The following is a 228,214-nucleotide window of genomic DNA, read 5'->3' on the forward strand; positions in this document are numbered from 1 at the left end:
TGGTCGACGAACTGGACGTACTCACCGCGGGCTTCCCGGACACCGACGTTGCGGGGCTTGCCGGGCCAGCCGGAGTTCTCCTGATGAATCACGCGCACATGCGGGTGCTGCGCCGCCAGTTGATCGAGACGTTGCGCGGAGTCGTCGGTCGAACCGTCGTCGACGTAGATGACCTCGTACGCATCCTCCCCCAGAGTCTGCTGTAAAAGTGACGGCGCACACAAGTCGATATAGCGACCGGCGTTGTAGACCGGCACCACGATGCTTACCTTGAGCATGAACGCTCCCCCCAAACAGAGACGACGTGTCTCCTGTTGTTCTTTGGACGTTCAGGCTCTGGCAAAGGTTGTCTCATTCGAAGCAATCAAACGACCGTCTCCGGCAATCGCTTTCCCTTGCGTTGTGCTGCCAGTCTGTGGCTGAGCAGTCCCACCGCCCAGGACACCGACTCGGTGCACCCACGCGGTCACAACGAGCCCGGGACCAGGACCCTGGTGGCGAAGTTCGCCAACTGTGCCCGCATCCTTTCCCGCGGCACGCGCTCCGCTCCCGCCAGATGCTCGACGAGGTCCGCTCGCGTGGCGGCGAGCAGGGCGTGGGCCACGAAGCCGCTGTCGGTCAGGCCGGGGATCTGCTCCAGTACGGCTTGGAGCATGCCGTGCCACCGCTCGTAATGCTCCGGCTGGTAGGGGCTGTTGCTCACTCCTCCCCCTTCCAGAGCCAGCGCGAGTCGGCGGTTGTCGAGCTTGAAACACAGCAGGGCGTCGAGCAGCGCGAGCACGCGTTCCTGTGGAGGAGTCGCCGGCCCCAGCGGCGGTGGACCGGTCTCCACGGTCTCGCGGACCGGTTCGAGCCGTGCCTCGTACAGCGCGCGGAGCAGTCCGGCGCGGTCGCCGAAGGCGCGGAAGAGCGTCCCCTTGCCGACGCCGGCCGCCGCTGCGACGTCGGCCATGGTGACGTCCTCGGGACTTTCACGGCAGGCGAAGAGGGCGTCGGCGGCTTTGAGCACGGCTTCCCGGTTACGGACGGCGTCCTTGCGGGACTTGCGCTCGGGCATGGTGCTCCCTCGTTTGCAAAGCGGACCCACAGTCCGTATCGTCAAAGCGGACCCGAGGTCCGGATTATCTGAACTGGAGGATACCCATGTCCGATCCGACTTCGCCGGTGGATCTGTACCGCCACAGCCTGCGACTGCTGCTCGACAAGGACATTCGCGCATGGGTCGACCTGTGGGCCGAGGACGGCCTCATGGAGTTTCCCTTCGCTCCCCCGGGCTGGCCCCAGCGCCTGGAGGGCAAGGAGGCCCTCGCCGATTACATGCGGCACTATCCCGACCACATCGATCTGCACGACTTCCCCGACCTGCGGATCCACCGGACGACCGATCCGCAGACCATCGTGGTGGAGATGCGCGGCGTCGGCCGGCTGGTGGAGACCGACACTCCCTTCGACATGACTTACATCGCTGTCGTGACCGTTCGAGACGGGCGCATCACCTCGTACCGTGACTACTGGAATCCCCTCGCCGTCCAGGCACCCGGCACCGACTTCGCAGGGAGCAGCCGATGACGAGCGCAGGGACCACTTTGGTCATCGGGGCCACCGGAACCACCGGCGGCCGCACCGCCGCACAACTGACGGCCGCCGGCCACCGCGTCAAAGCCGCCAGCCGTCCGGGCACTCCGGTGGCCGGCGCCGAGCCGGTTTCCTTCGACTGGCACGACCCCGCCACCCACGCTGCCGCGCTCGCCGGTGCCGACCGCGTCTACCTCATACCGCCCGTGGGCGACTCCGATCCCGCGGCGGTCATGCTGCCGTTCCTCCAGCGGGCCCGCTCCGCCGGCGTGCGCCGTGCGGTGCTGTTGAGCTCCTCGGCCATTCCCGAAGGCGGCCCGGCGGTGGGGAGGGTGCACCAGGCCCTGCCCGGTCTGTTCCAGGAGTGGGCCGTACTGCGGCCCTCGTGGTTCATGCAGAACTTCACCGGCACGCACGCACACGGCCGCAGCATCCGTGACGCCGGCAGCATCTGGACCGCCACCGAAAGCGGCCGGGTCGCCTTTGTCGACGCCGAGGACATCGCGGCCGTCGCCGTCCGTGCTCTGACCGCCGAGCAGGCCCCCAATACCGATCTCGTCCTCACCGGACCCGAGGCCCTCAGCCACGACGACATCGCGACGATCATCACCGAGGTCACCGGTCGGCCCGTGACCCACCGGCGCCTGTCCTACGAGCAGATGTGCGATCACCTCACGGCGGAGGTCCCGGTGGAATTCGCCGCCCTGCTGGCCGGCCTGGACCGTGCCATCGCCGCGGGAGCGGAGGACCGCGTCACCGACACGGTCCAGCGCCTCACCGGCCGGGCTCCGCGCAGCTTCCGTGCAGTGGTCGAGGCGGAGATGCGAGGCGGCAGCTGATGTCCCAGGACGATCGGCGGTTCTGACGCGAATCCCTGTGCCGCCGGGCTTGGGTCAAGGAGTGCTGGGTTCACCAGGCCGTGGGTCACGACGTGGCCCGAGAGGTGCGGAATGCGTGGTGTCGGGCCCCGGCGACGACGAGCAGACTGACTGCCCCGAGGGAGGCGGCCGACACGGCGACCACGGTGGCGCCCGAGCGTTGCAGCAGCACACCACCGATGATGCCGCCAAGGGCCATCGCGGCGTTCCACAGCGTGACGAGGACAGCTTGCGCGGTGTCGGCGGCAGCGCTGCTTCGCCGCAATCCGGCTTGTCCGGCCGCGGTTTGCAGCAAGGTCGGGGCACCGCCCCACCCCAGGCCCCACAGAACAGCGGCGCCCCAGACGATCGCGTGTGTCATGGTGACGGCGAGAGCCGCGGTGGCGAGAGTGAACAGCACCGCGCCGGCGACCAGCAGGGCCCGTAGCCGGTGGTCGACATGGCGTCCGACGTACCAAATGCTCGCCAGGCACGCGGCACCGAAGACAAGGAGAACCGCGTCGGTCGCCGACCCGAGCCCGGCGTGCTGCAGATAGGGAGCGATGTAGGCGTAGATGATCGTGTGCCCGAGGACGAACGTGGTGACCGTGACCATGATGGCCGCGACACCGGGCACCTGCAGGGTCTGCCACAGAGGCGACTTCGTCGGCTGTGGCGCGGAGTTCGGACGGTTACTGTCGGCCTGTTCAACGGCGGGTCGCCCCACACCGGGGACAGACACGCCGATCCAGCCGATGACGGCAAGAGTGACTAGGGAGACAGCGCCGAACGCCGCCCGCCAGCCGACCTGTTCACCGATCAGCGTGCCGGCCGGAACCCCCAAGGACAGCGCCACGGGGATCCCGGTCATCGCCGCGGCGATGGCGCGGCCCTCCAGGCCGGCAGGTGCGATACGACGGGCGTAGCCGGCGAGAATCGCCCACGCCAGGCCCGCGGCCACACCGGCGAGGAGCCGGCCCGCGAGCAGGACGATGTATCCCGGTGCGGCCGCGGTCAGCGTGTTGGCCACCAGGAAGACGGCCATGGCGCCGAGCAGCAGTGGTTTCCGCGGAACCGATGCCGTCGCCGTGGCGAGCGGGATCGCGGTCAACGCCGTACCGGCCGCATAGACGGTGACGGCCTGGCCGGTGGCACCCGAACTGGTGCCCAGCGAGGCCGACATGTCGGGCAGCACACCGGCGGGCAGAGTTTCGGTCAAGCTCGTGATGAAGACGGCGGTCCCCAGCGCCAACAGCGCCGACCATGGCAGGCCGGCCTGTCGCGTCCGGGACCGTGCGTCGGAAGACGTGGCGGTCATGGACCGCATCCTGAAACCCTCACATCGATGTGATGGTCAAGTCCGCCTGTGCCGAGTAGCTTCGGCGGTGTGAGGATCGGTGAACTGTCACGACGGACGGGTGCGTCCCGCCGGCTGCTTCGCTACTACGAGGAGCAGGGACTGATCGTCCCGGACCGGTGCGCGAACGGGTACCGGGAGTACGACGACCGCTATGTGGACCGGGTCAACCAGATCCGCGGTCTGCTGGACGCGGGGCTCCCCACGCGCATCATCAAGCAGATCCTTCCGTGCCTGGACAAACCTCGGTCCATCCACTTCCCCGACGCGACACCGGAGATGCTGGCCATGCTGGCCGCCGAGCGGGACCGGCTCACCGAGCGGATCGACGTACTCACCCGCAATCGTGACGCGATGAGCGAGTACCTGACCGAAGTCGGAAAATGCCGAGCTCCGGAGCCCGGCAGCCCTCATGGAACACCGAACTCCCAGTCGGCGGTGTCGGCAACGTCATGACCCCCCACACCTCGTCCGCGGAACGTTCCTTCACGCTTCGGGTACGTCAGTGGCAGTTTCCGGTCAAGGCCTGCCCAAACTCCCGGATGGTTCCCCTCTCTCGTGGTCGGGTCTCCAGCGACGGCTGTATCACCGCCCGCTTGGGAGGACCTGGTGTCAGCACCAACTCGTAGAAGACGATGGCTCACGACCTGCGCCATCACCGCAACCGCCGGACTCGTCGCGATACCCGCGAGCGCCGCGCCCGGCACACATGGCAGCAGCCCCTTCGGAGCCCGGACACTCGCCCAACTCGCCGCCCAGCGCGCGCAGTCGGTGGGCGCCATGAGCCCCAAGGTCAAGGAGGACGACGGCGACGACGGCAACGAGGCCGACGAGATAGCCGAGGGCGCGGACCAGTACGCCGAGGCCCGCACCTCGCCGGGCATCGTCGCCCCGGGAGCGTACGGGGCCGCATGGAGCAGCCTCACCAAATTGCCCAACACCGGAGGCAGTTGGCGCAATGTCACCGATCTGCCGTACAACTCCGACGACGCGCGCTACCGCGACATCGACTCCAACTCCAGCGGCGGCTCGGGCAATGTCACCGGCCGGATGGCCGCGATGGCCGCCGACAACGACGGGTACGTGTACGCGGGCAGCGCGGGCGGTGGCGTGTGGCGCTCCCGTGGCGGCGGCGGGCACTGGAAGCCGATCAGCGACCGGCTTCCCGCACAGTCCACGGGCGCGCTCGCGCTCGACGGCGGCGGACGGCTGTGGCTGGGCACCGGCGAGGCGACCACCAACGCGGACGCCTACCTCGGCAGTGGCGTCTACGTCCTGTCCGACCCGCACCACGGCACGTTCTCCACGCGCAGCCGGGTCGGCGGCAAGGAACTTGAGTCCACCACCGTCCACCAGCTGCGTTTCGGCGGGGGAAAGGTGTGGGCGGCGACCAACGAGGGCGTGTGGAGCCACTCCACGAAGAAGCTCGGTGGTGCCTGGAAACTGGAGTACGCGCCCAACCCCGACTACCTGCCCGGCGGTTCGAAGGCCGACGATCCCAGCGCCCCGTACAAGAACATCACCAACGACATCGCGATCGACCCGAAGCACCCCTCCAAGGTGGTGCTCGCGGTCGGCTGGCGCAGCGGTGACGACTACAACGGCTTCTACACCAGGGCGAACGGTGCCTGGACCAGGATCAGCAGCGGCTTCGGCGACCTGCCGACCGACGCGGACGACGTCGGCAGCGTCACCTTCGCCCACTCCGCCGACGGCTCCCGGTACTACGCCATCGACCAGTCGCCGGAGCAGCTGAACACCAATCCGGACAGCGGTCTCGAGGGCATCTATGTCTCCAAGTCGGGCTCTCCGAGCGGCCCTTGGACGAAGATCGCCGACTACCAGGGTCTGGCCGCCGCAGGCTCGGCACTGACCTCCCCGGGCTACATGCCGGGCGTGCAGGCCTGGTACAACCAGTTCCTGACCGTCGACCCGGCCGACCCCGAGCACGTGTACGCGGGCCTGGAGGAGGTCTACGAGACCAAGGACGGCGGCAGCAGCTGGTCGACCGTCGGGCCGTACTGGAACTTCGGTTTCCCCTGCTGGAGCATCGACCCGGCCAAGCAGACCGGTGACTGCAACCCGACCACCCACTCCGACCAGCACGGTGTCGCGATCGGCCGCTACCACGGCAAGAGCTTCGTGTACGTCGGCAACGACGGCGGCGTCTACAAGCGCCCCGTCAACGGCTCCCAGGACTCCTCGGGGCACGCCACCGACTGGACCTCGCTCAACGACGGCACCATCGACACCCTCCAGTACTACTCGGTCGGTGTCGGCAAGGACCTGGACCACGGCGGCGTCTCCGTCACCGGCGGTCTGCAGGACAACGGCCAGTCCGTCCTGCGCAGCAACGACAGGGTGATGGGCTCCAACTTCGGCGGCGACGGCGGCGACACGCTCACCGACCCCGCCAACGGCTGCAACATCGCCGAGGAGTACGTCTACCTCGCCGTTCAGGTGACCCAGAACTGCGCCGTGAACGACGGCAGTTGGATCACCGACCCGAGCAAGGCCACGTCGTACGGCGTCGCTCCGGCCGACAACGCCACCGGCGAGGCACGCTTCATCGCCCCGCTCGCGGCCGACGCGAAGAACAGCTCGACGTGGATCGCCGGCGGCCGCCATGTCTGGGTGCAGACCCACGGCTACGCCATCCGCAGCGGCGACGAGTGGAAGAGCGTCTACGACCTCGGCGAAGGCCACACGGCGACGGCCGTCGCCGCCTCGGGCGGCAAGGTGTACGCGGCCTGGTGCGGCCCTTGCAACAACCAGGGCTTCGCCCGCGGCATCGCCGTCGGGAACGCCGACGGCACCGGCTGGCACGACATCGCCCTGCCGGCCACCGGGGCGGACGGCACCGTACCCAACCGCTACCTCAGCGGCTTCGCCGTCGACCCGAAGAACGCCGACCACGTCTACCTCACGGTCAACGGGTTCTCCCGGCAGTGGACCGAGGGGCCGGGGGCCGGCGTCGGCCACGTCTTCGAGTCCAAGGACGGCGGCACCACCTGGAAGGACATCTCGAAGAACCTCCCCGACGTGCCGGCCGACTCCGCGGTCGTCACCCCGAACGGCGGCCTCGCCGTCGGCACCGACCTCGGCGTCGTCTATCGCGCGCCCGGCCGCTCGAGCTGGCAGCGCGTCGGCTCGCTGCCGGCCGTCGCCGTGCTCCAGGTGAAGCTGAGCCCCGACGGGCGCACGCTGTACGCGGCCACGCACGGCCGCGGCATCTACACGATCAAGGTGCGGGACTGCGACTGAGGCCCGGATGGGCGTCTCGGTGAAGGGGTGATCCCGGTTTCCGGGGTCACCCCGCCGTCGTGTGCGGCACCACGTTCACCTGCAGCGTGAAGGCCACACCGCCCGTGCCGGCCAGATCCGGTTCCTTCGCCAGGGCGGTGATGTCGGCGGCGCCACCCCGGGTGCCCGCGCACCGCAGGGAGGCCCTCGCGGTGCCGTCCGCGTCCAGCTGCCAGCCGGACGGCAGGACGAAGACCCGCGCGGAGCTGCGTACGGCGGTCCACCGCTTGCCGTCCGTGCGCGGCCGCAGGACGAGCGACATGGTGGTCCCGGGCCGTACACACACCTGCTGCCGGGGCGGATCGTCAGGGGACACGGTGACGTCCACGTGCTCGGTGGCACAGGTCTTCGGCGAGGAGGGTGCGGAGGCCGACGCGGACGGGCTCCGTCGAGTCGGGCTCGCGGTCGGTGACACAGAGGGGCTCGCGGCGGGGCTCGTGCGCGGCGCCCCGGACTCGGACGTCGGCGCCCCCGTCGACGGCGTCGCGGAGCCGCTCCGGGACGGCCCACCGGACGAGCCGCCGCACGCCATCAGGACGACCATCCCCGCGATCACCCACCCCACGGCCCATCCTCGTCGCATCTGCGCACCTCCCGGCCCGGGTCCACCGGGTTCCAGCATGCCTCACCGCGGTGGGTTCACCACTGCTCCTCAGCTCTGCTGCCCGGCCGCCTCCAGTACGGCCTTCAGCTGCCGCAGTGGATCCGGGCCGGTGATCCGCAGTACGACCGTGTCGGCGCCGGCCGTCGCCAGCTCGCGGATGCGCTCGGCGGCCTGCGGGGCGGCACCCGAGACGGTGAACACCTCGTGCGGCGGGCGGCCGAGCCAGGCGCCGTGGCCCTCGGTGTGCGGGTGCAGGGTCCGGGCCACCTCGTCGGGGTCGTCACCGACGCAGGCGAAGGCGAAGACCGTCAGGGTGTGGTCGGACGCGGCACCGCCCTTGGCGGTCGACGCGCGGGCGTTCTCCAGGTCGTGCGGGCCGTGCCCCTCCGCGATGACGGTGCCGTCCGCGACCCGTCCCGACAGCTCCAGGGAACGGGAGCGGACCACACCCGCGACCACGGGCGGGACCTCGGCCGGCGGATGCGTCAACTGGACGCCGTCCAGGTGGACTTCACGGCCTGCCAGCTCCACCCGCTCGCCGCGCAGCAGCGCGCGTACCGAGGTGATCGTCTCCTCCAGCAGGGCCAGCGGCGAGCGTGCCGCGGCGCCCACCTGGGCCATCCACTCCTGCACCCCGTGCCCGATCCCGGCCACCAGCCGTCCTGGGAACACCCTTGCCAGCGTGGCCAGTTCCATCGCCAGGAGCGCCGGGCTGCGCAACGGGGCCGGGGCGATGCCGATGCCGACCCTGATGCGTTCCGTGGCTCCCAGGGCCACGGCCGCCGCCGACAACCCGCCGTTCCACCCGAGGTCCTCGACCACCCACACGTCGTCCACGCCAAGAGCCTCGGCCTGCCGAGCGAATTCGGGCAGCCCCTCGGGGGCCCAGTCGCGGTCGTACATCACACCGATCCGTACGTTCGTCATACGCCGGAACCTATGTGGCGCTGACACATCGATCAACGGTGTATCGGGCCGGGGCCTTCGAACACGCTCCGGGCACCTCAGCCGACGGCAGGGCGTGAGGTGCCCGGAAGCGGTCGCAGAAACATCGAGCGCCCCGCCCGGATTCCGGTACCGCTCCGGCTCAGCCGCCGCTCTTGCGCCGGAACGACCGCTGGCTCGACGCCGGGCCGTGTGCCCCGCGGATCTTCGACGCGTTGGGGTTGGTGGCAGCGTCGGCGGCCTCCGCCTGCGCACCGCGCTTGCGCGCCAACGCCTCGCGGAACTTCCGCTTGAGGTCGTAGTTGCCGTCGCTGTCGGGCGCGAGCGCTGACGTCTCGGGCTCAGCCGGCTCCGAACCTTCTGGTGATGCAGCTTCTTCGGTCATCGTGACCTCCTGGGTTCGGGCAGTGGGAAGCACAGCTTGTCATGCCGGGCGCACTACGTGGCGCCGGTGTCCGTCCACCCGGCCGCCGGGAGCCTCCTCGTCAGGAGTTCTCTGGGACCGTAAGCACGATCTTGCCCTGGATGTGTCCCCGGGCGGCGCGTTCGTGCGCCGCCCGGGCGTCCGCGAGCGCGAACGTACTGTCGATCGCGACGCGGACCGTGCCCGCGTCGACCAGGCGCCCCAGTTCGGCGAGCTGCGGCCCGTTCGAGCGGACCTGGGTGGCCGTGACGGTGACGCCCAGCTTCTTGTTCTCGTCTTCGTCGAACTCTCCGAAGTACACCGGGTAGAGGGCCCCGCCGCGCCTGAGGGTGTGCAGGAAGCGCCTGCTGCCGGGGCCCCCGACGGCGTCCAGGACGAGATCGACGCCACGGACGACTTCTTCCGGCCGGTCCCTGGTGTAGTCGATGAACTCGCCGGCGCCGAGTTCGCGCAGGAACGTCTCGTGGGCGCCGGACGCCACGGCGATGACGCGGGCTCCCTTCCACTTGGCCAGCTGGAGAGCGAGGTGCCCCACGCCACCGGCGGCGCCGTTGACGAGCACCGTGGTCTCGTTGTCGAGCCGCATCGGGCGGTGCCGGGCCGCCTGGAACGGCGAGGGGTGGCCGTGCCCGAGCTCGATCAGGAACTGCCACGCCGTCAGCCCCGACATGGGCAGCCCGGCGGCGTGGACGTGGTCGACGGAAGCCGGCTTGCGCGCGAGGTCGGACGCCGGGGCGGTGACGTACTCGGCGTAGGCGCCGCCCTGGAGTGCGGCGGGGAAGCGCAGAAGACCGATCACCTCTTCCCCTGCCACGAAGCCGTTCACGTCGGGGGCGACGGCTTCCACGACGCCCGAGACGTCGGTCCCCGGAATCAGGGGGAGATCGAACGGGGGCTTGAGCTCGGGAGGTACGTCGGGCATACCTCCGCGCGCGTACCAGTCAGGAGGGTTGACGCCTATCGCGTGGACGCGCACCAGCACCTCGCCGGGGCCCGGTTCGGGGACCGGCACCTCCTCGTGGCGCAGCACCTCGGGACCGCCGAACTCGTGCAGACGGATCGCCCTCATCGTGGGGGTCGGCATCATTTCCTCCTCTGTCCGTACGGCGGGATACGCTTGTCCGGATCAGCGATCCGCTTATCCGGATCGCTGATCCGAATATATGGATCACTGATCCGGATAGTCAAGAGGGACAGATGAGAGCCGACGCCAGGAAAAATCACGATCACCTGCTCGCCGTTGCGGGCGCCGTCATCACCGAGCAGGGCGTCGACGCGTCGCTGCGGGACATCGCCCGCAGGGCGGGCGTGGGACTCGCCACGCTGATCCGTCACTTCCCCACCCGTGAGGCCCTGCTCGAAGCACTGCTGCGCACGAACTTCGACGAACTGGCGGTGAAGGCGGGCGTTCTCGAGACGTCGAAGGAGCCCGACGACGCGCTGATGTCGTGGCTGCGGGACTTCGTCGCGTGCGCGCACAACTACCGGGGCGTCGTGGAGCTGATGGTGACGGCCATCGAGGACCCGGAGTCCGCGCTGCACGCCTCGTGCGTCGCGATGCGCGCCGCCGGCACGCACCTCCTCACCCGCGCCCAGGCGCAGGGTCTGGCACGAGGCGACATCGACGGCACCGACCTGTTCGCGCTGGCCGGGTCACTGGCCTGGCTCAGCGATCAGCCCTCGCTCGCCGCCCGCGCAGATCACCTCTTCGAGGTGGTCACGAGCGCCATCCTGACGAACCCGGTGAGCAACGCACGATACGTTGCCCACCATGACTGAACTCGCCCCTGTTTCCTGGCCAGTTGCCCCGATCAGAACGGAGCGGCTCGTGCTGCGCGCGTCCGAGGCCAGGGACCGTCCGGCGTTCATCGAACTGCTCTCCTCAGCGGAGGCGCACACCTGTCTCGGCGGCCCTCAACCGCGCGACGTGATTGAGTTCGACGGAGCGGTGATCGCAACCGTCGAGGTCAGTCGGCCGACGCCGAGCCTCGGGCCAGGTCCGTCCGGATGACGGGGAGGCCGAGATCGGCTATCTGTTCCTTTCGCGGGCCTGGGGGCGCGGCTACGCAGCACTCGACTGGTCGCGGACACGCTTTCCGGAGTACCGGTCGCGCTCTACACCCAGACCGCCAACGCCCGCTCCATGCAGGCCGCATAGCTGGCGTTCGTTGAGGTGCGACGGTTCGTGAAGGGCTCCGGCCGCCGGCGTAGGGAGTGCCACTCCTTCCCCGCCGTAGCAGCACCGGTCAGCGCTCCCGGCTCACCGCGGCGTCGAGGAGGGGGCCGAGTTCGCGGGCCACGGTCGTCAGTGGACGTGTGTCCCGCTCCGCCCGGGCCATGAGAATCGCTCCTTCCAGCGCGCTGACCATGAGGGTGGCCAGCGCTCCCGTGCGTTCCTCCGGTACGCCCATGTCGGCCAGCGCCCGGGCCACCGGACCGGTCCAGGTCGCGAACGCCTCCGCCACCGCCGCCCGCGTGGACGCGGTGGACTCCGCCCAGTCCACCGTGGCGGCGGCGACCGGGCAGCCGCCCGCGAACCCGGCGCTCTCGTACTCGTCGGTCCACTGGCGCACCATCGCGGCGAACAGCCCGCTCGGTGTCGGCTCGGGCAGAGCGGCGAGGAAACGGGCGACCCGGTTGCCCGCGTATCGGCCGGCCCACTCCACCGCCTCGTTGACCAGTTGCTCCTTGCCGCCGGGGAAGTAGTGCTGGAGCGAACCGCGCGGCGCACCGGCGTGAGCGGCGACCTCGCGCATGCCGGTGGCGGCGACCCCGTCGCGCCGGATGAGCTGGGCCGCGCTGAAGACCATCCGCTCCCGGGCTCCTCGCTCGGACACCGCCATCGCCGACCTCCACGTCCGGGTTCTGTTCGGGGTTCACTCTATGACCGCCGTCATAGCTCTGCTTACTATGACCACTGTCATAGCGTGCGGCAACGGCTCGGCTTCGGCGTGGGCCGGAAAAGGCGGTGCCTCGTGTACGTGGGATTCATCGGCCTCGGAACCATGGGGCAGCCCATGGCCCTCAACCTCGCGCGGGCCGGGACGCCTCTCGTGGTGTGGAACCGCACCCCCGGCCGGAGCGAGGCCCTGCGCTCCGCCGGAGCGGAGGTCGCCGGGAGCCCGGCCGAGGTCTTCGCCCGGGCCGGGACCGTGATCCTGATGCTGGCCGACGAGGCCGCCGTGGACGCCGTACTGGGGCGCGGTACCCCGCCCTTCGCCCCTCGCGTGGCCGGACGGACCGTCGTCCACATGGGCACGACCTCGGCCGAGTACTCGGCCGGTCTGCAGGATGCCGTCCGGGCGGCGGGCGGAAGGTATGTGGAGGCTCCGGTCTCCGGCTCCCGCATCCCCGCCGAGCAGGGTGAGCTGGTGGGGATGACGGCGGGGGACGAGGACGCCGTCGCCGCCGTACGCCCGCTGTTGGCCGCCATGTGCCGGGAGACGTTCGACTGCGGTGCGGTCCCTGGCGCGCTGCTGACGAAGTTCTCGGTGAACCTGTTCCTGATCACTCTCGTCACCGGGCTGGCGGAGGCGTTCCACTTCGCCGACCGGCACGGGCTCAACCAGCACCTGCTCCGGGACGTCCTGGACGCGGGACCGATGGCCAGTGCCGTCTCACGCGTGAAGGGGACGAAGTTGCTGACCCGCGACTTCACCGTGCAGGCCGCCGCCACCAACGTCCTGGAGAACAACCGGCTGATCGCCGAGGCCGCCCGCAAGGCCGGTCTGGCCTCCCCGCTCCTCGACGCCTGCCACGCCCTGTACGGCGAGGCCGTCGCACAGGGCCACGGCGACGAGGACATGGTGGCCGTCCTGCACGCCCTGGAGACCCGCACCGACGGCACACCCGCACCCGTGCAAGGGCTGGAGGACCCCGCGGGGCGGCCATGACCCGCCGAGCAGGTCCTCCCCGAAGCCGAGACCGACCATGCCTTCGGGGCCAAGCGGAACGCCGCCCCCTGCGCGCCGGGATGAACGGTCGCTTGGAGCATCGGCACCCGGGGGGCCCAGCGCGCAGCCCCTTGATGACATCGACGCCGTCCATATCGGACATCCCGAGGCCGAGCAGTGCCACCTCGGGCAGCCGGACTGAGAGCGGTGCCCCCGCCAGGGGCCGCATCGACTCTGTGCCGGCGCGCCTGGAGACTGATGAGGAGGGCCCGTACAAGCTGCGGGTCGTCCTCCACCACCAGCACCCGCGTCAGGTCTTCCCCACCAGTTCCCTGAGGGCGATGTTGAGTTCGAGGACGTTGACCCGTGGCTCACCGATGAAGCCGAGCGTGCGGCCGTCGGTGTGGTCATCGACCAGCTTCTCGACCTGTGCGACGGACAGACCGTTGCGCTCGGCGACCCGGTGGACCTGGAGCTGCGCGTAGGCCGGGGAGATGTCCGGGTCGAGGCCGGAGCCGGAGGAGGTGACCGCGTCGGCAGGCACCTGGGACGGCTTGACCTTGTAGTCGGCGGTGGAGTTGTCCTTGACGACTCCGGCCTTGGCCTCCTTCACCCTCGTGACGAGTTCGGAGTTGTCGGCGGAGCGGTTGGTGGCGCCGGAAAGGATCAACGCGTACTGCGTGTTGACCGAGTTCTTTCCCAGTCCGTTGGCCGGCCGGGGCTGGAAGTAGTCCAGGCTGTAGCCCTGTTGACCGATGAGGGAGGAGCCGACGACCTTGCCGTCCACCCTCGTCTCCGAGCCGTTGGCCGTCGTGGGGAAGAACGCCTGGGCCACACCTGTGACGGCCAGCGGATAGAGGATACCTGTGAGCACGGTCAACACCAGCAGTGCCCGCAGGCCCGCGCCGAGCAGACGGGCGGTGTTCACAAAGGAGTTGTTCATGTCCTTCACGCGATCCCGGGGATGAGCGAGACGAGCAGGTCGATGATCTTGATGCCGACGAAGGGCGCGACCAATCCGCCGAGGCCGTAGATCCCGAGGTTGCGCCGCAGCAGCCTGTCCGCGCTCACCGGCCGGTACTGCACGCCCTTCAGGGAGAGCGGCACCAGCGCGACGATGATCAGCGCGTTGAAGACGACGGCGGACAGGATCGCGGAGTCCGGCGAGGACAGGCCCATGATGTTGAGCCTGTCCAGGCCGGGGTAGACCGCCGCGAACAGCGCCGGGATGATCGCGAAGTACTTCGCCACGTCGTTGGCGATGGAGAACGTGGTCAACGCGCCCCGCGTGATGAGGAGTTGCTTGCCGATCTCGACGATCTCGATCAGCTTGGTCGGGTCGGAGTCGAGGTCGACCATGTTGCCGGCCTCCTTGGCGGCCGACGTACCGGTGTTCATCGCGACGCCGACGTCCGCCTGGGCCAGGGCCGGGGCGTCGTTGGTGCCGTCACCGGTCATCGCGACGAGCTTGCCGCCCGCCTGTTCCCGCTTGATGAGGGCCATCTTGTCCTCGGGAGTGGCCTCCGCGAGGAAGTCGTCGACGCCCGCCTCCTCGGCGATCGCCTTGGCCGTCAGCGGATTGTCACCGGTGATCATGACGGTCCTGATGCCCATGCGGCGCAGTTCCTCGAACCGCTCCCGCATGCCCTCCTTGACCACGTCCTTGAGGTGGACCACCCCGAGGACGCGGGCTCCCCGATCGTCCTCGACGGCCACCAGGAGCGGAGTGCCGCCGGCCTCGGAGATCCGGTCGGAGAGGGTCCCGGAGTCCTCGGCGACCGTGCCGCCCAGCTCCTCGACCCAGGCGATGACCGAACCGGCCGCACCCTTGCGCACCCTCCTGCCGTCGATGTCTACGCCGGACATGCGGGTCTGCGCGGTGAAGGCGATCCACTCGGCCCCGGCGAGTTCGCCCCGGTGGCGCTCAAGCCGCCCGTACCTCTCTTTCGCCAGTACGACGACTGAGCGGCCCTCAGGCGTCTCGTCGGCCAGCGACGACAGTTGGGCCGCGTCGGCGAGCTGGGCCTCGGTCACGCCCCGCACCGGCAGGAACTGTGCCGCTTGCCGGTTGCCGAGGGTGATGGTGCCGGTCTTGTCGAGCAGCAGTGTGGAGACGTCACCGGCGGCCTCGACCGCCCGGCCGGACATCGCCAGGACGTTGCGCTGGACGAGCCGGTCCATGCCCGCGATGCCGATCGCGGAGAGCAGCGCGCCGATCGTCGTGGGAATGAGGCAGACGAGCAGGGCGACCAGCACGACCATCGTGAGGTGGGTGCCCGCGTAGTCGGCGAGCGGCGGCAGCGTGGCCACGGCCAGCAGGAAGACGATCGTCAGCGAGGCCAGCAGGATGTTCAGGGCGATCTCGTTGGGCGTCTTCTGCCGGGCCGCGCCCTCGACCAGGTTGATCATCCGGTCGATGAAGGTCTCGCCCGGCTTCGTCGTGATCCTGATGACGATCCGGTCGGAGAGGACCTTGGTGCCGCCGGTGACCGCCGAGCGGTCGCCGCCCGACTCCCGGATGACGGGTGCCGACTCTCCGGTGATCGCCGACTCGTCGACCGACGCGACTCCCTCGACGACGTCACCGTCGCCGGGAATGATGTCGCCGGCCTCGCAGACGACCAGGTCCCCGATCCTCAGACCGGTGCCGGGGACGTGCTCCTCACGGTCACCCGTCAGACGTCTGGCGACGGTGTCGGTCTTGGCCTTGCGCAGGGTGTCGGCCTGCGCCTTGCCCCGGCCCTCGGCGACCGCCTCCGCCAGGTTGGCGAACAGGACCGTCAGCCACAGCCAGGCGCTGATGGTCCAGCCGAACCAGTCGCCGGGGTCCTCGAAGGAGAAGACGGTCGTCAGGGCGGAGCCGATCCACACCACGAACATCACGGGCGACTTGACCATCACCCGCGGGTCGAGCTTGCGGAAGGCGTCCGGCAGCGACGTCAGCAGCTGCCCGGGGTCGAAGAGGCCCGCGCCGACACGGCCCTCGGGAGAACGGCGCCCGGTGGGTACGTCGCTGTGCGGCGCCCGGGTGGGAGTGGCTGTGGACATCTCTTCGCTTTCGTTGCGAGCGGTCCCCGTATGCGTGGTCCCCGCAGGAGTGCTCATGACGCCAGCCCCTCCGCCAGCGGGCCGAGCGCGAGCGCCGGGAAGTACGTCAGGCCGGTGATGATGAGGATCGCGCCCACCAACAACCCGGTGAACAGCGGCTTTTCGGTGCGCAGGGTGCCCGCCGTCGCCGGCACCGGCTGCTGCTCCGCGAGCGAGCCGGCCAGCGCCAGCACGAACACCATGGGCAGGAAGCGGCCGAGGACCATGGCCAGACCCAGGGTGGTGTTGAACCACTGGGTGTCCGCGTTCAGTCCGGCGAAGGCCGAGCCGTTGTTGTTGGCGGCGGACGTGTAGGCGTAGAGGATCTCGGAGAAGCCGTGCGCCCCGGTGTTGGCCATCGAGTTGCCCGGCGTGGGCAGTGCCATCGCGGCGGCGGTGAAGACGAGCACCAGCGCCGGGGTGACGAGGATGTAGCAGGCGGCCTGCTTGATCTCGCGGGTGCCGATCTTCTTGCCCAGGTACTCGGGCGTACGGCCGACCATCAGGCCGGCGATGAAGACCGCGATGACGGCCATGACCAGCATGCCGTAGAGCCCGGAGCCGGTGCCGCCGGGCGCGATCTCGCCCAGCATCATGCCCAGCATGGTGATGCCGCCGCCGAGCCCCGTGAAGGAGGAGTGGAACGAGTCCACGGCACCTGTCGACGTCAGGGTCGTGGACACCGCGAAGATCGAGGAGGAACCGACGCCGAACCTGACCTCCTTGCCCTCCATCGCCCCACCCGCGATCTGCAACGCCGGTCCGTGGTGGGCGAATTCGGTCCACATCATCAGGGCGACGAAGCCGGTCCAGATGACGGCCATGGTCGCGAGGATCGCGTAGCCCTGCTTGACCGAGCCGACCATCAGCCCGAAGGTGCGGGTCAGGGAGAACGGAATCACCAGCAGCAGGAAGATCTCGAAGAGGTTGGTGAAGGGCGTCGGATTCTCGAACGGGTGCGCCGAGTTGGCGTTGAAGTAGCCGCCACCGTTGGTACCGAGTTCCTTGATGGCCTCCTGCGAGGCGACGGCGCCGCCGTTCCACTGCTGCGAGCCGCCCATGAACTGGCCCACCTCGTGGATCCCGGCGAAGTTCTGGATCACGCCGCAGGCGACCAGCACGATCGCCGCGAGGAACGCGCCCGGCAGCAGGACGCGGGTGACACCGCGCACCATGTCCGACCAGAAGTTGCCCAGCTCACCGGTGTGGACGGCGGTCCCCCCGCTCGGGCGAAGCCGGGAGCGGGAGGACGCGAACCCGCGCACCAGCGCCACGGCGACGGCCATGCCGACGGCCGCCGAGACGAAGTTCTGCACGGCCAGACCGGCGGTCTGCACGACATGGCCCATGGCCTGTTCGCCGTAGTACGACTGCCAGTTGGTGTTGGTCACGAAGGAGACCGCGGTGTTGAACGCCTGGTCCGGTTCGATGGCCTTGAAGCCGAGCGACAGCGGCAGCACGCCCTGGAGCCGTTGGAGGAGATAGAGGAAGAGGACCGACACGGCCGAGAAGGCGAGGACACCGCGCAGGTAGGCGGGCCAGCGCATCTGCGTGTCGGGGTCGGCGCCGATGGACTTGTAGATCCACTTCTCGACGCGCCAGTGCCGGTCGGCGGAGTAGACCCGGGCCATGTAGGTGCCGAGGGGGATGTGGGCGAGCGCCAGCGCCCCTATGAGGGCCAGCAGCTGGAGGACGCCGGCGAGTACGGGACCCATGTGCTGGTTCAGAACCTCTCGGGGAAGATCAGGGCGAGGACGAGATAGCCCAGCAGGGCGACGGCCACCACCAGGCCGGCGATGTTCTCGGCGGTCACAGCCTCGTCACCCCCTTGGCGACGAGGGCCACCAGCGCGAAGACCGCGACCGTGGTGACGACGAAGGCCAGATCGGCCATCACGAACTCCTGGAAGAGGTTCGGAAGAAAAACGGACAGGGAGAGCAAACCCCGCACGTCACCGGATGCGGTCGCCCGTTGACGGCTCCCTTACGGCCGCCACTGCCGCCTTGACGGGACTCTTACGCCGAGGACGGCCGGAACCAGCCCCGGGAGCCCCGCTACAGCGGGAAGCCCGCGCTTTGGAGCGACTCGAAAACCGCGATGTGGGAACCGGTAGAGAAGCCCTGACACACGAAGGGGGCCGGGTGTGCGACGCCCCGGCTCGCTCATCGGAGGAGAGGCCACGATGGCGCGTGAACACGACTCCCAGCAGGCCGTCCCGAACACGCCGGGGATGCGCACCGACGCCGACGGCGTCACGCGTCGGCGGCCGCTGCGGAGGCGGCACGTCGAGGAGACCGTCGAGGTCGCGGTGCCGGTGCGGACGGCGTACAACCAGTGGACCCAGTTCAAGACGTTCCCCCGGTTCTCGAGCGTGGTGCACGGTGTGGAACAGGCCAGGCCCACCGTGACCACCTGGACCATCGGCTACGGGCCGCTGCGCCGTCGCTTCGCGGTGGAGATCGTGGAGCAGGACCCCGACGCCTACCTGGCCTGGCGCGGACTGGAGCAGCGCCCCTCCCATCAGGGCGAGGTCGAGTTCCGGCCGACCGAGTCGGGCGGCACGGCCATCACCGTCCGGATGCTGCTGGAGCCACGCGGCACCGCGAAACGGCTCACCGGCTCTTCCAGGGTCACCCAGGTGATCACCCGGCTGGTGCGCCGCGAGCTCCAGAACTTCAAGCTGTTCATGGAGGGGCTGGGGCAGGAGGGCGGGGCCTGGCGCGGCACCATCCGCAACGGCCGAGTACAGCACGACCACCCGGAACCGCCGAGGAGCCGCGTGGCCCAGTGGCCCGTCGGCTGACCCTCGTACCGGACGCGGCAGGACACAGCGGCGAGCGAGTCGCGGCAAGAGAAAGGCGATGCGATGCAGAACCCGCCCGGTGACGAGCCGGAGACCACCCTCTCCGTGACACCGCCGAAGAAGTGGGCGGCCGGGGTCCCCGCGGTCGTGCACGCGCTGGAGTACTCCCTGGAGCAGACGTCCCCGCGCAAGACCGGGGTGGACCTGCTGACCATGAACCAGGTGGGCGGGATCGACTGTCCCGGCTGCGCCTGGGCGGATCCGGCCCCGGGACAGCGCCATCGCAACGAGTACTGCGAGAACGGCGCCAAGCACATCAACGACGAGGCCACCGCACGCCGGATCACCGCCGACTTCTTCCGTGAGCACAGCGTCTCCGACCTCGCCGGACGCTCCGACATGTGGCTCAACCAGCAGGGCCGGCTCACCGAGCCGATGATCAAGCGGCCGGGCTCCGACCACTACGAGCCCATCAGCTGGAACGACGCCCTGGGCGTGCTCGCGGAGGAACTCAACACGCTCTCCTCCCCCGACCAGGCCGTCTTCTACACCTCGGGCCGGGCCGGCAACGAGGCCGCCTTCGTCCTCCAGCTCTTCGCCCGCGCCTTCGGCACCAACAACCTGCCCGACTGCAGCAACATGTGCCACGAGTCCAGCGGCTTCGCCCTGAGCGAGACGCTGGGCACCGGCAAGGGCACCGTCAGTCTCGACGACCTCCACCACGCCGACCTGATCTTCCTGGTCGGGCAGAACCCCGGCACCAACCATCCGCGCCAGCTGTCCGCCCTGGAGGAGGCCAAGCGCAACGGCGCCCGCATCGTGGCGGTCAACCCGCTGCCCGAAGCCGGGCTACGGCGCTTCAAGAACCCGCAGAAGCCACGCGGGGTCATCGGACGCGGCACCCAGATCGCCGACCGCTTCCTGCACATCAAGCCCGGCGGTGACCTCGCCCTCTTCCAGGCCCTGAACCGCCTGCTGCTGGAAGCCGAGGACGCCCGGCCCGGCACCGTCCTGGACCACGACTTCATCGACGCGCACACCTCCGGCTTCGAGGAGTTCGCCCAGCACGCGCGTGCCGTCGACTGGGACGACGTGCGCGCGGCGACCGGTCTGACCCGCACGGAGATCGAGAAGGTCCGCGACGAGGTCCTGCGCAGCGAACGCGTCATCGTGTGCTGGGCGATGGGCATCACTCAGCACAAGCACGGGGTGCCCACCATCCGGGAGATCGTCAACTTCATGCTGCTCCGCGGCAACCTGGGGCGGGCCGGCACCGGTGTCTGCCCGGTGCGCGGGCACAGCAACGTCCAGGGCGACCGCACCATGGGCATCTGGGAACAGATGCCGGACTCGTTCCTCGACGCCCTCCAGAAGGAGTTCGGCTTCGACCCGCCGCGCCCGCACGGGCTCGACTCGGTCAACTCGATCAAGGCGATGCGTGAGGGCCGCGTCAAGGTCTTCCTCGCCCTGGCCGGCAACTTCGTGCGTGCCGCTCCCGACAGCGAGGTCACCGAGGACGCGATGCGTTCGTGCCGGCTGACCGCCCACATCTCCACCAAGCTGAACCGGTCGCACACCGTCTGCGGTGACACGGCGCTGATCCTGCCGACGCTCGGCCGCACCGAACGTGACGTCCAGGCCGACGGCGAGCAGTTCGTCACGGTGGAGAACTCCATGAGCGAGGTGCACACCTCCCAGGGGCGTCTCGAGCCCGCCTCTCCCCTGCTGCTCAGCGAGGTCGCGATCCTGTGCCGGCTCGCCCGCCGCACCCTCGGCGGCAAGCCGGACATCCCCTGGGACCGGTTCGAAGGGGACTACGGCACGATCCGTGACCGCATCTCCCGCATCGTGCCGGGCTTCCACGACTTCAACGCGCGCGTGACGCGGCCCGGTGGCTTCCAGCTGCCCAACCCCGTCAACGAGGGCGTGTTCAACACCGCGGTCGGCAAGGCGCTGTTCACGCGCAACGAGCGGGTGGTCCCCAAGGCGCCCGAGGGTCACCTGCTGTTGCAGACCCTGCGCTCGCACGACCAGTGGAACACCGTCCCCTACACGCTCAACGACCGCTACCGCGGCATCCACGGCAGCCGCCACGTCGTACTCGTCAACCCGGCCGACCTCTCCGGACTCGGCCTGGCCCAGGGTGACCACGTCGACCTGGTGAGCGTCTGGGCGGACGGCACCGAGCGCCGCGCCCGGGACTTCGAGGTCGTCCCCTACCCCACCGCACCGGGTTCCGCCGCCGCCTACTACCCCGAGACCAACGTCCTGGTGCCGCTGGACAGCGTCGCCGACATCAGCAACCAGCCCACGTCGAAGGGACTCGTCGTCCGCCTGGAACCCACGTCCGACCGGGCGACTTCGGCTTCCGCCTGAGGAGCAGAACGAGGCGTACCAGTGCTCCCGTCCGTGTGCACTGTCTCGTGCCCCGGCCCGACCTCACCACCCTCCTGCCCGGCGGATGCACCGTGCTCCCACGGCCCACGATCGGCCGAATGCCGACTGTCCACGGGGCGTGACGGCCAATAGCCTGTGCGGCCTGCGCGTTCTGGGAGGTCTCGTGAACGGTCTCCGTGCGGTCGTCGTCTGCCTGGTGATCGCGTGTGCCGCGATGGTGTCGCCGGCCGCGGCCGTGACGCCTGTCAAGGGCGTGACGCCGAGCTGGTCGGCGCTGCCGGTGCCGGCGGCGGCCCCGCCCGTGTCGGTGACCGACCTCGCCGCCCGCGGGCCGCGCGAGGCGTGGGCGACCGGGTACGAGCAGGCCGCCGACGGCCTGCGGCCGATGCTGTACCGCTGGGACGGCACGGCGTGGAGCCGGGACACCTCCTTCCCCGGTGCCGGTGAGCCGGGCTGGCTCGGCAAGGTGCAGTTCGTCGGCACGGACGTGTGGATCTTCCACAACCGCGCGGGCGAGGGCGAGATCCTGCGCCGGTCGGCGGGAGGGTGGAGTACCGTCCCGCTGCCGCAGACGCTGTGGACCTACCAGGACTTCACCGCCGTACCGGGGGCCGCCTGGGTGGTCGGTGAGGACGACACCGGGCTGAAGGTGCTGCACCACGACGGTTCCGGCTGGACCACGCAGGCAACCCCCGAGGGCGTGCTGTACCTGATGGGGATCACCGCACGGACCGCGACGGACGCCTGGGCCTGGGCGGACACCAGCACCGGGACGACCGTACTGCGCTGGGACGGCACGGCGTGGCGGGACGCGAACGTGCCACTGCCGCCGAACAGCAACGTGCACACCCTCCTGCTCGAACCGTCCGGCCGGATCACGATCGGCGGCAGCCAATACACCGACGGCGTGGGCCGCACCTACCTGATGACCTTCGACGGGCACGCCTGGCGCACCACGTATCCGCCGCTGGGCGACACCCCCACCGAGGCCATGGTGCGCGGCCCGGACGGCGCGCTGTGGCTGCCGGTGCGCAGCGACCGCGCGTTCCAGTCGAAGTACGCGCGCGTCGACGGCCCCCGCACCACCTTCTCCTACGGCCCGGAGCGCACGAACGCGATCGACGTCAAACCACGTGCGCTGGCCAGGGCCGGGGCGGCTCTGCTGTCCTTCGGCACCGTCGAGATCTACGGCTCGAAACCGAATCTGATGAGTGAGCGGCTGGGAGGCTGACCATGGCACGCAGACTTCTCGTCGCGGCCCTCACCGTCGCCATGACCCTCATCGCGGTGATGAGCTCAGCCGCGGCGGAACCCCTGTCCTGGCAGCACGTTCCGGTCCCGGCTCAGGTCCGTCCCCAGGCCGCGCTCAACGAGGCCGTGGCGCTCGGTCCGGACCTGGCCTGGGCGGTGGGCGCCGACGCCGTGGGTCGCGAGGCGCCGGGCTTCCCGCTGGTGCTGCGCTGGGACGGAACCGAATGGCACCGCCAGAGCCTGCCCGGGGTCGCCTGGCAGGGCGAGCTGCTGTCCGTCGCCGCGACCTCCCCGACCGCGGTCTGGGCGGTGGGCCGGGACGCGGCGGGCGGCGCCCGTCTGCTCAACTTCGACGGCACCGCCTGGTCCGAGAGCCGGCCCCCGCCCGGTGTCGTGCCGACCCAGGTCGTCGCCGGCGGCGGGGAGACCTGGCTGATCGGTTCGCGCGGCGGCGCCCAGGCACTGCTGCGCCGGGACGAGGACGGCTGGCGGGACATGCCCGTACCGCCGGGAGCGGTCTACGGCCTGCACATCAAGGCCGCCGACGACGTCTGGGCCGCGGGCGCCACCGACTCGGGTGCGGCCGTGTCCCACTGGGACGGGCAGGCGTGGCAGCAGACGATCGTGGACGCGTCCCCGCGGTCGGCCGTGGGCAGTGTGCTGGCGGTCTCCCCGACCGAGGTGTGGGCGGGCGGCACGGCCGGGTTCATCGGCGGTCCGCCGGGGCGGCCGATTCCGCCCCTGCTGCTTCGCTTCGACGGACAGACGTGGAGCCGGGTGAGCGTGCCCACCGATTTCGGCTCGGTCGGTTCGCTGGCGGCCTCCACGTCGGGCGAGCTGGCCTGGGTCGCGGTGGCCCGCTCGCAGAAGTGGGGCCCGCCGGGCTCCCCGCCGCTGGTCTCGGGGCCGGACTTCCTCGCCTGGAACGGTGGGTCCTTCACCGAGTACGACGAACCGGCGGTGGCCGGCGAGGGAGACTCCCGGACACTGCGGCTGGCGCCGGTGCCGGGCACCGACACGGTGTGGTCGGTCGGCCGCGCCGACGGTCCCGAGGGCACCTTCGCCCCGCGGGCGCTGCGGTTCGGCTGAGCAGAAGCTCCTTCCCCGCAGGGCTCCGGGCATGCCCGGCTTCCCTCGTTCGAGAGACATACCGCACACGCGCCGAAGAACTCGCCGCGACGGGGTATCCGAGTGCTCGTGAGGAAGTCACGCGCTCACTGTTGCCGTTTGACAACAAAAGCCGGGACGCAACACAGTAGCCGTGTCGGACGTACGGGGAAGGACCTGGAATGCTCCGGTGGGCGGAGACCACTCCGTGTGCTGGTCACCCATGTCGAGAGGTGACAAAGGTGCCGTCGGCGCGCTCTTCGGTTCAGGCGGTCCGGTTGCCCGACTCCGCCGGGTCGTCGTGTATCTGCGTCGCCGCGGCGGCACAGAACGCCTCCAGCCCTTCCAGCAGCGCGACCCGCTTGGCGGCGGGCATGTCCGCCAGCACGGTCTGCAACTCCCTCTCCCTGCGGGCACGCAGGTCGACGAGGAAGGCGCGGCCCCGGCCACTGAGATGCAGCCGCACCTCACGCCTGTTCTCCTCGCTCATGACCCGGTCGACGAACCCGGCCGCCACCAGCCGGTCGCAGAGCCGACTGGTGGACGGCGGGGTCGAGGCGAGGCACTCGGCGAGGGTGCGCAGGTTGATGCCGTCGTGGTGCTCGAGGATGTGCAGCACCCGCAGCTGCGACGCGGAGGTGGGCGACGTCGAGGCCCGGCCCCACACGACCTCCAGCAGCTCGACGGCCGTGGTGGTCACGCGTGCGACCTCATCAGGCTCTGAGCGGCGACGGAAGGCAGTCACGATCACACTCTCGCAGGCACCGGGGTGCCTGTCAGCGTACTAGGCGCGTGCGCTGACCACACAGGACCGGGACGGTCGAAGCGAGCCGGCCTCGTGAGTGAGACCCGTACGTCGTCCGGCGAAGGACAGGTGTTTTGTCATCATGAAGAGATTTCTGGCCGTTGAACGCGCTCTGCGCACAGCGGCCCCCCACGAGTTGCTCGACGCCATCCGTGCCGTACTGATCGAGCAGTACGGCGCGGAGGACGTCGAGCTGTTCATGGCCGACTACAGCCTCACCGTGCTCCAGCCGGTGTCGGTCCTGCCGCACACGCTGGAACCGGTGTCGGTGCACAACAGTCCGGCCGGCCGGGCCTTCGGTTCGCAGAAGCCGTACCGGGAGGAAGGGCCGAGCGGGCGAACCCGTCTGCATCTGCCGGTCAGTGTGCGCGGCGACCGGCTCGGCGTGCTGTCTGTCACGCTGTCCGACAGCGACGCGACGCAGCGGTGGGAGTCCGAGCTGGCCGACATCGCCGACGTCCTGGGGCACGAGGTGGTCGTGGCGGAGCGCGACACCGACGTGTACCTCCAGGCGCGACGCAAGGACCGGCTGACGCTGGCCGCCGAGATGCAGTGGCAGCTGCTGCCCGGCCGCGCCTGCTCCCGCCCCGAGTACGAGCTGGGTGCCCAGCTGGAGCCGGCCTACGCCATCTTCGGCGACAACTTCGACTGGTCAGGTACCGCCGACCGGCTGACGCTGTACGTCACCAACGGCATGGGCGAGGGCATAGAGGCGTCCCTGCTGACGAACCTGGCCATCAACGCGCTGCGCAACGCCCGGCGCGCCGGGCTGTCCATCGCCGACCAGGCGGCCCTGGCCGACCAGGCCGTCTACGCCCACTACCGGGGGCGCTGCTATCTGTCGGTCCTGATGTTCGACTTCGACCTGGCCACCGGCCGGGCGAGCGTCGTGGACGCCGGCTCCCCCCAGCTGCTGCGGCTGCGCGGCGGCACCGTGGAACGGGTCGCCTTCGACGCCCAGCTCCCGCTGGGCATGTTCGAGGAGACCGACTACATCGCGCAGGACTTCCACGCGGAGCCCGGCGACCGGCTCGTGTTCGTCAGCGACGGTGTCCACGCGGTGGCCTCCCCGAGGGGCGAGGCGTACGGAGAAGGGGCTCTCGCCCGGGCCATCCACTCCACGCGCCTGCTGCCCGCGGCCGAGGTGCCGCGCGCCATCCTGCGGGAGCTGACCGGCCACCGCGGTGAAGCCATACCGGACGACGACGCGCTGATCGTGTGTCTGGACTGGCACGGCAGGCCACAACAGTCCGGCTGACCGGAGAGTCCGTGCGCTGCGGCGGGAGCATGTTGTTCGCCGCACACGCTCGCGTTAACGTTTGCCATGCGGCAATAATTGCCACGTGGCCTGACCGCTCGGCGGGCCGAATGGGCTCGCAGGCAGGGAGACGATGCAGGTGGCGGAGCACGACACAGCCCTCGAGACCGCGAAGGAGCTGGGCGCCTTCCTGGAGCGGCGTCGTGAGCAGATCGCCCAGCGCTGGGCGGATGCCGCCCTGTTCCGTACGGTCTTCACCGTGTCCCGGGACGAGGCGGTCGAGGCGTGCAAAGCCGTGGTGGACTCCCTGGCCGACGTGGCCCGCTCCGGGCGTCTCGAGGATGTCGACGCTCCGGGCTTCGGCACCGTGCGGGACCAGCTCGGCCGGATGGCCGCGGCCCGGGCCCGGGCCGGGTTCACGCCGGTACAGATCGCCGGAGAGGTCGCGGAGCTGCGCGAGCCGGTGACCGCACTGCTGCGCTCCGAGTTCGAGGACGCCGCCGACGGCATGCGAGGGGACGCGTGTGTCCAGGCGCTGGCGGTCCTGACGGCCACACTCCGCCTGGTGATCATGGAGACGACGGTGAGCGCGGGCGAGGAGCTCATCGCCCGGCAGCGCCAGCAGCTGCTGGAGGTGGCCACACCCGTCATAAAGCTGTGGGAGGGCGTGGTCGCGGTACCGCTGATCGGAACCCTGGACAGCGCCCGCAGCCAGGTCGTGATGGAGAGCCTGCTGGAAGCCATCGTGGACCAGCGGGCCGCGTACGCCATCCTCGACATCACCGGCGTCCCGACCGTGGACTCGCTCGTGGCGCAGCACTTGATGAAGACGGTCGCCGCCGCCCGGCTGATGGGCGCGGAGTGCATCGTCTCCGGGATCCGTCCCGCCATCGCGCAGACCATCGTCCATCTCGGCATCGACCTGGGCTCGATCATCACGCGGGCCGGTCTCGCCGACGCGCTGGCCTACGCGCTCACCCAGCAGGGCATCGTCGTCTCCGCACGCCCGGTGACGGGAGCGAGTCCGCGGTGACCGGCTTCCTCGCCACGCATTCCGGCCCGGGCCCGGTGCCGGTACTCGCGCTGGGAGACGTCCTGCTGGTCACCCTGCAGGGCGAGCTGCGCGACGGGGTGGCCGAACAGCTCCAGCACGACATCTCCGAGCGGATCGCGTCCAGTGCGACGCCGGTGAACGGTGTCGTGATCGACATCTCCGGGGTGGAGATCGTCGATTCCTTCCTCGGCCGCGTCCTGGCCGAGATCGCCGCGAGCTCACGCCTGCTGGCCGCCCGGACCGTACTCGCCGGCATGCGTCCTGTCGTGGCCATCACCCTGGTCGAGATGGGTCTCACCCTGCCCGGCCTGGGGACGGCCCTCAACGTCGAGAAAGCCTTGTCCCTGCTGGGCCGCGCACCCTCGGCAGCTCCGACCGCACACCCGGAAGAGGGTGCATGATGCATGCCCCCATCGCCTCGACCATGCGCCTGCCCATCGCCTCGGACGCGGACCTGGCGTGGGTCCGCCAACAGGTGCGCCAGAGCGCTGCCGACCTCGGCTTCAACCTGGTCCAGCAGACCAAGCTGGTGACCGCGGCCAGCGAGCTGGCCCGCAACACCCTCGTCCACGGTGGCGGCGGGCACATGGAAATGACCGTGCTGGCGGAAGGCACCCGCCGCGGGCTGCGGCTGTCCTTCGTCGACGCTGGCCCCGGCATCCGGGACGTCGAGCTCGCCATGACCGACGGCTACACCACCGGAAACGGTCTGGGCCTGGGACTGAGCGGGGCCAAGCGGCTGGTCAAGGAGTTCGCTCTCGACACCCGCCCCGGCCAGGGCACCACCGTCACCATCACCGACTGGGTCTCCGGACTGCCCGCGCCCCGCACAGGTGCGTCGTGAGCAGGGTCTGGGACATCCCGGTCCAGGACAGCACCCGCGTCCGGGACGTACGGGTCGCCGCCGAAGCCGCCTGCGCCGCGGCGGGCCTGGACACGCACGCCACGGCGGTCGCGGCGCTGGTCGCCACCGAACTGGGCACCAACCTCGTCAAGCACGCCGGGGGCGGCCGCATCTTCATCAATCTGGCCGCCCCCGCCGACACGCTCGCCGAGGACGTGCCCTGCGTGCAGATCGCCTCGCTCGACCACGGACCCGGCATCGACAACGTCCCGGCGGCGATGCGGGACGGTCACACCACCGCCTCGTCGTCCCTCGGTGCGGGCCTGGGCACCTGTCGGCGCGTCGCCGGCGAGTTCGACCTGCACAGCAGACCGGGGCGGGGCACCGTCGCGGTGGCCCGCATCACCCCGGTGCGGGGCCCCGGCCGCCCGCTCCCCCGGCAGGCCGGGTCGGGTCCGGGCACCCGGGCCGGTGGAATCACCACCTCCCTCGCCCATGCCGAGCACTCCGGAGACGCCTTCAGTCGGGTGCGCTCCGGCCCACGCGTCACGCTGATGCTCGTGGACGGGCTCGGCCACGGGGACAAGGCAGCCGACGCGTCCACGGCCGCCGTCGAGGAACTCCGCCGGTGCGCCGACCTGCCGCCGGCCGAGATCCTGAGGCGGCTGCACACCGCACTGCGGGCCACGCGAGGCGCGGCCGTCGGCGTCGCACAGCTCGACGAGGACAGCGGCCGGCTCTCCTTCGCCGGGGTCGGCAACATCGGCGCCAGGCTGCGCACCGACGGCGCATGGCAGCCCCTGATCTCCCACCCCGGCATCGTCGGCGCCCACTTCCCCGCCACCGTGCCCCTGCGCGAGAGCGCCTGGACGCCGGACAGTCTGCTCGTCCTGCACAGCGACGGGCTCCCCAGCCGCTGGGAGCCCCCCGGCGACCCCCGGCTCGACGCCCACGATCCTGCCGTGGTGGCCGCGGTCGTCCTGCGGGACGCCGGCAGTGCCGCCCGCCCCCTGCGCGACGACGCCAGTGTGGCCGTACTGGCCCCTGACCCCCGGACGGACCCGTATGACCGCACCTCCTGACGTCTGGAAGATCGCGTCGGTGGCCGACGCCGCCCGGGCCCGCGCCGCCGTCGACCGCATCGCCACGGACGGCGGGGCGCCGGCGCTGGAGCGGGCCCGCTTCCTGACGGCGCTCACGGCACGCCTGCGCCACTGCCTCGGCCAGGGCGGTGAGTGGCAACTCCGCCTCCACGTCCGGCCGTCCGGTCCGCTCGAGGTGTCCTTGAGCCCGGCCGGCGAGCGCGAGCCGGATCCGCAGGACGAGACGCCCTTACTGACCTGCCCGCTGCCGAACCGGCCCGTCCGCAAGGGGCGCCGCGGCGCCCCCTCGCTGCCGCAGGCCCTGCTGAGCGCCGACGAGAACACCGCGGCCGTGCTGAGCCTCCTCGACGAGCAGGAGAACCTGGTCCGGCTGCACCGGGAGGAACTGCACCAGACCAACCAGGGCGTCCTGGCGCTGCACGCCGACCTGGAGGCCGCGGCACGCGCTCAGCAAGAGCTCCTCGAAGCCGAGCGGACCGCACGCACCGCGGCCGAAAAGGCCCGCCGCCTGCTGACCTTCCTGGGTGACGCCAGCGCCGCCATCACGTCGTCCCTCAGCCGCACGGCCATCCTGCGCCGCCTCTTCGACGTGCTGGTGCCGGAGTACGCGGAACGCCTCGACGTCTGGCTCTTCGACGAGGAGGAGTCCGAGGGCCACGAAGACGAGCGCGCGCACCGCGTCCGGGAGCACTCGGCGGCCGCCGTGGCCGCCGCCCGCACGGGCCGCCCCCAGCACGCCGCCGCCCACCCGGGCAGCCTTCCCGGCGTCGACGATCTCCCGCCCTCCGCCCTGTCCCCCGAGCGGCCGCTGCTGGCCATCCCCCTCGTCGCACAGCGCCTGCTGGGCGTCCTCACCCTCACCGCCCCCGGTCCCCGCTTCGACGAGGACACCTCCCTGATGCTGGTCGAGCTGGCCCGCCGCGTCGGTGTCGCCCTGGACCACGCCCACCGCTACCAGCGGTCCCGCAACACCGCCGAAGCCCTGCAGCGCGCCCAGCTCACGGACCTGCCCACGCCGCCGGGGCTGCTGCTCGCCGCGCGCTACCTTCCCGCCACCTGGGGCATGAACATCGGCGGTGACTGGTACGACGCCTTCCTCCAGCCCGACGGCAGCCTGCTGGCCGTCATAGGGGATGTCACCGGCCACGGGCTGCACGCCGCCGTGGTCATGGGCCAGTTGCGCACGGCCCTGCGCGCCTACGCCGTCGAGAACGCCACCCCCGGCGAGATCCTCACGCGCCTGCACCACATGCTGGGCCACCTGCAGCCGGACCTGTACGCCACCGCGCTGATCGCCCGTTTCCGGCCGGGCGAACCGGAAGTGGTCTGGGCCTCGGCGGGCCACCCGCCCGCCGTCGTGCGCGCCGCCGACGGCACCGTACGGGTCCTGGACGCCAAACCCGGCGTGATGCTGGGCATCCCGCTCCCCTACGTGTACACGGACCACCGGACCGACCTGCCCCCCGGTTCGTCCCTCGTGCTGTACACCGACGGCCTGGTGGAACGCCGGGGGCAGGGCATCGACCCCGGTATCGGGCGGCTGTGCCGCGCCCTGGAGGCGTTGAACACACCGGAGCTGGAACAGGACCTGGACGCCGCCGCCGACGCCCTGCTCAAGCCCCTCCTGTACGACTCCGAACGGGACGACGACGTCTGCCTGCTGCTGTGCCACACCGTGACCGCCGCGGCGCGGGAGCGGCCCCGCACATCCGACCGCTCGCCTTCCGAAAGCGAACCGCCTGCCGGCCCGCCCGCTCGCGGTAGCGTGAAGGACACAAGGCGAGAGGGTGGATTTAGTGAAAGTCTCTGAACCGCAGCCGTCCGCGGAAGCACAACTGCGCGCGGCCCCGCCGCACGCACTGGTGGCCACCGCCCGCCGTCTGCTCGCCGAACGGGTAGGCGCTCAGGACGTGAGCGTGCTCCTCGCCGACTACGGCCTGGCCGTCCTGCAGCCGGTCACACACCTGCCGCGGACCGGCCCCCCGGTCTCCGCCCACGAGGGGCCCGCGGGCAGTGCCTTCCTCACCCAGAAACCGGTGCTCGAAGTCCTTCGCGACCCGGCCGGCCAGCTGGCGCATCTGCCCATCACCGTGCGCGGCGACCGTCTCGGCGTCCTGTCCGTGCATCTGCCCGCAGGCGCCGTCGACCCGCGCACCGTGCTCCAGCTCGGCGACTTCGCCACGGCGCTCGGACACGAGATCGCCACCGCCGGCCGCGACACCGACCTCTACCTCCAGGCCCGCCGCACCCGTCGGCTGACCCTCGCCGCCGAGATGCAGTGGCAACTTCTGCCCGGCCGGGGCTGCGCCCGCGAGGAGTTCGTCATCGGCGCCCACCTCGAACCCGCCTACGCCATCGGCGGCGACACTTTCGACTGGTCCACCGGCGCCGACCACCTCGTCCTCACCATCACCGACGGGATGGGCCAGGGCATAGACGCCTCCCTGCTCGCCGGTCTCACGACCGGTGCCCTGCGCAACGCCCGCCGCGCCGGCATAGGCCTCGCCGACCAGGCGTGTCTCGCCGACCAGGCCGTCTACGCCCAGTACGGCGGCAAGGCGTACGCCTCCACCCTGCTGATGAGTTTCGAGCTGGCCACGGGCCTCGTGCACGCCGTCGACGCGGGCTCCCCGCAACTGTTCCGGCAGCGCGGCGGCCACACCGAGGGGGTCGAGCTGGAGGCGCAGATGCCGCTCGGCATGTTCGAGGAGACCCTCTACACCGAGCAGACGTTCCAGGTGGAGCCGGGCGACCGTCTCATCGCGGTCAGCAGCGGCGTCCACGGCACCCGCTCCGCGACGGGCGACCTGTTCGGCGAGCGGGTCCTGCGCCAGGTCCTCGGCGCCACCCGTGCCACGCCGCCGCACGAGACGGCACGCGCGGTCGTCGGCGGGCTCATCGAGCACTACGGCAGCAAGGAACTGCTGTCCGACGCCGCCGTGGTGTGCCTCGACTGGACCGGCCGCCAGGGCTGACCCCGCGGTCAGCGTCCGGGGTCGTCGTTCTCCTTGTCGGTGTCGCCCTGAGCGCTCAGGAAGGCCCGCAGCCCCCCGCTCAGCGCCGCCCGCTCGCCGGGTCCCATGGCCGCGAGGACCGCGGCGAGCGCCTGTGATCTGCGCGCGGCCACCTCGTCGAGCACATGCCGGCCGCGCACCGTGAGAACGAGCTGCACCTCACGCCGCCGGTGCGGGTGCAGCAGACGCTCCAGCAGGCCGGCGGCCTCCAGCCGGTCACACAGCCGGCTGGCGGTCGGCGGGCCTATCTCCATGCTCTCCGCCAGGGTGGTGAGGTTGAGCCCCGGTTCCGACTCCAGGATCCGCAAAGCTCTCAGCTGGTGCGGTGACAGCCTCAGGCTCGCTCCCTGGGCGGCCACCGACCACAGGTTCGCGAGACCGTCCACGGCATCGGCGACCTCCAGCGCGACGGAGAGTGGGTTGTCACCCGGTCCGCTCGACTGGTCGTCCCCCGAGCCACTGAGACGAGTCACACACCCATCGCTTTCAGTAATCGCTTGGCCATGCAGATACCACCCTCATTCAAACGCGGTACCCGATGCGCCGTCGAGCAAGCACGTGGGTCCGCTCCGGAGGACGGCAAAAAGAAAGGGCAAGGAGAGAACTCTCCTTGCCGTAACCCAAGTTATAGCGCGAAGGGGGGCTTGCGGCAAGCCCCCGGTCACCGCGCACAATCGTCGGCCGAGGCCACAACCTGCGGATATGGGGGAACTACGTGTCGTCAGACCTGACCGAGCAGTACGTTTTGGATCTTCAGGAGGTCGACGGGAGTCACGTCGCCGTCGCCGGCGGCAAGGGGGCAAACCTGGGCAGCCTGTCACGGATGGAGGGCATCCGCGTGCCGGCGGGCTTCTGCGTGACGACGGGCGCCTACCGGCGGGTCGTGGAGTCGATGCCGTCGCTCGACGCACAGCTGGATCAGCTCTCGCAGGTGGACCCGGACGACCAGGAGGCGATCCGCACGCTCAGCGCGCAGATCCGCCGGACCATCGAGGGGATCGCCGTCCCGGACGAGCTGGCGGAGGCGATCACCGGTGCGCTCGCCCGGTCCGGCGAGCAGGCCGCCTACGCCGTCCGGTCCAGCGCGACCGCCGAGGACCTGCCCACGGCCTCCTTCGCGGGCCAGCAGGACACCTACCTGAACATCGTGGGTCCTGCGGCGATCCTCCGGCACGTCAGCCGGTGCTGGGCGTCTCTGTTCACCGAACGGGCCGTGACCTACCGCCGGCGCAACGGCATCGACCACCGTACGGTCCGTATGGCCGTCGTCGTGCAGCAGATGGTCCTCCCGCAGGCGTCCGGCATCCTGTTCACGGCCGACCCCGTCACGGGCAACCGGACGGTCGCCACCGTGGACGCGGGATTCGGCCTCGGCGAGGCCCTTGTCTCCGGTCTGGTGAACCCGGACGTCTTCACGGTGCGGCACGGCGAGGTCGTTGCCAGGACGATCTCCGCCAAGCAGCGTGCCGTACACGCCCTGCCCGCCGGGGGCACGCGGGAAGTGGCGATCGACGCGCAGCGGCAGGAGCAGCCGGCGCTGACGGATGCGCAGGCGGTCCGGCTGGTGGAGCTCGGGCGTCGGATCGAAGCGCACTTCGGCCGCCCGCAGGACATCGAATGGTGCCTGGTCGGCGACGACTTCCACATCGTGCAGAGCCGGCCGATCACGACGCTGTTCCCCGTCCCGGAGAGCGGTGACCAGGAGAATCACGTCTACGTCTCCGTCGGCCACCAGCAGATGATGACCGACCCCATGAAGCCCCTGGGCCTGTCCATGTGGCAGTTGACGGCCATGGTGCAGATGCACGAGGCCGGCGGGAGGCTGTTCGTCGACGTCACCCGGCGCCTGGCCTCGCCCGCGAGCCGGTCCGCCCTGCTGGACCTCATGGGGAGGGGCGATCCGCTGGTCAGGGACGCGCTGGAGACCGTCCTGGAGCGCGAGGACTTTGTCCCGTCGCTCCCGGACGCGCCTGCCGGCGGGCCGCGGGTCGGTGGCGCGTCCGACCCGGTCGAGACCGATCCGGCCGTCGTCACCGGGCTGATCGAGCGCAGCCAGGCGTCCCTCGGCGCCCTGAGGCGCGAGGCCCGAACGAAGAGCGGACCGGAGCTGTTCGAGTTCCTGCTGGAGGCGTTCGAGGAACAGAAACGACTCCTCACCGATCCCCTGAACTTCAAGGCGATCATGGCGGGGATGGAAGCCACCTGGTGGCTCAACGACAAGCTGGAGGAATGGCTCGGCGAGAAGAACGCGGCCGACACGCTGACCCTGTCCGCCCCCGGCAACGTCACCTCCGAAATGGGACTGGCGCTGCTCGACGTCGCGGACGTGATCCGCCCGCATCGGGAGGTGGTCGCGTTCCTGGAGGGCGGCGTCGGGGACGACGGCTTCCTCGACGAAATGGCGAAGCTCCCCGGCGGGACCGAGGCACGCGACGCCATCGAGGCCTACCTCGACCGGTACGGCATGCGCTGCGTCGGCGAGATCGACATCACGAGGCCGCGGTGGCGCGAGCGCCCCGGCACGCTCGTGCCCGTGATCCTCGACCACGTCAGGAACTTCGAACCGGGCGCGGCCCGGCGGCGTTTCGAGCAAGGGCGCCAACAGGCGCAGAAGAAGGAACAGGACGTGCTGTCACGCCTGCGGGCCCTGCCGGACGGGGAGCGGAAGGCCGACGAGACCAAGGGCATGATCGACCGGGTCCGCACCTTCATCGGCTACCGGGAGTACCCGAAGTACGCCATCATCAGCCGCTACTTCGTCTACAAGCAGGCCCTGTTCGCGGAGGCCGAGCGGCTGGTGGAGGCGGGCGTGCTCGCCGAGAAGGAGGACGTCTCCTACCTCACCTTCGAGGAGTTCCGCGACGCCGTGCGCTCGAAGCAGGTCGACGACGGGCTCGTCCAGCAGCGCAAGGACGCGTTCCGCTCGTACCAGGCGCTCACACCGCCCCGGGTCCTCACCTCGGACGGCGAGGCTCTCAGCGGGGCGTACCGGCGCGACGACGTGCCGGCCGGCGCCCTGGTCGGCCTGCCGGTCTCCACCGGGACCGTCGAGGGAAGGGCCCGCGTCATCCTCGACATGGCGGACGCCGATCTCGAAGCGGGCGACATCCTGGTGACCACCTTCACGGACCCCAGCTGGTCACCGCTGTTCGTCGGCATCGCGGGCCTGGTGACGGAGGTGGGCGGCCTGATGACCCATGGCGCGGTGATCGCCCGGGAGTACGGCCTGCCGGCCGTCGTGGGCGTCGAGCAGGCCACCCGGCGGATCCGGGACGGGCAGCGGATCCGCGTGCACGGCACCGACGGGTACATCGAGATCCTGGACTGACCGTGCCGGCCGACCGGCTCAGGTTCGAGCGCCGCTCGCGTCGTCGGGGTGGATGGTGAAGATCTGATCGAGACCTACGATGCGCAGCACGCGCAGGGTGTTCGGCGGTACGGCCGCCAGGGCGACGTCCGCCTGGACGGCCTGTGCGTTGCTGCGCGCGGCGATCAGAGCCGTGATGCCGCTGGAGTCGCAGAACTCCAGTCCGCTCATGTCCAGGACCAGGCACTGCCCCGGCCGGAGGGAGAGGCCGTCGAGCACTGCGCGCAGCTCGCCGACGTTGGCGTAGTCGAGTTCACCGAAAAGCTTCAGAACGGGGCCGGTCGCGGCGTCTCGGGTGGTGATTTTCAGCGGGCTCATGGTTCGTTTCTCGTCTGTGGGTCGGAGGCGGGGACACCTATGGCGAGCAGGGCGGTGTCGTCGTCGAGGCCGTCACCGAAGCTGTCCAGAAGTCCGGTCAGGGCCTGGACGAGGGCCTGTGGTGGCTTGCCCGCGTGCGCGGTGACGAAGGCGAGCAACGCCTCGTCACCGTAGAGACCGGTGCGGTCCTGGCCGGTGCGGGCTTCGGTGAGGCCGTCCGTGTAGAGCAGAAGCGTGTCGCCGGGGCCGAGAACGGTCCGGGCGTCGGTGAAGCGCGCGGAGGGCAGGATGCCGACGAGAAGGCCGCCGGGGGTGGGCAGGAAGTCGGCTGTGCCGTCCGCGCGGGCGACGACGACCGGTGGGTGACCGCCCGCGGCGAGGTGAACGGCCAGCTGCCCGGTCTCCGGATCGGGTTCGAGGGTGCCGAAGACGGCGGTGCAGTAGCGGGGGTCGCCGCTGCCGGCGTACCGCTCGTGGAGCGCCGTGTTGAGGATGGTCAGGGCGGAGACGGGGTCGGGGTCGTGCAGTGCGGCGGCGCGCAGGGTGTAGCGGGTCAGCGAGGTGAGTGCGGCGGCCTGGGGTCCCTTGCCGCACACATCGCCGAGGAAGAACCCGAAGCGTTTGCCGTCGAGGGGGAAGACGTCGTAGAAGTCGCCGCCCAGCCGGTCGGGTGAGGCGGTGTGGTAGTGGGCGGCCGTCTGCACGCCGGGTACCGGCGGCAGGGTGTCCGGGAGCAGCGACTGCTGGAGTACGGCGAGCGCCTCCTGCAGTCGGGTGCGGTCGGCCTCCGCCTGCCGGCGTGCTTCCTCGGCCGCTTCTCGGCGGCGCAGGAGTTCGGCTTCGTAGGCGCGGCGGTCCCGGGCGTCGAAGACGGTGGTGCGGATCAGCAGGGGCTGACCGGTGGTGCCGTTCTTGACGACGGAGGACGCCAGCACGGGTATCCGGCCGCCGCCGGTCTGTTTCATCTCCAGGGCTATGCCGCTGATCTCGCCCTGCATCCGCAGCAGCGGCGCGAAGTGCGTCTCGTGGTACAGCTTGCCGCCGACGGTCAGCAGGTCGGTGAACCGCATCCGGCCCACCACGGCCTCCCGCTCCAGACCGAGCCAGTCCAGCAGGGTGCCGTTGATCTTGGCGACGGTGCCGTCCATCAGCGTGGAGAGGTATCCGCAGGGGGCGTTCTCGTAGAGGTCCTCGGCGCTGTCCTCCAGCAGTGCGGCGAACACCGCGTCCGCGGCGTTGTCGCGGTCGGCGTCCCGTGGGTCTGGTTGGCCGGCGCGGCACATCATCACAGGCTCGCCAGGAAGTCGACGATCGCCCGGTTGGTGGCCTCGGGCGCGGACAGGTGCGGGCAGTGCCCGGTGGCGTCGAGCGTGACCAGGGTCGAGTCGGGGATCGTCTCGTGGACGAAGGCTCCGACCTCACGGGGGGCGATCACGTCCTGGGTGCATTCCAGCACCAGTGTCGGCACGCTCACGTTCTTCAGGTCGTCCCTGGAGTCCGACAGGAACGTGGTCCGGGCGAAGACGCGTGCCATGTCCGGGTCGGTGGCGCAGAAGCTGTTCTTGAGCTCGTCGCCCAGTTCGGGCCGGTCGGCGTTACCCATGATCAACGGGGCCATGGCGGCCGACCAGCCGAGGTAGTTCGCTTCCAGGGACGCCAGCAGTTCGTCGATGTCCTCGGCGCTGAACCCGCCCCGGTAGCCCTCGTCGTCGATGTAGCGCGGAGACGGCGCGACCATCACCAGCGCGCCGATCCGCTCCGGCGCCGAGCCGGCCGCCAGTACGCCGATCATCGCGCTGACCGAGTGGCCCACGAACACCGCGTCGCGCAGGTCGAGGGCTTCGCAGACCTCGACCACGTCCCGGGCGTACCCGTCCAGGGAGGCATACCGGTCCGCCGAGAACGCGGACGCGTCCGAGCGGCCCGCACCGACGTAGTCGAACAGCACCACGCGGTAGTCGTCGACCAGAGCGGGCACGGTCAGCCGCCACATGTTCTGGTCACAGCCGAAGCCGTGAGCCAGCACGACCGTGGGTCCCTGCGCGTTGCCGGTGACGGTCACATGGTTTCTGCTCACGATGTCCATACCCGGCAGTCTCTCAAGCCGCGTGCGCACCTCGTGCCACCCCCTGTCATGCACGGGCGCCCGCCAGGGCCCGGAGCAGGCGGTTGCGGCCGCCGTTGGGCACCGTCCACAAGGGGTGGCCCCGTACCGCCCACGACTGCAGGATGGCGTTGGCGGCGAGGAAGCCGCTGGTGGCGGCCCGTTCCATCAGGGCGACGGGGAGGTCCGTGCGCACCAGGTCGCCCGCGAGCATCAGGCCGCGCTGCGGGGTGCGTACGCCGGGGCGGTCGGTGTATCCGCCGACGGGGAACAGGGGGCAGTCCTGGCGCCATTCGTGCCGTGCGTCGAGGACGCGCGCGTCGCGGGTCTCGGGGTAGACGTTGCCCAGCTGTGCGATCAGGTGCCGGGCCTGCGCGTCGGGGTCGGCGTTCTCGGACAGCGCGTAGCCGTGGAGTTCGACCACGGAACCGCCGGTGCGGGCGGACCAGCGTGCGGCCTCCTGCTCCCAGCGCTCCAGGACGCTGACGTTGTCCAGCGAGCCGTATCCGGCCGTGCCGAGGAATCCGGGCCGGCCGGCGTCGACGGGGCGGTCGAGCCAGAGCCGGGAGACGAGGAAAGGCGGGGCGGTGCGGAGCCGCCCGACGCGTTCACGCCAGGCCGCGTCGGCGAGCCGGGGCGAGCGGCCGACCAGGGAGCGCAGGCCCGCGGTGTCGAGGGCCAGCATGACGGTGTCGTACCGCCTCTCCTCGCGGTCCGTGGCGACGGTGAAGGCGCCTTCCGCGGTGGGCGAGACGTTCTCGACCGGGGTGGACAGGCGCAGGTCGACGCCGTGGTGGCCGAGGTGCTTGGCGAGGGGGTCCCACAGGGCGGTCGGGAAGGGGTCGTCGGGCACGTCGAAGAGAAGTCCCTCGGAGCTGCCGAGGAAGTAGATGTGGAACATCAGGACCATCTCGGCGGCCGAGAGGTCTCGGGGGTCGGCGAAGAAGCTGCGGGAGAAGACCTCGAAGGCCAGGTGGCGTGCGGCCGCCGGGAAGCGCAGGGACGCGAGGAAGTCGTGGGCGCTGACGGCGTCCAGTTCGGTGTAGACGTCGGGGACGCGGACGTCCAGCAGGGGCAGGGCCCGCGCGGGGCTCATGCGCGCCATGTCCCGCCAGCGGAAGGAGGGGCTCAGTGCCACGAAGCCCAGTGCGCTCAGTGGCGGGGTGCGCGGCACTCTGCGGAAGCTGTCCCGCAGTCCGTCGCGGTGCCGCAGCGGGTAGTCGGGGAGGCCGGTGAGGCGGCCCGGACGGGAACCGGTACGGCTCAGCAGGCTGCGCAGGTTGTAGTACTGCCGGAAGAAGGCGTGGAAGCCCCGGCTCATGGTGGCGGTGGTGCCGTCGTACAGGTGGGTGCTCCAGCCGCCGACGCGGCCGCCGAGATATGCCTCGCGTTCGTAGAGGGTGACGTCGACGCCGCGTTCGGCGAGCGCCGTGGCGGCGGCGAGGCCGGCGATGCCGCCGCCGACGACGGCGGTGCTGCGCGGCCCGCCGACCCGGGTCGCTCCGGGCGGCGGGGGCAGGAGGACGGCGTGCCGGTCCCGTCCGGGGCGGGGACCCGCCGTGGCGGCGGTCACTGTCCGCTCCGGGCGGGCGGGGCGGCGCGGCGGGCGACGACGGTGTGGGTGATGCCGGTCTGCCAGCCGGGCAGGGGCAGGGCCCGTACGCGGTCGAACCCCCGGGCTCGGACGCGGTCCGTGAACCGGTCGACGGTGTCGAAGTCGACGACGCTGCGCCACAGGTGGCGGTAGAGGTCGCCGTCGCCGAGGGCGGTGGCGACGGGCAGCACCAGGCCGCGGCACACGGCCGTCCAGACGGCCCGGTCGAGCGGGCGGCCGCTGAGGGTGTACTCGTGCACGGCGAGCCGGCCGTGCGGGGCCAGCAGGTCGTGGACGGTGTCCAGCACGGCGTCCGGGTCCGCGACGTTGCGGAAGAGGTAGGCGGCGAACACCGCGTCGAAGGGCCCGGCCACGCCCGCCTCGGCGAGCGCCTCCGCCGGCGCGCACACGAACCTGGCCCTGCCGTGCCACGGCTTGGCCATGGCACGGTCCAGCATCCCGGCGGAGGCGTCCACGCCCGTGATCTCGGCGTCGGGCAGCACGCGGGCGAGCGCGGCGGTGGAGGCGCCGGTGCCGCAGCCGAGGTCCAGCACGCGCAGCCCGGTGCCCCGGTGGGGCAGGCCCAGCCGCCGGGCCGAGCGGCGCAGCTGGGCGTGATAGCCGGGGTTGGCGGCCACGAGGGTGTCGTACCGGTGCGCCGCATGGTCGAATGCGGCGGCCAGGTCCGCGTCACGCAGCACGGTCACGCTGCCTCCTGGTGCGGGTCGTCGGGGAGTCGGGGGATCGGGCCGCACCGCGGGTCAGGGTCCGGGGAAGGGGCGTCGGGGAAGCCGGGGCACTTGGACGGCGGCTCGCAGCATGGGCAGGACGGGTGTGCGCAGTCCGATGGCGAGTTCTTCGTGCGGTCGTGTGCCGCCGTCGAGGAAGCGCAGGAGCCGGGTCATGGGGATCTTTGTGAACAGTCGTGCGAAGAAGTCCGCGCCGTCGACGAGGCCGCTGTCGAGGGCGTGCAGCAGGACCGCGTCCATGGCGCGGGAGCGGGGCGAGTGCGGCAGCGGGGGCAGGGGCCGCCGGCCTCGGCTCAGGGCTGCCGCGACGGCCGCGGCCTGGCGCTGCACGCCGGCGAAGGTGTAGCCGGTCGAGGGCCGGGTGGCTCCGCCGGCCGCTCCGATACGGAAGACCGACGCGCCCGTCTGCCGTGCGAACCTGGCGTCGGTCATGGGGATGACGCCGGTCTCGGTGCCGGTCACCTCGAAGTCCCGCAGCCCGAGCACGGTGCCGGTGTAGTGGTCCAGGGCCTTGTCGTACGCGTCCGCGGACAGGACGGCCGGCGAGAACTCCGTGTACTCCACCAGGGCCTGGTCCGGGCGGGTGGGCAGCACGTAGCCGAAGGAGAGGCCTTTCGCGGGCTGGGACGTGCGCAGGTCCATGAACTCCACGCGGGCCGGGTCGAAGACCGGACGGCCGGTGCGGACGAACCAGCCGTGGAAGTGCTGGAGCAGCGTCGTACGGGCGGCGGGGAGGCTGTCCAGCGGCCGGGAGTCGAACACCCAGCGGGCCTGCACGGATGCGGGGCGCCCGGCCGCGGTGCGGGCGTCGATGCGCGCACCCTGCGGGAGTCCTTCGACGCTCTCGACCGTGGCCTCGAGGCGCCGGAGCTGGCCGCTGCGGGCCAGTTCCTGCTCGATCAGGGACTCGAAGTCGTCCGAGTGGATCATCTTGTAGCGCAGGGGGGAGATGTCGTGCTCGATCGGTTCCCCCGTGGGCGGGTGCACGCGCAGGCGCTGCCATGACCTGGTGACCGCGGCGTCGTAGGGTCCGCGGCCGGTCTCCCAGAAGCACCAGGTGCGCCGGGGCGGGCGCAGCGGGCCGGGCGGGGCGTTTACGAGGACGACGGACAGGCGCCGCGCGCCGGGAGCGGGGCGCGAGAGGCGGTGGGCCAGGGACAGGCCCGCGGCTCCCGCTCCGATGATGGCGACGTCCACCTCGTCCATGCCCGCTCACTCCCTCCGCGCCCTCGCCGTGCCGTGTCGTCGGTGTTCCGGTCGCAGTACCCGTCCGGATGCGAATGCCACCCGTGAAGACGTGGATCGATTCCGCGTCCTCGTCACGCGGCGCACTCGACGAGATCGTCCGTGCGGAGCCGGCCGGCGAGGCGGCGCAGGCCGCGTCGGGCGTGGCTCTTGACCGTGCCCAGCGGCCAGCCGGTGAGTTCCGCGATCTGGGTCTGGGTGAGGTCGTCGTAGAAGGCGAGGTTGAGCACCCGGCGCTGGGGTGCCGGAAGCTGTGACATCTCGTCGGCGAGCAGGACACGGTCGAGGGCGGTCTCCGGCAGCACCGCCTCGTCGTGGGCCCGCAGCAGCAACTGGGCGCCCACAGCGGCGACGAGTTCGGTGCGCCGGGTGCGGGCGGCGAGCGCGTCGGCGATCTTCCGGCGGGCGATGCCCGTGAGCCAGCCGGGCAGGGTGCCGCGGTCCGGGGCGAATCCTGCGCGGCCCCGCCACGCGGCGAGGAACACCAGCTGGGTGACGTCCTCCGCCTCCCTCGCATCGCCCAGGGAGCGCCTGGCGAGGGCGTGGACGAGCGGACCCCACCGGTGGTGCACGACCGCGAGGCATGCCTCGTCCCCGTTGCGGAATCCCTCCACGAGCTCGCGCTCGTCGATGTCCCCGCCGGTTCGCTGTGCGGTCCTCATCGTCACTCCTCCGCTGGGCCTGGTGGTCGCCTGGAGCGACCGCGGCCCTTCCACCGTGCGGATTCCACACGGATGGGGCAACTTGCATCGACTTCGCATCGAATCGAGCAGGCGTCGGGGAAACGCACCCCAGTGGGGCCCGGTCGCTTCCATCCCTTCCCGTTCCGCCCCGCATCCGTCTCCGCCATCCGAGGCGAACCGGTCATGACGACGCCAGCTCTGAGCACGAGCATTCGACGAGGGGAAGCGGCATGAGCTCCACCGTGGCAAAGGACCACCGCGCGGACCGGAGTCCGTGCGCGCCCCCGACCGCCGATCAGGTGTCCCCCGCTCCGGCCCGCCGGACGGCCGCAGAGACGGGCCACGGCCGAGGTGATCACCAGCGCGCCTCCCCGCCCGGGACACCCCCGGCGTACGACGACCCGCGCGCCGTGGACGCGGACGTGCCGCATGCCGTGCGCGCGGTCCTGGGTGACCTGCTCGACCATCACATGGCCGCGGCCGAGGCCGTCGATCCGCTCTTCGGCGCGGACCTGGCCGCGCGGGTCGCCCGTTTCACGCGGAGCGGCGGCAAACTGGGCCGCGCCCAGTTCGTGTGGTGGGCTCTGCGGGCCTGCGGCGGCGGCGAGCCCTGGCAGGCGCACGCCGCGCTGCGGATCGGAGCCGCCCTGGAACTCATCCAGACCTGTGCCCTGGTCCATGACGACGCGATGGACGGCGCGCGGCTGCGCCGCGGACAGCCCGCCCTGCACGTCGACGTCGCCACCCAGTACGCCGGAGCGTGTGCCCCGCGGCGCGGCGCGCGCCTCGGGGAGGCCGCGGCGATCCTCGCCGGTGACCTGGCCCTGGCCTGGGCGGACGACGTGCTGGCGGACACCGAGATGCCCCGCCCCACCGCGCGGCGGGTCCGGGAGCTGTGGAGCGCCCTGCGCACGGAGATGGTGGCCGGGCAGTACCTGGACGTGCAGGGTGAGGCCACCTCGGCGCGTTCCGAGGCCCGGGCGATTCACGCCGCCTGCCTCAAGAGCGCCCGGTACTCCGTGGAGCGCCCCCTCGCGCTCGGGGCGGCCCTGGCCGACGCCGACCCCGCCGCCACCCGGGCCCTGTGTTCGGCGGGCCGCCGCGTCGGGCTGGCCTTCCAGCTGCGTGACGACCTCCTCGACGCCTTCGCGGATCCGCACGACACCGGCAAGCCCGGGGGCGGCGACATCCGCAGCGGCAAACCCACCTACCTCGCCGCCGTCGCGCAGGCACGGGCGCAGGCCTCGGGTGACCGGCGTGCCCAGGACCTGTTGCGTGACACGCTCGGCCGTACGGACGCCTCCGACGCCCAACTCGCCGCGGTACGCCAGGTGTTCGTGTCCACGGGCGCGCGCGACACCGTCGAGGAGAAGATCCGCGGGCTGGTTGCCCAGGGCCTGCGCCACCTGGACACCGCCGTGCTCGAACCCGGACCCGCGAGCCGGTTGCAGGGGCTCCTGCGCTCCGCGGGCGGCGTGCCGGGCACCACGGCCTCCGGCCTGGTCGCCCTCCCTCTGGTCCCGGCGACCGGCGAGGGGGCCGGCCGATGACCCGGACCATGCCCGGGCGCACCGACCATGTGGTGGTCGTCGGCGCCGGCCTGTCCGGTCTTGCGGCCGCTCTGCATCTGCTCGGCGCCGGACGCCGGGTGACCGTGGTGGAACGCGACGCGTCACCCGGTGGGCGTGCCGGGCGGATCGTCCGCGGCGGCTACCACTTCGACACCGGACCCACGGTGCTGACGATGCCTCACCTGGCGGACGAGGCGTTCGCCGCCGTCGGCGACAGCCTGCGTGCCCGGGTCGATCTGGTGCCGCTGCACCCGGCCTACCGGGCCCGGTTCGCCGACGGCAGCACCCTGGACGTGCACACCGGCGCGGAGGCGATGGAGGCGGAGATCGAGCGCTTCGCCGGGGCCGCCGAGGCCGCCGGATACCGGCGGTTGCGTGCCTGGCTGGAGCGGCTGTACCGGGTGCAGATGCGGCGTTTCATCGACGCCGACTTCGACTCGCCCCTGAGCCTGGTCCACCCCGACCTCGCTCGCCTGGCCGCGCTCGGCGGGTTCGGGCGTCTGGACGCGCGCATCGGACGCTTCCTGCACGACGAGCGGCTGCGGCGCGTCTTCTCCTTCCAGTCCCTGTACGCGGGGGTGGCCCCGGAACGCGCCCTGGCCGCGTACGCCGTCATCGCCTACATGGACACGGTGGCGGGCGTGTGGTTCCCGCGCGGCGGTATGCACGCCCTGCCCCGGGCGATGGCGGACGCCGCCGCGGACGCGGGCGCCGACCTGCGCTTCGGGGAGGCGGTGACCCGTCTGGAACGCTCCGGGGAACGGATCACCGCCGTGGTCACCGACTCCGGCCGTATCGCCTGCGACGCCGTCGTGCTCACCCCCGACCTTCCCGTCGCCTACCGGCTGCTGGGCCGTGCCCCGAGACGGCCGGTCGGTCTGCGGTTCTCGCCCTCCGCCGTGATCCTGCACGCCGGTACGGACCGCACCTGGCCCTGGCTGGCCCACCACACCCTCTCCTTCGGGGCGGCATGGCGGCGGACGTTCTCCGAACTCACCGAGACCGGCCGCCTGATGAGCGATCCCTCCCTGCTCATCACGCGTCCGACCGCCACCGATCCGGGCCTGGCCCCACCCGGACGCCATCTGCACTACATCCTGGCGCCCTGCCCGAACACCGCGCTCGGCCCCGGCCCGGCCGCCTGGGGCGAACTCGGGCCGCGCTACCGCGACAGCCTGCTCGCCGAACTGGAACGGCGCGGCCTGGACGGTCTCGCCGCCGCCATCGACGAGGAGTGCCTGGTCACTCCGGCCGACTGGCAGGCCCAGGGCCATGCGGCCGGCTCGCCCTTCTCCGCCGCCCACACCTTCGCGCAGACCGGGCCGTTCCGGCCGCGCAACCTGGTGCGCGGCACGGTCAACGCGGTTCTCGCCGGCTGCGGCACCACCCCCGGCGTCGGGGTGCCGACCGTCCTGCTGTCGGGCAAGCTCGCCGCCGCACGCATCACCGGCGGTACCCGCCCCGGGCGGCCGCGCCCCGCAGTACGTGAATCCCGCGAACGGAGACCCGTATGACCGTCCGTGAACTCGACGCGGCAGGCGTCACCGATCCGGCACTGCGGCAGGCGTACACCCGCTGCAGGCGGCTCAACGCCCGGCTCGGCAAGACGTACTTCCTCGCCACCCGGCTGCTGCCGCCGGCACGCCGGCCGGCCGTGCACGCGCTGTACGGGTTCGCCCGCTGGGCCGACGACATCGTCGACACGCTCGACGGCACGACCACCCCCGCCGAGCGCGCGGAGCGGCTGGCCCGTCTTCAGCACCAGCTGGAGAGGGGGCTGAGCAGGGGCGACAGCGCCGAACCGGTCGTCCGGGCCCTGGCCGACACCGCGTTGCGCTACGACATCGACCATCGCCACTTCACCGACTTCATGACGGCGATGCGCGCCGACCTCGACACCACGGCCTATGCCACCTACGCCGATCTGCGCACCTACACCTACGGTTCGGCGGAGGTGATCGGCCTGCAGATGCTGCCGGTGCTCGGCACGGTCGTCCCGCGCGAGGAGGCGGCACCGCACGCGGCGGCCCTGGGCGTGGCGTTCCAGCTGACCAACTTCCTGCGGGACGTGGGCGAGGACCTCGACCGCGGCCGCGTCTACCTGCCCGCCGACCTGCTGGCCGCCCACGGCGTCGACCGGCACCTGCTGCGCTGGAGCCGGGACACCGGACGGCCCGACCGCCGGATCACCGCCGCCCTGCGGGAGTTCGAGCGCCTGACCCGCGAGCTCTACCGCGCGGCCGCTCCGGGGCTGGCCATGCTCGACCCGGTCTCCCGCCCGTGCATCCGCACCGCGTTCGTGCTGTACGGCGGCATCCTGGACGCGGTCGCCGCGGACGGGTACCGCTCGGTGCGGCGCCGTGCCGTGGTCCCGGGACGCCGCCGCGCCGTCGTGGCCCTCGACGGCCTGGTCCGGGTGGGCACGGCACGGCTGCGCCACCGGGCGGCCGGCGGCCGGGCGGCACCCGTGCCGGACACGGCGGCCGGCACTCCCTCACCCTTGCGAAGGATCGCATGACACCGCGGCGACCTGCGGGCCGTGCCCGCTTCCCGCTCGCCCTGCGGCGCCGCCCGGTGCGCTGGGAGAAGCAGCAGCCGACGTGGCGGCAGGCCCGGCCCGGCCTGATCGCCGAGGCACTGAAGCGGGCCCAGGCCCGCCCGTCCGGCAACTGGTACGTCGTCGGTGCCGCCCGGGACGTACGCGAAGACCGGCCGCTGTCCGCGACGGTGGCCGGTCAGGAAGTGGTGGTGTGGCGCACCGCCGACGGGCGGCTCGCGGCGGGTCCCGGTGTCTGCCCGCACCTGGGGGCACCGCTCGCCGACAGCCCGGTGCGCTGCGGGACCCTCGTCTGCCACTGGCACGGACTCGCCCTGGACGGCGGGGCGTTCGCCGGCTGGGAGCCACTGCCCGTGCACGACGACGGAGTGCTGGTCTGGGTGCGCCTGGACCAGGCCGGCGGTGAACCGCCGACACCGGCACCGGTCGTTCCGCTGCGGCCGAAGTTGTCGCGCTCCGTCGCCGCCGTCTACACCGGGGTGGGGATCTGCGAGCCGGAGGATGTCCTGGCCAATCGGCTGGACCCCTGGCACGGGGCCTGGTTCCACCCGTACTCCTTCGTCGATCTGACCGTGGTCGGCACGCCCGGCGCCGAGGGGGCGGGTGAGGACGGGTTCACCGTGGACGTGTCCTTCAAGGTCGCCGGTCGGTTCGTCGTGCCGGTGCGGGCGGTGTTCACCACGCCCGAACCGCGGACGGTCCTCATGCGCATCACCGAGGGCGAGGGCCTGGGTTCCGTGGTCGAGACGCACGTGACCCCGCTCGGCCCGGACGAGCTGGGCCGGCCGCGTACCGGCGTTGTCGAGGCGGTCGTGGCCTCCTCCGCGCGTCCCGGCTTCGCCGTGGCCCGCACCGCGGCCCCTGTCCTGCGCCGCTTGATGACGGCTGGTGCCGGGCGGCTGTGGCGTGACGACCTGGCCTACGCCGAACGCCGCTGGCTGCTGCGCTCCACCGGAGGTTTCCCCGGCTGACCGAACCGTCTTCCGTAGTTCAGTCCGGCGGGGCGGTGACCGCGTCGGGGTGATCGGCGAGGTAGTCCCGGAGCACCGAGAGGAAGCTCGGGTCGGGGCCGAGTCCCAGTGCGGCGGCGCGCCGGTGGTCGAAGACGGCCGGCCACGAGCCGACGATGGCCTCGACCGCCGGGTCCGGGGCGAGGGTGACCCGGTCGGCGACCGTGTCACCGGCCACCTGTCGCAGAGTGGCGAGGATGTCGGCGACCGAGACGGTCAGGGCGGGCAGATTCACCGGCAGCGGGCCCCCCAAGTACCCCGGCCCGGTGCCGCGTTCGGCCTCGGCGACACGGAGGATGCCCTCGATGGTGCGCCGGGGTGAGGAGAGTGCCACTTCGAGAGCGGGATCGACCGGGCAGACGGCGGGCAGCCCCGCGAGCGGCTCGCGGACGATGCCGGACAGGAATCCGGAGGCGGCCGCGTTGGGCCTGCCCGGACGTACCGCCACCGTCATCAGCCGCACGACACGGCCGTCGACGAAGCCGCGTCGGGTGCAGTCCGCGATCAGCTGTTCGCACATCAGCTTCTGGGTGCCGTAACTGGACCGCGGTACCGGCACCGTCGTCTCGCTGACCGCCGGCGGCAGAGGCAGGGCCGGGTGGGAGCCGTAGACGGCGACACTGCTGGCGAACAGCATCCGCGTCACCGGGCCGCCCGAGCCGGACTGCGCCCGGGCCGCCTCCAGCAGTGCTCGGGTGACGTCCACGTTGGCGCGCATCCCGAGGTCGAAGTCGGCCTCGCACTCCGCCGACACCGCGGCGGCGAGGTGGAACAGCACGTCCACCGGCTCGGCGAACACCGCGTCCAGGTGCTCGGGCAGTTCCCCGTGCACCACCTGGACGGGCACCTCGTCACCTTGTGCCGTGCCGGGGCCGCCCACGCGGTCGACCAGCACCAGACGGCCGATCGGCTCACCGCTGAAGGTCCCCGCCCGCGCCAACGCGCCGACCAGCAGTCGTCCGAGGAAACCGGACGCACCTGTCACGACGATTCTCACCGGTTCATCTCCTCCGAAGGCCGACTGGTCCCCCCGATGCCTACCCCGGCCGCCCCCGGCGATCCGGGACCTCGGGACACCTCAGGGTAATTGACAGGGTACGAAAGTACTGCCTAACGTACCCACATCCTGAACCACGCCGTCGGCTCGACGAGGAGTACCGATGCAGCACCTGTACGAGACAGACGTCCGGGTCCCGATGCGTGACGGCGTCGCACTCGCCGCCAACGTGTGGCATCCGGCGCAGGGAGAGGCGCCGACGCTGCTCGTTCGCCTGCCGTACGGCAAGGACGTGATGGGCTTCGGCCAGTCAGCCATCCCCGATCTCCTGACTCTGGTGGCGGCCGGCTACGCGGTGGTGGTGCAGGACTGCCGGGGCACCCACCGCTCGGAGGGTGAGTTCGTGCCCCATATGGCCGACCGGGCCGACGGTGAGGACACCGTCGCCTGGATCGCCGACCAACCGTGGTCTGACGGCACGGTGGGCATGTTCGGGCCGTCCTACCTGGGGATGGTCCAGTGGGAAACCGCGGTGACCGGTGCTCCCGCCCTCAAGGCCATCGCGCCCGCCCTCACCTCGATCGACAACTACGAGTCGCCCTGGTACGGCCCGGGCGGTGCCCTCTCACTGAGCCTGGTCACGATGTGGAACGCCATGATGTACATGGCTGACGCGCAGCGGTCCCTGGCGGCCGGCGAGGGCTCCGTGGCTCAGCTGCAGCAGCTCGGTCAGGCGCTCCTGTCTCCGGACGCGCTCAACGACGTGCTGCCGACGGCCGAGGTTCCGGTCCTCGCGGCGTACGGCAAGTGGTGGGACGACTGGATGGCGCACCCCTCCCACGACGAGTACTGGGACGCCATGGAGCTCACGCCCGAGCTCAAGAACGTCACCGCTCCGGCGCTCAACATCGGCGGCTGGTACGACCTCTACATCGGGCAGACCGTGCGTACCTACACCACCGCCCGCCAGAAGGCAGGCAGTGAGCAGGCACGTGAGGGGCAGCGGCTGATCATCGGTCCGTGGGACCACATGTCCACGACCGGCGTCTACCCCGACCGCTCCTTCGGTCCGTTGGCCAGTGCGCAGATGCTTGGCCTGACCGGTCTGCATGTGAAGTTCTTCGACCGCTGGCTCCGCGGCGACACCACCGCGCTGGACGACGTGGCGCCCGTGAAGATCTTCGTCATGGGCATCGACCAGTGGCGCGACGAGCAGGAGTGGCCGCTGCCCGACACGCGCTGGACCGACTTCCACCTCACCAGCGCCGGCCACGCCAACACGGCGGACGGCGACGGCACGTTGACGACCGAGCCGCCGGCTCACGCGGAGCGCGACACCTACCTCTACGACCCGCGCCGCCCGGTTCCCTCGGTCGGCGGGGCGTCCATGCCGACGACACAGGGGTTCTGCGGCCCCGTCGACCAGCGGACGGTCGCCGCCCGCGAGGACGTGCTGTGCTTCGCAGGCCCCGTGCTGGACGAGCCCGTGGAGGTCACCGGTCCGGTCAGCCTGACCCTGTTCGTCTCCTCGTCGGCGGTGGACACCGACTTCACCGCCAAGCTCGTCGACGTCTTCCCCGACGGCAAGGCGATCAACCTGTGCGACGGGATACTGCGCACCCGCTACCGGGACGGCCTCGCCACCGAAGAACTCATGGAGCCCGGCACGGTCTACGAGATCACCGTCGACATGACCGCCACCTCGAACGTGTTCCTTCCCGGTCACCGCATCCGCGTGGACGTCTCCAGCAGCAACTTCCCGCGCTACGACCGCAACACCAACACCGGCGGCGTCATCGCCCGCGAGAGCGAGGAGCACATGATCCCGGCGGTCAACCACATCCATCACGGTCCGAACCACCCCAGCCGCCTGGTCCTGCCCGTCATCGACCGCACGGACCAGCGATGAGCGCCGCCGATCGGGTCGCCGAACTGACCTCGGCCTTCACGGCTCCCTCCCTGAACGTGGCCTGGCTGCTGTGCGACCGGCACGCCCCCGAGAACGTCGCGTTCACCGTGGTCGACGGCGACGGCAAGGCCGCGACGCTGACCTACGGTGCTCTGGCCGCGGACTCGCACCGCTGTGCGCGGGCGCTGCAGGGGCTCGGCGTCGGTCCGGGCGACCGGGTGGCGACTCTGATGGGCAAGAGCACTGACCTCGTCACCGTCATCCTGGCGATCTGGCGGCTGGGCGCGGTCCATGTGCCGCTGTTCACCGCGTTCGCGCCCCAGGCCATCGCCCTGCGTCTGGAGGGTGCGGGGGCGCACGTCGTGGTCGTCGACCCGGACCAGCGCCACAAGCTCGACCCGGGCCCCGACATGCCGGACGACCCTCAACGCCGTGTCATCGTCACCGGAACCACGGCCCGCCACGGTGACGCCTCGCTCGCCGCCCTCATCGCGGCCGCCTCACCCGAGCCGGTGCCCGCCGTCACCACCAGCGGGGACGGACCCCTGGTGCACATGTTCACCTCCGGCACCACCGGCAAGCCCAAAGGGGTCGTCCACCCCGTCTCCTACATCGCCGGATGGCAGGTCTACCTGGAGTACGGCCTGGGTGTCACCCGGGACAGCAGGTACTGGTGCGCCGCCGACCCCGGCTGGGCCTACGGGCTGTACGCGGCCGTCGTCGCTCCCCTGGCCGCCGGCATTCCCAGCCTGTTGCTGTCCGGCGGGTTCTCCCCGGAGACGACCTGGCGCACCCTCGTCGACCACCGGGTCACCGACTTCAGTGCCGCCCCCACCGTGTACCGCGGACTGCGCTCCTCGTCGGTGCCGGTGCCGCAGAACCTGCGGCTGGAGCGGCTGTCCAGCGCGGGCGAGCCCCTGACTCCCGAGGTCAACGAGTGGGCGGGCGCCACGCTCGGCCTGGCCGTGCACGATCACTTCGGCCAGACCGAGGTCGGCATGCCCCTGGCCAACCACCACCATCCCGAACTCGCCCGTCCCCTCAAGGCGGGATCGATGGGCCGGCCGGGCCCCGGCTGGAGCCTCACCGTCCTGGCCGACGAGAAGGACGAGCCCGTCGCACCGGGCGTGCTCGGCCGGGTCGCGATCGACGTCGCCGCCAGCCCGCTGATGACCTTCCGCGACTACCAGATCCCCGGGCACGCCGACGCCAAGTTCACCGCGGACGGCCGCTGGTACCTCACGGGCGACGCCGGGCGCGTCGACGCGGACGGCGACTTCTTCTTCTCCTCCCGCGACGACGACGTCATCATCATGGCCGGTTACCGGATCGGGCCGTTCGAGATCGAGAGCGTCCTCGCCCAGCATCCCGCCGTCGCCGAGTGCAGTGTCATCGGCGCACCCGACGAGGTCCGCGGCCAGGTCATCGAGGCGTACGTCGTCCTGCGCGACGGCATCGATGCCTCGCCTGAACTGGCCACCGAGCTCCAGCTGCTGGTCAAGACCCGCTACGCCGCCCACGCCTACCCGCGCCGGATCCACTTCATCGACGCCCTGCCCAAGACACCGAGCGGCAAGACCCAGCGTTACCTGCTGCGCAGGCGCCGGCAAACCGAACTCGCCACCCCGGAGACACGTTGACCGACACCGAACCTCTGCTCGTCGAGCAACGCGGCCCCGTCCGATGGCTGCTGCTCAACCGCCCCGAGCGGCGCAACGCCCTGGACGTCACCCTCATCGAGGCCCTGGACAAGCAGATCACCAGTGCCGAGGCCGATCCCGGCACAGCGGTGATCGCGGTGGCAGGCAGGGGACGGAGCTTCTGTGCGGGCGGGGACTTCCACCAGTTCCTTCGGATGCACGACCGCGGCGACAACCCGGTGGACTTCCTGACCGACGTGTCGGCCTGCTTCAGCCGTATCGCGGCCAGCCCCAAGCCATGGGTGGCCGTGCTGCACGGTCACGCCGTCGCCGGGGGTCTCGAACTCGCGCTGGCCTGCGATGTGGTCGTCGCCGCCGACACCACGCTCATCGGGGACGGTCACCTGGTCCGGCGCCTGGTACCGGCAGGCGGGTCGAGCGTCCGGCTGCCCGGCGCGGTCGGACGGGGCCTGTCGCGCTGGCTCCTGCTCACCGGCGAACTGCTGCCCGCGACCGCCTTCGCGCACACCGGCTGGATCCACGCGATCGTGCCCGAGGCCGAGCTCGACGCCACCACCACCCGCCTCTGCCATCAGTTGGCCGACCGTCACAGCCCGGCTCAGCAACGGCTCAAGACGCTGCTGCACCGGATCGACGGCATGCCCCCCGAGCAGGCCCTGCGCGAGGAGCTGGCCACCTTCGCCGACAACTGGCAGGCGAGCTCGGTGGCCGACGCCCTGCGCGTCTTCCTCACCTCCCCCACCACGAAAGCGGACAACAAGTGAATCGCTACCAGGGACGGGTCGTCGCCATCACCGGCGCCGCACAAGGCCTCGGCCTCGCCATGGCGACCCGCTTCGCCGCCGAGGGCGCCACCGTCGCACTGGCCGACGTCAACGAGCAGGCCCTCACCGACGCCGCCAGAACCATCAGCGACGCGGAACTCCGCACCGACGTGGTGGACGTGACGAGATCGGCCCAGGTCAACGCCTGGATCGACGGCGTCACCGCCGAGCTCGGCCGCCTCGACGTGCTGGTCAACAACGCCGGCATCATTCGCGACAACCGCGTCGAGGACATCAGCGACGAGGACTGGCACGCCGTCGTCGACGTCAGCCTCACCGGCGGCTTCCACTGCGCCCGCGCCGCGTTCGCCCCCATGAAACGCCAGGGCTACGGACGCATCGTCAGCTTCTCGTCCATGTCCTGGCGCGGGAACTTCGGCCAGACCAACTACGTGGCCGCCAAGGCCGGCATCGTCGGTATGACCCGCACCCTCGCGCTGGAGGGCGCCCGGCACGGCATCACCGCCAACGCCATCGCCCCCGGCCTCATCGAGACCCCCATGCTCGCCTCCATGAACGGCCCCGCCCGCGACAAGCTCACCACCAAGATCCCCATGCGTCACACCGGCCGCCCCGAGGACATCGCCGAGGCCGCCGCCTTCCTGGCCAGCGAGGCCGCGGGCTACATCACCGGCGTCGTCCTGGACGTGGACGGCGGCATATCCATCGGCTCCTCGATCAGGTGACGCCGTTTCCCCGCTCGCGCGACGGCGGTGGGATCACCCGCCGCTTACGGCCGGGGCGCGCGTGGGAGAATGCTGCGGTGACGGCCCAAACTGACTCGCGCGACCGACGCCCACGCCGGACGGCACGCAAGCGGGTCGTCGACACCCGCCGACGCGACGAACTGCTGCGCCAGGCCGAGGCGATCATCCTGGCCGAGGGCTTCACCGCGGTGACCATGGATGAGCTCGCCCAGCGGCTCGGGTGCTCCAAGGCGACGCTCTACAGCCTCGCCTCCACGAAGGAACAGCTGGTCCTGGCGGTCACCCGCGCCTTCTTCCGGGAGGCGACGGTCGAGATCGAACAGGCCGTCCAGGCCGAACCCGACCCCAGGCAGCGCATCCGGGTCTACCTCGCCGGCGTCGGCACGGCCATGCGCCGGCATTCCCACGCCTTCTACGACGACATGGTCGGGTACGAGCCGACCGCACAGATCTACCGCAAGAACTCCGCGGCCGCGGCGCACCGGGTCCACCAGCTGATCGAAGAGGGCGTTGAGACCGGTGTCTTCCGCGCGCTCAACGGGCATTTCGCAGCCCAGGTCGTGGCGGTGACCATCGACGCGGTCCAGTCGGGAGTCCTTCTGGAGAGCACCGGCCTGACCGCCGGTGACGCCTTCTCCGAGCTCGGCGACCTCCTGCTGGACGGGCTCAGTTCGGGGCAGGGCCCGTCCAGTCCTGCACCGGCGACGGACTGACCGAGCCGGCCGCGAGACCTGCGAATACCGGGGCAGAACTCCCAAGCCAGGACGCCTTCGCGTGCTGAACTCGTGAAAGATTGACGGGAGTTGTGAAGACCGACAAGAATGCGGCTCGCTCGCTGTGACTGAAGCGAGCGAAGTGACGCGCGTGGCTCGCCACGGCTTGCCTTCGCCTTCTCCGCCCACCGCGGCCGCTCGCGTCCTGCCACCTCCCACACTCACAAAACCGCTAGGGCATATCTTGACGCGCCTTTCACGCTCCAGAACGTCGGCCGCCGTCGCCGCGACCGCCTTCCTCGCCACCGCCACTCCCCTGTTCGGGGCCACCGCCGCCAGTGCCACACCCGCGGGCGGCTGCCAGTCCGCCACGGTGCAGTACCGCATCGTCGACGCCACCGGAAAGCCGGACGCCGACTGGACCTCACAGGGCGGCTTCCACCAGTTGTCCGCCGCCCCCGGCACCGTCGAGGTGCGGCTGGCTCCGGGTCAGACGGTCGGTGACGGCTGCACGTACCCGGTCTCACTGGCCGAATACACCACCGAGGGCCCCACCTGGCCCACCTCCGGTCTCCAGACCCTCGTCGACCACGCCACCGTCTATCTCGGCGCCGCGGACCTGCCCGGCGCCGACGACGCCAAGCGGTCCTGGCAGAAGCTCACGGTGAAGACGCCGGACTGCTACGGGCAGATCGACCTGTACGGCGACGACGTCATCTACGACGGCGGCTCCGGAAAGGGGCACGGGCCCGCGCCCTACCAGCCCGACAACGTCGTCACGCCGAACCACCTGATCGCAGCGTGGAACGGCGGCGACAAGTCGTGCGCCCCCGAGCAGCCGAACTCCCCCACGCCCCCGGCCTCCCCGTCCACGCCGGACAGCCCGAGCAGCCCGCCGGCCAGCCAACCGCCTGCCGACGAGACGACTCCGCCGGCAACGTCCACCACCCCGCCGCCCTCCTCCAGCACTCCGCCCACCACCCCGGACGTCCCTCCGCTGGAGTCGACGCCCCCCACCGCTCCGGCGCCCTCGCCCAGCGACAGCACCCCGCCGCTTGCCGAGACCGGTTCCAGCGCGCCGGTGGGCCTGATAGCGGGCGGTGCGGCCGCGGTGATCGCCCTCGGCGCCGCCGCCCTCTACGGCACCCGCCGCGCACGGCGCTCCTGACCGGCACCGCCACGCGGTGAGGCATCCGGCAGTTTCACCCCAGGCATCGGACACACCCGCTCGGGCGGGACCAGGAGCCTGCGGTGAAACTGCCGTCGCGGCGAACGGCCGGCCAGGTCAGTTCTCGTGACGCGCCGCGCGGTCGGCGAGGCCACCGGCGCCCAGCGGCCCGGTGTACTCGACCGGCGCTTCGGCCTCCAGGCGCGGCAGCGCACGGCGCGACACGCGCAGTACGACGGGAGGCAGGGCCGTGCGCACCGGCTGGACCAGGCGCAGCCAGGCCGGTGCGTACACCGCTGTACGGCGCCGCTCCAGGCCCGTGACCAGGCGGGCGGCCACCGTGTCGACGGGGTGGATCCGGTGGGCGGGCCCCGGCATGTGCACGCGCAGTTCCCGCAGGACGGCGTGCCGGTCGGCGTCGCGGATCATGTCGGTGTCCGTCCAGTTGAGGTAGGCGATGCCCACCCCGACGCCCCGGTGTGCCACCTCGGCCCGCAGAGCGTGTGCGAAGGCCTCGGCCCCCGCTTTGGAGGCGCAGTAGGCGCTCATCATCGGGGCCGCGCCGATCGACGCGAGCGAGGCGATCTGGAGGAAGTAGCCCGCCGTGTCGAGGAGGTCCGGAAGGAACGCCCGGGCCGTGTGGGCGCTGCCGGTGAGATTGACGTCGACGACGCGGCTCCAGGCGGCCGGCGGTGAGGCCTGGAACGGGCCGCCTTCGGCTATGCCCGCGTTGGCCACCACGGCCGAGACAGCTCCGAGGTCAGCCCGCACGGCGCGGGCCGCGTCGGCCAGCGCGTCCGGGTCGGTCACGTCCACCTCGACGGCCAGAGCCGGCCCCGGCAGGGCGGCGGCCACTGCGTCCAGAAGGCTTTTCTCGTGGCCCAGCAGCGCCACCCGGCCCCCGCGCCGGGAGATTTCCCGGGCCAGAGCCGCGCCCAGGCCGCGGGCTGCTCCGGTGACGGCCACCGTCCGGCCGATGAGCGGACTGCTGCGCACGGATGGACCTCCTTGCGTCGAACGGACACCCCGGCTCAGGTCTCTGAGGCCGGCGGGCGCGGGGTGTGGTCGGGATGACCGGGCGTGCGGCGCTCCTCCTTCATCTCCGCCTCGAACAAGTGGTCACGGCCCTGCGCGAGTTCCTGCACCGCGCTCAACTCCAGCTGCTGGAAGGGCCGGTAGTAGGTGGCGTTGTAGGCCTCGACGATCTGGAACGTCCAGTGTCCGGGGATGACATTGCGCCCGAGGACCTCCGCGCGGACCTTCTCGGCCCATTCGGGGTGACCTGCCTCCTCCAACAGCCGGACGGCATCGTCCAGTTGCAGATCGGCGGTCCCGGTCAGCTGATGGAAGTCGTACAGCCGGCCCCTGGCCCGCTCGGTCGTCTCCAGTGCCTTGGACAGCGCCCCGAGGGCCTTGACGGTCGTGTCGTCGACACCGGCGGGGCGCCGGTGGTCACGGTCGGGGTCGCCGAGGGCCTGCTCGTGTTCGTTCACTGTTCCTCCTCGACAGGTACGGCATCCCGAAGCGGGCGGCGCCGTGGCTCAGCGTCTGCTTCCGGTGCGGTCGCGGCGGGTCAGGAGTCGGTGGGCGCGGTTGAGACCTGGGGGCCGGTGGCGGTGCAGGGCGGCCCGTGCCGCGTTGGCGCCCGGCGCTCCGTGCACGCCGCCGCCCGGGTGGGCGCCGGAGGAGGCCAGGTAGAGGCCGGGGACCGGGGTTTCCGGGCGTCCGGTGCCCGGCACGGGCCGGAAGACGAGCTGTTGGTGGAGTGCGGTCGTGCCGCCGTTGATGGCGCCGCCGCTCAGGTTGGCGTCCAGCGCCTGGAGGGTCGGGGGCGCCAGGACGCGGCGGGCGCGGATCAGGGCACGGAATCCGGGCGCGAACCGTTCCACCTGGCGTTCGACCCGATCGGCCATGAGTTCCTGGTCCTTGGCGTCCCACTGGCCGGTGATGCCCTCGTCGGCGGCGTCGGCACCGATCTCGTGGGGGACGTGGGTGTAGGCCCAGGCCGATTCCGTGCCCTGCGGGGAGCGGGTCGCGTCGGCGGTGGTCATCTGCCCGAACAGCAGGAAGGGGCGGTCCGGGACCTGCCGCATGGCGAGCTGCGCGGCGAACCGCGTGAGTTCGTCGACGCTGTCGGCGAGGTGCACGGTGCCGGCCCGGGACGCCTGCTCGGCCCGCCAGGGCACCGGGCCGTCGAGTGCCCAGTCGACCTTGAACGTGGCGAAGTCCCACTGGAACCGGCGCAGATCGTCCAGGAGCTGCGCGGGCAGGTGCTCGGGGTCGAGCATGCTCCCGTACAGGGCGGGTACCGACACGTCCGCCAGCACCGCCCGGCGGGCCGGCACCGCGTCGCCGGCCGCCGTCCGTACGCCGACGGCCCGGCCGCCGCGGACGACGACCTCCTCGACGCGCTGCCCGCAGCGGATCCGCCCGCCTTTGGCCCGCAGACGGCCGGCCAGGGCCTGGGTCAGGGCGCCGGAGCCGCCGACGGGGACGGGAAAGCCGTATGTCTGGCCCAGCATGGCCATCAGCCAGCCGAAGCCGCCGCTGCCCGCCGATTCCGGGGCGAGGTCGGCGTGCAGGGCGTTGCCCGCCAGCAGCAGCCGGCCGCCCTGGCCGCGGAACTCCTCCTCCCCCATCCGCCGTACCGGAAGGACCAGGGTCCGGGCCATCCGCAGACCGCCCGCGGCCCGCAGCCGCCATGCCAGGCGGGCCGCCGCGCGGACCGGGGGGAAGGGCGTGAACAGCGCGTCCAGGAGGTCGGGGCGCAGGTTCAGCCACACATCGTGCAGCCGCCGCCACGCGTCCCCGTCGCCCGGCGCGAAGGCGTCGAGGGACCCGGCGGTGGTGTCGAGATCGCGGTCCAGGAGGGCGCAGCTGCCGTCGGTGAGGGGGTGGGCGAGCACGCTCGGCGCGTTGCTCCAGCGCAGCCCGTAATCCTCCAGGCGCAGTGCGGCCAGGACCGGGGAGGCGGCGGCGAGCGGGTAGAAGGAGCTGAAGAGGTCGTTGACGAAGGCGGGATCGACCCCGTGGTCGTGGCGCACCGCACCGCCCGGCTCCGGCTGTTCCTCCAGCACCTCGACGCTCCAGCCGGCGTCCGCCAGTACGTTGGCGGCGACCAGGCCGTTGGGGCCCGCGCCGATCACCACGGCGTCAGGCATGACCGGCGCCCTCTGCGCCCGGTGCCACCGACCTGATCGGCACCGGACGCAGGGCGTCGCGGTCCCGGTTCTCGCACAGCCTGGCCAGTCGGGCGAGCATGGTGCGGTGGCGCAGCTGGATCACCGCGTCGAAGCCGACGTTGTGCAGCCGGCCGCCCGCTCCCTGCAGTGGGTGCTCGTCCACGATGACCAGGCAGTGCTCGCCCCACTGCCGCAGCTCGATCGCGATGCGGGCGGTGCCCAGCACTCCGGCGTGGGCCTCCAGCTCCAGCCGGGCGCCTTCCTCGCAGTGGCGTACGACCGTCTCGTTCTCCAGTCGGACCGGGCCGAGCCGGATCTGGAAACGGATCGCCGCGTCCTGGTACGGCCACTTTCCTCGGACCGGCTCGGATTGGCTGGTTCCCACGACCCACTCCGCGTAGCGGTGACCGTCGGCGAGGATGTCCCACACGGCGCTCGGACTGACTCGGATCAGACGATGGCGACGAGCCACGGATGCCTCCCAGACTGTGTGTGCAGAGAACTTCCCTCGTGATCCCTCGGCCGGATGCACCGTCCTCCAGGAAGGTCGGCGAGCGCCCGTCGCGGCTCGACCGATGAGGAGTGCACATGCCCAAGAACAGCGTGACGGTGCGCGAGGATGGCCACAACCTGGACGCGGGCAGGCCGCTGGTCGGCCTGGCGCCGACGCCGCGCACCCTCGTGCCCGCGGTGACGGCTCACCGCCGGCCAGACTCAGCACCTGCGAGATGGTGACCAGCCGGAACGGCGCGTCCCCGGGCTGCGGCCCGGGCCGGTTCATCTCCGCCACCCGGCCGCCGCGGCGTTGGCGAAGGAGAGCCGCCCGTGCAGATCGAGCGAGCACAGTCCGTACGGCAGCCTCGCCACGCCCCCCGTCCGACCGCTACATCGGGTCGTCTACATCGGATCGTCGAACAACGTGAGGCGGGCCGTGACGCACTTGCCGACCGGCTCTCGGCGCACCTCGATCCCCTGGACGACCGCCATCACGATCTCCAGACCGTGCTGGCCCACCCGCCCCGCGTCGGCGGCGCGGGCCAGCGGAAGTGTCGGATCGGTGTCCCACACCTCGATCTCCAGCATGCCGTCGGTGATGCGCAGATGCAGCAGCACCGGACCGGGCGCGTATTTCAGCGCGTTGGTGACCAGCTCGCTGACCACCAGCTGCCCCAGATCCACGGTGCGGGCCGACACCGGCAGCCCGTACTCCCCCTGCACCCGCGTCAGGAATTTCGACGTCTGGGCCCGGGCGTCGGCGATACAGCCGTCCGCTCCGTCCAGGGCCACGGTCACCTCGGCAGGTGCGGCTTCCGGCATCCGCGAACACTCCTCAGGCAGGACCCGCACCCTGCCGACCATCTCCAGTACCCCGTTCATGAGCGCGCGCCTACCCCGTGTTTCCTGCCTTACGCCTGTGCACCGCTGTTCCTGTGCTGCGGACGAACTCAAGTGCTGTCTCGTGCATCGCGCCAGGGCTTTTGGGGCAACGGTGGCACCAAGGACGTGGCAGGTTTCATCGAGTGCGCAGAGGACGCAAGTGGCAGAGAAGCGGGAAGCAGCGGGTCACGGCAGCTTGTCCGTGGTCCGGACCGACGCCGGCGGCATCACCGTCCTCGGTCTCGACGGCGAGATCGACCACCAGAGCGTGGGCGGCCTGACGCGGGCCCTGGCTCCCGTGGACGCCTCCGTGGACCGGCGGGTCGTCATCGATCTGAGCCGGGTCACGTTCATGGACTCCAGCGGTGTCAACGCCCTGATCGCCGCCTTCCAGGCCGCCCGGGCCGCAGGAGGATGGCTGCGGCTCGTGGTGGTGCGGGGTGCCGTGCTGCGCACCTTGCAGCTCGTGGGCCTCGACACCGTCATCCCCTTCCACCCGACTCTGGAGGACGCCCTCGCGCCGGCACACCCCGGCCAGTGAAAAACCGTACCGAGTACCCGAGGTCGCCTCCCTCATGCCACCCTCACGAACCCTTTTTTCGCCATGTCACCATGGTTCGGTCAACCTTTTGTCGCTGCTCGGCACCTGGGTTAATCTTCATCGGATTTCTCATCGCGCAGCTCCGTGGGGTGCGGGATTGTTGCTGGTGAGCGGGCCCTTCACGAGCCCGGCACGGTTCCGAGTCCTCGGCGCGAGGGCTCGTGGGGAGCGGAACGAGGGTGCGCATGACCAGCACGTCGACGGAGGCCCGGGAACAGGCCCCGGGCGAACAGGAACTACTGCAGTTGCTGGCCGGGCTGACCGCCGTGCGCGACGGCGACTTCGGCACCCGGCTGCCGTCCGACGGCGAGGGTCTGCTGGGCGACATCGCCACGGTCTTCAACGGCATGGTCGATCAACTGTCCGTGTTCACGTCGGAAGTCACCCGGGTGGCCCGCGAGGTGGGCACCGAGGGCACGCTGGGCGGACAGGCGGAGGTCCCGGGCGTCTCGGGCACCTGGGCGGACCTGACCGACTCGGTCAACGCGATGGCGGGCAATCTGACCACCCAGGTCCGTGACATCGCCCAGGTGGCGACCGCGGTGGCCAAGGGCGACCTGTCCCAGAAGATCGACGTGCCCGCGCGCGGGGAGATCCTTCAGCTGAAGGAGACCGTCAACACGATGGTCGACCAGCTCTCCGCCTTCGCCGACGAAGTCACCCGGGTGGCCCGCGAGGTGGGCAGCGAAGGGCGCCTCGGCGGTCAGGCGCAGGTGCCGGGGGTGGGTGGCGTCTGGCGCGACCTCACCGATTCGGTCAACTTCATGGCGGGAAACCTCACCTCCCAGGTCCGCAACGTCGCCCAGGTGACGACGGCGGTGGCGCAGGGCGACCTCTCCCAAAAGATCACCGTCGACGCCCGCGGCGAGATCCTCGAACTCAAGAACACCATCAACACGATGGTCGACCAGCTCTCCGCCTTCGCCGACGAAGTCACCCGCGTCGCCCGAGAAGTCGGCACCGAAGGCCGGCTCGGCGGACAGGCCGACGTCAAGGGCGTCAAGGGCACCTGGCGGGACCTCACCGACTCCGTGAACTTCATGGGCGGCAACCTCACCGCTCAGGTCCGCAACGTCGCCCAGGTGGCCACGGCGGTGGCGCAGGGCGACCTCTCCCAGAAGATCACCGTCGACGCCCGCGGCGAGATCCTCGAACTCAAGAACACCATCAACACGATGGTCGACCAGCTCTCCGCCTTCGCCGACGAAGTCACCCGCGTCGCCCGAGAAGTCGGCACCGAGGGCAACCTCGGCGGTCAGGCGATCGTGCGGGGCGTGTCGGGGACCTGGAAGGACCTGACGGACAACGTCAACGTGATGGCCTCGAACCTGACCGGGCAGGTCCGTTCGATCGCCCAGGTAGCCACCGCCGTCGCGCGCGGCGACCTCTCCCAGAAGATCACGGTGGAGGCCAAGGGCGAGGTCGCCGCCCTGGCGGACGTCATCAACACCATGGTCGACACGCTCTCCGCGTTCGCCGACGAGGTCACCCGCGTGGCCCGCGAGGTCGGCACCGAGGGCCGGCTGGGCGGCCAGGCGCATGTGCCGAACGTGGCCGGCACCTGGAAGGACCTCACGGACAACGTCAACTCGATGGCCAACAACCTCACCGGGCAGGTGCGCAACATCGCCCTGGTGACGACCGCGGTGGCCAACGGTGACCTGTCGAAGAAGATCGACGTCGACGCCCGGGGCGAGATCCTGGAGCTGAAGACGACCATCAACACGATGGTCGACCAGCTGTCGTCGTTCGCCGCCGAGGTCACCCGCGTCGCCCGCGAGGTCGGCAGCGAGGGACGGCTCGGCGGACAGGCCGAGGTGGAGGGCGTCGAGGGCACCTGGAAGCGGCTCACGGAGAACGTCAACGAACTGGCCGGGAACCTCACCCGGCAGGTCCGCGCGATCGCCGAGGTCGCCAGCGCCGTCGCCGAGGGCGACCTGACCCGGTCGATCAACGTGGAGGCCTCCGGCGAGGTCGCCGAGCTCAAGGACAACATCAACTCCATGGTGGAGTCCCTGCGCGAGACCACCCGGGCCAACCAGGAGCAGGACTGGCTCAAGACCAACCTGGCCCGGATCTCCAGCCTGATGCAGGGCCACCGCGACCTGCCCGTGGTAGCCGAGCTCATCATGGACGAGCTCACGCCGCTGGTCTCCGCCCAGTACGGCGCCTTCTACCTGGCCGAGGACACCCAGCGCGGGCACGAACTGCGGCTGGTGGGCTCGTACGGCTATCCCGACGACGAAGAGCGGCCCACCCGCATCCCGGTCGGACGCTCGCTGGTCGGGCAGGCCGCACGCAACCGCCGCAGTGTCACCGTGGAAGAGCTGCCCGAGGGATACGTCACCATCTCCTCGGGTCTCGGGCACGCCGCGCCCACCGCGCTGGTGGTGCTGCCGATCGTGGTCGAGGAGCAGGTTCTCGGAGTGATCGAACTGGCCTCCGTCAGCCGCTTCAGGCAGATCCACCAGGACTTCCTGACGCAGCTGATGCCGACCATCGGCGTCAACCTCAACACCATCGTCGCCAACGTCCGCACCGACGAGCTGCTCGACGAGTCCCAGCGGCTGACCGCCGAACTCCAGGCCCGCTCCGAGGAGTTGCAGGTCCAACAGGACGAACTGCAGCGCTCCAACGCCGAGCTGGAGGAGAAGGCCTCCCTGCTGGTTTCCCAGAACCGCGACATCGAGGCCAAGAACCTGCAGATCGAGCAGGCCCGGCAGGAACTGGAGACCCGCGCGCAGCAGTTGTCGCTGGCCTCCAAGTACAAGTCGGAGTTCCTGGCCAACATGAGCCACGAGCTGCGCACCCCGCTCAACAGCCTGCTGATCCTGGCCCAGTTGCTGGCGCAGAACCCCTCGCGCAACCTCACGCCGAAGCAGGTCGAGTACGCGGGCATCATCCACTCGGCGGGCTCGGACCTGCTCCAGCTGATCAACGACATCCTCGACCTGTCCAAGGTCGAGGCGGGCAAGATGGACGTCGCGCCCGAGCGGGTCCCGCTGCGCCAGCTCCTGGAGTACGTCGAGGCGACGTTCAGGCCGATGACGTCGCAGAAGAGCCTGGAGTTCACGGTGGCCACCGCCCCCGGCACCCCGGCCGATCTGCTCACCGACGACTCCCGGCTGCGTCAGATCCTGCGCAACCTCCTGTCGAACGCGGTGAAGTTCACCGAGCAGGGCGGTGTGGAGCTGCGGATCGAGCCCGCCGCGGACCGGGAGGTACCGCCCGGCGTGCACCGCGGCGGCCCGGTCGTGGCGTTCCGGGTCAAGGACACCGGTATCGGCATCCCGCAGCAGCAACTGGAGACGATCTTCGGGGCGTTCCAGCAGGCCGACGGGACGACCAGTCGCAAGTACGGCGGCACCGGGCTCGGTCTGTCCATCACCCGGGAGATCGCCCATCTCCTGGGCGGCGCGGTCACCGTGGACAGCACTCCCGGCCAGGGCAGCACCTTCACGCTGTTCCTGCCCGTCGCACGCGCCGACTTCGAGGAACTGATGGAGCACGGCGGGCGTCCCGCGGAACACCCGCAGCACATCTTGGCCGCAGGGGAGTCGGCCGAGCCCCGGCAGCTCGCCGCTCCCGCACCCTCCCCCGAGCACCGCAGGCGCCGTCTGCTGGTCATCGAGGAGCGCCCGCGGGGTCTGCTCACGCTGGTCGCCGAGCGGGCCGTCGCCGACCTCGCGTACGACTCCGACGATCCGCACGGAGGGATCGACATCATCACGGCGGTGGGGGCGCAGGAGGCGGCGAGCACGCTGGCGGCCGACCCCTGCCACTGTGTCGTCCTGGAACTCGGCATGCGGCACGACGAGGGCGCCGACTTCCTGGAGGCCATGCGCGGCGACTCGGCGCTGGCGAGCGTGCCGGTCCTCATCCACACCGGGCACCGCGTGAACCTCGGCCAGGAGCAGGGTCTGCGGGCCCTGGCGGGCGACCGGCCGCTGGACTTCCTGTCCAGCCTGGACGACCTGCGCGAGCGCATCACCCTGCACCTGTCCGCCGAGCAGCCGGGCGACGTGCTGTCGCTGGTGCGTTCCGAGGACCCGCAGCGGCCTGTGGCGCAGGTGGTGGACGACTCCTTCGTCGGCCGGACGGTCCTGGTGGTCGACGACGACGCGCGCAACCTCTTCGCGCTCAGCGGGGTGCTGGAACTGCACGGCTTCCACGTCCTGCACGCGGACAACGGACGCAAGGGCATCGAGATGCTGCTCGCCCACCCGGACATCTCGCTGGTCCTGATGGACGTGATGATGCCGGAGATGGACGGCTACGCCGCCACCGCGGAGATCCGTTCGATGCCGCAGTACGCGGAGCTGCCCATCATCGCGGTCACCGCGAAGGCCATGCCGGGTGACCAGGAGAAGAGTCTCGCGTCGGGCGCCAACGACTACGTCACCAAGCCCGTCGACACCGGCGACCTGATCGCCCGCGTCCGACGGTGGCTGCCGGGGTGAGCGCGGGCAGCGCCCACCAGCCGACCGCGTGACGTCCCAGCCGAGGAACAGGTCCACCTTGAGTGATCTCCGTCAGCCCTCCGAGCCCCAGAACGCCCCCGTACAGGACCAGCCCCCCGTCGACGGCAACGACAGCGACGGGGAGCCCTCCCCTGTCGGCAGGCTGGCGGCGACCGTGGAGCGGCTGCGCCGGGAGGTGCGGGAGGCGCAGGCCGAGGCGGACGGGCGGGCCCTGATCGAACTGGCCAAGGGCATCCTGGTCGAACGGCTGGGCTGCGGTCCGGCGCAGGCCTCGAAGCAGCTCGCCGAGCTCACGGCGCAGGCGGGGGTGACGCCGCTGGAGTTCGCCGTCGAGGTGATCAACCAGACCTCGCGCGACCGGATGTCGGAGGTGACCAGCGCCTTCCTCGCGGCGACCGCCTCCGCCGATCCGCCCGAGGCGCAGTCCTCCGCGGTACGGCTGCGTACCGCGGAGAGCCGCGTGCTGGCCGCCGACGACACCCAGGCCGTCGCCGACTCGCTGCTGGAACACGCGCTCACCCCGCTGGGCGCGGAGGCGGTGGCCATCTGGGCCCTGGGGGCCGACGGGTCCCTCGCGCTGGCGGGCAGCGCCGGGTTCTCCACGGCCGAGGCCGGGCGCTGGCGCCATGTGCCGCCGGGCGTGACGACTGTGGCACGGCGCGGGCTCTCGGAGCGCACGGGGGAGTGGATCCGCAGTCTGTCCCAGACCGGCCTGCCGTCCATCGGCCAGCACCACCTCCCCGACGGCGGCCGGGTCGCTCTGCCGGCCGGGACCGGTGGGCGCATCCACGGCGTACTGGAGATCGCCTGGTCCACACCGCTGGAGCCCCCTCCCCCGGCGATCGTCCGCCAGATCGAGGCCCTGGCCGAGCTGTGCGGGCACACCCTGGAGACATACGCGCTCGAGCACCCCGACGGTGCCCCCGACCCGCGCCTCCCACCGGACGTCTCCGAGCTGATGGACCTGGCCGACGGGCTCCACGATCCCGCCCTGGTACTGGTGCCGCACCTGGACTCCGACGGGCAGCTCGTCGACTTCCGCATCCAGCACGTCAACAGCCGCTTCCTCGACCCGGCCGGCCGGCCGCGGGGCGCCGTGAACGGCGCACTGCTGCTGGAGGCGTACCCGATGGCCGCGGGCCACAGCGAGCTGTTCGAACGGATCGAGCGCGTCTACGCCACCGGCGAGCCCTTCCGCGCCCACCGCATGCGGCTCACCGCCCTGGTGGACGATGTCGCGCTCGCGGCGGTCGCCGACATCAACGTCAGCCGGCACGGCGGCAGCGTCCTGCTGATCTGGCGCATCGAGGACGAGACGGCCCGCCTGGCGAGCCTGCTCCAGCACGCCCAGCGACTGGGCCGCATCGGCGGTTTCGAGGAGAACCTGCTGACGGGTGAGATCACCTGGAACGGCCAGCTCTACCACCTCTACGGCAGGCCCGCCTCCGACGCCCCGGTGCCGCTGGAGGATCTGAGCGCCCACGCCCACCCCGATGACGCCGTCGCCATCGGCCGGTTCCTGCGCACCCTGCTCCACCAGCGCCGTCCCGCGTCCACCGCTTTCCGGCTGCAACGCCCCGACGGGGTCACCCGCCACATCCGGGTCGTGGCGGAGCCGGTCCTGGACTCCGCCGGGCAGCCGTATGTCCTGCGCGGGGCCTACCAGGACATCTCCTCCCACCACTGGACCGAGGTCGCCCTCGCCGCCACCCGGGACCAGCTCGCCCACACCGAGCAGCAGGCCAGCGAACGCGACCGGCTGACGCTCCAGTTGCAGCACGCCATCATGCCGCCGACGCAGGCGCCGCTGGCGGTTCCGGGACTGGACGTGGCGGTGCGCTACCGGCCTGCGGAGACCCAGCATCTCGTCGGCGGTGACTGGTACGACGCGGTCGTGCTGCCGTCCCGACTGGTGCTGCTGTGCGTCGGCGACGTCGCGGGACACGGCATAGAGGCGGCCACCAGCATGGTCGTCCTGCGCAACGCGCTGCGCGGGCTCGCCGTGACCGGCGCCGGACCCGGCCAGCTGCTGTCCTGGCTCAACATGGTGGCCCACCATCTGACCGGCGCCGTCACCGCCACGGCCGTCTGCGGCCTGTACGACCCCGAGACCAACACCCTGCGCTGGGCGCGGGCCGGGCATCTGCCGCCGGTCCTGGTGCGCGGCTCCGAGGCGGCACCGCTGCCGCTGGTGACGGGGCTGCTGCTGGGCGCCGTACCGGAGGCGACGTACGAGGAGCACGAGGTCCAGCTGGCCGTCGACGACACGCTGCTGATGTACACGGACGGTCTGATCGAACGCCGGGACCGGTCCGTGGAGGAGTCCCTGACGCAGTTCCTGACGGTCGCTCGGGCCGTCCCGCCCACGCTGGACCAGCAGTTGGACCGTCTGCTCACGCACAGCAAGTCGGACACGGACGACGACACCTGCATCGTGGGGATCCGGGTCGCCTGAGGCAGGAGCCGGGCTTGTGTCCCGGCAGACGGGGAACGCGGTGCCCCAGACGATCGGGGAGCCGCCATGCCACGTGTCAAGCAGTACGCCGTCGCCGCGTCCGGTCAGTGGACGGACGCGGAGGAGGGCCGCCGACGACTGCCGTCCGGAGAAGTCCACGCCTGGGAGCCCGGCATGAACCAGACAGTCTGCGGGCTCTCCCTCAGCCGCTCACAGCTGATCCGGTTCCCGCACGTCACCTGGTCCGACACCTTCCCGGAGTCCGGGGGCGCGGCCGACCGGGTGCGGCGCCTGTGTCCGCGCTGTGCCTCCGTGGCGGGACGTCGCGGCAGCGACGCACGGCCGCAGTGGCACCGCACCGACCCCAGGCCGTGAAGGGAGCCGGCATGTCCGCCACGAGGAGTCCCGGCGTCCCGGAGCGGTTGGCGCGGGCCGCCGACGAGGTGTTCGGCTGGAGCGAGCTGCGGCCGGGGCAGCTGACCGCGATGGAAGCGGTCTTGCGGGGCCGGGACACCCTGGCCGTGATGCCCACCGGCGCCGGGAAGTCGGCGGTGTACCAGGTGCCCGGGCTGCTGCTTCCCGGGCCCACGGTGGTGGTTTCTCCGCTGATCGCCCTCCAGCGGGACCAGATCGCCGGTCTGCTCAGCCACGCCGACGCCCCGGAGGCCGTCGCGGTCAACTCCGCGCAGGCGGCCGGCGAGGCGGAGGCCGCCTGGGACGCGGTGCGGCACGGCGACGCCGAGTTCCTGTTCCTCTCGCCCGAGCAGCTCGCCAAGGACGAGGTGCTCGAGCGCCTGGCCGAGGCCGCGCCCTCGCTGTTCGTCGTCGACGAGGCCCAGTGTGTCGCCGCCTGGGGCCACGACTTCCGTCCCGACTACCTCCGCCTGGCCCAGGCGGCCCAGCGGATGGGCAGGCCCCCGGTCCTGGCCCTGACCGCCACGGCCGCGCCGCCGGTGCGCGAGGAGATCGTGGAGCGGCTCGGCATGGAAGATCCGGAACTGGTCGTCGCCGGTTTCGACCGGCCGAACATCGCGTTGGAGGTGCGCCGCTTCCTGGACGACACGGACAAGCGCCGGGTGGTCGTGGAGCGTGCCGCGGCGGAGCCCAAGCCGGGCCTCGTCTACACCGCCACCCGCCGGGACGCCGAGGCCTACGCCGCCGACCTCGCCGAGCTGGGTCTGTCGGCCGACGCCTACCACGCCGGGCTGACAGCCGGTGAGCGCTCCCGGGTCCACGATGCCTTCCTGGCCGGCGAGACCGACGTCGTGGTGGCCACCTCCGCCTTCGGCATGGGCATCGACAAGGAGGACGTACGGTTCGTGCTGCACGCCTCCGTACCCGGCTCCCTGGACGCCTACTACCAGGAGATCGGCCGTGCGGGCCGCGACGGCGGACCCGCGCTCGCCGTACTGCACTACCGGCCGCAGGACAGCGGCCTGCAGCGCCTCTTCGCCACCCGCACACCGGACGAGGACACGCTCGGCGCGGTCGCGGAGTACGTCCACGAGCGCGACGCTCCCGCCGAGCCGGACGGCATCGGGAAGGAGACGGGGCTTTCGCGCAGACGGGTGACGGCGGCCGTCAATCTGCTGGAACAGGCGGGGGCCGTGCACACCGAGGACGACGGGCGAGTGCGCGCCGTCGCCGGGACGACGGCCGAAGAGGCGGCCGCGCGGGCGGCGGAGGAGGCCCAATCACGCAGGAGGCTGGAGGAGTCGAGGCTGGCCATGATGCTGGGGTACGCCGAGACGACCGGCTGCCGGCGCCGCTTCCTGCTCGGTTACTTCGGGGAGGCCTACGAGGCCCCGTGCGGGGCGTGCGACATGTGTGCGCCCGTCGCGCCCGCCCCGTCCGGGGACAGCGTCGTCGACGGGGTGGGCGACACGAGCGACGACTCCGACTCGCAGGCGCCGGCCGTCTCCTATCCGGCGGGCACCCGGGTGCGGCACACGGAGTGGGGAGAGGGAACGGTGATGAGCGAGGAGGGCGACCGGATCACCGTGCTGTTCGAGTCCATGGGCTACCGCACGCTGTCCCTGGCGGCGATCGCCGGCAAGGGCCTCCTCACAGCGGCCCCGCTCAGTGCCGTGCCACCACCCGCAGCGTCTTGACCGAGGGGTCGGCGGCGTCCGGGATCAGGACGCCGTGCTCGACGCCGCTGCGCAGGTAGTCGAGGACCTCGTCGGTGATGACCTCACCGGGAGCGATCGTCGGCACGCCCGGCGGGTACGGGCTGATCATCTCCGCGGAGATTCGTCCGGCGGCACGCTCGACGGGGACGTGGTCGATTTCGGCGAAGAAGGCATCGCGCGGCAGCATGGCCTGCTCCAGCTCCAGGGCCGAGGGCTCGGGCAGGTGTACCGGCGGCCTGCGTTCGATGGACTCGGCGCCGTCGGTGAGGGCGCGCAGGGCGTCCAGCAGCACCTTCTCCGTCTCGTCGTCGTCGGCGTGCGTGATCGACGCGCTGAGCCGGCAGGTGTCGGAGCCGCCTACATCCACGTGCCGCTCGGCTCGCAGCCATTCGGCGGCCTGCATGCCGCTGATCCCGAGCTCGCGTACGTCGATCACGATCTTCAGGGGGTCGAATTCCGCGGCGAGCCCTTCCTCCACGATCTCCTGCCCCATGGGCCGCAGTCCCGGCAGGTCCCCGGCCGCCAGCCGGATCCGTTCCGCGCGGTGCAGCGCGGCGTCCAGGAGGTCGTGGCCCTGCTCGACCATCTGGCGGCGCCAGCCGTCGAGGGTCAGGTACACCAGGGACGAGGCGCTGGTGGTGCCGAGCAGGTCCTCCCGCTGCTTGAGTGCTTCCGGCGCGACCCGGTCGTACTGGAGGTGGAAGACGGAGCTCTGCTCGATCGCCCCGCCCATCTTGTGGACGCTGGTGACCACCAGGTCCGCCTCGGCGTCCATGCCCCAGGCCGGCAGGTCGGGGTGGAAGGGCAGGTGGGCACCCCAGGCCTCGTCGACGATGAGGGGTACGTCGAACTCGTGGCACACCCGCGCCACACCCCGGATGTCGGCGCAGGTCCCCCAGTCGGTGGGGGTGATCAGCAGCATGCCCTTGGCGTCCGGGTGCTCCTCAAGGCGGCGGCGTACGTCGTCGGGCTCCGGCGGATGGGCGAGGTGCCGCTCGCGGTCGAACTTGGGGTGGACCCAGATCGGTTCGACGCCGTTGACGACGACGGCCGAGATCACGGACTTGTGCGCGTTGCGCGAGATCAGCAGCTTCTCCCCGGGGCCCGCCACGGCCAGCATCGCCGTCTTGACGGACAGGGAGCTGCCGCACGTGGAGAAGAACGCCTGCTCGGCACCGACCGCGTCCGCCATCAGTTCCTGCGCCTGGCTGAGCACGCCCTGGGACTGGCGGCGGTCGTCCAGGCCGTTGAGGGACAGGACGTCCGAGCGGAACACGTCGAGCCCGACGATCTCGGCAACTCGCGGGTCCACACCGCGGCCCTGCCTGTGGCCGGGCGGGCCGAAGACCGTGTCTCCGCGGCGCCGGAACTCCTCCAGCGCCTCCAGTACCGGCACCCGCGAGTGATCCATCGTTCCTCCCAAGTCCGTCCCGCCCCGTCCAGTGTCGAAGTCGTAGGACCTGTCGAAGTCGTAGGGCCTACCGGTCTGAACACCGTGTTGACCGCTGACGCCGTCCGAAACGCCCCGAACTGGCGTCCGAGGCTCAGAAGGGGTGCAGGTGTCGTTCCATCCAGTCCGCGGCGGCCCGGCGGAACAGGCGCCGGTTGTCCGCGCGCAGGAAGTCGTGCCCCTCGTCCCGCAGGACGAGGAGTTCGGCGGGCACACCGCGTTCCCGCGCGGCCCGCACGAACTGTTCCGACTCCCCCGGCGGCACGTTGGTGTCGTGCTCGCCGTGGACGGCGAGCAGGGGGGCCCGCAGTGCGTCGATACGGCTCATCGGGGACAGGGCCTGCAGCAGTTCGCGGTCGTGTTCGGGGTGGCCGTACTTGTGGGCCGCCGATTCCGCGATCCAGGGCTCGGTGCCGGCGAAGAAGGTCAGGAGGTCGGACATGCCGCAGACGGCGACGCCGGTGCGGAACAGGTCCGGGTGCCACACCAGGGAGGCGAAGGTCAGGTAGCCGCCGTACGAGCGGCCCATCACCGCCAGCCGGGTGGGGTCCGCGGGGCCCGCCGTGACCGCGTGGGCCGCGCAGTCCGCGACGTCGTCGAGTGCGGCGAAGCGGCCGGTGCCCAGGTCGGCGTCGACGAAGGACCTGCCGTGTCCGCCGGAGCCGCGGACGTCGGGGGCGAAGACGTCCAGTCCGCGCCCGAGCAGTTCGTGGTAGAGCGGGTCGAACACCGGGCGTTCCTGGTCCTCGGGGCCGCCGTGCAGGTGGATCACGCAGGGCGCGGGCTCGTTGGGGGCGCGTCCGGGAGCGCGGTAGTACCAGCCGCTGAGGGGCAGGCCGTCCCGGGCGGTGAGGCGGGTGAGGACGGGGCGTACGGGCGGGCGGCCGGGCGGGACGGCGTCCTCGTCCCGGGAGGACCACGGGGTGCGCAGCAGGGACACGCCTTCGTGGGCCCACCACACGCCGGGGCGGCGTTGTGAACCGGACAGCGCCAGCAGCAGGCGCCCGGCACCGGCCGGCGCGATCCGCGTGACGACCTCGTGGGGCAGCGGCACCGGCCGCGCCGGTCCGGCGGTGTCCGCGGCCCCGTACCCGGGGGTGGTCTCGACGACATCGAGTTCACAGGCGCCCCGCACGTTCCACGCCAGTACGGCCGTCCTGCCGTCGTGCGCCATCGCCAGCAGCTCGAGGTCACAGTCCTCGCGCTCGGCGACGACGGTTCTGCCGAGCGGTGTGCCGTCGGCGTCGAGAGCGACGGCGAACAGGGCCGCGTACTCCCGGTCGGCGTCGCTGCGCAGCCACAGCGTGCGCCCGTCGGGCGAGAACCGGCCGATCCACTGGTCACCGTCGGCGACCGGCAGGGTGAAGATGGTCGCCCCGTCGTAGAGGCGCCGGACGAACGCCTCGCGCCGCCCGCGCGGCCCCCGGCGCAGCAGCGCCAGCCTGCCGTCGTGGCTGAGGTCGCACACCCGGAGGGTGGGGGCGTCCGGTTCCGTGGCGAGCAGCACGGGAGAGGCCAGAGCGTCCGGGTCGATGAGGTAGGCGGACAGGCCCGCGCCCGGCCGGGTCGCAGGTGTGCCGCCCGGCCCCACGGCGTACGCGGTGGTGCCCAGGAGGGTCGCCCGGCCGTCCCGCGCCGTCCAGTGGGCCGGCGCGGCGTCCGCCCGGGCGCGGGTGGCGGCCGGTGCGGCGAGGGTGACGGCGACAGCCGAGCCGTCGTGGGCCCAGCAGCCGAGGTAGGCGGAGCTGTCCGGGTCGGCACCGGCCAGCAGGCGACGACCGGTGCCGTCGGGGCGCATGCACAGCACGCGTGAGTGCTCTCCGCCGCCCGGTGCGGTGGTGTACGCGATCCAGCGGCCGTCGGGTGACCAGGACACCTCCTTCACGGGGTCCGGGGAGGAGTCGAGCAGCCGGACGCCCTCCCCGTCCACGGGACCGGCCCACAGCTGGGGGACACCGCCCCGGTCGCAGATGAAGGCCGCCTGGGTGCCGTCGGGATCTGCGGAGGGGTACCAGCAGCCGTGCGCGTGCAGCCGGGTCACGGCGTCCCGGGGCCCTTCCGCCTCGGGCAACGGCATCGGAGCGGGGGCCGCCGCGCGGGCGGGCTCCTGCGCCGGTGGGGGCGCGGCGACGCGGGCGGGCCCGTGCAGCGGTGCGGGGCCTGCGGTGCGGGCGGGTCCCTGTGCCGGTGCGGGGTCCGCGGGGCGGGCGGACCCCGGCGCCGGGGCGGGCATCGCGGTACCGGCAGGCTCCTGCGGTGATGCAGGTTCCCGGGCCGACGCGGGCGCCGCGGCACCAGCAGGCCCCTCCACCCATCCGGGCGCCGCACCATGGGCAGACCCCGGCGTCGATCCCGGCGTCGCACCGCGAGGGCCCTGGGCCGGGGCGGGCGGCGCCGTGTGGGGAGGCCGGGCGGTGTGCTCGCCGGTCACGAGATGTCGTGTGTCTGCAGCCATATCTCCAGCAGCGCCACCTGCCACAGGGCGTTGGCGCCCCGTTTGGTCCGGTGCTCGTCGGGCGCCGCCAGGAGTTCGGCGACGTACGACTCCTGGAAGATCCCCCGCTTCTTCGCCTCGGGTGCCGCGAGCGCCTCGCGGACCCGGTCCAGGACGGGACCCGCCATGTGCCGGATGGCCGGGACCGGGAAGTACCCCTTGGGCCGGTCGACGATCTCCCGCGGCAGGAGCTTGCGGCCGGCTTCCTTCAGTACGCCCTTGCCGTCGTCGGCGAGTTTGAGCTCCGGCGGACAGGCCGCGGCCAGCTCCACCAGCTCGTGGTCGAGGAAGGGCACGCGGGCTTCCAGTCCCCAGGCCATGGTCATGTTGTCGACCCGCTTGACCGGGTCGTCGACCAGCATGACGTGCGTGTCCAGTCGCAGCGCCGCGTCCAGGGCGGTCTGCGCGCCGGGACGGGCCATGTGGTCCCTGACGAAGCGGCCCGACACGTCGTCCTCGGGCAGCATGTGCGGCTGGAGGATCCCCGCGAGGTCGGCGTGCGGGCGGTCGAAGTACGTCTCGGCATACCTCTGCGGCTCCTCCTCGCGGGCGACCGCGGCCAGCTCCGGGTACCAGTGGTACCCGGCGAACACCTCGTCGGCGCCCTGCCCGCTCTGCACGACCTTCACCTCCTTGGAGACCTGCTCGGACAGCAGGTGGAAGGCGACCACGTCGTGGCTGATCATCGGCTCGCTCATCGCTGCGACGGCGTCGTCCAGGGCGGTCGAGACGCGGCCCGAGGGCACCATCATCCGGCGGTGGTCCGTGCCGAACTCGCGGGCGACCAGGTCCGAGTAGCGGAACTCGTCGCCCTCCTCCCCGCCCTCCGCCTCGAAGCCCACACTGAACGTCTTCAGGTCGCGCTGCCCCTCGTCGGCGAGCAGCGCGACGATCAGGCTGGAGTCCAGGCCGCCGGAGAGCAGCACGCCCACCGGCACGTCGGAGACCATCCTGCGGCGTACGGCCGTACGCAGCGCGTCCAGCACCGCGTCGCGCCACTCGTCGGGCGCCATGCCCGCGTACTCGTCCCGCCGTGTGTAGGACGGCTGCCAGTAGCGGTGGTCGCGGTGGCTGCCGTCCGGCTCGACGACCCTGACGGTGGCCGGCGGCAGTTTGCGCACGCCGTTGAGGACGGTGCGCGGCGGGGCGACCGTGGCGTGCCAGCTCAGGTACTGGTGGACGGCCACCGGATCGATGGTGGTGTCCACGTCTCCGGCGGCCAGGAGGGCGGGCAGGGACGAGGCGAACCGCAGCCGGTCCGGCGTCGGCGCCAGGTACAGCGGCTTGATGCCCAGCCGGTCGCGGCCCAGCACGACACGGCCGGTGCGGTGCTCGACGAGAGCGAAGGCGAACATGCCGTGGAAGTGCTCCACACAGGCGGTTCCCCACTCCCGGTAGGCGTGCAGCACGACCTCCGTGTCGGAGGTGGACTTGAAGCGGTGCCCGAGGCGTCCGAGCTCTTCGCGCAGCTCCTGGTAGTTGTAGACGCAGCCGTTGAAGACGCCGGTGATCTCACCGTCGGCGTCGGTCATCGGCTGGGCGCCGGCGTCGGACAGGTCGATGATCTTCAGTCGTCGGTGCCCCAGCGCCACCGCGCCCCGTGTCCAGATGCCCTGGCCGTCCGGTCCGCGGGCGGCGAGCCGGTCGGTCATACGCTCGACGGCCGCGAGGTCGGGTCGCCTGCCGTCGAAGCGGATCTCGCCGTTCAGACCGCACATGACGCGCCGCCCCCTTCCCAGGAACCGTCGGCCACGAGCCGGGAGGGGAACCCCGGGTCGCGCCTACAGGTCGCGACCCGGGCGGAATTGCTGGACATGACGAAATCTCTCCTCGGGGTTGTCGGATGTGGGACGGGCCGACGGGGCAGCCGGGCGCGAGCCGCGCGGGGCCGGATCAGCTGCCCAGGACCTCCGGTGCACCGGAGCCCGCCGCGCCCGCGACGGAACCTGCGACGCTCCTGCGGCTGACGTGGGCCGGCCTGCGGTGTCGCCGCTCGCCGCGGGTCTCCGCGATCAGCAGGTCGGTGCAGGACAGCAGATCCTCCTCGCGCGCCGTGCGGCGCATGCGCTCGGCGGCACTGCCGTCGACCAGGGCCGCCTCGGCCAGATCCCTGACGGTCTGCCAGTCGCCGTGGGCCTCCAGCGCGGGACGCAAGCGGGCCAGCAGTGCGCGTACGACTTCGGCGGCGGGCGCCTCCCGGTGGGTCCTCGGATCCACCAGGACACCCTCCAGGCCGGAGCGGGCGGCCCGCCAGGACGCGCCGCGCAGCCATTCGTGCCGGCCGTCGCACTGCGCCGCACCGGCCGCGCGCAGCTCGACGGCCTCGGTCACCAGGGCCCGGAACAGGCCGGCGACGAGCACGACGGTCTCCACTCGCGGGCAGGCGTCGCAGATACGGAGTTCCAGCGTCCGCAGATGTGCGGAGGGGCGAACGTCGTAGTAGATCATCCCCGGGTCGCTGATGACCCCGGCCCGGACGAGGTCGCCCACCGCGGCGTCGTAGTCGGCCGCGCTGCGGAAGCAGCCGACCGGGCCCGCGGTCGGCCAGCGCTGCCACAGCAGCGTGCGCCAGCTGGCGTAGCCGGTGTCGGCTCCCTGCCAGAACGGTGAGCTGGCGGAGAGCGCCAGCAGCACGGGCAGCCAGGGAGAGACCGCGCACATCACCCCTACGCCTGTGTCGCGGTCGGGTATGTCCACATGGACCTGGGCGCCGCAGATGAGCTGCTCGTCGGCGACCTGCCGGTACTCCTCGACCATGTGGCGATAGCGGGCGCCGGCCGTGGGATGCCCGGAGGCGGCGGGCGCGAGGGGTGCCGTGCCCGCGGCCACGACCGCCAGCCCCAGCGAGGAGGCGGCCGCGTCGAGCCGCCGTCTGGTTCTGGCGAGGTCGGTGTACAGGTCGGTCAGCGAGGCGTGCACCCCGCTGTTCGACTCCACGGTGGACTGGTGCAGCTCCGTGGTGAAGGTGTCCCGGGAAAGCCGGCGCAGGACCGCGTCGGCACGCGGCACGAGCAGTCCGCTCTCCACTGCCAGGATGTGGAACTCCTCCTCTACTCCGATGCGCATGGCCACAGTCGCTCCTCGAGGTGGTGCCGATGGTCCCGCCTGTCGCAGGGTGACCCCCAAGTGCCCAGAAGATCGACGGATAAGCACGGTTATGCGCGTTTGAAGAAGGTGGCCCACAGATGAGCGGGTTTCCCGGTCAGCCGTCGGTGGTTTTGCCGACCAGTGCGCCGTATGCCAGCTGCAGGGCGTCCGCCCCGGCCAGCGCGGTCAGGGCGCCCATCGCGGTACGCGTCGCCCGGGGCCACAGGAGCTGTCCGGCGGTCAGGGTCGACGCCACCCAGACGCTCATGCAGAAGGGGCAGGTCAGCAGTTCGCCCACGGTGTCCTTGCCGGTCTCGGGCTGCGCCTCCTCCTGCAGTTCGGCGGGGCCCTGCGGACCGACGTACGTCGTGAACGGTGCGCGCAGTGGGCTGGTCACCGACGCCTTGCTGATCAGCCGGCTGAGCCGGAACGTGGCCACCGAGGTCAGCAGCACGTCCCAGGGTTCCGGCCGGTCGGGCAGGGGGCGCCCGCGAAGCCGTACCGCCGTGGCCCAGCCGGCCGTGTACGTGCCGAACGCCGCCATGGCGGCGAGATAGCCGCGCAATGGCCGGTCGCTCGTGCCTGCGTAGTCGCGGCCGGTGCGCCGCAGGAACGCCTGTGCCCGTCGTCCGATGCGGCTGTCAGTAGATGTGCTCATGGCTTGCCTCGCTCAGGTGACGGTCCGGTTCCCCACCGTCCGCGTCTTTCTCTTCGTGCTCTTCGTTTTTCTCTTCGTGGTGGCGCAGTCGCACCTCGACCTGTCCGTCGCTGACCCGTGTGTCGAAGGCCGGCTGAGGGGCGATGGCCGGGCCCTGGACGTTCAGGCCGTCCGAGAGCCGGAAGACGCTGCCGTGCCAGGGGCACCGCACGCATCCGTCGGTCACCGTCCCTTCGGACAGCGGTCCCGCCAAATGGCTGCACCGGTCGGCCAGCGCGTGAATCGCACCGCCGGTCTCACGCACCACCACGACCGGCACGTCGTCCACGCTGCGTCGCACGGGCCGGCCGGGCGGGAAGTCGTCCACCGCGCCGATCCGGTGCCAGCGGTCGCGCACGACGTGGGGCACGGCCTCGGCGTGGTTGGCGCCGGCGGCCTGCCGGTAGGCCAGATGGCCGCCCAGCATGCCGCCGGTTCCCACTGCCGCGAGTCCCAGGAAGCCGAGGGTCCGGCCCGCGCGCCCACGGCCGGTGAGGCGGCAGGCGAGGGAGGCCGTGTACAGGCCGACGGCCGCCGTGTTGGACACGGCGTGCACCAGCCCGACACGCATCTGCGGGCGGCGCAGTTCCGCCCAGTCCACGGCCCCCGTCAGTGCGGCGGGGACGGCCGCGGCCAGGCCGACGCCCACCAGCAGGCCCGCACGGGGGCGGCCCTTGCGCAGGTCCAGGATCGCGGCGGAGAGCCAGCTGCCGATCGGCACCTGCACCAGCAGCGGATGGACGGGATGCCCCAGCCACCTGCCGTGCAGCACGTCCCGGCCACGCCCCAGCGGCAGGGACCGTATCCCCGCCCCGAGTGCGTGGATCAGCGGGTCCTGCCGCGGTTCCCGCTCCAGACGGTCGAGCAGCCGCAGGACCCGGTTCTGACGTGTACGTGGATGATGTCGTCGCACGCTCATGGGCAGCCGGGTCTCCCCGTGCACGTGCGGCAAACGACCCCAGAGATGTGGCGCCGGCCGTGCTGCTGGGCGCCGCGTACGGTGAGCCCCCTTGTTGAGGAGACTTCCAGGGAATCAGGGCTTGGACACCGCGTGGCGCCCGGTCCTCCCGGAAAACACGGCGTGGTGGGAAGGCCGGGCGGAGCCGGTGGGCCGCAGGTGCCCCAGCCACCGGGAGGCCATGGCCAGCAGGCCGGTGAAAACGGCCAGGAGCAGCAGGGAGGTCCACATGGGCCGGCTGCCGGGAGAATCCCACATCGTCCAGGCCGACGACGCCGTCCACAGGACGACGCCGGCCGCGTAGAAGGCCTGTATGCGGCGCAGTTGCCGTGCGGCCCTGGCCGCCGTCGGGTCGTCAGTTGGTGTCATGCCGACCCGTGTACCCCGATGGACGTCCACCAGACCGCGTTGCGGGTGCGGCGCAAGTACAGAACAGGACAGGTGTGTCCTGCGTAGTATCACTACGACATAGGAAGAGGTGCCAGCCCATGTCCGAATCCGCTCCCGCCACCACCGAGTTGACCTCGCAGTACAGCACCCAGGTGGCCGACGACCTCGAACGCAACCTCAAGGAACAAGAGCGCCTCAGCGGAGAAATCGCGGCGCTCCAGGGCCAGTTGGCCGCCCTGCAGCACGACCACACCGTCCTGCTGAACATCCAGCAGGTCCTGGGCACTCCGCCAACGGCCGCCACGCCCGCCGCTCCGGCACGCGGTGCGGTGCCCGCTCCGCGCAAGAAGGCCTCGGCCGCACCGGCCGGGAAGCAGAGCGCGAAGAAGGCGGCCACCAAGGCTTCGACCACCCGGTCGGGGCCGACACTCGTCGACCTCGTCCGAGAGCATCTGGCCGAGCAGAAGGAGCCCCGCTCGGCGGCCGAGATCTCGACCGCGCTCGGCAGGCAGCACCCCGATCGCACGATCAAGGCCACCGTCGTGCGCACCACACTCGAAGGGCTCGTGGCAAGGAACCAGGCCCAGCGCACCAAGCAGGGGACCTCGGTCTTCTACACCTCACCCGACGCGAGCGACCCCGCCGCGCAGCCCGAGGGCGGCTCCGGGGCGTCGGACTGACGAACGTCCCTGCGAGGGTCGTTCAGCCGGTCCGGCGGGCGGGACGGAGACCGCCGCCGCGCCATCCGGCGGCCGCGAGAACCGTGGCCGCCGCCCCGGTGCCCAGCACGGCACCGGCGACGACGTCGCCCGGGTAATGCACGCCGGTGTGGATCCGTGAGTAGCCCACCGCGCAGGCCAGCAGGCCCAGCGGCACCGTGGCGACGGGGAGCGCGGGTCCGACCGCCGCCGCGAACGCGACCGCGGACGCCGTGTGCCCGGAGGGGAAGGACGCGGACTCGGGCATCGGCACATGCCGCCCCGGAAACGGCGAGTTCTCCGCCCGGTGCGGACGGGGCCGGCGCACGAGGCGCTTGCCGAGCATGTTCGCGCTCGCCGAGGCGACACCGATGGCCGCGACTCCGAGGGCGGCGGCGCGCCGCGGCCGGCCGGGGCACAGGGCGAGCAGTCCGGCGATCGTGAAGGAGATCTTGGAGTGGTCCGCCGCGGCCGTCAGTCGCCGTAGGGCGTGGTCCAGAGCGGGAGTCCGGGTGACCGTGACGGCCTCGTACAGCGCCTGGTCGAGGGCGGCGAGATCCCGCAACAGCTCTCGGGCGGTGTGCTGTTCGCGCTGCGGTCGGTCAAGCATCGCTCTGCTCCTGGTTCTTGACGGCCGGGAAGGGAGTCCGGTCGAAGGCGAGGCGCACGACCCGGCGCCAGTCGACCGACGGGGCAGTGTACGGCGCGCCGGGACGGTCTCTCGGCACCCGCACCCGCAGGGCCTTGGGTCGTACGGCGCACACGACCGGCGGGGGCAGCAGCAGCGCTTCGCCGTCCACGGCCACCGGGATGGTCTCCGCGTCGGCCTCGACGACCACCCGGCGCGAGGTCGAGGAGGTGATCCCGCTGGCGCGTTCGCCCCGCAGCGCCAGTTCGGCGGCCTGTGCCGCGCCCTCGATCCGCAGACTGATCACACCGAGCCGGCCACCGTCCAGGTGGGACCTCCGTCCGACGCCCATCGGGCCGGCCTGCGCGTAGGGGTTGTTGCTCACCAGCAGCGCGTGCGGGGCCTCGAGCCGCCGGCCGTCCGCCGTGGCGGTCAGCTGGGCGCCGGCCTCACCCACCAGCAGGTCCGGCAGCAGGTCGAGCGTGGTGGACGCCTTGGCGTCGCGGTATTCGGGGCTCTGCACGATCTCCGCGTACGTCCCGAACGAGACCGTGTTCACGAAGGGCCGGCCGGCCACGTCGCCCAGGTCGACCCGGATCTCCACACCGTGCGAGAGGGCTTGGAGACCGCTCGCCGGGTCATCGCGGTCCAGGCCCAGATCCATCGCGAAGTGATTGCGGGTCCCGGCGGCGAGGACCATGAACGGCACGTCGTGTTCCGCGGCCACCCCCGCCACCAGGGCCTGTGTCCCGTCCCCGCCCGCCACGCCGAGCAGGTCGGCGCCCTCGGCGAGGGCCTGGCGGGCCAGTGCCGCCGGATCGGGGCTGTCATGCACGTCGAGCAGGATCACCCGGGCGCCCAGGGCTTCGGCGCGCTCCACCAGTGCGTGCTCGCCGACCTTGCCGCCGCCCGACAGCGGGTTCATGATCAGGACCGGCCTGCGAGGCGGCCGCACCGGACGCGAGTGCGTGGAACGGGGTGCGCGCAGTCGGCGCAGCGCGCTTCTGGCGCAGGCCAGTGCCGCCACCCACAAGCCCAGCGCCGAGGCCGCGAACGGCCACAGGCCGGACACCGCGTACAGGACCAGGACGGCGACGGGGGCGGCCACTGCCAGCAGAGCGCCGCACATACGCGCCAGGCCCCGGTGGGCCAGTGCCCACCAGATACCGGCGGCGGCCAGGCACAGGCCCGCGAAGCCCAGCAGCAGGAGCAGCCACTGGCCCGCGGCCACCACCGCCGCGACCACGCCCGCCAGGCACAGCAGAGCCAGCCGGGCCAGCGTCCGCGCCGCGATGCCGGAGCCCTCCGGCTCCACCTCGTTCATCGTTCGGGCCGCCTCTCAGGGATCGGTGGCCCAACGATCTCATGTGCCCTCGCCGCCGGTGCCGCCCTGGTCCAGGGTGGTTCAGCGGGTCACCACGTGCCGCTCGTCGGGCACGCAGTGGGTCATGGTCAGGCCCTCGACGTCCCGCGGCGGGTTCTTGCCAAGGTTCGACAGCCGTTTGCGGTCCTCGTCCGTCAGGTCCTGGCTGGCCAGCGGCTCGAGACCGGCCACGTCCTCGGGGCTGATGCCGAGGCCGTCACCGACCCTCAGACCGAGGTCGTTCTCGACCAGCAGGAAGTGCCACACCATGCGTTCCTGCACGGGCCGGTCGCACTGGGCGAGCAGGTCGGTGAAGTTCTTCACCAGGTCGTCGCGTTCCCACTCCTCCAGGAGGAGGTACCGCTGGCCCGCCTGAAGGTAGTCGTTGGTGCGGGGGATGCGCTTGCGCGTGAGCCGGCCGTGGATCTCCGGGCCCTGTTCGTCGTGCGTCGGGTACTGCGCCTCGCGCAGGCCACCGGTGATGGACGGCTCGTAGTTGACAATCGGGTTCTCGCCCCCGCCGTCCACGTGGTACGTCATCTGACCGTCGCGCTGGTTGGTGCGCACCTCGGCGTTCTTGGCCTGGTTGACGGGGAGCTGGAGGTAGTTCGGGCCCACCCGGTAGCGCTGGGTGTCGCTGTAGGAGAAGGTCCGGCCCACCAGCATCTTGTCGTCGGAGAAGTCCAGTCCGTCGACGAGGACGCCGGTACCGAAGGAGATCTGCTCGTTCTCGGCGAAGAAGTTCTCCGGCATCCGGTCCAGCACCATCCGGCCCACCGGCTGCGGCGGGAACTCCTGCTCGGGCCAGGTCTTGGTGTCGTCCAGCGGGTCGAAGTCCAGCTCGGGGTGGTCGTGGTCGTCCATCATCTGGACCAGGAGCTCCCACTCGGGGTACTCCCCGCGGGCGACCGCCTCGTACAGGTCCTTGGTGGCGTGGCCGAGCGAGTCGGCCTGCACGTTGGCGGCGTCCTCCTCGGTCATCGAGCGGACGCCCTGCTTGGGCATCCAGTGGTACTTGACCAGCTTGGTCTCGCCCTCGGCGTTGACCCACTTGTAGGTGTTGACTCCGAAGCCCTGCATGTGGCGGTAGTCCGCCGGGATACCGCGCGGGCTGAACAGGTTGACCAGCATGTGCATCGACTCCGGTGTCTGGGACATGAAGTCGAAGATGCGACGCGGCTGCTGCTCGAAGGTGACCGGATCGGGTTTGAGGGCGTGGATGACGTCCGGGAACTTGATCGCGTCCCGGATGAAGAAGACGCCCAGGTTGTTGCCCACCAGGTCCCAGTTGCCGTCCTCGGTGTAGAACTTCACCGCGAAGCCGCGGGGATCACGGGCTGCCTCGGAGGAGTCGCGGCCGCCGATGACGGTGGAGAAGCGGACCGCCAGGTCGGTGCGCTTGCCGCGCTCCTGGAACAGTTTGGCCCGGGTGTACCGGCTGATCGGCTCGTCGCCCCAGGCACCGTAGGACTCGAAGTAGCCGTAGGCGGTGACGCCGCGGGCGTGTACGACGCGCTCGGGGATGCGTTCCCGGTCGAAGTGGCTGATCTTCTCCAGGAACTGGTAGTTCTCCAGCGTGGCGGGCCCGCGGGCGCCGATGGTGCGCTGGTTCTGGTTGTCGTGGACCGGGTGGCCCTGGCGGTTGGTGAGCTCCTTGCGGTCGTCCGCGGGAGCGGGACCGGTACCGGACACGTCCGTCATGATCGGGGGCTCCTCAGGTTCTCGGGTTCTCGGCAGGTGGCGGCCCCTGGCGCAGCAGGCGGCCTCCGGCCGGTGTTCGGCGGATCACCCGAGTACCCGGTCGGCTCGTGTCACTCACGTCAGGCGCCCGCCACCAGCGAGTCGTCCTTGGGGCGGATCCCGGACAGCTGGCGGCGGGCCGCTGCCAGGGCGGATTCGATGTCGCGGGTGCCCGTGGCGATGCACAAGGTGTAGGACACGTCCTCGAGCCGCTGACGCGCTCCGGCGCTGCCTTCCTCGGCGTGCAGGACATGCAGCGCCTCGTAGCGCTCGAGCAGGTCGGTGAGAAGGGCGGGGTGGGCCATGAGCATGATTCGCTCCTCCGTCTGCGCAGTGGGAGTGAGGGCGGTCGCGTCCGCCGCGTCACTCGGACTGTCGCGGGAGAGGCCTCGGCGGCACGCACCAAGGAGAGCCGCATTCGGCCGCTTCCGCGGTGGGCCTGTGATCCCAAGCACCTGAACCCGCGTCTGCCCGGGCGAATGAAGCTCAAACCACCGATGACATCCTCAGCGTTCCAGTCGCTGTGGGGCCGGGCAGCGGTCAGTCCCGGCGGGCGTCGACGTCGCCGTTGACCGAGGTCAGCGTCATGGTGTGGTCCCGGTCGGCCTCGCGTACCGGGACGGCCACGGTGGCGCGGCCGTTGTCGGTGGACGCGGTGACCCGGTAGGGCGGGCTGTCGTGGGGCACGGTGACGTCGACCGAGCCGTTGACGGTCGCGGCGCCGACACCGGAGGGGACGGCCGTACATCCGAGGACGACGTCGCCGTTCGTGGTCGCCGCGTGCACCCGGCGCGCCGCCACGCTCGTCGCGCGCACGGAGCCGTTGCGGGTGGACAGCCGTACGTCGGCGCCGTCGCGTCCGGAACGGGTCACCGTCACATCGCCGTTGACGGTCGTGATGTCCAGGGCGGCGGCGACGCCCGCCACGTCGACGCCGGCGTTGCGGGCGGTGGCCGTGACACTGATGCCGTCGGGGATCTCGACGTACGGCATCCGGGGACAGTCCCCGTCGCCCGTGCTTCGGTCGGCACACGACAGGTCGAGCGTCCACACCTTCCCGTGGTGCGACCAGTGCTCGTCGACGCGGTCGTCGACGGTGACGTCGCGGCCGTCGGCCGGGCGCAACCGCAGGCCGTTGTCGGTGGCGATGACCACCTGTTCGCCGGAGTTCGCGACGCGGAGCGTCCCCGCCGCCGGCGGGCCACCGGACGCCCGGTCGTGATCGTCGCTGCACGCCCCGGCCAGGGGCAGCAGGGCCAGTACCACCATCAGGCGCGTCAGGCGCCGTGTCGGCATCGCCTTCATACCCCGACGGATGCCCCGGTTCGCTGTGGCCATGGCAGAGGCGGACGGCGGGGACGGACGGTTAGGGCCTTACGGCACCGGGACCGAGTCCGTGTCCGTCGCGCCCTCCTTCGCCGCGAGCGCCTTGTTGCGGCGTACGGAGGACCAGAAGGACCAGCCGATGAGGACGACCCCGACGAGGCCCGTGATGATCTCGTTGATCTGGTACTGGATGGTGACCATGAGGATCACGGCGAGGGCGCCGATCGCGTAGTGCGCGCCGTGCTCCAGGTAGACGTAGTCGTCGAGGGTGCCCTGGCGGACCAGGTACACGGTCAGGGAACGCACGTACATCGCGCCGATGCCCAGGCCCAGCGCCATCAGGACGATGTCGTTGGTGATGGCGAACGCGCCGATCACACCGTCGAAGGAGAAGGACGCGTCCAGGACCTCCAGGTACAGGAACATGAAGAACGCGGCCCGGCCTGCCAGCGTGACCGCCGAAGAGGGCCCGATGGAGCGTTCGGCCTCCTTCTCGCGTTCCTCCTCGTCCTCGAGTTTGTCCTCGAAGTACCCGGAGAGGCCGCCGACGACCATGTAGGTGATCAGGCCCGCGATACCGGAGATCAGGACGGTCTGCGCCTTGTCGGTGTGCGCGCCGCCGTGCTGGTGGGCGTGGGCGGCGAAGGTGAAGGCGGTGATCAGCAGGACGACCAGGGCGATGCAGACCGACAGCATGTCGACCTTGCCGAGCTTGGCCAGCGGCCGCTCCAGCCAGGCCAGCCACTTGATGTCCCGGTCCTCGAAGATGAAGTCGAGGAAGATCATCAGCAGGAACATCCCGCCGAACGCGGCGATCGCCGGGTGCGCGTCGGTGACGAGCTGCTGGTAACGGTCCTTGTCGGTCAGGGCCAGCTGGACCGCGTCGTACGGATTGAGCTTCGCGGTGACCGCGACGATCACGACCGGGAAGACCAGCCGCATGCCGAACACGGCGATCAGGACACCGACCGTGAGGAAGATCTTCTGCCAGAAGGCGTTCATCTTCTTCAGGATTCCGGCGTTGACCACCGCGTTGTCGAACGACAGGGAGATCTCCAGCACGGCCAGGATCGCCACGATGCCGAAGGCGGTCCAGCCGTCGTAGAGCACTCCTGCGGCCAGGCCGAGCGCGGTGACCGCGAACGCCCAGCGAAAGGTCTTCAGAATCACTTGTATCAAGTCCTGTTGTCGGGAGGTCGCCGGGTCGGCGGGCGCGGACGGCCCGTGGGTTCAGGGGCGTTGTCTATCACGGTCAGGGGTCATGACGTTCTGGTGGGTGCTCGTACGGCGAGCAGGGCGACGTCGTCGTCGTTGCGGACGTGCCGTACCCGGCGCAGCACCTGGTCGGTGAAGGAGGCCAGCGGGCGGTGGGCGAGGGCGGCGGCGTGCCGGCTCAGATGCTGCAGGCCCTCGTCTATGGACCGGCCGGGTGCCTCGATCAGGCCGTCGGTGTAGAGCAGCAGGGTGGAGCCGGGCGGCAGCAGGGCGCTCGCGTCGGTGCGGGGGGCGTTGCCTCCGGTGCCCAGGAGGATGCCGTGGCCGTCGGTGAGGTAGCGGGCCAGGCCGTCGTGGCTGATCAGGAGGGGCGGCGGATGGCCGGCGTTGGTCCAGGTCAGTTCCCAGTGACCGTCGTCCCTCTCCTCGATGCGGGCGAAGATCATGGTGGCCATGGTGACGTCGGTGATGTGCATGACCGCCGCGTCGAGCCGGGCGACGATCCGGCTCGGCGCCTCCTGGTGGGCCCAGGCGTAGGCGCGGAGCATGTTGCGCAGTTGTGCCATGCCGGCCGCGGCCTCCAGGTCGTGGCCGACGACGTCTCCGACCGCCAGCGCGGTGGCGCCGTCGGAAAGGGTGAAGGCGTCGTACCAGTCGCCGCCGACCTGTGAGGCGTCGGGAGCGGGCAGGTAGCGGGCCGTCATCTGCAGTCCGGGTACCCGAGGCATCTGGGGCAGCAGGTGGTTCTGCATGGTCTCGGCGACCTTGCGCTGCCGCTGGTAGAGGCGCGCGTTGTCCAGGGCCAGGCCGGCACGGCGGGCGATGTCCTCGATCAGCGGGAGATCGGCGGTGGTGAAGTCCACCGGATCCTTGGCCCGGCCCAGGGTCAGGGCGCCCAGGACGGCGCGGGTGCTGCGGATGGGGGCGATGGCGGCGGAGCGGATTCCGGTGGCCTCGAACAGGCGGCGCTGTTCCACCGCTATCCCGGAGTCCGGCTCCCGCCGGTAGGTCTGCGGCCCTGCCAGGGTGGAGGCGACCCCGCGCAGGGCCCGGGACAGGGGCATCGGCGATTCCTCCGGGACCGGTGGCATCGGTCCCTGGAGGTCCTCGTGGCGTACCAGGGTGTCGTCCTCCGCGTGGACGACCGCGATACGCCACACTTCGTCGCGCTCGGTGATCAGGTCGACGACGGCCCAGTCCGCCAGCCGGGGCACCACCAGGGCCACCAGCCGCCGCAGGGTCTCCTCGACGTCGAGTGTGGACGTCAGGCGGGTGGTGGTCTCGGCCAGCAGGGCGAGCCGCTCCAGTTCGGGCATCGCCTGGGCCGCCGTCTCCGGTCGGCTGGCGGTCTCCGGCGGGTGCTGGGCGTGGACGAGTACGAGCGTGCCGACGTCCTCGCCGTCCAGGTCGTACGGCGTGATCAGCCACGACACGGGCAGCAGGGTGCCGTCGCCGCACTCGAAGTAGTCCCCCTCGGCCTGAGCGGTGCGCCCGGCGTGGAACGCCTGCCGCATGTCGCACCGGCTGCGTGGCAAGGGGTGGCCGTGGGCGTCCCGGTGCAGCAGGTCGTGCGCGTCGCGGCCGAGGAACTCCGCGGCGGGGCGGACCAGCAGCTGTTCGGCATGGGTGTTCACGGCGATGAAGTGGCCCTCTTCGTCCACGACGTACGCAGCGGTCCCGATGGCTTCCAGCGCCTCGGTGGGCCCCGCAGCGGGTCGTCTCCCGTCGGTCCCCGTGTCCTCCGCCCCTGCCATGTCTTCCTCTCCTCGCCGGTCGGCCGCTGCTGCATGCCGGTCTGTGCCCTGTTCACTGGGCCGTCCTGTCCTTCCCGTGTGCCCCGGCGCCCATGTATCCAGCCTCGCCTGTGAGCGAGCACTCGCAACCGGGTGGCAGGGACGGCGGTGCGAAGCCGCCACGGACAGGGCGCCGAACCGGGTGCCATGACGGCCTCCCACGCGCCCCTCTGAGCTTCCGTGCGCGGGGTTTATGTGGCCGAATTCGCCCTGCTTCCACGGCACTTGGCCGCCCGCTGGGTATCCGTGAGATTGACGGTAGCGGACCGGCGGCACGGGGAGGGCTGGGGCTGTGGCACGCCTGTCGTGGACGTCCGGCCTCGTGCCGTCACGTCTGTCGCGGAAACGGCATGTCGTGCGCGCGCTGCGGGCCGAGGGGCGCTACGGGCCCGGGCTCCGTGATGTGCTGCCCGCCTTCGCCGGTGTCGTGGCGGGCGTGTGCGCGGTGGCAGCCGCGCTCGCCGCGGGGTACCGCGCCGCCGGGATCGCCGTCCCCGTGGCCGGGGTCGCCCTGCTGGCCCTGGTCGTCACGGCCGCGATACGGCACGGGCGCCCTGACGCCCGCCGTCGTCTGGGTTACTACACCGCGGACGAACTGCTCGAACTCGACACCCAGCAACTGGCGTTGGCGGTGGCCCGGATGCTGCGCCGGGACGGGTGGCGGGTGCGGCTGGTGCCCGCGCCGGACCGGCCGCGCCTGTGCGCGCGGGACGCGGCCGGCCGTCGTATCGACGTGGCCTTCCGGCCGGTGGCGGAGCCCCTCCCCGACGAGGACGCGCCGCATCCTCACCCGCACCGCGGGAGCCAGGGGTCGCCGCTGCGTCTGGTCGTGCATCGGGGCGTCTTCACCGACCGCGACCTCCGATGGGCCCGCAGGGAGCGGACGATCCGTCTGCTCGACGGCAGCGCTCTGCGGCGGTGGGCGGCGGGCGCCCGCCTCACCGACCTGTTACGTCAAGAACGGTGAGGAATGCCTCGGGGCCCGCCCCTCCCCCGTCAGATCCGCCCGCCGGTCAGACGGGTGATCGGACCGTGCGTGTGACGTCCGGAGCGCCGGCCGACCGCGTACGACGTGGCGGTCAGCGCGGTCAGCCCCGCACCGACGCCCGCGGCGATGAGCTTCCGCTGGGCGACGACCGTCCAGGCCGTCTTGGCGACGGCCGCGGCCTGTCCCGAGGCGGCGATGACGGTCTGGCGGCCGGCCTCGACGCTCTTGGCCGCGGTCTGGGCGGCCCCGCTCACCGTCTTGGCCGTCCGTTCGGTCGCCTCCTGGCCCGCTGACGCGGCGTCATCGGCCTTCTCGGCGGCCTTGTTCGCCGCCTTGGTCGCCGGGGCGGTGGCCTTGGCCGTGCTGCGCCGGGCCTTCGCCGCGGTCTGGGTGGTCGCGGAATCTTGGTTCGTCTGCTCGTTCGATTCACTCATGGACATCGCGTTACCGCTCGCTTCGACGGCAAACACGCTGCGCCGAGAGGGTTTCCACCGCGTGGCGCTGTCGGCGCGCCCATGCGGAGCGGTGACGACCCCGGTGCCGTGGCGCACCGGGGCCGTCACCGACGGCTGTCAGCTGATGTGGTAGCTGTCCCCGTAGACCTTCCAGTCCAGGGGCGGGTTCAGGTCGAGGTTGCCCTGGCGCAGGAAGACGCGTTGGGCGGTGTCGACCCGGCTGGTGTCGCTGTGCGCCTCCTCCTGTTTCATCGCCCACACACGCGCGTCGAGGAAGGCGTCCAGGTACGTCGTCTCGCTGCCGCCCTGCGCCGGGGGCTTGGCCTGGCGCAGGGCCCGGCGGCGGATGCTGCTGAAGCTGGTCGCGTCGCCGCCGTCGCCGTGCATGACGATGGCGTCGTAGTAGGCGAACTGGCCGAGCGCGCGCAGCCCGTCCGCCTTGCCCTGCCGGACGGCGGGGTTGAAGTAGACGCGGTCGCGTTCGTCGTTCTGCGCCTGCTGGAACGCCGTGTCGCGGGCGGCCTTGCGCCAGTCGTCGGGGAAGTTCGGGTCCAGGCCGTCGTGGGAGTCGGTGCCGTCGACGCGGCGCAGGGCCGGCAGGTACTTGGCGAGGACGTTGCCGGGCTTGCGGTCGGCGTAGAGCTCGACGAGGTCGAGCATGTCTCCGGTCCCGGAGCAGAAGCCGATGAGGCCGGCGGTGTAGCCGCGGCCGTCACCTATGTCCTCGATGTACTTGTACTGCGCCTTCCAGTCGAGCGAGGAGTTCTCCGCGCTCGACACCAGCTTCATGGCGATCTCCTTCTTCGCGGGGTCGTCGAGGCCCGGTGCGGCCGCCGAGGCCGCGGCGGCGCGCGGGGGGCTCAACAGGGCCGCGCAGGTAGCCGCTCCCATCAGAGCGAGGACGGTACGGCGGGACGTGTGGGCGGCCGGGGGCACTGTGTCAGGTTCCACGGGGGCTCCAAGTGGAGGTGGGGGGTGGAGAGTTGATTGGTGCAGACCTGATTGTTAGGAACGTTTCCTACCAGTGCGCGGCGCCATCAGTAACCCACTACGGAAGAAGTTCGTAGGTTCGAACAAACGATGGCTAGCCAGACGTCAGTTCGACAGTCTGGGAGTCCGGTCGCCGACCGGGCGGGGCAGGGACCATTCCCTGTCGGCCCGCCGGTCGGGCAGCGACGTCAGAAAGCGGCGTCAGAAGTGACGCGGCAGACGGACGACCTGGACGAAGAAGTCGTCGATCTGACGGACCGCGGCGATGAACTGGTCCAGATCGACCGGCTTGGTGACATAGGCGTTGGCGTGGAGCTTGTAGCTGCGCAGGATGTCCTCCTCGGCCGCGGAGGTGGTGAGGACGACGACGGGGATGTGGGACAGCTCCGGGTCGGACTTGATCTTCTCCAGGACCTGACGACCGTCGTACTTGGGGAGGTTGAGGTCGAGCAGGATGAGGTCGGGCTGCGGTGCGTCCGTGTGGTCGCCGCGCCGGTAGAGGAAGTCGAGCGCCTCCTCGCCGTCCCGGACCACATGGAGCGTGTTGCCGATCTTGTTGTCCTCGAACGCCTCACGGGTCATCAGCTCGTCGCCGGGGTCGTCCTCGACGAGGAGGACGTCTATGGGGCTGGCGGCTGGGGTGGTCATGTAAGAACCTTCTCCTCGGTGCCGATACCGGACGCCTCCGGGCTCTCGGCGATGGACGGAAGGGTGAAGCAGAAGCGCGTGCCGTCCGTGTGAGCGGTGTCTATCCAGATCTTGCCACCATGTTGTTCCACGATCTTCTTGCACAGGGCCAGACCGATGCCGGTGCCCCCGTAGGCGTCCCTGCCGTGCAGTCGCTGGAAGATGATGAACACCTTCTCCTTGAACTGCTCGGGAATGCCGATGCCGTTGTCCGTGACCGACATCAGCAGACTGTCGGGATCGTCCGGATCCGTCCCACAGGTGATGGACACGTGTGGAGCGAGGTCGGGGTGGCGGAACTTGAGGGCGTTGCCGATCAGGTTCTGCCAGAGCATGGTCAGCAGGGTGGGGTCCCCCACGACCTCGGGCAGGTGTTCCGGACGGTCGACGCGGGCGTCGGACTCCTCGACGGCTGCCCCGAGGTTGGCCAGTGCCTTGTCCAGCGCCAGGTCGAGGCCGACGGGCACCCGGGCGTCGTTGACCCGCCCGACCCGGGAGAAGGTCAGCAGGTCGTTGATGAGGACCTGCATGCGCCGGGCGCCGTCGACGGCGAAGTCGACGTATTGCCGGCCCCGGTCGTCGAGGGTGTCGCCGTAGCGCTTCTCCAGCAACTGGCAGAAAGAGGCGACCTTGCGCAGCGGCTCCTGCAGATCGTGGGAGGCGACGTAGGCGAACTGCTCCAGTTCCGCGTTGGAGCGGCGCAGTTCCTCGGCCTGGGCGTCCAGGTCGGCGGCCTGCTGGGTCAGCTCCTGCTGTTGGGCACGGGAGGCCTCGAGTTCGGCCACGACATGCCAGCGCATGCCCTCGACGGCGTTGGCCACCGCGGTCAGATCGGCCGGGCCGGCGCTCGTGATGACGTGCGAGAAGTCGCCGCCCGCCACCCGCCGGGATGCCGTGCCCAGCGCCTCCAGCGGGCGGGTGACCAGGACCCGGACCAGGACGGCGGAGGCGAGGCCGGCCAGCAGGAAGACGGCGACCATGCCCGCGAGGACCCAGTCGCGCACCTTGCGTACATGGGCGAGGTGGGAACGACCCTTGTCCACCGCTTTCACCAGGTCGATGTTCTGCCTGTCCCACAGGGTGCGCAGCCGGTCGAACTCCTTCTTGCCCCGGTCGGCCTTCTGCTGGTCCAGCGGCTCGGGACGGCCGGGCGTGACCGCGGCCGCGAGGGGTTCGGCGTAGGTGCGGCGCCAGTCGGCCGCCTGGGTTTCGATCGCCTCCAGGTCCGCCAGCAGTTCGGGCCGGTCGCCGATGAACCCGCGCAGCCGGGCGACCGAGCTCGCCTCGTCCCGTTTGCCCTGGGTGTACGGGACCAGGAACTGCCGGTCGGCGGCGATCGCGTAACCGCCGATGCCCGCCTCCTGGCCGGCCAACGCCGCCTGCAGCCGGTACGCCTCGGTCTGGGCGGGCTGGAGGCGGCGCGAAAGCCGGTCGCTCACCTCCGCCGTGCGGCCGAGCAGCACGGCGCCGATCACGCTGCCGACCACCACCAGCAGTGTCATGACGGCCAGCAGCAGGTAGAACCATCCCTGCACCGTCAGCCGGCCGTCCCTGCGCACCGCGCCCATCCCTCGCCTCACCATGTGGTCCCGCACCGCACTCCCGCTCACTCAGTTCCAGTTCAGATGGACGACGGCCACGTCGTCGGCCAGGCCGCCCCGCGACTCGGCGAGGCTCTCGGCCTTCTCGATCAGCCGGTCCACGAAGGCCTCCGGCTCCAGGCCGGCCGCCTCCCGGGCGAGGGCCAGGAGTCCTTCCTCGCCGAGGCGTTCCGTGCCACGGTTCACGTGCCCCTCGAAGAGGCCGTCGGTGAAGAGCACCACCGACGTTCCCGCCGGTACCGGCAGTTCCGCGATCGGCCACCTGGCGCCGCCGGGGACCATGCCCAGGGCCGGTCCACCGGGCACCTCGACCCACTGCACGTCCGTCCCGGTGCGCTGGAGCAGGCCGTGATGCCCGGCTCGTACGACGTGGGCGTGTTGCTCTCCGGGGACCGCGGCCAGGCTCACCAGGGTCGCGAAGACCTCGTCGCGGGCCCGTTCGGCCATCAGCAGTTCCTCGAGCCGGGCCATCTGCTGGGCGCCGGTTATGCCGCTGAGGACGAGGGTGCGCCAGGCGATCCGCAGGGCGACTCCGAGGGCCGCTTCGTCCGGGCCGTGCCCGGAGACGTCCCCGATGAGGGCGTGCAGAGTGCCGTCGGCGCTCTGGACGATGTCGTAGAAGTCACCGCCCAGCAGTGTCTGCGCGCGGCCGGGCCGGTAGCGGGCGACGACCTGGACGCCCTCGGCGCGCAGCAGGGGGCGGGGCAGGAGTCCGCGCTCCAGACGGGCGTTCTCCTGTGCCTGGAGCGCGCCGGCCTGCAGGGCGACCGCTGCCTGCTCGGTCTGCTTGCGCTGGATCGCGTAGCGCACCGCCCGCCCGAACAGCTCCGGCTCCACCCGGCCCTTGACCAGGTAGTCCTGGGCGCCGGCCGCGACCGCGGCGAGGGCGGTCTGCTCCTCGGCGAGCCCGGTGAGGACCACGATGGCGACCTGCTCGGCCAGGCCCTGGACGAGGGAGACCGCCTCGAGGCCGTGGGCGTCCGGCAGGTGCAGGTCGAGCAGGACGCAGTCGGGTGTCTCGGTCGCCAGCACCTCGGTGGCCTCGGTCATCGACCGCACCCAGCGCAGCCGCATCTTCACGGCGCCGTCGGCGACCAGTTCCTCCACGAGCAGCGCGTCGCCGGGATCGTCCTCCACGAGGAGAACCGACGGCTCCCAGTGCTCCCACGCCGTCTCGGCGCCGGCTTCCGTCACCGACACCAACTCGGCAGCCTCAGTCCCCGAGATCACTCTCGTCCCGGCCTCCCCACTCCATCCATGTCGCCTGCCGCCGGCCGTTGCCCAGGACAACGACGGGAACGCGGTCAGAGCGACGATCCGATCTTCACTCGTCGCCCATGGCCGTGGACGGCATGTCCACCCCTGGGTCGATCCTCGGGCGGGCCGTGCGGCCGGCCTCGGCAGTCCTGATCCTCGTGGCCGATCTTCACTCCCTGGTCAGTTCCCCGCGAGGTCCAGAGGGACGAGCGGGCGGCCTTCGGCGTCCCGGAGAGCGCGGCTGCGCTCCCTGTCGCCCCGTGCGGGGTCCGCCACCTCCGGCACTGCCGTACCTGTGCCGGCCGTCACTGACGTCGTCATCGTCCGTCCATCCCGAGATTCCGGTGTTCTGGCCGCGTTTACCCGCGATCGGCGTGACCATGCGGGGACGGTTGCAGAAAACCCTCCTGGGCGGCACGCCGCCTGCACATCCGGAGTCCTCCGTACGCCTTCGGTTCCGATCGGGCTCACGGGGAACCGGGTAGGACGTCAGAAAGGAGTCCCCGTGACCACCTATGTCATCACCGTCCCCGGCACGTTCCTGCGGGGAGTGCCCGACAGCGTCCGCTCGGACATCGGACGGAGGCTTCGGCCTCAGGACCCCAGGAACACGGACCTCGGCGAGAGCGAGGAGCTCAGCGTGCTGACCACGGAGGAGGACGGCATGTTCGCCGCACGGGTCGAGGTCGACGCACCCGACCGGTTGCAGGCCGAGGCCGAAGCGGTACGGCTGGTGTCCCGCGCCCTGCGTGACAGTGGCCTGGCGGAGGAGGACGCCCCGTTGGGCCCCGCGGTCGTGACCGGCATCGACAGCGAGTTCTGAGGCGGCGGCGGAGCGGGCCTTCCGGTTCGCGGCCCGTCCGGGGGATGGCGCCGTGCGGTGCGGAGGGCGAGGATGTCCTTTCGCGAAGTGCGGTCCGCTCCGCCGCGGTTCATGGCCTTTCCGGTGCCCCGCGCGGCACGGGCGGACGGCGTCGGCCGCCTGAAGGAGCCTCGGGATGGGTTCACACGCAGCGCCGCACCACCGCAAGCGGATCCTGGTGACCGCCGCGAGCCTCCTGCTCGTGGGCGGTGGTCTCCTCGGTCTCCCCCGGGCCGACGGTGCGCCCGCTCCCGCCGACGCCTGCCGCACCACCGCCACGCGTCTGCCCCGTGGTGACTGCGGGCCCTTCTGGCAGGTCCTCGCCGAGGACTTCAACGGTGACCGGGTGCCGCTGGGTTCGTTCAGCGACTGCGCGCACGATGTCGACACCTCCGCGGCCCACTGCGGGGGCCTGAAGGGGAAGTACCGCGACAACTGGTGGGCGTATCCGACGGGTTGGCCGGACACGGCCGTCAGCCGGGGCCGGGACGTGGTGGGTGTCTACCATCCGGAGGACACCGTGAGCGTCGGTCCCGCGGCGAACGGCGACGGACGGATGTCCATCCGGATGTGGCGGCCCGCGGACGGCGGCCCCGTGCATGCCGCGGCGCTGGTGCCGCGTGCGGTGATGCAGATGACGTACGGCAAGTACAGCGCGCGCATCAAGGTCACCGAACTGGCGCCCGGCTACAAGTCCGCGTGGCTGCACTACGGCGGGGGCTGCGAGATGGACCACCCCGAGGGTGAGTGGACCGGCTCCCTCAGCTCCTTCCACCACCCCTGCGGTGGCGGTGAGCAGGGCTACTTCCCGGGAAGCGACGACTGGACGCGGTGGCACACGGTGTCCACCGAGTGGACCCCGGGCCATGTCCGGTTCTTCGTCGACGGCCGGCAGACGGGCCATGACACCCGTGACGTGCCGGACCGTCCCCTGTCCTGGGTGCTCCAGAACGAGAGCGCTCTGGAGGGTCCTGGTGCGGCGCCGGGAAGCAGCGCGCAGCTCGACGTCACCTGGGTGGCGGCGTACGCGTACGGCTGGAAGTGAACCCTCACGCCGTGGGGGTGACGAGTTCGTCGGCGACCCATCGGGCGACGTGGGCGGGGTAGGGCGACGGCAGTCCGAGGACGATGTGGGTGAAGCCGGCGGCGGTCGCTTCGGCGATCGCGTCGCGGGTGGCGCCCGGACGGTCGTAGGAGACCGGCAGGTGGATCGAGCGGGTGATCTCGGCGGGGTCGCGGCCGATCTCCTCGCAGTACCGGTCCAGCAGGGCGCTGCGGCGGGTGACGTCGTCGATGTCGCCGCCGGGGATGTTCCACAGGTCGGCGTGGCGGGCGGCGATGCGCAGGGTCGCGGAGGAGCGGCCGCCGATGAGGACCGGGGGGTGGGGGCGCTGGACCGGTTTGGGGTTGCCGAAGGCGCCGGTGAGGTGGTGGTGGGTGCCGTGGTGGTCGAAGGGCTTCTCCTCGGTCCACAGGCGCTTGATCAGCGTGCAGGCCTCGTCGAGGCTGCCCACGGCGTGCGCGGAGTCGTGGAAGGGCAGGCCGTGGGCTTCGTACTCACGTCGGGCCAGCGGGTGGTCGGGGCGCGAGCCGACACCGATGCCGAAGTCGAGCCTGCCGCCGGAGACGATGTCGACGGTCGTGGCGATCTTGGCCAGCATCGCGGGTGGCCGGAAGCGGTTGCTGCTCACCATGACGCCGAGCCGTAGGCGCCTGGTCTGGGCGGCCAGGGCCGAGAGGAGGGTCCAGCCTTCGTGGGCCGGTCCGTCGGGGTCGCCGCCGATCGGCATGAGGTGGTCGAAGAGCCAGGCGTGCTCGATGGCGTCGATGGTGTCCGCCTCCTGCCAGACGCGCAGGATGTCGTGGTAGTCGACCTGCATGGGGGCGGTCATGATCCCGAAGCTGGGCGGGGGGTGGTGCGGCATGGACGGTGGGCCTTTCGTGTGGGGGTCTCCCCCAGCGGTCAGCGGCGGCGCAGTGACGGGTCGAGGAGCGCGGGCGGAGTGTCGTGCTTCTCGTCCGGGGCCAGGTCGGTGCCGGGGGCGACGATCTCGTCGATCGCGTCGAGGACATCGGCGCTCAGCACGGTGTCCGCGGCGGCGAGTTGGGCGTGCAGGTGGTCGACCGTGCGGGGGCCGATCAGGGCACTGGTCACGCCGGGGTGCGCGGTCACGAAACCGAGTGCGAGCTGGATGAGGGTGAGGCCCGCCTCGTCGGCGACCCCGGCCAGTAGCTCGACGGCGGCGAGCCTGGCCCGGTTGGCGGGGGCGGTCGTGTCGAATCGCTGGGGCAGGATCGCCGAGCGGTGGGTGGTGATGTCCCGGCCCGCACGGATCGCGCCCGACAGCCAGCCCGAGCCCAGTGGGCTCCACACCAGTACGCCGAGGCCGTACTCCTGGGTGACGGGCAGGACGTGTGCCTCGATGCCGCGCTGGAGGATGGAGTAGCTCGGCTGTTCGGTGACGTAACGGCTCAGGCGGTGTTCGCGGGCGGCCCACTGGGCCTGCACGATGCGGTGGGCGGGGAAGGTGGAGGAGCCGAAGTAGCGGATCTTTCCGGCGCGTTGCAGGTCGGTGAGGGCCGACAGCGTCTCCTCGTCGCCGGTGTTCGGGTCCCAGCGGTGGATCTGGTACAGGTCGACGTGGTCGACGCCGAGGCGGCGCAGACTGGCCTCCAGCTCGGTGACCAGCCAACGGCGTGAGCTGCCCCGGTGGTTGCGTTCGTCGCCCATGGGCATGCCGGCCTTGGTGGCCAGCACGATGTCGTCGCGGCGGCCGGCGATGGCCTTGCCGACCATCTCCTCCGACTCGCCGTCGCCGTACATGTCGGCGGTGTCGATGACGTTGACGCCGGCCTCGAGGGCCGCGTCGACGATCGCGGTCGCCTCGTCCTGGGTGGTGCGGCCGATCCTCCCGAAGTTCATGGCGCCGAGCGCGAGAGAACTGACCTGCACTCCGGTGCGGCCCAAGGTGCGGTACTGCATGTGTTCCTCCGGGGGATGAAGCCGTGCGGCACGGCATGGCAGGGCTGCCGGGATCCGTTCCGTCGTCACGAAGAAACGGAACCTCGTTCCGCATACGATACGGAACATCGTTCCGGTTTTGCAAGGCATTGAGGGCATGGTGGATGGCGGCGAGACGCACGCTTCCCTGCGGGGCTGCTCGGAGACAGGTGTCCCGGACGCGCCACGGCCGGGTGTTGCGGGCGCCTGGACCTCGGCACTGGTCGTCCCGCCCCGCGGCCGACGGTCCTGGCCCCCCGACCTCGCGGCCCGCGCCGCGGTGGGACGAGCCGGCCTGGTGCCGCACGCGACAGGGAGGCGGGCCCTCGGCTGCATCGAAGGCCGGGCTGCCGGGCAAGACAGCAACTCCAGGGCGAAGGCCGAGACGAAGGCAATGCGGAGCGTCCGCAGGATCGCCTGCCCGTACTCGCAGGTCGGCCTGTGCCTTGGCGCGGGACGCTCTCGGTGGCACTGGTCGCCGTGCCGATCGGGATGCGCCTCGTCCCGGCCAGATGCACCTGTACGACGCTCAGCCGCAGCGGACGCCGTACAGCGGGTGGCGTCTCAGATCCCTGGTGCAGGCTCCCTGGTTCAGACTCCCGGTTCAGACTCCGGCAAGGCGGCCCTGCCCGCCGCCCGGTGTTCGGCCGCCGTCGCCGGGTCCGTGGCGTCGAGGACCGCCGCAATGCCCTCGTGGGCCAGGGCCTCCGCGTGGCGGTTGCCGAGCTTCGGAGCCAGCTCCAGGGCCTGGCGGTGGAGGCGCAGGGCCTGGTCGGGCAGGCCTGCCAGGCGGCAGGTCTCGCCGTAGGCACTGAGGAAGTGGATCTTCCAGTGGTCCTCGAACAGCGCGTCCAGCAGCGCGAACGCCTGCTCGTGGCTCGCCAGGGCCTCCTCGATGCGGCCCATCTGGCGCAGGGCGACGCCGAGGCAGTTCAGACACCATGCCTCGTTGTGCTGGTGGCCGTCCTCGCGGGCCAGCGCGAGCGCCCGGTGGAGGTGGCCGACGGCCTCGTCGGGAGCCTCGTGAGCGATGGCCACGCCCAGCGTGATCAGGGCCGTCAGGGTGGGCGGCCACGCCCCGTCGGCGTGCGGGATCTCCAGCGCCGTACGGGCCAACTGCGCCGCCTCCTCGCGGTGCCCCAGCTGCAGCAGCGCCCACGCCTCGTACGCGGTCGCGTGGGCCGTACCCATGGGGCAGCCGGCGTCCGCATACAGCTTGCCCGCCAGCCGGAACAGGCCGAGCGGCTCCTCGACGTAGCCCTCGTCCCATCTCAAGTAGCCGCGGCGCATGGTCAGTTCGGCCTCCGCGCGGATGTCTCCGGTCCGGAGCACCAGCGCTGTCGCCGCCTCGTACGCGGCACTCGCCTCCGCCATGCGGCCCGCGTTGTACCGGGCGAACCCCAAGTCGCTGTGCGCCTCGGCGAGTTGCAGAGGATCGTCGAGGCGTCGCGCGGCGGCCAGGGACCGTTCGAAGAGGCCGTTGAGCATCGTGGTGCCGCAGCGCCGGGCGAAGTAGGCCCGCATGAAGCGAGGCAGCTCGCACAGGTGCCGGTCGGCCCCGGCCTCCTCCGCCGCCTCGAAGACGGCCAGCAGGTTGAGGTACTCGGTGCCGAACCAGATGAGGGCCGCGATCTTGTCGTGGAACTGGGGCAGTTCGGCCGACGGGCGGTCCACGGAGGCCTCGCGGCTCAGCGACAGGAACGGCATCGCGGCGTCGGCGGCGGCCGCCGCGTGCACGTAGTAGTCGAGCACCCGGGTCAGGGCCCGGTCCCGTTCCGCCTCGGAGTCCTGTTCCGTGGTGGCGCGGCGGGCGTGCTGGTGGACCAGGTCGTGGAGGCGGTAGCGGCCTGCCGCCGGCTGCTGGACCAGGTGCGCGTCCAGCAGGTCCTCCAGCATCGCGCGGGCGCTGCGCAATGGCACGTCCGCCAGCGCCGCCGCCACGTGCTCGTCGAACGACGACCCCGGCAGCAGACCCAGCAGACGGAACAGCCGGGCCTTGGCGCGGTCCAACTGCCGTACGGACATGGCGAAGGCGGTGTCGAACTCGCTCGCCCCCTCCGCCATCCGCTCGACGAGGATGCCCACCGTCCAGCCCGGCCGGTGTCGCAGCCGGGCCGCGGCCAGCCTGAGGGCCAGTGGCAGTCGGCCGCACAGACGCAGCACCTCGGCCGTGGAGGAGGGGTCACGGGCCAGGCGCCCCTCGGGGCCGTCGGCCTCGCCGCTGGCGCGGGCCAGCAGCTCGGCGCTCTCCTGCTCGGTGAGCACGTCGAGCGACACGGGCGGGACCTCGTCCAGGCCGAGCAGCCGGTTGCGGCTGGTGACGAGGGCGACGGAGGGGCCAGCACCGGGCAGCAGGGGGCGGACCTGGTCGGCGTCGGCGGCGTTGTCGAGGACCACGACGGCCCGCCGGTGGGCCAGTTCGGACCGCCAGCAGGCGGCCAGTTCCTCGACACCGCCGTCCTGGGGCACCTTCTCGGAGGGTACGTCGAGGGCGGCGAGCAGGGTGCGCAGGGCGCGGTCGGGGTCGAGCGGTCTGCGGCCCTCGGTGAAGCCGTGCAGGTCCAGGTAGAGCTGGGCGTCCGGGTAGTCGGCGGCGAGCCGGTGCGCGGCGTGCACGGCCAGGCAGGTCTTGCCGACGCCCGCCATGCCGTCGAGGGCGATCACCCGGCTGCCGGCCACCCCGTCGAGCACGGCAGCGAGCTCGGCCTCGCGGCCGGTGAAGTCGGGAACGTCGCGCGGGAGGTCGTTGCGGGGCGGGCGCGGGGCACCGGCGGGCGGTGCGGGCGGGGGGACCTGACGGCTGGTCTTCGGTGGTGCCGGCAGGGGGTTGAAGGCGCGCTCCCACAGGGGGCGCAGCGGGCGGGGGTCGCGCTGGACGAGTCGGCACAGGGCGATCACCGCGGGCCACGGCGGAACCGTCTGGCCGCCGAGGTAGCGGGACAGGGACGACGAGCTGAGGCCGGCGTCCCGGGCGAGGGCCCGTACACCGCGCTTCGACAGCTCCTGGAGCAGCCGCAGCCGGGCGGCCAGTTCCTCCCGTGGATCTCCGGCCCCTGCCCTGTCGTGCTCGACCACTGTTCCCCACCCCCCTGTCCCGCCCCGGCAGAACCTGTCCGGGCCGGATCGTGCCTGTTCAAGGCCGTTTCGGCTGTCCCACGGTGTCCCAGGGCCGTCGTCCTGACAAGCCCTCTCGGCTGAGATGGAATCACGCCCCGAGGGACGGGGCACAGCCCGACAGAGGAGAGATTCCTGATGCAGTCCCGTATGCAGAACCCCGCCGCCGTCCTGTCCGACGCGATGCAGCCCATCCAGCAGCTCTTCAAGGCCGTGCACTCCGGTGGGGTGGACGGGCAGACGCTGGAGCTGGTGCATCTGCGGGTCAGTCAGATCAACGGATGCAGCGCGTGTGTCGACGGCGGCGCCAAGACGGCCCGTAAGGCAGGAGTGAGCGACGAGCGGCTGGCCACGGTCGCCGCGTGGCGGGAGGCCCCCTACTTCACCGACGAGGAGCGGGCGGCGCTCGCGCTGGCCGAGGCGGCGACGCGCCTCGCCGACCGTCCCGACGCGGTGAGCGACGAGGTCTGGGACACGGCCGCCACCTACTTCGACGAGAAGCAGCTCGCCGCGATCGTCCTGATGATCGGCCTGACGAACCTGTTCAACCGGCTCAACGCCACGACCCGGCAGATCGCCGGCGCGTGGGGGTGAACGCCACGGCGGTTCTCGCGTGAAGATATGCCCGACCATCCGTAGACCTGGAGGAACCGTTATGGCCAGCACGCGCAGGACGACCGGCAGGACCGAGACGTTCACCGCCGAGGAGCGCGCCGCGATGAAGGAGCGCGCCCAGGAGGTCAAGGCGTCGGCGCGCCGCAGCTCGCGTGCCGACAAGGCGGCGGAGGACGAGGCCGCCGTGGTCGCGAAGATCGCCGAGATGCAGGACGCGGACCGTGTCATGGCCGAACGGATCCACGCCGTGGTCAAGGAGAACGCGCCCGGTCTGGCGCCGAAGCTCTGGTACGGCATGCCCGCCTACGCCAAGGACGGCAAGGTGGTCTGTTTCTTCCAGAGCGCGGAGAAATTCAACGCGCGGTACGCGACCTTCGACTTCAACGACAAGGCCAACCTCGACGAGGGCACGATGTGGCCGACCGCCTTCGCGCTCACGAAGCTGACCGCTGCGGACGAGGAGCGCATCGGTGAGCTGGTGAAGCGGGCGGCAGGCTGAGGACCGCGAGCGGGAAGGGGTGCCGCACGATGCACAGGCCGACGAACAGCCGACGCCCCGAGGGGCTGTTCGTCGGCCTGTGCACGGTGGACGTCGTTCAGCTGGTGGACCATGTGCCCGGCCCGGACGAGAAACTGACGAGCCATCAGCAGGTCGTGGCCGCGGGCGGCCCGGCGGCGAACGCGGCCGTGACCTTCAGCCACCTGGGCGGCGCGGCCGGGCTGCTGACCGGCATCGGCTCGCATCCGCTGGGAGTCGCGGTCGCGACGGAGCTGCGGAACCTGGGCGTGCGCGTCCGGGACCTCGCGGCCGATTCGGCCGAGCCGCCCGCCGTGTCGTCCATCCTGGTCACCGAGTCGACCGGGGACCGTGCCGTCGCCTCGACCAACGCGACGGGGTTCCGGCTCACGCCGCCCGACGACCTGGAGGCGCTGGTGGCCGCCTGCGACATCGTCGAGTTCGACGGCCACCACATGGAGTTGGCGACGGCGACCGCCCGCGCCGCGCGGGCCGCCGGCCGGCGAACCGTTCTGGACGGGGGCAGTTGGAAGCCCGGTACGGAGGAGCTGCTGCCGTCGATCGACGTGGCCGTCTGCTCGGCCGACTTCCGGCCGCCCGGCGCGAACACCCCGGCGGACGTCCTGCGATTCCTCACCGAACACGGGGTGCAGTGGTCGGCGGTGAGCCGCGGAGGGCGGCCCATCGAGTGGGCGGGGCCGGAAGGCACCGGCACCGTGGACGTGCCCGCCGTCCGGGTCGCGGACACACTGGGCGCGGGTGACGTCCTCCACGGAGCACTCACCCATCACCTCGCCGACCAGAGGAAGTTGACCCCGTACGCCTTCGTCGAGGCCCTGCGCGCCGCGGCGGGGGTGGCCTCAAGGGCGTGTGCCTCGTTCGGCACCCGGGCCTGGTTGCAGGAATCGTGACGGGCCCGCTCGAGAGGTGACCGTCCCACCTGACCGTGGCCCCCCACGCAAGAACGGGGCAGCCCCCCGCTGGAGGCTGCCCCGTCCGTTACGGGACTCAGGACCTGCGGCCCCGTGCGCCCCACCCGCTGCCGATGCCCGCCAGGTGAAGCGCGAGCACCATGAGGCCGAGCAGCATGATGTTCGTCGAACTGAAGGTGTCGTTCGTCGATATGTCCGCGGCGTTGATGAGAAAGGAGATGAAGAACAGGACCGCGGAGATGATGGCGAGCATGGCGCCCGTCCCTTCGATTGTCTGAGGTAGTCACGCTGGGTACAACCCGCTTGCCCCCAACTCCCCCATACATGTGGGGAGAACGTGTCGTTCGACCAGTCGGACATCGTTCGAAACCTCTTGACGTTGTCATGGGACTCGATTGACACTCTCGCAACACGACGTCACACAGCCGAAACGGCAGGGTGCCCACCGCCGAGGCCCCGCCATGCCACCCCACGCCTCAGCAGGGAAAAACACCACATGACGTATCTCGCACGTCCGCGCACCCGCGCGAGACGCCGGGCGGGGCGCCTCGCCGCTCTGACCGCCGCGTCACTGCTCCTGGGTCTCGCCGCGCCCGCGGTCTCCGCCCAGGCGGCGGACACCGCGGATGTCACCGAGGGACTGGCCCTCTGGTACAAGCTGGACGGCGCCTCGGGCAGCACCGTCACCGACGCCTCCGGCAACGGCCGCAACGGCACGGTGAACGGCGCCGCCGACTGGTCGGACCCCGCGCGGGGACTCGCCTTCAACGGCTCCGACACCTACATCAAGGTGCCGAACGACGTCATGAAGGGCATGGGCTCCATCACCGTCTCCACGGACGTGCTGATCGACTCCGCCCAGAGCACGCCGTACTTCCTCTACGGCTTCGGCAACTCCAGCGGCGGCAACGGCAACGGGTACCTGTTCGCCACCGGCAACTCCCTGCGCACCTCGATCGCGAGCGGCAACTGGTCGACCGAGCAGACCACGAAGCCCGCCGACTCGCACAACCTCACCCGCGCGGTGTGGAAGCAGCTGACCTACACCCAGACCGGCACCACCGGCGTCCTGTACGAGGACGGCGTCGAGGTCGGCCGCAACACGGCGGTCACCATCACGCCCGGTGCCATCGGCTCCGGAACCACCACCGCCAACTACATCGGCAAGTCGGTGTACTCCGGCGACAAGCTGTTCAAGGGCCGGATCCGCGACTTCCGCGTCTACGACCGGGCCCTCGCGTCCTCCGAGGTCGAGCAGCTCTCCCTGCCCGTCGCCACCGAGGGCGTCGCTGCCGACAAGGCCGCACTGGGCCTCGGCGACACCAGCGCTGTCACGGCCGACCTCGACCTGCCGACGACCGGCACGGCCGGCGGGTCCACCCTCACCTGGGCCAGCGACAACCCGGACGTGGTGAGCGGCTCCGGCAGGGTGACCCGCCCCGCCGCCGGTGCACCGGACGGCCACGCCACGCTCACGGCGACCCTGAAGAAGGGCACCGTGACCGACACCAAGAGCTTCGGTGTCACGGTCCTGCCCGACTTCGACGACGCCACGGCCACCGAGCGAGCCGCACAGTCGCTCGCCGTCCACAACATCGACGACGTACGCGGCAACCTCACCCTCCCGGCGGCGGGCGACTACGGCACCACCGTCTCCTGGTCCTCCGCCGACGAGGACGTCATCGCGGACGACGGTGTGGTCCACCGCCCCGCACACGGCGACGGCGACGCCACCGTGAAGCTGACCGCCACCGTCACCAGGGGCGACGCGAAGGCCACCCGCGCCTTCACCGCCAAGATCCCCGAACTCCCCGCGAAACAGGCCCTCAAGGGCTACATGTTCAGCTACTTCACCGGTGAGGGCACCTCGGACGGCGAGCAGCTCTACGCCGCGCTCAGCAAGGGCAACGACCCCATGAAGTGGCGGGAGTTGAACGACGGCAAGCCCGTCCTGACCTCCACGCTCGGCGAGAAGGGCCTGCGCGACCCGTTCATCATCCGCTCTCCCGAGGGCGACAAGTTCTACCAGATCGCCACCGACCTGAGGATCTACGGCAACGGCGACTGGGACGCCTCGCAGCGCACCGGCAGCAAGTCCGTCATGGTCTGGGAGTCCACCGACCTCGTCCACTGGACGAACCAGCGGCTGGTCAAGGTCTCGCCCGACAGCGCGGGCAACACCTGGGCGCCGGAGGCGTACTACGACAGCAAGCTCGGCGAGTACGTCGTCTTCTGGGCGTCGAAGCTGTACGACAACGCGGCGCACTCCGGCGACACGTACAACCGCATGATGTACGCGACCACCCGCGACTTCTACACGTTCAGCGAGCCCAAGGTCTGGATCGACCGCGGCTACTCGGTCATCGACTCCACGATGATCCAGAACAACGGCACCTACTACCGTCTGTCGAAGGACGAGCGCAACAACACCTCCTCGACGCCCAACAGCAAGTTCATCTTCGAGGAGAAGAGCGACTCGATCCTGAACCCGAACTGGACCGCCGTCGCGGAGGGCATCGGCAAGGGCGCCATGAACGCCGCCGAGGGGCCGCTGGTCTTCAAGTCGAACACCGAGGAGAAGTGGTACGCCTTCCTCGACGAGTTCGGCGGCCGCGGATACATCCCCTTCGAGACCACCGACCTCGATTCCGGCAACTGGACCCCGGTCGCCGACTACGACCTGCCGGCCAGGCCGCGCCACGGCACCGTCCTCCCGGTCACCCAGGCCGAGTACGACCGACTGCTGCGCTCCTACCAGCCGGACCAGCTCGTCGAGAGCGTCGAGGGCATCTCCGTGAAGACGCGGATCGGCCAGGCGCCGGTCCTGCCGGCCACCGTGATCGCGACCTACGCCGACGGCGTCAAGCGTCCCGTCGCGGTCACCTGGGAGGACGTCCCGGCGTCGAAGTACGCCCAGGCGGGCACCTTCACGGTCACCGGCAACCTGCCGGACGGCGCGGCGATCCCGCTCCAGGCCGAGGTCACCGTCTCGCAGGAGGGCCCCGACGTCCCGGCCGACCTGCTCCTGCGCTACGGCTTCGACGAGACGGGCGGCAACATCGCGGTCGACTCCAGCGGCCACGGCTACCACGGCACCTATGCCGGTACGCCCGCCTTCGGCACCGGCGTGCAGGACGGCTCCTTCAAGATGTCGGGAGACTCCACCGGCTCGCCGTACGTCAAGATCCCGAGAGGCGTGCTGAAGAACGCCGACAGCGTGACGGTGTCGACGTACGCCAAGTGGAAGGGCGGCAGCAGCTTCCAGTGGCTGTTCGGGCTCGGTCCGGACAGCAACAAGTACCTGTTCGCCACGCCCTCCAACGGCGGCAACAGCCTCTACTCGGCGATCACGAAGGCGAGTTGGTCGGCGGAGTCGAAGCTGACGGCCGGCTCGCAGCTCACGCCCGGTGAGTGGCGGCACGTCACGGTCACCCTCGACGGGGCGAGCGGCACGATGGTCCTCTACGTCGACGGCGTCGAGGCGGCCCGTACGACGACCACCATCAAGCCGTCCGAGCTGTACGACGCGAACAAGGACTACAGCGGCTACATCGGCCGCTCCCTGTACGCGGGCGACCCCGCCTTCGGCGGTGAGGTCGACGACTTCCGTATCTACGACCGGGCCCTGTCCGCCGCGGAGGTCATGGAGCTCAGCGGCAACACCGCGGGCATCGCCAAGGCGACGCACCCGGCGCTGAAGGCCGACGCCATCGTCGACAACGCGGACAGCAAGGTCACGCTGCCGATGAAGGAGGGCACCGATCTCACCGCGCTGGCACCGGAGTTCACCCTCGCGCACGGCGCGGCGATCAGCCCCGCCTCCGGTAGCGTGCAGGACTTCAGCAAGCCGGTGACGTACGAGGTGACCGGGTCCGACGGCAAGAAGCGCACGTGGACGGTCTCGGCGCTCGTGATGAGGAGCCCGGTCCTGCCGGGGCTCAACGCCGACCCGAACATCGTCCGCTTCGGCGACACCTTCTACATCTACCCGACCACGGACGGCTTCGAGGGCTGGAGCGGCACGCAGTTCAAGGCGTACTCCTCGACCGACCTGGTGCACTGGAAGGACCACGGCGTCATCCTGGACCTCGGTCCGGACATCTCGTGGGCGGACAGCAGGGCCTGGGCGCCGACGATCGCCGAGAAGGACGGGAAGTACTACTTCTACTTCTGTGCCGACGCCAACATCGGTGTCGCGGTGTCCGACTCGCCGACCGGCCCGTTCAAGGACGCGCTGGGCCAGCCCCTGCTGAAGGCGGGCCAGTTCAGCGGCCAGATGATCGACCCGGCCGTGTTCACCGACGACGACGGGCAGTCGTACCTCTACTGGGGCAACGGGCACGCCTATGTGGCCCCGCTGAACGCCGACATGACGTCCCTCGACCTCACGAAGATGAAGGACATCACGCCCAGCGGCTACAACGAGGGCTCGTTCGTCATCAAGCGCAACGGCACCTACTACCTCATGTGGTCGGAGAACGACACCCGCGACGAGAACTACCGCGTCGCCTACGCCACCGGCCCCTCCCCCACCGGTCCGTGGACCAAGCGGGGCGTGATCCTGGAGAAGGACCTCTCGCTCGGCATCAAGGGTCCCGGTCACCACTCGGTCGTCCAGGTGCCGAACACCGACGACTGGTACATCGCCTACCACCGGTTCGCCATGCCCGGCGGTGACGGCATGCACCGCGAAACGACCGTCGACAAGCTGGAGTTCGACGCCGACGGCCTGATCAAGAAGGTCGTGCCCACCCTGACCGGTGTCGACCCGGTGAGCATCGTGCACGCCGGCGAGGACGTCGACGGGAAGGAGGGCGACGCGATCGCCCTGCACGGCACCCTCTCCGGCGCGGGCACCGCGAAGTGGACCGTCGAGGCCGGAGCGCCCTGCACCTTCGCCGACCCCGGCTCGGCCGCGACGACGGTCACCTGCACGGACGACGGCACCTACACGGTCACCCTCACGGGCGGCCGCAGCCGGGACACGGCGACGGTGAAGGTGGTCAACGCGGCACCGGTCCTCGTCTCCGCCGCGGGTCCGCAGTCCCCGGTGGCGGTCGGCGTGCGCGCGGTCGTCACAGCCGGGTTCACCGACCCGGGCACGAGTGACACCCACACCTGCGTGGTCGACTGGAAGGACGGGAGCGCACCGCAGTCCGGCAAGGTGACCTCGTCCGGCTGCCGCGCCGAGCACTCCTACGCCGAGGCCGGAATTCGGCGTCCGGTGATCACCGTCACCGACGACGACGGCGCAGCGGACAGCAGGACGCTTCCCGAGCTGATCGTGTACGACCGCTCCGCCGGTCCCGCGCTCGGCGCCGGCGTCATCGCCTCCCCGGCCGGCGCCTACCCCGCCAAGCCGGGCCTGACGGGCAAGGCCGCCTTCACCTTCGCGGCGGCCTATCTGCCAGGAGTCGTCGCGCCGGTCGGCGAGGCCTCCCTCGACTTCGGCCCGGCGGGGCTGAAGTTCCGTTCGACCGGCTCCGACTGGCTCGTGATCACCGGCTCACAGGCCGTCTATCAGGGGTCCGGCACGGTCAACGGCAAGAGCGGATACGGCTTCCGCGTCACCGCCACGGATGACCCGGACACCTTCCACCTCCGGATCTGGAAGAAGTCCGGCGGTGAGGTCGTCTACGACAACGCCACCGGCTCGAAGATCACCGGCATCATCTCCGTCGGCCGGAGCCGACGGTAGGACCGGCTCCACCCCGCATCGCCGAACCCCGCCGACAGACATCTGGTCGGCGGGGTTCGGCATGGGCGGCCGTTCATGAACGTGGCCCATTAACCCGTGCGCAACCTCTTTCGCGCAGAAGAGCGGCATGGCATGCTCACCGCTCAACGCAGTTATGAACGTCGTTCACATCCATGAAAAGCACATGGGAAGGGCGAACGGACATGAGCAATGCGCACACGGGGCCCATGGGGCAATCGAATGTCATGGGCATGACGAGACGAACGCTGCTGGGAAGCGCCGTCGCCGTGGCGGCGGGCGTCGTCACGGCGCCGACCGCCCATGCGGGCGAAGTACCGACACTGTGGCGGGAGTTCGCCCGCACCCCCTTCACTCATCCGCAGATCCCGTACGTCGGACGCGCGGGGTGCCATGGCGGGGCCACCCGTCTTCCGCATCGCCGAGTCGTCGCCGACGTACGGCAGTTCGGCGCCGTGGCGGACGGCACGACCGACTCCGCTCCCGCGATCAACCGTGCCATCGCCGCTGCCGGAAGGGCCGGCGGTGGCACGGTCACCATCCCGCCGGGCACGTTCCGCATCGACGACGTGATCCGCCTGGACCGTTCGAACGTGGTGCTCAGGGGCGCCGGCAGCGGTCGTACGACGTTGTACGCGACGAAGCACCTCACCGAGCTGATCGGGACGTACGGCTCCCGATACGGCGGGGACAAGTCGTCGTGGTCCTGGGCGGGCGGACTGATCTGGCTGGCGCCCCGGGCCCGTTGGGAATCACTCGTCGCCGCGATCAGGGCCAGGGCGTGGCCTTTCGAGGGCTGGACCGGCAACCGGCGCGACGAGTGGCGGACGCTCACCGAGCTCGCCCCGGCGCGACAGGGCTCCTGGACGGTGACGGCCGCCGACACCTCCTCACTGCGTCCCGGCGCCCTGGTCCTCCTCCGGCTCACGGACGACGCGGACCACACCCTCCTTGAACACATGTGCGGCGGCGGGCCCGGCCCCGCGGCCTACGTCTGGGACGACAAGACCAAGCTGACCTCGTACGTGCCCTACGAGTGGCCCGTCCGCATCACCCGCGTCCACGGCCAAAAGGTCACCCTGGAACGCCCACTCCCGCTCGACCTGCGGCCCGAGTGGTCCCCACAACTGACCACGCATGTGCCGGAGTTGAGCGGGTCGGCCGTCGAGGGCCTGACTCTGGAGACGCCCGACACCCCCCAGCAGCCGCATCTGCTGGACAAGGGGCACAACGGTGTCGTGCTGCAGTGCGCGTACGACTGCTGGGTGGACGATGTGACGGTCCGCCACGTCGACAACGGATTCGGCCTGGTGGCCGCCTCCGCGTGCACCCTGCGCCGGACGCGGGTGGCGGGCCGCGGCTCCCATCACCCCTACTTCTGCCGCGAGGGCTCGCACGACAACCTCGTCGAGGACTTCACGATCGAGGAGCGCACCAGCCCCGCGCCCGCGAACACCCAGCTCCACGGCATCAACGTCGAGGGACTGTCGTCGTACAACGTCTGGTCGCGCGGTGACATGCGGATGGGCACCTTCGACAGCCATCGCGGCCTGCCCTTCGCCAATGTCCGCACCGACATCACCCTGAACAACAACGGCCGCCACGGCGGTGACGCGAGCGCGGGCCCCCTCTTCGGCGCCCGGTTCACGCACTGGAACGTCCGCGTCACCAACAGCCGCGCGGGGCTGGTGAAGATCGACGGCCTGGCGCCGTACTCCGCGACCGTCGGCGTCGACGAGGTCAGGGAGTTCGACCAGATCGACGTACCCGACTTCACGGGTGATCTGCACACGCGCCTCGAGCTGTACGGCAGTCCCGGCGCGGTGCGCCCACGGAACCTGTACGACGCCCAGCGCCGGCTGGACGGAGAGGGCCGATGAGCGCGCGGTCGCGCCTGTGCGGCGCCCTTCTGACAGCCCTGGCCGCGCTCACCACCGGGCTCTGCTCACCGGAGGCGGCACACACCGCTCCCCCGCCGCACACCACGGTCCTGGGCGGGGCCCGTCTGCAGCAGACGAAAGCCCGGCTCCATCGGGGTGATCCCCAACTGCGGCGGGCGGTGAAGGCGTTGACCGCCCACGCCGACAAGTGGCTGGACCAGGGCCCCTGGACCGTCGTCGACAAGTCAAGGCCCGCCCCCGGCGGTGATGTCCACGACTACCTCAGCCAGGCCCCGTACTGGTGGCCGTCCCAGAGCCCCACCGCCGACAACCCATGGGGCTGCCCGTACGTCCAGCGTGACGGTCAGCGCAATCCCGAGGTCGACTCCGGCACCGACCGTCAGGACGTCGAGAAGACCTTCGACTCCGCCTACGACCTCTCCCTCGCCTGGTACTACACCGGCGAAAGCCGGTACGCGCGCAAGGCCGGGCAGGTGCTGCGCACCTGGTTCCTCGACCCGGCCACCCGGATGAACCCCAACCTGGAGCACGCCCAGTTCATCCCCTGCAAGTACGACGGCCGGGCCATCGGCATCATCGACTTCTCGCAGTCGTACACCAGCGTCGTCGACGCGCTCGCCCTCCTGGACACCGGCGCCCCCGGCTGGAGCAGGAAGGACCGCACCGGCATGGCCCGGTGGAACACCGACTTCCTCGGCTGGCTCAAGGACAGCGACTTCGGCAAGCAGGAGGGCGCCGCCGCCAACAACCACGGCACCTTCTACGACCTGCTGCTCGCCGGCCTCGCCTACGCGACCGGCGACGAGGCACTGGCCCGCCGGACGGTCCTGGACGCCCGGAGCAAGCGCATCGCGCCGCAGATCGCGGCCGACGGCAGCCAGCCCCAGGAGCTGACCCGCACCCGCAGCTGGCACTACTCGACCTTCGACCTGGTCGCCTACACCCGGCTCGCGGCCATCGGACGGCACGTCGGGGTCGATCTGTGGGCGTACCGGGGCCCGGACGGGCAGAGCCTGTTCAAGGCGGTGGACTATCTGCTGCCCGCCGCGACCGGAGCCGCCGACTGGCCCCATCCGGAGCTGGAGTTCCTGCGGTACGCGGCGACCGACGTCGTGCACGCGGCCGCGGACGCGGGTGACGTACGGGCGCGGACGGCTGTTCCGTCGCTGGAGGCGCCTCCGGCCGGCGACCTGTGGTCTCTGCGTCCGGCGGCGGAACAGCTGGACTCCATCGCGGGGTGAGGGCCGGCGTACCGTCGCAGCAGTCCAGGACGCATTGTATGGGCCGCCAACTGACCATTCAACCAACAATGGTTGACGTGCCGAGTCGAAATGCGCACAGGTAACCGAAGGCGTAGCTTGGAATGAAGGGGGTCATCGGCTGGCCGTGTTCCAGCCTCTTGCACTCATTTTGACAGGAGGGAAACCTCGTGAGGGTAAAAGGTATGTGCCGCGGGCCTTCTCGCTCCGCGCTCTGGCGGGCGCTCGTCATTCCGGCCGCAGCGGCCGTCGCGGTCCCCGCCCTGGCTACGGATGCCCAGGCCGCCCAGCGGACGGTGACGGGGAACGTCTCCATGCGGATCATGGACTATGAGGACTTCGGGCCGAATACCATCTGCAACAGAGGGTTCTCGCTCACTCCACGCACTGTGACGAGCGGAACTGCCAAGAGAATCAACCTGGCATCCAGGTGCGGCGGAGAGATAAGGGTCGAAGTTCACTACAGGCTTGCCATCGATCCGAATGGCGTCATCCGCGTGACCGAGGGCCTCGTCGAGTTTTACGAGGGGGCCAGCGAGGACACCAGCGACCTGGACGGCGCCCAGACTTTCGCCAACATGATTCTCTTTCCGGGAGCAAGTGCTTCCCGGAGTATCCACGTACAGAATTGGAGTGAGGGGCAGCCCGACGACAAAGCCGACGTGACACTCACCCTGCGCAACTGACAGCCGCGCCGCCCCGTTGTCACCCGCTCTTGCGGCCGACTCCCGCGTACACCCAGTACTCCGACGGGTTCTCCGGGAGTTCCTCGCCCTCGTCCGGGCGCCACAGCGGGACATGGACCAGGCCCGGGTCCGTCAGGTCGAACCCGGTGAAGAGGCCCCGGATCTCGTCGTAGGAGCGGGCGGTGACCGGTGAGGTGGCCCGGGAGCGGTACAGCTGGGTGACCGCGGCGGCCGTGTCGGGGCGGTCCTGGTTGGTGGCGTGGGACAGGGCCAGCCAGCTGCCCTCGGGCAGGGCGTCCCGGAAGGCGGCGACGATGCCGGCCGGATTCTCCTCGGGCGTGACGAAGTGCAGGATGGCGACCATGAGCACGGCGACCGGCTGACCGAAGTCGATCAACTCCCGTACCTGCGGCGAGGACAGGACGTCGGCCGGCCGCCGGATGTCGGCGTCGACGATGTCGGCGCGCGGGTTGTCGGAGAGCAGGGTGGTGCTGTGGGCGACGGCCACCGGGTCCTTGTCGACGTAGACCACCCGAGCCTCGGGGCTCGCCGCCTGGGCCACCTCGTGGACGTTGCCCTGCGTCGGGATCCCGGAGCCCAGATCGATGAACTGGCGGACGCCGGCGTCGGTCAGGAAGCGCACGGCCCGCCCCAGGAAAGCGCGGTTGGCGCGGGCCAGCGCGCGCACCTGGGGGTCGATGGCCGTGACGGCCGCCACCGCCTCCCGGTCGATGGCGAAGTTGTGCTCTCCGCCCAGCAACGCGTCGTACATCCGGGCTACGCTCGCCTTGTCCGGATCGGTCCCTGGCGGCAAAGCATCCGTGTCGGTCACCAGAACGTCCTTTCCCACCAGGGCACTTGACGCTCCATCATATAGTTGCCCTGCGACGCCCGGCGATCGATCGTGCCGCCGGGTACCCGGACCCCCACCCGGAAAGGCACTACGACCCTGCGGAACCAACCGCACCGCCGCTCCGCCGACACCCCCACCGCCGTGCCACAGCCACGCCGTTCGGCCTTCTCCCCCGCGGCCGACGTCATCGGCTCGGAACTCGACCTGGGGTTGACCGGCAGCCATGTCGTGCACGCGCTGACGCCCGGCTTCTGCGATGCGGCGTCCCTGTATCTGCTGGAGCGGTGGCGGCGCGAGGAGACCACCTACGCCGGCGCGGACCCCGCGCAGATCGAGGCGCGCCGGCTGGCCCTGCGGGTGGGCACGGACGCGCCCGAGTCCTGGGACCGCACCCTGCCGGTCGGCGAGGTGCTCGTCTTCCCCCGGGACACCCCGTACGCCCGCGCCCTGGTCGACGGGCACGCGCAGTTGCTCGACTCCTTCGACGCCCATACGGCCGAGCGGCTCGCCGCCTCCGCCGGTGAGGACGCGCGCATCGGCGAGCTCCTCAGGACGCGCTCCTTCCTCGTGGCGCCGCTGCGGCTGCGGGGCGGGGCGATCGGCTTCGTCGCCTGCTCGCGCGGGCCGGACCGGGGGCCGTTTCTGACCGCGGAGATCGCCGCCGTGGAGTCGCTGGCCGCGCGGGCCGCCGTCGCCCTGGACAACGCGCGCCGCTACGAGCACGAGCGCCGCACCGCCCTGGCCATCCGGGGCAGCCTGCTGCCGGGCACGATCCAGGAGGTCGAGGGCTGCCGCATCGCCCACGGCTCCCTGCCCGCCGGGCAGGGCTCGATCATCGGCGGTGACTGGTTCGACGTGTTGAAACGGCCGGGCGACCGCGTCAGCCTGATCGTCGGGGACGCCATGGGGCACGGCCCGGAGTCCGCCGTGGCGATGATCCAGCTGCGTACCGCCGTACGCACGCTCGCCGGCCTCGACATCCCCGCGGCCGATCTCATACGACGGCTTGACGCGCTCGCCAGCGACACCCCGGGCGCGTCCTTCGCGACCTGCATCTACGCCGAGTGGGACCCCCGGAACCGCACCTGCACCCTCGTGGGCGCCGGTCACCCTCCCCCGCTCCTGCGCGGCCCGGACGGCCGGACCGCTCCGGTCCAACTGGTCGGCGCGGGCCTGCCGCTCGGCCTCGCCGCGGGCACCTACGAGCCGACCGTGCTGAGCATCGACGACCCGGCGCTGCTCGTGCTCTACAGCGACGGTCTGGTCGAGTCCCGGGACGCCGACATAGACCACGAGATCGCCCGCCTCGCCCAGGCGCTCGACGCGGCGGCCGTCGACCACGATCCGCTCCCCTCACTGTGCCAACGGCTGCTGCACGCCCCCTCCGATCGGGCCGGCGCGGACGACCGGACCCTGCTGCTCGCCGAACTCACTCCCGACAAAAGCTAGTTCGAAAGCCAGTTCAGGCCATCAGGTTCGCCCACACGGCGTTGCCGCCGGTGAGTCTGGACCGGTCCACCCCCCAGGTGTCCGCGAGTTCCTCCACCAGGAACAGTCCGCGCCCGCCCTCGTCGTCGAGGCCCGCACGACACCGGCGCAGAGTGGGGCCCGAACGGTCGTGGTCGTGCACCTCCAGCCGGAGGATCCCGTCGGTGACCAGTCCGATGCCGCACAGGATGCGCGCGCTGAGGGTGTGGCACACGGCGTTGGTGGCCAGTTCGGACAGGAGCAGCACCGCGTCCGAGCACAGCTCGCCCGGCAGGCTCCAGGTCTTGAGCCGGGTGCCGACCGAGCGCCGGGCGACGCCGATGCTGGAGCGGTGCGCGGGAAGTTCGATCCAGTGGGTTCGTTCCTGGTCCACGGCGTCTAACAGCTGAGGGGACGAGGTCGTGTGGGGGGACACGGTGTTGGCCTTCCGTGGGGGCGGCGGCGCGGCCGGACGAGACGCATAGGGGGCAGGAATACCAACCAGCCGGAGGGTGGGGGCGGTTGACAGCACCGTGCGCGCGTTCGGCGGCACGGTTCACGCAAGTAACTATGCTCGCACCCAAGTTCAACCTGCAACCAGCTCCCTGATAATTTCAGAAAGCCGATATCGAACTGGTGGCGTCAGCAAGTCGCTGTCAGACTCGGTCCGGTGACATCCCCTCAGGAGGTCAGGACGTGAGCGAAGGCCGTACGGGCTCCGCCGGCACCAGTGCTCCCACCGTGCTGCGCATGATCCTGGGCCGGCGACTCCAGGAGCGGCGGCAGGGCGCGGGTGCCTCACTGGAGGACGCCGCCAGGGCGCTCAGGGTGACGTCCCTGACCATCCGCCGCCTGGAGAAGGCCGAGGTCGCCCTCAAGCCGCTCTACGTGGAGAAGCTCCTCGAGACCTACGGGGCCGACCGACAGGAGATCGACGAGTTCGTCGCCCTCGCCGAGCGGGCCAACGCGCCGGGCTGGTGGCACACGTACCGGGACGTCCTGCCGACGTGGTTCAGCGCCTACGTCAGCCTGGAGGCCGGGGCCAGGACCCTGCGCACCTACGAGCCGCACTACGTCACGGGGCTGCTGCAGACCCACGCGTACGCGCGCGGGGTCCTGCGCGGCGGCTTCCCGGGCGAGCCCGACGAGGACCTCGGGCGGCGGGTGGATCTGCGGCTGCGCCGCCAGAGCCTGCTGGAGAGACCCGACGCACCCACGCTGTGGGTGGTGATGGAAGAGGCCGTACTGCACCGGGTGGTCGGCGGCCCCGAGGTCATGCGGGAGCAGATCGAACGCATCCTGGAGATCTCGGAGTTGGAGCACGTCAGCGTGGATGTCGTGCCGTTCACCGCCGGTGCGCATGTGGGCGCGTGCGCCCCGTTCACCTACTTTCGCTTCGAGGAGCCGGAGCTGCCGGACATCGTCTACACCGAGGTCCTCTCCGGCGCGATGTACCTGGACCAGCGTTCGGACGTGTCGGCGCATCTGGAGGCGCACAACCGCATGTCCCTGCTGACCTCGGACGCGGACAGCAAGGCACTCCTGAACCGCATGCGCAAGGAGTACTCATGACCAGCACCGACTGTCACGTCTACAACGGGATGCCGGCCACCGAACTCGGCGAGCAGGGCTGGGAGTCCCCGTGGAGCGGTCCCAACGGCGGCCAGTGCGTGCAGACGAAGCTCCTGGCCGACGGCCGGGTGGCGCTGCGGCAGTCCACCGATCCGGCCGGGCCCGCGCTGATCTACACCCCGCAGGAGATCGCCGCGTTCGTCGCGGGCGTCAAGCGGGGCCTCGCCGACCATCTGACGGCCGGCTGAACCACGACCCGAGCCGGACCTGCCCCCGGCAGCGACCTGCCCGACACCCCCACGCACACCACTTGAAAGGGACAGGATGAGCAACTCCCACGCCGCGCGGGAGATCGACACCAGCCGGCCGCACTCCGCCCGGATGTACGACTACTACCTCGGCGGCAAGGATCACTTCGACATCGACAAGCAGGCGGCCGAGACCGTCGCGTCGGTCTACCCCGGCATCTTCACGTGCGCCCGGGAGAACCGCGCGTTCATGCACCGCGCCACCCGCGTGCTCGCGAAGGAGCACGGCATCCGTCAGTGGCTGGACGTCGGCACCGGCATCCCCACCGAGCCGAACCTCCACCAGGTCGCCCAGTCGGTGGTGCCCGACGCCCGAGTGGTCTACGCCGACAACGACCCCCTGGTGCTCAAGTACGCCGAGCGCCTGATGCGCAACACGCCCGAGGGCCGCACGACGTACATCGAGGCCGACGTCAACAACCCGGACGCGCTGCTGAACGCGCCCGAGCTGGCCGAGGCGCTGGACACGAACCGGCCGGTGGCGCTGTCCCTCAACGCCCTCATGCACTTCGTCACCGACGCGCAGGACCCGTACGGCATCGTGAGCCGGCTGCTGGCCGAGCTTCCCTCGGGCAGCGCGCTGGCCCTGAGCCACTGCACGCCCGACTTCGACCCGGACACGTGGCAGAAGGTCACGGACATCTACACAGGTGCGGGCACACCGGTGCAGTTCCGCTCACGCGACGACGTGGCGCGCTTCTTCGAGGGCCTCGACCTGCTCGACCCGGGAGTCACGGTCGGTCACCGCTGGCGCCCGGACAAGGAGCCGACCGCCTCGGACGCCGAGGTCAGCCTGTGGACCGGGGTGGGCATCAAGCCGTGACCCGGCGTGGGCCGGCGGTCCGGCGGTGCTCCGGAACGCCGGTGTCCCCCGGCGGCAAGTGGCCCGGGACGTAGCGACGGGTGGCGGTGGTCCTGGACGCAGGTGGCGGTGGACCTGGCAAGATCCACTGTCATGAGCATCGAAGCGGGAGACCGGCCCGTCGCCCTGGTCACCGGGTCCACGTCGGGGATCGGCGAGGCCGTCGCACGGCGGCTCGCCGCGGACGGGACGCGGGTCGTCGTGCACTCGCGGCGCAGCGCGGAGGCCGGGCAGGCGCTGGCGGCGGAGCTCGGCGGGGCCTACGTCCAGGCGGATCTCGGCGTCGAGGAGGAGGCCCGCGGGCTGGTCGAGAGGGCGCTGGGGCACTTCGGGCGGCTGGACGTGCTGGTGAACAACGCGGGCATCAGTTGGCCGATCCCGCACGCGGACCTCGCTGCCGCCACCCCTGCGGACTGGCGGCAACTGCTGGAGGTCAACCTCATCGCGCCCTGGGTGCTGTGCACCGCCGCCCTTCCGGCGCTACGGCGGTCCCCCGGAGGTGGCAACATCGTCAACATCACCAGCCACGCCGGCGTACGGCCCAAGGGTTCCTCGGTGCCGTACGCGGCGAGCAAGGCCGCACTCAACCACGTGACCCGGCTGCTCGCCGCCGCGCTCGGGCCCGACGTACGGGTGAACGCGGTGGCGCCGGGCCTCGTGGACACGCCGATGACGAAGGACTGGGCACAGGCGCACGAGCTGTGGCGGGACCGCGCGCCGATGCACCGCCCGGCCCGACCCGCCGACGTGGCCGACCTGGTGGCGTCGGTGATCGCCAGCGCCTATCTGACCGGTGAGGTCATCGTGCTCGACGGCGGCCTCAACCTGACCTGAGCGCGGCGAACTCGGGCAGTGTCGGGGCCGAGTGGGCCGGTCGTGCTGTCGCGGAGGGCATGGTGACGAGGGCCCGCAGCATGGCGTTGCGTTGCTCCAGGGCCCGCGCCGGGTCGGGAAGAGCCTGGCCGCACCTTTGTCGACCAGGGCCTGGTTCATGGCCACGAATCCGCGGACGCCGCGTTCGTAGGCGGCGAAGGCCGCGGTGTGGTCATGGTGCCCGGCCAGAAACGAAGGGCACGGGGACCTCCCGTCCCGCACCCGCGAAGACCGCGGCGAACCCCAACTCACGTCGCAGCAGCGCGTGCTCGACCACCGACCGCAGGATGCCGAGCGCGAGTGCCAGGAGGCCCCGGGCAGCGGTCGACAGTCTGCCGATGCGTGCTGGGGAAGCCCCTTCGAGGTCTACGCCCTGCGGTCCGTGTCGCCGTCGGGAGTGGGCCGGACCAGGCCCGTCCGGTAGGCGATGACGACGAGTTGCGCCCGGTCGCGGGCGTCGAGTTTCGTCATGGCGCGCTGCACGTGGGCGCGGACCGTGAAGGGGCTGAGGAACATCCGCTCGGCGATCTCCTGGTTGGACAGGCCGGTCGCGACCAGGGCCACCATCTCGCGCTCGCGCGGGGTGAGCACGGCGAGCCGTTCGGGCCGGTGCGAGGGGACGTCGTCCGGTGTGGCCAGGAATCGGGCGACCAGGGAACGGGTCGCGGCGGGGGACAGAAGGGTGTCGCCGTCGGCGATGGTCCTCACGGCGTCCAGCAGATCCTCGGCCCCGATGCCCTTGCCGATGAAGCCGCCGGCCCCGGCGCGCAGCGCCTGGGCGACGTACTCGTCGGTCTCGTACGTGGTGAGGATCAGGATGCGGCTGGCGCGCAGTTCGGGGTCCGCGCAGATCTGGGACGTGGCGGTGAGGCCGTCCACCTCGGGCATGCGGATGTCCATGACGACCACGTCCGGGCGCAGCTCCCGGGTGAGTCTCACCGCCTCCCGGCCGTCGGCGGCCTCACCGACCACGGTGATGTCGTCGGCGGAGTCGAGAAGCATCCGGAAGGCACCGCGCAGCAGCGCCTGGTCGTCGGCGAGCAGCACTCGGAGCGTCACAGCGCGTCCCCCGTCGCTCCGTCACCGGTCCCCGCGTCGGCCGTCCACTCCTCGACGGCTGTCGCCCCGTCAGTTCCGCGCGCGGTGTCCTTGGCGGGCGGGAGGGGCAGCCGGGCGTGGACGAGGAAGCCGCCCTCCGGTCGCCGGCCCGCCGAGAGGTGACCCCCGATCGCGGTGGCACGTTCACGCATCCCGATCAGACCGTGGCCGGGCGGCCGGTCCCCCGCCGCGGACGCACTCGGTCCGGCGGAGGCCGTCGGCGCCGCATATCCGCCCCCTCCGTCGTCGACGACCGTGATGGTCACGCGATCGCGGTGCCAGGCGAGGCCCACCCGGGCGGTTCCGGTGCCGGCGTGCTTGGTCACGTTGGTCAGGGCCTCCTGGACGATGCGGTAGGCGGTCAGGTCCACTCCCGGCGGCAGTGGCCTGGCCGTGCCCTCCTGGCGGACCGACACCTCCAGGCCCGCGCGGCGGAAGGACTCCAGGAGTGTGGGCAGCCGGGACAGGCCGGGCGCCGGTTCGGGGGGCGCGGCCGCGTCCCCGGACTGACGCAGCAGACCGACTGTGGCCCGCAGGTCGTCGAGCGCGTCGCTGGTGGTCTCGACGAGTTCGTCGAGGCTCTTGCGGGTCTGCTCCGGGCGGGTGTCGAAGAGGTGGGCGGCGACCGTGGCCTGCGCGTTGGCCAGGGTGATCTGATGGGCCACCAGGTCGTGCAGTTCGCGGGCGATGCGCACCCGTTCCTCGGCCACTCTGCGGCGTGCCTCGCTGTCCCGGCTCTGCTCGGCCCGCAGCGCCCGTTCCTCCATGGCCGCCAGGTAGGCCCGCCGGTTGTGCACCGAGTGCCCCAGTACGCCGGCCACCAGCGGGAACGCCGCCACCGCCCCCACCCTGCTCGCATCCTTCCACGACAGGGCCCCGAACAAGGGGGTGGAGGCTACGAGCAGCGCGACGGAGATGAGCGCCACCGCGCTCGCCGCGCGCCGTTCGGTGCGCGCGGTGAGCGCGTAGGAGTAGGCGGCGATCACGGCCGGGGCCGCGATGAGAGGGCTCAGCAGAAGACCGAGAAAGGGAGCGAGTACGCCGCTCGCGGTGGTGACCGCCATGGCGGTCAGGGGTGCCCGGTGCCGCACCGGAAGCACGGCACAGGACACTACGGCGATGACGTAGGCGGCGGCAGAGGGCGGTGACAATGTGCTGCCGTCGTCCTGCACGACGCCGCCGAGCAGACAGAGCGCGAACGCCGTCGCCGTGATCGCTGCCCCCCGCCACCACGTGCCGCGTGATCGCGGGCCACCGCCACCCGTGTTCGTCATGGCCGGCTCAGTCCCGCCCGACGGGCAGTCGCCGCACCGCCGCGTCCGGCTCGCCCGCGGGGGCCGGGACCTGCCTGCTCAGTGCCTCGCCCTCGATGTCCACGTTCGGCAACACGCGGTTCAGAATACGGGGCAGCCACCAGGCCCGGTGGCCGAGCAGTGCCAGGACGGCGGGCGCGATCGCCATCCGGACCACGAAGGCGTCGAAGGCCACGGCGGCGGCCAGACCGACGCCCATCGTCTGGATGGTGGGGCTGTTCATCCCGATGAATCCGGCGAACACGCTGATCATGATGATGGCCGCCGCGGCCACCACCCGTCCGCTGTGCCGGAACCCGTTGACGATCGCCTCGCCGGGGGACGCGCCATGGGCGTAGGCCTCCCGCATGCGGGTGAGGAGGAAGACCTCGTAGTCCATGGCGAGGCCGAACACGATGCCGATGATGAGGATCGGCATCAGGGACATGACCGGTCCGGTCTGTTCGATGCCGATCAGGTCCGCCGCCCAGCCCCACTGGAAGACGGCGACGAGGACGCCGAAGGCAGCACCCACCGACAGCAGGAAGCCGAGCGCCGCCTTGACCGGGACCAGGACCGAACGGAAGACCACCGTCAGCAGGAGCACCGCCAGGCCGATGACCACGCTCAGATAGGGGACGAGGGCGTCGGACATGGCCTCGGAGATGTCGATGTTCAGCGCGGTGGTGCCGGTCACCAGGATGCCGGCGCCCGTGTCGGCCGCGACACCCGGGACCGCGTCCCGGATCGCGTGCACCAGGTCCTTGGTCGCGCCGCTGTTCGGCGCGGTCCGCGGGACGGCGGTGAGAACGGCCGTGTCCTTGCTCCGGTCGAGCACCGGATCGCCGACCGACGCAACCCCGTCCACCGCCCGCACGGTCTTGGCGACCAAGTCGGTGGTGGCCCGGGGGTCCGCCGCCCTGGACATGTCCACGACCACGGTCAACGGGCCGTTGAAGCCTGGGCCGAAACCCTCCGACAGCAGGTCGTAGGCGCGCCGCTGGGTGGTCTGCACCGACTTGGACTCGTCTCCGGGCAGCCCGAGTTCGAGGCTCAGCGCGGGAAGGGCGACGGCGCCGAGACCGACTCCTGCGATCATCAGCACGGCCACCGGCCGGCGCAGCACGAACCGCGCCCAGCGGGTGCCGAGTCCGGGCCGGCGGGCCGCGCCGGGCACCGGATGCGAACGCTCGCCAGCCGACGGGGTCGCCTTGCGGACGGCGCGGGACAGGACCCGCCGGCCGAAGAAGCCGAACAGTGCGGGGACCAGGGTCAGCGCGACGAGTACGGCGAGGGCCACGGCACCCGCGCCGCCCATGCCCATCCTGGTGAGCTCGGGGATTCCGACGACCCCGAGCCCGACCAGGGCGATGACGACGGTCGCGCCGGCGAAGACCACGGCTGACCCGGCCGTGCCCACCGCCCGGCCGGCGGCCTCCTCCGGCTCGCTGCCCCGGGCACGCTCGTCGCGGAAGCGGGAGGTGATGAACAGCGCGTAGTCGATGCCGACCGCAAGGCCCAGCATCAGCGCCAGGATGGCGACGGTGGACGTCAGGCCCAGCGGCACGGCCAGCGCGGAGACCAGGCCGAAGGCGATGGCCACGCCCACGAAGGCGGTCAGCAGCGACAGTCCGGCCGCGACCAGCGATCCGAGGGCGAGGACCAGTACCACCGCGGCCACCGCCACGCCGATCATCTCCGTCGTCCCGCCCAGTTCCTCTTCCGCATCCAGGGCCGAGCCGCCGATCTCCACGGTCAGCCCCGCGTCGCGGGCCCGGGACGCGGCGTCCTCGAGGGAGCTCTTCGCCGACGCGGTCAGATCGACGGCGTCCACGGTGTAGGTGATCGTCGAGTAGGCGATCGTGCCGTCCTCGCTGACGGCGTCGGTCGTGTAGGGGTCGGTGGTCGACGCGACCTGCTCGCCCTGGTCCAGCGAGCCGAGGGCGTCCTCGACGGCCGCCTTGTTCTGGCCGGCCGTCACCCGCTGTCCGTCCGGGGCCCGGAACACCAGGCGGGCCTCGGCCCCTTGGGAGTTGCTCTGCGGGAAGCGCTCGTCCAGCAGGTCGAACGCCTTCTGCGACTCGGTGCCGGGCATGGCGAGGTCCTCGTCCTCGCCGGCCGGTGCCAGCGCGGCGGCGGCGACGGCCAGCACGAGGACACTCAGCCACAGACCGCCCACGAACCGGCGCCGCCGGAAGGCCCACCGTCCGATCCGGTAGAGAAAAGTAGCCACCTGTCGATCACTCCAGACGCCGCTAGGCAGGGGGAACGCGCGGAACTCGCGCACCTCCAACCCTTCCTTCCGGCGCCCCGCCGGACATCGTCCTCCGCAGCCGTCCTGCCCTGGTGCACCCGGACCAGCCAGTCACCTGTCCTGGTGCCTACGCACCAGACCCGCCGCCGGCGCCCATCGCGCCACTGACCCGGACTTCGGGCGCGGAACGTCGGCACATCGCCAACTCGACGCGCACCGGGCCCACTTCAGCCCGACACGTCCGTCAGCATCCGCCACCCCGGCGCGTAGTTCCCGTGCAGCACCAGCGACGCCGCGCCCACCGTCTCGCCGATCACGCTCTGCTCGACGGCGACCGTCCGGATCGTACGGGCGACGGATGTGCGGTTGACGGCGGCTTCGACCTCCTCGCGGATGATCGGCTCGATGCCGCGCAGCGCCTCGCCGCCGAGGACGACCCGGCTGACGTCGAGGAGGCTGGCGGCGCCGCGCGCGGCCTCGCCGATACGGCGCGCGGCTCGCCGTACGACCTCGCAGGCGTCGGCGTCACCCGCGCGGGCGGCTCGGCGCAGGGCCTTCCAGTCGTGGTGCACGGAGTCGGGCGTACCGGTGAGGCCGATGCGCTCGGCGGCGGCGGAGCCGTACCGGCGCAGCAGGTCGTCGATGATCGCGGCCGGGCTGACGTAGGGGCCGAGGCAGTCCATCGCACCGCAGTGGCAGACGCGGTCGCCGGGTTCAACGGCCATGTGGCCGAACTCGCCGGCGTTGCCCGAATCGCCGTGCAGGACCGTGTTGTTGAGGACGATTCCGGCGCCGACTCCGGTGCCGAGGTAGAGGAAGAGGAAGCTGCCGGCCCGCTCGGCGCCACCGATCCAGCGCTCTCCGATGGCGGCGGCGGTGGCGTCGTTGTCGAGGGCGACAGGCAGGCCGGTGGCCTCGGCGAACATGTCGGCGAGGGGGACGCGGCCCCAGCGGGGAAGTTCGGCGGGGAGACCACGGCGCCGGTGGTGCCGTCGAGGGGGCCGGGCGCGGCGATGCCCAGACCGAGCAGGCGGGTGCGGTCCACGGCGCTGCGGTCGAGGAGGCGCCCGGTGGTGCGCGCTATGCGGTCCACGACGTCGGCCGGGTCGCCCGGGTCGGTGAGCCGCAGGCGTCGGCTGCCGATCACCTCGCCGGCCAGGTCGACCACCACGATGACCGCGGCGTCGGGGTCGAGGTGGACGCCGACCGCGCAGGCCCCGTCGGCCCGGAGGGTCAGCAGGGTGCGGCGCTTGCCGCCGCTTGAGGGTACAACGGTCTGGTCCGGGTCGTTCTGGACGCCCGCGGTCTGATCACCTCCGCCTACGACCACACCGCGGGCCGGGAGGCGCTGGCTCCCGGTGCGGTCGGCAACCTGCTCCAGCTGCACCAGGACTTCCCCAACCAGTGGGACGCCTGGGACGTCGACGCGTTCTACCGCAACACCGTGCGCGACCTCACCGACGCCGAGTCCGTCACCGCGACCGCCGACGGAGTCCGGGTGGTCCGGGTCTTCGGGGCGTCCAGGATCGAGCAGACCCTGACGCTGCCGGCCGGGTCACGCGGTCTGGTGATCGACACGGTCGTCGACTGGCACGAGCGGGAGAAGTTCCTCAAGGCGGCCTTCCCCCTGGATGTGCGGGCCGCGCACTCGACGGCCGAGATCCCCTTCGGTCACGTCGAGCGGCCCACCCACACCAACACCAGCTGGGACGCGGCCAAGTTCGAGACGTGCGCCCACCGCTTCGTGCACGTCGGCGAGCCCGACTGGGGAGCCGCCCCGGTCAACGACTCCTCCTACGGCCACGACGTCACCCGTGACGTGCGCCCCGACGGCGGTACGACCACCACGGTGCGCCTCTCCCTGTTGCGCGCCGCCCGTTTCCCCGACCCGGACCAGGACCAGGGCACCCACCGGCTCGGTTACGCATTGGTGATCGGCGCCGATGTCAGTGACGCGCGGCGCGAGGGGTACCGCTTCAACCTGCCCTAGCGGGTGGTGCCGGGCAGTGCGACGGTCGCCCCGCTGGTGTCGGTGGACCACGAGGGCGTGGTCGTGGAGGCGGTCAAGCTCGCCGACGACCGCAGCGGGGACGTCGTCGTACGGCTCTACGAGTCCCGGGGTGCGCGGGCCGCGGCCACCCTCACCACCGGCTTCCCGCTGGCCTCGTCCCTGGTGACCGACCTGCTGGAGCCCCCCTTGGACGACCCTTCGAGCCACCAACCGCTTCAGGACGGTGTCCGGTTGACGCTGCGGCCGCTCCAGATCCTCACGCTGCGGTTGCGGCCCGCGTCGAACGGCTGAGGGTCAGGTGGCAAGGAGGCCGCCGTCCATGTGCAGGTCGTGGGCGTTGATGCCGGTGTTGCGGAGCAGGAACTCAGTGGCGTCGGCGATCTCGGCCATGGTCACCAGTCGTCCGATCGGGGTCTGGGCCGAGTGCGGTGGGTTGGCAACGTCACGCCACTTCGGGCTGTCGCCGATCAGGCCCGGGTGCAGGGCGTTGACGCGGTGCGGGGCGATCTCCACCGCGAGGGTCCGCACCAGGCCGGTGATCCCGGCGTTGAAGGTGCTGACGATGGTCGAGCCGGGGTAGGGGCGTTCCTTGGCGAGCCCGCCGAAGAGGACGACGGAGGCGCCGGGGTTGAAGCGGTCGCGCAGCACGCGGACGGTCTCGGCGTAGCCGACGAGCTTCATGGTCACCGCCGCCACGGCATCGGTGACGTTGAACTGCGCCAGGGAGTTCGACGCCTGGCCGACCGCGGTGATGACGACATGGTCGACCGCGGTGACTTCGGCCAACTCGGCACCGATCGTCTCCGGTCGGCCGAGGTCGAGGGCGAAGCCCCGGGCCCCCGCACCGAGCCGGGCGGCGGTGGCCTCCGCCCGTGCCTTGTCCCTGCTGGTGACGATGACATCGTCCCCGCGGTCGACGAAGTGCCGGGCGATCACTTCGCCGAGTCCGCCGCTGCCGCCTACGACGAGTGTGCTGGTCATACGGACCGTCCCTCAGCTGTCGGTCGGGCACGCCCAACGCTTAATATCCGCTTGGATACTAACCATAGCGGGGTCCGAAACGACACTGCGGGCCCGAAGTACAGTGATCACATGGAAGAGGGCGCCGCGAAGGACCGGGAAGGGCCGGGAAGTCCGCCGCGCAGACGTCGGCGGGACCCCGAGGGACACCGGGCCGCCATCCTGGACGCGGCCCGCCACGCCTTCGCCGAGCGCGGCTACGCCCGCACCACCCTGCGGGACATCGCGGGACGTGCCGGTGTCACCCACGGCCTGATCACCCGCCACTTCGCCTCGAAGGAACGGCTCTTCCTGGCAGCGGTGCCCGGCCACCGCGACCTGGAGCAGGTGACGGCCGGGGACCCGGCGACACTGCCCGACCGGATCGCCGAGGCCTTCGTACGGCGCATGGAGACCGACGCCGCCGGCGACCCGCTCGTCGCCCTCGTACGGGGCGCCGCATCCGACGAACGCGCGGCCGCCGACCTGCTGTCCGCGATGCAGGAGCGCAGTGCCGCCGTCTACCGGTCGGTCCTCCGCCCCGACGGGACGGCGGCTCCGGACGACGACCTGGACGCCCGTGTGGCACTCGTGGGGGCGCAGATGATCGGCGTCGCTTTCAGCCGGTACATCGCGCGCACCGACCCGCTCGCCTCGATGCCGCCGGAACAGCTCACCGCCTACCTCACGCGGATGCTGCGCCACATCCTCCTCGACTGAAGCGCCGGTCGCGTGCTCGGCGAGCTCACACGAGCCCGGGCCGCTTCCACTCCTCGCCGAGTAGGTGGTGGTCGAGGAAGTTCAGGGCCGTCTCGTACACGAGGCGCAGGTGGTTCGGGGCCTCGATGCCGTGGCCCTCGTCGGGGAAGTACAGGAACTTGGCGGGTACGCCCTGGCGTTGGAGGTCGTGGTGGAGGGCCGTCGACTGGCTCACCGGGACCCGGTAGTCGTTGCCTCCGTGCACGATCAGCATCGGCGTCGTCAGGTGCGCCGCGTCGAAGTGGGGTGAGTCCGCCTCGTACCGTTCCCGCCGGGTGCGCGGGTCGCCGAAGATCTCGCGGAAGTATGTGTGCATGTCGGTCTCGCTCTGGAAGGACTCCAGGTTCCACAACCCGGCATGGGAGACGAGCGCTCTGAAGCGGTCGGTGCGGGTCGCGGCGCGGCCCGCGAGGTAGCCGCCGAAGGACCAGCCGACGAGCGCCGTCCGGCTCGCGTCGAGGTCGGGGCGGGCCAGTGCGGCGTCGGTGAGGGCGATGACGTCGTGGTAGGGCCGGCCGCCGTACTGGCCACGGCCGCGTTCCTGCATCCGTTGCCCGTATCCGGAGGACAGGGCCGGGTCGGGCAGGAGTACGGCGTAACCGCGGGCCGCGAAGGGCCACGGGTTCCACTGCCCGGGCCAGTCGCTCCAGGACCCCTGGGGTCCGCCGTGCACGTTGACAATGAGGGGCGAGGGGTCGTCGGGCCCCGCGCCCTGGGGCAGGACCAGCCAGGCGCGGAGTGCGAAGCCGTCGTCGCCGGTCGCGTGGACCTCGGTCAGCGTGCCGGGGAGAGGGCCGAGGTCTCCCGGGGTCTTGAGGAAGACGGGGTGCTGGTCGGGCTTGCCCGCGTCCAGGCGGACCGCCCGGGGCGGGCTGTCGAGCGCGCTGCGCAGGGCGTACAGGGTGGCTCCGTCGGGCGTCACACAGAGGGAGGTGTAGGCACCCGAGGCGGTGAGGCGGGTGACGGTGCCGTCCGGGTCGCGGCGGAAGACCGGGCAGTGGCCCCGCTCGTCGCCGGTGAACCACAGCGTGGTGTCCCCGGGAACCGGTGAGGGGATCGCCCGTCCGGGCCAGGGCCAGTTGTCGAAGTCCGGCAGGAGGTCCGTCTCCTCGCCGGAGACGGGGTCGAGGGCGACGAGGGTGTCCTGCCACTCGGTGTCGTACGTCTCCTCTCGCTGGCGTTCGCAGAGCAGGCGGGTGCCGTCGGCGGTGAAGACCGGGCCGTAGTACTGGTGGCCCGGGCGGGAGAAGGTGCGGCGCTCCGCGCCGGTCGACGCGTCGGCGATGACGACGACGTTCGTGTCCGGGGCGGCGCTCGTGGGGGCCCTGGTGTAGGCGACCACCGAACCGTCCGGGGACAGGGCCATGTCGCCGGCGCCCGCGAGCCCTTGGCCGCCCGCGTCGATCGGCGGGGCATCGCCGCGAAGGACGAAGGTGTGCGGTTCGGCGGGGCCGAGGTCCGCGCCGTCGGCGCGGGTGGGGGTCGCCTCGTACAGGACCGCGGTGACGCCTTGCCGGTCGCGCTCGTGGAGCAGGGCGGCGTGGGTGTCGGTGTCCGCGGCGCCCGGCAGGAGAGCGGCCGTCCACGCGATCGTGGCCGCACGAGAGGCGGCGGTGAACGCGGTTGTTCCGCCCGGATGGTGGGCGATCCGCTCTGCCTCACCGTTCGCGGTCAGCGCCCACAGTGCCGCTCCCGGCGGCTCCTGCGGGCCACGCTCGGAGAGGAACAGCAAGGTGCCGTCGGCGGTGAAGGCGGGGGCACGGTCGCCCTGCCGAGACCCGGTCACGAGCCGGGGGTCGCGCTCGCCCGCCGGATCCACCTCCCACAGCTCGGACACGTACCGCGAGCCCGTCTCGTCAAGGCTCTGGACCGACGCCACCAGGCGAGTGCCGTCGGGAGCGAGGGTCAGGCCGGTCGGGCGGGGCTGTTCGACGAGGCGCTGGTGGAAGGTGCTCGGAGGGTTGGCCATGGGGGGCATCCTGCCCGTCGCGCCCGAGGCGGCGCACCTGAGTTCCGTTGAAGCTGTGTACGTACACACTTGATCTTCCTCACAGGAAGCCCTCTAACCTCCCCGAAATACTGCCGACACACGTATTTACAGTCCTCATCACGCCTCGTACTGTGAGCGTTCCCAGAACGAATCCACATGGTCATGTCAGACAAGGAGGTCGGGATGACCGTCAAAGGTCCACGCCGCCTCGTGAGGGTCGCCATGCTCCTGGCGGCCCTCGCCCTGCCCGCATCCCTGCTCACCACGCCCAGCGCCTCTGCCGCCGGGACGCTCACCATGCGCGGTGCCGATGTGTCGACCGCGCAGCGCGCCCTCGACCTCGGTGCCAAGTACTACGACGCGAGCGGCACCGCCAAGGACCCGCTGGACATCCTCAAGGGCCTCGGCGTCAACTACGTCCGCCTGCGGGTCTGGAACAACCCCGCCAGCGGCTACAACAACAAGGCCAAGGTGCTGTCGTACGCGAAGCAGGTGAAGGCCAAGGGGCTGAAGCTGCTGGTCGACTTCCACTACTCGGACACCTGGGCGGACCCGGGCAACCAGAACAAGCCCGCGGCGTGGGCCGGCCACACCATCAGCCAGTTGCAGACCGACGTCTACAACTACACGTACGACGTCTGCAACAGCCTCAAGTCGCAGGGCACCACCCCGGACAGTGTGCAGATCGGCAACGAGATCAACGTCGGCATGCTGTGGAACGAGGGCAAGGTCGTCAACAGCGACTTCACCAACCTCAGCCTGCTGCTCAAGTCGGGCTACAACGCGACCAAGGCGTGCAACAGCGGCACCCAGGTGATCATCCACACCGCCGACGCCGACAGTGACGCCAACGCCCGCTGGTTCTACGACGGCATCAAGGCCAAGGGCGTCAACTGGGACATCACCGGGCTGTCCTACTACTGCCCGTGGCACGGCACGATCGCCAACATGGGCAGTGTCGTGGCCGACATGAAGTCGCGCTACGGCAAGGACGTCATCATCGCCGAGACGGCCTACCCGTTCACCTCGGCCAACGCGGACAGCACCGCCAACTCCATCACGACGGGCTGCTCGGGCTACCCGCTCAGCTGGCAGGGCCAGGCGGACAACTTCACCGCCGTGCAGAACGCGGCCCGCAGCAACGGCGCGATCGGGGTCTTCTACTGGGAGCCCACCTGGTACGCGGTGAGCGGCAACGGCTGGGACCCGGCCGACATCAACAACAGCGGCAACGGCTGGGACAACATGGCCGTCTTCAACTGGACCGGCAATGTGAACCCGAACATCAAGTGGACCCCGTAAAGGGCCACTTCGCACAGGAACGGCACCGCCCTCGGGCGGTGCCGTTCGCCGTTCCCGCGGCCTCCCGCAGCGCCGGGGCGGTAATCACCCCCCGCCATGGAGGCAGCGCAGGGGGTCACATTACTCTGGCGTAGCGCCTGAGCGAGGGAAGGAAGCCATGGGGGTTCAACTGAACAGCGGATCGGCAGCCGGTCACGAGTCGCTGGAGTCGATGAGCCTCGAACCGCTCATGACCCGCGACTACGAACGGGACCCGGCGATCGTGTACGAGCGGCTGCGCCGGGCGCACGGCCCGGTGGCGCCGGTCGACCTGCTGGGCGTGCCCGTCTGGCTCGTGCTGGGCTACGAGGAGGCGTACGAGGTCCTCCGCGACGACCACGCCTGGCCGAAGGGGCTCGAGAACTGGCGGGCCCGCCGGGAGGGACGGCTGCCCGCGGACTGGCCGCTCGCGCCGTCGCTGGACGTCAATCATGTGCTGATCCAGGGCGGTGAGGGCTACCGCGGGCTGAAGGTGGCCTGGGACACCGCGCTACGGCCCTTCCAGGACCCCCGGCACCCGGTCGCCAAGCGGCTCAAGGCGAAGATCACCCGTGACGCCGACGAGCTGATCTCCCTGTTCACGCAGGGCGGGCGCACCGGATGGGCGGATCTGTCCGCGCAGTTCTCACGACCGCTGCCGCTCATGGTCGCCAGTCATCTGCTCGGCTTTCCGGGCTCGCAGCACGACGACGCGCTGATGGACATGTGGCGGGTCCTGGACGCGGGGCCGGACGCGGGGCCCGCGCTGGAACGGCTGCTGGCCACCCTGTCGGAGCTCGGCGCGTGGAAGATGAAGGAGCCCGGCGACGACTTCCCCTCCTATCTGCTCGCCTCCCATCCCGGCCTGAGTGTCGAGGAGTTGTCCCGCGAGCTGATGATGCTGCTCGGCATGACCTCGGACCATGTCGGCATCCTGATCTCCAACACGGTCGTCGAGGTCATCACCGGCAACCTCCCCGCGAGCGCCAGCCTGTCGGCGGGGCTGATCAGGGAGACCATGAACCGGGTGGTGATGCAGAAGCCGCCGCTGATCAACTTCGTGCCGCGGTTCCCCTTGAAGGACATGAGGCTCGGCGAGTACACCATCGCGGCGGGTGATCCGGTGTGGGTGTCGGTCGGCGCCGCGCACGCGGATCCGGCCTTCGCGGCGAAGGTCTGCCCCGAGTCGACGATCAGCACCCGGGCCCATCTGTCCTGGGGTGCCGGCCCGAGGCAGTGCCCGGCGCGGGAACTGGCCGGGGGTGCGGCGGCGATCGGCGTGAGCAGGCTCTTCGAGCGGCTGTCGGGGCTGGAGTTGTCGCTGCCCGTCGATCAACTGCCGTGGCGCTCCTCGCCGTTCATGCGCGGTCTGCGGTCGCTCCCGGTGCGGTACACGCTCTCGGGCACGCCGGCCGTGCCGGTGCCCCCTCTCCCGCCCCTGCCCGCCACGGCCGACCCCGCCCCGGCCGACGAGTCCGCCGTACGGCCGCGTTCGTCGCTGTGGCGCTATCTGGCCGGGCTGGTGCGCGGGCGCTGACGACCCCCGGAACACGGCAGCGGGCCACGGACTCGGAGGAGTTCGTGGCCCGCCCTGTGCCGCGGGACCCGGTCAGCCGACCGGAGGGGTGCGGATCGCGGCGATGTCGAACTGCAGGCGGACTTTCTCGCTGACCATGGCGCCGCCCTCGGCGAGCCTGCTGCTGTAGGTGAGGCCCCACTCGGAGCGGTTGATGGTGGTGGTGCCGTCGAAGCCGGCCCGCTGGTAGCCGAACGGGTCGGTGACATGGCCTATGTAGGTGAGTTCCAGGACCACGGGTCTGGTGATCGCCTTGATGGTGAGGTCGCCGGTCATCCGGTACACGTCCGGTCCGACCACGTCCACGGCGGTGCTGACGAACCGCATGCGCGGGTAGGTCGCGGCGTCCAGGAAGTCCCGTCCCACCAGGTGCCCGTCACGCTGTTCCACACCGGTGTCGACGCTGCCGGTCGCGATGATGATCTCCGCCTTCGAACGGGACGGGTCACGGCCGTCGAAGTAGAGGCGGCTCTGGTACTCCAGGAACGCCCCGCGCACGGTGGTCACCATGGCGTGGCGCACCGAGAAGCCGATCCTGCTGTGTGCGGGGTCGATGGCCCATTCCCCGGTCAGGGCCGCCAGTCCGGGATCGGGGAGGACGGCTGTGGCAGTGGCCGACGACCCGGTGGGGGGCTGGGAAACGTCGGCGGGTTCCGTGCGGTCGGTGCGACGGAACGTGGTGCCACGGTTGAACAAGTTCATGCATCACCTAATTACTGCACGGGACTTGTTGCCGCAAGCCGTGCTCCACAGTCGACGAAATATCCACGTGTTCGCCACACGGTTCCCGGAAAAGTGAGGGCTAAACAGCTAGTCGGCTCCTACAAGGGCGCGCACTTCGAAGTCCTCGTATGTCTCCTTTGCTTCGGGACGGCTCAGTATCGACCCCATCCAGCCCAGCAGGAAGCCGGCCGGGATGGAGACGATTCCGGGATTCTGCAAGGGAAACCAGGCGAAATCGGCGTCCGGGTAGAGCGAGGCGGGAGCGGAGGAGACGACCGGGGAGAAGACGACGAGGAGGACCGAGGTGAGCAGTCCCCCGCAGAGGCTGAGGAGAGCGCCCTGCGCGGTGAACCGCCGCCAGAAGAGGCTGTAGACGAGGGCCGGGAGGATGGCGGACGCGGCGATGGCGAAGGCGAGGAAGGCGAGGGTCGCGGAGTTGGCGCCCCAGGAGACCAGGGCGAGCAGCATGCCGAGCACGCCGATGACGGCCGCCGAGAGCCGGGCCACGGCCAGCTCCTCGGTCTCGGTCGCCCTGCCTTTGCGGATCACCTCGCCGTACAGGTCGTGGGCGAGCGAGGAGGCGGCGGCCAGGGTGAGGCCCGCGGCGACCGCGAGGAGGGTGACGAAGGCGAGGCAGGACAGCAGGGCGGTCAGGACTGCGCCGCCCAGCTCGTGCGCGAGCAGCAGGACGGCCGCGTTCCCGGTGCGGTCGTTCTCCGCGATGGTGTCGCTGCCGAGGACGGCGGTGGCGCCGAGACCGAGGATGCCGGCCACGAGGCAGACGAGGCTGACCAGGCCCATGGCCCACACCACCGAGGTGCGCAGGACGTCGACCGACTTCGGGGCGAGCAGGCGCATCATCACGTGCGGGAGGGCGGCGAGGCCGAGCACGATGGCCAACTGGAGGCTGAAGAAGTCGAGTTTGCTGGTGGCGCTGCCCCCGTACCGCAGCCCGGGTTCCAGGAAGCGCGCGCCCTGCCCGCTGTTGTCGGCGGCCGCGGCCAGCAGGTTCTCGAAGTTCCAGTCGAAGCGGTGCATCACCATCACCCCGGCCACGGTGACGCCGCAGATGAGCATGACCGCCTTGACGACCTGGATGAAGGTGGCGCCGGGCATGCCTCCGATGGCGGCGTAGACGATGACGACGGTGCCGATCACGACGACACACAAGGTGCGGGTGGCGGCGCTGGGTTCACCGGTGAACTGGGTCAACAGCGCGACGCTTCCGACGAGTTGGGCCACGAGATAGAGAGTGGTGATGGCCAGCGTGCACAGCGCAAGGGCGAGGCGGACGGGGCGCTGCATGCGGGACAGGCGGATCGCCAGGGTGTCGCCGAGGGTGAACTTGCCGGTGTTGCGCAGGGGTTCGGCGATCAGCAGTAGCACCATCATCCAGGCGACCGCGGTGCCGCACAGGTAGAGCAGTCCGTCGTAGCCGGTCAGGGCGACCAGGCCGGTGCTGCCCAGGAGGGTCGCGGCCGACAGGTAGTCGCCGCACATCGCCAGCCCGTTGCGCAGCGGGGACATGGCGCGGTTGCCGAGGTAGAACTCGCCGATCTCGTCGCGTTGGGGCGCGGTCAGCAACGCGGTGAACAGGGTCACGACGACCACGGACAGGAAGAGCACGAGCGTCAGCTGGAGGCTGAGGCGGTCCACGACGGTGGCGCCGAGCGTCACCACGGGCGGTACTCCTCGTCACGGGGGACCGTGCGCGCCTCGAAGGCCGCGCGTTCGCGTTCCGTGCTCTCGTGGTGGCGGGCCAGGCCGCGCAGCCCGCGCACCACCGGGGTGACCTGGGTGCGCGTGTACACGAGGTAGCGCCACACGATCACGCCCATCAGCACGAACTGGCCCAACCCCAGGGCCAGTCCGACCGTGAGATGGCCGCTCACGGAGGTGTTCATCAGGCCGGGCACGAAGCTGGACAGCAGGACGTACAGGAGGAAGCCGCCGACGGCGACAGCCGTGGCCCGGGCACCGAAGCGCCGGTGCCGACCGCGCAGCGACTGGTACGCGGGCTGTCGGGCCACCGACGGGTCATAGGGGGGCGGCGGCCCGCCGAGCCCCAGGGAGTGCCGTGACACATGCACCTTCTTTACTGCCATGTGCTGTGCGGACGTGTGGGGGATTCGTGAATCCGGAATTCCTGCGAAGGGATGGCGCCGAGGCCAGGACCGGGATTGTCGCAGCGCCCCCGTTGAACTATCAACGGGACGGTCGAACCGAATCAGGGAACTGACTCATTCGCACGCTTCGATTCACGTACCCGGAATCCCGCGGCCTGCAAAAAGGCCGACCTCCGGAACAGGTCTGCACCTTTCCTCCGGCCAGGTTGTCTCAAATGCGGTGCACAGGGGAGGTCCTCGTCGTGCACCGGTCCTTGTCACGCACGGACTAAGGCCGGCCTCCCGGGACTCACCTCGCGCAAACAGAACGGCGTTGGGCTCGGCCCGCGCCGGAGGCGCTGCCATATTCGAAGGCCACTTCGGAGGTGGCTGTGACACTAGAGGTGACGACGACACGTCTGCCCGACCGCACCGCCGACCGCGTGCTCGCGCTCGAAGCCCGCCGGGCGCAGGCCGTGGCCGCGGACCGGCCGAGGAGACGCGGCAAGTTCGGCGCCCGGGAGCGGATCGACCTGCTGCTGGATTCCGGCTCGTTCACCGAGACCGGACTGTTCGTACGGGCCAGACCGGCCGGGGACGACGCCGACCGCCCTTACGGCGACGGTGTGATCACCGGGTACGGCACGGTCGACGGGCGTCCCGTCTGTGTCTTCTCCCAGGACTCCACGGTCTTCGGCGGCAGCATGGGCGAGGCATTCGGCCAGAAGACCGTGGCGCTCATGGACCTCGCCCTCAGAACCGGGTGCCCGGTCATCGGGCTCAACGACGGTGGCGGCGCCCGCATCCAGGAGGGCGTCGTCTCGCTCGCCCTCTACGCCGAGCTGGTGCGCCGCAACGTCCAGGCGTCCGGGGTGATCCCGCAGATCTCCGTCGTCCTCGGCCCGTGTGCCGGCGGGGCCGCCTACTCCCCCGCCATCACCGACTTCACCGTGATGGTGGACGGTGCCTCGCACATGTTCGTCACCGGGCCCGACGTCATCGAGGCCGTCACCGGGGAGCGCACCAGCGCCGAGGAGCTGGGCGGCGCCCGCACCAGCAACTCCCTCAACGGCAACGCCCACTTCCTCGCCGCCGACGAGACCGAGGCCCTGGACACCGTACGGGAGCTGCTGTCGTACCTGCCCGTCAACAACCTGGAGCGGCCCCCGCAGTACGCCCCGCTGCCGCCCCCTACCGACGTGCCGCTCGACGAGATCGTGCCGGACCGGCTCGGGCAGGCCTACGACATGCGGGACATCCTGCGGGCGGTCGTCGACGACGGTGAACTCCTGGAGGTGCAGGAGCTGTTCGCGCCGAACATCATCTGCGCGCTGGCCCTCGTCGAGGGCACATCCGTCGGAGTCGTCGCCAACCAGCCGCTGCACGCGGCCGGGGTGCTGGACATCGACGCCTCCGAAAAGGCCGCGCGGTTCGTGCGGTTCTGCGACGCGTTCGGCATTCCGCTGCTGACCTTCGCCGATGTGCCGGGGTATCTCTCCGGGGTCCGCCAGGAGCAGGCCGGGATCATCCGGCGCGGCGCCAAACTGCTCTACGCGTACGCCGAGGCGACCGTGCCGAAGGTGACCGTGGTGGTGCGCAAGGCGTACGGCGGCGGGTACGCGGTGATGGGCTCCAAGCACCTGGGCGCCGACATCAACCTCGCCTGGCCCACCGCGCGGATCGCGGTGATGGGTGCCGAGGGCGCGGTGGGAGTCCTGCACCGGCGTGAACTCGCCGCCTGCGACGACCCCGAGGCGTTGCGGGCCCGTCTCGTGGACGCCTACGAGAGCACGCACGGCACGCCCTACCTCGCCGCCGAGCGCGGGTACGTCGACGCCGTCATCGCCCCGCGCGACACCCGTGACCACATCTGCCGTGCGCTGCGCGCGCTGCGCGGCAAGCGCTCCCCGATGCCGGAGCGCCGGCACGGCAACATCCCGCTCTGATCTGCCTCGCGAGGAGACCTGCCCGATGGACATCCCCCGTCCCCCGCTCGCCCCCGCGTTCCGGAGTCTGCCGGAGTACGTACGCCACTGGGCCCACACCACCCCGGACCGCCGGGCCTTCACCTTCGTCGGCCATCCCGCCCCGCACTCACGCGGTGTCCACCGCACCCTGACCTGGCGCCGGCTGGACGTGCGGGTACGGGCGGTGGCCGCCCGGCTCGCCGAGGAGGCCGAGCCCGGGGCCCGGGTCGCCGTGCTGTGCCCCCAGGGGCTGGAGTACGTCACCGGCTTCCTGGGGGCGCTCGCGGCCGGAATGGTCGCCGTACCGATGTATCCGCCCGGTCTGCCCGGGCACGGCGACCGGCTCGCGGCCGTCCTGGCGGACGCGCAACCCGCGGTAGTTGTGACGGCCAGTCAGGTCCTGGACGAGGTGCGGGGATTGTGCGGGGAAACCGCCGCGCGGGTCGTCGCCGTGGACCAGGTGCCCGACGGAGCCGCGAGGGAACTGCCGCCGCCCGAGGGGGAGATCGCCTACCTCCAGTACACCTCCGGATCGACGCGCACCCCGGCGGGTGTGGAGATCGGGCACGCCAACGTCGTCGCCAACGCCCGGCAGGCGCTGGGCGCCTACGGTGCCGACGTCCATCCGGTGACCTGTGTGGGCTGGCTGCCGCTCTACCACGACATGGGGCTCGTCCTCAGTGTCGCCGCCCCCGTCGTGCGCGGGGTGCTGTCGGTGCTCATGGACCCGGTCGCCTTCCTGCACGAACCCGCGCGCTGGCTGCGGCTGTTGTCCGCGCATCCGCGGGCGCTGAGCGCGGCACCCAACTTCGCCTACGACTACTGCGCCTCGACGGTGACCGAGGCGCAGAAGGCGGATCTGCGGCTGGACGGGGTCGTCGCGCTGATCAACGGCAGCGAGCCGGTCCGCCCCACCACGGCCGACAGGTTCCAGGCCGCCTTCGCCGCCCAGGGGCTCGTCGCGGAGACCCACTGCCCCTCGTACGGGCTCGCCGAGGCGACCGTCTTCGTCAGCGCCGCTCGGCCCGGCGAGCCGGTGCGCCGGTTCGCCCTCGACCGGGACGCGCTCGCCGAGGGGAAGGCGCTGCCCGCGCGGCCCGACGATCCCCGGGCCGTGCTGCTGGCGGGCTGCGGTACTCCGGTGGGGCAGGAGGTCCGTATCGTCGATCCGGTCTCCGGCGCCCACCTGTCCGAGGGCGAGGTCGGCGAGATCCAGGTGCGGGGTCCCAACGTGGGCCGCGGCTACTGGAACCGGGACGAGCAGTCCCGGCGCGTCTTCGGCACGGACGGCCGGCTGCGCACCGGTGACCTGGGGACGGTCCTGGAGGGGCAGTTGATCGTCACCGGCCGGCTGAAGGACCTGATCGTCGTCGACGGACGCAACCACTACCCGCAGGACCTGGAGGCCACCGTCCAGGACACGCATCCGGCGGTGCGGCGCGACCGGCTCGCCGCGTTCGGGGTGGCGGGCGCCTCCGGTGAGCGGGTGGTCGTGGTGGCCGAGCACGCACGGACCACGAGCCTCGCCGAGATCGACGTACCGGCTCTGGTGCGGGCCGTGCGTGCGGCCGTGTCCGGGCGGCACGGGCTGCGGCTCGCCGATGTGCTCCTGGTCCCGCCCGGCACGGTGCCGCGGACGTCGAGCGGCAAGGTGTCGCGGGCGCTGACGCGTGAGCGGTATCTGGCGGGTGCCTACGGGACGGGCGGCGCCGCGTGAGGGCCGTCGACGCGGGCGCGGTGCGCCGACTGGTCGCTGAGCGCGTCGCCGGGTGGACCGGCACGGCCGTCGCGGAGGTTCCGATGGACCGGCCGCTGGCCGACCTCGGCATGTCCTCGCGGGACGCGGTCGTGCTGGCCGGGGACCTCGCCCGGCTGACCGGACGGGAGCTGCCGCCGACGCTGCTGTGGGAGGCACCCACCGGGGAGGCGCTGGTGGCGCACCTGTGCCGGACGCCGTCGCAGAGTGCGCCGCCGGCGCCGGTGCCCGCGGCGGTGGCTTCCCCGTCGGAGCCCGTCGCCGTCATCGGCCTCGGCTGCCGTCTGCCCGGCGGGGTGCACGGTCCGGCGGACTACTGGCGGCTGCTGACCGACGGCGTCGACGCGATCAGACGGGTCCCCGAGGACCGTTGGCGCGACTTCACGCCCTTCCCGCCCGAGGACGCTCCCCGCTACGGCGGCTACCTCGACGACATCGCCGGGTTCGACGCGGACTTCTTCCGGATCACTCCGCGCGAGGCCGCCGTCATGGACCCGCAGCAGCGGATCCTCCTGGAGGTCGTCCACGAAACCCTCGCCCACGCCGCCGTCCCGGCCGCCTCCCTCGCGGGCACCGCCACCGGTGTCTTCGTCGGGGTCTCCGCCCCGGAGTACGGCTCGCTCACCGGCGCCGACCCGGCGGCCGTCGATCCCTGGGCCCCGGCGGGCGGCGCGCTGAGCGTGACCGCGGGCCGGCTGGCGTACGTGCTGGACACCCGCGGGCCGAGCATGGCCGTGGACACCGCCTGCTCCTCCTCGCTGGTCGCGGTGCACCACGCCTGCGTGAGCCTGCGCACCGGCGAGAGCGACACGGCGATCGCCGCGGGCGTCAACCTGCTGCTCTCCCCCACCGTCAGCATGGCGTTCCGGCGGGCCGGAGCCCTCGCGCCGGACGGGCGGTGCAAGCCGTTCTCGCCGGACGCCGACGGCATCGGACGCGGTGAGGGCTGCGCGGCCGTGCTCCTGAAACGGCTGTCCGACGCCGAGCGGGACGGCGACCGCGTGCTCGCCGTCATCCGCGCAACGGCCGTCAACTCCGACGGCCGCTCCAACGGCCTCCTCGCCCCCAACCCGGCCGCCCAGCAGGCCCTGTTGACCACCGCCTACGCCCGGGCCGGACTCGCCCCCGCCCACGTCGACTACGTCGAGGCGCACGGCACCGGCACCCCGCTCGGCGACCCGATCGAGGCGGGCGCGCTCGGCGCGGTACTCGGCGTGGACCGCGACCCCGACCAGCCGCTGCTGCTCGGCTCCGTGAAGTCGAACCTGGGGCACCTGGAGTCCGCCGCGGGCGTCGCCGGACTGGTGAAGACCGTGCTCGCCCTGCACCACGACGTCATCCCGCCGTCCCTGCACTGCGCCGAGGGCAGCGCCCTGGACGACGTACGCCTGCGCGTGGTCACCGAGGACGAACCCTGGCCCCGCTACGGCGGTACGGCCGTCGCCGGGGTCTCCGGTTTCGGGTTCGGCGGCACCAACGCCCATGCCGTACTGGAGGAATGGCGCCCCGGCGTCCTGCCCTCGCACCCGGCCGAGGAACCCGGCGCCCGCCTCCACCTCCTGTCCGACGTGGACGAGGAGCGGCTTCGGGACACCGCGGCCCGGCTCGCCGACTGGCTGCCGACAGCGGCCGCGCACCCCGCCGACGTGGCCCGCACACTGGCCGGACGGACGGGCCGCGGAGGCGTGCGGGCCGCGGTGGTCGCCCGCGACCGCGCCGAACTCGCGGACGGGCTGAAGGCGTTGGCGCAGGGACGCCCGCACGGGCAGGTCGTGACCGGCGAGGGTGATCGCGTCGGTCCCGGCCCGGTGTGGGTCTTCTCCGGGTACGGCAGCCAGTGGGCCGGGATGGGGCGCCGGCTGCTGGCCGAGGAGCCCGCCTTCGCCGCCGCCGTGGAGAAGCTCGACGCGGAGTGCGGACTGTCGCTGTACGACCGTCTCGCGTCCGGGAGCGGGCTCGACCGGCTGGAGGTGGCCCAGCCCGTCCTGTTCGGACTCCAGGTGGCGCTCGCCGAGTTGTGGCGTTCCTACGGCGTCGAGCCCGCCGCGGTCATCGGTCACTCCCTGGGCGAGGTGGCCGCCGCGGTGTGCGCGGGCGCCCTGGACGTGGCGGAGGGCGCCCGGATCGTCGCCGTACGGGCCCGGCTGCTCAGCCGGCTGCGGGGCGGGGCCATGGCGGTCGTCGACCTCGCCGACGGTGAACTCGACATCCTGGACCGGGACTTCCCCGGTGTACATGTCGCCGTCCACTCCTCGCCCGGGCAGAAGGTCGTCACCGGTGAGGAACCGGCGGTGGCGCGACTCGTGCGGTGGCTGCAGGAGCGGGGGCGGACCGCTCGGTCCATGCGGGTCGTCGGCGCCGGGCACTCGCCCCAGGTGGAGCCGCTGCTGGGCGAGTTGAGCGAGTCCCTGGCCGACGTCGGAGGCAGAGCGCCTCGGGTGCCCGTCTACTCCACCGTCCTGGACGATCCGCGCGGCGACTGTGTCTTCGACGCCGCGCACTGGGCCGCGAACCTGCGGCGGCCCGTACGGCTGGACCGGGCCGTCGCCGCGGCCGCGGCCGACGGTCACACCGCCTTCGTCGAGATCTCCCCGCACCCGGTCCTGGCCCGGGCCGTCACCGACAACGTGCCCGGTGCCCTCGCGATCGGCACACTGCGGCGGGACGCCTGCGGATGCGCCGACTTCCTCACCCAGGTGGGGGCCCTGAACTGCGCGGGCGGACGGCTCCCGCTGCCGCCGGGGCGGGTCGTCGACCTGCCCGTGCCGCGCTGGAAACATGTGCGGCACTGGTGGACGGACGGGCGGGGGGCGTCACCCACCAAGGTGCGGACACAGGTGCCGGAAGTGGCCGAGGTCGGCGAGGACACCGTGGACACCTCCGTCGCCGCCCGCCTGTGCCATCACATCGCCACCGTCACCGGCCACCCCGGCGGCCGCATCACCCCCGCCACCGCGCTGGCCGACCTCGGGCTCGACTCGCTGATGGCGGTCCGGATCCGCACCGCCCTGCGGCGCGAGTTCGCCGTCGAACTGCCGCTGCGCGACCTGCTCGGCGCCACCACGGTCCAGGACGTGGCCGACCGCGTCCGGACCGGCCCGGTACGCCCGCTGCGCGTCACCGGCAGCCGCCCCCCGCTCTTCCTCGTGCACGCCGCCGGCGGAACGACCGACGTCTACCGGACGCTCGCGGAACGCCTCGGCGACGAGCGGCCCGTGTACGGTCTCGAACGCCTCGAGGACGCCCCGACGGTGACCGAGAAGGCGCGCCGCTACGCCGAGGCCATCACCGCCGTCCACCCCGACGGGCCCTGCCTGCTGGGCGGTTGGTCCTTCGGCGGCTTCGTCGCCCAGGAGACCGCGCGCCAACTGACCGCCGCAGGACGGGACGTGGAGCGCGTGGTGCTCATCGACTCGGTACGGCCCCTCCCCCAGCCGGACCGCACACCGGCCGACCGGCTCCGCGCCCACTTCGAGGGGTTCGCCCACCACGTCCGTGACGCCTACGGGGTCTCCCTGAAGCTGCCGTACGACGATCTCGTCGCGATGGACGACGACGCCGAACGCATCGACACCGTGCTGGACATCCTGCGCGCGTCCGCCGATCTGCCGGCCGCCGCCCTGGATCACCAGCGCTCCTCCTATCTGGACCTGAGGATCGGCGAGGCCCACCGGCCGGGCCGGTACGACGGGCGGGTGGTCCTGTTCCGGGCCACGGAGCCCGCTCCGCACACCGTGCGCGACCCCGCCTACGAGCGCGAGGACCAGGCGCTGGGCTGGGACGAGGTGTGCCCGCACCTGACCGTCGTACCGGTGGGGGGACACCACCTGTCACTGCTCGACCCGCCGTACGTCGACGAGATCGCCGCCCACCTGGGGCGCGAGCTCGCCGCAGGGACCCACTGAACGTGATCCGAGGAGAGCCGCCATGCACCGTCGCACCACCGGAGTGTCCCGCCGTACCGTCACCAAGGCCGCGGCAGGTGCCGGTCTGGCCGTCCTGTTCGGCGCCCGGACCGCCTCCGCGCTCGGGTCCCGCACCGTCGACGTGTCCGTGTCCTCGGCCGCGCTGGGCCGCAGCGCCCCGGTGCGGCTGATCCTGCCGTCGGGGTTCGACGCGCGGGCCACCCGCACCTATCCCGTGCTGTACCTGCTGCACGGCGCCCACGACGACTACACCTCCTGGACGCGGGAGACGGACATCGAGGCCTTCACCGCGGGCCGGGACCTGATCGTGGCGATGCCCGACGCGGGACCCACGGGCATTCCCACCGCCTGGCGCGGCGGCCCCGACTACGAGACCTTCCAGCTGAAGGAGGTTCCGGCACTGCTCGCCCGCGACTACCGGGCCTCCGGGGTACAGGTCGTCGCGGGGGTGTCCACGGGTGGCTACGGCGCCATGGCGCACGCGGCCCGGCATCCCGGCATGTTCACGGCGGCTGCCTCCTACAGCGGGATCCTCGACACCAGGGCGCCCGGTGTGCCCACCTTGATGGACGCCATCGTGGCCCGCGAGAACCTGGTGCCCACCTCGTTGTGGGGCAATCCGTTCCTGAACCTGCTCACCTGGCGCGACTTCAACCCGCGCGACCGTGCGGTGGGACTGCGCGGCACCGCCCTGTACGTCTCCAGCGGCAGCGGGCTGGCGGGGGGCACGGGTGACTGGCTGCCGGAGGCCCTGGAGAGCGCGCTGTGGCCCTCCGCGCACAGCTTCGCCGACACGCTCGCGCTGCTGCGCATCCCGGTCACCACGCACTTCTACCCAGGAGGAGGGCACAGCTGGGCGTACTGGAAGCAGGAGTTCACCGCATCGTGGCCGATGCTCGCGCGAGGGCTGGGGGTGCCGCAGTGAAGTCGGTACCGTCGGGACACGGAACGCAACGCAGGGGACGTCCGTCCAACACAGGACTTACCCCTCGTCCCACGGGCAACGGCCCGCGGGTGAGCCGCTTCCGGGTGAAAGGAGGGCCTCCTTTGGCCACCCCAGTCCCGCACGGTGCTCCGGAGAATCTCGGCGCCGCCCCCTTCAAGCCGGACCTCGCCGAGCTGCTGCGTTCCCAGCTGGAGGACGTCGCCGACGAGGTCGAGGAGGAGGTCCGCCGGCAGGTGCCCGAGTACGCGCGCCCGGCCGACGGGACCTACCGCGAACACCTCAGAGCCGGTGTGGTGCAGGCGCTGACCCTGTTCGTGGACCACATCGCCGACCCGCGCAGGCGTGGGGACGAGATCGCGGCGACGTACTACGAGCTCGGGCGCGGCGAGGCCCTGGAGGGGCGCAGCCTGGACGCGTTGCAGTCCGCGCTGCGGGTCGGGGGGCTGCACGCCTGGCGGCTGATGGGCCGTACGGCGGAGGAGCTCGGCCTCGACTCCGCGGTGGTCACGGCGCTCGGCGAACTCGCCTTCCGCACGGTGCACGAGGTCGCCGAGGCAGCGGCGGCCGGGTACTCCGAGGTGCGCTCGCACAACACGGACGAGCTGGAACGGCGCCGCAGACGCCTGCTGGACCTGCTGCTCGGCGAGGGGCCGGTCGCGCCGGCGGCGGTGCAGGATCTGGCGCACGGTGCCCGGTGGACGGTGCCCAAGCAGGTCGCGGTCGTCGCGCTCGCGGCCACCCCGGACCAGCGGGAGGAGGACTGGCCGCTGGCCGCCGCGGGGGCGCTGGTGGACATGGAGTCGCGGCCGCCGCGGATGCTGATCCCCGACCCGGACGGCTCCGCGCGTTTCGGCGGGCGGGCGTTCAGCCTCGCGCTGCGCGGACGGCCGGCCGCGATCGGGCCGACGGTGCCGCTCGCGGAGGCCGCCCAGTCGCTGCGCTGGGCCATCCGGGCACTGGGGTTGATGGGACGCGGGATCCTCCCCCGGCAGGGGGTGGTGCGCTGCGCGGACCACCTGTCGACTCTGCTGCTGCACAGCGACGAGCCGATGCTCGACCAGCTGCGGGCGCGAGCCCTCGCGCCGCTCGACACGGTGTCGGAGGGGCAGCGGGAGCGGCTCGCCGAGACCCTGCTGGCGTGGCTGCTCAGCGGCAGCAATGTGCCCGACGTCGCCGCCCGTCTCCATGTCCATCCGCAGACGGTGCGTTATCGGCTGCGGCAGCTGGAGAAAGTCTTCGGTGACGCCCTGCACGATCCCGGTGCCCGGCTGGATCTCATTCTGGCACTCACCACCGCACAAAAGAACGAGGAATTCTTGAATTCCCGTCCATAACACAGTGCTTGGTCAAGCGAATACCTTCGGGACATCCTTTCCACGGCGTTTCACACGCCCCACCCGCAAAAGGATCCCCCCATGCGCATTCGCTTGTACCTCGCCGCGCTCTCGCTGATCGGCGGAGCCGGGGTGGCCACCGTCACGGCACCGTCGGCATCCGCCGCGGCCTGCTCGGACATCGACGTCGTCTCCGCTCGCGGCACGTTCGAGCCGGGCAACCTCGGTCTGATCGTCGGCGACCCGGTGTACTCCTCCCTGCAGAGGAAACTCACGGGCCGGAGCCTGACCAGCTACAAGGTGAACTACCCCGCGGACCTGTCCCTCACCTCGGCCGCACAGGGCAACGCGGATCTGGTGAACCACGTGAACAGCCAGGCGTCCTCGTGTCCGAACCAGCGCTTCATTCTGGTCGGCTATTCGCAGGGCGCGAACGTCGTCGACAACTCCATCGGCATCAGCAGCGCCGGTGCGGTGGTCGGAAGTCCCATCGTGGCCACCATTCCCGCCACACTTCAGTCCCGGGTGGCCGCGGTGCTGCTGTTCGGCAACCCGATCCGGGCGATCGGCAAGAGCGTCACCGGCACGTACCAGAGCCGCACCATCGACTTCTGTGCCAAGGGCGACCCCGTCTGCGAGGCGGGCGGGAACGACACGCTGGCACACCTGGGCTACACGGCGAACGCCGACGCGGCGGCGACCTTCGCCGCCGGCAAGGTCTGAGCCGGGCGACGGCATACGGAAGGGCCCGGGAGGAACTCCTCCCGGGCCCTTCCCCCTTGTGGTGGTTATCGGGGTGTGCGGGCGAACTCGGTGAGGGCGGTGGACACCGGCTCGGGCCGGCCGTTGTTCTGTACCGGCGCCGCCGTCAGCACGTCGAGGTGCTGGTAGCCGTCCGCGATCACGGGGTGCAGGTCGGCGGGGGCCCGCCCGGCGAGCAGTCCGTCGCCCGCGAGGACGGTGAGCGTCGGGTTGGCGGTGAGCCCGTCCGGGTGCACGACCAGCCGCTTGACCTGGGGGGAGGTGGACAGTTCGAGGTCGGTGACGAGCTTGGTCGGGAAGTACTGCTCGGTGAAGTCCAGCGGCTGTGCGGCCATGCTGCGCGCCAGCTCCTGGATGTCGGTGACCTCCTTGCCCGCGTTGGTGAACGGCGTCCCGTCCGAGGACCGGTACCCGGGGTCGTCCGGATCGCCGACCCGGTCGTAGTTGCGCCAGGTGTAGAGCGGACCGTGGGGCACGGCCGGGATGGCCTTGTACTCGGTGCCGAAGAGGCCCGGCTGCGATGAACTCCCGTTGACGGCGGGGAAGTTCTTGTCGGTGATGGGACCGCCGTCGAAGAAGCCCACGCTGCTCTGCAGGAAGGCGAGCGGTACGGACTGGTCGTCCATCAGAGAGCCCAGCACCGCCTGGTTGGAGAGCCGGAAGTCCTTCACCGCGGGGGAGCCGGTGAGGAAGGTGGCGGTGTCCTTGGAGAACAGGAAGCGGTTGGTGGCCTCGATGTTGGTGTTGGCGGGCAGATAGCTCGGCAGGTCGGCCTCGCCGCCCGGATTCTGCAGGGCGCCCACGCCCGCGATGGCGAGCAGGGTCATGGTCTCGGGGTTGAGCAGAACGGGCGCGGACAGGGAGCGCGGGAACACTCCGCTGTCGAGTCCGGCCTGGACGACGCCGTACCCGAGGCCGATGTCCGGCAGGTTGGTGTCGTCCGGGATGCTGCCGCTCAGGTCACCGAGCGAGGTGGAGACGGTGGTGTCGAGGGCGAAGTAGCCGGCGCACTGGTTGTGTCCGGCGTCGGCGGTGGTGGCGGGGTTGCCGTCGAAGTCGGCGGCGGCGAAGTAGCCGGTGATGACACCGCCGAGCGAGTGGCCGCCGCACAGCACCTTGTCCTTGCGGACGCTCCGGTCGGGCAGTTCGGCGGTGAGCAGGTCGTATTCGTCGCGGACGGTCTGCTCGATGCCGAGCTTGGCCATCCATCCGAGCTTGTCGTTGCCGACGAACCCGGCGAAGGTGTGGCCCTGGACCTGCTTGCCTCGGTAGTAGTAGTCGACGGCGGTGTGCTGGTCCCCGGAGGCGATCCCGGTGCGGTCCTCCAGGCAGTTGGAGCGCCGGTCGAGGGCCCAGAACTCGATGTGCCGGCCCTGCTCGGCGGCGCGGGTCACGGTGTTGCGGGCGACGCTGTCGAAGGCTCCGGCGCCTTCCAGGATGCCCGGCTGGGCGACCAGGACCCGGTCGGCGTCCGCCGATGCGGCGGGGCCGTCGGCGGACCGGTAGCGCAGGTACGACAGCCAGTCACACGCCGCGGGCCGAGCGCCGAAGGACGCGGGCAGGGGGGCTTTCACCCGCACCACGGTCTCGGTGACGCCGGCGGTCGTGCCCACGGCGGTCTCGGTTCTCGCGCTGTCTCCCTGGGCGTCGGGGGACGACACGGCGACCGCCCCGGTGGTCAGCAGCACCGCCAGCGCTGCGGTGCGCCACCTGTCTCCTCTGCTGCGACTCGTCTTCATGCTGGGACCGTAGGGCGGCGCGGGCCACGCCCTCGGGAGTTGCTCACAAGAACGCAGGGCCCGGTGGACGCTTTGTCACCAGCCGCAGAGCACGGTCGCCGACAGAAGGACGAAGCCGGCCCACAGCCGGTCGGCGGCGAACTCGCTGTGGAGGCGGCCGCTCTCGCCCAGGTGGAGGTCGCGGTGGAACTCGTCGATCCAGGTGCGCAGCGGCGGTGCGCCGGTCGAGCCGTACTGCCCCAGCGCGCCGCGGCCTCAGCCGTCGCGCAGGGTATGGCGCGGTGAGCGGTCGTAGGTGTGCCGGTACAGGGTGGCGAAGCGGCCCGGATGCGAGAAGCCCCAGCGGGCGGCGATGTCGGTGACCGTGACACCGTTCTCGGGGTCGGCGGCCGCCAGTTCGTCGTGGGCGTGGGACAGGCGGACCCGGCGGACATACGCGAGCGGGGTGCTGTCCAGGTGACGGCGGAAGGCGTACTGGAGCGCGCGGACGCTGATGTGGGCCGCCCGCGCGATCTGGGCGACGGTCAGGGGCTGGTCGGCATGGTCGTCGATGTAGGAGAGGGCGCGGCGCAGGGCGGCGGGGTGGGCGTCCTGGCGGTCGGAGCCGGTGGGGTCGGTGGACGCGGTGTTGGGGAAGGTGTTCAGGACGGCCGCGGCCAGGTGCTGGGCGGCGGTGGAGGCCACCAGCGGCTCGTCGGCGACGGCGGCGTCCGCCAGGACATGGTCCTGCACGTAGCGGATGGTCGCCCGCAGCCGGTTGCCCGCCGCGGGGCTGAGGGGTCGGTGGCCGGTGAGCCGGACCGGTTCCGGTCTGCGGGTGTCCGCGGTCGCCGCGACCTGGGTGAGCAGGTCGGGGTCCAGCATGGTGATGTTGTAGCGGGCCGCGTGGACACGGCCCGCGTAGGACAGCTCGGGCGGGGCGAAGGACACCACGTCGCCGGGGCCGAAGGAGTCCGAGACTCCTTGGTAGACGTGGTCCTCGATGGTGCCCTCGTGGACCACGCACAGGCAGATCCGCCCCAGCGGGGTGACGGCGTAGCTCATGTCGAAGTCCAGGTCGAGTTCGTCGACGCTGACCGAGTCGATGGCGCTGCGGTGGATCCGCGCCCGGCTGCTGTCCGGGGTGCCGTTGCCGATGCGCATCTTCGCGTAGGCGTGACTGAGGAACTCCTCGGTCCGTTCAAGATCGTCGCTGTCGAACGTCAGCGTCTCCATCGCGCCCGGGCCTCCCACTCTCTGCATTTCTTTCGCGCCTACCCGCGAATGGCGCCATGCTGCGGATGGCGTTTCGTTTTCTGTCCTGCCGGCTCACAGGGTGTGCGTCTGTCGGCTCGCCACGGGCGGTCCACGGTGTGCAGGCTGGAACGGGCGGCGACCGCCGGAGTCGCCGGGCAACGGGTGAAGAGGGCGACAGGCTGTACATGACGGAACGCGAAGAGCTGGTCGAGCAGATCGAAGAACTTCAGACGGAAGTCGCCCAGCTCCGGCAGGCCCTTGTCTCGCACGCCGTCGTCGACCAGGCGATCGGAGTCGTCCTCGCCCTCAGCGGTCTCCGCCCCGAGCAGGGGTGGGAGGTCCTCAAGACCGTGTCCCAGCACACCAACGTCAAGCTGCGGGACGTCGCTCAGCACGTCGTGCGCTGGCCCGAGGCCGGCAGCCTGCCCGCGGAGATCCGCCGGGCCCTGCGCAGGGCGCTGGTCGAGGCACGGGCCGAGCACGGGGACCGGTCGCTCGTCGGCCGGTACATCGGTACACGAGTCCTGGCATCGCCCTCCCCGGGAAAATCGGGTGACGGGCAGGAGACCTGTGCGTACCGTTGATCACATGGAGGTCATCAGCCGTACCCACACCGCAGCCGCGCGAGCGACCAGCTCACCGGCTGCCGACGCCTGACCTCCCCCCTCTCCCCCGGCGGCCGGAAACGGACCGCCGGTGCAGGGCCTCTTCTCGCGCTGTTCCCGTGGTCGTTTCCGGTCCCACGAGACCGAAGGACCACCGCCATGGACACGGACCGGACCGTAGGCGTCTTCACCGACTTCTACCGCGAGCGCGGACATCACCTGATCACGGGCAGCACCCTGCTGCCACCGCCCGGGGACCAGGTGCTCTTCACCACGTCGGGCATGCATCCGCTCACTCCCTATCTGGAGGGCCGCCCGCATCCCCGGGGCCGCCGTCTCGTCAATGTGCAGCGCTGTCTGCGAACGACCGACCTCGACGAGGTCGGTGACTCCACCCACCTGACGGTGTTCGAGATGCTCGGCTCGTGGTCGCTCGGCGACTACGGCCACTCGCAGAGCCTGCGCTGGGGGTACGAGCTGCTCCGCGACGGTTTCGGCATCCCCCACGACAGACTCCACGTCACGGTCTTCGGCGGTGACGAGCAGGTCGGCCCCGACCTCGAATCCCTGCGCACCTGGGAAGAGTTGGAGGTCCCCGTGGAGCTCACCGGGGAGGACAACTGGTGGTCCAACGGGCCCGTCGGCCCGTGCGGCCCCGACTCGGAGATCTTCGTGTGGACCGGCGGCACCCCACCGCGGGGCACCCCCACGACCGACCCGCGCTGGGTGGAGATCTGGAACCACGTCGTCATGCGTTACCGGCGCCTCGAGGACGGCTCGCTCCAGCCCCTCGAGCGTCCCGGCATCGACACCGGCATGGGGCTGGAACGCCTGGTCACCGTCCTTCAGGGTCGCGACTCGGTCTACGACACCGACCTGTTCGAGCCCTGGATGCGACTGCTGCCGCCCCTGTGGCCGCTCGACGTGCCCTCGCTGCGTCTGGTCAGCGACCATCTGCGCTCCGGTGTCGTCGTCATCGGCGACGGGGTACGGCCGTCCAACACCGGCCGCGGTTACGTCCTGCGCCGCGTCGTGCGCCGCCTGCTCACCACCCTGCGGCGCGACGACCCGTCCCGCACCCTCTCCGACCTTCCGGTCGAGCTCCTCCAGCACACGCTGGACCACTTCCGCACGGACTGCGGGACAGGGCTCGTCCGTGACGTGCTGCTGGAGGAGGAACGCCGGTTCGACAGACTGCTGGAGCGGGGCCGGCGTCTGCTGTCCGGGCCGCGGTACCGGGGGCCGCTGAGCGAGCAGGACTACGAGTACCTCCACGACACCCACGGTCTGCCCCGCGACCTGGTGCTGAGCCTGCGCCGAGAGGAGTGACGGCTACTCGGTGCGCAGGGCCGTCGCCGTGCGGGCCTTCGCCGCCCAGCCCGCCGGGAGCATCGCGCCCAGCAGGGCGATGACGACACCGGCCAGGCCCAGCAGGAGCAGCTGCGGGGTGTCGTAGACATCGAGGACGGATCTCGGCAAGCCGGTGCCCGCCGCGTGGCCCATCACCGGGAGCACGAAGCCGTGCAGCGCGTATCCGGCGGGAACGCCGACGAGACCGCCGAGCACGCCGATGCCGGCCACCGAGGCGAGGACGAGGCCCACGGTCTGCCGGGGCGACATGCCGAGCGCCTTGCACACGCCGAGGTCGTGGACGCGTTCCCGGGTGTCCAGGACGACGGAGTTGAGGACGCCGAGGGCCGCGACGGACACGAGCATCAGGGTGAGGAGAGCGGCCATCGTGTTCAGGATGACCACGAAGTTGTCCCCCTGGGAAGGGGCGTTGGCCCGGGCGTCGGCGCCGAGGGGTTCGATCCGCGCGGCGAGCTTCTCGGCGTACGCGACCGGGGAGACGCCCGGCTTCACGTCGACGAGGAACAACTGTGGCCTGGTCGCGGGGAAGTCCGCGAGGTTCGCCTGGATCTCCATCACGTCGTCGGAGGTGCCGAAGGCCTCGCCGACGATCCTCAGGGTGGCCGTCTCCTTTCCGACGGTCACGCGTACGGTGTCGCCGATCTCGCTGCCGGTGGTGTCCAGGAACTGGCCGGGCACGACGACCTGGCCCGCGCCGGTGAGCCAGTGCCCGGAGACCATGGCGTAGCCGCCGCGGCTGGAGTCGCCCTGGTACAGGGTCGCCCGGACGATTCCGGAGACCCCGGCCACCGTGGCGTCCTGCTGGCCCATCCCGTAGTACGAGGCGGTGTCCGCCTGCGCCTTGATGGCGGCGCTCACCTTCGCCGGGTCGGCCGGCTCGGGCTCCGGGGTGCTGCCCGGCACCGGGATGTGCTCGCCGCCCGCGACGGTCGGGCCGCCGGTGAAGACGGTGACCGCGGAACGGTTCTCGGGGTCCTGCACCGCGCTGACCTCGTTCAGTGAGGAGGTGAGCCCGACGGCGAAGGTCGCCGCGATGGTGCCGAAGGCCACGGCGAGCAGCATCGCCAGGGCACGGACCGGATGGGCGAAGGGGCTGGCGAGACCGTAGGTCACCGCCCTGGGCAGCGGCAACCGGCCGGCCGCGCGGTGCGCCCACTGCCCCCGTCCGGTGCGCGGGGCCCGGCCGACGGCGATGGCCTCGACCGTGCGCAGCCGCCCGGCCCGCAGCGCGGGGACGAAGGCCGCGATCCCCACGACCAGCAGCGCGCCGACGGGCACCACGACGTCCACCCACCAGGCGACGGACAGGGTGGCGGTGCCGTACGCCTGCTCGGTGTCGTCGAGGAGGGGGACGGCCAGCAGGTTGCCGAGGACGACTCCGAGCGCGATGCCCACGGTCGCCGGGATGAGCGCCTGGGCCACGTAGGCGCGGACGACTTCGCGCGGGGTGAAGCCGATGGCCTTGAGGATGCCGATCCTGCGCAGGCCGGTACCGACCGCGCCGCTGATGACACTGCCGACGATGATCACCGACATGACGATGCCGAGGACCCCGAACGCGACGAGGAACGGGATGGTCGGCGCGGCCCCCCGGTCGGCGGCGCGCTTGGTGTCGAGGTAGGACTGGGTACCGAGGAGCGCCCCGGTCGGGACGGCGGCGAGGAGCTTCTTGCGGTCCGCGGCGATGTCGCCCTTCGAGCCCGCCGAGTCGAAGCGGTAGAGCATCTGGCTGCTGACCGGGGTGTCCTTCGCGGCGAGTGCCGTGACCTGAGCGGGAGTCGCCCACACGTCGGCGGTCCTGCTGGCCGAGGTGGCGAAGCCGACGACCGTGAGAGTCGTGCCGGAGGCCGTCAGGGTGTCGCCCACCTGGAAGGCGGGCCCCTGGTAGGAGGAGCTCAGCACGATCTCGCCCGGTTTCCTCGCCCACCGGCCGGCCGTGAGGTCCAGGTCGTCCACTTCGGCCTGCGGGCCTGGGCGTCCGACCACGGTCATGGCCGGGGGCCGGCGACCGGACGAGTCGGCCGCCCGCAGGATCGTGGTCGGGTACGGTCCCGCGCTCGCCGTGACGCCCGCCAGCTTCCCGGTGGCCCCGAGCTGTTCGGCACTGACCTTGGCCGGGTCGAACTCGGCGGTGACATGGGCGCCGTTCTGCTCGGCGAAGGCGTGATCGAAGGGCGCGTTGGAGACGACCATCAGGGAACCGGCGACCACGGCCGCCGCCACGGCCATCATCGTGGCGATGGCGATGACGACGGTCTGCACCCGGCGCCGACTCACCCCGGAGCGTACGACGCGGACGAGCGGGCCGGTCATCGCACGGCCCCGGCGCGGGAGTCGAGGGCGACATGGCCGTCGACGAGGTGGACGGTGCGGCTCGCGCAGGCCTCGGCCAGGGCCGGGTCGTGGGTGACGAGGACGATGGTCTGGCCGCCGCGGTGCAGGTCGACGAGGAGTTCCCGGACGTCCTGGCCCGAGGCGCTGTCGAGGGCCCCGGTCGGTTCGTCGGCGAGCAGCAGGGCGGGCCGGTTCACCAACGCCCGCGCGACGGCGACACGTTGGCGTTCACCGCCGGAGAGCCGGCCGGGGTAGGCGTGGGCGTGCTTCTCGATGCCCAGGACCGCCATGAGCTCACGTGCCCGGGCCTCCGTCTTGCGCCGCGAGGTCCCGGTGAGCTGGGCGGGAAGCCGGATGTTGTCCACCACGGTGAGGTCGTCGAGGAGGTTGAAGAACTGGAAGACCATGCCGACGCTTTCCCGGCGGAACCGGGCCAGGGCGTGCTCGCCGAGCCGGTCGATCTGCTGCCCGGCGACGGTCACGGTGCCCTCGGTCGGCTTGTCGAGGCCCGCGACGAGGTTCAGCAACGTGGATTTGCCGCTGCCGGAAGGACCGGTCACCGCGAGGGCCTCGCCCTGGGCGACGGAGAGGTCGAGCGGTCCGAGCGCGGGTGCGCCGGCGGTGTCGTAGCGCTTGGCCACGCCCTTCAGTTCGATCACTGCGGTCATGGGAGGTGCCCGTCCTGTCGGTTGTCGGGTCGTGTCCTTGTCGGCGTGGCGAAGGTACGGGCGGGCGGGCGGCGGGCGCGTCGGCCGGGGCACCGACATGCGGCCCTCCGTGCGGAGGACCCGGCCCGGGGTCATCCCTGCGAAGTACGCCCGTAGAAGGGGGCGTTGGTCGTGGAGACGGACGCGCGGCGGGACCGGGGCCGCGACAATGGGCGCATGGAGACGGAGTACCTGCGGGGATGGCGTCGGCAGGTGCGTGTCGCGCTGCGGCCGGAGCCGAAGGGCGCCGCGCTGTCACGGCGGTCGGTGTGGTTCGACGTGCTGCTGGCCGTGCTGCTGACGGTGGTCGCGCTGGTGGTGGCGTCGCGCTATCCCGGCGACGGGCCGGTGCGCGTGTCGAGATTCGCGGACGGCGTGCCGGTGCCGCCCCGGCCTCCCGCGCTCCCGGGCGTGCGGATCGAGGAACCGGTCTCCTCACCGCCCTGGGTCCTGGTCGTGCTGTCGGCACTGCCGCTGGCGGCGCGTCGGCGGTTTCCGCTGACCGTGTTCGCGGTGGTGCTCTGCGCGGGGCTGGCCATCGGCGACGACGCCTCCTGGATCAACGTCCTGACCTGCGTGATCGGCACCTACAGCGCGGTGACGCACAGCCGGCACCGGGCGGGCGCGATGGCCGGGCTCGTCGTCGCGGCCGTCCTCGCCGGAGTGGCGTTCCGGTCGACGGAGCCGGTGCTGCCCGGCTGGTCGAGTCCCGGGGTGGTGCTGCTGGTGGCGGGGGTGCTGGCCAGCGTGGTGCGGTTCGGGCGGCGGCGTCTCGCGGCCAGCCGGGACCGGTTCGCGGAGCTGGAGCGGACGCACGAGGAGGCGACGCGCCGGGCCGTGGCGGAGGAACGGGCCCGGATCGCCGCGGAGTTGCACGACGTCGTGACCCACAATGTGAGCGTGATGGTCATCCAGGCGGGCGCCGCGCGCAAGGTCATGGACGCGGCCCCTGAGCGGTCCAAGGAGGCGTTGCTCGCGGTCGAGGCCGGGGGCCGGGCCGCGATGGCCGAACTCCGGCACGTGATGGGCCTGTTGGCCGCGCCGGACACCGGCCGTGCGGACTCCCCCGCCGACGGCCTCGAACCGCAGCCGGGGCTCGGGCAGTTGGACGCCCTGACCGACCGGGTGCGGGCCGCGGGGACACCGGTCGGCGTCGCGGTCTCCCTGCCCCCGGAACCGCTGCCGCCCGGCGTGGACCTCACGGCGTACCGCGTGGTCCAGGAGGCGCTGACCAACACCCTCAAGCACGCGCCCGGCGCCGAGGCCGTCGTCACCGTCGGCTGGTCCGGCGACCGGCTGGAGATCGAGGTCATGGACACCGGCGCGGTCCGCGACGGGGTGCCCGCGGACGGGAACGGCCGCGGGCTGATCGGCCTGCGCGAGCGCCTCGCGGTCTACGGCGGCGAGCTGACGGCGGGCCCGACCCTCGCCGGCGGCTTCCGGATCAGGGCGGAGGTGCCGTGGCGGACGACGTGAACGGCCACGGCCGGGCCCACCCTGTCGGGTCGGCGGACCGACCGAGCGGTGCGGCGGCCCCGGCGACAGCCCGGCGAACCTCCTCGACGAACGGGCGGATCGGTGGAGCCGCTCCGCCGGCAGACCGGTCCAGCGGCGGAGCGGTCCCGGGGACAGCCCCGCAAACCCGAGGCACGGCCTCCTCCGCGAACCGGCGGATCGGTCGGGCCGCTTCGTCGGCGCACGGCACGGGCGAGGAGTGGCAGCGGTGACGGACGGCATGAACGGCATCCACGCCGGCACCGGCCTCGACGGCGACAGGCTGCGGGCCGTCATCGCCGACGACCAGGCCCTCGTACGCACCGGGTTCGGGATGATCCTCACCGCGGACGGCATCGAGGTGACCGCGGAGGCGGCGGACGGGGCGGAGGCGGTCGCCGCGGTCCGGCGGACCCGCCCCGACGTCGTCCTCATGGACATCCGGATGCCGGGCATGGACGGCATCGAGGCCACCCGGCGGATCCTCGCCGAAGACACCGCGGGCGAGATCCGCGTGATCATCCTGACCACGTACGACCTCGACCACTACGTCTACGCCGCGCTCACCGCCGGGGCCAGCGGTTTCCTCCTCAAGGACGTCACGCCCGAGCATCTGGTGGCCGCCATTCGGCTGGTGCGGTCCGGGGACGCCCTGCTGGCGCCCACGATCACCCGTCGCCTGATCGAGCGCTTCGCCCAGCGGGAGGAGGCGGTGCCCTCGGCCGAGCTGCACCGGGACCTCTCCGGGCTGACCCCGCGCGAGCTGGAGGTGCTGCGGCTGCTGGCGACGGGGCTCAGCAACGCCGAGCTCGCGGAGCGGCTCTTCCTCAGCCCGACGACGGTGAAGACGCACATCGGCCGGATCCTGTCCAAGCTGGAGCTGCGCGACCGCGTCCAGGCGGTCGTCCTCGCCTACGAGAGCGGGCTGATCACGCCGGGCGGCGCATCGGAAGGCGCCTTGCGGGACCCCTAAGCCATCAGCCCGGCCGCGACCGTCGCCCCCAGCTCCCAGCACGCCTCGATGTCGGCCTTGCCGGGTTCGCCGGTGACGGTCACCGGTTCGGTCGCACGCCGCCAGCCGAGACCGGTCGTGATCGACTCGATGCCGCGCAGGGCACCGGTGACGTCGTTGCCGCCGTGCACGTAGCAGCCGAAGGACCGGCCGCGCGTCTCGTCGAGGCACGGGTAGTAGATCTGGTCGAAGAAGTGCTTGAGGGCGCCGGACATGTAGCCGAGGTTGGCCGGGGTGCCGAGCAGGTAGCCGTCCGCCTCCAGCACGTCCGAGGCGGTGGCGGACAGGGCCGCGCGCCGTACGACCCGCACGCCCTCGATCTCCGGCGCCGTGGCCCCGGAGACGACGGCCTCGAACATCGCCTGGCAGTTGGGCGAGGGCGTGTGATGCACGATCAGCAAGGTGGCCACGGTCGAACCCTGCCCTGCCCCGGCTTTCGTCCGCAAGCCGTGCCCTGGCCGGGCACCGCCGGGCTACGATGCCGGGAACCGCGACGGGGGAGCGAAGTCATGGCCGACAAAGGGCAGCGGGCAGCAGCGGTCTTCGACGCGCTGGGTCTGGAGTACGAGAAGGCCTTCGCCCGTTCGGAGGCTCACCTGGCCTCGCTGGAGTGGCTGCTGGGAAGGCTGGCTCCCGGAAGCCGCGTTCTGGACGTCGGCAGCGGCACCGGCCGGCCCACCGCGTCGACGCTGACCGCCGCCGGGCACGAGGTGCTGGGGGTGGACGTCTCCCCCGTCATGGTCGACCTCGCCACGCGGCAGGTGCCGCAGGCCACGTTCCGTCGCGCCGACATCCGTGAACTGCCGCTGGAGGAGGGTTCGTTCGACGCGGTCTGCGTGTACTTCTCGCTGCTCCAGATGACCCGCGCCGAGCAGTCCGAGGTGCTGGGGCGGCTGGCGCGGGCCCTGCGGCCGGGCGGGACTCTGGTGCTCGCCACCGTGCCGGCCGACGTGGAGGACCTGGCGGTCGAGTTCATGGGCCAGCCCGTCCGGGCGACCAGTTTCGCCGCCCAGGACGTGGCCACCGTGGTGCGCGACACGGGTCTGACGGTGGAGTCCGAGCATTTCGCGGAGTTCACCCCGGACCACCCCGAGGGCGCCACCGAACCGCATGTGTTCCTCTACTGCACCCTTCCATAGGGACAGCACGTAGCAACTGCCTCCCGCCGGACGGCAGTTGCGCTACATGCCTTCATCGGTCGGTCAGCGCACGGCCACCTGCACGTACGGCACCAGCCGCACCGGCCCCACCAGACCGTGGTCCTGGCGGGCGACCCCGCCGAACACGGTGGGCTGCTCGACCCTGAGCCGGTTGATCAGCGGGGTCGCCACCTCGATCTCGAGGGTGTTGGCACCGCGCCGCAGGAAGGGGCCGAGGTCGACGACGGGGTGGAGCCGGTCGGCCGCGGGCAGCCGCCGGCCGTTGACGGTCACCCGGAACGTGTCGCTGACCTGGCCGAGCTCCAACTCGGCGCCGTGGGACGGCGTCCAGTCGGCCGGCAGGGTGAGCGTGGTGCGGTAGCGGCCGACGCCCGCGGAGTCGGCCAGTTCGGGGATCTGGGACCAGGGCCTGAGCGTGTCGAGGGTGAGGCTGCGCCGGACGTGTTCGGTCCGGGTGGCGTCCGGGCCCGGGTACCAGTCGTCCACGTCCAGCTCCCAGCGGGCCGGGGTGATCGGCGCGGGCACTGCGGGGGTCCTGGTGGTGACGGTGCGGCCCCGGGACAGGCGTGTGGTCCAGGTACCGGCCGTACGGGCCCGCACGGTCATACCGCGCTCGGTGAACAGCACCGCGTCCGCGTCGGTGGCCTCGGCGTGGGGGCTGTTGCCGTGCCGGTCGCCGAACAGGCCCGGCCGCCCCAGGGCGACGATCATCGTCTGCCCCGGCTGGAGCGTCACCCGCAGGGTGAAATCGTCCCCGTCCTCCGTGTAGCGCGCGAGCCGGGTCGCCTCGCCCGTCCAGGGATCGAGCAGATACGGCACCGTCCGGCCGCCGTGTGTGCGGCGCAGCGTGACGTCGTGGTCGATCGCGGCCACGGGCGGCTTGACCGTCTCGGCGTGCTTGCCGTTGCACAGGTAGTAGAAGTCCGCATCTGCGGTGACCCGGTGGGCGTTGAGGAGCGTGGACGCGGTCGCGTGCCGCACGTCGGCACTCACGCCCAGTGCGGTGAGGGCGTCGCCGACCGCGGCCTTGTCGGTGACCCGCACGACATGGGGCAGGGCGAGCAACCGGCCGAGAAGCCCGCGCAGCCGGTCCGTCTCGCCCTGGTCCGGGACGCCGGGGGTCAGCGCCTGGTCGAAGGCGCCGAACAGGACCACGGGGAGCCCCTCCTCCGCCAGGGCGAGGATTCTGCGGGCATCCTCGACGGCGAGCGTGGGCGTGGAGCCGTAGAAGAAGTCGCCCTCGACGAACAGCGCCCTGTAGGCGGGCCCTTGGGGAGCGAGCCGGCCGCCGGAGACGGTGGCGGAGGGCAGGTCGAGCAGGGGGCCGCTGAGGAACTGGTGGGTCCAGCCGAGCGGGACACCGGTCGCCGTGAACCAGGAGGCGCCGATGCCGGTGGCGGTGTAGCCGGTCTGCCGGAACACGGCGACGTCCGCTCTGGCGGTGCCGCTCTGGAGCACCTGGTGCACGCGGCCCAGGTAACCGGAGATGTCCTCGACGTGCCGCCAGGTGGGCTGGCGCGGGCCCCACGACTCGCCGTAGCCCGCGGTGCCGTTGTACGGGCTGAAGGCCGCGAACCCCGGCCAGTCGACCCCGGGCGCGGTGGCGTAGGAGAAGCCGTGCACGACGGTCTGGTTGACACCGGCCGCGTAGGCGCCGCCCATGGTCCGCAGGAAGCGGTCCCAAGTGGTGCTGTACGCGGATCCGTTGTAGGCGCCCGCCTCGCAGGACAGGACGGTCCGTCCGGCCATGTCCCGGCCGCCGGCCAGGCAGCGGTAGTCGTCCAGGTTCTTGAAGCCGAGCGACTCGCCCTCGGGGACGTCGAGGATCGCGGCCGCGGCGATGGCGTCCGTCTGGAGGCCGTAGGGCTGTGAGCGCAGGGTCATGCCGAGGGTGTGCGCCCAGTCCCGCAGGGCCGTCAGGTGGTTGCGGTTGAAGAGGCCGGAGACGGTCTCCCAGAAGTCGTGCCGGATCTGTCGGGTCAACTGGGCTTCGTAGGCGAAGACCTGGTTGCCGTTGTCCAGGACTAGGGCGGGCAGGTACGGCAGCAGGAGCCTTCCGGTGTGCTTCTCGAAGGCCTCGGGCAGCAGGGGTGTCCAGGTCAGGCCGTCGGTCTCCAGCTCCACGGAGTCCTCGAAGAAGGAGCCGCCCGCGGCCCTCAGCAGGCGCCGCAGGGACGGGGTCAGCAGGTGGTCCTGCCAGTAGGCGGTGACCGCGGTGGTGCCGGCCGGGCTGAAGTGGTCGACGGCGTAGGCGGCCGGGGCGGAGTGGGGGCCGGACTCGGGCTGCTGGCCCGAACCACGTACCCAGTAGGAGATGAGCACCCAGTCGCCGCCCTCGGGCGCGGTCCAGGTGAGCGTGGAGTCGACGACGGTCGCGGTGAGGTCCTGGACGCTCGTGGGGTCGAGGCCGGTCTCCTTGCGGGTCGAGTGGGCGGGCTCGACCCGGGCGGCCTGGACGGCGAGGAGTTGTTGGCGGGTCACCCCTGCGGCCGGGGCGTGCACGGGCGGCGGGACGGGCCCCTGGTAGGTGCTCCCGCCGGTCAACGGGACACGGCCGTGGGCGAGTTCCTTTGCGGCGGCCTCGTCGTCGGGGGTGAGACCGGGGACTGCGACGGGCCAGCTGGGGCCGAGGGTGAGGTCGACGGTGAGCCCCCGTCTCGCCGCGCGGCGCAACGCGGCCTCGACACCGTCCCGCCAGGGTCCGCTCCCCCAGCCGTGGTGCGCGGTGTCCAGGACGGACTTGTCCCTGATGCTGTGGTGGACGGCGGCGATCTCCACCCCGCCGAAGCCCGCGTCCGCGATCTGGTCGATCTCGCGGGCGATCTCGTCCGAATCCACCAGACCGTCCGGCCACCACCAACGGAACCTGGGCCGCACGGACTTCACGGGGTCCATGAACCACTGGGCAGGCACCCCCGAGGCCGCGGCCGGGACCCCCACCCCGAGTGCGGCGACGGCGCCCGCGGTCAATCCGGCGGCCAGGACTGCGCGGCGGGATAGCCCGCCGCGCCGCGGGATGGCTTCATGCATGTGGGCGCCCCCAGATGAATACTGAATCGTTTCAATCACGGTGAACGCCCGAACGCTAAGCCTCCGTCTCGACCAAGGTCAAGATGCGTGCACCGCCAACGCGGCGGCCAGGGCGTCCAGATGGTCCGCGACGGGGCCGGCGGTGAGCAACCCGCTCGCGGCGCCCGCTAGTTCACCCCTGGCGGGGCCGAGTGCCTCCTGGGCGCGCCGCATCAGCGGTCGGTCGTCCACCTGGACGGCCGCTCGGGCCAGCAGACTCCACAGGGCCTCGTACAGCAGGTCCCCCGGCGGTGCGGGGACATCGGCCAGCAGACGTACAGCGTCCTGGTCGCGCCCCTCGGCGAGCAGCAACAGGGGGCGCACCCATGGCTCGTACGGACCCCAGTCGGTGTGCGGGTCGGCGGTGGCGGGGAGGCCGTGGTGCAGCCGGAGGCACAGCAGGGCCAGCGGCAGCAGTCCGTGTTCCAGGCCGGGCATGCCGGCGCCGTCGAGGGATTTGGCGGCGGCGCGGTACGCGGACTCGCCGAGGTGCGGGGGCCCGGTCGCCGCGGTGCGCAGGGCGCGGTACCAGGTGGAGAACACGGCGACGAGGGGCAGCGCGTGGCGTTCGGCGAGCGCGTCGGCGGCGGCCGCGTGTCGGTCGGCGGCCGTGAAGTCGGCAGTGGCGCAGTGGGCTTGCAGCCGGATGAGGTGGCCGAGGACCTCGTAGGTGAACAGGTCGTGCCGCGCGGCCGCTTCGGTGATCTCCGCGCCGATGCCGTCCCGTCGGCCGGCGAGTCCGGCGCGTTCGAAGGTCTGCATGAACAGGCCGTTGAGGGCGAAGACGAGCAGGTTGGCGTCCTCGAGTCGGCGTGCGCCGGCCACAGCCTGGTGGGCCGCCTGGAGGGCGCGTGTCCCGTCGGGGAGGGTGCCGCGGGACTCCACCGCCACGGTGGCCAGGAGCCGGGCCCTCGCCGCCTCGGGCGCGCCGGGCGGCAGGAGGAGCAGGGTGCGTTCCGCCGCGCCCACCAGCCGCTCGGCCTGGGCCGGGTCGTCGGAGCGGGTCCAGACGGCGGGGACGTCGTAGACGCCGATGACGCGGACCGTCAGCTCCGGATCGCCCAGCTGCTCGGCCGCCGCCACGGCCGCGGCCCGGTGCCGTCGTGCCGCCTCCAGGGCGCCGCCCCCGGTGACGGCGAGATGACGCATCAGCCCGGCGGGCGACAGCGACAAGCCGCGCGAGGACGGCCCCCACACCTACTCCAAGCGGACCATGGCCGACGACGTCGTGACCCTCGCACGCCGCCTCGGGCACCCCCGGTTCGCGCTGGTGGGCCACGACCGGGGCGCACTGGTCGCCTTCCGCGCGGGCCTCGACCACCCGGACGCGGTCTCCCACCTGGCCTGTCTGGACATCCTGCCGACGCTCGACATGTGGGACGCCCTGCGCGGCACGTCGGCGGCGGTCGCCTTTCACCTCTACCTCATGGCCCAGCCGCCCGGCCTCGCCGAGCGGATGATCTCCGCGAGCGCGGACGCGTTCTTCGGCCACTTCCTCGACCTGTGGGCGAACCGGCCCGACGCGATCCCGCCCCACGTCCGTGCCGAGTACCTGCGAGCCTGCGGCGAGGCGGTGCCGTCGGTCGTCGCCGACTACCGCGCCTCGGCGGGCATCGACGTCGAGCACGACGAGACCGACCGGGCCGCGGAGCACCGGCTCGGCATGCCGGTGACCGTGCTCCAGCAGGACTGGGGGTCCGCGCTCGGCTACGACACCACCGAGCTGTGGGAGGCATGGGCCGACGACCTTCGTCATACGACCGTCTCCTGCGGTCACTTCATGGCGGAGGAGGCGCCGGGGGACGTGGTGAAGGCCCTGCGGGAGCTCGTTCTTCGCTGACCGTGCCTGGGAGCCGGCGGCAAGGTGCGCACCACCCTGCGCCGGGCCTTGACCCGGCTCTCACCGTGATGGACGAGGGGTGTTCGGCAGCTCGACCATCCGCAGATTCCAGCGGCCGCCGCGGCCGGTGAGTTCGACGGTGGACAGCGGCGGCACGTCCACTCTCCAGAACGCCTGGTGAGGTGCCCCGAGCGCGTGCACCACCGCGGCCCGCGCCACCGCCTGTTCGACCACCGCGAGCACGCGCCCCACGTCGGGCTGCAGCGCGTCCAGCCAGACGGCCACCCGGTCGCAGAGCTGCGCCACGCTCTCCCCGCCGTGCGGCGCCGCCCCCGGGTCGGCGAGCCAACCGGCCAGCCCCGACGCGTCGGCTGCCGCGATCTCGTCGAGTGTGCGGCCGTACCAGGAGCCCACGTCGAGGTCGCGCAACGCCGGTTGCGACGTGACGGACTCCCAGCCCAGGGTCCGGGCCGTCTCGGTGCAGCGCCGGGAGGGTGCCGTGCAGCGGGTGGCGGCCTGCGGGAGGGATCCGGCGACGGCCCGCACCCGGTGCAGCGCGCGCTCGTCGAGGGGGTCGTCGGCGAAACGGACGGCGCGTTCCGTACGGGCTGCGGCGCACAGCAGGGTGAGCCGGACGGTCATACGGGCCCTTTCGTCGAGTCGCCTGGGGTGGTTCATCGTAGGTGCCGTACGCCCTGTTGGCCGATGCGCGCATTGCCCCTACCATCTGGGACGACAAGGACGACGGCGCCACGGAAGTCCGGTGCAAGCCCGGCACGGTCGCGCCACTGTGTGCCACCCCTCGGCCGACGAGGTGTGGTGAGTCAGACCCCACGCCGTCGTCGAGTGCCCCACATGACACGGGACGCGTTGTTCCCGAGGAGGTCTCGCCATGGCGCAGTCCACTGCCGCCCCCACGCCCACCACCCCCGCCCTCGCACCACTGCCGGTGCGGGCGCTCATCCCCTGGGCCGTCTTCTTCGGCGTCCTGATGCTGGTCCTGCTGTACTTCGTCGGCGCCGAACAGGGCGCCACCGCACTCGTCTCCGGCGAGGGCGTCCACGAGTGGGTGCACGACGCACGCCACCTGCTCGGCTTCCCCTGCCACTGAGGCGGGGCGGAGCTCATGAACTCCACAGTCGTACGTACCCTGTTGGCGCGCGGCATGCTCGCCGGTCTCGGCGCCGGTGTCCTGGCCTTCGTCTTCGCCTACCTGGTCGGGGAGGGCCCGGTGGACGCGGCCATCGCCTTCGAGGAGGCAGGCTCCCACGAACACGGCGAGGAACTGGTCAGCCGTTCCGTGCAGTCGACCGCCGGACTGGCCACCGGCGTCCTCGTCTTCGGAGTCGCCATCGGCGGCATCATGGCGCTGGCGTTCTGCTTCGCGCTGGGCCGGATCGGCCGGTTCGGCGCCCGGGCGACGGCGGGTCTGGCGGCGCTCGGCGGCTTCCTCACCGTCTATCTCGTGCCGATCCTCAAGTATCCGGCGAACCCGCCCGCGGTGGGTGACCCGGACACCATCGACAAGCGCACCGCCCTGTTCGTCCTGATGATCGCGCTCAGCGTGCTCCTCGGGATCGGCGCGGTCCTGCTGGGCCGCAGACTCGCCCCGGCCCGGGGCAACTGGAACGCCTCCACCGCGGCCGCCGTGGCCTTCGTCGCCGCGGTGTCGGTGGCGATGGCCGTCCTGCCCGCAGGGGACAACACCCCGAAGGGCTTCCCGGCCACCGACCTGTGGGAGTTCCGCCTGGCCTCTCTCGGCGTCCAGGCCGTCCTGTGGTCGGCGTTCGGGCTGCTGTTCGGCTACCTGGCCGAGCGGGTCCTCGAACCGGGGCCGGCCCGGAGCGAGGTCTCCGCGCTCGTCGCCTGACGGCGTGGGTTCCGCCGGGGGCGCGCCCGGTGGAACCCACGACGTGCCCCGCAGCTCCCGTACGGTCCCGCCCAGCTTGTTCCTGGCCTGTTCCAGATGTTCGGCCTTGGCGCCGACCACCCAGCCTCGCGCAGTTCGTCCGCGTCGATACGGATCTCGGCCTCGCAGCCGACCGGCCCGGCGATCACCTCGACCCTGGCCGGCGCCACGATGCCGGGTGCCAGGATGCCGGCGGCGGGCGCCGCCTCCGGGCACGACGGAAGGGCCGGACACCCGTCTGTCCGGCCCTTCCGCACCTCCAGGGTCAGCCGCCGTTCAGGCGGGCGCGCAGGAGCTTCTTGCCGATCTCGGCGCCCTTGCGGCTGTCCGCCTGGGCCTTGCGGAACAGGTCGGCGACCTCGGTGTCCTTGCCGCGTTCCGCGTCCTCGATGTAGCTCTCCAGTCGCAGCGCGTTGCTCAGGCACGCCTCCACATACCAGATCAGGTTGTAGTCCTTGTCCGGCGTGCCGGTCGCGCCGCCGGTCTCCGTGCTGCTGGTCATTCCGGCCTCCTCGAGCGGTAGTCGTTCCGGAGCCGGACGAGTACCCGTCGTGCGCAGGTCAGTCCACGCCGGGGCAGAAAATCCGCCACGGGAACGCGACCGGTCCCTCGCGGTGCACGGTACGGGCGTGCGGGCGGGCGGGAAGGAAAGGGAGGGAGGGCGGCGCAGTCCCGAGGGCGCCGGTCGCCGCCACCCCGGCCCTGCGTCGCCGCCGTGCGCCGACCGCATAAGCTCGACGGATGGCGAAGTACTTCGACGTGCACCCCGACAATCCGCAGCCCCGCACCATCTCCCAGATCGCCGAGAGCATCCGCTCGGACGCGCTGATCGCGTATCCGACGGACTCCTGCTACGCGCTCGGGTGCCGGCTGGGCAGCCGCGACGGCATCGACCGGATCCGGACCATCCGGCGTCTGGACGACCGCCACCATTTCACCCTGGTCTGCCAGGACTTCGCGCAGCTCGGCCAGTTCGTACGGGTCGACAAGGACGTGTTCCGCGCGATCAAGGCGTCGACTCCCGGCAGTTACACCTTCATCCTCCCGGCGACGAAGGAGGTGCCGCGCATGCTCCAGCACCCGAAGAAGAAGACGGTCGGCGTGCGCATCCCCGACCATGTGGTCACCCAGGCGCTGCTCGCCGAGCTCGGGGAGCCGCTGCTGTCGAGCACCCTGCTCCTGCCGGACGAGGAGGAGCCGATGACCCAGGGCTGGGAGATCAAGGACCGTCTCGACCATGTGCTGGACGGGGTCGTCGACTCCGGGGACTGCGGCACCGAACCGACGACGGTGATCGACTTCTCGGGCGGCGAGGCGGAGATCGTACGGCACGGGGCGGGTGACACCAGCCGGTTCGAGTAAAGCGGCGCTCAAGCGGGAGGGGGCCGCGGCGGGCCAGGTGGGTGGTGCGTGCAACCATGTGCTCCGGCCCGGTTCCGCCGGGTCGGCGACCTGCTCGCCCTGGCACGCGCAGAGAGGCACCCCCATGACCTCCGTACAGGGAACCGCCGTCGACATCCCCACCGAGGACGGCATCGCCGACGCCTATCTGGCCCACCCGGCCGACGGTGCGCCGCGGCCGGCCGTTCTGCTCTTCCAGGACGCCTTCGGGCTGCGCCCCCAGCTGAGGTCGATGGCCGACCGGCTCGCCGGGGCCGGCTACACGGTCCTCGTGCCCAACGTGTTCTACCGTCACGGGCGCGCGCCGGTCTTCGAGCTGCCCGAGTTCATCGACCCGGGCGCGCGGCCGGAGATCTTCGAGAAGATCATGCCGGTCATGCAGGCGCTCACGCCCGAACTGGCGATGCGGGACGCCGGGGCCTATGTGCGCTGGCTGGCCGACCGCCCCGAGGCCGCTGACGGCCCGGTCGCCCTCACCGGCTACTGCATGGGCGCACGGCTCTCCCTGCTGACCGCCGGCACCTATCCGGACCGGGTGGCCGCCGCGGCCGGTTTCCACGGCGGGCGCCTGGCGACCGACGCTCCGGACAGCCCGCACCTGGTGGCCGCGAACATCACCGCCGAGCTGTACTTCGGTCACGCCGACGACGACCCGTCACTGCCGCCGGAGCAGATCGAGCGCCTCGCCGCCACACTGACCGAGGCCGGGGTCCGCCACCGCTGCGAGGTCTACGACGGTGCCCCGCACGGTTTCACCCAGGCCGACACCGCCTCGTACCACCCCGAGGGCGACGAGCGGCACTGGGCGGCACTGCTCGACCTGCTCAAGCGGACGTTCTAGACGTTCATGCACCCGACCCCACCATCACTTTGTGTTACCGTTTAACGTTTGCGCGCTCATGACTTCCTGCCGGGCCTTCCTCGGTACGTCCCCTCTGCGGAAGGCTCCTCATGGACCACCCCGACCACCCGGACCGCCCCGGCACAGCGTCCCCCACCACCTCCTTCGCCGATCTGGCACTCCCGGACCAGGTGCTGCGCACCCTCACCGAACGCGGTGTGCGCGAGCCGTTCCCGATCCAGGCGGCCACGCTGCCCGACGCGCTGGCGGGACGTGACGTCCTGGGGCGGGGGCGTACCGGATCGGGCAAGACGCTCGCGTTCGGTCTCCCGTTGCTCGTCCGGACGGCCGGGCAGCGTGCGGAGGCGAAGCAGCCCCTCGCACTGATCCTGGTGCCCACCCGGGAGCTCGCCCAGCAGGTCACCGAGGCACTGGCACCGTACGCCGAAGCGCTCCGGCTGCGGATGGCCGCGGTCGTCGGCGGTATGTCGATCGGCCGGCAGATCGCCGCGCTGCGGGAGGGCGCCGAGGTCGTCGTCGCCACCCCCGGCCGACTGCACGACCTCGTGGAGCGCAAGGCCTGCCGCCTGGGGCGGGTGCGGATCACCGTGCTCGACGAGGCCGACCAGATGTGCGATCTGGGCTTCCTGCCGCAGGTCACGGAGGTGCTCGACCAGGTGCGGCCCGAGGGTCAGCGGATGCTGTTCTCGGCCACCCTGGACCGCGACGTCGACCAGTTGGTCAGCGACTACCTCAGCGACCCCGTCGTCCACTCGGTCGACCCGTCCGCGGGCGCCGTCACGACGATGGACCACCACCTCCTGGTCGTGCACGGCCCCGACCGGTACGCCGTCACCACGGAGATCGCCGCCCGCGAAGGCCGCGTGCTGCTGTTCCTGGACACCAAGCACGGCGTCGACCAGCTGACCCGGCATCTGCGGACCAGCGGGGTGCACGCCGCGGCCCTGCACAGCGGCAAGTCCCAGCCGCAGCGCACCCGTACGCTCGCTCAGTTCAAGGACGGGCAGGTCACCGTCCTGGTCGCCACCAACGTCGCGGCGCGCGGCCTGCACGTCGACGACCTGGACCTCGTGGTCAACGTGGATCCGCCGACCGACGCCAAGGACTATCTGCACCGCGCGGGCCGCACCGCCCGGGCGGGTGAGTCCGGAAGGGTCGTCACCCTGGTGCTGTCGGGCCAGCGCCGCGAGACGAGCCGTGTGATGACCGAGGCGGGCATCGAGCCCACCGTCACGAAGGTGCGCTCGGGCGAGGCCGAGCTGAGCCGTATCACCGGGGCCAAGGCTCCCTCCGGCACCCCTCTCGACCGCGGGCCCGCCGCGCCCCGGCCCAAGAACACCAACACCCCCTTCCGCGGACTGGGCACCAGCAAGGACACCTCGCGCGGCACCGGCGGCAAGTCCCGGAAGGCCGGCGAGGCCCGCAAGCTCGCCGAGGCCCGCAGGGCCGCCCAGGTACGCCGCGGCGGCTGAGCGCGCGGCTGCTCGGCATCGGAACGTCTCTGCCTCGGGGGCGGCCCTCGGCCGACGCGAAAACCCGAACTGGCGGGACAGCGGCGGGCGGCCGCCGACCGGTCGCCGTTGCGCAGCGGCGGCGGCTTGTGCGCGCAGTGATATTCGTGACCGCGTACGGCCGCGCTCGGGCAGTATGGGCCGGGTGCGCTCTCGTTTCCTCGGTATTCCGGAGTTGACGCGGACTCCCGCCGTCGCCGTCGTCATCGATGTTCTTCGCGCGTTCACCGTGGCCGCATGCGCCTTCGACGGTGGTGCCGAGAAGATCGTCCTGGCCTCCTCGGAGGAGGAGGCCCTGGAGCTGATGGCCCGTCATCCGGGCTGGCTGGCCCTCAAGGACGGTGCGCCCGCGCCCGGGTTCGACGCGTTCAACTCCCCGGCCATGCTGGCGGCGCACGACCTCACCGGCCGCACGATCGTGCAGAAGACGACCTCGGGGACGGTGGGCGCCCTGGCCGTGGCCGACGCCCGGCTGCTGCTGTGCGCGAGCTTCGTCGTGGCCGGTGCGACCGCGCGACTGCTGCGGGAGCGTGGCGCGCGGGAGGTGACGTTCGTCGTCACCGGCGAGGAGGGGCGGGCCGAGGAGGATCGCGCGTGCGCCGAGTACATCGGGCGGCGCGTCGAGTCCGCCGAGGTGGACGCGGAGCCGTATCTCCGTCGTGCGCGGGAGTCCCGTTGGGCGGCCGAGCTGGCGCAGGGTGCGCGGCGGGGACTGCCGGGGGTCCACCCGGACGACGTCGGCCTCTGTCTGGAGGCCGACCGGTTCCCGTTCGCCATGCTCGCGGGGCGCGAAGGCCCCCTGATGGTGCTGCGGCCGGTACTCGCCCCGCCCACGTGACACCTCGCCGATGACTTCCGCGGCCGGGCAGGGTCTTCCTCACATACGACTGCGTACGACTTCTGTGCACGACTTCCGCAGAACGGATGTGATGACCGTGCCGAGCAGTTCCGCCTACGCCAAGGTCAACGGTCTGGAGATGTACTACGAGACCCACGGCGCCGGCCCCGAGGGCAGCCGCCCGCTGGTGCTGCTGCACGGGGGTGGCCTCACCGTCGGGCTGACCTTCTCCGCCGTACTGCCCACCCTGGCCGCCGACCGTCGGGTCGTGGCTCCCGAACTGCAGGGGCACGGCCACACCGCCGACACCGACCGTGAGATGACGGTGTCGGATCTGGCGTCGGACGTGGTGGCGCTGCTCGACGAACTCGGCATCGCCCAGGCCGACTTCCTCGGGTTCAGCCTCGGCGGGCTGACCGCGCTGGAGATCGCGGTGCGGCACCCGGAGCGCGTGGGACGGCTCGCGCTCGCCGCCACCATGTACACGCAGGACGGGGTCCATGACGAGGTCCGCGTCCCGGACTACAGCTCGCCCCGGCTCCCGAGCCAGGACGACTTCCGGGAGATGGCCGACACATACGCGGCCGTCGCGCCCGACCCCGAGCACTTCCAGGACTTCCTCGCCAAGGTCTCGGCGGCCGCGCACGCCCCGCTGCCCTGGACCGCCGACGACCTGCGAGGACTGCGGGTGCCCACACTGCTGCTCGTCGGCGACAGCGACTTCGTACGCGTGGAGCACGCGGCGGAGATGCAACAGCTCATCCCCGGCGCACAGTTGGCCGTCCTGCCCGCCACCACGCACATGGCCCTCATGCAGCGGACGTCCCTGGTGGTGCCGCTCCTGGGCGAGTTCTTGGGGGACGGCGGCTCAGGCGCAACCGGCGGCTGAGCCGCAATAGGCGGGTGAGCCGCAATAGGCGGGTGAGCCGCAACCGCCTTACCCAAAGCCCCCGTTGCTCTTCAACAGCTGCCCGTTGACCCACTGGCCCTCCCGCGAGCACAGGAAGTCCACCAGGTGGGCGGTGTCCTGCGGGGTGCCGAGGCGGCCGAGCGGCGTGGCGCCGAGACAGTGCGCGCGAACCTCCTCGGTCATCCAACCGGTGTCCACGGGGCCGGGGTTGATGACGTTGGCGGTCACGCCGAGGTGGGCCAGTTCGTGGGCGGCGGCCAGAATGATGCGGTCCATGGCACCCTTGCTCGCCCCGTACGGCAGGTTCCCCACCGTGTGGTCGCTGGTGAGGCCGATGATCCGCCCGGAGCCCCGTTCCGCGGTGAAGCGGCGGCCGAACTCACGGATGAGCAGCCAGGTCGCGCGGGTGTTGACGGCGAAGTGGCCGTCGAAGCTCTCGACGGTGGTGTCGAGCAGGCCCGAGTCGACCGACTCGCAGTGGCTCATCACCAGCGCGGCGACGGGGCCGAGGCAACGCTCCGCCTCGTCGAAGACCCGGGCCGGGGTCTCGGGGTCGGCCAGGTCCGCCTCGATGGCGGCGGTGGCCGCGCCCCGCTCGGACAGGATGCTGCCGATCGCCTCGGTCGCGCCGGGCTCGGCGCCCCAGGCCATGCGGGCGTCGTACGGGTTCCAGTAGGTGAACGCGATGTCCCACCCCGAGGCCGCGAGCTGCTGGGCGATGCCGGCGCCGATACCGGCGGTGCGGCCCACACCGGTGATCAGGGCGAGGGGGCGGGCGGCGGAGGACGGCTGATCGGTACGCGGGGTCACGGGCGGGATCGTTCACGAACGGCGGCGAACCGACAACCGCTTTTTCCTGATCGAACAGGTTCGCCGGAACCGCGGCAATGCTGAAAATTGCTCAACTCTCGCACACGTGCTGGCCGCTGGAGTCCGCTTGGCCGAAACTCGTCCCCATGTGACTAAAGTTCAACAGCACTCCTGGAGAGATAACCGCTTACCCCCGGTAATGCCTTGCTTTACCGGATCGCCGGCCGTAACCCTTCCTCAACAACCAGCCAAGACTCTGGGGGGAGTTGGCTCATGGAAGGCACGGTTGACGGGTTCCGCTATGGCGCGGTGACCCCGGTGGCCGCCTACTTGATGGCGTGCCTGGGAGGGGCCCTCGGGCTGCGCTGCATCGTGCGCACCCTGCTCAGCAGCCAGTCATGGAAGGCGGGATGGCTGGCGCTCGGCGCCGCCTCGATCGGCTGCGGAATCTGGACGATGCATTTCATCGCCATGATCGGTTTCCAGGTCGTGGAGACCCGGATCCGTTACAACGCCGGGCTCACGGTTCTCAGTCTCGCCGTGGCCATCGTCGTCGTGGGCATCGGCGTGTTCATCGTCGGCTATCGCGGCGCCAGCGCCCTGAACCTGTCGTTCGCGGGCGTGATCACCGGGGTCGGCGTGGCCGCGATGCACTACCTCGGTATGGCGGCGCTGCACGTCAACGGGACGATCCGGTACGACGCGGCCGTCGTCACGCTCTCCGTGGTCATCGCGATCGTCGCCGCGACCGCTGCGCTGTGGGCGGCAGTCACGATCCGGGGGTTCCTGACGAGCCTCGGCGCCAGCCTGATCATGGGCATCGCCGTGACGGGGATGCACTACACGGGCATGTCCGCGGTGAGCGTCCATGTGCACGACAGGACCGGGGGCTCGTGGGCGGGCGATTCGCCCACGTCGCTGCTGCTGCCCATGCTCCTGGGACCGGCGATCTTTCTGCTGTTGGCCGGAGTGGTGGTCATGTTCGACCCGCTCCTGGTGCTCGGCGACGGCGACTGGAACCGTCCGTCCCCCTCGACCGCGCCCACCGCACCGTCGTCCGGACCGCTCGACGAGGACCAGGAAGTCCGGGTGATCCACGCCCGCGCACCACAGGATCCGCAGTGGGCCGCACCGCACACCCCGCAGAGCTGAGAGCCATCCCCCTGGAGTACCCACACATCCGGTGAGGTCCGGTCGGGCCCGGAGGGAAGAGCGCTGTACGGCACTCCCCCCTCCGGGCCGGTTCTAGATCGTTGTTACGGTGCACCGGTGTCAGACTCCTCACGCGATACCGCCGAAGGCGCCGGCTGGGGCTCCACCCGACTCGGCGAGTACAAGCGGCTGATGCCGCCCAAGGTCGAGAAGATCTCGTGGCTGAGCCCCAGGATGCTGTGGGCCGCCCGCAACGGCGTGGTCGCCTCCTGGTTCGGGGACCCCACGGGCCGTACCCGAAGCCGCTGGGTGGCCCAGCGCGCGGCGGCCGGCGCACCCGCCGACAAGGTGATCCGGCGGGCGGACCCAGAGCGCTTCTCCTTCATGGTCATCGGCGACACCGGCGAGGGCGACGACCCCCAGTACGCCGTCGTCCCAGGGTTTCTGAAGATCAGTCAGGACACCCGGTTCGCGGTCGTCGCCAGTGACGTGATCTACCCGGTGGGCAGCGCGGACGACTACGGCACGAAGTTCTTCCGGCCGTACCAGGACTACCCGGCGCCGATCTACGCGATACCCGGCAACCACGACTGGTACGAGGATCTCGGCGCCTTCATGCGCGTCTTCTGCGGTGACGCCCCGCCCCTGGACGTCGAACCCGCGCCCCGCCCCGTGACCCGCGCCTGGCTGCGCTCCCTGCTGTGGCACCGACCGCGCGCGAACGACGGCCAACGCCTCGACGAGGCACGCCGGTTGCGTGCGAAGCCGTCCCAACAGGCCGTCCAGCCAGGCCCGTACTGGGCCGTCGACGCCGGCCCGCTGCGCATCATCGGCATAGACACCGGGCTGCTCGGCACCATCGACGCCGAACAGGGCGCCTGGCTGCGCGAGGTCTCCCAGGGCCCGCGCCCGAAGATCCTCATCACGGGATCGCCCCTGTACGTGGACGGCGAGCACCACCCCTGCGCCATCGACGGCGGCGGCACGGTCGACGACATCGTGCGCGACCCGGAGCACCACTACGTCGCGGCGATAGGCGGCGACATCCACAACTACCAGCGCTATCCGGTCGACGTGGACGGCCGCACCATCCAGTACGTCGTCTCGGGCGGCGGCGGCGCGTTCATGCACGCCACGCACACCATCCCGCACGTCTCCATCGCCGACGTCACCGAGAAGGACTTCCGCTGCTACCCCCTGCGCGGCGACTCCCTGGCCTTCTACAGCAGGCTCTACGGCCGCCGGCTGCATCTGCGCCGCTTCTTCACCCTCACCGAGGCCGAGGCCACCGCGGTGATCGCCGAGCGCCTCGGCATCCCGCCCACGCGCGTTCCGGGTGAGGTGCCGCGCGTCACGTTCCGCATCCGACTGGTGGCCAGTCTCCTGGGCGCGGGCGGCCGACCGGACCGCACCTCGCGGTTCCGCCTCCCGGTGCGCAAGATCTACACCCAGCTGTTCTCGCCGAGCTCGGCGACGTACAGCCCGCCGTTCTTCAAGTGCTTCCTGCGGCTGGACGTCACCCCGGAGGCGGTGCGTCTGCGCTGCTTCGCGGCCACCGGCAACCTCGCCCAGGAGATCGACCCGCCGGTCGAGGACGAGGTAACCATTCCCCTGACCCGGACTTGACCTTCTCCTTGATCTCACGGCCCGGCGAGCGGGAACATCACGCCTGACGGCCGGGTTGGCACAGCCGTACTACTTGATACGTCAAACAACCCGGAGGAGCCCGTGCCGCCGATCCCCCGCCCCCTGCGCAAGCTGGGCTTCCTGACCATCGGCCTGTTCGACGAGGCGGATCCGCGGCGCGGGCACGAGTCCACGCTGGAGATCATCGAGCTGGGCGAACGGCTCGGCTTCGACAGCGCGTGGCTGCGCCACCGGCACCTCCAGTACGGCATCTCGTCCCCCGTCGCCGTCATGGCGGCGGCCTCGCAGCGCACCAGCCGCATCGAGCTCGGCACGGCGGTGATCCCGCTCGGCTGGGAGAACCCGCTGCGGCTGGCCGAGGACCTGGCGACCGTGGACATCCTGTCCGGCGGCCGGATCAACCCCGGCGTGAGCGTGGGTCCGCCGATGCACTTCGACGAGGTCAAGGGGGCGCTGTACCCGGACACGGCCGACACCGAGGACTTCTCCTACGAGCGGGTACGGCGGCTGCTGGACCTCGTGCGCGGCGAGCCGGCCAGCGACTTCAGCGGGGTGCAGGGCTTCGAGGTCTTCTCGGACCGGGTGCAGCCGCACTCGCCGGGCCTCGGCCGACGGCTCTGGTACGGCGGCGGCAGCGTGAGCTCGGCGCGCTGGGCCGGTGAGCACGGCATGAACTTCCTGACCAGCAGCGTCGTCAAGGCGGAGGGTCCGGAGGGGCCGTACGACTTCGCGGAGATCCAGTTGTCGCACATCCGCGCCTTCCGCGCCGCGCATCCGGACGGCGAGGCGGCCCGGGTGTCCCAGGGGCTCGTGGTCATCCCCACCGACTCGGCGTCGGCGGAGCAGCGGGCGCGGTACGAGGAGTACGCGGCGAAGCGCACCCCTCGTACCGCGGCACCGCAGGGTCCGGCGCGGTTGATGTTCGCGCCGGACATCGTCGGCACGTCGGAGGAGATCGCCGAACGGCTGCACGCGCACGCCGCGTTCCGGGAGGTGGACGAGGTGGCCTTCGCACTGCCGTTCACCTTCGAGCACGAGGACTACGCACAGATCCTCACCGACATGGCGACCAAGCTGGGCCCGGCGCTGGGGTGGCGACCGGGCGCATAGACCGACGGCAGGGGTGACGGGGCGGTCGGCTCAGCCGGGGGCCGACCGCTCGGGCGCCGCCGCGCACACCAACGGATCGGACACGCCGCACAACCCGCGGTCGACCGTGCGCACCGCCCACAGCCCTGAGCCGGTCCAGCCGGCACCACGCCCCGCGACGCAGCCTCGCAAGGCCACGACCGACCTCGATCACAGCCCACGACCGCCCGGCCAACACCGCCCACACCCCGAGCCGCCCACCCGGCACCACCCCCGCGGCCCACCCCCGTCACCAACGCCCCACCTCCGTCCCCGTAACCGCCTCCGACGGCTTCCCGTCCACCCCCACCGGCACGTCCCCCGCCAGCATCACGCGGTGCATGGTGCGGGGAAATCCGAGGTGGGCGTTGTCGCCAGGGGCCAGGTGAATGGTGGCGCGGTTGTCCCAGAAGGCCACGCTGCCCGGCTCCCAGCGGAAGCGGACCGTGTACTCGGGGCGGACCGCCTGTTCGAGGAGCATGTCGAGTATGGCCCGGCTCTCGGCGCGGGAGAGGTCGGCGATCTGCTCGACGTAGTAGCCGTTGACGTAGAGGATCCGCTCCCCCGTCTCGGGGTGGACCCGCACCAGCGGGTGCAGGGAGGCCACCTGGTGGTCCAGGAGGTGCCGGAGGTAGGCGTCGTCGCCCGGCCGGGGCTGGTAGCCGACGCCGAGGCGGTGCTCCACGCGCAGGCCGTCCACGAACTCCCGCACCGGCGCGGACAGTCCGGCGTAGGCGGCGGCGAGGTTGGACCACTGGGTGTCGCCGCCGTACGGCGGTACGGTCTCGGCGCGCAGGATCGTCGCCGCGGGCGGGTCGATCCGGGCACCGTGGTCGCAGTGCCAGCCGCGCAGCAGCGTGTGCCGCCGGCGCTGCAGCCACTCCTCGTGCTCCATGCCGAACTTGCCGCCCAGCTCCAGGCGGTCGGCGGTCGTCTCGACCTCCGGGAAGCCGGCGGGCGAGGCACTGCCACGCCTGCGCAGGACGACGGGCTCACCGAACTTCCGGGCGAAGGCCACGTGCCCGGTGTGATCGAGCTTCTGCCCCCGGAAGAACACCACCTTCCACCGCAGCACCGCGGCCCGGATCGCTGCGACCACCGAGTCGTCGAGGTCACCCGACAGGTCGACCCCCGTGATCTCGGCACCGATGTGCCCGGCGACCGGGTTCACCTCGATACCCGCGTCCCGCTCCGCCGTGCCCTTGTCCGTCGTCATGCGTGCTCCGTTGTTCGCCGGGCTTCCGTACCTGTCCGGGATGACGGGCCCCACGGGGCCCATCACCCATGGTTGACTGCCCATCGTGGTCACCGCCTCAACGCCTCAGGACCCCAGCGCCTTCGTACGACGCCTGCCGGCGGGCGAGCGGCTGCCCCTGCCCGCCGACTCGGTGGCCGACTGGGAGACCTTTCCCTTCGAGGGTGACCTACGGGTCAAGCCCCTGCACCCTCCGGTCCTGCCCGAACCCGCTCGTCAGGGCGAGAGCGGCCCCGACGAGTGCCGTACGTGCCTCAAGCCGGTGACGCAATCCCTCTGGGCCGACGACCACTGGCGGCTCGACGCGGTCGGAACCGAGTCCCGGCTACCGGCGGTCGTGATGCTCCAGCCTCGCGGCCACTACGACCTGGGCGACCTGCCCGCCGAGCGAGCGGCCGAACTCGGCCCCCTCCTCCAGCGGGCCGAACGCGCGGTGCTCGGCCTGGACGGCGTCGCCCGCGTCCACGTCAACCGCTGGGGCGACGGAGCCGCCCACCTCCACTTCTGGCTGCTCGCCCGCCCCGCGGGGCTGCTCCAGTTGCGCGGCACCTTCCTCGCGGTGTGGGAGGAACTCCTGCCACCCGTGCCCGACGAGGAGCGCCGGCAGGCGCATCGGAAGATCGCCGCCGCCCTGGCCGCGGACGGCGGCACAGCCCACGCCCTCGGGGGCTGAGCTCTCAGCCGCGAGTCAGGTGTCGAGGCAGGTAGCCGAGCGCCTCCTAGGAGTGCCCGTACCCGGCCCTCGTCGACGAACGACCTAACTCGTTAAAGGTCATCTGTTCACGAGCCTTGACAGCGCCATGACCCGCTTTCCATCATCTGGGGCATCAGACTGGCTAACACGAGTTAGGCCCTGTGGATGACCGACTCGCACTTCACCCGTCGCACCCTGTTGCGGTACGGCACCTACGGCGCGGGCGCCGCCGCGCTCGCCGGTACCGCCGCGAGCTGGGACCGGCTCACCGGAGCCGACATCCCCGGCCGCGACGACGGCTCCCTCGTCGTCGCCACCCTCGGCCCCGCCTACGGCCCGGAGGCGATCCGCACGCTCACCGAGGGCTTCAAGAAGGTCCACCCGGACATCAAGCTGCGGATCAACGCGGTGCAGGCCACGGACTGGTCGGACTTCTTCGCGAAGATCCTCACCCAGATCGCGGCGGGCACGGCCCCGGACCTCGTCTATGTCGCCACCGAGGGCGTCCAGCTCTTCGCCCAACGGCTGGGCGTCGCCCTCGACAAGTGGGTGAAGCGGGACGCGGCCGAACTGCGCGAGTACTTCGCCGACGTCCATCCCTCGCTGGTGGAGTCGATGATGTACGAGGGCAGCCTCTACCAGCTGCCGGTCGAGTTCAACGCGGCCGACATGTACCTGAACAGCCAGGTGCTGAAGCGGGCGGGCGCGGGCTTCCCGGCGGCCGACTGGACCCGCGACGACTTCACCGAGCTCCTGCGGGACATGAAGAAGTCCAGCGGCTCGCAGTTCACCCCGTACTTCTGGACCAACCGTCTGTGGGGCGGGGTCGTCCCCTGGCTGTTCGCCAACGGCACCAACCTGCTCGCCGAGTCGAAGGCGCCGGGAGGCGCGTGGCTGTGGGACGGCTTCTACCCGAGCGCCGAGCGTCAGGGCCGCGGGGGCGGCTTCCGGTGGACCACCCCGCAGGCCACGGACGCGCGGGTCGAGGAGTCGTACGACTATCTCGCCTCCCTGATCCAGGAGGACCTGTGCACCCGCCCCGAGGGCGGCAACGGCCAGAACCTCATCGGGGTGTTCTCCACGGGCCGGGTCGGCGTCACCCCCGCCGGCGGCTTCTGGGCGGGCGGTCTGCACCTGGCGGGCATGCAGCCCGGGAGCTTCGACGTGCAGTACTTCCCCCGCTGGCGCACCCAGCGGATGCAGTTCGGCGCCGCCGGTTACGCGCTGCTGCGCACCTCGAAGAAGCAGGACGAGGCGTGGGAGTTCATCAAGTTCGCGGCCCGCAGGGACACCTTGATGCGGCTGTTCGAGACCAACCAGACGACCCCGGCCCGCCGTTCGATGCTCACCGCGGACCGCTACCGGGAGATCGGCCCGAGGCACTGGCAGGTCTTCTACGACACCCTCGACAAGTTCCCGGACACCGGGCCCATCCCCGCACCGCCGCAGGTCGCCGAGGTCGAGCAGGTGCTGCTCAAGCACACCGGGACAGCCCTGTCCTCGCGGCGCTCGGTGGGCCCCGCGCTGCGCCGGATGCAGAGCGATCTGGAGAAGGCCATGGAGCGTGACGTATGACGAACACTCAGATTCCCGCCGTACGGCCGTCACGGCCCGCGGCCTCAACCGCAACCGGCACCGACACCGCGCGGCCCTCGGGCCGCGACCGCGGCAGCCGTCTGCTGGCCACGCTGTTCCTGACGCCCACCATCGTCGGCATCGTGGTCTTCACGGTCGTGCCGATCGTCGGCTCGGTCGTACTGAGCCTCTTCCACTGGAACGTGATCGACTCCCCCAAGTGGGCCGGGGCCGCCAACTACCGTGAGGTCTTCACCGATTCGACCGTCCTGGTCTCCTTCCGCAACACGCTCGTCTTCATGGTGCTGGCGGTGGCACTGCAACTGCTGGTCGCCCTCACGCTGGCGCTCGCGGTGAACGGGCGGATGCCGGTGTGGCTGCGCTCGGTGTTCCGCTCCGCGTTCTTCTTCCCGCTGGTGCTGTCGGCGGCGTCGATCTCGGTGGTGATGAAGTACCTGTTCAACCAGGACTTCGGAGTCGTGAACTGGGCGCTCGGACTGATCGGTATCGCCCCCGTGCCGTGGCTGACGTCCGAGAACTCGGCGATGGCGGCGGTGATCCTGGTCTACGTCTGGCAGCAGTTCGGCTTCTCGTTCCTGCTGTTCGTGGGCGGCCTGAACAACATCCCCAAGGAGATCCACGAGGCCGCCGCCCTGGACGGGGCGACCGGCCTGCGCAAGCACCTGCACGTGACGGTGCCGCTGCTGTCGCCGACCCTGCTGGTGGCGACCGTGGTCGGGGTCATCAACGCGCTCCAGGTCTTCGAGCAGCCGTACGTCCTGACCAACGGCGGGCCCGGCGACTCCACCCGCACCGTCGTGATGGTCATCTACGAGTCGGCGTTCGAGCAGCTGCGCTTCGGCGAGGCGTCCGCGGTGGGCGTGCTGCTGTTCGTGCTGATCATGGCGGTCACCGCCCTCCAGTTCCGGCTCAGCCGGCGTTTCGTCCACTACCAGTGAGCCGGGTGAGTCCCTTGAGCCAAGCGACCCTGAAGACCAGCCCCGCACCCTTGTCCATGAGCCGTGCGCGGTACTCGCTCGCCCCCTGGGCGCGGATCGCCGGTCTCGCGGCCGTCGCGCTGCTGACCCTCGGGCCGGTCATCTGGACGGTCTCGACGTCCCTGCGCACCCCGGCCGAGTCCTTCGACCTGCCCCCGAAGATCATTCCGACGCATCCGACGGTCGACTCGTACCGCGGGGTCTTCGACCAGATCGACGTGTGGCTGCTCGCTCTCAACTCCACGCTGGTGACCGCTCTGGTCGCGGTGGGCCAGATGATCACCGCGGGGCTCGCCGGTTATGCGTTCGCCCGGCTCGACTTCCGTTTCAAGAAGCCGCTGTTCGCCCTGGTGCTCGCGACCATGATGGTCCCCTTGCAGGTCACGATCGTGCCGGTGTTCCTCGTGCTCAAGTCGATGAGCCTGACGGACACTCTGCTCGGTCTGATCATCCCGGCGTTCCCGACCGCCTTCGGCACCTTCCTCATGCGCCAGTACTTCCTGGGCATGCCCAAGGACCTGGGCGAGGCCGCGATGCTGGACGGCGCCGGACCGTGGCGGACCTTCCGGTCCGTGTACGCGCCGCTGGCCACGCCCGGGCTCGCGATCGTCGGCGTCCTCGCCTTCAACTACCACTGGAACGAGTTCTTCCGGCCTCTGATCCTGGAGACCTCCGGCCAGAACTACACCCTGCCGCTCGGTCTGGTCTCGCTCCAGGGCAACCTCGGCACCGGTTCCATCTCGGTGGTCCTCGCCGGTGTCGTGCTCTCCATGATCCCCGCCGTCGCCGTGTTCCTCGTCGGCCAGCGCCCTCTCCGCGAGGGCATCACCTCCGCAGGAGTCAACCGTTGAGCCCCGACACCGACGCCCCGCGTTTCCGGGTCCGTCCGGCCGCCAACTGGGTCAACGACCCCAACGGGCCCTTCCGTTGGCGCGACCGCTTCCACCTCTTCTACCAGCACAACCCGAACGCCCCGGTGCACGCCGACGTCCACTGGGGCCACGCCTCCAGCCCCGACCTGGCCCACTGGGAGCACCATCCGGTCGCGCTCACCCCGACGCCCGGCGGTCCGGACGAGGCGGGCTGCTGGTCGGGGTGCGTGGTGGACGACGACGGTGTGCCGACAGCCGTGTACACCGGTGTCGACCGCACGCACGCGGGGCTGGGCTCGATCTGCCTCGCGGTGGCGCAGGACGACGATCTGGTGACGTGGAAGCCGGTTCCGGTACCGGTGGTGTCCGGGCCGCCGGCGGGCCTGGACGTGACGATGTTCCGCGACCCGTTCGTCTTCCGCTTCGGCGGACGCCGCTGGGCGCTCATGGGCGCCGGGCACGCGGACGGCACGCCGTCGGTGCTGCTGTACGACTGCGAGGATCTGCACGACTGGCGGTTCGCCGGGGTGTTGCTGGACGGCCGGGATCCGGTGGCGGCCGAGGCCTTCGGCCCGGGAGCGACCGGGTGGGAGTGCCCGCAGCTGGCGCGGACGCCCGGCGGCGAGTGGGTGCTGGCGGTGGCATTGTGGGACGGCGACCCACGGGGCACGGCCTATGTGACGGGGCGGCTGGAACAACTGCCGGGCGCGGGGCCGACGTTCGTCCCCCGATTCGGCGGCCGCCTCGACCTGGGGCGTGACTTCTACGCGCCCTCCGTCCTCCAGGACACCGAGCGGGACCGGGCGCTGCTGTGGGGCTGGTCCTGGGAGGCACGTTCGCAGCAGGACGTCGACCGGGCGGGCTGGGCGGGGGTCCTCACGGCACCCCGGGTCGTGGACGTGCACGAGGACGGCTCACTGCGGCTGGTACCGGCACCGGAGCTCGAACTCCTGCACTCCACCGAGCCGTTGGGCCCGGGACCTCTCCCGGGCGCGTACGACCTGACGGTGACCGCGCGCTCGCCCGGCACCGTGAGCCTGCTGCGGGCGGCCTCGGGAGCCGAGCTGACAGTACGGCTGGACCCCGCGGCCGGCACGGTGACGCTGGACCGTTCGGGGTGGCCCCGGTCGAGGCCCGACGGCTCCGCTCCTCTGGTCGTGCGGGTCCCCGAGGGGCCACTGACCGTGCGCGTCCTCGTCGACGGTTCCCTGCTCGAACTCTTCGCCGGGGAGCGGGCGATGGTCACCGAGCGGGTGTACCGGCGGCCCGGAGACACCGCCGAGTTGACGGTGTCGGGGGACGGGATCGAGGTCGCGTGGCGGGCTCTCGTGCACGGGCGGTGAGTTCGGCCGGCTCGGCGCGCCTCACCCCGTCGGCGCCGGTCCCACCGAACTCCGGCCTACCACCGGGCAGGCGATACGCCGTGCGGTGGCGGAGGGCGTGCGGCCGGTGTCGATGGCGTCGAGGAGCAGACGTGCGGCGGCCTCGCCCATCTCCCGGTGCGGCAGCGCGACGGTGGTGAGGGGCGGGGACAGATAGGCGGCCATGTGCTCCTGGTCGTCGTAGCCCACCACCGACAGCTCGTCGGGCACCGTGATGCCGAGGCGGGCCGCGCAGTGCAGGGCGCCCGCCGCGACCCGGTCGTTGTAGCAGAAGATCCCCGTCGGGCGCAGCTCGGCGGGGACGCCTTCGAGCAGACGGGCGGCGCCCTCGTAGCCGCTGGAGATCTCGCCGCCGGTGCGCACCACCCACTCCTTGGGCAGGTTGACGCCCGCCGCGCGCAGGGCGTCCCTGAAGCCGCGCAGCCGTTCGACGGACGCGATGTCCTGTTGCCCTCCGACCAGCGCGATCCTGCGGTGCCCCTGGTCGAGGAGCAACCGGGCCGCCGTACGGCCGCCGGCCCGCTCGGCGGGGACGACACACGGCAGGGAGTCGTCTTCGGGCAGGCAGTTGGCGAGGACCGAGTGGGTGCGGTGCAGCCCCTCGGGGACGCGGACGCGGCGCAGGGACATGGCCGCGTAGATGATCCCGTCGACGCGTCGGTCGAGGAGTTCGGCGACGGCCGCGTCCTCCTTGGCGCGGTCGCCGCCGGAGTCGACGGTCAGGACGAGGTGGTCCCTGTCCCAGGCCGTCTCCATGGCGCCGCGCAGCAGCCGGCCGGCGAAGGGCGAGGAGGCGATCTCGTCGGTGACCAGGCCGATCACGGCCGTACGGCGGCTGCGCAGACCGCGGGCGACGGGGTCGGGGCGGTAACCGAGCTGAGTGGCCGCCTGCCGGATGCGTTCCTGGGTGGCGGGCGAGAGGTTGCCCTCGGCGCGGCCGTTGAACACGAAGGAGACGGCGGTGTGCGACACGCCGGCGAGCCGGGCGACGTCCCGTGACGTGGGGCGCCCGGATCCCGCCGACCGCTTGTCCTCGCTGCCGCCCATGCCGTCCGCTGCCCTCGTCCCGCCCGTCCGGTTGATCATTGCTCACCCTATCCGTGAGGCTGGGGGGACGACACAGTCAAGGGAAGGTCCGGACGTGATCAGCATCCCGACGCACACGCTCAACGACGGTACGAAGATCCCCACCCTGGGTCTGGGCACCTGGCCGATGGACGACGCCGAGGCGGAGCGGGCGGTCGCCACCGCCCTGGAGAGCGGCTACCGGCTACTCGACACGGCGACGAACTACCGGAACGAGACCGGGGTCGGCCGTGGGGTGGCCGCCGGCGGGGTGCCGCGCGAGGAGATCCTCGTGACGACGAAGCTGCCCGGCCGGCATCACGGCTACGAGGAGACCCTGGCCTCCTTCGAGGAGTCCCGCGCCCGTCTCGGCCTGGAGTACGTGGACCTGTATCTGATCCACTGGCCGCTCCCCCGGGTCGACAAGTTCCTCGACTCGTGGAAGGCCATGATCAGGCTCCGCGAGGACGGTCTCGTACGGTCCATCGGGGTCTCCAACTTCACGGCCGCGCACATCGAGCGGCTGGAGAAGGAGACGGGGGTCCTGCCGTCCGTCAACCAGATCGAGCTGCACCCTCTGTTCCCGCAGGACGAGCTGCGCGCCTTCCACGCCGGCAAGGGCATCGTCACCGAGAGCTGGAGCCCGCTGGGCCGGGGCTCGGACCTCCTGGACGACCCGGCGGTGGCCGGCGTCGCCGAGGCGCACGGTGTCACGCCCGGCCAGGTGATCCTGCGCTGGCACGTCCAGCTCGGCGCCCTGCCGATCCCGAAGTCCGGCGACCCCGAGCGGCAGCGCGCGAACCTCGACGTGTTCGGCTTCGAGCTGACCGAGGCCGAGATGGCGGCGATCGGCGACCGTGAGCACCGGCGCCTGGGCGGGGACCCTGAGGTGCACGAGGAGTTCTGAACACCGGGAGGGGTACCCGGGAGGTCCGGAAGGAGCCGCAGGTGAGTGAGCGACTGAGGGATTACCACGGCAAGCGGGACTTCGGACGTACTCGTGAGCCGGAAGGGCGGCGGGCCTCCATGGGTGCCGCGCCCCGGTTCGTCGTGCAGATCCACGACGCCAGCACGATGCACTTCGACTTCCGGCTCCAGGTCGGCGACGTGCTGAAGTCCTGGTCGGTCCCCAAGGGTCCCTCCGACGTACCCAAGGACAAACGCCTCGCCGTGCCGACGGAGGACCATCCGCTGGAGTACGAGGACTTCGAGGGCGTGATCCCTCGGAGCGAGTACGGCGGCGGCACGGTGATCGTCTGGGACCGCGGGACCTACGAGCCCCTCAGCCACGACAAGAAGGGGCGTCCCGTCGACTTCGCCACGTCGCTGGAGGGCGGGCACGCCACGTTCCGGCTGCACGGGACGAAGCTGCGGGGCGCGTACGCGCTCACCCGCTTCCGCGAGGACAACTGGCTGCTGGTGAAGAGCGCCGAAGGACGGGCGCGCGGGCACGGCACCCCCGATCCACGCCGGGCGCGCTCGGTGCGGACCGGCCGGACCCTGGCTCAGGTCGCCGCCGAGGAGGCCTGAGCCGGGAAGATCCACCGAATACCGCCCCGGCGGGCCTCCCCGGCCTCTATCTTCACAGCGACGCTGCGACACGTCGTCGCTCACGCACACGAGCCAGGAGGCCTTCCGTATGCGCATCGCGCTCCGTACCGCCCTGTCCGGCGCGGTCGTCACCGCCACCGTTTTCGTCGGCGGCACCGCACAGGCGACCCCGCCCGGCCCCGGAGTGACCGGCACGCTGATCGCCCAGAAGACCGTGGGCGACACCGACTACGTCCTCAGAGAGATCACCGTCCCGCCGGGCCAGACGACCGGCTGGCACTACCACGACGGCGTCGTCCGCGGCTACGTCAAGCAGGGCACCCTCAGCCACTACCACGCCGACTGCGCCCGTGACGGCGTCTATCCGCAGGGCACCGTCGTGCGCGAGCCGGGCGGTCCGGGCGACGTCCACCTCGGCCGCAACGAAGGCACCACCCCGCTGGTCCTGGAGGTGCTGTACGTGCTCCCGCACGGCTCGCCGTACTCGGAGGACGTGCCGAACCCCGGCTGCTCCTTCCAGTGAGCGCGGCGATCAGAAGTCGGGCGGTTCCAGGGACTGTTCGGCCCAGATCGTCTTGCCGCTGCCGGTCTGCCGGCTCCCCCAGCGCTGGGTGAGCTGGGCGACCAGCAGCAGCCCGCGGCCGCCCTCGTCGAAGGCGTGAGCGCGCCGCAGGTGCGGCGAGGTGGAACTGCCGTCGGAGACCTCGCAGATGAGGGTGCGGTCCCTGATCAGCCGTAGCTGGATGGGCGGTTCGCCGTAGCGGATGGCGTTGGTGACCAGTTCGCTGACGACGAGTTCGGTGACGAAGGACGCCTCCTCCAGTCCCCAGGCGGTCAGTTGCTCGGTGGCGGCCTGTCGGGTCGCGGCCACGTGGACGGGGTCCGGCTCGACGTCCCAGGTGGCGACCCGGTCCGCGCCGAGAGCCCGGGTACGGGCCAGCAGCAGGGCCACGTCGTCGCCGGGTTCCTCGGGCAGTACGGCTTTCAGGACGGTGTCGCACAGGTCGTCGAGGGTGTCGGTCCTCGCGGTGAGCGCGCGGCACAGTTCGTCGGTGGCGTGGTCGACGTCGCGGTCCCGGTCCTCGATCAGCCCGTCGGTGTAGAGGGCGACGACGGCTCCCTCGGGCAGTTCGATCTCCGTGGCCTCGAAGGGCAGTCCGCCGACGCCGAGCGGGGGCCCCGCGCTCAGGGGGACGAGGTGCGCGGTGCCGTCGGGCAGGACGACGGCGGGCGGCGGGTGGCCGGCGGCGGCCGTGGTGAGGCGGCGCGAGACGGGATCGTAGACGGCGTAGAGGCAGGTGGCACCCAGCTCGGCGGCGTCGTCCTCGCGGTCGTCCGAGGCGAGGTGGGTGACCAGGTCGTCGAGGTGGGTGAGCAGCTCGTCGGGGGGAAGGTCGACGTCGGCGAGGGTGCGCACCGCCGTGCACAGGCGGCCCATGGTCGCCGAGGACGGGATGCCGTGGCCGACGACGTCACCGACGACGAGGGCGACGCGGCTGCCGGAGAGCGGGATGACGTCGAACCAGTCACCGCCGATGCCGGCCAGTGAGCCGCAGGGCAGATAGCGGTGGGCGACCTCGACCGCGGCCTGTCCTGGCAGGCCGCGCGGCAGGAGGCTGTTCTGCAGGGCCAGTGCGGTGGTGCGTTCGCGGGCGAAGCGGCGGGCGTTGTCGATGCAGACGGCGGCCCGGCTGGCGAGCTCCTCGCCGAGGACGGCGTCGTCGCCGCCGAAGTCGTCGGGGTGGGTGATGCGTACGGCGACCACGACGCCCAGGGTGATGCCACGGGCTCTGAGCGGCACGGCGAGCAGGGAGTGGACACCCTTGCGGTACGAGCGGCCGGCCGGGGCGCGGGTGTTGCGTTCGGCGACCCAGCGCATGAACTCGGGCTCGCCGGCCTGGCTGAGGGCGGCCCGCCCCTCCCGCACCGCGCGCGCGGGCGGTGAGGAGGCCAGGTAGACGTCCGTCTCACCCAGGCGGACGGCGGCCTCGGGGGTGCCCTCGTGGGCGGAGCCGTGCGCCACGCGGCGCAGGGCGATGTCGCCTTCCAGGACGGTGGGCGGTTCGTCCGCGCCCAGGACCCATTCGAGGAGGTCGACGCTGGCGAAGTCGGCATAGCGGGGCACGAGGAGTCCGACGAGTTCCTCAGCGGTGCGCACCACGTCCAGGGTGGTACCGATGGCAGCCGCCGCTTCGTTGAGCAGGGCCAGTCGCTGACGGGCCCAGTACTGGCCGCTGCTGTCGAAGGCGGCCAGGGCAACACCGGTCAGCTCACCGGAGTCGTCGTCGCGCACGGGCCACATCTCGATGCTCCAGGCGTGCTCCCGGTTGAGGGAGGGGGCGCCTGTGAAGCTCTCGTAGCGGACAGGCATACCGGTCTCGGCGACCTGGCGCAGATGGGCGTTGAACCCGCGGCTGTGCTCGGCGTCCTCGATGGTCTCCGGGAAGTGGCGGCCCAGCAGCACCTCCTCGGACACGCCCATCACCCGGCAAGCGACGTCGTTGAGGCGTAGGTAGTGCTGGCGCGGATCGAAGACCGACATCGACATGGAGGCCTGCTGGAAGGCCCGTCCGGCAAGGGTCGGCTCGGCGGAGCCGGGCGGCCGGGCAGTGATCACGTATCCGGCGGGGGTGCCGTTCTCGCCCAGGACGGGGCACGCCTCCACGAAGCGCGTGAGAGAAGAGCCGTCACGGTGCCGCAGTACGACGGTCCCCTTCAGCGCGGCCATGGCCGATCCCGGCGGGCCCTCGGCGAGCAGCTCCCGGGCCGCCCGCCCCACGACCTCCTCGGCCGTGTGTCCCGTCAGACGCCGGGCACCCTCGCTCCACCCCGTCACAATGCCTGCGGCATCGGTGACCGCCGTAGCGGAGACGTGCTCCATATCGTCCAGGATGGTCCTATTGTCGGACCGCATCAACCGAAACGGGGCAACCGGGCCCCGTTCGTCACGCGTGGTGGGCGCGCAGGGCTTCGAGGGCGCGGTCGGCGTGGGTGTTCATCCGCAGCTCGCTGCGGACGACCTCCAGCACGGTGCGGTCCTGGGCGATGACGAAGGTGACCCGCTTGGTGGGTGCCAGGGAGAAGCCGCGCTTGACGCCGAACAGCTCGCGTATCTTCCCGTCGACGTCGGACAGGAGGGGCATGCCGAGGGTGTGGCGCCCGGCGAATTCCTGCTGGCGCTCGACGGTGTCACCGCTGATGCCGACCGGCTGGGCCCCGGCGGCGGCGAACTCGGCCGCCAGGTCGCGGAAGTGACAGGCCTCCGCGGTGCAGCCGGCGGTCAGCGCGGCGGGGTAGAAGAAGAGGACGACCGGGCCGTCGGCGAGCAGCTCGGACAGCTTGCGGCCGGCGCCGGTCTCGTCGGGGAGCTCGAAGTCCTCGACGGTGTCGCCGGTCTCGATCGCCTTGCTCATGCCTGGCCCTTCCCGTTCTTCGCGATGCCGCGTGCCCACAGCACGAGCGGCACTTGCAGCGGCAGCCGCCCGAGGGCCGCCGCCCTCTGGGGTGCGGGGCGGTGGCGCCAGTCGACGGCCATCTTGACGTTGGCGGGGAACACCCCGACGAAGAAGGCGGCGCTGGCGAGCGCGGCGGTCCGCCGGGTCTTCGGCAGCGCCAGACCTGCGGCGAGCGCGAGTTCCACGGCACCGCTGGCATAGGTCCAGGTCCGGGGCTTGCCGGGCAGTGCCTGCGGGATGGTCGCGTCGAACGAGCGCGGTGTGGCGAAGTGGGCGACGCCCGCGGTGGCCAGCAGGCCGGCGAGCAGCAGGGGTGAGCGTGGGGACCGTGGCACGGTTTTTCCTCCTCGTGAGGGGGTTGCCGCGCACATTACTGGACGGTACAAGCACCTCGGACGGCGGCCTGCGTGCTCAGGGGGAACGGGGGATGTGGGCGCCCAGGACCGCGCGGGCCGTCGCGTCAGGCGGCAACAGAGGGATGGGGTGGTCCTCGCTCGGCGTCCTGCTGTTCCGCGGCCCCGCTCCCGCCGCACGGCACGCCCGTGCGGGATGAGCCTCAGCCGGTACCGGCCGGTGTCGCCTCGTGGGTCTCGTCGTCGACGGCGTGGGAGAGGAAGTCGTCGACCATGCGGTGGAACAGGCCGGCGAGTTGCCGCAGCTCCTCCGGCGACCAGTCGGCCAGGGCCAGCTGCATACCGCGGGCGCCCGCGTCACGGATGCGGTCGATGGCCTGCCGGCCGGTCTCGGTGAGCTGGATGCGCTGGGCGCGCCGGTCGTCGGGGTCGGGGACGCGGGTGACGTACCCCGACTTCTGCAGCTGCTGGACGGTACGGGTGACGTGGGACGCCTCCACCCCCAGGCGGTTGGCCAGCTCCCCCGGACGCATCGGCTCGGTGTCGGCGACCTGCCGCAGCAGGGCCACGGCGGCCCGGTCCAGCGGCACCCCAGCCAGGGCCATCAGCCGGTCGTGCTGCCGGGCACGGGTGCTCAGGTAGGTGATGCGGGTGAGCGCCCGCTCGATCTCGATGACTTCCGGGGACGCGGGGACGTCGGGGAGCGGCTGTGAGGACATACTCGCCAGTTTACCATCTTGTTGCGTAACTCAAGTAAACTGCGATCGGTGTGCGGCGCCTCCCTCACACCTCGGCCGTCCGCGCCTCGGACCGGACCGTGTCGCGCCAGACCGCTCCGGCCGCGATGGTCTGCCGCCACTGCCGGACGACCCTGGGCGGCATGCCGATCGCGAGCGCACCGCTGACCCGGTCCCCCGTGCGGTACACGGCGACGAACCGGCGCTGCGCCACGTCGCCCTCCACCACGGCGACCTCCTCGTGCCCGCGCAGGAAGCCGTACGCCTGGACCTTCATGTCGTACTGGTCCGACCAGAAGTACGGCACCGGAGCGAACGGCTTGCGTGCCCCCGGAGCGGCCAGCAGGTTGCGGGCGGCCGCCATGCCCTGCTCGGCCGCGTTGGTGCGGTGCTCGACGCGCATCGAGGTGGCGAACAGGGGGTTGTACCAGCGGGCGACATCACCGGCCGCGTACACGTTCTCCGCCGCCTCGCAGTACTCGTCGCACGCCACCCCGTCGCCCAGCGCGAGCCCGCTGTCCTCCAGCCACTCTGTGTTGGGCAGCGATCCGACGGCCACCAGCACCTCGTCCGCCTCGACGACCTCCCCGCCGGCGAGCCGGACGCCCTCCTCGGTCACCTCGGTCACGGTTACCCCGCAGCGCAGGTCGATGCCCCTGTCCACATGGGCCCGGGCCAGCAACCGCCCGACCTCCGTGCCGACCGCGTGGGCGAGCGGTACGGCGGCGGGTTCGAGGAGGGTCACCCGGACACCCAGGCGCCAGGCGACCGCGGCGGCCTCGGCGCCGAGGAAACCGGCGCCCACCACGACCAGCCGCTGCCCCGGGAACAGCCGCTTCCGCAGGGTGAGCGCGTCGTCGAGGGTGCGCAGCACGTGCGCACCCTCACCGGGCAGACGGCGAGGCCGCACGCCGGTGGCGATGACCAGTCCGTCGTACGGCACCTCGGAGCCGTCGGCCAACCGCACTGTGCGGGCAGCGAGTTCGAGGCCCGCCGCGGCGACTCCGAGCCGCAGGTCGAGGTCGAGCGCGGCGAGGTCGGCCGAGGTGCGCAGGGCGAGCCGGTCGGCCTCCCACTCCGCGGCGAGGAGCTGCTTGGACAACGGCGGCCGGTCGTAGGGGAGTTCGGGCTCCTCGCCGATGAGGGTGATCGTGCCGTCGTACCCCTCGCGGCGCAGCGTCTCGACCGCCGCGAGCCCGGCGGCCGAGGCACCGACGACGGCGATCCGCCTCACTGCCGGGCCAGCCGGATGGCCGCGGCCGGACAGACCGCGACGGCTTCTCTGACGTCGTCGAGTTGGTCCTCGCCGACCTCGTCCGTCAGGAGGATCGCGATGCCGTCGTCGTCCTGGTCGAACACCTCCATGGCGGCGACCACGCACTGCCCCGACGCGACACACTTGTCGGCTTCCAGCTCCACCTTCATGGGATTCCCCTCGCTCTTCTCGTGGTTGTGGCTCGTGTGCGGTGCAGAAGCCGTCACCAGGCGACCGGCAGCTCGTGGATGCCGTAGATGAACGCGTCGTGCTTGAACTTCACGTCCTCCAGGGCGCAGGCGAGCCTGAGGGTGGGGATGCGCCGGTAGAGGGTGCCGTAGACGACCTGGAGTTCCATGCGGGCGAGCGGCTGGCCGAGGCACTGGTGGACGCCGAAGCCGAACGCGACGTGGCGGCGGGCGTCACGGGTGAGGTCGAGGCGGTCGGGGTCCTCGAACACCTCGGGGTCGCGGTTGCCGATCTCGTTGACCATGATGACGCCCTCGCCGGCCTTGATGACCTGGCCGGCGATCTCGATGTCCTCGGTGACCGCGCGCCTGCGCCCCTGGTGCGTGATGTGGAGGTAGCGCAGCAGTTCCTCGACCGCTGATGCCACCAGCTTCGGGTCGTCGGTGTCGCGCAACAGGGCGAACTGGTCGGGGTGTTCGAGGAGGACGGCGGTGCCGAGCGCGATCATGTTGGCGGTGGTCTCGTGCCCGGCGATCAGCAGGAGCAGCGCCATCTCCGTGGCCTGCCCGTGGGTCAGCTCCCCGGCGGCGACGCGTCCGGCGATGTCGGAGAGCAGGTCGCCCCTGGGCTCGGTGAGCCGCTCGGCGAGCTGACCGGCCAGGTATCCGGCGATCTCCCGGGTGGCCCCGCCGCGCTCCTGGGGGCTCGCGGTCGTGCGGACCATCGTCTTGGTGTTCTCCTGGAACATCGCGTGGTCGTCGTACTGCACGCCGAGCAGTTCGCAGATGACCAGCGAAGGGATCGGCAGGGCGAACGCCTCGACGAGGTCGACCGGTTGGGGCCCCGCCAGCATGTCGTCGACCAGGCCGTCCACGATCCGCTGCACGGCGGGCCTGAGCGCCTCCACCTTCTTGATGGCGAACGGTGCCGTCACCATCCGGCGCAGCCGGGCGTGTTCGGGGTCGTCCATCATGATGAAGCTGAGTTTTCCGTCACCGGCCTCGGCGCTCGCCTTGGCCGGGTAGCCGGGCCGGTCGGTGTCGGCGCTGACCCGGGCGTCGCCCAGGATCGCCCGCTGCTCGGCGTAGCGGGTCACCAGCCACGGCTCGCTGCCGTCCCACAGCCGGACCTTCGTCAGCGGTCCCTCCTTCTGGAGTTCCGCGAGGCCGGGCGGCGGGTCGAAGGGACAGCCGGAGGCGCGTGGCATGGGGAACTCGGGGGCCGTGCCCTCGGCGTCGTGCGCGGGACCGGCCAGGGAGTCGGCCATGGTTCTCCTCGGTGGTGGGGGTGCTCCGCGGGAGGGGACGGCGGAGCGCCGGGGCGAAGTGGTCGAGGCCTCGATGAGCACATGCAAACAGACCGGCCTGACACCGGCCCGCCAGGAACCTGACGGGAAGCTGACGTGACCCACATCACATCGCAGACGGGTCGTCAACTACCGCCGGGTGCAAGGGGATTGCGCAGAAACGCGGCTCCTCGCGGCTGCGGAAGTCGTCGGTTGCGGCGTTCGTCCGGGGCTTGCACAGCAGGCCTTCAGGGCAGGGCTCTCCCGGCGAGGCTTTCAGGGCAGGGCTTTTACGCGTCGCCGTCCGCGCGCCCCAGCCAGTACCCGAATCCGCGACGGGTGTGGATCAGCTCCGGTGTGCCCGACGGGCCCTGGTCCACCTTGCGGCGCAGCCGGGAGACGAGCTGCTCGATGGCGTTGTCGCCGCGATGGTGACCCCAGACATACCGGCCGATCTGCTCCTTGGACAGCACCCGGTGGGCGTTGACCAGGAGATGGCGCAGCAGCCGGTATTCGGCGGGCGTGAGGTCGAGGGCGTGCGCTCCGCGCCGGGCCTCGCACAGGGCGTCGTCCAGGACGAGGTCGCGGTAACTCAGGGCCCGGCCCGGGGCCGGTCGCGCACCGGTGCCGCGCAGCAGGATCTGCACCCTGGCCAGGATGTCTGCCACACGGAACGGCTTGGCGACGTAGTCCCGCTCCCCCAGGCCGAGTTCGGGCACGATCCGGTCCAGGGACTCGTAGTCGATCAGCAGCAGCACCGGCGGCCGGCGGGCCAGCGTCGGCCGGGTACGGCCCAGTTCGGTCACGTCCGGCAGGGTCGCGTCGACGACCACCAGGTCGAACCGCTCCCGGGTCAGCAGAGCCACGCCGTCGGCGGCGGCCGCGACGGTGACGATCCGGTAGCCCGCCAACTCCAGGGTGGTGGAGAGCAGTTCGGCGACGTCAGGGGCGCCGGCGACGATCAGGAGGCGCTGACCGGCACCGCGGGCGAGTGCCGGCCGGTGACTGGGGGTGCCGTGCATGGAAGGGACCCATTCGTGGGGGAGGGTGCGCTCCTCCCCACCCTAGCGTCTCCTTGCCTAACTCAAGTAATGTTCCTCAGGAGCTGGTCGGAGTGGTCCGACGCTCCCGCCGGATCCGCCGACGCGGGTGCCGTGGCCCCGCCGCGGCCGAACGCCGTGGTGGCGGTGCTGGCCTTCGCCGGAATCGTCGTCTCGCTGATGCAGACCCTGGTCATCCCGATCGTGCCGGAGCTGCCCAAGCTGCTCGACGCCCCGGTCTCGGACACCGCGTGGGCGGTCACCGCGACCCTTCTCGCGGCAGCGGTCGCCACCCCGGTGGTGGGGCGGCTCGGCGACATGTTCGGCAAGCGGAGGATGCTGCTGGTCAGCGTGGTGATGCTGGTGGCCGGATCGGTGGTCTGCGGCCTCAGCGACGCCCTGGTCCCGATGATCGCCGGCCGTGCCCTCCAGGGGCTGTCCTCCGGTGTCATCCCGCTCGGCATCAGCATCATGCGGGACGAACTGCCCGCCGAGCGCCTGGCCGGCGCGACCGCGCTGATGAGCGCCTCCCTCGGCGTCGGCGGCGCCCTGGGGCTGCCGACCGCCGCGCTGATCGCGGACAACTTCGACTGGCACGTCCTGTTCTGGGCCTCGGCGGTGATGGGCGCGATAGCCCTGGTCCTGGTCCTGGTGTTCGTGCCGGAGTCACGGGTGCGCACCGGCGGCCGTTTCGACGCGGTAGGCGCGGTCGGCATGGCCGCCGGCCTGGTCTCCCTCCTGCTCGTCATCTCCAAGGGCGCCGACTGGGGCTGGGCAAGCGGCACCACGCTCGGGCTGTTCGCGGCGGCCGTGATCATCCTGCTGGCCTGGGGCTTCTTCGAACTGCGCACCACCCGGCCGCTGGTCGACCTGCGCACCACCGCCCGCCGCCAGGTGCTCTTCACCAACCTCGCCTCGATCGCCATCGGCTTCTCGATGTTCGCGATGTCGCTGGTCCTGCCGCAGCTGCTCCAGCTGCCCACCCGGACCGGCTACGGCCTGGGCAGGTCCCTGCTGACCGCCGGTCTGGTCATGGCCCCGTCCGGCCTGGGTGATGATGGCCCTGGCACCGGTCTCCGCGGCCGTCTCCAAGGCCAAGGGTCCCAAGGTGACGCTGATGATCGGCGCGCTGATCGTGGCGGCCGGCTACGGGCTGAACATCGTGCTCATGTCCGCGGTCTGGCACCTGGTGCTGGTCTCCTGCGTGATCGGCGCCGGCATCGGGTTCACGTACGGCTCCATGCCCGCCCTCATCATGGGCGCCGTGCCCGCCTCGGAGACGGCGGCCGCCAACAGCCTCAACACCCTGATGCGGTCGATCGGTACGTCGACGGCGAGCGCCATCGCCGGGGTCGTACTGGCGCAGATGACGATCGATCTGGGCGGCTACGCGCTGCCGTCGGAGAACGGCTTCAGGACCGTCATGGCGATCGGCGCGGGTGCCGCGCTCCTCGCCTTCGCTCTCGCCTCCTTCATCCCGCGCCCGCGCCCCGCGGCCTTGGCGGCGGTCCCCGCACCGGCCGCGGAGACGTCCGCCGGGGCACCGTCCTGACGCGGACGCTCCCCGTCTGACGCCGCCGACCCGCGGCCGTCAGGTACTGCCCAGGGTGGATCCCGCCTGTGCCGCGTACTGCGTTCTCAGTAGGCGCGTTGTCGGCGGTGGTACGACGCCGTACGGACCCTGTGTCGGAAAGACTGACGACCGGACCCGCGGACGGGGGCCGTGTTGGTCCGCTCGGCCGGGACGGGTCGCCGCGACCGCACCCGGTGAGCCTCGGCCACCGTTGTTCCAGGACGACCGGAGAGCCCATGAGCACCCCCTTGCGGCATTACGCCGACGATCATGTCCGTACGGTCGTCGCCATGACGGCCGCGCTGCGGCTGCCCGGGCTCCGGTACGGCGGCGAGGGCCGCCCCTGCACCCACCGGCCGGACCCGGTGCGGCACCCCCGCCTCCCCCTCGACCGCACCGCCCCGGAACGCCAGGAACGGAACCCATGACCATCCGCGTACTGCTCGCCGACGACCAGGCTCTGCTGCGGGCCACGTTCCGGATCCTCATCGACTCGTGCGACGACATGGAGGTGGTCGCGGAGGCCACCGACGGCGCCGCGGCCGTCGATCTGGCGCGGGTCCACCGTCCCGACGTGATCCTCATGGACATCCGTATGCCGGGGACCGACGGTCTGGCCGCCACGTCCGTGATCTGCGCGGATCCGGCGCTGTCGGACACGCGGGTGCTGATCCTGACCACGTTCGAGATCGACGAGTACGTCGCGCAGGCGCTGCGGTCAGGGGCCAGCGGTTTCCTCGGCAAGGACGTCACCGCCGAGGCCCTGCTCGACGGCATCCGCACGGTGGCGGCCGGCGACTCCCTGCTCTCCCCCGGCGCCACCCGCACCCTGATCACGAGGTTCCTCGCGGCGCCGGGACTCGGCACCCGCCTGGCGGCCGCCGACGACCTGTCCGGGCTCACCACCCGCGAACGCGAGGTGATGGCGTGGGTCGCCGAGGGGCACTCCAACGAGGTGATCGCGGGGAAGCTCTTCGTCAGCCCCCTGACCGTGCGCACTCATGTCCACCGCGCGATGACCAAGCTCGGTGCCCGCGACCGCGCCCAGCTCGTCGTGATGGCCTATCAGTCGGGTCTGGTGCAGCCGCTTCCGCCCGGGGAACGCTGATCCCTCATCTCCCGGAGAGTTCCTCCAGCCACTGCTGAAGCAGGGCCGACTCCGCGGTCGTGAGCGTCGGCGGCAGGTCGGCCCGCAGACGGGCCGCGAGTGTGGCGGCCGCGGCGGGAACCGAGCTGTCGTCTCGCGCCGCGTCCATGTCGGTGTCGGTGTCGGCGGGGCGGGTCACCGAGTGCAGCACCGCGTCGCGCAGCCGCTGCGAGAACTTCATGTCCGTGTACTGCTCGGGTCTGGTCAGCATCGACAGGGCCGCTCCGACATTGGCGGACATGATCATCTGTGTGGCCAGCGCGGGCGGCACCGTCAACCGCCCCTCGGCCGCGCAGCGTTCGAGGATGCCGTGCAGCAGGTCGTGCGCCTCCTGGGCCGCGGCCGGAGGAACGGTCAGCTCGGGCGAGTACATCAGGCGGTAGTGGCTGGGGTGCTCCAGCGCGAAGCGCATGTGGGTGTCCCAGCCGCTCTTCAGATCCTCGACCGGATCCGCGCTCGGCCGCGCCGCCCGCTTGGACACGAGGTACCGCTCGAATCCCCGGTCGACGACGGCGGCCAGCAGACCGGCCTTGTCGCCGAAGAGCCGGTAGAGCATCGGCGCCCCCACCCCGGCCTTCTCGCACACCGCGCGCGTGGAGACATCGACGGCCGACGCACCGGCCAGCAGCTCGGTGGCCGCGGCCAGGATCTTTTCCCTCGCATCCATGCCCCCACCGTACGACATTCGTAGCGTTGATACGAGAGAAAGGTTACCGTCGCTACGAACCCGTGTTACCGTCGATACGAGCAAGTCGTAGCGGTGCTAACAGAGGATGCAGCCATGGCCACACACCCCCGGACGGAACAGCGTGTAGCGATCGTGACCGGCGGATCGCGCGGCATCGGACGGCAGATCGCGCAGCAGCTCGCCGCCGACGACTTCGCGGTCGTCGTCGGGTACGCGGGCAACAAGGACGCCGCCGACGACGCCGTGCGGGCCATCGAGGAGGCGGGCGGCACCGCTCGCGCCGCCCGCGCGGACGTCGCCGACGAGACGGCGGTCGCCGCCCTGTTCGACCTCGCGGAGGCCACGTACGGCGGGGTCGACGCGGTGGTCCACTCTGCGGGCCGGATGCCCCTCTCCCCGATCGCCGATCTCGACCTGGCCGAGCTCGACGCCCTGTACCGCACCAACATCCGCGGCACCTTCGTCGTCGACCAGCAGGCCGCGCGCCGACTGCGCCCGGGCGGCGCGCTCGTCAACCTCTCCAGCTCGGTCGTCGGGCTCGCCTTCCCCGGGTACGGCGCCTACGCGGCCAGCAAGGGCGCGGTCGAGGCCGTGACCCTGGTCCTCGCCCGTGAGCTCCGCGGCCGTGACGTCACCGTCAACGCGGTGGCCCCCGGTCCGACGGCGACCGACCTCTTCCTCGACGGCAAGGACGAGGAGACCGTCGCCCGCCTGGCGGCACAGCCCCCACTGGAGCGACTCGGAACACCGAAGGACATCGCCAACGTCGTGTCGTTCCTGGTGAGCCCGGCGGGCCACTGGATCAACGGCCAGGTACTGCGGGCCAACGGCGGCATCATCTGACCCCGCGGGCGCCGCTCCTTCTTCTCCACCCGAGGTATGGAGTCGCCCAGGGTGTCGAGACCCTCAAGCCAAGATCTGAGCAGCCCCGGCGCGGCGCCCGTTCAGGGGAAACCGGGGCGCTGAGCGCGTGACCGCCGGTGCTCGCGTCGACAAGTCACCCGTGACCCTCCCCCTGATCCCGCCCATGCTCGCCACTCCCGGCACCCTGCCGCCCGCCTCCCAGGACGCGCGCTGGGCCTACGAGACCAAGCAGGACGGCCAGCGGGTGGTCGTCTACCTCGCCGGGAACGGCGAGGTGGTGCTGCGCGCCCGGTCCGGGGAGGAGATCACCGGTGCCTATCCCGAACTGCGGTCGCTCGGCAGTGCGCTCGGCACCACCCCCGCGGTGCTCGACGGGGAGATCCTGGCACTGGACGAACAGGGCCGCGCCGACTTCCAGTTGCTGCAACCGCGCATGCAGCTGGCCCACGCCCCCGGCCGAGCCGCACGGAGGGCGGCCGAAGCACCGGTCCACGTCGTGCTGTTCGACCTGATGCACCTGGGCCGAAGCTCGCTCCTCACCCTCCCCTACGCGCGGCGGCGGGCGCGACTGGACGAGCTGGGGCTCGCCGGGCCGCACTGGTCCACACCCGCCGCCCTCGTCGGCCACGGCGAGCAGGCCCTGCGCGCCACTCGTGAACACGGCCTGGAAGGCCTGGTCTGCAAGCGGCTCGACTCGGTGTACGAACCCGGAGTGCGCTCCCGCGCCTGGATCAAGATCCGCAACATGCGCAGCGAGGACGTCGTCGTGGGCGGCTGGCTGCCCGGCAAGGGCCGGCTCACGGGCCTGCCGGGCGCGGTGCTGGTCGGACAGCGGGGCGCGGGGCGGCTGCGGTACGTCGGCAGCGTGGGCACCGGCTGGAGCGAGACGGAACGGACAGAGCTCGCCTCGCTGTTGGCCGCCGCGGCGACGGACGTGTGCCCCTTCGATCCCGTGCCGCGGGTCCCGGGGGCCCACTGGGTGCTGCCCCGGCTGGTCGGCGAGGTCCGCTACAGCACCCGTACCCGGGCGGGGTTGCTGCGTCAGCCGTCCTGGCTGCGGCTGCGCCCGGATCTCGCGCCGGAGGACTCCGCCGCCGACCTCCCCGACTCGCCTGGATGATCCGGCTGTTGGGCGGACCGTAACCGGAGCGACGCCTTCTACCTCTTGGCGTGGACATGGAAACCGGGGAAGCTGAACCCCCAGTAACCCCACAGCCGTTGGGCTGCGCCCGGATCACGAGGAGGACGCAGTGGCGTCACCGTCGTTCAAGAAGCACCGCACGAGATGGTTCACCGGCCTGGCCGGCGCCGCCGCGCTCGTCGTCGCCTTCCCCTCCGCCGCGTTCGCCGCCCCGCCCAAGGCGCTGCCCGCCAACGCCGAGAGTGCCGAGTACACCTACCAGCCGGCCTTCGACTACGACACGGACGGCTGCTACTCGACGCCCGCCATCGGCCCCGACGGCACGATCAACGGCGGTCTGAACCCGACGGGTTCACTCAGCGGCGAGTGCCATGACGCCTCGGACCTGGACAACACCAACACGTACTCGCGCTACAAGTGCAACAACGGCTGGTGCGCCTACATGTACGGCCTGTACTTCGAGAAGGACCAGGCCGTGGCGAACAGCAGCATCGGCGGGCACCGGCACGACTGGGAGCACGTCGTGATCTGGGTGCAGAACGGCACGATCCAGTACGTGTCGACGTCCGCCCACGGAGGGTTCACGGTGAGCGCGACCTCCGGCGTCCGCTTCGACGGCACGCACGCCAAGATCGTCTACCACAAGGACGGCGTCCGAACGCACTGCTTCCGGCTGGCCAACTCCAACGACGAGCCGCCGGAGAACGCCAAGGGCACCTGGCAGTACCCGCCGCTGGTCGGCTGGAACGGCTATCCGTCGGGACTGCGCGACAAGCTGAGCGCCTACGACTTCGGCAGCGCCAACTTCGGTCTCAAGGACGCCAACTTCGCCGCCCACCTGACGTCGGCCAAGCCGTCGGGGATCTCGTTCGACCCCAACGCCTGACCCGGTGACACGATCGGGCGCCGGCGGACCTAGGCCCCCCGCTCCCGCGGGTTCCGTCCCGCGCCCGATCCCCGCCGGGCCGCCCCCGGCATAGCGTGCTTTTCATGGACACGATCGATACGAGCGACACCAGCGGGTACCTCGAAGAGGCCCTGGACCGCGTCCACGTGGCGGGCCCGGAGCGAGAGGGCTGGCTGAGCAACCACGCCCCCATGGTGGTCGAGGCGCTCGCCGCACACGGACAGGCCGGCTCGGTGCACCGCTGGCTGGACCTGTACCGGGACAAGCTGGAGGACTTCCCCGACCGCACCGCCCCGGTCACGGACGCCAACTGGCCCTCGGCACTGGGTGATCCGCGCCGGATAACGGACTGGACCGACTATTTCTCCCGCACGCTCGCCGAGTGCCCGTGGCAGGACGTCCTCGCCGAATGGTGGCCGCGCCTGCTGCCGGGCATGTACGGCGGTGCCACGCACACCGTCATCCGGGTCGGCCACGCCGTCCGCGCCCTGGCGGCCCACGAGAACGCACCCCGGGTCACCGAACTCGCGCACGCGCTGGGCTACTGGGCGGCACGGCACCAGCCCGTGACCGGGTTCGTGGAACTGCCGGGCGCGACGAGGGCCGCGGAAGCCCTGGAAGCCGTACCGGCCATCGAGCCGGGGCACCTGGGATTCCTGAACCGCCTGTCCGCCGTACGCCGACTGCCCGTGTGGGCGCACGACGTCACCGACCCGGACATCGCGAAGGAACGGCTCACCGAACTCGTCCGCGCCGCGACCCACCGCTACGCCACCCACGGCCACGGCGAGCCGACCATGCTCGTACACGCGGCCACGGCCCCCAACGCCGTGCTGCGGACCCTCGATTCCCTGCCCCGCGACCAGTGGGTGCCGAGCCTGCACGCGGCCTGGACGGCGTCGGCCGCGGTCACGGCGATGTACGCGCCGACGGCACCGGTCGCCTACGTCCCTCCCGCGCGCCTGACTCCCGAGGAGGTGGTGGAGCGAGCGCTCGCCCACGGCGACGAACACGTCATCAAGCTCACCGACACAGCCCTGGACGTCGGCGACGAGCAGGCTCTCGCGGCCGCCCTGCGCTCGGTCGAACTCAGCGAGCCGCTCACCTGAGGCCTGCGCGGAGGCTCTGGTGGACGCGTCCGCCCCGGGCAAAAGATGCGCTACTGCTTACCCATTGGCCCCGGAGCGCCAAACGCCGAACCTCCGCAGGGTCTATCGTGTCCCGCATGTCCCTCCCGGAACTGATCCGCATCGTCTCCCGTGACTCGCCGATGGCGTTGGCCCAAGTGGAGCGTGTCAGAAGCGAGTTGGCGTCCCTCTACCCCGGTTTGCGCACCGAGGTCGTGCCGGTGAAGACGACCGGGGACAAGTGGATGGGCGACCTGTCCAAGGTCGAGGGCAAGGGCGCGTTCACCAAGGAGGTCGACGCCGCGCTGCTGGCCGGCGAGGCCGATCTCGCGGTGCACTGCGTGAAGGATGTCCCCGCCGACCGGCCGCTCCCGGCGGGCACCACGTTCGCGGCGTTCCTGAAGCGGGACGACGTCCGCGACGCCCTGATCCACCCGGGCGGCCTCACTCTGGACGAACTCCCGGAGGGCACCCGCATCGGCACCTCCTCGGTGCGCCGCGTGGCCCAGTTGGCCGCCACTCACCCGCACCTGGAGTGCGTCCCGTTCCGCGGCAACGCCAACCGGCGGCTGGCGAAGCTGGCAGCGGGTGAAGCCGACGCGCTGCTGCTCGCGGTCGCCGGCCTGGAGCGCATCGGCCGCGAGGACGTGATCAGCGAGATCCTCTCCCCCGAGACGATGATGCCGCCGATCGGCGCGGGCATCCTCGCGCTCCAGTGCCGGGAGGGCGACACCGAGCTGATCGAGGCGGTCGGCGCCCTGGGAGACCCGGACACCTTCCGGGAAGCCACCGCCGAGCGCATGTTCCTGCACGTTCTGCAGGGCCACTGCAACAGCCCCATCGCGGGGTACGCGCGCGTGGACCACGCCGGCGAACTCTCCCTGCGGGCCTGTGTGTTCACCCCGGACGGCAAGACGCGGCTGAACGCCCACGAGTGGGCGGGCCGCCTCGACCCGGCCACGCTGGGCACCTCGATCGCGGTGGCGCTGCTGCGTCAGGGTGCCCGCGAGATCATCGACGGCATCCCGCACTGAGGCCCACGCGGGATCAGGAGGTGCCCTCTTCGGCCTGGTCCCGCAGGAAGTTGCTGATCTGGCAGGCCAGGCCCTCGCGGCCCACGCCCACGTGCGAGGCGCCCTCGTCGAGTCCGATGCCGCCCGCCCACAGCCGGCGGTCGGCCCACTCGTCGTCGACCCGCAGTTGGATCTGCACGTCGATCTGGTTCAGGCTCGCCTCCGGTCCCGCCGCGAACAGTACGGCGGTGGCGCGGCGCAGCGGATAGACGTCGAAGCCCTCGATGAACTGCGAGTTGCGCCAGTCGATGAAGGCGCTCTCGCCGTCCGGGCCGATCCGCACGTCGATCTGGCCGTCCTCGAGATGGACGGTCGGGTGAAGGTCCCCGCGGTTCTCGACGGTCACCCGGACGCTGAAATAGGTGAGCCCTTCGGCGGCGTCGTCGCGTCCACGCGGCGGCTCGGCCGCCTCCAGACGGTGGACGCGGACGCGCAGACCGGCATGCTCGTCGTACTCCTGCCAGTCCCCGACCACGTTCGGCTCGTACACAGTGCACCCCATCGACCTCAGAGAGCTGCTTCCTATCTGTGTGCTCAATGCACTGTCAAATGAGCAGAATGCGCTGTGGCCAGGTACTTCACCCCCTTTGATCGCTGATCAAGCCGTGCGCAGGAAGAATCCGCCAGGCGGCCGGAAAAATCCTTCCACGGGCGTGCCGCACATCACGTTCCGCACGCATGATCAACGGGCCAGTCGGCCGAGGAGCGAGGAGGCCGCGGTGATGCCGAGCGCGGCGGCCACGGCCAGCACCCCGAAGTCGAGCGCCAGATGGGCGGGCGTGCCGAGGAGAAGGCCCCGCAGGGCGTCGACTTCGTAGCTCAGCGGGTTCACCTTGCTGACGGCCTGGAGCCAGCCCGGCATGACGGACAGCGGGTACAGGGCGTTGGAGCCGAAGAACAGCGGCATGGTGATGGCCTGCCCGATGCCCATCAGGCGGTCCCTGCTGAGCACGATGCCGGCGATGGTCATCGACAGGCAGGAGAAGAACGCCGAGCCGAGGATCACGATCGCGCCGACGCCGAGGAGCTTGAGCGGGTTCCAGGTCAGGGACACCCCGAGGAGGGCGGCGATGACGATCACGACGACCGCCTGGATCAGCGACTTCACGCCGGCCGCGAAGGCCTTCCCGGTGGTCAGTGCCGAGCGCGGGGTGGGCGTGACCAGGAGTTTGTTGAGGATGCCTGCGTCCCGCTCCCAGATGATCTGGATGCCGTAGAAGATCGCGATGAACATCGCCGACTGGGCGATGATGCCGGGTGCCAGATAGTCGATGTAGGGGATGCCCTGGGTGGGGATCGCCTTGATGCGGGTGAAGGTCTGGCCGAAGATCAGCAGCCACAGGGCGGGCTGGACCGCGCGGGTATAGAGCTCGGTGCGGTCGTGGCGGAGTTTCTGGAGCTCGACGGCGCACATCGCCACGACCCGGGCGGGCAGCAGCCGCCAGCCCGCGCGGGGCTCCGGCGGGCAGAGCAGCAGGCTGATGGAGCGGGGGTCAGCCGACACGGTTCGCGGTGCGGCGGGTGCTTCGGACATCGCGGAAATCCCCTCCTTCGTCTTCGAGTCCGCTGCCGGCGACGTCACGGAAGACGTCCTCCAGGGTCGGCAGGGCGTCGGTGCCCCGCTTCTCGGCCAGTGACCGCCTGAGTTCGACGGGGGTGCCGAGGGCGCGGACGCGGCCGCGGTGCATGAGGCCGACCCGGTCGCAGTACTGGTCGGCCTCGTCCATGTAGTGGGTGGTCACGAGGACGGTCATGCCGGTCGCCTCGCGTACGGCGTTGATGTGCTCCCACACACCGGTGCGGGCGATGGGGTCGAGGCCGATGGTCGGCTCGTCGAGGATCAGCAGCCGGGGCGCGCTGACCAGGGCCTGGGCGAGTTCGAGGCGGCGGACCATGCCACCGGAGTAGGTGCCGGCGAGCCGGTCGGCGGCGTCGGTGAGGTCGACGGCGGCCAGGGCCTGGGCGACCCGCTCGGCGCGTTCCTTGCGGGCGACGTCGAAGACGCGGGCGAACAGGGTGACGTTCTCCCGGCCGGTCAGGTTGGCGTCGGCGGACAGCTGCTGGGGGACGTAGCCGAGCAGACGGCGTACGGCCATCGGATCGGCGGCGGTGTCGCGGCCGAACACGTGGATCATGCCTGCCGGGACGGGGAGCAGGGTGGTGATGCAGCGGATGGCGGTGGTCTTGCCGGCGCCGTTGGGGCCGAGCAGTCCGAAGACCTCACCTTCCGCGACGGTCAGGTCCAGAGCGTCCACGGCCTTCGTGTCACCGAAGGCGTAGGTCAGCCCCGTGCAGGAAACAGCTTCGGGTGTCATGCGTCCTCGGCCTCCTCGTGCAGAGTGACGGCGAGCGCGCGCAGGGCGGGGAGCGCGGCGCGCAGGGCCTCCTGATCGGCCGCGTCCAGCCGGGTGACGTGCCGGCTCACGAGCGCGACCCGACGGTGCTTCCAGTCCCTGAGCCGCGCCTCGGCCTTCTCGGTGAGCAGCAGCCGGGCGGCGCGCCGGTCGGCGGGGTCGGTCTCGCGGACCAGGTGGCCCTCCTTGACCAGCTGGTTGACCAGGGTCGAGACGGAGTTCCCGGCCAGCGACAGCTCCTTGGCTGCGTCGGAGACGCCGATGCCGGGCCGTGACTGGACCAGGCGCAGCAGTTCGACCTCGGCGCCGCGCAGCCGTGGCACGGTCAGTCCGGCGCGCAGCCTGCGCCTGAGCAGCCGCTGGACGCCGACGAGGGCGTCGGCCAGCTCTTCGGGGAAGGTCTCTTCGTCCACACCACCGAGATTACCTCTGAGTCAGAGGTAATCTCTCCCAAGGACCGGTCAAGCACATACGTGATGATTGGCCTATTTGTTTCATTTCATCCGAGAGCGGGAATCCACTCAGAAGTGCTTCGGACATGAGGCACGTCCGTGGGAGCCCCACCGAGCGGCCCCGGATGTCTCGTTGCAGGTCCGAGTGCGCGCTCCTCCCACGATGTCTGTCCATCCAGCACCGCTCAGGGAGGTGCGCGACATGTCCGTCGCCACCAGAACAAAGCCGCATCCGCACGACGACGCCCCCGACACCAACGCGGCGTTCGAGCGCATGGCCCAGCTGCCCGACGGTCCGGAGCGCAAGGTTCTGCGGGACGAGCTCATAGAACTCTGGCTGCCGATGGCCGAACGGATCGCCGTCCGCTTCCGCGGCCGCGGGGAGTCCCTCGAAGACCTCTACCAGGTGGCCGCCCTGGGGCTCGTCAAGGCGGTCGACCACTACGACCCGGCGCGCGGCAGCGCCTTCGAGGCGTACGCGGTGCCCACCGTGACCGGCGAGATCAAGCGGCACTTCCGCGACCACATGTGGACGCTGCACGTGCCGCGCCGGGTGCAGGACCTGCGCAACCGGGTGCGGCAGGCATCGAAGGAACTGTCCCAGGTCGCCGGCCGGACGCCCACCGTCGCCGAGATCGCCGAGCGGGCGCATCTGACCGAGGACGAGGTGCGCACCGGCGCGGAGGCCCTGGACTGCTTCTCGGCGCTGTCGCTGGAGGCGGAGATGCCCGGCACCGACGGCTACGCCCTGGGCGACGCGCTGGGCGGCCCGGATCCCGGCTACGACGTGGTCGTCGACCGTGTGGCCATCGGGCCCTGCCTCAAGGCCCTGCCGGAGCGTGAGCGGACCATCCTGTACCTGCGCTTCTTCCGGGGCATGACCCAGAGCGGAATCGCCGAGGAACTCGGCATCTCGCAGATGCATGTCTCCCGGCTGCTCAGCACGTGCTTCGCGCACCTGCGCGAGGAGGTCCTGGCCGACGCCGACTGAGCCCTCGGGGCGCAGTCACTCAGGAGGAGTCACTCGGACGAAGCCCCGGGGACCTGTGTGGGGCCGTACCGGTCGAGAGCCTCTTCGAGCTCCACGCGGATCTCCCTGGGGATCTCTCCGGACCGTGCCCAGATGAGGATCAGCTCCGCGACATTGCGCAGCTTGATGTTCGTGTGCTGGGAGACGTCCTTCAGTACTTCCCAGCCCTCGTCCGGGGTGATCCTGCCGAGCGCGACGACCATGCCGATGGCCTGGTCCACGACGGCGTGGGAGGCGACCGCTTCCTTGAGCTGGCCGATCTCCTCCTGCAGCGCGAAGATCCGGTCCGACTCGTCGGCGGGTTCGCTCGGTACGACTGGCACGCTTCCATCCTGTCACCCGGACGGGTCCGCGCCACCGGGGCGGAGGCGAACGGGGCCACCGTTTCGGCGGTGTCCCCGGGGTACTCGGCAGGCGCCCGAGGTGGTTCCGGACGGACACTGGGCGAAGACCGGCCGGTGGCCGCCGGCCGACGAGAGCGGACATGACTGCCATGAACCACGATCCGAGACATCCCGCCGCGACCGCGGACGTCGTCTCCACCCACCATGTGTTCGGCGCCCCCTGCTGGGTGAGCCTGACCAGCCGCGACCAGCAGGCCACGGAGGACTTCTACGGGGCCGTCCTCGGCTGGGAGTGGAAGCCCGCGAAGCTCGGTGAGCGCTTCCGGGTCGCGCTGGCGGACGGCACGCCGGTCGCCGGGATCGCTGCGGTGGCGTCGATGTGGCAGATGGCGGTGGCCTGGACGCCGTACTTCGCGGTGCCCAGCGCGGACGAGGCGGCGGCCCGCGTGCAGGAACGCGGCGGCACGCTGGCGGTCGGCCCGCTGTCCTTCCCGCCGGGGCGGGCGGCTCTGCTCTCCGACCGTGACGGAGCGACCTTCGGCGTCTGGGAGGGTGATCTCGTCGCCAGCTGGGAGATGTGGCACCGGGCCCAGCCGGCTTTCGTACGACTGCACACCCGCGACGCGTTCGACGCCGCGATCTTCTACGGCGAGGTCCTCGACTGGGCGACTGAGCGCCCCGAGTGCTGCGAGGTCCGCTACGAGGGCGGCGAGGTGGTGCTGCGCAGCCGGGGTGACGTGGTGGCGCGCATCGAGTCGGGGGCGCTGGGCTCGGCCCCCGACCCCGCGATCCGGCCGCACTGGCAGGTCCACTTCGCGGTCGCGGACGTCGCGGCCTGCGCCAAGGCGGCGGAGGTCCACGGCGGCAGCGTCCTCTCCCACGACACCACCGAGGCCGTCCTGCGCGACCCCGACGGAGCTCAGTTCACCGTGACCTCACGCCGCACACGCTGAAGACGGACGCCCGCGTCCCGCCGCACACCGGTCACAGACATCGCGGCCCACCCCAAAGCGTCAAGACCCACGCACGAGACCACCGAAGCCGACCTGCGCGACCCCCACGGCGCCCAGTTCACCGTGACCTCACGCCGCACACGCTGAAGACGGACGCCCGCGTCCCGCCGCACACCGGTCACAGACATCGCGGCCCACCCCAAGGCCGTCGACACCCCACAGCGTCCCCGAAGCCGCCCCCTGCACACCCCCGCCCCTCATGCCGTCGCGGATGTCGTGGCCTGGGCCAAGACCGCCGGGGTCCACGGCTCGGCGCCCCGTTCACCGCCTGCGATGAGGCGAGGGGGCGCCGGAGCTCTGCCTTCAGGTGGTCGCGCGGGACGGTCTCGACAGGAGTACCAGGCTGCGGGCCTCGACCGTCATCTCCGTGCCCGCCTTGTGTTCGGCCTCGTCGGAGCCCTGGGGTTCGGCCGTGTCGAGGACGGTCGTCCAGCGTTCGCCGTAGGCGGGGTCCGGCAGCCGGAAGTCGACGGGCTCCCAGTGGCCGTTCAGCAGCAGCAGGAACGAGTCGTCGACCACCCGGTTGCCCCGCGCGTCGGGTTCGGCGATGGCGTCGCCGTTGAGGAAGACGCCGACCGCGTGCGCGTCGGAGCGCTGCCAGTCCGCCTCGGCCATCTCGCGGGCGTCCGGCAGCAGCCAGACCAGGTCGGGCAGCGGCTGCCCCGCGTGCGTCACGGTCTCCCCTCGGAAGAACCGGCGCCTGCGCAGCACGGGATGCGCCGCGCGCAGGCCGATCACGTACCGAGTGAAGTCGGCGAGTTCACGCTGTTCTTGACTCAACTCCCAGTCGATCCAGGACACTTCGTTGTCCTGGCAGTAGGCGTTGTTGTTGCCGCCCTGCGTGCGGCCGAGTTCGTCGCCGTGACAGAGCATCGGAATGCCCTGCGAGAGCAGCAGGGTGGCGAGGAAGTTGCGCTGCTGGCGGGCCCGCAGCTCCAGGACGGCGGGGTCGTCGGTCTCCCCCTCGGCCCCGCAGTTCCAGGACCGGTTGGTGCTCTCGCCGTCCTGACCGTCCTCCCCGTTGGCCTCGTTGTGCTTGTCGTTGTAGGAGACGAGGTCACGCAGGGTGAAACCGTCGTGCGCGGTCACGAAGTTGACGCTCGCACGCGGGCGCCGCCGGCTGTGCTGGTACAGGTCGGAGGAGCCGGTCAGCCGGGAGGCGAACTCGCCGAGCGTGTGCGGCTCGCCGCGCCAGAAGTCCCGTACGGCGTCCCGGTACATGCCGTTCCACTCCGACCACAGCGGCGGGAAGTTGCCGACCTGGTAGCCGCCCTCCCCCACGTCCCACGGCTCGGCGATCAGCTTGACGCGACTGATCACCGGGTCCTGCTGGATGAGGTCGAAGAACGCCGACAGCCGGTCCACCTCGTGGAACTGCCGGGCCAGCGTGGCCGCCAGGTCGAAGCGGAAACCGTCGACGTGCATCTCGGTCACCCAGTACCTGAGCGAGTCCATGATCAGCTGGAGCACGTAGGGATGCCGCATCAGCAGGCTGTTCCCGGTGCCGGTGGTGTCGTAGTAGTGCTCCCAGTCGCCGTCCACCAGCCGGTAGTAGGAGGCGTTGTCGATGCCCCGGAAGGAGAGCGTGGGCCCCTTCTCGTTGCCCTCGGCCGTGTGGTTGTAGACGACGTCGAGGATGACTTCCAGGCCGGCCGCGTGCAGCGCCTTCACCATCGCCTTGAACTCGGTGACCTGCTGGCCCCGGGTGCCGTGGGCGGCGTAGGCGTTGTGAGGCGCGAAGAAGCCGATCGTGTTGTAGCCCCAGTAGTTGGCGAGGCCGCGGTCCTGGAGCACCCCGTCCTGCACGAACTGGTGCACCGGCATCAGCTCGACGGCGGTCACGCCGAGCGAGGTCAGATGGTCGATCACCGCGGGGTGCGCGAGACCCGCGTAGGTGCCGCGCAGTTCCGGCGGGACGTTCGGGTGGGTGCGGGAGAGTCCGCGGACGTGGGCCTCGTAGATCACGCTGTCGGCATAGGGCCGCCGGGGCGGCCGGTCGTCGCCCCAGTCGAAGGCCGGGTCGGTGACCACGCCGAGCATGGTGTGCCCGGCGCTGTCCGCCTCGGGGGTGTACAGCGAGGGGTGGTTGACCACCTGCCCGTCCACCGCCTTGGCGTACGGGTCGAGGAGCAGCTTCGCCGGATCGCACCGATGGCCGAACGAGGGCTGCCAGGGGCCGTGCACCCGATAGCCGTACCGCTGCCCCGGTCCGACGCCGGGCACGTAGCCGTGCCACACGAAACCGTCGACCTCGGTCAGCGGGACGCCGGTGTGGGCGCCCCGCTCGTCGACCAGGACGAGTTCGACCCGCTCGGCTACCTCGCTGAACAGCGCGAAGTTGGTGCCCTCGCCGTCGAACGACGCCCCCAGCGGGTAGGGGTGCCCGCTCCAGGCCGGCACCCGCTTCCCGTTCTTGTGCGGCTTCTTCCTGGACGACGGCACGCTCAGCACCCGCCATCGGCAGTGGTGGCGGCCAGGACAGCGACCGGCATCTCGCGCGGCACCTGGAGCACCTCCCGCAGGGTGGGCTCGGGGGCCGTCGGCACGAGGGGGACGCGCTCGCCGGCGCGGGCCCGCTGCGAGAACCAGATCACCTTGCTGCCGGTGTCGGTGGCACAGCAGCCCCAGCCGTCGCTCATCGCGGCGATCCGCTCCAGGCAGGCGCGCAGATCCAGGTCCGGGCGCAGCTCGCTGTCGTTCCCGGCGACGGCGGTGATGAGGTGCTGGCCGTTCCACCACAGTTCGATCGAGGTGTTCTTGTCCCTCGCGTGCTCGTCGATGGCCTTCAGCAGCAGTTCGGCACCACTGCAGACGGGCTCGACCAGGGTCTCGAGGTCCCAGAGCCGTAGGTGGGCGGCCAGGATGCGCCTGACCTGTCCGACCCGTTCCGGGCTGACCTCCACGTCGAGGTGGTAGTAGCAGGGCACTGCGGTCTTCATCGTCACTCCTCACCGGCGAAGCTCCCGCTCCTCCCGGCCCCCGCGGGGCCGGGCCCCGAAACACAGAGCGTGAGCGCTGATCGCTTCAGAGTCACTCCAGCGTGGGAGAGCTACGCCATTCGTGCAACACGAGCGACTGGCGAGGTAGTTGAAGAACCAACAAGACGCTGGGTCGTCATCCATGCACCATGAGTGAAGATCTCTTGAATCCCGGATCTTCTTGAGCCCTGGATCTTCCCGAGCCCGGACCCTTCCGCGCCCTGGATCTTCCCGAGTCCGAAAGGTGAACGGCGCCATGCTGCTACCGGCCAAAGCCGAGGTCGCCCGGCAACTGCGGCGCTATCGCGCCTGGGAGCGCGTGATGCTCGCGTCCCCCACCGACCGCGATGTCCGGGCCACCTTCGAGGACTCGGGCTACACGCTGTGCGTGCTGATGGGCAAGCGCTGCGCGCGTGAGGCGGCCGAGGCCGCCGAGCGCTATCTGCGCAGCAGCGTGGTGGCCTACCTCCAGGAGCAGAGCGACCTCCCCCGCACGGGTGCCGTCGCGAGACGTGGTCCGCCGAGATCCGCGGAACGTTCCCCCGCGGGGAGGTAACCCTTCCGGCGCAGCTTCGATCCCCGGCCGGGCGCAGTCAGCGTCCGGCCTCGAGCACGGCGGAGGCGAGAGCATGAGTTCCACCCCGGTCATCGGCCGCATCCCGGTTCGGGACGTCCGCCCTGCCGTCGATTCCGGCAGGCGCCCGGCGAAGGCGGTCGTGGGAGAGACGTTCGAAGTCACCGCGACGGTGTTCCGCGAGGGCCATGACGCGGTCGCCGCGAATGTCGTCCTGACCGACCCGGAAGGGCGGCACGGCCCCTGGACGCCGATGCGGGAACTGGCCCCCGGCAGCGACCGCTGGGGCGCGGAGGTCACTCCGGACGTCGAGGGCCACTGGACGTATCGCGTCGAGGCCTGGAGCGATCCGGTCGGCACCTGGCGTCGCGTCGCCCGCATAAAGGTTCCTGCCGGTCTCGACACCGGGCTGGTCCTGGAGGAGGGCGCCGAGCTGTACACCCGCGCGGCCGCGGGGGTTCCGGAGGGACCGCAGCACGCGGTGCTGCTGGCCGCGGCGAAGACGCTCGCGGACGACTCCCTGCCGGTCGCCACCCGTCTGGCGGGGGCGCTTACGCCGGACGTGGACGCGGTGCTGGCACGGTATCCGCTGCGGGAGTTGATCACGGCGTCGGAGACGTTGCCGCTGCTGGTGGAGCGGGAGCGGGCGCTGTTCGGGTCGTGGTACGAGTTCTTCCCGCGTTCGGAGGGCACGCCGGAGCAGCCGCACGGCACGTTCCGTACCGCGGCCCGGCGGTTGCCGGCGATCGCCGCGATGGGTTTCGACGTGGTCTATCTGCCGCCGATCCATCCGATCGGCACGACGTTTCGCAAGGGCCGCAACAACACCCTGTCCGCGGGCCCGGACGATGTGGGCGTGCCGTGGGCGATCGGTTCGCCGGAGGGCGGGCATGACGCGGTCCACCCGGATCTGGGCACGATCGAGGACTTCGACTGGTTCGTGCAGGAGGCCAAGGGGCACGGTCTGGAGATCGCCCTGGACTTCGCCCTGCAGTGCTCCCCGGATCATCCGTGGGTGCACAAGCACCCGGAGTGGTTCCATCACCGGCCCGACGGCACCATCGCCTACGCGGAGAACCCGCCGAAGAAGTACCAGGACATCTACCCGATCGCCTTCGACGCCGACCTGGAGGGGCTGATCGCGGAGACGCTGCGGGTGCTGCGGCACTGGATGGACCACGGGGTGCGGATCTTCCGGGTGGACAACCCGCACACCAAGCCGGTCGTCTTCTGGGAGCGGGTGATCGCGGACATCAACGCCACCGACCCGGACGTGATCTTCCTGGCGGAGGCGTTCACCCGGCCGGCGATGATGCACACCCTGGCCCAGATCGGCTTCCAGCAGTCGTACACGTACTACACCTGGCGCACCACCAAGGAAGAGCTCACCGAGTACCTGACGGAACTGTCGGGTGAGGCGGCCTCCTACATGCGGCCGAACTTCTTCGCCAACACCCCCGACATCCTGCATGAATTCCTGCAGCACGGCGGCCGGCCGGCGTTCGCGCTGCGCGCCGTCCTGGCCGCCACCCTCTCGCCGACCTGGGGCATCTACTCCGGCTACGAACTGGCGGAGAACACCCCGTTGCGGGAGGGCAGCGAGGAGTACCTGGACTCGGAGAAGTACCAGCTCAAGGCCCGCGACTGGGACCGCGAGGACAGCCTCGCCCCCCTGATCACCCAGCTCAACACCAGCAGACGCCGCCACCCCGCCCTCCAGCACCTGCGGAACATCCGCTTCCACCACACCGACAACGACGCGGTCATCGCCTACAGCAAGCGCACCGGTGACGACACGGTCCTGGTGGTCGTGAACCTCGATCCGCACCACACCCAGGAGGCCACGGTCTCGTTGGACATGCCGCAACTCGGCCTGGAATGGCACGAGTCCCTGTCCGTCCACGACGAACTGACGGGTGAGACCTACCGCTGGAGCAGAAACAACTACGTGCGCTTGGAGCCCGGCCGGGCACCTGCGCATCTGTTCCAGGTCCAGAGGTCGGCACCGCAGATCGGAGGATCCACAGCGTGACTGTCAACGAGCCCGTCCACGACACCTTCGAGGACACCCCGGCCAAGGACCGGGACCCCGACTGGTTCAAACGCGCGGTCTTCTACGAGGTGCTGGTCCGCTCCTTCCAGGACAGCAACGGCGACGGTGTCGGCGACCTCAAGGGCCTGACCGCCAAGCTGGACTATCTCCAGTGGCTCGGTGTCGACTGCCTGTGGCTGCCGCCGTTCTTCAAGTCACCGCTCCGGGACGGCGGCTACGACGTCGCCGACTACACCGCCGTGCTGCCGGAGTTCGGTGATCTCGCCGACTTCGTGGAGTTCGTCGACGCCGCCCACCAGCGCGGCATGCGGGTCATCATCGACTTCGTCATGAACCACACCAGCGACCAGCACCCGTGGTTCCAGGAGTCCCGCAGGGACCCCGACGGCCCCTACGGCGACTACTACATGTGGGCCGACGACGACAAGCAGTACCAGGACGCCCGGATCATCTTCGTCGACACCGAGGCGTCCAACTGGACCCACGACCCGGTCCGCGGCCAGTACTACTTCCACCGCTTCTTCTCCCACCAGCCGGACCTCAACTACGAAAACCCGGCCGTCCAGGAGGAGATCCTGGCCGCCCTCCGCTTCTGGCTCGACCTCGGCATCGACGGCTTCCGCCTCGACGCGGTGCCCTATCTGTACGCGGCCGAGGGCACCAACTGCGAGAACCTGCCCGCCACGCACCAGTTCCTGAAGCGGGTCCGCAAGGAGATCGACGCGATGTACCCGGACACTGTCCTCCTCGCGGAGGCGAACCAGTGGCCGGAGGACGTGGTCGACTACTTCGGCGACTACCAGGCCGGCGGCGACGAATGCCACATGGCGTTCCACTTCCCGGTCATGCCGCGCATCTTCATGGCGGTCCGCCGCGAGTCCCGCTACCCGGTCTCGGAAATCCTCGCCAAGACCCCGGCCATCCCGGCCAGCTGCCAGTGGGGCATCTTCCTGCGCAACCACGACGAGCTGACCCTGGAAATGGTCACCGACGAGGAACGCGACTACATGTGGGCCGAGTACGCCAAGGACCCGCGGATGCGCGCCAACATCGGCATCCGGCGCAGGCTCGCCCCCCTCCTCGACAACGACCGGGACACGATCGAGCTGTTCACCGCCCTGCTGCTGTCCCTGCCCGGCTCGCCGATCCTCTACTACGGCGACGAGATCGGCATGGGCGACAACATCTGGCTCGGCGACCGGGACGCGGTACGCACCCCGATGCAGTGGACCCCCGACCGCAACGCGGGCTTCTCGACTGCCGACCCGGGCCGGCTCAACCTGCCGATCATCATGGACCCGGTCTACGGGCATCAGGTCACCAACGTCGAGGCGTCGATGGCCTCGCCGTCCTCCCTGCTGCACTGGACCCGCCGGATGATCGAGATCCGCAAGCAGAACCCGGCGTTCGGTCTCGGCACCTTCACGGAGCTGCACTCCTCCAACCCCGCGGTGCTGGCCTTCCTGCGGGAGTACGAGGACGACCTGGTCCTTTGTGTGAACAACTTCTCCAGGTTCGCGCAGCCCACAGAACTGGATCTGCGCGCGTTCGACGGCCGGCACCCGGTCGAGCTGTTCGGCGGGGTGCGCTTCCCGGCCATCGGTGAACTGCCGTATCTGCTGACCCTCGGCGGGCACGGCTTCTACTGGTTCCGGCTCTCCCGAGTCGCATCCCGCATCGGCCGACGCCTTTGAGCGTGCCGACGAAAGGACGCGTCACCATGCCGAAGACCGCACCCCTCAGCCCGAGACCCGCGCCCGCGGCCGATCTCATGGCCTCGCTCGGCGACTTGCTGCGCCAATGGCTGCCGCGGCAGCGCTGGTTCGCGGGCAAGGACCGACCCGTGAGCGAGCTCGGCCTGCTGTCGATGACCGAGCTGTTCCCGGGCTGTCTGCATCTGCTGGTCCACACCGGTCACGGCGGGGTGCCCGCGCCCGGCGGCGGCGCCCCGGCGGGTGACTGCTACCAGTTGCTCCTCGGCGTGCGCAAACACCTCTCGCCGCGCCTGGGCCGTGCCCTCATCGGCCGTGCGGAGCAGGGCCCACTGGCCGGTCTCACGGTGTACGACGCCCTGCACGACCCGCGCTCGGCGCAACTGCTGCTGGAGCGGCTGCGGCATCCCGGCACGGCCGGCCCGCTGCGCTTCGAGCGCGCCCCCTCGGTGCCGGTGCCCGCCGGTCTCCCGCCACGGCTGCTGGAGGCCGAGCAGTCGAACACCTCGCTGGTGTACGGCGACGAGTTCATCCTGAAGCTCTTCCGCCGCATCCAGCCCGGCGTCAATCCGGACCTGGAGGTGCCGGTCGCGCTGGCCGGACAGGGCTGCCGCCGGGTGCCGGCGCCGGTCGCCTGGTTCCGGACCACGCATCCGCAGGAGGCCACGCTCGGCGTGCTCCAGCCGTATCTGCGCGACGCGTCCGACGGCTGGGCGCTGGCGCTCCAGGCGCTCGCCGCGGGTGACGACTTCACCGTGCAGGCGCACGAGCTGGGGCGGGCCATGGCGGAGGTGCACCTCGCGCTGGCCGCCGCCTTCCCCGGCAGCGGCCACGACGACAACGGCGCGACGGCGGCCGCGATGACCGAACGCCTGGACTCCGCCGCGCACAGCGTGCCGGCGCTGCGGCCGTTCGTCCCCGGTCTGCGCGGCGCCTTCGGCGCGCTCGCCACCTGCGACTCCGGGCCGCCCGCGCAGCGCGTCCACGGTGACCTGCACCTGGGTCAGGTGCTGCGCGCGGGCCGCGAGTGGTTCGTCATCGACTTCGAGGGCGAGCCGTCGCGCCCGCTCGCCGACCGGTGCGCCGCCCAGTCCCCGGTCCGGGACATCGCGGGCATGCTGCGCTCCTTCGACTACGCGGCCCGGCAGCGCCGGCCCTGGCGCCCGGAGTGGGCGCGCCGCTGCCGGGAGGCCTTCTGCGGGGGCTATGCCGCTCTCGCCGGATGGGATCCGCGCAAGAAACACGGACTGCTGCGCGCCTACGAGACCGACCGGGCCATTTACGAGGTCCTGTACGAAGCACGACACCGGCCGGACTGGCTGCCCGTGCCCATGGCGGCGATCGAACGCCTCGCCGTGAGAGGAGACTGAGCCGTGGCCTTGCGCGACATCTCACTGCCCGAGCCGTCCGGACCGGCGCCCTGTGCCCCGGCCCCCGCGCTCGACCCCGCGGACCGGGGCCGGTTGCTGGCCGGCGCCCACCACGACCCGCACGCGCTGCTCGGCGCCCACCCGGTCGAGGGCGGGGTCGTCTTCCGGGCGCTGCGCCCCTTCGCCCGCGCGGTGAGCGTCGTGATCGACGGCGAGCGCAGACGGCTGGCGTCGGAGGGCGACGGTCTCTTCTCCGGTCTGCTGTCCCTCGACGCGATCCCCGACTACACCCTGCTGGTGGCGTACGCGGACGGCGAACAGGAGGTGCACGACCCCTACCACTTCCTGCCCGCGCTCGGCGAGACCGACCTCCATCTCATCCGCGAGGGCCGCCACGAACAGCTGTGGAAGGCGCTCGGCGCCGAGCCCATGACCCACGAGGGAGTGACCGGCACCCGCTTCACGGTCTGGGCGCCCAACGCCCAGGGCGTCCGGGTGGCCGGGGAGTTCACCTTCTGGGACGGACAGCAGTTCCCGATGCGCTCGCTCGGCGCGTCCGGTGTGTGGGAGCTGTTCCTGCCCGGGATCGGTGAGGGCGCTCGCTACAAGTTCGAGATCACCTCGCGCCACGGCCACCGGTTCCTCAAGGCCGACCCGATGGCCCGCCGATCGGAGGTGCCGCCCGACACGGCGTCCATCGTGACCTCCTCGCGCTACGAGTGGGGAGACCACGACTGGATGGCCCACCGCGGGGACACGCCCGTGCACGTGGCGCCGTTCTCGGTCTATGAGGTCCATCTCCCGTCCTGGCGCCCAGGACTGACATACCGGCAACTGGCCGACGAGCTGCCGTCGTACGTCAGGGACCTGGGCTTCACTCATGTCGAGCTGATGCCGGTTGCGCAGCACCCCTTCAGCGGCTCCTGGGGCTACCAGGTCACCGGCTTCTACGCCCCGACCTCCCGGCTCGGCACGCCCGACGACTTCAGGTATCTCGTGGACGCGCTCCACCGGGCCGGCATCGGCGTGATCATGGACTGGGTGCCCGCCCACTTCCCGAAGGACGACTGGGCACTGGCCCGCTTCGACGGGGACCCCCTGTACGAGCCGGGAGACTCCCGGCGGGCCGAGCACCCGGACTGGGGAACGTACGAGTTCGACTTCGGGCGCGTCGAGGTGCGCAACTTCCTGGTCGCCAACGCCGTGTACTGGTGCGAGGAGTTCCACATCGACGGGCTGCGCGTGGACGCGGTCGCCTCGATGCTCTACCTGGACTACTCGCGCGACTCCGGCCAGTGGAGCCCCAACGTGTTCGGGGGGCGGGAGGATCTCGACGCGGTCGTCTTCCTCCAGGAGATGAACGCGACGGTGTACCGCCGGGCGCCGGGTGTCGTCACGATCGCCGAGGAGTCCACGGCCTGGGACGGCGTGACCCGCCCCACGGACAGCGGGGGCCTGGGTTTCGGCCTGAAGTGGAACATGGGCTGGATGCACGACTCCCTCGGCTACATCAGCCATGAGCCGGTGCACCGCAAGTACCACCACAACGAGATGACCTTCTCGATGGTGTACGCGTACAGCGAGAACTACGTGCTGCCGATCTCCCACGACGAGGTCGTCCACGGCAAGCAGGCACTGGTGTCCAAGATGCCGGGCGACTGGTGGCAGCAACGCGCCAACCACCGCGCGTACCTCGGCTTCATGTGGGCCCACCCCGGCAAGCAACTCCTCTTCATGGGCCAGGAGTTCGCCCAGGGCGCCGAGTGGTCCGAGTCCCACGGACCCGACTGGTGGCTGCTCGACCCGGCGTACGGGGCCGAGGCCGACCACCGGGGCGTGCGCGACCTCGTGCGCGACCTGAACACGGTCTACCGCGCGACCCCCGCCCTGTGGGAGCGCGACACCGACCCCGGCGGTTTCCGGTGGGTGGTCGGGGACGCGGCCGAGGACAACGTCTTCGCCTTCCTGAGGTTCGACGCGGCGGGCGGTCCGCTGCTCGCGGTCTCCAACTTCTCCCCCGTCGTGCGCGAGGACTACCACCTCACCGTCCCCGACGGTCTCCCCCTGTGGCAGGAGTCCCTCAACACCGACGCCGCGCGCTACGGCGGCGGCGACATCGTGCGGCGAGACCCGGTCAAGGCGGAGGACGGGGCGCTGCGGCTCACCCTGCCGCCGCTGGCGACGGTGTGGCTGGTCCCGGTGCCCGGCTGAGCCCGCAGGCGACGCGGAGGTGTCCGACCGGCCCGAAGGGGCAGTCGGGGTCGTACGAGAACCCGCATCCTCGTCGTCGCCGAGGGCCACAGAAAGGGCTATGTCACGTGCGCACCGTGGGAGTGGAGGAGGAACTCCTCCTGGTCGACCCCGAGACCGGCGAGCCGCAGGCGCTGTCCGCGGCCGTACTCGCGCGGGCCGCGCAGGACGAGCCGGGCCAGGATGTCTTCGAGAAGGAACTGCACAACCAGATGCTGGAGTTCGCCACCCACCCGCAGTCGGGGATGGACGAACTCCGCGCGGAGATCGTGCGCTGCCGCAAGGAGGCCGCCCGGCTCGCCGGCGACAGCGGCTGCGCCGTGGTCTCCCTGGCGACCTCGCCGCTGCCCGTCAGCCCCTCCGTGGGCGTCGGCCGCCGCTACCGGTGGATGGCGGAGCAGTACGGCATCGCCACCCAGGAGCAGCTCGTCATGGGCTGTCATGTCCATGTGTCCGTGGAGTCGGACGAGGAGGCCGTCGCCGTCGTCGACCGGATCCAGCCCTGGCTGACCGTGCTGGCCGCGCTGAGTGCCAACTCGCCCTTCTGGCAGGGCAAGGACTCCGGTTACAGCAGCTACCGCAGCCGGGTGTGGCAGCGCTGGCCCTCGGCCGGTCCGACCGAGCCGTTCCGCTCGGCGGAGCGCTATCACCGGCGGGTCGCGGACATGGTGGCGACCGGTGTCATCCTGGACGAGGGAATGATCTACTTCGACGCCCGGCTGTCCCGGACCTACCCGACGGTGGAGATCCGGGTCTCGGACGTCTGTCTGCACGCGGACACCGCCGCGCTCCTCGCGACCCTCGCCCGCGGGCTGGTGGAGACGGCCGCGCGCGAGTGGCGGGCGGGCAAGGAGCCAGTGACGCACAGTGTGAGCCTGCTGCGGCTGGCCGCCTGGCGGGCCGCGCGCTCCGGCATCACCGAGGAGCTGCTCCACCCGGCGACGATGCACCGCATGCCCGCCGAGACGGTGGTGCGGGCCCTGCTGGAGCACGTCGAGGACGCGCTCGCCGACAGCGGCGACCTGGACCGTGCGCGCGAATCCTGTGCGGAACTGCTGCGGCGCGGCAACGGTGCCCGGGTGCAGCGTGAGCTGCTGGAGCGCACCGGGAGCCTGCGCAGCGTGGTCACCGAGTGCGTGCGGCTGACTCAGTCGTAAGTGCTCACAGGGCCAGGACGACCGCGTACACCAGGAAGAACGCGGCGACGAGGACGACCAGGAGCAGGATCAGGGCCAGCGGCCCCTTGGCCCAGCCCCTGGTCGGGTTGTGCGTCTCCCGCGGGCCGGCCTCGGGCAGGCTGCTCTCGGCGGGCGGGGTCTCGCCCGGCGGGACGCCGCCGCCCGGTTCCAGTCCGGTGGTGCGCTCGGGTTCGGGATCGGGGTTCACGTGACTCATGCGGTCCGAGTGCCCCGATCTCGACGAGATCACGGCTGACCGCTTACTTCCGTATTCCAGGTACCACTCGCTCGCGCCTGGGCTAGATTCGAGCACCGCGGATGACCGAACTCGTCCGCACAGTCACAGTCCGTACACGTCAGGAGCAGCGCATGCGCGACTTCGCCCTCGCTCCCCGGACCATCTCGCGCTCCAGCGGCGGTCTGGCCGACAGCGTGTTCGAGCGGGCGGAGCTGGACCCCACCCTGCCGGTGCTCGCCCGCCGTCCCGAGGGCTCCTCAGGACGCTGGCAGGAGGTCACGGCCGTGGAACTGCGGGACGAGGTGGTGGACCTCGCCAAGGGACTGGTCGCCTCGGGGATCTCGCCGGGCCACCGGGTGGCCATCATGGCGCGCACCCGCTACGAGTGGACGGTTCTCAGCTACGCGCTGTGGACGGTCGGCGCCGAGGTCGTACCGATCTATCCGACGTCCTCGCGCGAACAGGTCGAGTGGATCCTGCGCGACACCGACTGTGTGGCCGTGGTGGTGGAGGACGAGCAGGCGGTCATGACGGTCGGCTCGGTGTGCGCCTCGCTGCCCCGGCTCCGCCACGTCTGGCAGCTGGATGCGGACGCGCTCGAGAACCTGACGGAGCGGGGCCGGATGATCCCGCTCGCCACGGTCGAGTCGCTGCGCCGTATCGTGCTGCCCGACTCCACGGCGGTCATCTCCTACACCTCCGGCGCCACGGGGCGTCCGCTGGGCTGCGCACTCAGCCACCGCGGCCTCGCGAGCCCCGTCGACACCCTCCTCGAAGGCTGGCGCCAGATCACGGCACCTCCCGGAGAGCAGCCGTCCGTCCTCGCCTTCCTGCCCTTCTCCCATGTCTACGGCCTCATGATCCAGGGCGTGTGCATCCGCGGCGGACTGCTCATGGCCCATGAGCCCGACCTGAGCGAGGAGGCGCTGGCGGCCGCTCTGCAGTCCTTCCGCCCCACCTACTTCTACGCCGTCCCCTCCGTCTTCGAGAAGATCTACAAGAACTTCCTGCGCGCCGCCCAGCAGTCGGGCCGCGGCGCCCTGTTCGAGCGGGCCGCCGACACGGCACGGGACTTCGCCCTGGCCTGCGAGCGGCAGCGGCTGGGCGAGGGCCCCGGCCCCGGGTTCGACCTGCGGCTCCAACACGCCCTGTACGAGCGGACGGTGTACCGCAGACTGCGGGCCGCGATGGGCGGCCGGGCCCGCCGGGCCACCTCGGGCGGCTCCACCCTCAACCGTGAGCTCTCGCTGTTCTACGAGGGCATCGGCGTCTACGTCCACGACGGATACGGCCTCACGGAGACCTGCGGCGGGATCACCATGCAGCCGCTGGGCCGGGAGAAGTCCGGGACCGTGGGCCGGCCCCTGCCGGGTGTGGATCTCCGGGTGGCGGACGACGGGGAGATCCTGGTGCGCGGGCCGTCGGTCTTCCAGGGCTATGTCCATGACGAGGCCGCGACACGGGCGGCGCTGTACGGCGGTTGGCTGGCCACCGGGGACCTCGGGCAGCTGGACGCCGACGGCTATCTGACGATCACCGGCCGCAAGAAGGACATCATCGTCACCACCAGCGGCAAGAGCGTGGCCCCGGCCGCCCTCGAGCACCGGCTGAGGATGCATCCGCTGATCCACCAGGCGGTGGTGGTCGGTGACAACCGGCCCTGCGTGGGCGCCCTGCTCACCCTGGACCCGGTGTTCCTGGCCCACTGGCGCGGAGTCCTGCTCGCCCAGCAGGACCCCTCGGCGCGCGGGGCCCGGGAGGAGAACGCGCTGCGGGAGGAGATCGCGCGGGCCGTGGCCGCCGCCAACAGCACGGTCTCGCGCTCGGAGTCGATCCGGGTGTTCCGGGTGCTGTCGGAGCCGTTCGACCTGGCCAACGGCCTGCTGACGCCGTCGATGAAGCTGCGCCGCGACGAGATCGTGCGCCGGTACGCGATGGAGATCGACGCGATGTACCAGGCCCGCTCGGCGAACGCCCGGCGCGGCCCGACGGAGGACGTACTGAGCTGGGACGACTCGGACGACGTGTTCCGGTGAAAGCTCGCCGTCGGCCACGTTCCCCGAGGTGAGGACGATTGGGCGGCCCGCCCTCGGGAACACGGCTCAGTGGCGACATGAGAGAGTACGAAGAATCCGCTGACGCCGGGTCGTGAGAGCGGCACGGCACCGAGCCGCATTGGGACGAGACACTGACTTCCGAGGCGATTCCGAGCCGCACCACCCGTTTCGCGGGCGAGCCGCATTGCGTGACGGGTGCGCGGCTCGCCGCTGAGGAATTCCTGGGCGACCTCGGCCAGAGCGTGCCGCCCACGACTCCCGAGCACTGGGACGACATCCTGCTGGTGGTCACCGAACTCGCCGCCAACGCCGTCCAGTACGCACCCGGTCCCTTCGTCCTGCGGTTGCGCCGCACCTTCGACGGTGTGCACGTGACGCTGCGCGACACCAACCCGACGCCGCCGGCCCCCCGTTCCTTCGATCCGCGCACGGGTGGCGGCGGCATCGGCTGGCACCTGGTCCACGCGCTGTGCGACCAGGTCAGCGTGGTGACGGACGAGCGCGGCAAGGACGTCCACGTCTTCCTGCCGTGGTGACCTGGCCCGCTTCGGTCAGGCGGTGGCCGTGAGCCCCAGATAGTAGGCGCCGACCGCCGCGAGGTACTCACGGTCCCTGGTCTCGCTGTCGGTGCGGAAGCGGGGTGCCGCCTTCACCTCCGACCCCGTGCAGGCCAGGGTGACCCGCCGGTCATGGGTGTCGACGTGGGTGACGACGCCGACCGGGACCAGGGCGCTGCGGCCGAAGACCCAGACACCGGTGTCCACGACGAGGTGCTCCATGCCGTCGGGGGCGGCCTGTCGGTCCACGTGTCCGATCGCGCCGTCGCTCGCGACGACGCTGAAGCCCGTCAGGTCCTGTCCCTCGATGTAACCGCTGTCCGGCACGTACGACCAGATTCTGTCGGTGGTCACGCTGCTCCTTCCCTCCCGAGCGCTGCACGGACCCCGGCTCTCCACTGCGAGCGGGCCCACAGCACCCCAATACCCTTCTGCCGCACACGCATTCGGCTACGGGCATCCTCACAAGCGGTTTCCCCGCGTCCGGTCCGCGCACCTCCTTCACCTTTCTCCCGGTGCACTTTCGGGCGCGGGCGGGCATGGTGGTCCTCGACGCATTCGTCGCGCCCGCACGGGCACACGAAGGGCGTTCGAGGCAGAACCGCCTGGAGCCGCAGAAAGGGATGAAACACCGTGACACGACCCAGGATCCTGGTGGTTGGCGCCGGCTTCGCCGGAGTCGAATGCGTTCGCCGCCTGGAACGGAAACTCTCCCCGGACGAAGCCGACGTCACCCTGGTGACGCCGTTCGCCTACCAGCTCTATCTCCCCCTGCTGCCCCAGGTCGCCTCCGGCGTGCTGACGCCCCAGTCGATCGCCGTCTCGCTGCGCCGCAGCAAGAAGTACCGCACCCGAATCATCCCGGGCGGCGCGATCGGCGTGGACCTCAAGTCCAAGGTCTGCGTGGTCCGCACCATCACCGACGAGATCATCAACGAGCCCTACGACTACATCGTGCTGGCTCCCGGCAGCATCACCCGCACCTTCGACATCCCCGGTCTCACCGAGCACGCCTTCGGCATGAAGACCCTCGCCGAGGCCGCCTACATCCGCGACCACGTCATCTCCCAACTCGACCTCGCGGACGCCAGCCAGGACCCGGACGAGCGAGCGGCCCGGCTGCAGTTCGTGGTTGTCGGCGGCGGATACGCCGGCACCGAGACCGCCGCCTGTCTGCAGAAGCTCACCCACGCGGCGGTCAAGCGCTACCCGCGCATCGACCCGTCGCTGATCAAGTGGCATCTGATCGACATCGCCCCGAAGCTGATGCCGGAGCTGGGCGACAAGCTCGGGCGCAGCGCGCAGGAGATCCTGCGCCGGCGCGGCATCGACGTCTCTCTCGGTGTCTCGATCGAGAAGGCGGGCCCCGAGGAGGTCACCTTCACCGACGGCCGGGTGATCCCGACCCGGACCCTGATCTGGACGGCCGGGGTCGTCGCGAGCCCGCTGATCGCCACACTCGGCGCCGAGACGGTTCGCGGGCGGCTCGCGGTCACCGCCGAGATGACCCTGCCGGGCCAGGACGGCGTCTTCGCGCTCGGCGACTCCGCCGCCGTGCCGGACAAGGCCAAGGACGACGACAGCGCGATCTGCCCGCCCACGGCACAGCACGCCATGCGCCAGGGCAAGGTGGTCGCCGACAACGTCATCGCGACGCTGCGGGGCCAGTCGCTGAAGCCGTACGTCCACAAGGACCTGGGCCTCGTCGTCGACCTCGGCGGCAAGGACGCCGTCTCCAAGCCGCTCGGGATCGAACTGCGGGGCCTGCCCGCCCAGTTCGCCGCCCGCGGCTACCACTGGATGGCGCTGCGCACCAACGTGGCCAAGGTCCGCGTGGCGACGAACTGGACGCTCAACGCCCTCGCGGGCGACGATTTCGTCCGCACCGGCTTCCAGGCCCGCAAGCCCGCCAAGCTGAAGGACTTCGAGTACACGGACGCGTACCTGACACCGGAACAGGTCAGGGCGCAGGTCGAGGGGACACCGCGGCTGGACCCGTAGGCGTGACGCGGATCACTCCGGATCGCCGGTCGGTTTCCCGCCGGCCGGCGGTCTCAGGAGGGACAGCACAGCTTCCCTCCGAAAGGACATCGTCATGGCCGAGACCGTGAAGGGCCCCGCGAGCTACTTCCCCTCCATCGAGAAGAAGTACGGCCGCCCGATCGCCGAGTGGCAGGACCTCATCCGCTCCTCGCCGCTGACCCGGCACATGGAGCTGGTCGCCTGGCTGAAGACCGAGCACGGGCTGGGTCACGGTCACGCCAACGCCCTGGTGGCCCACACCCTCGCCGAGGCCGAGGGCAAGTGATCCACCCCGCCGTGCCATGCTGGAACGGATCATGACGTGACACGGGAGTGAGTACGGCGGAGTGAACACAGCGAGGCTGCGCGATCGGGTTTCGGCGTCGGACCCGGGGTTGCTCCGGCTGGCCGCCGGTCTGCGTACGGTGGCGGCGATCGCGCTCACGCTGGCCGTGCTCGGTCTGCTGGGGACGAGCGTCCCGCACCTGGTGGCGGGTGCCATCGCGGCGATGGTCGCGACCTTCGCCATCCGGGAGAAGCAGCGCACCCAGCAGGCGGTGACCCTCGCCCTGGGCCTCCCGGTGGCCGTGGCCTCGATGTCACTGGGCGCGCTGCTGAGTTCCCGGGTGCTGGCCGGCGACCTCTTCTTCGTCGCGCTGATCTTCTGCGCCGTCTACGGCCGCCGCTTCGGTGAGCGCGGCACCACGCTCGGCCTGATCGGCTTCCAGGTCTACTTCGTGTCCCTGTTCGTCGGCGCCACCGTCTCCGGCCTGCCCGAGCTGTACGGCGTCCTCGGCGTCGCCTTCCTGTGCAGCGCGGCGGCACGCTTCCTGCTGGTGCCGGAGACGCCCGCGGGCCTCCTCGAACGCCTGCGGGAGGCGTTCCGGGTCCGGCTGGCCCAGCTGGTCTCCGCGCAGCTCCGGCTGCTGGACGCCGGGCCCGAGGAGATCGACGAGGCGCTGAAGGACGTACGCGAGGGCACCGCGCGGCTGCACGAGACCGCGCTGATGATCCAGGGGCGGCTGGAGGAGGGGACCTCCGACGCGGCCGCGGCGCGGCTCGTGCAGCGGCGGATCGCGGACGCCGAGATCACCGCCGAGCGGCTCGGGCTGTTGCTGCTGAGCGCCCGCAGCTCCGAGCGCGCGGACACCCTCACCCTGCATCTTCCGGGTGCTCCGGCCCCGCGGGCGGACCGGATGCCCGGCCGGGACGAGGTGATGGCCACGGTGCGCCGGGACCTGGAGGCGCTGCGGCTGCTGGTGCTGCGCCCGGTCGCCGCCAGGTCCAGCACGGCCCTGTCCCAGGTCCGCAACCGGCTGCTCGGCTACCGCGAGGAGGAGAACCTGCCGCCCGCGCCGCCCGCCGTCCAGGACGTGTTCCGGGGCGTCGGCGAGGCCGCCCGCGCGGTCCTGGGCCTCCGGATCGCCCTGGACGGTCCGCAGGACGAGTCGGACGACTCCCCCGCGACCACCCGCTCGCGCGAGGAGCTGGACGCCGAGGACGCCGTGATCGACGCCCGCGAGGAGGACGGCGAGGCGCAGGAGGAGCTCACCGGGCTCAGGCGGCCCACTACCCGGGCCGCGGTGCAGGTCGCCGTGGGGTCCACGCTCGCCATCGTCGGGGGCGAGTTCCTCTCCAGCCAGCGCTGGTACTGGGCCGTGCTGACCTGCTGGATCGTCTTCATCAACACCGCGTCCACGGGCGAGATCCTGGTCAAGGGCTACCGCCGGCTGCTGGGTACCGTCCTCGGCGTGGTCGCCGGGATCGTGCTGGCGGGGGCGGTCGGACAGCACACCTGGCCGGCGTTCGCCCTGGTACTGGTCCTGGTGTTCGCGATGTTCTACACCGCGCCCCTCTCCTACACCCTGATGTCGTTCTTCGTCACCGCGGCGCTGGGGCTGCTCTACACCCTGCTGCACACCTACAGCTTCTCGGTGCTGGTGCTGCGCGTGGAGGAGACCGCGCTCGGCGCGGCCTGCGGGGTGATCGCGGCGGCGTTCGTCCTGCCGGTGCGCACGGACCGCCGTACCAACGACCTGCTCGTCACCGTCCTGGAGCGGCTCGACGAGGTCACCGAGGCCGCCGTGGACCAGCTCAGCGGCGGCTCCCCCGCCGATCTGCTCGACCAGGCGCGCGATCTGGACCAGGCGCTGGCCGACCTGCGGGCGGCCACCCGGCCCCTCACCCACCCGATCACGCCACTGCGGGCCCGGCGGGACACCGCCCGCTATGTCGTGGCGCTCCTGGAGACCTGCGCGTACCACGCGCGCTCGCTCGCGGCCACGGCCGAACTGCTGCCCACGCATCCCTCGATCGCGGCGGATCCCCGGCTGCGCCGGGCCGGCCGGCGCATCGGGGACAACATCGCGGCCATCGCCGCGCATGTCGCCGACGAGCGCTCCACCGCCCGGGTCGAGACCGGGCCGAGCATCGCGTCACTGCTGGAGACCGAGGTCCCCGGTACCCCGCGCTTCGGCCGGATCACCGACCGCGTACTGCGGCACGTCCAGCGGCTGGACGAGACCCTGGTGGGCCTGGCCCGGCCGCTGGACGTGCCGGTCGCAGCGCCCCGTCGATAGGGCGGCGCTCAGAGGTCGGTGGGCAGACCGCTCACCTCGGCGATGCCACGCAGTTCGTCGTCGAGCCGTCGGCGTTCGCGGATGTACTCGGCGATCTCACCGAGGCGGACCGGGTCGGAGGCCGTGTCCGCGTCGGTGACCACCCGGACCGGGCCGGCGCTTTCATCGACATGGAGTTCGATCACCTTGTTGTCCATACGGCCGGTCACCGCCGTGGCGATGACCAGGGCGGCCTCGTCGCGGATCTCCTGGGGCAGCCCGTCCTGCCGACTGTCCTCGAGCGCGAAGTCCAGAGCGGGCAACTGATGCTCGTCGATCGCCCGCAGCACCGGACGGACCACGTCGAGCAGCAGCTCGTAGTCCTCCGAGGCCATACGGATGCGCAACAGATTCAGGTAGACGTCCACGGGCCTGCCGTCGGACGGAAGCTCGGGTTCGTTCATGCACCCCGGGTTCCCCGTATGCCGCGGCTCAGACCCGGCGCCAGCGGGCCATCGCGAACGAGAACACCCCGAACAGCACCAGCCCGACGGCGACCAGCACGAGCAGCCACGGCCCCAGCGGGGTGCCGGCGAACGCGCGGAGCGTGTCGTCGAGGCCCTTCGCCTTGTCGGGCTGGTAGTCGACCGCGGCACGGACGGCGAACGCGCCCGCCGCGGTGAACACCACACCACGCGCCACTCCGCCGCCGACACCCGTCACGTCGACCAGCTTCCTGATCCGCGGGCTCATCTCGGCGAGCTTGAGCTTGTCGTGGAAGGACCTGCGCAGCGCCTGTGCGGCGATCCACACACCGGCTATCGCCACGCCGACGCCCGCGATGCCCACCAGCCACTGCCCGCCGGGCCACTCCAGGGCCCGCGCGGTGACGTCCTTGGACTGCTTGTCGCTCGATCCGCCGCTGCCGGAACCGACGGTGAAGGCGAGCACGGAGTAGGCGACGAAGGCGTAGAAGACGCAGCGGGCCGCGGACAGCAGCCGTTTCGTGGCTTTGCGCCCGTCGGGTCCGACCGCGCCGAACACCACCTCGGACAGTCGCCACAGGGCCATGCCGACGAGCCCGATGCCCAGCGCCCACAGGACGACGGAGCCGAACGGCTTGTCGGCGAGGGCGGCGAGAGCGCCGCCGCGGTCGGCCTGGCGCTTGCCGTCGCCGAAGGCGATCTGCAGCGCCAGCACACCGACCAGCAGGTAGATCAGTCCGCGGGCGGTGAATCCCGCGCGGGCGGCGCCCTCCGTGACGGAGCCGCGTGCCGCGCGTCTGGCCTGGATCCGGCCGGTCGTTGCCGTGGAGCTGGTGGTCATGTAGGTCTCCTGGAAGTCCGGATGCCGTCCTGGCGGGCGGTCACACGGGATGCGGTCGGTCGGCCAGTCGCGCGGGTTCGGACATGGCCGCGAGCAGGCGGTGAGCCGTCTCCAGGGCCAGCCGCACGTCCCGCGTGCCGGTGGATACACACAGCGTGTAGGCGAGGTCCCGGGCGCGGGGGCTCGGTTCTGCCGCGTTCGCGGACTCCTCGGCGCGCAGCGTCTCGTACTCCTGTACGAGTTGCCGCAGAAACGTCGGATTGGGTATCAGCATCCGGCTCTCTCCCCCCGTGTTCTCAAGCCTCGGTCGGTCCGTCGGCCTGCCGCCTCGAACGGTCGGCCAGCGCCTCGTCGCGCACGCGGGCGCAGCTGCGGCTGATGAGCCGGGAGACGTGCATCTGCGAGATGCCGAGCTGGTCGGCGATGCGGCTCTGTGTCATGTCCTCGAAGAAGCGCATGTACAGAATGGCGCGCTCGCGCTCGGGCAGCCGGCGCAGACCTTCCTTGGCGGACTCGCGGTCGACCACGACGTCGTACGACGTGTCCGGGCCGCCCAGGGTGTCGGCGAGGCTGTAGCCGTCGTCGCCGGCCGAGAGCTCGGCGTCCAGGGAGAGGGTGCTGAAGCTTTCGAGGGCCTCCAGTCCGGTGACGACCTCTTCTTCGGTCAGGCCGGTGTGGGCGGCGAGGTCGGCGGGCGTCGGTTCGGGGGAACCGGGGTTCTGGGTGAGTTCGCGCCGGGCCACCCGCACCTTGTTGCGCAGTTCCTGCACGCGGCGGGGCACCCGCAGGGCCCACATGCGGTCGCGGAAGTGGCGCTTGACCTCGCCGGTGATGGTGGGCACGGCGTAGCTCTCGAAGGCCCCGCGTTCCGGTTCGAACCGGTCGATGGCCTTGACGAGCCCGAGGGCGGCGACCTGGCGCAGGTCCTCGATCGACTCGCCGCGGTCGCGGAACCGGCCCGCGATGCGGTGGGCCATGGGCAGCCAGGCGGTGACGAGTTCGTCGCGCAGGGCATCACGCTCGGGGCCTTCTTCGAGCCCGGCCAGCCGGGCGAAGAGGGCCATGGTGTCGGGGGCGTCGTCGTGCCGCCGCCTGCCGGCGGCGGTGGGGCGGTCCTGAGTGGTGGGACGGCTGGTCGACGTGTCGGTGAGCATGCGGATTCGCTCCTGAAGAACGGGTTCAGGGTCTGACCGCGGGAGGAACGACGCCGGGACCGCCGAAAGGGGCCCGCAGCAGCCGTACAGCTCCCGCTGGCGCGCCTCCGGTCCGAAGCACGAAACTGCGTCTGCCCTGCTGTATGGGTCCCAAACTGCGTCAGTGAAACTCCGTTTTCCGGCGGCTTCCCCAGGGGTGCCGGATCAGCTCAGGGGCACCACGGCGGTGATGCACTTGCCGCCCGCGGGCAGGTCGGTCACGCGGACGTCGCGGGCCAGCCGGCACACGATCGGCCAGCCGTGGCCGCCGGGGTGCCACCTGCCCTGCGGGTCCACGGGCGCCTTGGCGACGGGCAGGGCGGCGCTGCGGTCGCTGACCGAGACGGACACGCCCCGGCCCTCGACGGTGACGCGGAAGTCGGTGATGCCGCCACCGTGCAGGATGGCGTTGGTGGTGAGCTCCGAGGCGACGAGCAGCGCGTCCGAGAGCGCCTGGGCGTCGCAGGGGGTGTGGGTGGCACGGCAGCGTTCGGACACGGCCTGCTCGACTGCCTGGCGTGCCTCGGCAGGCCGACGCGGCCCGGGCCGAACGCGGGGACGGGCGACAGAGAGTTCGAGGGCGGCTTCGGTCCTGTGCTCGTCGCACATGACTTGGCTCCTGATCAGTGGATCGAGTGGGGGGTTCTCAGGTCGGTGAAGCAGAAGCCGGGCCCGGCCGGACCCACGGACACGGTGACCGTGATGTGCGGTGCGCGCCCTCCGTAGGCCTCCAGTAATCGGCTGACCTCTGCACGCCGGGCCAAACCTGCGCCTTTCGGGCGGCACAGGGGCCGACAGGGGGCCATTCGATCGCGTTCCGTGGGTACGCGACCTGCATGACGGATGTCGTGGACTCAGATGAACTGATGCGCCGAATTCAGCGCGCCCGGGCCTGCGCGGCGGAGGAGGAGCAGTCCTGGCGGGCGCGCAGCGACGAGCTGGCGCCCTCCGATCCGGACGGCGCCCGGGACGCTGCCGTACGCACCCTGGCCTACGAGGCGGTGACCCGGGTGCTGGACGAGGTGCTCAGGCCGGGCAGCCGCTGACCGCGGGGCCGTCCGGGCGGTCCGGGCCGGGCTGATTGACCTGCGTCCGGGCCGGGCACCCGCGCCCCATGACTGTCGATCACACCCAAGCGCCGGTTCTGGAAGCCCTGACCGACTACCACCGCCGGGGACAGCTGTCCTTCACGCCGCCGGGACACAAGCAGGCCCGCGGGGCCGACCCGGAGGTGCGGGAGGTGCTGGGTGACGCGGTCTTCCTCGGGGACGTGCTGGCGTCGGGCGGTCTGGACGACCGGCTGACCCGGGGGCGGGTGCTGGAACGGGCCGAGGAGCTGATGGCCGACGCCGTCCACGCCGACCACACCTTCTTCACCACGTGCGGAAGTTCCCTGTCCGTGAAGGCGGCGATGCTGGCCGTCGCGGGTCCGCACGAGAAGCTGCTGATCGGGCGGGACGCCCACAAGTCGGTGGTGTCCGGGCTGATCCTGTCGGGGATCGAGCCGGTCTGGATCGAACCCCGGTGGGACGCCGAACGCCATCTGGCGCACCCGCCGTCCGCCGCGGAGTACGAGCGGGCCTTCGAAGCCCACCCCGACGCGAAGGGCGCCCTGGTCACCAGCCCGACCCCGTACGGCAGTTGCGCGTCCCTCGCGGACATCGCCGAGGTCTGCCACCGCCGTTCGGTCCCGCTGATCGTCGACGAGGCGTGGGGCGCGCACCTGCCCTTCCAT

201 protein-coding genes and 5 pseudogenes (1 of these 206 cut by a window edge) are annotated in these 228,214 nt (G+C 71.4%); 108 read left to right on the forward strand and 98 right to left on the reverse strand.

The features are described from left to right. Both ACZ39I_RS32480 and ACZ39I_RS32485 read right to left on the reverse strand, forming a co-directional pair. On the reverse strand, positions 1-278 hold a 278-nt coding region (locus tag ACZ39I_RS32480), incomplete at its 3' end, for a glycosyltransferase (RefSeq protein ID WP_467248511.1). A gap of 188 nt (positions 279-466) precedes the next feature. Further along, a complete protein-coding gene (locus ACZ39I_RS32485) occupies positions 467-1,057 on the reverse strand; it encodes a TetR/AcrR family transcriptional regulator (RefSeq protein WP_467248512.1) in 591 nt (196 codons plus the stop codon). Positions 1,058-1,143: 86 nt separating this feature from the next. Here ACZ39I_RS32485 and ACZ39I_RS32490 point away from each other — a divergent pair, with 86 nt between their 5' ends. Both ACZ39I_RS32490 and ACZ39I_RS32495 read left to right on the forward strand, forming a co-directional pair. Beyond that, positions 1,144-1,569, forward strand: a complete 426-nt coding sequence (locus ACZ39I_RS32490) for a nuclear transport factor 2 family protein (protein ID WP_467248513.1) — start codon at positions 1,144-1,146, stop codon at positions 1,567-1,569. Continuing rightward, positions 1,566-2,414: an NmrA family NAD(P)-binding protein gene (locus ACZ39I_RS32495; protein WP_467248514.1), complete on the forward strand. Its 849-nt coding sequence runs from the start codon at positions 1,566-1,568 to the stop codon at positions 2,412-2,414. The genes ACZ39I_RS32490 and ACZ39I_RS32495 overlap by 4 nt, the downstream gene beginning before the upstream one ends. 85 nt (positions 2,415-2,499) lie before the next feature. Here ACZ39I_RS32495 and ACZ39I_RS32500 read toward each other — a convergent pair whose 3' ends face one another. Next, positions 2,500-3,750: an MFS transporter gene (locus ACZ39I_RS32500; RefSeq protein WP_467248515.1), complete on the reverse strand. Its 1,251-nt coding sequence runs from the start codon at positions 3,748-3,750 to the stop codon at positions 2,500-2,502. A 69-nt stretch (positions 3,751-3,819) separates the two neighbouring features. Between ACZ39I_RS32500 and ACZ39I_RS32505 the strand changes: the two genes are divergently transcribed. Beyond that, the gene (locus tag ACZ39I_RS32505; RefSeq protein WP_467248516.1) at positions 3,820-4,245 is read left to right on the forward strand and encodes a MerR family transcriptional regulator; all 426 of its coding nucleotides are present in this window, start codon (positions 3,820-3,822) and stop codon (positions 4,243-4,245) included. A 153-nt stretch (positions 4,246-4,398) separates the two neighbouring features. Next, positions 4,399-7,053 carry a WD40/YVTN/BNR-like repeat-containing protein gene (locus ACZ39I_RS32510; RefSeq protein WP_467248517.1) on the forward strand — a complete coding sequence of 885 codons (2,655 nt, stop codon included), beginning with the start codon at positions 4,399-4,401 and terminating at the stop codon, positions 7,051-7,053. A 46-nt stretch (positions 7,054-7,099) separates the two neighbouring features. Here ACZ39I_RS32510 and ACZ39I_RS32515 read toward each other — a convergent pair whose 3' ends face one another. The 4 genes from ACZ39I_RS32515 to ACZ39I_RS32530 all read right to left on the reverse strand — a co-directional run bounded on the left by ACZ39I_RS32515 (position 7,100) and on the right by ACZ39I_RS32530 (position 10,149). Further along, positions 7,100-7,408 carry an acetyl-CoA synthetase gene (locus tag ACZ39I_RS32515; protein WP_467248518.1) on the reverse strand — a complete coding sequence of 103 codons (309 nt, stop codon included), beginning with the start codon at positions 7,406-7,408 and terminating at the stop codon, positions 7,100-7,102. A 336-nt stretch (positions 7,409-7,744) separates the two neighbouring features. Continuing rightward, positions 7,745-8,623, reverse strand: a complete 879-nt coding sequence (locus ACZ39I_RS32520; protein WP_467248519.1) for an LLM class flavin-dependent oxidoreductase — start codon at positions 8,621-8,623, stop codon at positions 7,745-7,747. A 160-nt stretch (positions 8,624-8,783) separates the two neighbouring features. Next, positions 8,784-9,026: a DUF5302 domain-containing protein gene (locus ACZ39I_RS32525; protein WP_403661281.1), complete on the reverse strand. Its 243-nt coding sequence runs from the start codon at positions 9,024-9,026 to the stop codon at positions 8,784-8,786. 100 nt (positions 9,027-9,126) lie between these two features. Next, positions 9,127-10,149: an NADP-dependent oxidoreductase gene (locus tag ACZ39I_RS32530; protein WP_467248520.1), complete on the reverse strand. Its 1,023-nt coding sequence runs from the start codon at positions 10,147-10,149 to the stop codon at positions 9,127-9,129. Positions 10,150-10,262: 113 nt separating this feature from the next. Here ACZ39I_RS32530 and ACZ39I_RS32535 point away from each other — a divergent pair, with 113 nt between their 5' ends. Next, on the forward strand, positions 10,263-10,844 hold the full coding sequence (locus tag ACZ39I_RS32535) for a TetR/AcrR family transcriptional regulator (protein ID WP_467248521.1): 582 nt from the start codon (positions 10,263-10,265) through the stop codon (positions 10,842-10,844). Then, positions 10,837-11,220, forward strand: a pseudogene (locus tag ACZ39I_RS32540) (GNAT family N-acetyltransferase); the annotation flags it as partial. The gene ACZ39I_RS32535 and the pseudogene ACZ39I_RS32540, both read left to right, overlap by 8 nt. Positions 11,221-11,311: 91 nt before the next feature. On the opposite strand, the gene ACZ39I_RS32545 reads toward ACZ39I_RS32540, so the two are convergent. Then, complete coding sequence (locus tag ACZ39I_RS32545) at positions 11,312-11,908, reverse strand: TetR/AcrR family transcriptional regulator (RefSeq protein WP_467248522.1); 597 nt, start codon at positions 11,906-11,908, stop codon at positions 11,312-11,314. A gap of 132 nt (positions 11,909-12,040) precedes the next feature. Here ACZ39I_RS32545 and ACZ39I_RS32550 point away from each other — a divergent pair, with 132 nt between their 5' ends. After that, positions 12,041-12,958, forward strand: a complete 918-nt coding sequence (locus ACZ39I_RS32550) for an NAD(P)-dependent oxidoreductase (RefSeq protein WP_467248523.1) — start codon at positions 12,041-12,043, stop codon at positions 12,956-12,958. A 121-nt stretch (positions 12,959-13,079) separates the two neighbouring features. Here the strand turns inward: ACZ39I_RS32550 and ACZ39I_RS32555 are convergent. The 6 genes and pseudogenes from ACZ39I_RS32555 to ACZ39I_RS32580 all read right to left on the reverse strand — a co-directional run. Further along, positions 13,080-13,272, reverse strand: a pseudogene (locus tag ACZ39I_RS32555) (response regulator); the annotation flags it as partial. Next, positions 13,269-13,901, reverse strand: a complete 633-nt coding sequence (locus ACZ39I_RS32560; RefSeq protein ID WP_467248524.1) for a potassium-transporting ATPase subunit C — start codon at positions 13,899-13,901, stop codon at positions 13,269-13,271. The gene ACZ39I_RS32560 and the pseudogene ACZ39I_RS32555, both read right to left, overlap by 4 nt. A 5-nt stretch (positions 13,902-13,906) precedes the next feature. Continuing rightward, a complete protein-coding gene (kdpB, locus tag ACZ39I_RS32565; protein ID WP_467248525.1) occupies positions 13,907-16,006 on the reverse strand; it encodes a potassium-transporting ATPase subunit KdpB in 2,100 nt (699 codons plus the stop codon). A 53-nt stretch (positions 16,007-16,059) separates the two neighbouring features. Then, positions 16,060-17,760: a potassium-transporting ATPase subunit KdpA gene (kdpA, locus tag ACZ39I_RS32570; protein WP_467248526.1), complete on the reverse strand. Its 1,701-nt coding sequence runs from the start codon at positions 17,758-17,760 to the stop codon at positions 16,060-16,062. Between the two features lie 8 nt (positions 17,761-17,768). Then, complete coding sequence (gene kdpF, locus ACZ39I_RS32575; RefSeq protein WP_037655415.1) at positions 17,769-17,858, reverse strand: K(+)-transporting ATPase subunit F; 90 nt, start codon at positions 17,856-17,858, stop codon at positions 17,769-17,771. Next, on the reverse strand, positions 17,855-17,986 hold the full coding sequence (locus ACZ39I_RS32580) for a hypothetical protein (RefSeq protein ID WP_467248527.1): 132 nt from the start codon (positions 17,984-17,986) through the stop codon (positions 17,855-17,857). Before ACZ39I_RS32580 ends, kdpF begins: the two co-directional genes overlap by 4 nt. Before the next feature lie 241 nt (positions 17,987-18,227). On the opposite strand from ACZ39I_RS32580, the gene ACZ39I_RS32585 reads away from it, so the two are divergent. From ACZ39I_RS32585 to ACZ39I_RS32600, 4 genes are all read left to right on the forward strand, one after another. Next, positions 18,228-18,848 carry an SRPBCC family protein gene (locus tag ACZ39I_RS32585; protein WP_352389703.1) on the forward strand — a complete coding sequence of 207 codons (621 nt, stop codon included), beginning with the start codon at positions 18,228-18,230 and terminating at the stop codon, positions 18,846-18,848. Positions 18,849-18,911: 63 nt separating this feature from the next. Further along, positions 18,912-21,224, forward strand: a complete 2,313-nt coding sequence (locus ACZ39I_RS32590) for an FdhF/YdeP family oxidoreductase (protein WP_467248528.1) — start codon at positions 18,912-18,914, stop codon at positions 21,222-21,224. A 184-nt stretch (positions 21,225-21,408) separates the two neighbouring features. Next, a complete protein-coding gene (locus ACZ39I_RS32595) occupies positions 21,409-22,476 on the forward strand; it encodes a hypothetical protein (RefSeq protein WP_467248529.1) in 1,068 nt (355 codons plus the stop codon). Between the two features lie 2 nt (positions 22,477-22,478). Then, on the forward strand, positions 22,479-23,585 hold the full coding sequence (locus tag ACZ39I_RS32600) for a hypothetical protein (protein WP_467248530.1): 1,107 nt from the start codon (positions 22,479-22,481) through the stop codon (positions 23,583-23,585). A 283-nt stretch (positions 23,586-23,868) separates the two neighbouring features. On the opposite strand, the gene ACZ39I_RS32605 is transcribed toward ACZ39I_RS32600, so the two are convergent. Next, entirely contained in the window at positions 23,869-24,303 is a 435-nt protein-coding gene (locus ACZ39I_RS32605; protein WP_467248531.1) for a MarR family transcriptional regulator, read from the reverse strand. Between the two features lie 187 nt (positions 24,304-24,490). On the opposite strand from ACZ39I_RS32605, the gene ACZ39I_RS32610 reads away from it, so the two are divergent. The 7 genes from ACZ39I_RS32610 to ACZ39I_RS32640 all read left to right on the forward strand — a co-directional run bounded on the left by ACZ39I_RS32610 (position 24,491) and on the right by ACZ39I_RS32640 (position 31,642). Continuing rightward, complete coding sequence (locus ACZ39I_RS32610) at positions 24,491-25,666, forward strand: PP2C family protein-serine/threonine phosphatase (RefSeq protein ID WP_467248532.1); 1,176 nt, start codon at positions 24,491-24,493, stop codon at positions 25,664-25,666. 133 nt (positions 25,667-25,799) lie between these two features. After that, positions 25,800-26,699 (forward strand): STAS domain-containing protein, encoded by a 900-nt coding sequence (locus ACZ39I_RS32615; RefSeq protein ID WP_352389710.1) that lies wholly within the window; start codon positions 25,800-25,802, stop codon positions 26,697-26,699. Continuing rightward, positions 26,696-27,121, forward strand: a complete 426-nt coding sequence (locus ACZ39I_RS32620; protein ID WP_352389711.1) for an STAS domain-containing protein — start codon at positions 26,696-26,698, stop codon at positions 27,119-27,121. Before ACZ39I_RS32615 ends, ACZ39I_RS32620 begins: the two co-directional genes overlap by 4 nt. Next, positions 27,121-27,564, forward strand: a complete 444-nt coding sequence (locus tag ACZ39I_RS32625; protein ID WP_467248749.1) for an anti-sigma regulatory factor — start codon at positions 27,121-27,123, stop codon at positions 27,562-27,564. The genes ACZ39I_RS32620 and ACZ39I_RS32625 overlap by 1 nt, the downstream gene beginning before the upstream one ends. Further along, positions 27,561-28,646, forward strand: a complete 1,086-nt coding sequence (locus ACZ39I_RS32630) for a SpoIIE family protein phosphatase (RefSeq protein ID WP_467248533.1) — start codon at positions 27,561-27,563, stop codon at positions 28,644-28,646. The genes ACZ39I_RS32625 and ACZ39I_RS32630 overlap by 4 nt, the downstream gene beginning before the upstream one ends. Beyond that, a complete protein-coding gene (locus ACZ39I_RS32635) occupies positions 28,630-30,477 on the forward strand; it encodes a PP2C family protein-serine/threonine phosphatase (RefSeq protein ID WP_467248534.1) in 1,848 nt (615 codons plus the stop codon). Before ACZ39I_RS32630 ends, ACZ39I_RS32635 begins: the two co-directional genes overlap by 17 nt. Further along, positions 30,455-31,642 carry a PP2C family protein-serine/threonine phosphatase gene (locus tag ACZ39I_RS32640; protein ID WP_467248535.1) on the forward strand — a complete coding sequence of 396 codons (1,188 nt, stop codon included), beginning with the start codon at positions 30,455-30,457 and terminating at the stop codon, positions 31,640-31,642. The genes ACZ39I_RS32635 and ACZ39I_RS32640 overlap by 23 nt, the downstream gene beginning before the upstream one ends. An 8-nt stretch (positions 31,643-31,650) precedes the next feature. Here ACZ39I_RS32640 and ACZ39I_RS32645 read toward each other — a convergent pair whose 3' ends face one another. Next, positions 31,651-32,154: a MarR family winged helix-turn-helix transcriptional regulator gene (locus ACZ39I_RS32645; protein WP_467248536.1), complete on the reverse strand. Its 504-nt coding sequence runs from the start codon at positions 32,152-32,154 to the stop codon at positions 31,651-31,653. Between the two features lie 254 nt (positions 32,155-32,408). Between ACZ39I_RS32645 and rph the strand changes: the two genes are divergently transcribed. Then, positions 32,409-35,009, forward strand: a complete 2,601-nt coding sequence (gene rph, locus ACZ39I_RS32650) for a rifamycin-inactivating phosphotransferase (RefSeq protein ID WP_467248750.1) — start codon at positions 32,409-32,411, stop codon at positions 35,007-35,009. Positions 35,010-35,027: 18 nt separating this feature from the next. On the opposite strand, the gene ACZ39I_RS32655 is transcribed toward rph, so the two are convergent. The 7 genes from ACZ39I_RS32655 to ACZ39I_RS32685 form a co-directional block, all read right to left on the reverse strand. Then, the gene (locus ACZ39I_RS32655; RefSeq protein ID WP_467248537.1) at positions 35,028-35,366 is read right to left on the reverse strand and encodes an STAS domain-containing protein; all 339 of its coding nucleotides are present in this window, start codon (positions 35,364-35,366) and stop codon (positions 35,028-35,030) included. Continuing rightward, complete coding sequence (locus ACZ39I_RS32660) at positions 35,363-36,649, reverse strand: PP2C family protein-serine/threonine phosphatase (RefSeq protein WP_467248538.1); 1,287 nt, start codon at positions 36,647-36,649, stop codon at positions 35,363-35,365. The genes ACZ39I_RS32655 and ACZ39I_RS32660 overlap by 4 nt, the downstream gene beginning before the upstream one ends. A gap of 2 nt (positions 36,650-36,651) precedes the next feature. Continuing rightward, complete coding sequence (locus tag ACZ39I_RS32665; protein ID WP_467248539.1) at positions 36,652-37,452, reverse strand: alpha/beta fold hydrolase; 801 nt, start codon at positions 37,450-37,452, stop codon at positions 36,652-36,654. Positions 37,453-37,498: 46 nt separating this feature from the next. Continuing rightward, positions 37,499-39,043, reverse strand: a complete 1,545-nt coding sequence (locus ACZ39I_RS32670) for an FAD-dependent oxidoreductase (protein WP_467248540.1) — start codon at positions 39,041-39,043, stop codon at positions 37,499-37,501. Next, on the reverse strand, positions 39,040-39,771 hold the full coding sequence (locus tag ACZ39I_RS32675; RefSeq protein WP_467248541.1) for a methyltransferase domain-containing protein: 732 nt from the start codon (positions 39,769-39,771) through the stop codon (positions 39,040-39,042). The genes ACZ39I_RS32670 and ACZ39I_RS32675 overlap by 4 nt, the downstream gene beginning before the upstream one ends. A 54-nt stretch (positions 39,772-39,825) precedes the next feature. Next, a complete protein-coding gene (locus ACZ39I_RS32680) occupies positions 39,826-41,019 on the reverse strand; it encodes a lycopene cyclase family protein (RefSeq protein WP_467248542.1) in 1,194 nt (397 codons plus the stop codon). Positions 41,020-41,132: 113 nt separating this feature from the next. Continuing rightward, positions 41,133-41,720: an RNA polymerase sigma factor gene (locus ACZ39I_RS32685; protein ID WP_467248543.1), complete on the reverse strand. Its 588-nt coding sequence runs from the start codon at positions 41,718-41,720 to the stop codon at positions 41,133-41,135. Positions 41,721-41,971: 251 nt separating this feature from the next. Between ACZ39I_RS32685 and ACZ39I_RS32690 the strand changes: the two genes are divergently transcribed. Genes ACZ39I_RS32690 through ACZ39I_RS32705 form a run of 4 tightly spaced genes read left to right on the forward strand, consistent with a single transcriptional unit; the run spans position 41,972 to position 46,840 of the window. Then, positions 41,972-43,291, forward strand: coding sequence for a polyprenyl synthetase family protein (locus ACZ39I_RS32690; RefSeq protein WP_467248544.1), 1,320 nt, complete (start codon positions 41,972-41,974; stop codon positions 43,289-43,291). Further along, on the forward strand, positions 43,288-44,826 hold the full coding sequence (gene crtI / locus ACZ39I_RS32695; protein ID WP_467248545.1) for a phytoene desaturase family protein: 1,539 nt from the start codon (positions 43,288-43,290) through the stop codon (positions 44,824-44,826). The genes ACZ39I_RS32690 and crtI overlap by 4 nt, the downstream gene beginning before the upstream one ends. After that, positions 44,823-45,830, forward strand: a complete 1,008-nt coding sequence (locus tag ACZ39I_RS32700; RefSeq protein ID WP_467248546.1) for a phytoene/squalene synthase family protein — start codon at positions 44,823-44,825, stop codon at positions 45,828-45,830. The genes crtI and ACZ39I_RS32700 overlap by 4 nt, the downstream gene beginning before the upstream one ends. Beyond that, a complete protein-coding gene (locus tag ACZ39I_RS32705) occupies positions 45,827-46,840 on the forward strand; it encodes a DUF5914 domain-containing protein (protein WP_467248547.1) in 1,014 nt (337 codons plus the stop codon). Before ACZ39I_RS32700 ends, ACZ39I_RS32705 begins: the two co-directional genes overlap by 4 nt. A gap of 19 nt (positions 46,841-46,859) precedes the next feature. Here the strand turns inward: ACZ39I_RS32705 and denD are convergent, their stop codons facing one another. Then, entirely contained in the window at positions 46,860-47,876 is a 1,017-nt protein-coding gene (denD, locus tag ACZ39I_RS32710; RefSeq protein WP_467248548.1) for a D-erythronate dehydrogenase, read from the reverse strand. A 163-nt stretch (positions 47,877-48,039) separates the two neighbouring features. Here denD and ACZ39I_RS32715 point away from each other — a divergent pair, with 163 nt between their 5' ends. From ACZ39I_RS32715 to ACZ39I_RS32740, 6 genes are all read left to right on the forward strand, one after another. Continuing rightward, a complete protein-coding gene (locus ACZ39I_RS32715; protein ID WP_467248549.1) occupies positions 48,040-49,785 on the forward strand; it encodes a CocE/NonD family hydrolase in 1,746 nt (581 codons plus the stop codon). Continuing rightward, entirely contained in the window at positions 49,782-51,425 is a 1,644-nt protein-coding gene (locus ACZ39I_RS32720) for an AMP-binding protein (RefSeq protein WP_467248550.1), read from the forward strand. The genes ACZ39I_RS32715 and ACZ39I_RS32720 overlap by 4 nt, the downstream gene beginning before the upstream one ends. Continuing rightward, complete coding sequence (locus ACZ39I_RS32725; protein ID WP_467248551.1) at positions 51,422-52,210, forward strand: enoyl-CoA hydratase/isomerase family protein; 789 nt, start codon at positions 51,422-51,424, stop codon at positions 52,208-52,210. Before ACZ39I_RS32720 ends, ACZ39I_RS32725 begins: the two co-directional genes overlap by 4 nt. Beyond that, positions 52,207-52,956, forward strand: coding sequence for an SDR family oxidoreductase (locus tag ACZ39I_RS32730; RefSeq protein WP_467248552.1), 750 nt, complete (start codon positions 52,207-52,209; stop codon positions 52,954-52,956). The genes ACZ39I_RS32725 and ACZ39I_RS32730 overlap by 4 nt, the downstream gene beginning before the upstream one ends. A 77-nt stretch (positions 52,957-53,033) precedes the next feature. Next, entirely contained in the window at positions 53,034-53,690 is a 657-nt protein-coding gene (locus tag ACZ39I_RS32735) for a TetR/AcrR family transcriptional regulator (RefSeq protein ID WP_467248553.1), read from the forward strand. Positions 53,691-53,934: 244 nt separating this feature from the next. Beyond that, a complete protein-coding gene (locus ACZ39I_RS32740; protein WP_467248554.1) occupies positions 53,935-54,858 on the forward strand; it encodes a hypothetical protein in 924 nt (307 codons plus the stop codon). Between the two features lie 117 nt (positions 54,859-54,975). Here ACZ39I_RS32740 and ACZ39I_RS32745 read toward each other — a convergent pair whose 3' ends face one another. Genes ACZ39I_RS32745 through ACZ39I_RS32760 form a run of 4 tightly spaced genes read right to left on the reverse strand, consistent with a single transcriptional unit; the run spans position 54,976 to position 58,512 of the window. Then, on the reverse strand, positions 54,976-55,854 hold the full coding sequence (locus ACZ39I_RS32745; protein ID WP_467248555.1) for an SDR family oxidoreductase: 879 nt from the start codon (positions 55,852-55,854) through the stop codon (positions 54,976-54,978). 35 nt (positions 55,855-55,889) lie between these two features. Then, a complete protein-coding gene (locus ACZ39I_RS32750) occupies positions 55,890-56,351 on the reverse strand; it encodes a hypothetical protein (protein WP_467248556.1) in 462 nt (153 codons plus the stop codon). Positions 56,352-56,399: 48 nt separating this feature from the next. Further along, a complete protein-coding gene (locus tag ACZ39I_RS32755; protein WP_467248557.1) occupies positions 56,400-58,019 on the reverse strand; it encodes a phytoene desaturase family protein in 1,620 nt (539 codons plus the stop codon). After that, complete coding sequence (locus ACZ39I_RS32760; protein ID WP_467248558.1) at positions 58,012-58,512, reverse strand: SRPBCC family protein; 501 nt, start codon at positions 58,510-58,512, stop codon at positions 58,012-58,014. The genes ACZ39I_RS32755 and ACZ39I_RS32760 overlap by 8 nt, the downstream gene beginning before the upstream one ends. Before the next feature lie 116 nt (positions 58,513-58,628). On the opposite strand from ACZ39I_RS32760, the gene ACZ39I_RS32765 reads away from it, so the two are divergent. Beyond that, positions 58,629-58,775, forward strand: coding sequence for a hypothetical protein (locus tag ACZ39I_RS32765; RefSeq protein ID WP_467248559.1), 147 nt, complete (start codon positions 58,629-58,631; stop codon positions 58,773-58,775). 162 nt (positions 58,776-58,937) lie between these two features. Here the strand turns inward: ACZ39I_RS32765 and ACZ39I_RS32770 are convergent, their stop codons facing one another. Next, the gene (locus ACZ39I_RS32770) at positions 58,938-59,417 is read right to left on the reverse strand and encodes an ATP-binding protein (protein ID WP_467248560.1); all 480 of its coding nucleotides are present in this window, start codon (positions 59,415-59,417) and stop codon (positions 58,938-58,940) included. Between the two features lie 160 nt (positions 59,418-59,577). Here ACZ39I_RS32770 and ACZ39I_RS32775 point away from each other — a divergent pair, with 160 nt between their 5' ends. The 5 genes from ACZ39I_RS32775 (at position 59,578) to ACZ39I_RS32795 (ending at position 69,065) form a co-directional block, all read left to right on the forward strand. Further along, positions 59,578-59,958, forward strand: a complete 381-nt coding sequence (locus ACZ39I_RS32775) for an STAS domain-containing protein (RefSeq protein WP_467248561.1) — start codon at positions 59,578-59,580, stop codon at positions 59,956-59,958. A gap of 245 nt (positions 59,959-60,203) precedes the next feature. Continuing rightward, a complete protein-coding gene (locus tag ACZ39I_RS32780; RefSeq protein ID WP_467248562.1) occupies positions 60,204-64,478 on the forward strand; it encodes a HAMP domain-containing protein in 4,275 nt (1,424 codons plus the stop codon). 58 nt (positions 64,479-64,536) lie between these two features. After that, complete coding sequence (locus ACZ39I_RS32785) at positions 64,537-66,954, forward strand: SpoIIE family protein phosphatase (protein ID WP_467248563.1); 2,418 nt, start codon at positions 64,537-64,539, stop codon at positions 66,952-66,954. A gap of 66 nt (positions 66,955-67,020) precedes the next feature. Continuing rightward, positions 67,021-67,329: a hypothetical protein gene (locus ACZ39I_RS32790; protein ID WP_467248564.1), complete on the forward strand. Its 309-nt coding sequence runs from the start codon at positions 67,021-67,023 to the stop codon at positions 67,327-67,329. Between the two features lie 11 nt (positions 67,330-67,340). Next, entirely contained in the window at positions 67,341-69,065 is a 1,725-nt protein-coding gene (locus tag ACZ39I_RS32795) for a RecQ family ATP-dependent DNA helicase (protein WP_467248565.1), read from the forward strand. Here the strand turns inward: ACZ39I_RS32795 and ACZ39I_RS32800 are convergent. The 7 genes from ACZ39I_RS32800 to ACZ39I_RS32830 form a co-directional block, all read right to left on the reverse strand. Continuing rightward, positions 69,034-70,497, reverse strand: a complete 1,464-nt coding sequence (locus tag ACZ39I_RS32800) for an aminotransferase class I/II-fold pyridoxal phosphate-dependent enzyme (RefSeq protein ID WP_467248566.1) — start codon at positions 70,495-70,497, stop codon at positions 69,034-69,036. The two genes, ACZ39I_RS32795 and ACZ39I_RS32800, sit on opposite strands and share 32 nt — an antisense overlap. Before the next feature lie 133 nt (positions 70,498-70,630). Further along, complete coding sequence (locus tag ACZ39I_RS32805; protein ID WP_467248567.1) at positions 70,631-72,769, reverse strand: S9 family peptidase; 2,139 nt, start codon at positions 72,767-72,769, stop codon at positions 70,631-70,633. Positions 72,770-72,963: 194 nt separating this feature from the next. Further along, on the reverse strand, positions 72,964-74,748 hold the full coding sequence (locus tag ACZ39I_RS32810) for an N-acetylglutaminylglutamine amidotransferase (RefSeq protein WP_467248568.1): 1,785 nt from the start codon (positions 74,746-74,748) through the stop codon (positions 72,964-72,966). 175 nt (positions 74,749-74,923) lie between these two features. Further along, positions 74,924-76,096, reverse strand: a complete 1,173-nt coding sequence (locus ACZ39I_RS32815) for a carboxylate-amine ligase (RefSeq protein ID WP_467248569.1) — start codon at positions 76,094-76,096, stop codon at positions 74,924-74,926. A gap of 136 nt (positions 76,097-76,232) precedes the next feature. Then, a complete protein-coding gene (locus ACZ39I_RS32820; RefSeq protein WP_467248570.1) occupies positions 76,233-76,775 on the reverse strand; it encodes a DUF1360 domain-containing protein in 543 nt (180 codons plus the stop codon). Continuing rightward, on the reverse strand, positions 76,759-77,733 hold the full coding sequence (locus ACZ39I_RS32825) for a Rieske (2Fe-2S) protein (protein WP_467248571.1): 975 nt from the start codon (positions 77,731-77,733) through the stop codon (positions 76,759-76,761). Before ACZ39I_RS32825 ends, ACZ39I_RS32820 begins: the two co-directional genes overlap by 17 nt. A gap of 114 nt (positions 77,734-77,847) precedes the next feature. Beyond that, the gene (locus ACZ39I_RS32830; protein WP_467248572.1) at positions 77,848-78,141 is read right to left on the reverse strand and encodes a hypothetical protein; all 294 of its coding nucleotides are present in this window, start codon (positions 78,139-78,141) and stop codon (positions 77,848-77,850) included. Between the two features lie 119 nt (positions 78,142-78,260). On the opposite strand from ACZ39I_RS32830, the gene ACZ39I_RS32835 reads away from it, so the two are divergent. Continuing rightward, a complete protein-coding gene (locus tag ACZ39I_RS32835; RefSeq protein WP_467248573.1) occupies positions 78,261-78,842 on the forward strand; it encodes a hypothetical protein in 582 nt (193 codons plus the stop codon). Between the two features lie 22 nt (positions 78,843-78,864). Here the strand turns inward: ACZ39I_RS32835 and ACZ39I_RS32840 are convergent, their stop codons facing one another. The 7 genes from ACZ39I_RS32840 to ACZ39I_RS32870 form a co-directional block, all read right to left on the reverse strand. After that, on the reverse strand, positions 78,865-79,470 hold the full coding sequence (locus ACZ39I_RS32840; protein ID WP_467248574.1) for a phosphatase PAP2 family protein: 606 nt from the start codon (positions 79,468-79,470) through the stop codon (positions 78,865-78,867). After that, positions 79,463-80,812 carry a diacylglycerol/lipid kinase family protein gene (locus ACZ39I_RS32845; protein ID WP_467248575.1) on the reverse strand — a complete coding sequence of 450 codons (1,350 nt, stop codon included), beginning with the start codon at positions 80,810-80,812 and terminating at the stop codon, positions 79,463-79,465. The genes ACZ39I_RS32840 and ACZ39I_RS32845 overlap by 8 nt, the downstream gene beginning before the upstream one ends. 81 nt (positions 80,813-80,893) lie before the next feature. Continuing rightward, complete coding sequence (locus ACZ39I_RS32850; RefSeq protein WP_467248576.1) at positions 80,894-82,552, reverse strand: catalase; 1,659 nt, start codon at positions 82,550-82,552, stop codon at positions 80,894-80,896. Positions 82,553-82,671: 119 nt separating this feature from the next. Then, on the reverse strand, positions 82,672-82,902 hold the full coding sequence (locus ACZ39I_RS32855; RefSeq protein ID WP_467248577.1) for a DUF5133 domain-containing protein: 231 nt from the start codon (positions 82,900-82,902) through the stop codon (positions 82,672-82,674). Positions 82,903-83,131: 229 nt separating this feature from the next. Next, positions 83,132-83,896, reverse strand: coding sequence for a DUF4097 family beta strand repeat-containing protein (locus ACZ39I_RS32860; RefSeq protein ID WP_467248751.1), 765 nt, complete (start codon positions 83,894-83,896; stop codon positions 83,132-83,134). Between the two features lie 69 nt (positions 83,897-83,965). Continuing rightward, a complete protein-coding gene (locus tag ACZ39I_RS32865; RefSeq protein ID WP_467248578.1) occupies positions 83,966-85,087 on the reverse strand; it encodes a DUF475 domain-containing protein in 1,122 nt (373 codons plus the stop codon). Positions 85,088-85,176: 89 nt separating this feature from the next. Next, positions 85,177-86,886 (reverse strand): PP2C family protein-serine/threonine phosphatase, encoded by a 1,710-nt coding sequence (locus ACZ39I_RS32870; RefSeq protein ID WP_467248579.1) that lies wholly within the window; start codon positions 86,884-86,886, stop codon positions 85,177-85,179. 331 nt (positions 86,887-87,217) lie between these two features. Between ACZ39I_RS32870 and ACZ39I_RS32875 the strand changes: the two genes are divergently transcribed. Continuing rightward, positions 87,218-87,892: a hypothetical protein gene (locus tag ACZ39I_RS32875; protein WP_467248580.1), complete on the forward strand. Its 675-nt coding sequence runs from the start codon at positions 87,218-87,220 to the stop codon at positions 87,890-87,892. 29 nt (positions 87,893-87,921) lie between these two features. On the opposite strand, the gene ACZ39I_RS32880 is transcribed toward ACZ39I_RS32875, so the two are convergent. The 5 genes from ACZ39I_RS32880 to ACZ39I_RS32900 form a co-directional block, all read right to left on the reverse strand. Beyond that, positions 87,922-88,353: a hypothetical protein gene (locus tag ACZ39I_RS32880; RefSeq protein WP_467248581.1), complete on the reverse strand. Its 432-nt coding sequence runs from the start codon at positions 88,351-88,353 to the stop codon at positions 87,922-87,924. A 132-nt stretch (positions 88,354-88,485) separates the two neighbouring features. Continuing rightward, positions 88,486-89,259, reverse strand: coding sequence for a chitosanase (locus ACZ39I_RS32885; protein WP_467248752.1), 774 nt, complete (start codon positions 89,257-89,259; stop codon positions 88,486-88,488). 300 nt (positions 89,260-89,559) lie between these two features. Then, the gene (locus ACZ39I_RS32890; protein ID WP_330269187.1) at positions 89,560-90,006 is read right to left on the reverse strand and encodes a response regulator; all 447 of its coding nucleotides are present in this window, start codon (positions 90,004-90,006) and stop codon (positions 89,560-89,562) included. Then, complete coding sequence (locus tag ACZ39I_RS32895) at positions 90,003-91,613, reverse strand: sensor histidine kinase (protein WP_467248753.1); 1,611 nt, start codon at positions 91,611-91,613, stop codon at positions 90,003-90,005. The genes ACZ39I_RS32890 and ACZ39I_RS32895 overlap by 4 nt, the downstream gene beginning before the upstream one ends. Before the next feature lie 42 nt (positions 91,614-91,655). Continuing rightward, positions 91,656-92,876, reverse strand: coding sequence for a PP2C family protein-serine/threonine phosphatase (locus ACZ39I_RS32900; protein ID WP_467248582.1), 1,221 nt, complete (start codon positions 92,874-92,876; stop codon positions 91,656-91,658). 532 nt (positions 92,877-93,408) lie between these two features. Here ACZ39I_RS32900 and ACZ39I_RS32905 point away from each other — a divergent pair. Together ACZ39I_RS32905 and ACZ39I_RS32910 are read left to right on the forward strand one after the other, a co-directional pair. Then, positions 93,409-93,726, forward strand: a complete 318-nt coding sequence (locus ACZ39I_RS32905) for a hypothetical protein (RefSeq protein WP_352389764.1) — start codon at positions 93,409-93,411, stop codon at positions 93,724-93,726. A 175-nt stretch (positions 93,727-93,901) separates the two neighbouring features. Continuing rightward, on the forward strand, positions 93,902-94,810 hold the full coding sequence (locus tag ACZ39I_RS32910) for a glycoside hydrolase family 16 protein (RefSeq protein ID WP_467248583.1): 909 nt from the start codon (positions 93,902-93,904) through the stop codon (positions 94,808-94,810). A 4-nt stretch (positions 94,811-94,814) separates the two neighbouring features. Here ACZ39I_RS32910 and ACZ39I_RS32915 read toward each other — a convergent pair whose 3' ends face one another. The 3 genes from ACZ39I_RS32915 to ACZ39I_RS32925 all read right to left on the reverse strand — a co-directional run bounded on the left by ACZ39I_RS32915 (position 94,815) and on the right by ACZ39I_RS32925 (position 99,841). Beyond that, complete coding sequence (locus ACZ39I_RS32915; RefSeq protein WP_467248584.1) at positions 94,815-95,690, reverse strand: LLM class flavin-dependent oxidoreductase; 876 nt, start codon at positions 95,688-95,690, stop codon at positions 94,815-94,817. 38 nt (positions 95,691-95,728) lie between these two features. After that, entirely contained in the window at positions 95,729-96,748 is a 1,020-nt protein-coding gene (locus ACZ39I_RS32920) for an aldo/keto reductase (RefSeq protein ID WP_467248585.1), read from the reverse strand. A gap of 609 nt (positions 96,749-97,357) precedes the next feature. After that, positions 97,358-99,841 (reverse strand): tetratricopeptide repeat protein, encoded by a 2,484-nt coding sequence (locus tag ACZ39I_RS32925; protein ID WP_467248586.1) that lies wholly within the window; start codon positions 99,839-99,841, stop codon positions 97,358-97,360. A gap of 177 nt (positions 99,842-100,018) precedes the next feature. Between ACZ39I_RS32925 and ACZ39I_RS32930 the strand changes: the two genes are divergently transcribed. The 3 genes from ACZ39I_RS32930 to ACZ39I_RS32940 all read left to right on the forward strand — a co-directional run bounded on the left by ACZ39I_RS32930 (position 100,019) and on the right by ACZ39I_RS32940 (position 101,923). Beyond that, on the forward strand, positions 100,019-100,474 hold the full coding sequence (locus ACZ39I_RS32930; protein WP_467248587.1) for a carboxymuconolactone decarboxylase family protein: 456 nt from the start codon (positions 100,019-100,021) through the stop codon (positions 100,472-100,474). A gap of 61 nt (positions 100,475-100,535) precedes the next feature. Beyond that, positions 100,536-100,994, forward strand: coding sequence for an iron chaperone (locus ACZ39I_RS32935; RefSeq protein WP_467248588.1), 459 nt, complete (start codon positions 100,536-100,538; stop codon positions 100,992-100,994). A 29-nt stretch (positions 100,995-101,023) separates the two neighbouring features. Further along, on the forward strand, positions 101,024-101,923 hold the full coding sequence (locus ACZ39I_RS32940; RefSeq protein WP_467248589.1) for a PfkB family carbohydrate kinase: 900 nt from the start codon (positions 101,024-101,026) through the stop codon (positions 101,921-101,923). Positions 101,924-102,020: 97 nt separating this feature from the next. Here ACZ39I_RS32940 and ACZ39I_RS32945 read toward each other — a convergent pair whose 3' ends face one another. Beyond that, a complete protein-coding gene (locus tag ACZ39I_RS32945; protein ID WP_352389773.1) occupies positions 102,021-102,197 on the reverse strand; it encodes a hypothetical protein in 177 nt (58 codons plus the stop codon). Between the two features lie 243 nt (positions 102,198-102,440). Here ACZ39I_RS32945 and ACZ39I_RS32950 point away from each other — a divergent pair, with 243 nt between their 5' ends. The 4 genes from ACZ39I_RS32950 to ACZ39I_RS32965 all read left to right on the forward strand — a co-directional run bounded on the left by ACZ39I_RS32950 (position 102,441) and on the right by ACZ39I_RS32965 (position 111,506). Then, entirely contained in the window at positions 102,441-107,642 is a 5,202-nt protein-coding gene (locus ACZ39I_RS32950; protein WP_467248590.1) for a family 43 glycosylhydrolase, read from the forward strand. 245 nt (positions 107,643-107,887) lie between these two features. Next, the gene (locus ACZ39I_RS32955; RefSeq protein ID WP_467248754.1) at positions 107,888-109,540 is read left to right on the forward strand and encodes a glycosyl hydrolase family 28-related protein; all 1,653 of its coding nucleotides are present in this window, start codon (positions 107,888-107,890) and stop codon (positions 109,538-109,540) included. Next, complete coding sequence (locus ACZ39I_RS32960) at positions 109,537-110,802, forward strand: alginate lyase family protein (protein WP_467248591.1); 1,266 nt, start codon at positions 109,537-109,539, stop codon at positions 110,800-110,802. The genes ACZ39I_RS32955 and ACZ39I_RS32960 overlap by 4 nt, the downstream gene beginning before the upstream one ends. Positions 110,803-111,134: 332 nt before the next feature. Further along, a complete protein-coding gene (locus ACZ39I_RS32965) occupies positions 111,135-111,506 on the forward strand; it encodes a hypothetical protein (RefSeq protein ID WP_467248592.1) in 372 nt (123 codons plus the stop codon). A gap of 19 nt (positions 111,507-111,525) precedes the next feature. Here ACZ39I_RS32965 and ACZ39I_RS32970 read toward each other — a convergent pair whose 3' ends face one another. After that, entirely contained in the window at positions 111,526-112,338 is an 813-nt protein-coding gene (locus ACZ39I_RS32970; protein WP_467248593.1) for an SAM-dependent methyltransferase, read from the reverse strand. Between the two features lie 162 nt (positions 112,339-112,500). Between ACZ39I_RS32970 and ACZ39I_RS32975 the strand changes: the two genes are divergently transcribed. Next, positions 112,501-113,808, forward strand: coding sequence for a PP2C family protein-serine/threonine phosphatase (locus ACZ39I_RS32975; RefSeq protein WP_467248594.1), 1,308 nt, complete (start codon positions 112,501-112,503; stop codon positions 113,806-113,808). Positions 113,809-113,821: 13 nt separating this feature from the next. On the opposite strand, the gene ACZ39I_RS32980 is transcribed toward ACZ39I_RS32975, so the two are convergent. Beyond that, complete coding sequence (locus tag ACZ39I_RS32980; protein ID WP_467248595.1) at positions 113,822-114,220, reverse strand: ATP-binding protein; 399 nt, start codon at positions 114,218-114,220, stop codon at positions 113,822-113,824. A gap of 302 nt (positions 114,221-114,522) precedes the next feature. Between ACZ39I_RS32980 and ACZ39I_RS32985 the strand changes: the two genes are divergently transcribed. From ACZ39I_RS32985 to ACZ39I_RS33000, 4 genes are all read left to right on the forward strand, one after another. Then, complete coding sequence (locus ACZ39I_RS32985) at positions 114,523-115,398, forward strand: helix-turn-helix domain-containing protein (RefSeq protein ID WP_467248596.1); 876 nt, start codon at positions 114,523-114,525, stop codon at positions 115,396-115,398. Beyond that, on the forward strand, positions 115,395-115,646 hold the full coding sequence (locus ACZ39I_RS32990; RefSeq protein WP_037708986.1) for a DUF397 domain-containing protein: 252 nt from the start codon (positions 115,395-115,397) through the stop codon (positions 115,644-115,646). The genes ACZ39I_RS32985 and ACZ39I_RS32990 overlap by 4 nt, the downstream gene beginning before the upstream one ends. Before the next feature lie 76 nt (positions 115,647-115,722). Beyond that, positions 115,723-116,529: an SAM-dependent methyltransferase gene (locus tag ACZ39I_RS32995; RefSeq protein ID WP_467248597.1), complete on the forward strand. Its 807-nt coding sequence runs from the start codon at positions 115,723-115,725 to the stop codon at positions 116,527-116,529. A 132-nt stretch (positions 116,530-116,661) separates the two neighbouring features. Then, positions 116,662-117,402, forward strand: coding sequence for an SDR family NAD(P)-dependent oxidoreductase (locus ACZ39I_RS33000; protein ID WP_467248598.1), 741 nt, complete (start codon positions 116,662-116,664; stop codon positions 117,400-117,402). 405 nt (positions 117,403-117,807) lie between these two features. Here ACZ39I_RS33000 and ACZ39I_RS33005 read toward each other — a convergent pair whose 3' ends face one another. The 4 genes from ACZ39I_RS33005 to ACZ39I_RS33020 form a co-directional block, all read right to left on the reverse strand. Beyond that, complete coding sequence (locus ACZ39I_RS33005) at positions 117,808-118,500, reverse strand: response regulator transcription factor (protein WP_352389784.1); 693 nt, start codon at positions 118,498-118,500, stop codon at positions 117,808-117,810. Next, on the reverse strand, positions 118,497-119,813 hold the full coding sequence (locus tag ACZ39I_RS33010; RefSeq protein ID WP_467248599.1) for a sensor histidine kinase: 1,317 nt from the start codon (positions 119,811-119,813) through the stop codon (positions 118,497-118,499). Before ACZ39I_RS33010 ends, ACZ39I_RS33005 begins: the two co-directional genes overlap by 4 nt. Before the next feature lie 7 nt (positions 119,814-119,820). Further along, positions 119,821-122,064, reverse strand: coding sequence for an MMPL family transporter (locus tag ACZ39I_RS33015; RefSeq protein WP_467248600.1), 2,244 nt, complete (start codon positions 122,062-122,064; stop codon positions 119,821-119,823). 248 nt (positions 122,065-122,312) lie between these two features. After that, positions 122,313-123,011, reverse strand: coding sequence for an ROK family protein (locus ACZ39I_RS33020; RefSeq protein WP_467248601.1), 699 nt, complete (start codon positions 123,009-123,011; stop codon positions 122,313-122,315). A 344-nt stretch (positions 123,012-123,355) separates the two neighbouring features. Here ACZ39I_RS33020 and ACZ39I_RS33025 point away from each other — a divergent pair. Further along, a pseudogene (locus tag ACZ39I_RS33025) lies at positions 123,356-124,387 on the forward strand (glycoside hydrolase family 38 C-terminal domain-containing protein); the annotation flags it as partial. Positions 124,388-124,390: 3 nt separating this feature from the next. On the opposite strand, the gene ACZ39I_RS33030 reads toward ACZ39I_RS33025, so the two are convergent. Then, a complete protein-coding gene (locus tag ACZ39I_RS33030; RefSeq protein ID WP_467248602.1) occupies positions 124,391-125,077 on the reverse strand; it encodes an SDR family oxidoreductase in 687 nt (228 codons plus the stop codon). Between the two features lie 111 nt (positions 125,078-125,188). Here ACZ39I_RS33030 and ACZ39I_RS33035 point away from each other — a divergent pair, with 111 nt between their 5' ends. After that, positions 125,189-125,815, forward strand: coding sequence for a TetR/AcrR family transcriptional regulator (locus ACZ39I_RS33035; RefSeq protein WP_467248603.1), 627 nt, complete (start codon positions 125,189-125,191; stop codon positions 125,813-125,815). A 25-nt stretch (positions 125,816-125,840) separates the two neighbouring features. Here the strand turns inward: ACZ39I_RS33035 and ACZ39I_RS33040 are convergent, their stop codons facing one another. Continuing rightward, positions 125,841-127,823, reverse strand: a complete 1,983-nt coding sequence (locus ACZ39I_RS33040) for a S9 family peptidase (RefSeq protein WP_467248604.1) — start codon at positions 127,821-127,823, stop codon at positions 125,841-125,843. 204 nt (positions 127,824-128,027) lie between these two features. Between ACZ39I_RS33040 and ACZ39I_RS33045 the strand changes: the two genes are divergently transcribed. Together ACZ39I_RS33045 and ACZ39I_RS33050 are read left to right on the forward strand one after the other, a co-directional pair. Further along, entirely contained in the window at positions 128,028-129,146 is a 1,119-nt protein-coding gene (locus ACZ39I_RS33045; RefSeq protein WP_467248605.1) for a glycoside hydrolase family 53 protein, read from the forward strand. Between the two features lie 157 nt (positions 129,147-129,303). Next, positions 129,304-130,701, forward strand: a complete 1,398-nt coding sequence (locus tag ACZ39I_RS33050) for a cytochrome P450 family protein (RefSeq protein WP_467248606.1) — start codon at positions 129,304-129,306, stop codon at positions 130,699-130,701. A gap of 72 nt (positions 130,702-130,773) precedes the next feature. Here ACZ39I_RS33050 and ACZ39I_RS33055 read toward each other — a convergent pair whose 3' ends face one another. From ACZ39I_RS33055 to ACZ39I_RS33065, 3 genes are all read right to left on the reverse strand, one after another. Next, positions 130,774-131,442 (reverse strand): YceI family protein, encoded by a 669-nt coding sequence (locus ACZ39I_RS33055; RefSeq protein ID WP_467248607.1) that lies wholly within the window; start codon positions 131,440-131,442, stop codon positions 130,774-130,776. A 108-nt stretch (positions 131,443-131,550) separates the two neighbouring features. Then, entirely contained in the window at positions 131,551-133,143 is a 1,593-nt protein-coding gene (locus ACZ39I_RS33060; protein WP_467248608.1) for a solute symporter family protein, read from the reverse strand. Further along, positions 133,137-133,568, reverse strand: a complete 432-nt coding sequence (locus ACZ39I_RS33065) for a DUF485 domain-containing protein (RefSeq protein WP_467248609.1) — start codon at positions 133,566-133,568, stop codon at positions 133,137-133,139. The genes ACZ39I_RS33060 and ACZ39I_RS33065 overlap by 7 nt, the downstream gene beginning before the upstream one ends. Before the next feature lie 404 nt (positions 133,569-133,972). Here ACZ39I_RS33065 and ACZ39I_RS33070 point away from each other — a divergent pair, with 404 nt between their 5' ends. The 6 genes from ACZ39I_RS33070 (at position 133,973) to ACZ39I_RS33095 (ending at position 144,220) form a co-directional block, all read left to right on the forward strand. Further along, a complete protein-coding gene (locus tag ACZ39I_RS33070; protein ID WP_467248610.1) occupies positions 133,973-135,514 on the forward strand; it encodes an acyl-CoA carboxylase subunit beta in 1,542 nt (513 codons plus the stop codon). 25 nt (positions 135,515-135,539) lie between these two features. Beyond that, positions 135,540-137,252 (forward strand): fatty acyl-AMP ligase, encoded by a 1,713-nt coding sequence (locus ACZ39I_RS33075; RefSeq protein ID WP_467248611.1) that lies wholly within the window; start codon positions 135,540-135,542, stop codon positions 137,250-137,252. Further along, positions 137,249-141,196, forward strand: coding sequence for a beta-ketoacyl synthase N-terminal-like domain-containing protein (locus ACZ39I_RS33080; RefSeq protein WP_467248612.1), 3,948 nt, complete (start codon positions 137,249-137,251; stop codon positions 141,194-141,196). Before ACZ39I_RS33075 ends, ACZ39I_RS33080 begins: the two co-directional genes overlap by 4 nt. Positions 141,197-141,218: 22 nt before the next feature. Continuing rightward, the gene (locus tag ACZ39I_RS33085; protein WP_467248613.1) at positions 141,219-142,142 is read left to right on the forward strand and encodes an alpha/beta hydrolase; all 924 of its coding nucleotides are present in this window, start codon (positions 141,219-141,221) and stop codon (positions 142,140-142,142) included. Between the two features lie 122 nt (positions 142,143-142,264). Further along, positions 142,265-143,497: a PucR family transcriptional regulator gene (locus tag ACZ39I_RS33090; protein ID WP_467248614.1), complete on the forward strand. Its 1,233-nt coding sequence runs from the start codon at positions 142,265-142,267 to the stop codon at positions 143,495-143,497. 81 nt (positions 143,498-143,578) lie between these two features. After that, positions 143,579-144,220 carry a cutinase family protein gene (locus ACZ39I_RS33095; protein WP_467248615.1) on the forward strand — a complete coding sequence of 214 codons (642 nt, stop codon included), beginning with the start codon at positions 143,579-143,581 and terminating at the stop codon, positions 144,218-144,220. Positions 144,221-144,285: 65 nt separating this feature from the next. On the opposite strand, the gene ACZ39I_RS33100 is transcribed toward ACZ39I_RS33095, so the two are convergent. Together ACZ39I_RS33100 and ACZ39I_RS33105 are read right to left on the reverse strand one after the other, a co-directional pair. Then, positions 144,286-145,998 (reverse strand): hypothetical protein, encoded by a 1,713-nt coding sequence (locus ACZ39I_RS33100; protein WP_467248616.1) that lies wholly within the window; start codon positions 145,996-145,998, stop codon positions 144,286-144,288. Between the two features lie 255 nt (positions 145,999-146,253). Continuing rightward, positions 146,254-147,213 carry a helix-turn-helix transcriptional regulator gene (locus tag ACZ39I_RS33105; RefSeq protein ID WP_467248617.1) on the reverse strand — a complete coding sequence of 320 codons (960 nt, stop codon included), beginning with the start codon at positions 147,211-147,213 and terminating at the stop codon, positions 146,254-146,256. A gap of 206 nt (positions 147,214-147,419) precedes the next feature. Here ACZ39I_RS33105 and ACZ39I_RS33110 point away from each other — a divergent pair, with 206 nt between their 5' ends. Together ACZ39I_RS33110 and ACZ39I_RS33115 are read left to right on the forward strand one after the other, a co-directional pair. Next, a complete protein-coding gene (locus ACZ39I_RS33110) occupies positions 147,420-147,818 on the forward strand; it encodes an ANTAR domain-containing protein (RefSeq protein ID WP_467248618.1) in 399 nt (132 codons plus the stop codon). A 180-nt stretch (positions 147,819-147,998) separates the two neighbouring features. Next, positions 147,999-149,168, forward strand: coding sequence for an alanine--tRNA ligase-related protein (locus ACZ39I_RS33115; RefSeq protein WP_467248619.1), 1,170 nt, complete (start codon positions 147,999-148,001; stop codon positions 149,166-149,168). Between the two features lie 3 nt (positions 149,169-149,171). Here ACZ39I_RS33115 and ACZ39I_RS33120 read toward each other — a convergent pair whose 3' ends face one another. Continuing rightward, entirely contained in the window at positions 149,172-151,523 is a 2,352-nt protein-coding gene (locus ACZ39I_RS33120) for an ABC transporter permease (protein ID WP_467248620.1), read from the reverse strand. Then, positions 151,520-152,212, reverse strand: coding sequence for an ABC transporter ATP-binding protein (locus tag ACZ39I_RS33125; RefSeq protein WP_467248621.1), 693 nt, complete (start codon positions 152,210-152,212; stop codon positions 151,520-151,522). The genes ACZ39I_RS33120 and ACZ39I_RS33125 overlap by 4 nt, the downstream gene beginning before the upstream one ends. Before the next feature lie 216 nt (positions 152,213-152,428). Between ACZ39I_RS33125 and ACZ39I_RS33130 the strand changes: the two genes are divergently transcribed. Then, entirely contained in the window at positions 152,429-153,727 is a 1,299-nt protein-coding gene (locus tag ACZ39I_RS33130) for a sensor histidine kinase (RefSeq protein ID WP_467248622.1), read from the forward strand. 259 nt (positions 153,728-153,986) lie between these two features. After that, entirely contained in the window at positions 153,987-154,718 is a 732-nt protein-coding gene (locus tag ACZ39I_RS33135; RefSeq protein WP_467248755.1) for a response regulator, read from the forward strand. Here the strand turns inward: ACZ39I_RS33135 and ACZ39I_RS33140 are convergent. Continuing rightward, positions 154,715-155,167 carry a flavodoxin family protein gene (locus ACZ39I_RS33140; RefSeq protein ID WP_467248623.1) on the reverse strand — a complete coding sequence of 151 codons (453 nt, stop codon included), beginning with the start codon at positions 155,165-155,167 and terminating at the stop codon, positions 154,715-154,717. The two genes, ACZ39I_RS33135 and ACZ39I_RS33140, sit on opposite strands and share 4 nt — an antisense overlap. Positions 155,168-155,266: 99 nt before the next feature. Here ACZ39I_RS33140 and ACZ39I_RS33145 point away from each other — a divergent pair, with 99 nt between their 5' ends. Next, positions 155,267-155,896: a class I SAM-dependent methyltransferase gene (locus ACZ39I_RS33145; RefSeq protein WP_467248624.1), complete on the forward strand. Its 630-nt coding sequence runs from the start codon at positions 155,267-155,269 to the stop codon at positions 155,894-155,896. 63 nt (positions 155,897-155,959) lie between these two features. On the opposite strand, the gene ACZ39I_RS33150 is transcribed toward ACZ39I_RS33145, so the two are convergent. Beyond that, positions 155,960-158,947, reverse strand: coding sequence for a glycosyl hydrolase (locus tag ACZ39I_RS33150; RefSeq protein ID WP_467248625.1), 2,988 nt, complete (start codon positions 158,945-158,947; stop codon positions 155,960-155,962). 78 nt (positions 158,948-159,025) lie between these two features. Continuing rightward, a complete protein-coding gene (locus tag ACZ39I_RS33155; RefSeq protein WP_467248626.1) occupies positions 159,026-160,159 on the reverse strand; it encodes a hypothetical protein in 1,134 nt (377 codons plus the stop codon). Here ACZ39I_RS33155 and ACZ39I_RS33160 point away from each other — a divergent pair. Then, a pseudogene (locus tag ACZ39I_RS33160) lies at positions 160,146-160,826 on the forward strand (alpha/beta fold hydrolase); the annotation flags it as partial. The gene ACZ39I_RS33155 and the pseudogene ACZ39I_RS33160 sit on opposite strands and share 14 nt — an antisense overlap. A gap of 60 nt (positions 160,827-160,886) precedes the next feature. Here ACZ39I_RS33160 and ACZ39I_RS33165 read toward each other — a convergent pair. After that, complete coding sequence (locus ACZ39I_RS33165; protein ID WP_467248756.1) at positions 160,887-161,468, reverse strand: histidine phosphatase family protein; 582 nt, start codon at positions 161,466-161,468, stop codon at positions 160,887-160,889. Between the two features lie 250 nt (positions 161,469-161,718). Between ACZ39I_RS33165 and ACZ39I_RS33170 the strand changes: the two genes are divergently transcribed. After that, entirely contained in the window at positions 161,719-161,937 is a 219-nt protein-coding gene (locus tag ACZ39I_RS33170) for a CbtB domain-containing protein (RefSeq protein WP_467248627.1), read from the forward strand. A 15-nt stretch (positions 161,938-161,952) separates the two neighbouring features. Beyond that, a complete protein-coding gene (locus ACZ39I_RS33175) occupies positions 161,953-162,696 on the forward strand; it encodes a CbtA family protein (protein WP_467248628.1) in 744 nt (247 codons plus the stop codon). A 304-nt stretch (positions 162,697-163,000) separates the two neighbouring features. Here ACZ39I_RS33175 and ACZ39I_RS33180 read toward each other — a convergent pair whose 3' ends face one another. Beyond that, complete coding sequence (locus ACZ39I_RS33180; RefSeq protein WP_352389819.1) at positions 163,001-163,237, reverse strand: hypothetical protein; 237 nt, start codon at positions 163,235-163,237, stop codon at positions 163,001-163,003. Positions 163,238-163,476: 239 nt separating this feature from the next. Between ACZ39I_RS33180 and ACZ39I_RS33185 the strand changes: the two genes are divergently transcribed. The 5 genes from ACZ39I_RS33185 (at position 163,477) to ACZ39I_RS33205 (ending at position 168,236) form a co-directional block, all read left to right on the forward strand. After that, positions 163,477-164,097, forward strand: coding sequence for an L-threonylcarbamoyladenylate synthase (locus tag ACZ39I_RS33185; RefSeq protein WP_352389820.1), 621 nt, complete (start codon positions 163,477-163,479; stop codon positions 164,095-164,097). A 124-nt stretch (positions 164,098-164,221) separates the two neighbouring features. Then, on the forward strand, positions 164,222-164,977 hold the full coding sequence (locus ACZ39I_RS33190) for a dienelactone hydrolase family protein (RefSeq protein ID WP_467248629.1): 756 nt from the start codon (positions 164,222-164,224) through the stop codon (positions 164,975-164,977). Positions 164,978-165,087: 110 nt separating this feature from the next. After that, positions 165,088-166,470 carry a DEAD/DEAH box helicase gene (locus ACZ39I_RS33195; protein ID WP_467248630.1) on the forward strand — a complete coding sequence of 461 codons (1,383 nt, stop codon included), beginning with the start codon at positions 165,088-165,090 and terminating at the stop codon, positions 166,468-166,470. A gap of 184 nt (positions 166,471-166,654) precedes the next feature. Continuing rightward, on the forward strand, positions 166,655-167,347 hold the full coding sequence (locus ACZ39I_RS33200; protein ID WP_467248631.1) for a 2-phosphosulfolactate phosphatase: 693 nt from the start codon (positions 166,655-166,657) through the stop codon (positions 167,345-167,347). 91 nt (positions 167,348-167,438) lie between these two features. Next, positions 167,439-168,236 carry an alpha/beta fold hydrolase gene (locus tag ACZ39I_RS33205; protein ID WP_467248632.1) on the forward strand — a complete coding sequence of 266 codons (798 nt, stop codon included), beginning with the start codon at positions 167,439-167,441 and terminating at the stop codon, positions 168,234-168,236. Between the two features lie 48 nt (positions 168,237-168,284). On the opposite strand, the gene ACZ39I_RS33210 is transcribed toward ACZ39I_RS33205, so the two are convergent. After that, positions 168,285-169,067, reverse strand: a complete 783-nt coding sequence (locus ACZ39I_RS33210; protein ID WP_467248633.1) for an SDR family oxidoreductase — start codon at positions 169,065-169,067, stop codon at positions 168,285-168,287. A 273-nt stretch (positions 169,068-169,340) separates the two neighbouring features. Here ACZ39I_RS33210 and ACZ39I_RS33215 point away from each other — a divergent pair, with 273 nt between their 5' ends. The 3 genes from ACZ39I_RS33215 to ACZ39I_RS33225 all read left to right on the forward strand — a co-directional run bounded on the left by ACZ39I_RS33215 (position 169,341) and on the right by ACZ39I_RS33225 (position 172,976). Further along, complete coding sequence (locus ACZ39I_RS33215) at positions 169,341-170,219, forward strand: MHYT domain-containing protein (protein WP_467248634.1); 879 nt, start codon at positions 169,341-169,343, stop codon at positions 170,217-170,219. Positions 170,220-170,336: 117 nt separating this feature from the next. After that, positions 170,337-171,845, forward strand: coding sequence for a metallophosphoesterase family protein (locus ACZ39I_RS33220; RefSeq protein ID WP_467248635.1), 1,509 nt, complete (start codon positions 170,337-170,339; stop codon positions 171,843-171,845). A gap of 102 nt (positions 171,846-171,947) precedes the next feature. After that, positions 171,948-172,976, forward strand: coding sequence for an LLM class flavin-dependent oxidoreductase (locus ACZ39I_RS33225; RefSeq protein WP_467248636.1), 1,029 nt, complete (start codon positions 171,948-171,950; stop codon positions 172,974-172,976). 268 nt (positions 172,977-173,244) lie between these two features. On the opposite strand, the gene ACZ39I_RS33230 is transcribed toward ACZ39I_RS33225, so the two are convergent. After that, positions 173,245-174,210 (reverse strand): TauD/TfdA dioxygenase family protein, encoded by a 966-nt coding sequence (locus ACZ39I_RS33230; RefSeq protein ID WP_467248637.1) that lies wholly within the window; start codon positions 174,208-174,210, stop codon positions 173,245-173,247. Between the two features lie 85 nt (positions 174,211-174,295). On the opposite strand from ACZ39I_RS33230, the gene ACZ39I_RS33235 reads away from it, so the two are divergent. The 5 genes from ACZ39I_RS33235 to ACZ39I_RS33255 all read left to right on the forward strand — a co-directional run bounded on the left by ACZ39I_RS33235 (position 174,296) and on the right by ACZ39I_RS33255 (position 179,731). Further along, positions 174,296-174,922, forward strand: a complete 627-nt coding sequence (locus ACZ39I_RS33235) for a hypothetical protein (RefSeq protein WP_467248638.1) — start codon at positions 174,296-174,298, stop codon at positions 174,920-174,922. A gap of 186 nt (positions 174,923-175,108) precedes the next feature. After that, positions 175,109-176,518 (forward strand): extracellular solute-binding protein, encoded by a 1,410-nt coding sequence (locus ACZ39I_RS33240; RefSeq protein WP_467248639.1) that lies wholly within the window; start codon positions 175,109-175,111, stop codon positions 176,516-176,518. Then, a complete protein-coding gene (locus ACZ39I_RS33245; RefSeq protein ID WP_467248640.1) occupies positions 176,515-177,477 on the forward strand; it encodes a carbohydrate ABC transporter permease in 963 nt (320 codons plus the stop codon). The genes ACZ39I_RS33240 and ACZ39I_RS33245 overlap by 4 nt, the downstream gene beginning before the upstream one ends. 56 nt (positions 177,478-177,533) lie before the next feature. Next, complete coding sequence (locus ACZ39I_RS33250) at positions 177,534-178,367, forward strand: carbohydrate ABC transporter permease (protein WP_352389877.1); 834 nt, start codon at positions 177,534-177,536, stop codon at positions 178,365-178,367. After that, a complete protein-coding gene (locus tag ACZ39I_RS33255; protein WP_467248641.1) occupies positions 178,364-179,731 on the forward strand; it encodes a glycoside hydrolase family 32 protein in 1,368 nt (455 codons plus the stop codon). Before ACZ39I_RS33250 ends, ACZ39I_RS33255 begins: the two co-directional genes overlap by 4 nt. Before the next feature lie 21 nt (positions 179,732-179,752). Here the strand turns inward: ACZ39I_RS33255 and ACZ39I_RS33260 are convergent, their stop codons facing one another. Continuing rightward, positions 179,753-180,817: a LacI family DNA-binding transcriptional regulator gene (locus ACZ39I_RS33260; protein WP_467248757.1), complete on the reverse strand. Its 1,065-nt coding sequence runs from the start codon at positions 180,815-180,817 to the stop codon at positions 179,753-179,755. 94 nt (positions 180,818-180,911) lie between these two features. Here ACZ39I_RS33260 and ACZ39I_RS33265 point away from each other — a divergent pair, with 94 nt between their 5' ends. From ACZ39I_RS33265 to ACZ39I_RS33275, 3 genes are all read left to right on the forward strand, one after another. Continuing rightward, positions 180,912-181,742, forward strand: coding sequence for an aldo/keto reductase (locus ACZ39I_RS33265; RefSeq protein WP_467248642.1), 831 nt, complete (start codon positions 180,912-180,914; stop codon positions 181,740-181,742). A 41-nt stretch (positions 181,743-181,783) separates the two neighbouring features. Next, positions 181,784-182,365, forward strand: coding sequence for a DNA polymerase ligase N-terminal domain-containing protein (locus ACZ39I_RS33270; protein WP_467248643.1), 582 nt, complete (start codon positions 181,784-181,786; stop codon positions 182,363-182,365). Positions 182,366-182,474: 109 nt separating this feature from the next. Then, a complete protein-coding gene (locus tag ACZ39I_RS33275; RefSeq protein WP_467248644.1) occupies positions 182,475-182,909 on the forward strand; it encodes a cupin domain-containing protein in 435 nt (144 codons plus the stop codon). 9 nt (positions 182,910-182,918) lie between these two features. Here ACZ39I_RS33275 and ACZ39I_RS33280 read toward each other — a convergent pair whose 3' ends face one another. The 8 genes from ACZ39I_RS33280 to ACZ39I_RS33315 all read right to left on the reverse strand — a co-directional run bounded on the left by ACZ39I_RS33280 (position 182,919) and on the right by ACZ39I_RS33315 (position 190,682). Further along, a complete protein-coding gene (locus tag ACZ39I_RS33280) occupies positions 182,919-185,267 on the reverse strand; it encodes a SpoIIE family protein phosphatase (RefSeq protein WP_467248645.1) in 2,349 nt (782 codons plus the stop codon). A 64-nt stretch (positions 185,268-185,331) separates the two neighbouring features. Further along, positions 185,332-185,799, reverse strand: coding sequence for a peroxiredoxin (locus ACZ39I_RS33285; protein ID WP_467248646.1), 468 nt, complete (start codon positions 185,797-185,799; stop codon positions 185,332-185,334). After that, positions 185,796-186,176, reverse strand: coding sequence for a DoxX family protein (locus ACZ39I_RS33290; protein ID WP_393601752.1), 381 nt, complete (start codon positions 186,174-186,176; stop codon positions 185,796-185,798). Before ACZ39I_RS33290 ends, ACZ39I_RS33285 begins: the two co-directional genes overlap by 4 nt. A gap of 221 nt (positions 186,177-186,397) precedes the next feature. Further along, on the reverse strand, positions 186,398-186,913 hold the full coding sequence (locus tag ACZ39I_RS33295) for a MarR family winged helix-turn-helix transcriptional regulator (protein WP_467248647.1): 516 nt from the start codon (positions 186,911-186,913) through the stop codon (positions 186,398-186,400). 64 nt (positions 186,914-186,977) lie between these two features. Beyond that, positions 186,978-188,165, reverse strand: a complete 1,188-nt coding sequence (locus ACZ39I_RS33300; protein WP_467248648.1) for an NAD(P)/FAD-dependent oxidoreductase — start codon at positions 188,163-188,165, stop codon at positions 186,978-186,980. Continuing rightward, positions 188,162-188,356, reverse strand: a complete 195-nt coding sequence (locus ACZ39I_RS33305) for a ferredoxin (protein ID WP_451473735.1) — start codon at positions 188,354-188,356, stop codon at positions 188,162-188,164. The genes ACZ39I_RS33300 and ACZ39I_RS33305 overlap by 4 nt, the downstream gene beginning before the upstream one ends. Positions 188,357-188,409: 53 nt before the next feature. Then, positions 188,410-189,642, reverse strand: a complete 1,233-nt coding sequence (locus ACZ39I_RS33310; RefSeq protein WP_467248649.1) for a cytochrome P450 — start codon at positions 189,640-189,642, stop codon at positions 188,410-188,412. 308 nt (positions 189,643-189,950) lie between these two features. Then, positions 189,951-190,682: a response regulator transcription factor gene (locus tag ACZ39I_RS33315; protein ID WP_467248650.1), complete on the reverse strand. Its 732-nt coding sequence runs from the start codon at positions 190,680-190,682 to the stop codon at positions 189,951-189,953. A 69-nt stretch (positions 190,683-190,751) separates the two neighbouring features. Between ACZ39I_RS33315 and ACZ39I_RS33320 the strand changes: the two are divergent. From ACZ39I_RS33320 to ACZ39I_RS33330, 3 genes and pseudogenes are all read left to right on the forward strand, one after another. Then, positions 190,752-192,252, forward strand: a pseudogene (locus ACZ39I_RS33320) (MFS transporter). A gap of 257 nt (positions 192,253-192,509) precedes the next feature. Continuing rightward, the gene (locus tag ACZ39I_RS33325) at positions 192,510-192,701 is read left to right on the forward strand and encodes a hypothetical protein (RefSeq protein WP_467248651.1); all 192 of its coding nucleotides are present in this window, start codon (positions 192,510-192,512) and stop codon (positions 192,699-192,701) included. After that, a complete protein-coding gene (locus tag ACZ39I_RS33330) occupies positions 192,698-193,381 on the forward strand; it encodes a response regulator (RefSeq protein ID WP_467248652.1) in 684 nt (227 codons plus the stop codon). The genes ACZ39I_RS33325 and ACZ39I_RS33330 overlap by 4 nt, the downstream gene beginning before the upstream one ends. Before the next feature lie 4 nt (positions 193,382-193,385). Here ACZ39I_RS33330 and ACZ39I_RS33335 read toward each other — a convergent pair whose 3' ends face one another. Then, complete coding sequence (locus ACZ39I_RS33335) at positions 193,386-194,087, reverse strand: TetR/AcrR family transcriptional regulator (RefSeq protein ID WP_467248653.1); 702 nt, start codon at positions 194,085-194,087, stop codon at positions 193,386-193,388. Positions 194,088-194,201: 114 nt separating this feature from the next. Here ACZ39I_RS33335 and ACZ39I_RS33340 point away from each other — a divergent pair, with 114 nt between their 5' ends. From ACZ39I_RS33340 to hemC, 5 genes are all read left to right on the forward strand, one after another. Beyond that, entirely contained in the window at positions 194,202-194,951 is a 750-nt protein-coding gene (locus ACZ39I_RS33340; RefSeq protein ID WP_467248654.1) for an SDR family oxidoreductase, read from the forward strand. A gap of 160 nt (positions 194,952-195,111) precedes the next feature. After that, on the forward strand, positions 195,112-196,092 hold the full coding sequence (locus tag ACZ39I_RS33345; RefSeq protein ID WP_467248655.1) for an ATP-dependent DNA ligase: 981 nt from the start codon (positions 195,112-195,114) through the stop codon (positions 196,090-196,092). Positions 196,093-196,222: 130 nt separating this feature from the next. Beyond that, positions 196,223-196,999, forward strand: a complete 777-nt coding sequence (locus ACZ39I_RS33350) for an NPP1 family protein (protein ID WP_467248656.1) — start codon at positions 196,223-196,225, stop codon at positions 196,997-196,999. Between the two features lie 104 nt (positions 197,000-197,103). Next, positions 197,104-198,129: a questin oxidase family protein gene (locus tag ACZ39I_RS33355; protein ID WP_467248657.1), complete on the forward strand. Its 1,026-nt coding sequence runs from the start codon at positions 197,104-197,106 to the stop codon at positions 198,127-198,129. Positions 198,130-198,245: 116 nt separating this feature from the next. Next, a complete protein-coding gene (gene hemC, locus ACZ39I_RS33360; protein ID WP_467248658.1) occupies positions 198,246-199,181 on the forward strand; it encodes a hydroxymethylbilane synthase in 936 nt (311 codons plus the stop codon). Between the two features lie 13 nt (positions 199,182-199,194). Here hemC and ACZ39I_RS33365 read toward each other — a convergent pair whose 3' ends face one another. The 4 genes from ACZ39I_RS33365 to ACZ39I_RS33380 all read right to left on the reverse strand — a co-directional run bounded on the left by ACZ39I_RS33365 (position 199,195) and on the right by ACZ39I_RS33380 (position 201,987). Next, positions 199,195-199,710 (reverse strand): hypothetical protein, encoded by a 516-nt coding sequence (locus tag ACZ39I_RS33365; protein WP_467248659.1) that lies wholly within the window; start codon positions 199,708-199,710, stop codon positions 199,195-199,197. Positions 199,711-199,902: 192 nt separating this feature from the next. Further along, on the reverse strand, positions 199,903-200,754 hold the full coding sequence (locus ACZ39I_RS33370; protein ID WP_467248660.1) for an ABC transporter permease: 852 nt from the start codon (positions 200,752-200,754) through the stop codon (positions 199,903-199,905). After that, on the reverse strand, positions 200,714-201,535 hold the full coding sequence (locus ACZ39I_RS33375) for an ABC transporter ATP-binding protein (protein WP_467248661.1): 822 nt from the start codon (positions 201,533-201,535) through the stop codon (positions 200,714-200,716). Before ACZ39I_RS33375 ends, ACZ39I_RS33370 begins: the two co-directional genes overlap by 41 nt. Beyond that, a complete protein-coding gene (locus tag ACZ39I_RS33380; protein WP_467248662.1) occupies positions 201,532-201,987 on the reverse strand; it encodes a MarR family winged helix-turn-helix transcriptional regulator in 456 nt (151 codons plus the stop codon). Before ACZ39I_RS33380 ends, ACZ39I_RS33375 begins: the two co-directional genes overlap by 4 nt. Before the next feature lie 241 nt (positions 201,988-202,228). Between ACZ39I_RS33380 and ACZ39I_RS33385 the strand changes: the two genes are divergently transcribed. Further along, positions 202,229-203,017, forward strand: coding sequence for an RNA polymerase sigma factor SigF (locus ACZ39I_RS33385; RefSeq protein WP_352389857.1), 789 nt, complete (start codon positions 202,229-202,231; stop codon positions 203,015-203,017). A gap of 29 nt (positions 203,018-203,046) precedes the next feature. Here the strand turns inward: ACZ39I_RS33385 and ACZ39I_RS33390 are convergent, their stop codons facing one another. Next, on the reverse strand, positions 203,047-203,379 hold the full coding sequence (locus tag ACZ39I_RS33390) for an ANTAR domain-containing protein (RefSeq protein WP_352389858.1): 333 nt from the start codon (positions 203,377-203,379) through the stop codon (positions 203,047-203,049). A 170-nt stretch (positions 203,380-203,549) separates the two neighbouring features. Here ACZ39I_RS33390 and ACZ39I_RS33395 point away from each other — a divergent pair, with 170 nt between their 5' ends. Further along, entirely contained in the window at positions 203,550-204,353 is an 804-nt protein-coding gene (locus ACZ39I_RS33395; RefSeq protein ID WP_467248758.1) for a VOC family protein, read from the forward strand. Positions 204,354-204,716: 363 nt separating this feature from the next. Here ACZ39I_RS33395 and glgX read toward each other — a convergent pair whose 3' ends face one another. Then, entirely contained in the window at positions 204,717-206,813 is a 2,097-nt protein-coding gene (gene glgX, locus ACZ39I_RS33400) for a glycogen debranching protein GlgX (protein ID WP_467248759.1), read from the reverse strand. Between the two features lie 44 nt (positions 206,814-206,857). Next, positions 206,858-207,352: a pep a2 gene (locus ACZ39I_RS33405; protein WP_352389860.1), complete on the reverse strand. Its 495-nt coding sequence runs from the start codon at positions 207,350-207,352 to the stop codon at positions 206,858-206,860. Positions 207,353-207,647: 295 nt separating this feature from the next. Here ACZ39I_RS33405 and ACZ39I_RS33410 point away from each other — a divergent pair, with 295 nt between their 5' ends. From ACZ39I_RS33410 to ACZ39I_RS33435, 6 genes are all read left to right on the forward strand, one after another. Further along, entirely contained in the window at positions 207,648-207,947 is a 300-nt protein-coding gene (locus tag ACZ39I_RS33410; protein ID WP_451473639.1) for a DUF5133 domain-containing protein, read from the forward strand. A 73-nt stretch (positions 207,948-208,020) separates the two neighbouring features. Further along, complete coding sequence (locus ACZ39I_RS33415) at positions 208,021-209,997, forward strand: alpha-1,4-glucan--maltose-1-phosphate maltosyltransferase (protein WP_467248663.1); 1,977 nt, start codon at positions 208,021-208,023, stop codon at positions 209,995-209,997. After that, positions 209,994-211,712: a maltose alpha-D-glucosyltransferase gene (gene treS, locus ACZ39I_RS33420; protein WP_467248664.1), complete on the forward strand. Its 1,719-nt coding sequence runs from the start codon at positions 209,994-209,996 to the stop codon at positions 211,710-211,712. Before ACZ39I_RS33415 ends, treS begins: the two co-directional genes overlap by 4 nt. Before the next feature lie 26 nt (positions 211,713-211,738). After that, positions 211,739-213,100: a maltokinase N-terminal cap-like domain-containing protein gene (locus tag ACZ39I_RS33425; RefSeq protein WP_467248665.1), complete on the forward strand. Its 1,362-nt coding sequence runs from the start codon at positions 211,739-211,741 to the stop codon at positions 213,098-213,100. A gap of 3 nt (positions 213,101-213,103) precedes the next feature. Beyond that, positions 213,104-215,311 (forward strand): 1,4-alpha-glucan branching enzyme, encoded by a 2,208-nt coding sequence (gene glgB, locus ACZ39I_RS33430; protein ID WP_467248666.1) that lies wholly within the window; start codon positions 213,104-213,106, stop codon positions 215,309-215,311. Between the two features lie 107 nt (positions 215,312-215,418). Continuing rightward, positions 215,419-216,507, forward strand: coding sequence for a glutamate--cysteine ligase 2 (locus tag ACZ39I_RS33435; protein ID WP_451474059.1), 1,089 nt, complete (start codon positions 215,419-215,421; stop codon positions 216,505-216,507). A gap of 4 nt (positions 216,508-216,511) precedes the next feature. Here ACZ39I_RS33435 and ACZ39I_RS33440 read toward each other — a convergent pair whose 3' ends face one another. Further along, positions 216,512-216,745, reverse strand: coding sequence for a DUF6480 family protein (locus ACZ39I_RS33440; RefSeq protein ID WP_403665531.1), 234 nt, complete (start codon positions 216,743-216,745; stop codon positions 216,512-216,514). Between the two features lie 152 nt (positions 216,746-216,897). On the opposite strand from ACZ39I_RS33440, the gene ACZ39I_RS33445 reads away from it, so the two are divergent. Next, a complete protein-coding gene (locus ACZ39I_RS33445; protein ID WP_467248667.1) occupies positions 216,898-218,802 on the forward strand; it encodes an AMP-dependent synthetase/ligase in 1,905 nt (634 codons plus the stop codon). A 152-nt stretch (positions 218,803-218,954) separates the two neighbouring features. Beyond that, positions 218,955-219,359: an ATP-binding protein gene (locus tag ACZ39I_RS33450; RefSeq protein ID WP_352387090.1), complete on the forward strand. Its 405-nt coding sequence runs from the start codon at positions 218,955-218,957 to the stop codon at positions 219,357-219,359. 15 nt (positions 219,360-219,374) lie between these two features. Here the strand turns inward: ACZ39I_RS33450 and ACZ39I_RS33455 are convergent, their stop codons facing one another. Continuing rightward, a complete protein-coding gene (locus tag ACZ39I_RS33455; protein ID WP_467248668.1) occupies positions 219,375-219,734 on the reverse strand; it encodes a PRC-barrel domain containing protein in 360 nt (119 codons plus the stop codon). Between the two features lie 279 nt (positions 219,735-220,013). Here ACZ39I_RS33455 and ACZ39I_RS33460 point away from each other — a divergent pair, with 279 nt between their 5' ends. The 3 genes from ACZ39I_RS33460 (at position 220,014) to ACZ39I_RS33470 (ending at position 223,981) form a co-directional block, all read left to right on the forward strand. Beyond that, complete coding sequence (locus ACZ39I_RS33460) at positions 220,014-221,381, forward strand: NAD(P)/FAD-dependent oxidoreductase (protein ID WP_467248669.1); 1,368 nt, start codon at positions 220,014-220,016, stop codon at positions 221,379-221,381. Positions 221,382-221,475: 94 nt separating this feature from the next. After that, positions 221,476-221,688 (forward strand): DUF4287 domain-containing protein, encoded by a 213-nt coding sequence (locus tag ACZ39I_RS33465; protein WP_352385844.1) that lies wholly within the window; start codon positions 221,476-221,478, stop codon positions 221,686-221,688. 61 nt (positions 221,689-221,749) lie between these two features. Further along, positions 221,750-223,981, forward strand: coding sequence for an FUSC family protein (locus ACZ39I_RS33470; protein ID WP_467248670.1), 2,232 nt, complete (start codon positions 221,750-221,752; stop codon positions 223,979-223,981). 8 nt (positions 223,982-223,989) lie between these two features. Here ACZ39I_RS33470 and ACZ39I_RS33475 read toward each other — a convergent pair whose 3' ends face one another. The 5 genes from ACZ39I_RS33475 to ACZ39I_RS33495 all read right to left on the reverse strand — a co-directional run bounded on the left by ACZ39I_RS33475 (position 223,990) and on the right by ACZ39I_RS33495 (position 227,088). Further along, on the reverse strand, positions 223,990-224,424 hold the full coding sequence (locus tag ACZ39I_RS33475) for a hypothetical protein (protein ID WP_451474055.1): 435 nt from the start codon (positions 224,422-224,424) through the stop codon (positions 223,990-223,992). Between the two features lie 28 nt (positions 224,425-224,452). Then, positions 224,453-225,286, reverse strand: a complete 834-nt coding sequence (locus ACZ39I_RS33480; protein ID WP_467248671.1) for a DUF1206 domain-containing protein — start codon at positions 225,284-225,286, stop codon at positions 224,453-224,455. Between the two features lie 40 nt (positions 225,287-225,326). Further along, complete coding sequence (locus ACZ39I_RS33485) at positions 225,327-225,560, reverse strand: DUF5133 domain-containing protein (protein ID WP_467248672.1); 234 nt, start codon at positions 225,558-225,560, stop codon at positions 225,327-225,329. 22 nt (positions 225,561-225,582) lie between these two features. Continuing rightward, a complete protein-coding gene (locus tag ACZ39I_RS33490) occupies positions 225,583-226,440 on the reverse strand; it encodes a SigB/SigF/SigG family RNA polymerase sigma factor (protein WP_352385853.1) in 858 nt (285 codons plus the stop codon). Positions 226,441-226,644: 204 nt separating this feature from the next. Further along, positions 226,645-227,088: an ATP-binding protein gene (locus ACZ39I_RS33495; RefSeq protein WP_467248673.1), complete on the reverse strand. Its 444-nt coding sequence runs from the start codon at positions 227,086-227,088 to the stop codon at positions 226,645-226,647. Between the two features lie 227 nt (positions 227,089-227,315). Here ACZ39I_RS33495 and ACZ39I_RS33500 point away from each other — a divergent pair, with 227 nt between their 5' ends. Beyond that, complete coding sequence (locus ACZ39I_RS33500; protein ID WP_467248674.1) at positions 227,316-227,525, forward strand: hypothetical protein; 210 nt, start codon at positions 227,316-227,318, stop codon at positions 227,523-227,525. A 68-nt stretch (positions 227,526-227,593) separates the two neighbouring features. Beyond that, a protein-coding gene (locus tag ACZ39I_RS33505) for an aminotransferase class I/II-fold pyridoxal phosphate-dependent enzyme (RefSeq protein ID WP_467248675.1) crosses the window boundary here: on the forward strand, positions 227,594-228,214 show its start. 858 nt of this gene lie beyond the right edge of the window; the window shows 621 of its 1,479 coding nt (coding positions 1-621); its start codon is at positions 227,594-227,596; its stop codon lies off the right edge, out of view.

This window comes from Streptomyces sp. NPDC024687 (assembly GCF_055559055.1).

Coding starts and splice junctions, on each gene's coding strand:
- ACZ39I_RS32800 (WP_467248566.1), bottom strand. CDS start 70,497: ATGGATCACTCGCGGGTGCCGGTACTGGAGGCGCTGGAGGAGTTCCGG.
- ACZ39I_RS32945 (WP_352389773.1), bottom strand. CDS start 102,197: ATGCTCGCCATCATCTCCGCGGTCCTGTTCTTCATCTCCTTTCTCATC.
- ACZ39I_RS32885 (WP_467248752.1), bottom strand. CDS start 89,259: ATGGGAGCGGCTACCTGCGCGGCCCTGTTGAGCCCCCCGCGCGCCGCC.
- ACZ39I_RS33130 (WP_467248622.1), top strand. CDS start 152,429: ATGGAGACGGAGTACCTGCGGGGATGGCGTCGGCAGGTGCGTGTCGCG.
- ACZ39I_RS32755 (WP_467248557.1), bottom strand. CDS start 58,019: ATGCCTGACGCCGTGGTGATCGGCGCGGGCCCCAACGGCCTGGTCGCC.
- ACZ39I_RS32910 (WP_467248583.1), top strand. CDS start 93,902: ATGGGTTCACACGCAGCGCCGCACCACCGCAAGCGGATCCTGGTGACC.
- ACZ39I_RS32665 (WP_467248539.1), bottom strand. CDS start 37,452: ATGGACATCGTGAGCAGAAACCATGTGACCGTCACCGGCAACGCGCAG.
- ACZ39I_RS33490 (WP_352385853.1), bottom strand. CDS start 226,440: ATGCTCACCGACACGTCGACCAGCCGTCCCACCACTCAGGACCGCCCC.
- ACZ39I_RS33120 (WP_467248620.1), bottom strand. CDS start 151,523: ATGACCGGCCCGCTCGTCCGCGTCGTACGCTCCGGGGTGAGTCGGCGC.
- ACZ39I_RS33085 (WP_467248613.1), top strand. CDS start 141,219: ATGCACCGTCGCACCACCGGAGTGTCCCGCCGTACCGTCACCAAGGCC.
- ACZ39I_RS33135 (WP_467248755.1), top strand. CDS start 153,987: ATGAACGGCATCCACGCCGGCACCGGCCTCGACGGCGACAGGCTGCGG.
- ACZ39I_RS33405 (WP_352389860.1), bottom strand. CDS start 207,352: ATGAAGACCGCAGTGCCCTGCTACTACCACCTCGACGTGGAGGTCAGC.
- ACZ39I_RS32960 (WP_467248591.1), top strand. CDS start 109,537: ATGAGCGCGCGGTCGCGCCTGTGCGGCGCCCTTCTGACAGCCCTGGCC.
- ACZ39I_RS32500 (WP_467248515.1), bottom strand. CDS start 3,750: ATGACCGCCACGTCTTCCGACGCACGGTCCCGGACGCGACAGGCCGGC.
- kdpB (WP_467248525.1), bottom strand. CDS start 16,006: ATGTCCACAGCCACTCCCACCCGGGCGCCGCACAGCGACGTACCCACC.
- ACZ39I_RS32700 (WP_467248546.1), top strand. CDS start 44,823: ATGACCGTCCGTGAACTCGACGCGGCAGGCGTCACCGATCCGGCACTG.
- ACZ39I_RS32935 (WP_467248588.1), top strand. CDS start 100,536: ATGGCCAGCACGCGCAGGACGACCGGCAGGACCGAGACGTTCACCGCC.
- ACZ39I_RS33410 (WP_451473639.1), top strand. CDS start 207,648: ATGCTGCTACCGGCCAAAGCCGAGGTCGCCCGGCAACTGCGGCGCTAT.
- ACZ39I_RS32880 (WP_467248581.1), bottom strand. CDS start 88,353: ATGTCCATGAGTGAATCGAACGAGCAGACGAACCAAGATTCCGCGACC.
- ACZ39I_RS33170 (WP_467248627.1), top strand. CDS start 161,719: ATGGCGCAGTCCACTGCCGCCCCCACGCCCACCACCCCCGCCCTCGCA.
- ACZ39I_RS33115 (WP_467248619.1), top strand. CDS start 147,999: ATGGACACGGACCGGACCGTAGGCGTCTTCACCGACTTCTACCGCGAG.
- ACZ39I_RS33465 (WP_352385844.1), top strand. CDS start 221,476: ATGGCCGAGACCGTGAAGGGCCCCGCGAGCTACTTCCCCTCCATCGAG.
- ACZ39I_RS32855 (WP_467248577.1), bottom strand. CDS start 82,902: ATGCTCATGGCCCACCCCGCCCTTCTCACCGACCTGCTCGAGCGCTAC.
- ACZ39I_RS33335 (WP_467248653.1), bottom strand. CDS start 194,087: ATGGATGCGAGGGAAAAGATCCTGGCCGCGGCCACCGAGCTGCTGGCC.
- ACZ39I_RS32830 (WP_467248572.1), bottom strand. CDS start 78,141: ATGACACCAACTGACGACCCGACGGCGGCCAGGGCCGCACGGCAACTG.
- ACZ39I_RS33330 (WP_467248652.1), top strand. CDS start 192,698: ATGACCATCCGCGTACTGCTCGCCGACGACCAGGCTCTGCTGCGGGCC.
- ACZ39I_RS33010 (WP_467248599.1), bottom strand. CDS start 119,813: ATGACGAACACGGGTGGCGGTGGCCCGCGATCACGCGGCACGTGGTGG.
- ACZ39I_RS32525 (WP_403661281.1), bottom strand. CDS start 9,026: ATGACCGAAGAAGCTGCATCACCAGAAGGTTCGGAGCCGGCTGAGCCC.
- ACZ39I_RS33315 (WP_467248650.1), bottom strand. CDS start 190,682: ATGCACGGCACCCCCAGTCACCGGCCGGCACTCGCCCGCGGTGCCGGT.
- ACZ39I_RS32535 (WP_467248521.1), top strand. CDS start 10,263: ATGAGAGCCGACGCCAGGAAAAATCACGATCACCTGCTCGCCGTTGCG.
- ACZ39I_RS32810 (WP_467248568.1), bottom strand. CDS start 74,748: ATGTGCGGTCTGAACGGCGAGATCCGCTTCGACGGCAGGCGACCCGAC.
- ACZ39I_RS33385 (WP_352389857.1), top strand. CDS start 202,229: ATGTCCGTCGCCACCAGAACAAAGCCGCATCCGCACGACGACGCCCCC.
- ACZ39I_RS32625 (WP_467248749.1), top strand. CDS start 27,121: ATGCATGCCCCCATCGCCTCGACCATGCGCCTGCCCATCGCCTCGGAC.
- ACZ39I_RS33495 (WP_467248673.1), bottom strand. CDS start 227,088: ATGTGCGACGAGCACAGGACCGAAGCCGCCCTCGAACTCTCTGTCGCC.
- ACZ39I_RS32690 (WP_467248544.1), top strand. CDS start 41,972: ATGAGCTCCACCGTGGCAAAGGACCACCGCGCGGACCGGAGTCCGTGC.
- ACZ39I_RS32490 (WP_467248513.1), top strand. CDS start 1,144: ATGTCCGATCCGACTTCGCCGGTGGATCTGTACCGCCACAGCCTGCGA.
- ACZ39I_RS33145 (WP_467248624.1), top strand. CDS start 155,267: ATGGCCGACAAAGGGCAGCGGGCAGCAGCGGTCTTCGACGCGCTGGGT.
- ACZ39I_RS33185 (WP_352389820.1), top strand. CDS start 163,477: ATGGCGAAGTACTTCGACGTGCACCCCGACAATCCGCAGCCCCGCACC.
- ACZ39I_RS33340 (WP_467248654.1), top strand. CDS start 194,202: ATGGCCACACACCCCCGGACGGAACAGCGTGTAGCGATCGTGACCGGC.
- ACZ39I_RS32895 (WP_467248753.1), bottom strand. CDS start 91,613: ATGGGCGCGGTGCGCAGGGACGGCCGGCTGACGGTGCAGGGATGGTTC.
- ACZ39I_RS32790 (WP_467248564.1), top strand. CDS start 67,021: ATGCCACGTGTCAAGCAGTACGCCGTCGCCGCGTCCGGTCAGTGGACG.
- ACZ39I_RS32920 (WP_467248585.1), bottom strand. CDS start 96,748: ATGCAGTACCGCACCTTGGGCCGCACCGGAGTGCAGGTCAGTTCTCTC.
- ACZ39I_RS32545 (WP_467248522.1), bottom strand. CDS start 11,908: ATGGCGGTGTCCGAGCGAGGAGCCCGGGAGCGGATGGTCTTCAGCGCG.
- ACZ39I_RS32950 (WP_467248590.1), top strand. CDS start 102,441: ATGACGTATCTCGCACGTCCGCGCACCCGCGCGAGACGCCGGGCGGGG.
- ACZ39I_RS32705 (WP_467248547.1), top strand. CDS start 45,827: ATGACACCGCGGCGACCTGCGGGCCGTGCCCGCTTCCCGCTCGCCCTG.
- ACZ39I_RS33425 (WP_467248665.1), top strand. CDS start 211,739: ATGCCGAAGACCGCACCCCTCAGCCCGAGACCCGCGCCCGCGGCCGAT.
- ACZ39I_RS32820 (WP_467248570.1), bottom strand. CDS start 76,775: ATGAGCACATCTACTGACAGCCGCATCGGACGACGGGCACAGGCGTTC.
- ACZ39I_RS32770 (WP_467248560.1), bottom strand. CDS start 59,417: ATGAACGGGGTACTGGAGATGGTCGGCAGGGTGCGGGTCCTGCCTGAG.
- ACZ39I_RS33050 (WP_467248606.1), top strand. CDS start 129,304: ATGGGGGTTCAACTGAACAGCGGATCGGCAGCCGGTCACGAGTCGCTG.
- ACZ39I_RS33095 (WP_467248615.1), top strand. CDS start 143,579: ATGCGCATTCGCTTGTACCTCGCCGCGCTCTCGCTGATCGGCGGAGCC.
- ACZ39I_RS32940 (WP_467248589.1), top strand. CDS start 101,024: ATGCACAGGCCGACGAACAGCCGACGCCCCGAGGGGCTGTTCGTCGGC.
- ACZ39I_RS32860 (WP_467248751.1), bottom strand. CDS start 83,896: ATGAAGGCGATGCCGACACGGCGCCTGACGCGCCTGATGGTGGTACTG.
- ACZ39I_RS33445 (WP_467248667.1), top strand. CDS start 216,898: ATGCGCGACTTCGCCCTCGCTCCCCGGACCATCTCGCGCTCCAGCGGC.
- ACZ39I_RS33195 (WP_467248630.1), top strand. CDS start 165,088: ATGGACCACCCCGACCACCCGGACCGCCCCGGCACAGCGTCCCCCACC.
- ACZ39I_RS32685 (WP_467248543.1), bottom strand. CDS start 41,720: ATGAGGACCGCACAGCGAACCGGCGGGGACATCGACGAGCGCGAGCTC.
- ACZ39I_RS32795 (WP_467248565.1), top strand. CDS start 67,341: ATGTCCGCCACGAGGAGTCCCGGCGTCCCGGAGCGGTTGGCGCGGGCC.
- ACZ39I_RS32715 (WP_467248549.1), top strand. CDS start 48,040: ATGCAGCACCTGTACGAGACAGACGTCCGGGTCCCGATGCGTGACGGC.
- ACZ39I_RS32955 (WP_467248754.1), top strand. CDS start 107,888: ATGGGCATGACGAGACGAACGCTGCTGGGAAGCGCCGTCGCCGTGGCG.
- ACZ39I_RS32600 (WP_467248530.1), top strand. CDS start 22,479: ATGGCACGCAGACTTCTCGTCGCGGCCCTCACCGTCGCCATGACCCTC.
- ACZ39I_RS32815 (WP_467248569.1), bottom strand. CDS start 76,096: ATGCGCATCGGAGTAGAGGAGGAGTTCCACATCCTGGCAGTGGAGAGC.
- ACZ39I_RS33180 (WP_352389819.1), bottom strand. CDS start 163,237: ATGACCAGCAGCACGGAGACCGGCGGCGCGACCGGCACGCCGGACAAG.
- crtI (WP_467248545.1), top strand. CDS start 43,288: ATGACCCGGACCATGCCCGGGCGCACCGACCATGTGGTGGTCGTCGGC.
- ACZ39I_RS32655 (WP_467248537.1), bottom strand. CDS start 35,366: ATGAGCCCGCTGAAAATCACCACCCGAGACGCCGCGACCGGCCCCGTT.
- ACZ39I_RS33305 (WP_451473735.1), bottom strand. CDS start 188,356: ATGAAGGTGGAGCTGGAAGCCGACAAGTGTGTCGCGTCGGGGCAGTGC.
- ACZ39I_RS32680 (WP_467248542.1), bottom strand. CDS start 41,019: ATGGACGAGGTGGACGTCGCCATCATCGGAGCGGGAGCCGCGGGCCTG.
- ACZ39I_RS32660 (WP_467248538.1), bottom strand. CDS start 36,649: ATGTGCCGCGCCGGCCAACCAGACCCACGGGACGCCGACCGCGACAAC.
- ACZ39I_RS32850 (WP_467248576.1), bottom strand. CDS start 82,552: ATGACGGACGTGTCCGGTACCGGTCCCGCTCCCGCGGACGACCGCAAG.
- ACZ39I_RS33215 (WP_467248634.1), top strand. CDS start 169,341: ATGGAAGGCACGGTTGACGGGTTCCGCTATGGCGCGGTGACCCCGGTG.
- ACZ39I_RS33000 (WP_467248598.1), top strand. CDS start 116,662: ATGAGCATCGAAGCGGGAGACCGGCCCGTCGCCCTGGTCACCGGGTCC.
- ACZ39I_RS33480 (WP_467248671.1), bottom strand. CDS start 225,286: ATGACCACCAGCTCCACGGCAACGACCGGCCGGATCCAGGCCAGACGC.
- ACZ39I_RS33260 (WP_467248757.1), bottom strand. CDS start 180,817: ATGGGCGGCAGCGAGGACAAGCGGTCGGCGGGATCCGGGCGCCCCACG.
- ACZ39I_RS32825 (WP_467248571.1), bottom strand. CDS start 77,733: ATGAGCGTGCGACGACATCATCCACGTACACGTCAGAACCGGGTCCTG.
- ACZ39I_RS32610 (WP_467248532.1), top strand. CDS start 24,491: ATGAAGAGATTTCTGGCCGTTGAACGCGCTCTGCGCACAGCGGCCCCC.
- ACZ39I_RS33295 (WP_467248647.1), bottom strand. CDS start 186,913: ATGTCCTCACAGCCGCTCCCCGACGTCCCCGCGTCCCCGGAAGTCATC.
- ACZ39I_RS33040 (WP_467248604.1), bottom strand. CDS start 127,823: ATGGCCAACCCTCCGAGCACCTTCCACCAGCGCCTCGTCGAACAGCCC.
- ACZ39I_RS33175 (WP_467248628.1), top strand. CDS start 161,953: ATGAACTCCACAGTCGTACGTACCCTGTTGGCGCGCGGCATGCTCGCC.
- ACZ39I_RS32915 (WP_467248584.1), bottom strand. CDS start 95,690: ATGCCGCACCACCCCCCGCCCAGCTTCGGGATCATGACCGCCCCCATG.
- ACZ39I_RS33045 (WP_467248605.1), top strand. CDS start 128,028: ATGACCGTCAAAGGTCCACGCCGCCTCGTGAGGGTCGCCATGCTCCTG.
- ACZ39I_RS32995 (WP_467248597.1), top strand. CDS start 115,723: ATGAGCAACTCCCACGCCGCGCGGGAGATCGACACCAGCCGGCCGCAC.
- ACZ39I_RS33020 (WP_467248601.1), bottom strand. CDS start 123,011: ATGTTCGCCGAGGCCACCGGCCTGCCTGTCGCCCTCGACAACGACGCC.
- ACZ39I_RS32720 (WP_467248550.1), top strand. CDS start 49,782: ATGAGCGCCGCCGATCGGGTCGCCGAACTGACCTCGGCCTTCACGGCT.
- ACZ39I_RS33500 (WP_467248674.1), top strand. CDS start 227,316: ATGACGGATGTCGTGGACTCAGATGAACTGATGCGCCGAATTCAGCGC.
- ACZ39I_RS33105 (WP_467248617.1), bottom strand. CDS start 147,213: ATGGAGACGCTGACGTTCGACAGCGACGATCTTGAACGGACCGAGGAG.
- ACZ39I_RS33440 (WP_403665531.1), bottom strand. CDS start 216,745: ATGAGTCACGTGAACCCCGATCCCGAACCCGAGCGCACCACCGGACTG.
- ACZ39I_RS33245 (WP_467248640.1), top strand. CDS start 176,515: ATGACGAACACTCAGATTCCCGCCGTACGGCCGTCACGGCCCGCGGCC.
- ACZ39I_RS32495 (WP_467248514.1), top strand. CDS start 1,566: ATGACGAGCGCAGGGACCACTTTGGTCATCGGGGCCACCGGAACCACC.
- ACZ39I_RS32780 (WP_467248562.1), top strand. CDS start 60,204: ATGACCAGCACGTCGACGGAGGCCCGGGAACAGGCCCCGGGCGAACAG.
- ACZ39I_RS33230 (WP_467248637.1), bottom strand. CDS start 174,210: ATGACGACGGACAAGGGCACGGCGGAGCGGGACGCGGGTATCGAGGTG.
- ACZ39I_RS33110 (WP_467248618.1), top strand. CDS start 147,420: ATGACGGAACGCGAAGAGCTGGTCGAGCAGATCGAAGAACTTCAGACG.
- ACZ39I_RS33205 (WP_467248632.1), top strand. CDS start 167,439: ATGACCGTGCCGAGCAGTTCCGCCTACGCCAAGGTCAACGGTCTGGAG.
- ACZ39I_RS33240 (WP_467248639.1), top strand. CDS start 175,109: ATGACCGACTCGCACTTCACCCGTCGCACCCTGTTGCGGTACGGCACC.
- ACZ39I_RS33055 (WP_467248607.1), bottom strand. CDS start 131,442: ATGAACTTGTTCAACCGTGGCACCACGTTCCGTCGCACCGACCGCACG.
- ACZ39I_RS33150 (WP_467248625.1), bottom strand. CDS start 158,947: ATGCATGAAGCCATCCCGCGGCGCGGCGGGCTATCCCGCCGCGCAGTC.
- ACZ39I_RS33485 (WP_467248672.1), bottom strand. CDS start 225,560: ATGCTGATACCCAATCCGACGTTTCTGCGGCAACTCGTACAGGAGTAC.
- ACZ39I_RS33415 (WP_467248663.1), top strand. CDS start 208,021: ATGAGTTCCACCCCGGTCATCGGCCGCATCCCGGTTCGGGACGTCCGC.
- kdpA (WP_467248526.1), bottom strand. CDS start 17,760: ATGGGTCCCGTACTCGCCGGCGTCCTCCAGCTGCTGGCCCTCATAGGG.
- ACZ39I_RS33165 (WP_467248756.1), bottom strand. CDS start 161,468: ATGACCGTCCGGCTCACCCTGCTGTGCGCCGCAGCCCGTACGGAACGC.
- ACZ39I_RS33100 (WP_467248616.1), bottom strand. CDS start 145,998: ATGAAGACGAGTCGCAGCAGAGGAGACAGGTGGCGCACCGCAGCGCTG.
- ACZ39I_RS33250 (WP_352389877.1), top strand. CDS start 177,534: ATGAGCCGTGCGCGGTACTCGCTCGCCCCCTGGGCGCGGATCGCCGGT.
- ACZ39I_RS32845 (WP_467248575.1), bottom strand. CDS start 80,812: ATGAACGAGGTGGAGCCGGAGGGCTCCGGCATCGCGGCGCGGACGCTG.
- ACZ39I_RS32635 (WP_467248534.1), top strand. CDS start 28,630: ATGACCGCACCTCCTGACGTCTGGAAGATCGCGTCGGTGGCCGACGCC.
- ACZ39I_RS33475 (WP_451474055.1), bottom strand. CDS start 224,424: ATGAACGAACCCGAGCTTCCGTCCGACGGCAGGCCCGTGGACGTCTAC.
- ACZ39I_RS33280 (WP_467248645.1), bottom strand. CDS start 185,267: ATGGAGCACGTCTCCGCTACGGCGGTCACCGATGCCGCAGGCATTGTG.
- ACZ39I_RS32615 (WP_352389710.1), top strand. CDS start 25,800: ATGCAGGTGGCGGAGCACGACACAGCCCTCGAGACCGCGAAGGAGCTG.
- ACZ39I_RS33370 (WP_467248660.1), bottom strand. CDS start 200,754: ATGTCCGAAGCACCCGCCGCACCGCGAACCGTGTCGGCTGACCCCCGC.
- ACZ39I_RS32560 (WP_467248524.1), bottom strand. CDS start 13,901: ATGAACAACTCCTTTGTGAACACCGCCCGTCTGCTCGGCGCGGGCCTG.
- ACZ39I_RS33395 (WP_467248758.1), top strand. CDS start 203,550: ATGAACCACGATCCGAGACATCCCGCCGCGACCGCGGACGTCGTCTCC.
- ACZ39I_RS32585 (WP_352389703.1), top strand. CDS start 18,228: ATGGCGCGTGAACACGACTCCCAGCAGGCCGTCCCGAACACGCCGGGG.
- ACZ39I_RS32530 (WP_467248520.1), bottom strand. CDS start 10,149: ATGCCGACCCCCACGATGAGGGCGATCCGTCTGCACGAGTTCGGCGGT.
- ACZ39I_RS32520 (WP_467248519.1), bottom strand. CDS start 8,623: ATGACGAACGTACGGATCGGTGTGATGTACGACCGCGACTGGGCCCCC.
- ACZ39I_RS32965 (WP_467248592.1), top strand. CDS start 111,135: ATGCGGATCATGGACTATGAGGACTTCGGGCCGAATACCATCTGCAAC.
- ACZ39I_RS33375 (WP_467248661.1), bottom strand. CDS start 201,535: ATGACACCCGAAGCTGTTTCCTGCACGGGGCTGACCTACGCCTTCGGT.
- hemC (WP_467248658.1), top strand. CDS start 198,246: ATGTCCCTCCCGGAACTGATCCGCATCGTCTCCCGTGACTCGCCGATG.
- ACZ39I_RS33065 (WP_467248609.1), bottom strand. CDS start 133,568: ATGGCAGTAAAGAAGGTGCATGTGTCACGGCACTCCCTGGGGCTCGGC.
- ACZ39I_RS32485 (WP_467248512.1), bottom strand. CDS start 1,057: ATGCCCGAGCGCAAGTCCCGCAAGGACGCCGTCCGTAACCGGGAAGCC.
- ACZ39I_RS33325 (WP_467248651.1), top strand. CDS start 192,510: ATGAGCACCCCCTTGCGGCATTACGCCGACGATCATGTCCGTACGGTC.
- ACZ39I_RS32890 (WP_330269187.1), bottom strand. CDS start 90,006: ATGACCACCCCAGCCGCCAGCCCCATAGACGTCCTCCTCGTCGAGGAC.
- ACZ39I_RS33035 (WP_467248603.1), top strand. CDS start 125,189: ATGGAAGAGGGCGCCGCGAAGGACCGGGAAGGGCCGGGAAGTCCGCCG.
- ACZ39I_RS32590 (WP_467248528.1), top strand. CDS start 18,912: ATGCAGAACCCGCCCGGTGACGAGCCGGAGACCACCCTCTCCGTGACA.
- ACZ39I_RS32840 (WP_467248574.1), bottom strand. CDS start 79,470: ATGCTTGACCGACCGCAGCGCGAACAGCACACCGCCCGAGAGCTGTTG.
- ACZ39I_RS32930 (WP_467248587.1), top strand. CDS start 100,019: ATGCAGTCCCGTATGCAGAACCCCGCCGCCGTCCTGTCCGACGCGATG.
- ACZ39I_RS33285 (WP_467248646.1), bottom strand. CDS start 185,799: ATGAGCAAGGCGATCGAGACCGGCGACACCGTCGAGGACTTCGAGCTC.
- ACZ39I_RS33125 (WP_467248621.1), bottom strand. CDS start 152,212: ATGACCGCAGTGATCGAACTGAAGGGCGTGGCCAAGCGCTACGACACC.
- ACZ39I_RS33190 (WP_467248629.1), top strand. CDS start 164,222: ATGACCTCCGTACAGGGAACCGCCGTCGACATCCCCACCGAGGACGGC.
- ACZ39I_RS33275 (WP_467248644.1), top strand. CDS start 182,475: ATGCGCATCGCGCTCCGTACCGCCCTGTCCGGCGCGGTCGTCACCGCC.
- ACZ39I_RS32805 (WP_467248567.1), bottom strand. CDS start 72,769: ATGCCCGCCCCGGCGCCGGGGTCCGCCCGCCCCGCGGACCCCGCACCG.
- ACZ39I_RS32870 (WP_467248579.1), bottom strand. CDS start 86,886: ATGGCAGGGGCGGAGGACACGGGGACCGACGGGAGACGACCCGCTGCG.
- ACZ39I_RS33310 (WP_467248649.1), bottom strand. CDS start 189,642: ATGGCCGACTCCCTGGCCGGTCCCGCGCACGACGCCGAGGGCACGGCC.
- ACZ39I_RS32990 (WP_037708986.1), top strand. CDS start 115,395: ATGACCAGCACCGACTGTCACGTCTACAACGGGATGCCGGCCACCGAA.
- ACZ39I_RS33355 (WP_467248657.1), top strand. CDS start 197,104: ATGGACACGATCGATACGAGCGACACCAGCGGGTACCTCGAAGAGGCC.
- ACZ39I_RS33075 (WP_467248611.1), top strand. CDS start 135,540: ATGGACATCCCCCGTCCCCCGCTCGCCCCCGCGTTCCGGAGTCTGCCG.
- ACZ39I_RS32765 (WP_467248559.1), top strand. CDS start 58,629: ATGCCCAAGAACAGCGTGACGGTGCGCGAGGATGGCCACAACCTGGAC.
- ACZ39I_RS33030 (WP_467248602.1), bottom strand. CDS start 125,077: ATGACCAGCACACTCGTCGTAGGCGGCAGCGGCGGACTCGGCGAAGTG.
- ACZ39I_RS32835 (WP_467248573.1), top strand. CDS start 78,261: ATGTCCGAATCCGCTCCCGCCACCACCGAGTTGACCTCGCAGTACAGC.